We start from the raw sequence: 208,332 nt of genomic DNA, 5'->3' as shown, positions 1-208,332 counted from the left end.
GGCATTTACTTATGCAAATACAGATCAAGAAGTAAATGATATAGACCAGAAGAGTGATATAGATACATTTGGATTGACAGCATACGGTTCCACATTGTTGGATAATGATACAAAACTAAGAGGAAATGTAGGAATCAATTTCTATAATGTTAAATCAGACAGACATATAGCTACAACAGATTTGACAGCGCATGCGGATTATACAGCTTACAGCATAAATGCGAATGCAAAAGTTTCAAGGGTTTATGATATAAATGACAATATCAGGGCAGTTCCTTGTGTAGGAATGGATTATGTACATTACCACAATCCTTCATATGATGAGAATGGGGCAGGAGGATTAAATTTACATGTTGATTCATTTGACAGAGACTTCTTGTTTGCAAAAGCGGGAAGTGTATTCAATTACAATATTGACAACACTTCAAAAGTTAAATTAAATGTAGGTGTAAATTATGCAGTTATAAATGATGACAATACAGTTACAGCTTCATATGCAGGGGCAAACGGGGCTACATTTACAGCCAAAGGTATTAAAATGTCAAGATTCGGATACAATGCTGGAGTTGGATACAACAGAAATATTACAGATACATTTTCTGTAAATATCGGATATAACTTCGAGGGAAGAAGTGATTTCAGAAACAATCAGGCAGAAATGAAATTTAACTGGAAATTCTAAGTTGAACTTCTCTCTTTTTTTCTTTCTTTTAATTATAATAATGATTTTTAATTTTGCTAGTGTTTGTTAAAATTAAATTTTTCAAATATTTGTATTTTATGTGTAAATGAAAAATTTTTTTAAATGTAATTTAATTATAGAAAAAAATTTACATTTAGAAATTTTCATATATTGTTACTTTATAATAAATTTTTTTTATTATAATTTAATTTCAGTTATTTTTATTAAAGGGACAAATTTGATTAATATTAAAAATACTATAAAAAATTCTTTACTAAATCCTATTAAACATTTTAAATTAAAATATCTTCCGCTTTTGATGGTTTATTTTGCATACGGGGCAAGCGGGATAAGTGGGGTTGCTGAGACATTTTGGGTAAAAGAGGAGCTTCATCTCTCAGCAGCCGCTTTAATTTCCCTTGGAGTTTGGTTGAGCATTCCATGGACCATAAAAATGGTGTTTGGTCAACTGGTTGACAGTGTTCCGATACTTGGTTCTCAAAGAAGGGTTTATGTATATATAGGAGCTGGGTTTATTGCAGCAGGGACAGTTTTATTAATAGGCCTTGCAGGAAACCATGATTGGGCAAAATTTTCTTCTAAAGACAATGTTTATATTATAGCTTCATTTTTAACCGTTATCGGATTTGTTTTGCAGGATGTTGTTGCCGATACAATGAGTACGGAGGTGGTTGACAGGAACCAGCCGCAGGAAAAAGTGGAAGAAGAACTGGCTTACGTGCAGATTTTGGGGCGTCTTGCTATTTCACTTGCCGGTGTGATGGTGGCCGGGCTTTCAGGTTGGCTGGCTCAAGTTTTACCGTATGAAACAGTATTTGAAATTGCTTTAATAATTCCCCTTATTTCAATAATCGGTGTAACCGTTGTAAAACTTGATATTGCAAAGCCAAGTCCTATTAACTGCAAAATATTGTGCGGGGGTCTTTTATTTGCCGTATTTGTTGTTTTGATGGGATATGCGGAATATCAGGATTGGCATAATAAAATATTAAAAATTTTTTTCAAACATTCACAGGATATTATTTTTGTGGTGAGTTTAGCGATTATAAGTTATATGTTAAGTATTGTTTTAAAAGAGATTGATGAAGTTAAAAGAAAATTTATTATAAAAACGGCAATTGTGATTTTTATTTACCGTGCTATGCCTAGTGTCGGTCCCGGGCTTCAGTGGTGGGAAATAGACGTACTGCATTTTGACAAAGCGTTTTTTGGTACTTTGGCCCAGATTGGAGCAGTACTTTCAATCCTTGGAATGTGGCTTTTTAGTGATTTTATAGCCAAAAAACCCGCTCATTATACACTTTTGTGGTTAACAATCATAACTACAATTCTGTTTTTACCAATTATCGGACTATATTACGGAATTCCTCAGGCCTTGGGGCTTTCTCCAAGAACAGTGGCAATAATTGACACTGCTGTTGAATCACCTTTTGCCCAGCTTAGTATGATTCCGCTTTTAACACTTATTGCTATTTATGCACCCGAGGGTAAAAGGGCCACATGGTTTGCATTAATGGCAAGTCTTATGAATTTGGCTTTAACTGCCGGGGGAATACTTACTAAATATTTAAATGAAATATTTGTGGTAAGCAGAGAGGTTGTGGAAAATGGAAAAGTTATTGTCCCTCAGGATTATTCAAATCTTGGTGTTTTAATGATAATAGTAACTGTCCTTAATGTAACGGTGCCCACAGTCACTATTTATTATCTGATGATTAGAAAATCATCCAGAATTAACTGAAATTCTGTATAATTTAAAAAACTTTTTAGGAGGAGAAATGGCAATATTAATGTTTATTATAATGAATCTGGCAGTTATGGCTTCAATATATCTCTCCATTTTTATTATTGAAATAATTTTTCATGTAAGGTTAGACCCTCAAACCATCAGCGGTCTTGCTATATTGTCAGTGATTGTGGGTTCCAGCGGAAGTATAATTTCGCTTCTTCTTTCAAAATGGTTGGCAAAAATAAGTATGGGTGTCAGGGTTATAGAAACTCCGACAACCGAAGCTGAAAAATGGCTTGTAAATACTGTGGCCAAACTGGCAGAGAGAGCAGGTGTTCCGATGCCGGAAGTAGGTGTGTTTGACGGACCTCCTAACGCTTTTGCCACAGGACCTAGTAAAAGCAATTCTCTTGTGGCTGTATCCACAAGTTTGTTTGATATGATGGATACAAAAGAAATTGAGGGGGTAATAGCACATGAAATTAACCATATCAAAAACGGGGATATGATAACTATGACAATAGTCCAGGGGGTATTAAACGCTCTTGTGTTTTTTATTTCCCGTTTGATTGCAAACATAGTGGCACCGAAAGATGAAGAAGGAAATGTAAATCCTTTTGCTTATATAGCTATTTCTTTTGCTCTTGAAATAGTTTTGAGTATATTTGCAACAATGATTGCAATGTGGTTTAGCAGATACAGGGAATATAAAGCTGATGCTGGGGCTGTTAGAATAGATGGACCAGAGGGAATTTATTATGCTCTTGCAAAATTAGGTCAGATTCCAAAAGAACAGGTGGCGCTTCCGGCTGAGATGAAAGCATTTGGGATTGTTGGATTTTTAGGCGAACTTTTTGCATCACACCCGCCTGTTGAAAAAAGACTTGAAAATATTAAAAGAGTTGCAAGAGAACTCGGTTATAATGTTTAAATTTTCTTAGGGGTTCAAAATTAAAAAATTAAAAAAATTTATAGAATATCTTTTTTTCTTTTTATGGTTTTTATTTGAAGAAATAGTAATTAAGAGTGCTAAAAAGCTCCTTTTATTTGTAAAAAATTTCCATTTTTATGAAAAACTAATGGAATTTATTGAAAAGAGCAATGATTTAATTTTAATGCTTTCTTTTGTATGTATTGTAATTCTAGCCGAAACTTCAGCTACATTCGGAGTATTTTTAACTGCAAAAGGTCATATAATTTTAGGAGGGCTTTTTTATATTTTTAAGATAATTATTTATATACCGAGTGTTGATATTTTTAGAAGAAATAAAAATAGACTTATGAAATATAAAATCATCCAGTTTGGATATTTTTTATATGAAAAAATAGAAAAAAATCCTGTTTTTATTAGTTTAAGAGAAAAATTTAGAATATTTAAAGAAAAAGTTGTTTTCTTTATAAAACCTTATAAAGAGCAGTTTAAAAAATTTTGGGAAAAAATATGGAATCGATAGTTGATTTTTTGATAGATACAATCGGAAACTGGGGTTATATAGGCATATTTATTTTAATGTTTCTTGAAAGTTCATTTTTCCCTTTTCCAAGTGAAATTGTTATGATACCGTCCGGATATTTGGCTTACAAGGGGGAGATGAATTTGTTTTTGGTTGTTGTCTCAGGAATTTTAGGCGCACTCACCGGAGCATGGTTTAATTATCTGCTTGCAGATAAATATGGCAGGAAATTTTTAGAAAAATTTATAAATAGTAAAAAACTTAATAAACTGGATACTTTTTTTGAAAAGCACGGACACATTTCCATGTTTTCGGGAAGGCTTATTCCGGGAGTTAGGCAGTATATCTCTTTTCCTGCCGGACTTGCCAAGATGAACGGATTGATTTTCAGTTTTTTTACAGCACTTGGAAGTTTGATTTGGATTTTGGTTTTGGTCGGGCTTGGATATTTTATCGGCCAAAACCAGGAGCTTATTCATAAGTATTTAATGGAAATTACAGTTATTACTTTAATAATTTTAGCAGTAATTATTTTTATTTATTATAAATATCAGAAAGCTAAAAAATGAATAAAAATATAATATCCCTTGGGTTTGTCAGTTTTTTCACAGATATGGCGAGCTCTATGGTAACTACCATTTTGCCTTTATATGTTGTTTATATTTTAAATGACGGAGTTGATAAGCTTGGGATGATTATTGCTGTTGCCACGTTTGTCAGTTATTTTTTCAGAATAATTTTTGGAATAATCAGTGACAGGTATAAAATCGTAAAACCTTTGGTTGTATTTGGATATTTAATATCGGCTGTTACAAAACCTCTTTTGGCATTTGCCGGAACTTGGAAAAGTGTTGCTTTGTTAAGAGGGCTTGAGAGAATAGGAAAAGCTGTCAGAACCGCTCCAAAAGATAGATTAATATCTTTTTATGCAGGAATTAAGAGCGGCAGAAGTTTTGGTTTTCATAAAATGCTTGATATTGCGGGGGAGATGAGCGGGGCGATAATAATATTTTTTGTTTTAAAATATATGGGTGAGAATGCGGAAGTCTTTAAAAAAATTTTTCTCTCTACAATAATTCCTGGAATTTTTGCTGTTTTGATAGTTGTTTTTTTTGTAAAAGATGTGCCTTCTCAGAAAAAAGAAAAGCAGAAATTTGATTTAAGTCGTGACAAAAATCTTCTGCCTCTTTTATTTATCTATTTTGTTTTTTTGTTTTTTATGTATAGTAATGAATATTTTATAATAAAAGCAAAAGAAGCCGGGTTTTCCATGGCAGTAATTCCACTTTTGGTGATTTTACTTAATTTCACCCAGACTGTTACAAGTTATTATTTTGGTGTGTTGATTGATAAAGTGGGATATTATAAAGTTTTAAATTTTTCATTTTTAAGCGGATTTTTGGCAATTTTATCTTTATATTTTAATTTTATTATTTTTGGGTTTGTGTTTTTGGGTCTTTTTTTAGTTTCAAGCCTTAATTCTTTTAGAAGTTATATTTCCGATAATGCGGTTAATAAGGCAAGTGTTTATGGGATATTTTACGGGGGAATTGCAATAAGTGCTTCTGTTGGTGCTGTGGTTATTGGGGAAATTTGGCATAATTTCGGTGAAAAATATGCTTTGATTTATTCAATGGGCGGGATAATTTTGGTTTATTTAATATATTTGTTAAAGGTAAAAAATGATAAATGAATTTATTGAAATTGTAAAAGAAGCCGGAGTTATATTTAAAGAAGGTTTTTATTCTAAAAAGCAGGTAAATTTAAAAGGCAAAAAAGATTTGGTTACCAATTATGATGTTTTGATAGAGGAATTTTTAAAAAATAAATTCAAAAAATTCGGATATTCAATTATTGCCGAAGAATCAACAAAAGAAGAATTTAATAATTCCATTATAATCGACCCGATTGACGGTACTACAAATTTTTTTCATCAGATACCTCACTGTGCTATAAGTATTGGGGTATATGAAAATAAGAAGCCTAAATTTGGAATTGTTTATAATCCCATTTTAGATGAACTTTTTTATGCAGAAACTAATAAAGGTGCTTATAAAAACAAAAAGAAAATAAAAGTTAGTGAATTTAGTGATTTTGGGAGGGCTTTAATTGCTACCGGTTTTCCTTATTCCGGGGCTGAAAACAAAGACGATTTAAACTGGGTTGTGGATAAGCTTTCAAAAATCCTGCCAAAATGTCAGGATATCAGACGTTTTGGAAGTGCGGCTCTTGATTTATGCTATGTGGCCGAGGGCAGGTTTGACGGATATTATGAGATTAATTTGAAACCGTGGGATGTGAGTGCCGGAATTATTATTTTAAAAGAAGCCGGAGGAACAATTAGTAATGAAAAGGGAAGTGGCTTTAATATGTTTGAAGATAAATGTATAGTTGCAAGCAACGGTATAATTCACAAAAAATTTTTAAAGTTTTTTAATGATTGAAGCTTTTGCAGGACTTGGACTTTTTTTATTTGGAATATATCTGTTTGAAGATATATTAAAAAAACTTTCATCCAAATCTTTTAAAAAAATTGTAAATAAACTTACTGGCAGTAATATAAAAGCCTTTTTTTCTTCAATATTTTTTACTGCCGTTTTTCAGAGTTCGTCTTTTGTCACATTAATAACCCTTTCTTTAATAGGTGTCGGATTAATAAATCTTGAAAACGCTATTGCTGTGATTTTCGGGGCGAATATAGGGACAACTTTTACAGCCTGGCTTGTTGCCGTTTTCGGATTTGAAGTAAATTTAATGCCTCTTTTTTATCTTTTTATCGGTATTGGCGGATTTAGTATTTTAGTGGAGAATGAAAAAATAAAAAGAATAATGCTTTTACTTTTTGCCGTAGGGCTTTTATTTTATGGGCTTGAAATTATGAAAGATTCGATGCAGGTTTTTTCAAAAAATTTTAATATAAATGAATATAAAAATTATCCGCTGATTGTTTTTTTACTGCTCGGTTTTTTAATTACTGCAATTATTCAGTCAAGTTCGGCATCAATAGCAATAATACAGAGTGCCTTGTACAGCGGGGTTGTTGATTTTAATATGGCATCTGCTTTTGTAATAGGAGCAAATATTGGAACCACTGTAACTGCTCTGATAGGATCAATCGGAGGAAATTCAGATAAGAAAAGACTGGCACTTGCCCATGTACTTTTTAATATAAGTATCGGGATTATAGCTTTTATTTTTATAAAATATTTAGTAAATATTACCCTTTATTTTACAGACGGATTGGATAATGTCTTAAAAATTGCATTTTTTCATACTCTTTTTAATGTTTTAGGGGTAATTATATGGTTTCCTTTTATTGATTTTTATGCAAAAAGTTTAAAAAAAATAATAAAAGATAAAAAAAGAAGTGTTGTGAAGTATATTAATTCCGTTGATATCAATATTTCAAATTTAGCAATTGACGCATTAAATAAAGAAATTGATAGACTTTCTAAAAAAATCAGTAATTTTGCCTTGCTTGCCATTTACATCCCTCCTTCTAAAATAGATAAACCGGTAGATAAACTTTTAGAAGAAAATCAGGATATGATTGATGTGGATTTTAATAAACTTTATGAAGAAATCAGAGAAATTGAGGGTGAAATATATAAATTTATATCACATTTAAAACAAAATGAAGAAATTATGAAGTTATTAAAAAAAACGATGTATCTTGCAACCGCAGCCAAATCAATCAAAGATATGTTAGGGGATATTGACAGAATATATAAAGAAGAAGGTCTTGAAGAATTTTTACAAAATATAAGGTATCAGATTTTAAAAGCCACCGTTTTGTTTATTGATTATTTGAACGGTAATGATGTATATGATGAAATAGAAAAAATTTATGACCAGCTGGCAAAATCTTATAAAAAGGCAAGCGACATAATTAAATTAATTTCTAAAAATTCACAGGTCAGTGCTGATATTAATGCAATAATGATAAACATGCTGCATTTATCAAAAAGTTATATAAAATCACTCAGAAATATCATGATGCTTAATTCTGATAAATAAAATCTATGTTTTTTGGGAAATTAAGTGGCGGAATTTTTAAATTTTTATTAAGTTTTTTAAAATAAATTTCCACCCTGTTTCCTATATCGTCAGTGTAATATGCTTTTTTTAAAGTTTTGTCATAAATAAAATAAATTTCTTTGTTGTCGGCGGTTGCCACATAAAGATTATTGTTTAGTTTTTTTGCATTTTTTAATATTTTAAAAAGATTAAGTTTTGGTTTTTTAGAGATGGTAACCTGCATTAAGTCAGGTTCGTATACATAAACTTTATCTTTTATCCATATTTCTTTGATGTTTGGATAGGTATATTTCCAGTAAACCTGATTGTTGTTTATAATTACAATGCCTCTGTAAGTCAGTTTTTTACTGCTTTGATAAATATACTGGGTAAATTCTGCAGTAAAATTTTTTGGTAAATTTAGAGCAAACAAGTTACTGATTAGTAATAAAATTATTATCCATTTTCGATTCTTCATTATCCAATTTTCCTTACAATTTATGTTATTATAACAAAAAACTTTGCAAAGGCTTTTTTAATGGTTAAAAGTATTTTCAGAAAAATTTTTGGTACCAGAAATGATAGAGAATTAAAAAGATATTTTAAAAGAGTAAAAGATATAAACGCTTTGGAAGATAAATATCATAAAATGAGCGATGAAGAGATAAAAAATGAATTTAATAAAATTAAAGAAAATGTTTTAAAAGAGATTGAAAAGGAAGACAGGGAAGTTGTACTTGAGAGATATTTAAACGATGTGTTTGCTATGGTAAGGGAAGCCTCACAGAGAGTTCTTGGGATGAGGCACTTTGATGTGCAGCTTGTAGGTGGAATGGTTTTGCATGAGGGTAAAATCGCCGAAATGAAAACAGGTGAGGGTAAAACATTAGTCGCAACCCTGCCGGTGGTTTTAAATGCCATCCTTGGAAAAGGCGTTCATGTTGTAACAGTAAATGATTATCTTGCAAAAAGAGATGCCACTCAAATGGGGAAACTTTATTCTTTTTTTGGTTTAACCACAGGTGTAATTGTCTCAGGTATGGATGATGAAGAAAGAAAAAAAGCTTATCAGTGTGATGTTACATACGGGACAAATTCCGAATTTGGATTTGATTATTTAAGAGACAATATGGTGTTTGATATAAATGATAAAGTCCAAAGGGGGCATTATTATGCAATAGTGGATGAGGTTGATTCCATTTTAATAGATGAAGCAAGAACACCTTTAATTATTTCAGGCCCTGCCAATAAGAGGGTTGAAGATTATATTAGAGCCGATGAGGTGGCAAAAAAACTTATTAAAGATAAACATTTTACCGTGGATGAAAAAGATAAAGTTGTTTTACTTACTGAAGAAGGGATAAGGGAAGCCGAAAAACTTTTTGGAGTGGATAATCTTTATACTCCTGAAAATGCAATTTTAGCCCATCATCTTGACCAGGCCCTAAAAGCCAATTATCTGTTTCAAAACGGAAAAGATTATATTGTGAGAAAAGGCGAGGTTTTAATTGTTGATGAATTTACAGGTAGGATTGCCGAGGGTAGAAGATTTAGTGAAGGCCTTCATCAGGCGCTTGAGGCAAAAGAGGGAGTGGAAATTCAGGAAGAATCCCAGACTTTTGCAGAAACCACTTATCAAAATTATTTTAGATTATACGAAAAACTTGCCGGTATGACGGGTACCGCTCAGACAGAAGCTACTGAATTTATTGAAATTTATGGCCTTGAAGTTATTTCAATTCCTACAAACAAGCCCGTAATCAGAAAAGATTTGAATGATCTGGTTTATAAAACGGCAGAGGAAAAATTTGAGGCTGTTGTTAAAAAAATAAAAGAACTTCATAAAAAGGGTCAGCCTGTACTTGTTGGTACTACAAGTGTTGAAAAAAGTGAATATTTAAGCAGACTGCTTAAAAAAGAAAAAATTCCTCATACAGTTCTTAATGCAAAACACCATGAAAAAGAAGCAGAAATTATCGCACAGGCAGGTAGAAAGGGCGCTGTTACGGTTGCCACTAATATGGCCGGTAGGGGAGTTGATATTAAAATAGATGATGAAGTTAAAAAACTAGGCGGTCTTTATATAATTGGTACTGAAAGACATGAAAGCAGAAGAATTGACAATCAGCTAAGGGGTAGGTCAGGCCGTCAGGGTGACCCAGGGGTTAGTCAGTTTTATTTATCTCTTGAAGATGATTTATTAAGAATTTTTGGAAGTGACAGAATTAAGAGAATAATGGACAGACTTGGAATTGAAAGAGGTGAACATATTGACAGTAAAATTGTCTCACGTGCAATTGAAAATGCTCAGAAAAAAGTTGAAAGTATGCATTTTGAAGCAAGAAAACATATTTTAAAATATGATGATGTTGCAAATGAACAAAGAAAAGTTATTTATAAATTCAGAGATCAGATTTTAGATCCTAATTTCAATATTGAAGAAAAAATAAAAGAAATCAGAGAAGATTTTGTAGAGTATATTTTGGCTGAGAGTGAAATTTTTCCTCATACATTAGAAGAAGATTTTAATTATGAAAAATTGGTTGCTCAGTTAAAAGAATATACCGGGGTTGATTTTAATGAAGAAGAGCTTAAAAATAAAGATTATGAAGAGCTTAAAAAATATATTTTGGAAAAATTAGAAAAATCATTTGAAGACAAATTTAAAGATGCAAGCAAAGAGGACAGAGAAAGAATTTTAAGACAGGTATTGCTTCAGGTATTGGATGAAAGCTGGAGAGACCATTTATATATGATGGATATTTTAAAAACAGGTATCGGACTTAGGGGATATAATCAAAAAGATCCGCTAGTTGAATATAAAAAAGAAAGTTTTACCTTGTTTGAAGAGCTTATTCAGAGAATTAAAATTGAAAGTTCCAAGATACTTCATAATTTACAGATAGAATATCAAATGCCTCAGGTTGATCCTGAAATCGCAGAGTTTTTAAAGGCGATTGAAGGTAAAAAAGTTGATGAAATTTTAAATAAAATTCCAGATATTCCTGAACATATGGAAGAAAAAGATATTGATGAAATTCTTAAGAACCTGGATGAAGAAACCAAAAAATTACAGGCTGAATTTGAAGCAAAACAGGCAAAAAAGAGAGTAAAAAGAAACGATCCATGTCCTTGCGGAAGCGGTAAAAAATATAAAGACTGTTGTGGAAAAAGCCCAAAATTTTAATTGAAAATATATAACGGATAATGGATAATTAAAAGTGAATAAAAAATTTGTTGGTTTTATTATCAAAAGATATTTAAGGTTTGATAAAAAACACCCATTTATTTATATAAGTTTTATACTTGCTTTTCTCGGCATTTTAACCGGAGTTGCAACTCTAATGATAGCAATGGGTATAATGAACGGGATGGACAGGGAGTTTGAAAAAAAACTTAAAGTTATGAATTATCCAATTACCGTTTATTCTTCTTTGGTTAAGGTAGATAAAAACACTTTGGAACTTTTAAAAAAACATTTTCCCAAATTTAAATATTCGCCCTATATTGAAACCTCAGCGGTAATACAAAATGGTAACAGTTTAAACGGAGTGTTGCTTTATGGTGTTGATTTTAAAAAAGAAGCTGAAATTAATTATATTTTTAAAAATGCACTTAAAGATATAAAAAAAGTCGATGTTTTTGATGTGGTGGTTGGAAAAAGGCTTTTTGGTGATCTGGGTATAGCCAAAGGGGAAAAAATTATTATGATTTTTTCCAAAATTACACCTTTAGGATTTGGTATTTCACCGCTACTTAAAAAAGTAAGGGTTATCTCTTATTTTGACAGCGGTCTTGTTGCTTATGACAAAGGAATAGCTTATATGAATATAAAAGGTCTTAAAAGAATACTTCATCAGGACTATTACAGCGGTATTCATATTTACACTCCAGACCCTTTTAAAGATATAGAAAAAATAAAAAAAATACTTCCTCCCGGTATTGGAGTCATTGGATGGTGGCAGCAAAACGGAAATTTTTTTGCTGCGCTTAAAATGGAAAAAAGGGCTTTGTTTTTGGTTTTGATGCTTATTATTATCGTCGCTTCTCTTAATATTATAAGTTCGCTTCTTATGATGATAATGAGTAAAAGAAAAGAGATTGCCCTTATGATGAGTTTGGGTGCCAGTAGAAAAGAAATTAAGGCTATATTTTTAAAACTTGGGCTTATTATAGGAATTTTTGGAATAATAAGCGGGACAGCGCTTGGATGGTTTGGAATATGGGTATTAAAAACTTTTGATATTGTAAAACTGCCTGCTGATGTTTACGGTGTCAGCAGATTACCTGTTGAGCTGAGCTTTATTGATTTTTCTTTGATAATAACGGGAGCGTTTTTAATAGTATTATTTGCTTCAATTTATCCTGCGGTAAAGGCTAGTAAAACTGATGTTCTTGAAACTCTAAGATACGAATGATTTGATATAATTACAACAAAAAGGATTTTTTATGCAAGGTGCAATGACCGCTTTAATAACTCCGTTTAAAAACGGAAAAGTTGATGAAGAAACCTATGCAAAATTAATTGAAAGACAAATTGTTAACGGAATTGATTATGTTGTACCGGTAGGTACTACCGGTGAGAGTGCCACTTTAACACACGATGAGCATAAAAGATGTATTGAAATTGCAGTGGAAGTTTGTAAAGGAAGGGCTAAAGTTTTAGCCGGAGCTGGTAGTAATTCTACCCATGAGGCGATTGATCTTGCAAAATTTGCCGAAAGCAAAGGCGCAGACGCAATATTAAGTGTGGCTCCTTATTATAATAAGCCGACACAGTCAGGTATATATGCACATTATAAAACATTGGCCGAAAGTATTTCCATTCCGGTTGTTTTATATAATGTTCCGGGCAGGACTTGCAGTAACATAGAAGTTGATACCGCCGTTAGGCTTTTTAATGATGTTGAAAATATTGTGGCGATAAAAGAAGCTACAGGAAAAATAGAAAATGTAGTGGCTCTAAAATCTAAATCAGGAATTAGTGTAATCAGCGGAGATGATGCAATAAATTATCCAATTATGGCTACAGGCGGAAACGGTTGTATTTCTGTAACTTCCAACTTACTTCCAAATAAAATAGCAGATTTAATACACGCCGCATTAAAAGGTGATTTTGAAACTTCAAGAGAAATAAATGAAGAGCTTTATGAATTAAATAAAATTTTATTTATTGAAAGTAATCCAATTCCAATAAAATATGCAATGTACGAAGCAGGGCTTATTCCTTCACTTGAATACAGATTGCCTTTAACACCACCAAGTGAAGAAAATAAGAAAAAAATTAAAGAAGTAATTAAAAAATATCTATAGAAAAATTATTATGTTAAGGAGTTAATTTGAAAAATAAAACATTGGTAATAAGCGGTGCAACAAGAGGTATTGGTAAGGCTATAGCTGAAAGATTTGCAAGAGAAAAGATAAATATAGCTTTTACATATAATTCAAATAAAGAAATAGCTGAAAATTTAGCAAACGAATGGAGCAAAAAATATGGAATTAGGGCAAAAGCTTACAAATTGAATATTTTGGAGCCAGAAACTTACAAAGATTTATTTGCCGAAATTGATAAAGACTTTGAGAGGGTTGATTTTTTTGTTTCAAATGCAATTATCAGCGGAAGGGCGGTTGTTGGGGGATTTGGCCCTTTTATGAGATTAAAACCAAAAGGAATTTGCAATATTTTTACTGCAACTGTCAATGCATTTGTAGTTGGAGCGCAGGAAGCTGCTAAAAGAATGCAAAAAGTTGGAGGTGGAAGTATAATTTCTCTTAGTTCAACCGGTAATCTTGTATACACTCCAAATTATGCTGGCCATGGGGCAAGCAAGGCAGCAGTTGAAACAATGGTAAAATATGCGGCAGCTGAACTCGGTGATTGGGGTATTAGGGTAAATGCTGTAAGCGGAGGACCAATAGATACTGATGCACTAAGGGCTTTTCCTAATTATGAAGAGGTAAAAAGAGCGGTGGAAATTAGAAGTCCGCTTAACAGAATGGGAAGACCGGATGATTTGGCGGGAATTACATACTTTTTATGTACAGATGAAGCAAGCTGGATTACAGGGCAGACTTTTATAGTTGATGGCGGCACAACTTTCGGAGGGAAAATAGGTTGATAACAAAGGATAATATCAGGCTAAACAGATATTTAATTTGGGAGCGAAGATTAAAACAAATTCCAAATATATTGGCTTTTATTAGAATTTTTATATCTCTTCTTATGTTTTTTTTCCTGGTAAACAGAGATTTTTTTCCTAATATTCATCCTTCTTGGCTAGACTATTTTGCGGGTTTGCTTTTTGTGATAGCAAGTATTACTGATTTTTTTGACGGGTATATTGCTAGAAGTTTTAATGCTGTAAGTAAACTTGGAGAAATACTTGACCCGCTTGCAGATAAAATGCTTGTCCTTGGAGCGTTTATTGGCCTTGTATATCTTCAGAGGGCAAATCCTTGGGCAATATATCTGATTTTACTTAGAGAATTTTTTATAACCGGTCTTAGAATTGCAATGGTGGAAGAGGGAATGAGTGTTAAGGCAAGTTTTGCCGGAAAAATAAAAACGGTGTTTCAAATGATAGCTATCGGATTTTTGATAATGAACTGGCCTTTAGCTAATATTCTTTTATGGATTGCTGTAATTCTTACATTATACAGTGGGATTGATTATATAGGGGCATATATAAAGAAGCATAATGATTAGCGCAGTTTTAGTTTTATCTTTTTTAATTTTTTTCCATGAATTAGGCCATTTTTTAATGGCAAGGCTGGTAGGGGTTAAAGTCGAAGTTTTTTCTATCGGTTTTGGAAAAAAATTAATTTGTAAAAAAATAGGGAATACTAACTGGTGCCTAAGTGCCATTCCGCTTGGCGGATATGTTCAGATGAAAGGACAGGATGATACAAATCCTACATTAAAAAATTATGATCCTGATTCATACAATTCAAAAACACCATGGCAGAGAATTTTAATTCTTTTAGGAGGTCCCGGATTTAACTTTTTGTTGGCATTTTTGATTTATCTTTTTGTGGCACTTACAGGTTGGCCAAAACTTGCACCTGTTGTTGGAAATGTTATGAAAGATTCTCCTGCATTTCATAAACTTCAAAAGGATGATGTAATTGTTGAAGTAAACGGGGTTAAGATAAAATCATGGGATGAAATACCTGAGATAATCCAAAAAAGTGATATAGTAAAATTAAAAGTTAAAAGAAATAGTAAAATTATTATGTTAACTGTTACTCCTAAAATAATTATTACCAAAAACATCTTCAATGAAACAATAAAAAGAAAAATTATTGGAATTTCTCCAAATGGAAAAATAATAAAAGTTAAATATTCAATTTTTGAGGCGCCCGTAGTTGCATGGGATAAATTTATAAATGATGCCAGCTTAATATTTAAAGGAATTGAAAAACTAATTACCGGGACTATAGGGCTTAATACTCTGAGCGGACCTATAGGAATTGTTGATGTAACGGCTAAAGTTGCTGATATGGGGATAATACCTTTACTTTTTTTAACAGCGCTTCTTAGCGTGAATCTTGGAATTTTGAATCTTCTTCCGATTCCGGCACTTGATGGAGGTCATATTGTATTTAATTTATATGAAGCAATTTTTAAAAAAGAATTAAGCGAAGAGATTATGATAAAATTAACAATAGGCGGCTGGGCAATACTTGCATGCTTAATGTTGATTGGGATTTATAATGATATAATAAGAATTATCCATTAAGGAGTAAAAATGACATTAGATGAGTTAATTCAAAGGGTTGAAGCAGCAAGACTGAGACGAAGTGAACATTTAATAGTTCAAATTGTTGCAGTTACTAAATATACGGATAAAATTGAACCACTTTTAAAACTTTATAATGAGGGTCAAAGAGCTTTTGGGGAAAACAGGGTTCAGGACATGGAAAAAAAAGTTAAAGCCCTTGAAGAATATCCAATTGAATGGCATTTTATTGGAAATCTTCAAAAAAATAAAATAAATAAACTTCTTTCACTAAATCCTTTTATGATTCAATCAATTAATTCCTATGAACTGGCTGAAGCGATTGATAAAAGAACTAAAAAGAAAATAAACTGTCTTTTGGAGATTAATTCTTCAGGTGAGCCTACCAAACATGGATTAGAACCGCAGAGGGCAATTGACACCTATTTAAAAATTAAAGAAAATTTGAAAAATATTAATCTAAAAGGTATTATGACGATCGGTGCACATACCGACGATGAAAAAGAAATTAGAAAAAGTTTTAGATTAACTTATAATATTTTTGAGAAATTAAAACCATATGGAGCTAAAATCTGTTCTATGGGAATGAGCGGAGACTTTGAAATAGCAATAGAAGAAGGGAGTAACATGATAAGGGTGGGGAGCGCTTTATTAAAAAGTTACATGTAAGGAAAATATATGAAAGAAGACCGTCAGAAAGAACTTTTTGAAATTATTTTAAATAAAACATATAAAAATTTAATTGAAAAGCTTAAAATCAATTCTTATACTAAAAATTTTTTAAAAAATAAGGATTTTAAGTTTTTAATTATGAATTATAAAAATTTTTTAAATAAAAATTTTGAATTATTTTTAAATTGTAACTTTAGTGAATTGAAAAACGAAATAATTGCTTATACTCAAAAGTTTGATAATAACGGTATAGAATATTCCTCTTATTTGGAGGTCATAAATTTTGTAGAATTATCTTTTTTAAAGTCAATTTTTGAAAATATCAACGATTATTCTTTTTGTAATCTAGAATCTTTTTTTATTAAAATTAATGAATTTTTTAATTTTATTAGAAACTATTCCGCGCTTAGTTATTTGCAGGATTGTATTGACAGGGAAAAACTTCTATTAAGTGAATATATACTGGGTACAATTAGAGAAAATGACAAAGAATTGTTCAATTATATAAATTATTTTCTTAATCTGACAGATAATTTTCTAAATTTTATTAAAAATGAAGATTTAAAATTCAATGAAAAAATTAATTTGTTTAACATAAAACATAGGATCAATTCCATAGAAGAAAAAGAAGCTGAAAAATTAACGTCACTTTTAGATAATTTAAACTATATTATAGAACAAATTATTAAATTAAAAAAAGAAAAAAATTATCTGTTGTTAATTGAAAAATATAATGAATTTATGAAAAATTCTTTAATTTTTTTATCTTTTATTATCACACATTTAGCAATGGTTGAAATAAAAAAATTAAAATTGGATCCATTAACAAAAACTTTAACCAGAACTAATCTGGAATCTCTGATTTTGGGAATTGAGGATATTTCTATTATATCTAATATGCCATTTGGACTTGCATTTTTGGATATAGATAATTTTAAACGTATAAATGACACATATGGACATTTAGCAGGAGATGAAGTTTTGAAAAAGGTAGCCGAAATTATAAAGAACAAAATAAGACTTTCCGATTATCTTTTTAGATACGGAGGAGAAGAATTTGTAATAGTTTTTTCTGCAATAAAAGACACTGAAACATTAAAAGAAAAATTAGATGAAATAAGAAAAACCATAGCTTCAACATTTATTGATGTAGAAAAAGAACAAAAAATAAATATAACTGTAAGCATAGGCGGTATTTTGGTAAAACTGTCTAAAAGAATGCCTATAAAAAATTTAATTGAAAAAGCTGATGAATTAATGTACAAAGCTAAAAAAAGCGGTAAAAACAAAGTTATTGTGGATGAATATTGTAAAATTTAATAAAACATTGTTGTTTTATAAATAAAAGTTAAAATTTAATAAAAATAATTAATAAAATAAGGAATTTTTTATGGAATTATTTAAACCGGCTTTTAAGCTATGGTTTCACATAGCAGGAATTATGAGTATAATAATTTTTATGATGTTTTTGCTCTTCTTAGATTTAATGATGTATTTTAGAATGTTTATGTATGTAAAGTTTATTTTTATTTCGGAATTTATTGTTACAATTATCATAAGTTTTTTTGTTGTAAATAAATATTTTGAAGTTTTTAATATAAAAATCAATGAGAAAAATAAAATTAAAAAATATTTTAAAATTTATTTTGGAATTTTATGGAGGGCGCTTTTAATTTTAATTCCTATTATCAGCTTTATTGCAATAACATACAAAGGCTCAGTTGAGAGCAGAATTTGGACAATAATAATTGAAATAATGGCAGGATTTCCCGCAATTTGGTGGTATTTAAAAAGCAATAAAAAAAAATCAGTTTCTTAAAATTATACTGACTCCTTTTTCAAAATATTTTTTTATATTTTCGAAATCTTGCAGTTTTAATTTTGATATATTTTCTTCATAATTAAGTAGCGGAGTTATATCCCCTTTTGCGAAATAATCTCCAAAAATATTGCTTACACTGCTGGAGCTTTCCATAGATGTTATAAAATCGAGTTTGGTATTGTTGATTATTTTTTTAAGGAGTTTTTTTGTAGGTTTAAAATTTAATAAAATTTTTTTTATCTCTTTTTCTACTTTATGAGGGTCTATCCCGGGGTTACATACAGCTAACGCTAAATATACACCTTTGTCGATCAGTTCCATATTGTATGCATATATTTCACTGACCAGTTCTTTTTGGTATTTTAATTTTTCTTTTAAAATCCCGCTTTTTCCGCTACTTAACATTTCTGTTAAGGCACTTAAAATTATCTGGTCTTCGTGATTAAAAGATGGAATGTGAAAAGCAAGGGCTACGATATTAACCTGAGTTTCTCTTTTGATTTCTATAAATTTATCTCCGTCAAGTTCAGGTTCATTGAAATGAAATCTTGGAAGTTCTTTTGTGTTTTTGATTTCACTAAAATATTTTTCTGCACTTTTAAATACTTCATTAGGTTCAATATCTCCGGCCACAAGTAAAAATGCATTTTTTGGCTGATAGTAAATTGAATGAAATTCCCTTATATCATCGATTGTCCAGTTTAATATATCATCTTTAAATCCTATAGGTGTCCAGTGGTAAGGGTGATAAATAAAGGTATTATTAAAAAGTCTGAAGTATAAATATCCAATTGGGTTATTGTCCACTCTCCAGAGTCTTTCTTCATAAACCACTTTTCTTTCTCTTTGAAATTCATCGTCAGTTAAATTTAAATTTGCCATAACTTCGCTGAAAAGATAAAATGTTTTATCAAGATAAGTTGAAGATGTCTTTATGTAATAATGCGTATAATCAAATCCGGTTGAAGCGTTATCAACTCCTCCTAAACTTTTAACGATTTTATCAAATTCGCCTTCTTTTAAATTTTTAGTAGATTTAAAGTTCATATGTTCAAGCATATGGGCAATTCCGGTTTTGCCTAAAATTTCATTACGGCTTCCTACTTTATAAAAAATATTGCTTGTAATAACATTGCTTCCTTTATTCATAGGAATTGCTATAATTTCTAAGCCGTTTTCTAATTTATGTTCATAAAATTTAGGAAGCATCATTAACCTTTCAGTTTTTTTGGAATATCTACCCCGATAGCTTCATTTATATGATTAAATCCATCTTTTTGTAAAAGTTCAATTAATCCTTTATTGATTTCCCTTACTATTCCAGGTCCCTTATAAATTATTGCAGTATAGATTTGAATTAGGCTGGCACCCATTCTTATTCTTTTATAAGCTTCCTCGGCTGAATCAATACCTCCAACGCTAATAAGCGGAACTTTTCCAAACACTTCACCTGCAATTATTCTTAAAACTTCAAAACTCCTTGCGGCAAGCGGTTTGCCTGAAATTCCGCCTCTTTTTATAGGGGAGTTTATAATATCATAATTAACGGTTGTGTTTGTTGCTATTATTCCGTCAGCCCCGGCTTCTACGCTTATATTTGAAAGATTAATAATATCTGTATCATCCATATCTGGGGAAAATTTAATAAGAATAGGTTTTTTTGTAATAGGTTTTAATTCTTTAAATAGATTATCTATAAATTCTTCGTTTAATAAATTTCTTAAATTTGGTGTATTGGGTGAAGAAATATTAATCACAAAAAAATCGACTACATCTTTAAGCTCTTTTACCAGAATTTTATAATCTTCAATTGCCCTTTCTTCCGGGGTGGTTTTATTTTTACCTATATTTGCTGCAATCGGTAAAATAAAAGGATATATTTTTGATAATCTTTCTTTTATTACTTTAACTCCCTCATTATTAAAACCGTATGCATTTTGTACAGCTTCTTGTTCGACATGTCTCCAGGCCCTCGGTTTTTCATTTCCGGGCTGTGGTTTAGGAGTTACAGCACCGATTTCGCCCCATCCGAATCCTAATGCAGGCCAGGCACTTATCATAGTGGCGTTTTTATCAAATCCCGCGGCAACGCCTACAGGGTTTTTGAATTCTAAGTCCCATATTTTTTGATTTAAAATAGGATCGTCAATAAAGTTTTTTTTAATTAAAGGATTAAAAAAGAAAGGACATCTTCTGGCAGTCCTAAATATAGTTTCTACCGCATTGTGGGCGAATTCGGGGTCAGTTTTGTAGATAAGTGGTTTTATTGCTTTAAATATATCCATGTTAGTCCTTTAAATTTTTTCCCATACTGTACCGTTTGGGGTGTCTTGAATCTGAATTCCCATTTTCTTTAACTCTTCCCTTATTTTATCCGCTAATTCATAATTTTTTTCTTTTTTTGCTTCATTTCTTTTTTCTATTAATTCATTTATTTTTTGTTTAGTTTTTTCATCGATTCCGCTTTGGAAATATTCATAAGCATCACTTCCGCCGACTCCAAGAAGTTTGTCAATAAATTCAATATTGCTTGCTATTTTTTGTTTTAAGACTTTGTCTTTAGGATTTTTATCAAGTCCTTCATTTGCGTCTTTTACAAATTCGTCTACAACTGCTAATGCTTTTGAAATATTTAAATCATCGCTCATAGCTTCAAGCAGTTTTTTTTCAAAATCAATGTCGGGCTGTTTTTTGGTAATTCCATAAACTCTTTTTTTTAGTCTGTATAATTTATCAAGCCTTTTTTTACTTGCAATTAAATCTTCTTCACTGAAATTAAGCGGAGCCCTATAATGTGTACCCATTAAATAAAATCTTAAAACTTCTCCGGGATAATGTTTTAAGGCATCTTTTACAAAAAAACTGTTTCCTAAAGATTTACTCATTTTTTCACCGTTTATTGTTACAAATCCGTTGTGCATCCAGTGTTTTGCCAGGTGTTGTTTATATGCACACCAAGTTTGAGCCTCTTCGTTTTCATGATGTGGAAAAAACAGATCTGCCCCGCCTCCGTGTATATCTATCTGATATTCAGTATCAGGGTAGGCTATATGTTTTTTGATCATAGCTGAGCATTCCAAATGCCAGCCGGGTCTTCCGCTTCCGAAAGGCGAATCAAAACATACATCACCTTCGCCTTTGCAAGCTTTCCACAAGGCAAAATCCCTTGGATTTTTTTTACCTTCAGTATCAACCCTGTGAACATTCTCATCGTCTTGGCATTTATTTGAAAGAGTGCAGTACTCTGGATCTTTTGAAGTGTCAAAGTAAATATCTCCGTTTGGCAAGGTATAGGTGCATCCGTTTTCAATAAGTTTATTTATTAGTTCAAACATTTCTTCAAGAGTTTCAGTAGCTTTTGGTTCTATATCGGCCCTTTTTATATTAAGCGCTTCCATATCTTTGAGATAAGAATTTATATAATGGTCTGTAATTTCTTTTAAACTTTTTCCGGTAGCATTCATTTTGTTGATAATTTTATCATCTATATCTGTAAAATTTTTAACAAAAGTTACTTTATATCCAAGAGCAATAAGCGTCCTTCTTAGTAAATCAAAGCTGATAGAACTTCTGGCATGGCCCAAATGTGCATCATCATAAACAGTAGGACCGCATACATAAATTCTGACTTCCTTATTTTTAACTGGTTTAAATTCGACTTTTTCTTTTAAATGTGAATCATATATTTTCATTTTTCTCCTTTAAAATAGTAAAAGAAATTTTTTAAAAATTATAGCAGCAATTATACTTATAGTTATACATAATATCAAATAAAAGAGATATTTCTTTTCAAAAAAACTAAAAAACAGTTTAAAAGAGAGTTCTTTTATATATAAAAACAGCATAATTATGCCTGCAATACTGCTTGATAGAGCCAGTCCGTAAACTTTAAGGGGAAAAATAAGTATTATTGAAAAAACTATATTACCTCCGAGTGCTATTGCTGAAAATTTTGCCGCTTTTAAATGTCTGTGTGTCGCATATAGATAACTTGAAAACAGTTTGCTTATGCCATAAGGAATTAAACCTATTAGATACATTGTTAAAACATTAGAGGTCATTATTGTATCATTATGGGTAAATGCGCCTCTTTCGAACAGGACTTTGACTATTTCTTTGGAATCGGCAATTCCGACGATTGTAGCTAAAATAAGAAGATATAAAAGTATCCAAAATATTTTTTTCATCATTTCCATGGCTTCTTTTTCTTTGTCTGAATGTAAAAGTTTTGTGATTTTTGGGAAAAATACAGTTGAAGTCGCTATTACAAAAAGTGCAAACGGAAGCTGAAAAAGTCTATTCGCATAATAAAGATAGCTTATACTTCCAGCTATCAAAAAAGTGGCAAGCCAGGTATCAAGAAATGCTGAGATGTGTGCTGTGGAATTACCAAAGACTGAAGGTAGGAAATGCTTGTTAAATTCATTTGTATCAACTTTAACTTTCTTTTTATAGCCAACGTATAATAATTTTAATATTTTTTTCTTTTTTGCAACTATCAGGTGTGCAATTACCTGGGCTATTCCCCCAATAATTACTGCGAAACTTAAATACCATATAATTTTTTCTTTTGTAAAATTTTTTGATATTAATAAGGCAGAAATTAAAGAAATGTTTAGTAGGGCTGTTGAAAAGGCAGTTACTGCAAAATGGTTTTTGTATTGAAGCAGGCTTGCAAGAAATGTTACTATAAATATTAAATCTAAATACCAGAAATTGATTGCTATAAGAGGTGAAGCTATTTTTTTGGCTGTCTTATCAAATCCATATGCTAAAATATCGGTAATAAAATCCCTAAAAATCGTGACAATTAAGCTTAAAATAAGTATAATAATAAAAAATTTAAAGAATATTAAAAAAGCAAAACGAGCTTTTTCTTTTGATTTAGCTAAACTTGGAAGAAAACTTTGTGTAAAAGCCCCTTCCGCAAAAATTCGTCTAAAAAGGTTAGGAAATTTGAAAGCAACAAAAAAAATATCAGAATATATATTGGCCCCCAGTATAGAAGCGTTTAACAAATCCCTTATAAAGCCCAGTATTCTTGAATTGAATATTCCTAAAAAATTGATTATTATTGCTTTTATCATAAATGCCATTATATCAAAAAAGGTCAATTATGGGGCTTTTTGATTTTTTAAAAAAAGAAAAGAAAGAAAAAAATAAAAAAAATACAGAAGCTTTACCTCTTATTGTTAGGGTAGAAAATGTCAACAACATTCTTTTAAAAGTTTCAAAAGATTATAATATACCCCTTTCCTCTTTAGATTTTGATATTTTAAATATTAAAACATTTATCAAAACGGAACATGATCCTGAGTTTGTTGAAGTCGATGATGAATCTAAAATTTTTTTAAGGGATGAAACATTTTTAAGAAATGAGAAAAATGAAATAAAACAGGTTTATGAAATTGAAATAAAACAATATGAAATTAACGATTTTGAATTAATAGGAGATATGGAAATAAATAATAAATTCACTGAGGCGAAATTTATTATTTCACCCAAATCTTTATTGATCAATGTGGATTTTAGTAAATTAAAAAATGAATTAAACAAAAAGAAAGTAAAAAGCGGACTTTTAATTGATTTATTTGATGAAGAAATGAATATGTCTGTTGAGAAAATTGCTGCAAAGTTAAGAATTATCGGTTCATTGGAAAAAGAAGAGGAAATTTTATTATGTAAAGGGCTTGATGAAATCCCTACCATCCAAGGTGAAATAATTTACCATTATAAAAGAAATGAAACTTCGATAAAAAAGGAATTGATTTATCCAGTAAAAAAAGATGAAATCTTAATAGAGATAAAAAAGCCAAAACCGGGTAAAAACGGAAGAAATTGCAAAGGTAAAATCATTCTTGTAGAAAAAGTTAAAGATTTTGAAATTCCGAATATCGGTTTTGATAAAAAAACGATAAAAAAAGAAGAGAATGATGAAAAGATTGTTTTTATTGCATTAAAAAACGGTTATTTATATCAAGAAAATGATATTTACACTATTAAAGATGAAATTGAAATAAAACAGATAAATATCAAAACAGGAAATGTAGAAGGTGCTGAAGAGAATGATATTAAAATTGATGTAAAAGAATCAGATGCTTTAAAAGAAGCGATAGGTGATAATACAATTGTTGAAACCACAACTTTAATTGTAAGAGGGAATGTGGGTAATTCAGCAAAAATTAAAGCAAAAAATCTGCAAATAATGGGACAAACCCATAAAAAAAGTAAAATATATGCCAAAAAAGCTGAAATTAATATACATAAGGGATATATAGAAGCTGATGAACTGAAAATAACAAGATTAGAGGGTGGTATAGTAAAAGCAAATAAAGTAATAATTTCTCAGGTTATCGGAGGTGAAATTTATGCAAAAAATGTTGAAATAGAACTTTTAGGTTCACATTTAACGTGTTATGCGTTGGAAGAGATAAAAATACATGAAATTAAGGGAAGCGAAAATAAATTAGCCATAGCACCTGCAAAAGTGCTGGGCGAAACTGATATAGAAAAGTTTCAAAAAAAATTAGAAGAAATAAAAAGGGAATTAAGAATAAATGTTGAGGAATACAATAAAAAAGTAAAAATTTTAAAAGAAAATAAAAATTCTATAAATGAACTTAAGAAATTGTATTTAGAAAACAAATCTAAAGGAATTAACACTTCTCCAACTATCATAAAAAAAATTAAAGAATATCAACTTTTTAAAGAAAAAACACTTGAAATCAAAGAAAAAATCGAAGAATTAAAAAGGGAAATAAATGAATTAGAAGAAACTATCGATAAATTCCAAAATATAGTGCTTCTAGCAAAAATTATTTCATTTTCTCCCTGGACATCTTATAACAGAATAGAATTTGACTTAATCGAACCGCCAATTAAATTAACTTATGACACCAAAGGGAATGAAGGAGCTTGCGGATTTAAACTCAAGGATTTTGGAGATGCGTATAAAATTGTAAAAATTCGTATAAAGGACAATAATGATAGCAGCTCTAAAGGGTAATGTTTTTGAAAAAGAAAATGGAAAAATTTTATTAGATGTAAATGGAGTAATATATGAGATTAATGTAAGTATGATGACTTATTCAATGGCAAAAGACGGAATTTATTATATAACCGAAATAATTAAGGAAAATGAATATACTTTATACGGTTTTTTAAATAAAAATGAAAAAAAACTATTTGATAATTTAATAAAATTAAACGGGGTCGGGCCGAAGGTAGCTTTGGCAATATGTTCAACATATACACCTGAAAGTTTTATGGATATAATTTCAACTAAAAATATTGATGCACTTAAAAAAGTGCCTGGAATCGGTCCTAAAAGCGCAAAAAGAATCCTTATGGAAATGAGTGAATTTGAAATTGAGAATATTGATTCAAACAAATCTCAAGCACTTATAGCACTTGAAAATTTGGGATTTAATAAAAAAGATATTTTAACTGCTTTAAGCGGACTTAATGGAAGTGTTGAAGAGATAATAAAAGAGGCTTTAAAAAGACTTAGCAAAGGAGTAAAATGACTTTTTTAGTTTTATTTGGCGGCAGCAGTTTCGAACATGAAATTTCAATAGTTAGTGCAATAACACTAAAAGATAAAATTAAAAAGAACAATTTAAAATTCCTTTTTATTGATAAATACAGGGATTTTTATCTTATTGAAAAAGAGGATATGAAAAGTAAATATTTTGCAAGCGGAGAATACAAAAAAGCTGTAAAACTTGAAATTAAAAAGGGCGGATTTTTTTATAAAAAAGGACTTTTGAAAAAAGAAGAAAAAGTGGATTTTGATGTTGCCATAAATTTAGTGCACGGAAGAGACGGGGAAGATGGAAAAATTCCGGGGATGTTAGAATTTTTTAAAATCAAGGCAATTACTCCGAATACCGAAGCCAGTGCTATTAGTTACAATAAAGTTTTAACAAAGGCTTATGCAAGGGAAATAGGGGTTGAAATTATAGATTATGAAATAATAAATTCCCCAAAAACAAAATTTGATTTTCCAATAATTGTAAAACCTGCACGTCTTGGCAGCAGTATAGGGGTTAGCATTGCAAAAAATCAGGATGAACTTAATTATGCTTTTGATGTGGCAAGCGAATTTGACGATTTGATAATAGTGGAGCCTTTTATTGAAGGTATCAATGAATATAATCTGGCAGGATTTTTGGCAGATGAAGAATATATTTTTTCAAAAATAGAAAAAGTGGAAAAAAAAGATTATCTTGATTTCGAGAAAAAATATTTAGATTTTAGTAGAAAGAATATGACATTAAAAAATATTGACCAAAATATAGAATTAAAAATAAAAGAAAATTTTACAAAAATATATAACACAATATTTAAAAATGCTCTAATCAGATGCGATTTTTTTGAAAAGGATGGTATTATTTATCTTAATGAAATTAATCCAATCCCTGGAAGTCTGGCGAATTATTTGTTTGATGATTTTGAAAATAAATTGGAATTGCTTGCTGATAGTGTGACATTGGAGGAAGATATTGTAATAGATTATCAATATATAAATAAAATCCAAATGGCAAAAGGGAAATAATGACTTATAAGTTTTTAGTTTCCGGAAAAGTGCAGGGGGTATGGTATAGAAGATTTGTAAGTGAGAATGCTAAAAAAAGAGGATTTAAAGGTTATGTCAAAAACTTGCCCGACGGAAAAGTTGAAGCGGTTACGAATATTGAAAACGAAAACAGATTAAAAGAGTTTATAGAAATTTTAAAAGAGGGCTCGCCTTATTCATTTGTTGAGAATATTGAATATGAGCAAATTCCGGATATCAAATTTAATGATTTTGAAATAAGATATTAAGGGCTGAAATGTTTCAATTGATAGTGAATTTTATAACGGCTTATATTTTGGGGTATTATTTAATAACCGTCCTTCAATGGTATAACTATAAAGTAAAAAGGATTATATTCCATTTTCATAAACCTCTTTGGCATTTAATTTATTTTGTAGTGCCTGTTGTAACATATATTGTGGCTTATAAATTTTTTTGGATTTATCTCTTTTTTGGATTAATTCCTGCATTGGCTTTGTGGTCTAAGAGAACAAAAGGTCTGGATATTACAAAAAGAGTTAAAAGATTTTTCTTAATTTTAGGTTTTTTGGAAACTTTAAACCTGCTTTTTATTTATAAACTTAAAATAAATCCGGGTATCGGGGTTTTAACAGTTTTAATTTTGAGTATGATTATTGCTGAAATTATTGAATATACATTGTTTATAGGATATAAGAAAAAAGCAAAAGAAAGGTTGAATAAAATAAACCCCACTATTATTGCAATAACTGCAAGTTATGGAAAAACTTCCATTAAAAACTTTTTATATCAATTGTTAAATGAAGATTTCAAAACTTATAAAACACCAAGAAGTGTTAACACTTTGAAGGGCATAGTTTTAGATATCAATACAAAACTTCCCGAAGATACCCAAATTTATATTACAGAAGCAGGAGCCAGGGAGAGGGGAGATATAAGGGAAATTGTTAAATTTTTAGAAAATGAATATTCCATCTTAGGAAAAATAGGCCCACAACATATAGAATATTTTAAAAGTTTAGAAAATATTAAAAAAACAAAATACGAAATATTTGAGAGCCCTAAACTCAAAAAAGGATTTTCTTATGAAAAAATTGATAATGATAAAGTAGTTGCGATTAAAGATAAAATAAAAAATGTAAAATCAAGCCTTGACGGAATAGAATGGGATGTTGAAATCGACGGTGAAATTCATCATTTTAAGGCTCCAATTTTGGGTGAATTTAATGTAATAAATGTAACACTTGCCGTGTTTAATGCATTAGAATTTATAAAAGGTATTGAAAAATTAAAATTAAAAGTGCTAAAATTAGAAAGTGTGCCCCACAGACTTCAAAAAATAGAAGCCGGCGGAAAAATTATTATTGATGATAGTTTTAACGGAAATATTGAAGGGATGCTAAAAAGTTTTGAATTAGTTAATGATTATAAGGGTAGAAAAATAATTGTTACCCCTGGAATACTGGAGGGGACAAAAGAGATGAATGAAAAACTGGCTAAAAAAATAAATCAGGTTTTTGATATTGCAATAATTACCGGAGAAACTAACAGGAAGATACTCTGCAGCAATATAACTATTGAAAAAATTGTTTTAAAAAACAAAAAAAACTTAGAAAAAGTTTTATCAGAAATTACAAAACCCAGCGATTTGATTTTATTTAGTAACGATTTCCCTGAATATTTGTAAGGAGAAAAAAATGATGGATTTTTTATCGAATTTGAGCAATTATATTGATTATACAATATTAGCCACAATGATAAGTGTAATTATTTTGTCTTTTATTCCAAAAATTGATTTATTGGCGGAAAATCTCAGTAAATTTTTTATGATTATTTCGGTTGTTACACTCATTTTGATGACTCTGATAGTTAGTTATGATGTAATTGCAAGAAAGCTTTGGCATGGCGGTAGTATTGCAATGCAGGAACTTGAATGGCATTTGTTTGACATAACATTTCTTTTTTCAATTGCATATACTCTTGCAAGGGATAAACATGTAAGGGTGGATATTTTTTATGATAAATTTTCACCTAAAGTGAAAGCGGTTATTCAAATAATAACAATTATATTTTTTGTAGTGCCTTTGGCCACACTGATAGTGGTGGAGGCTATCCCTTTTGTGCAGATGAGTTATGAAATGCATGAACGCTCAGGCGATCCGGGGGGACTTTGCTGCAGATGGATTATAAAATCTACAATGATTTGGGCATTTATTATTGTTTTGATTCAGTCAATTGCTGAACTTAAAAAAGCATATTATAAATTTAAGTATATAGAAGAGTAAAAATATTATGTTAAGTGGAGGTTCAATAAAATGACAGGAATAATTCTATTTATCGTAGCATTCATACTGCTAATGCTTGGAATTCCCGTAGCATTTGCATTTGGTGCCAGTGCAATATTCGCTGCATTTATAGATCCAAATGTAGGTTTGGATGTATTTGGTCTTTTACCGTATAGAATATATGGAATAATGCAAAACTTTACGCTTATGGCAGTTCCTCTTTTTATTTTTATGGGTTTTATATTGGAAAAAAGTAAAATTGCGGAAAATATGCTTGAATCAATAGGTAAACTGTTTGGTCCTATAAGGGGAGGGCTGGCGATTGCCATTGTTTTAGTTGGGGCAATTTTAGCTGCTTCTACTGGAATAGTGGGTGCAAGTGTTGTAATGATGACAATTATTTCTCTCCCTGTTATGTTAAGACACGGTTATTCCCCTCGTCTTGCTAGTGGTGTAATTGCAGCGAGTGGAACATTGGGGCAGTTGATTCCCCCTAGTATTGTATTAATTATTCTTGGTGCTGTAATGCAGATAAGTGTTGGAGATTTATTTAAAGCTGCAATTATTCCTGGACTCATTGTTGTGGGACTTTATATTATATATGTATTAATTATTGCATTTTTAAAACCTGAAATTGCACCAGCAATTAAAACAGACGAAAAATATTCAAAAATTGTTATACAAGCTCTTAAATCTTTAATAGCACCGACTATTCTAATTATTATGGTTTTAGGAAGTATTTTTGCAGGATTTGCAACTCCGACAGAATCTGCTGCAATAGGTGCAATCGGTTCGATAATTTTATCTGTTTTTTATAGAACCTTTAATTTAGAGCTTTTAAGATATGCAAGTGTTGAAACAGTTAAAATTACAGCAATGATATTTATGATATTAATCGGAGCGACTTCGTTTTCTTTGGTATTTAATGAATCAGGGGCAGGGGATTTGGTAACCCAGTTTTTTACCCAGGATATTTCAAATCAATATGTTTTTATAGCCATTACAATGGTTGTTATTTTTATACTTGGATTTTTTGTTGATTTTATTGAAATTACATTTATTGTTATTCCTATTTTAATACCGATTGTTCAGGAATTCGGTATAGACCCGCTTTGGTTTGCACTTTTAATTGCAGTAAATTTACAGACATCATTTCTAACACCGCCTTTTGGATTCAGTCTATTTTATTTAAAAGGTGCAGCGGGAGACAAAATTCAGACAAAAGATTTGTATATAGGTATTATTCCTTTTATCAGCATTCAGGTAATCACACTTTTAATTTTAATATTTTATCCACATTTAGTCCATTTATTGGTCAAATAATGCTCTATACAGGTACAAGCGGATATTTTTACAGAAACTGGCAGGGAGAGTTTTATCCCCCTGAACTACCTACATCCAAATGGTTGGAATATTATGTTAATTTTTTTAATTCACTAGAATTAAATTCAACTTTTTATAAATTTCCCAAAACATCAACAATTAAAAACTGGAAATATAAAATTAAAAATAATTTCAAACTATCGATCAAAGCAAATAAAATAATTACACATAATTCAAAACTAAAAAATATAGATAAATTAAAAGAGTTTTTAGAAATAGTTTCAGTTCTTGATGAAAAACTAGGGGTTGTTTTATTTCAGCTTCCGCCAAGTTTAAAATATGAAAAAGATCTGTTTGTAAATTTCATAAATTCTTTAAATAAAAATTTAAAATACGCAATTGAATGCAGAAATAAAAGCTGGTATAAATATGAAGTATATGAAATAATGAAACAAAACAATATTTGTTTGGTTTGGCATGATTTTAATCAGGATTTTATTTTTGAATATACTGCAAATTTTAATTATATAAGATTTCACGGATTCAGTGGTAAATATATCGGTTCATATCCAGATAATGTTTTACAAACAATAAAATCAAAACTTTTAAATGAAGCATATGTTTATTTCAATAATACAGACGATAACAGTGCATTTAAAGATGCAAAAAGATTTATGGAACTTTAAAATAATTTTTAAGAGAATATACATTATGTTAACTAGGGTTATAATTAAAATAAAACCATCTACAAATTAATCAATAATAATTTATAAAACTTAGGTTATCCTTTTTCAATAATTGCTGGAGAATCAGGTTTTTTTGACCAGTCACACTTCATTAAAGAATTTAAAAAGATTTATGGAATAAGCCCTTTAAAATTTATTAAAAATATTTTTTGATGCAATTTGATATAATTCCACCAAAAAAGGAAATAAATGAACGAAAAAGAAATTTTTAATAGAGCCAATAATAAATGCGAGCTTTGCGAAAGTGATAATAATTTATCCATCTATGAAGTTTTTAAAAGTGACAATAATGACGGATATGTTTTACTTTGCGAAACTTGCAAAAATCAAATAGAATCAGAAAATTATGATGAAAACCACTTTAATTGTTTAAATAACGCAATGTGGAGTGAAATACCAGCTGTAAAAATTTTAAGTTATAAAATATTAAGCGCACTTGGCAGAAACGATTTGACAGATATGATGTATCTAACAGATGAAGAAATGGCGATTGCAAATAAAAAAGAGGAAAAAATACTAGATGCAAACGGAAATGAATTAAAAACCGGAGACAATGTAACTGTTATAAAAGATTTGGATGTAAAAGGTGCTGGTAAAACCATAAAAAGGGGAACTGTAGTTAAAAATATAAGAATGTGTGACGTTCCAGGACATGTATCTTGCAGGGTTGACGGAATCGGACAGGTATATTTAAAAACGGAGTTTTTAAGAAAAGTTTAAACTCCGCAGGCTGCCTGCCCTCCTCTCCAGTATTTCTTTTCCAATTCTAAAAATCTCTGTTTTTCATCTTCACTCATTATTCTTTCATTATAATCCAGTTTTAATCCCATATTTCCAACAGCGTTTTTTACAGAATTAATTATTTGATCTCTTATAGGAATGCCCTCAAACGGCCATACAAATGTGGCTTTAACTGTGTCACCTTCGATATCTATATCCTGAAGTATTCCAAGATTTGTTAAACTTGTAGCAATTGCCGGGTGTTGTATGCTTTCTATTGCTTTTACTATTTCAAAAAAATCCATTTTTTCTCCTTAAAAGTATTTTTTAGAAATTTTTTTAATTTCTTCATATATTTTATCAAAATCTGCACTGTAAACCCTTGTTTCAAAAACAGTTGTCATCATATTTGTATCTCTTTTAAATCTTGGAACTAAATGAAGGTGTATATGTCCAGGAATTCCTGCTCCCGCATCAAATCCTAGATTCCAGCCCATATTTATACCGTCAGCTCCAAAATCTTTTAGAATTTTACATCCAATCTGAGCCATTTTCGCTAGATGTGTTACTTCCAATTCAGTTAAATTCTCATATTCTCCGATATGTCTTATTGGTATTATCATAAAATGTCCGGGATTATAAGGAAATCTGTTCATGACAAAAAAACATATATTATCCCTGAAAAATACATGGTTTTCATCATCATATTCAGGGGAATTCGCAATATTACAAAACACGCAGCCATCTTGTTTTTTGGTATGATATTCCCTCCTCCATGGGGCATAAAGTCTTTCCATTATATTCCTTTTATTAGATTTTTGTTAATATTAAATAGTTTGGATAAGTTTTCTTTTGTAAGTATTTTTTTATTTCCAGTTTTAAAAATTTTACCATTATTTAACATAATAATTTTACTAAACAAATTATTTATTACATAAAAATCATGTGTTATTAATATTATTTTTTTATTTAATGTTTCAATAAAATCCCAAAAATCTTTTTTTGCTTTAATATCAAGCCCGTTTGTAGGTTCATCCAAACATAAAATTTTAGGATTATGAATTACTGCCCTTGCAATCAAAACTTTTTTAATTTCGCCCAATGAAAGAGTTGTTATATCTTGATTTGGATTTAGATCAAATTTTTTACAAATTTGATAAGTTTTTTCTTTTTCCTCTTCACTGAATTTAAAAAAATTATAAACAACCAAAGCTTCTTTAAAAGATGAAATAATGGCATCAAAAACACTGATATGCTCATTTTTATAAAAATATTCTAAATCTGCATTCACAATTCCAAAAATTTTCCTTGCCTCTTTTAAAGTTATTTTTTTACCAAAAACTTCTCTTTTTTTTATATTTTGAGGATAAATTTCATGAGTAATTATTTTTAAAAGTATGCTTTTTCCACTTCCATTCGGTCCTAAAATCACACTGTTATCACTAATTTCTAAATCTTCAATATCTAAAATTAAATGTTTAACACCTTCAAGTTTTATCAATTGATTTTTCCTATTTTTTCTTCAACAGATTTAATTTTCTGTTTTATTCTGTTGTTTTTATTTTTTCTTATATCCATTTTTATTGTAGTATACACCCTGTTACAGTCATTTTCCAATAATTTATAAGCTTTGTTTATAATATTCGTAGCTTCTTCAATGGAATCTACTTCGTAAACAGTCCCCATGGGGGTTAACTGATAATTAATATCACTTTCTTTAAACATTTTAATAATTCTGCTTACATATTCACTTACACTCTCCCCTTTATCTGTTGGGAACATAGCAAATTCAACAAGTACGCTCATTTGTTTCCCTTTTTTATGAAATGTAATACATTATTATAATACATTTTAACTAATTTTATAGAAATTATCTAAACAATAATGAATAATTGTTTAGTTGACAAACAGATCAGTCAAAAGGTATAATAAAAATAAAAGATTAATTTTATCTTAAAGAAAGGTTGTTTGTTATGATTGATATCCAGAATGATTTTTTAAATAAAGCCAATTATATAATTGAGGACAAAAATAAATTAAATGAATTAAAATTAATTACAAATGATTTAATTTTAAAATGTATCGAAAGCATTGACGTAGAAGAGGCAACCCTTATTTTAGATGAAAACTTAAATATTACAGACAGTGATGATATTTTTAATAAATGGTTTAATTTAGGAAAAGATTATTTGCTTGGGAAAAATATCAAAGAATTTTTTTCAAAAGAATTACAAGATGTGATTATAGTATTTTTTGAAAAACTTAAAAAGAAAAAATTTCATCAACAAAAAAATCTGATAATTAAAATTAACAATATTGAAGAAATGGTTAATATTGAAGGTAAAATTTTTAGATTTAACGATAAGAACTGCATAATTTTAAGCTTTACAAAAAAAATTATCGAATCAAATATATATAAACTAAAAAAAATAGAAGAAGAAACTGCAAATTTGGTTGTAAGAATTAAAGATTTTAACACTGTAATGAAAGAAGTTTTAAAAATTTTTGTAAATTCAGGTTTGTTTGATTTAGGATGGGTAGCAAAAATCGATAAAGATTTAAAAAGAGTAATACCCATTATTACGTTAAATGAAGAAAAAGAAGATATAGAATTTAAAAAACAGGTTTTTGATTATAATTATTTTCAAGAAATTTTAGATTTGTTAATAAATAAAGAAGAGGTAATTGCAGACAATATTGAGTTTAAAGGTAAAAAATATAGAAAAGCTGTAATTTTTCCTGTATTTAATAAATGGGAATATGGAAAAGATAATGATATTGAATATGCGGTTTTGGTTTATTCTGAAAAAAATATTAATTTCAATGACGAAGAACTGATTTTATTAAAAGAAATTATTTATAAATTAAATATTGCAATAGCTGATATTTTTATAAAAGAACAGACCAATATTTTACTTTCCACCGATACTTTAACCAATTTACCTAAAAGAGAAATTTTTATAAAAGAAATAGAGAGATTAATAAAAGAAGATGTCAGTTTTGCAGTTGCAATTGTAGATATCAATAAATTAAAGAAAGTAAACAGTGTTCTAGGTTTTTGGGCTGGAGATAAAGCCATTAAAAAAATTGCAGATTATCTGAAAAATAACCTGGAAAAATCATTTGTTTCAAGAATCGGCGGAGATGAATTTGGAGTAATAATAAAAGGTGAGAAATCAGAAATTTTTAAAATGCTGGATAAAATCCTGGCATTCAATAATGAAATTGTAAAAATTAACGGCAGCGGGGTATATTTGTCGTTAAGTGTAGGAGTTTCTTTTTTCCCTGATGACAGCAAAACAAAAGAAAATTTAATTATAAAAGCGGAAAGGGCTTTATCAATTACTAAAAAGAAAGGCGGTATCGGAATTTCTTATGCAAATGAAAATTTAACAATTCTACCGAAAGACTATTTAGATTTGGAAAAAGAATTGAAAGAGGCAATAGAAAATAATGAATATGAAATGTATTACCAACCCATTGTTGATGTTGACAAAAACATTATATGGGGGGCTGAAGCTCTTCTTAGATGGAATTCTAAGAAAAGAGGACTTGTAAGCCCGGGTAGATTTATTCCTATTTTGGAAGAGAGCGGACTTATTAATGAAGTTGGAGATGTTATTATTGAAAAAGTGTTAAAAGATATTAAAGAATTTGAAAATAAAGACATTAATTTTATCATTTCAATGAATGTATCGGGAATTCAGCTTTTAAGCCAAAATATTGCATTGAAACTTCTTGATAGAATCAAAGAATTAAATATAAAAAAAGATAAAATAATCGTTGAAATAACGGAATCTGTTTTAATGGAAAATATTGATTTTATTTTACCTCAAATTGAACTTCTCAAAAAAGAAGGTATTAAAATTGAAATAGATGATTTTGGAACTGGTTATTCTTCTTTGGCGTATCTGAAAAAACTTCCAATTAGCGCCCTTAAAATAGATATGACTTTTGTAAAAGACATTTTAAAAGATGAAGAGGATGAACAGATAGTAAAAGCAATCATTTCAATGGCTAAATCATTAAACAAAAAAACAATAGCAGAAGGTGCCGAAACCAAAGAAATAGTTGATGAACTTAAAAAATTGGGAGTAGACTATATCCAGGGGTATTATTTTGCAAAACCGATGCCAAAAGAAAAACTGAAAAATTTTTTAGAAAATTTTATCAAAAATAAAAGGGGGTAAAATGTTTTGTAATTCATATAAAGGAAAAATTAATATATTAGAAAAAGAGAAAAATGAACTTTTAAAAGAAATTGAAAAATTAGAGAAGGAAAATCAAAATTTAAAACAAGAAATAGAAAACTTAAAACTTCAAAAAAACAGTTTTCAAAAAGATAAAAACAAATTAAAAATAATTTATGACATGATAGCTTACAATGAAAACAATATGGAAGAAATAGCATCAAATGCTGATGATAATATTCAAAGAATTATAGAAATGGTTAAAACAAACGAAGAAGTAAAGGAAGAAATTCAAGAACTTAAAAATGTATTTGATAAATTTTTAAATGAAATAGAATATTTAATTAATTTTGCTGCAAATGCTAAAGAAAACATATCTCATTTAAACGACAGTGTTTCCAATATTGCTGAAGTGATTAATCTTATTAAAGAAATAGCCGATCAAACAAATTTATTGGCGCTTAATGCGGCAATAGAAGCTGCAAGAGCCGGAGAACACGGAAGAGGTTTTGCGGTGGTTGCCGATGAAGTAAGAAAACTGGCTGAAAGGACACAGAAAGCTACAACAGAAGTAGAAGTAAATATTAATTTACTTAAACAAAATTCATCTGTAATGACAGAAGAAGGTACTAAATTAGATAATATAATAGATATGATGCAGGGATTTATGAATGATTTTAAAGAAGGATTCGAGAAACTATACGAAATAGATTTAAAAAACTATGAAGAGTTTAAGGATTTATCAAATGCCCTAACCGCTTTAGCACAAAAAATTAATAATTTACTTTATAAAATAAAAAATTATAAAGAAAAATTATTTGGAAAAAGCAATTTTACATCAAATACAGGTGAACACGGATTTAATAACTGGTATGAAGGGGCTGGAAAAGAATCTTTTGAGAACACCAAAGCTTATAAAGAAATTCCATCATCTCAAAAAGCGTTTGAACAAAATATGCAAGATGTCATGAAAGGAAGTATGACCAATGCATTTGATGAATTTGCAAAAGCTGAAAAAGAAACAAAAAGAATGTATAAAATGCTTGATGATATGGTAGCAGAAAAAAATAAAACAAATAAATAATTTTTCTTTTTCAATTTTCATTTCAGATTTCAAAATACTCTGAAATTTTTTTAAATGTAAAAAATATAAAAAAAATTAAAAAGGAAGATAAACACATTTAAAACTGATAAAACAATTTTTGCCAACTCTAAATTGTAAATATTTTTATTCTAAAATTTCAATTTAATTTTTAAAATATATATTTTATTTAGAGTAATCTAAAACTTTAAAAATTTTCTTTTCAATCATTTTCCTGTTTTCTTTTGCTTTTGTTTGATTTGGTGAGTTAAAGAAAAAATAATGATTTCCGTTTAACATAATATTTTTACTATTTAACAATTTACTTTGTTTTTCTATTGCTACAGGAGGAACTGCAGTATCTTCGTGCCCGCCAAAAATAAGTACTTTTCCATTATAACTTCTGAAAACATCGCTAAAATCCTCATTTACTACATTTTTAAAAGTTTCATACATATTTTGACTCATCCCTTTAGCATCTTCACTTATAAAATATTTTTTAAAATTACTTAAACCTAATTTTTTTAAAAATTTATATATTTTAATTTTAATCCTAACATTAAGCGGTTTTGGCATTACAATTCCGGCACTCGCAAGTAAAACCAATATATCCGGCTCAAGCAGAGTTGCCACCTTTCCACCAAAACTGTGCCCTATTATGATATCTTTTTTTATATTTAGTTCATTTAAAAATTCATCGATAATCTTTGCATAATCATTTGTAGTTAAAATATAATCATTATTACTTTTTCCAAAGCCTGGCATATCAATATAAATATGTCTGAAATTTTTAAAATTATCCATAAAAACTTTCATAATCTCTTTATTGCTGCCCCATCCGTGTAAAAAAATAATATTTTTTTCTTTGCATGGATTAATAATATCATAAGCAATTTTAAATTTTTTACCTTCTATGTCTATTTTTCTGATAGCCAAATTAAACCTCCGGAATAAATTTAAGGGATGTAGAATTTATACAATACCTAAGACCAGTTGGTGTCATACCGTCACCAAAAAGATGCCCGAGATGTGCCCTGCAGTTTGCACACATCACTTCGACCCTTTGCATTTCCCCACTGAAATCCGGAGCTTCCAAAATCTTACCTATCGGCATATAAAAACTTGGCCATCCCGTTCCGCTATCGAATTTATGCTCTGAAGAAAAAAGCTCGCTTTCACAACATTTACAAAGATAAATCCCTTTTCTTTTATTATCCCAGTATTCGTTATTAAAAGCTGGCTCTGTTCCTTTTTCGCAAATTACATATTTTTCAAAATTATTTAATCTGTTTTTACATTCATACATATAATACCTTTGATATAATTTCACAAATTTTACTAAATTTAGGAGCAAAATGAAAGATTTAACATCCCTTAACGAGCTTATTGAGGCTTTAGAAGAATTGCCAAGCATTGGCAAAAAAAGCGCAACAAGACTTGCCCTTTTTCTTGCAAAGGACAAATTCAGGGCAATGAAACTTATCAATGCAATTGAAAATGTGGTTACAAACATAAAGGAATGTACAATTTGCGGCAATTTCAGCGAATATGAAATTTGTGAAATATGTTATAATCCAAACAGGGAAAAAACCTTGGCAATAGTTGAAAACCCTAAAGATATAATGATTATTGAAGAAAGCGGAAGTTATAAGGGATATTATTTTGTATTAAATCATTTGGATGATGAAAAAATACAAAAACTTAAGAACCTTATAGAGGAAAAAGAAATAAAAGAGGTTATCTTCGCATTTTCACCTTCGGTGGAGAGTGAAGCTAGAAGTTTATATCTTGAAGATAAATTAAAAGATTTAGGAGTTGAATTTTCTCAAATTGCACAAGGGGTACCTACGGGAGTACATTTTGAAAATGTAGATATAAATTCTCTTGCAAAAGCTATAAAATTAAGACATAAAATTTAAAGGAGTAACCATGGAAAAGAAAATTTTAGAAGCATTAAAATCAGTAAAACATCCTGCAATAAATCTCTCTTTAATAGATCTTGGAATTTTACAAGACATCCAAATTGAAGATAATAAAATAAAAGCTACACTTGCTTGGCCGTTTGATTTAGTACCGCCTGCCATTAAACAAATGATAGCAGCTTCTATTGAAAATGCCATTAAACCGTTTGGTATGACTTTTGAATATAATGAAAAACTTATGAACGAAGATGAAAAACAGAGATTTTTAAAATTGGAACACGAAAACTGGAAAGGATTTTAAACCTCACTAAGTTCATCTCTGTGAGGTTTCCAGCATAAATTAAAAAATTTTGTTTCATTTTCCAAAACAACATTATCACAATTTTTAATAAGATTTTCAGCCCATTTTTCAATTGCAGCCCTGACTTTTTCGTCATATCTTGAAAAGTATCTGTCATAATCTTCTGCTGTATAAACTTTATTTCCAACAAAAGGTAATCCATCAAGCGCTTGAAGCTTAAAAATTCTAAATGTTTCTTCATCCAAATTTTTCTTACCTAAATAAATCTTTTTTACATGTTCTTTTTCGCTTTCGACCCTTTTTCTATATGATAAATTTTTAAAAATAGCATATTTTGTAGCTTCAGCCATTCCTACTGCTTTGGCTACATTTCCGTCAAATCCTAATTTTTCGGCTCTGAATCTCTGCAGCGCTGCCATTTTTGGAAATCTGTTAATTTTCATATTAAATTCCTTTCATATAATACCACTTCTCTTCTTTTACAAAGCGGCTTTTTTCATGCATAACATAATCATCAATATAAGCCTTAAATTCAACGAATGCCTCTTTTTCACCGTCAATAAATTCAATTATCTCAAGCTTTTTAAAATCACTTTTACTAAATTCCTTAATGCTTTTTATCCATTCATTTCTATTTTTTTCAAAATGGGGAGAATTTGGATGAGTGGTTTTTATAATATATTCGGCATTTCCTATTGCATAAGCGCTGTATCGGCTTTTCATCAAAAACATTGCGTTAGGTGCTGAATTTATTTTATGCCATTTATAACAGCAATCTTTATATTTTTTCCCACTGCCGCATGGGCATTTTGAATTTTTGCTAAATTTCATAATATGCATTTTCTCCTTCTGCTTTTAATATTTTATTTATTGTTACACCGCCTTTTGCATAAATTATATTTTTTGGTAGATTTTTATCATATTTTATTAATTTAGAATCAAAATTTTGTTTAGCCCAATTTAACATAATAATTTTACTATAAGGATTTAAATAAATATTTTCATCTCTTTTAAACTGAGAATTTAACGCTTTAGCTTCTTTTACAGTAACTATTTCAAACTCTTTTTCTTCTCTTTCAAACTTTTGGGTTAAAAAATGAAATTTTTTATCTTCTGTATAAAATCCCTCACTATATGGAGGTTTATCAAATACTTTTTTCCTGTAGACGCCATCATTTATCTTTTCTAAATCAGCATTTAAAATCTCTTTTATATATTCATCTTCTTCTTTTAAACCGTCAAAACCAAATTCATTAAATAAATATCTTGCAAGCTCATACTCACTAATCTTATTTTCATTTTCCATTTTACATTTTACATTATCCATTATTAAAACATATTCATGAAAATAACTGCCCCTTGCATCATTTTTTTCATAAAAATCTTTTGTAGGAATAAAAAGAGTTGCAATTTTTGCCGTTTCATCATAATATTTGCCAAATACAATCACTTTTTTTCCTTTTAGTTTTTCCCATTCATCTCTGTTTACAAAACTGACAAGTGGATTTGCACCCTGGATAAAAACAACATCATAATCATCCAAATTGACATCAAACAACGCTACTTTATTTTTATGACTAATTGCAAAAGGATTGTTTATTTCAAAACTGCTGCTGCCTAGATATGCGACTCCCCTATCCTCTTTTCCAAAGTAATCAAGCATAAAAAAAAGTGAATCAATGGCCCAGGTGGTTTTATAACATTCCCTGCATTTAGAAACTCCAAGGCCTGTTAAAACAACTGCCCCGTTAAGTATAATTTCCAATAATCTTTCAACATTTTTTATACTTACTCCTGATTTTTTAATTAAATCTTCTTTCTTATATGAAAAAACTATTTCTTTAAATTTTTCAAAATTTATTCCATCAGCTCTCTTAAGCAATTTTTTTTCTATAACCATCTGAGAAAGTAAAATAGCCAAATAATAATCACTGTTTGGTTTTACCTGAATAAAAAAATTTGAATTTTTAGCAGTTTTTGTTTTAACTGTATCGATAGTAACTGTAAATTTATCTTTTATAAGAGACAATAAATGAATATTTGTAACATACGGATTTCTGCCCCAGATAATTATATTTTTGGCATTTTTTATAATCCATGTCGGAAGTATTAAACTTTTTCCTCTTGAATTTATTATTCCCTTCTCCCCTATTCCGTCACAGGTGCTGCCTACTGCAAAAGTGGCTCCGTACTTTTCAAAAAATAGTTTTGTAACATTTTGCATTAATCCCATATGGCCGGAGCCTTTTATAAACAAAACTTTATTTGATTTTATTGTTTTTAAAATATTTGTAAGTTTATTTAATGCTTCATTTAACATAATATTTTTACCATTGTATTTGGGGAATCTTTCAGAAGAAAATTTAAAATAATTATTTAATTTCCAACAAAGAAAAGGCGTTATTCCTTCACCAACTATTTTCCATTTTCCATTATTAATTTTACACTGACATGCATCCCAGCAATCAAGAGGACAAAACAAATTATTCCTTTAATTTTTTTCTTAAATATTGTACTACCTCTTTAATACCGTTTTCTTTGGTATGTAGATCAATATAATTTAATATTCTAACAATAACATTAACGGTACCTCTTGAATTTTTAATCTGATCTATTTCTTTATCTATTCTCTCAAGCAAAGCTAAAACAAAAGGTATATTATTTATTTCTTTTTTTAATTTAATTTCTAAATTGGGATAAGTTTCATCATAAATAAAATGGAATTTTTCTTTTTCTTTATTTAATTTTTCCTGTTCAAAATCAATTAATTTGTTTTTACTTAAAGAATATTCTATATAATGTTTGTTTTTGAAAGAAGGTCTGAGTCTATATTCAAAAAAAATTTTTTTGGCTTTATACAATGTTTCTGAATTATAACTGTTTGATTCAAATATAATATTATAAATTTCAATTTCATCAAATTCATCATTTATCGGATTAAAATAACTTATTTTATTTAATTTTTTTATTTCTTTTAATTCATTTTCATAAACAATACCGTAAATATAATCATTGTCTTTTGAAAAATATGATGAAAATTTTTTGGTAAAAAAACTTAAAATATATTTGGTTTTTAAATCAGTTTTATTCTTATAGTCTATTAAAAGCAAATATCCATTTTCAAGAAAGTTTAAAATTTTTAAAAAAGCATCAAATTTTAATATTCCATTTTCAAAAAAAAATTCATTTATTTTATTTTGTTTTTCAATAATTTTTAATATTTCCTGTTTTTTATTTTCAGGTATTTTACAAACTTTTTGAAATTCATTAATTAAATTTTGTTTATTTTTTATTTCATTTTCCAACAATTTTATTCTGTCTAACAATATTTTTCTATCCACGCGCACCCTTTAATAATTCTTTAGCATATTCCACTGCTTTTTCACTTTTTTCCTTTCCGCCTATAATTCTTGCAATTTCTTCAACTCTTTCATCCTTATTAAGTTCTTTAACATAACTTTTATTATCTTTTTTAGTAACCAAAAAATGTTTATTTGCTTTGCTTGCAAGCTGAGGCTGGTGAGATATGGCAAATATTTGATATTTGGAAGAAAGATATTTAAGCACTTCGGCTACACTCATACTTTCCTCACCGCTAAGATTTGCATCTATTTCATCTAAAAAAAGACTTTTTTCATTTGTTTCATATTCAAGTTTACTCGCCAAAAGTGCTACTCTTAATCTGTTAAATTCTCCGGTTGAAATTGTATTGATATCTATATCGTTTATAATGATTTCAATTTTATCTTTTCCATATTCGTTTAATTCAATCTCTTTAAAAACAATTTCAGCACTTGGCATATAAAGTTTCTTTAAAAAATAATTTATTTTTTCCTCAAGTTTTTTACCAGCCTCTTTTCTTTTTTGAGTTATAAAATCAGCAAGACTGTTTAAATTTTCTTTTAAAGAGTTTATTTTTTTTATTATTTCCTCTTTTTCAAATGACAAATTCTCAAGTCTGTTTAATTCCTCTTTTTTTTCTTCATAATATTTAAGACTCTCTTCTATACTTCCAAATCTTCTTATAAGTTCTTGGAGTTCTGAGAGTCTGTCAAGCACTTCTTCAATATCAACGTTTTCTAAAAAAGAAGCTTTTTCATTTGCTTTATCTATAAGAATTCTAAGTTCATTCATTGTATTGGAAAAAAATTCACTGTCTTCTTCTATCATTTCCAAAAGCTCATAGACCTCATGTTCAAAATCAAAGATTTTTTGGGCTTCATTTGCTTTTTCTTTAATTTTTTCAACTTTGCTTAAATCTTTCTTTATTTTCATAAGTTCTTCAAATTCACCGATTTTTGGAGAAATACTTTCTATTTTTTCAAGTTCGTATTTTAAAAATTCTTTTTTTTCTTTTGCCTCTTTTTCCTCTTTTAAAATTCCGTTTAATTTGTTTTGAAGTTTTTTATATTCATAAAAAAGTTTTTTGTATTCATTTAACTTAACATAATAATCTTTCTTTCTAACTATTTTATCCAATACATTTAAAATATTTTCGTTTTCAAACTCTTTAATTTGACGCAAAGACAAATAATCCAAAAAATTAGCCGCAATTTCTTTTATAGTTTTTTTACTTACAGCCTGATTATTTATAAAATACCTGTTTTTATTTTTTTTAATCTGTTTAAAAATTATCACCTCATCACTTTCGATACCGTATTTTTCCAAATCAATATTGGCATCTACCACAGCCTCGGAAAGAGCCGCATTGACATCAAAATATCCAAAAATTGAAAGAATTCCCCTCATCAAAACAGATTTTCCCGCACCGCTGGGACCTGTAAAAACAATAAGACCTTTTGAAAATTCAAGCTCAACTTCATTAAATTCAAGTTCAACCTCTTCAAAAGTTACAAAATCTTTTATATAAACCCTTTCAATCACTATCTCTCTCCCCAATGAAGTTTCTCTCTTAAAACGTCAAAATAATTTCGCTCTATCCTATGAATAAGTTTTGCTGGCTTTTGCGCTTTTTTTATGGTAATTTTATCGTTTAAGTCATAAATCTCCTGCCCGTCAAGTATCAGTTTTGAAAAATTTTCCTTAACTTTCGCCTCAAGCACAAAATTACTGGGAATCACCAGAGGTCTTTGTGTTAGAGAATGGGGACAGATGGGAGTTATAATAAAACTTTCTGTCAAAGGATAAACAACAGGTCCTCCCGCACTTAAATTATATGCCGTAGAACCGGTCGGAGTAGAAATTATAAGTCCGTCACCTCTGTATGTATTTAAAAAACTTTCATTTGTATCTATCTGAATATTTATCATTGATGATATTATATCTTTACTGATAACAACATCATTAAAAGCATATAATTTTTTTTCGTTATAAACAATTTCTATAACCATTCTTTCATCTATTCTGTATTCTCCCTTTAAAAATTTTTTTAAAAATTCCTCCACATTATCAGGATTGATATCCGTTAAAAATCCTAAATTTCCAAGATTTATTCCAAAAACCGGTTTATCAAATTTATATGCCCTCCTTGTTACAGAAATTAAAGTTCCATCTCCTCCAAGGGCCACAATAAAATCAACACTTTTACATAAATCTTCAAAATCAACTCCTCTAAGGCCTAAAGCCCTGGCTGAAATGGCATCCAGCAAAACTTCAATATTATATTTTTCAAAAATTTCTTTAATTTTTAAAAACTCATCTTTAATTTCAATTGTGTTTTTTGGCTTTAAAATAAATCCCGCTTTCAAGTAATACCTTTTTTTCTAATTATATCAAATAGGATATATGATTTCTATAATACATGCAATTTCAGGATTTGTAACAACATTTTCCATTTATTTTACAATGAGACTTTTTTCAGATAATAGTTTAATAGTTTACCGGTTGGTTTATATTTTATATATAGCTCATAAAAATAAAAAACAAACAGCTTTGAATAAGAAAGATTGCATTTTAGAAATTTTTGGAGATTTCCTGTTTTAGGACTTGAATTATTTTTATGGTTTTTCAGTCATAATTCAATTAAATAATTTAAATAAGCTTTTTTAATAAAAGAAAAAAATTTGCAATTAATAATTTTTAGTGCTATAATATGAAAAAAGGATGAAATATGGACAGAACTAAATCAATTGAATTATTAAATAAAGCGGTTGCAGAAGAGCTAAGCGCAATTCATCAATATATGTATTTTCATTTTGTTTTAGATGATTTGGGATATGACTTACTTGCAGGAATATTTAAAAAAACGGCTATTGAAGAAATGCTGCATACTGAAAGATATGCTGAGAGAATTTTATTTTTAGGCGGTGAAATTGAAATGAAACCAGCCCACGAGGTTGAGCATATAAAAGACCCAAAAGAGATGTTAAAATGGGCAATGAAAAGTGAAGAAGAGGCAATTGATATGTATAATGATTTTGCACTAGAATGTGCCAATGCAAAAGATTCAGGTACAAAACAGCTTTTTGAAAGTATAATTGCCGATGAAGAGAGACATTTTGACGGGTTTGAAACTGAATTTGAAAACCTTCAGAAATTTGGAGACAGATACTTAGCCCAACAGGCAATGGAAAGAAGCAAAAAAATGGGAATGCAAACACCTACAGAATAAATTAAATAGAAAAAATATCATTTATTAAAATTTTTCTTACTTTTTCCGCTTTTTTTATAAATTTCTTTTTCTTTTTAATTACTTTATCACTATTTTTATTAAATTTTTTTCTTAATTTCTCACAGTTATAATAATCATGTGCCTTTCCCAGATTATCCTGAATTAATTTTAAAACATCTTCATATTCGGGATGGGTATATCTGCATTTTTTAACTTCTATTCTTATTTTATGAAGTGTTTTATCGTCTTTATCTAAAAAAGAATCACTTAATATTTTTAGACAGTTTTGAATATCTACTTTCTTTTCAGGTTCAATATTAATAATTTCACTTTTAAAACCGTCTAAAAATTTCAAAAATTTTTTTCTTAATTTTTTATGCCTTTTTTTTAGAAATTTTTTTATTTTTTTACTTTCACAAATATTCATAAGTACATCACTATCTCTTAATTTTGAAGAATTTTTAAGTAAATTTTCAAGTCCGATGTCGGTTTTACCTTCTTTTTGTAATTTAGATAGTTCTTTTCTGGCATTTACCCTTAATTTATGCAAAATTTCAGGTTTTTCTTTTTTTTTGTATTTTTCAATCAATTTTTCCATAATTCCTTTCCCCTATTAATATAAATCTCTTCTGTTGGATAAGCTAGTTCTAGTTTTGAATTTTCAATTATTTTTAAAATTTTCATATAAACATCCTGTTTTACCCTTAGCCATTCCTCCCAGTCCACACTTATTGAATATGCATAAACCAAAATATTCATTGAATATTCATCAAATTCGTCCAGATAAACCAAAAGTGTTTTTCTTATTCCATATTTATCTTCAATAGAAAAAAGTGCATTTTTAAAAATAGTTTTTTTAAACCTGTTTTCAATTTTTTTATCAGTAACAATTCCCGGATGTTTTTCTAACATTTTCCTAATTTCTTGAATAACCCTGTTAATTTCCGGCGTATTTGTGGTATATTTTATTTTGAGATGAAATTTTATTCTCCTGCCTATTACCCTTCTTGAATAATTTTTTATCCAGCTGTTGGCAAGAAGCGTATTGGGTACTGTTATTAACGCATTATCAAAAGTTCTTACTTGAGTAGAAGTAAACCCGACATCTGCAACCATTCCCTCAAAATCTTTAGTTTCTATCCAATCCCCCTGATGAAAAGCATCTTCACTGATTATTCTTATTGAATCAAAAAAATTCTCCAATGTGCTTTTTGCGGCAAGACCGATAATTGCACCGCCTATTCCTAAAGATGTAATAATAGCAGTGAAATTAACTCCTAAATGTGAAAGAATTGATATAAAAATTATTAATACAATAAATAATTTTGTAAAATGAATGGCCAGATTAAAAACTTCTTTTCTTATTTTGTCTTTATGAGAGAGTTTTAATGCGATAATTACATAAATAATATATTTGATAATTTCATAAAAAAGCCAGCCTAAAACTAATATATTAAAATAAAAATAAAATTCTTTTTGTTTTTCATTGTTAATAAAATATATTATAAAATTACCGTCAATTAAAAGTAAAAGAGGGATTCCTATTTTTTTTATTCTGGAATAAAAAAGTCTGAAAAAAATATTTTTTCTGTGTTTAAATATAAAAAATTTTAAAAATTTGACACTGTAAATTGCCAAAATATTAAATAAAACAAAAGCAACTAAAAAATATATATCTTTCATTCCCTCTCCTTGCAAAAAATTATATCACATTTTGATATAATTGCGCTTAAAAAAGGAAATTAATGAGAAGTCACTACTGTGCCGAACTTAATGAAATGAATGTTGGAGAAGAAGTAGAGTTGGTCGGATGGGTAAATTCCCACAGGGACCACGGGGGAGTTATTTTTATAGACCTTAGAGATAGAACCGGACTTATTCAAATAGTAGCAGACCCTGCCGACAGCGTTGAGGCTCATAAAGTTGCTGAACAAGTAAAAGACGAATATGTTATTAAAGTTAAAGGAAAAGTTAGACTTAGAGGCGAAGGACTTGAAAATCCAAAATTAAAAACAGGTAAAATTGAAGTTGTGGCAGAGACACTTGAAATTGAAAACACCTGTGAAGTTTTGCCTTTTCAAATCGGAGACAAAAGTGTAAATGAAGAATTAAGACTAAAATATAGATATTTAGATTTAAGAGACCCTGACAATCTTGAAACTTTTATTTTAAGAAGTAAAGTTACAAAGGCGATTAGGGATTATTTTGACAAAGTAGGATTTATTGATGTGGAAACTCCGATTCTTACTAAATCCACACCTGAGGGTGCAAGAGATTATTTGGTACCAAGCAGAGTTCACCCAGGCAAATTTTATGCCCTTCCTCAATCCCCTCAGCTTTTCAAACAGATTTTAATGGTGGCCGGATTTGACAAATATTACCAAATTGCAAAATGTTTCAGAGATGAAGACCTAAGGGCTGACAGACAGCCGGAATTTACTCAGGTTGATGTTGAGATGAGCTTTGTAACTCAGGATAATGTAATTAATACAATTGAAGGTATGATAAAAGAGGCTTTTGCGGTAGCCGGAATTGATGTAAACTTACCGATTGAAAGAATAACATATAATGAAGCAATGGAAAAATACGGAAGTGATAAACCTGATTTAAGATATGATTTGGCAATGGTAGATGTAATTGATGAATTTGTGGATTCAAATAATGAAATATTTAGCAATATTGCAAAAGATAAAGTTAAAAACAGATTTAAAGCTTTAAAAGTTCCGGGTGGAGATAATTTCTATTCAAGAAAAAAACTAAAAGAACTTGAAAATTTTGTCAGAAAATTCGGAGCGGCAGGACTTGCTTATATTCAGGTAAAAGAAGAAGGACTTAAGGGACCAATTCTTAAATTTATGAGTGAAAAATCTCTTAATAGTTTAATTAATAAACTTAAACCAGAAGTTGGTGATATTATTTTCTTTGGTGCAGGAGATAAAAAAACGGTTCTTGATTATATGGGAAGACTAAGAGCAAAAATTGCAAAAGAAATGAATTTATATAACGAAAAAGATTACAAATTTGTATGGGTTGTGGATTTTCCTATGTTTGAAAAAGATGAAAACGGAAACCCTACCCCACTGCATCATCCGTTTACAATGCCAAATATGGAAACTTGGGATGAAGAAAATTTTGAAAATATAAAATCAGTGGCTTACGATTTGGTTCTAAACGGATATGAAATCGGCGGCGGAAGTATCCGTATCCATAAAGAAGAAATTCAAAAGAAAGTATTTAAACTTCTTGGAATCAATGAAATTGAAGCAAGGGAAAAATTTGGATTCTTACTTGATGCCCTAAAATTTGGGGCACCTCCTCACGGTGGTTTTGCACTTGGGCTTGACAGGGTTATAATGCTAATGAGACATACAGACAACATAAGAGACGTAATAGCGTTTCCTAAAACTCAGAAAGCACAGTGTCTTCTTACAGAAGCGCCAAGTGAAGTTGAAACAAGTCAGTTAAAAGAACTGCACATAAGAATAAACAAACCGAGAAATGACTAAATTAAGCGAACTTAAAAACGGGGAAGTTTTTAAAATTATAGATTTTGACCATTCATGCGGCAATTTTAAATACAGACTGCAGGATTTGGGTATTCATAAAGGCCAGATGGGACAAATTATCAATAAATCCCTTTTTGGCCCGGTTGAAATAGACATAGAAGGAAGAAAAATTGCAATCGGTAGAGGAATGAGTAAAAAAATTTATGTTAAAAAATTTGAATGTCCTGCATTAAAATGGTAAAACAATCAAATAAATAAAAAAAGGAGTAAAAATGAAAAAACTGTTTTTAATAATTGGAGCACCGGGAAGCGGTAAAACAACAGACGCAGAGCTTATAGCTGAGAGAAATCAGGATAAAATTGTTCATTATTCAACAGGAGATTTACTAAGGGCTGAAGTTGCAAGCGGAAGCGAACTTGGTCAAAAAATCAAAAGTTATATTGATAATGGAAATTTAGTGCCGCTTGATATAGTAATTAATACTATTAAAAACGCCATTGAAAAAGCTGACAAAGACATTGTTTTAATAGACGGTTTTCCAAGAAGCGTAGAACAGATGAAAGCGCTTGATGAAATGCTAAAAACAACCAAAGATATTGATTTAGTGGCAGTTATTGAAGTGGAAGTCAGTGAAGATGTTGCAAGAGACAGAGTCTTAGGAAGAGCAAGAGGTGCAGATGATAATATTGAAGTATTTAACAATAGAATGAAAGTATTCCTAGAACCTCTTAAAGATATAGAAGACTTTTACGAAAAACAAGGTAAACTTATTAAAATAAACGGCGAGAGAACAATTGAGGAAATTGTTGATGAAATGGAAAAAGTAATAAAAGAAAAAGCAGGAATTTAATGAACATTTTTCAGGTTATTATCGGTACAGAAATATTAAACGGCAGAAGAGAAGATAAACATTTTAAATTTTTAAGAGACGAACTTTTAAAAAGAGGCTATGAACTTAATGCCTCTTTTATTATAAAAGATGACCCAAACTTAATGAAAGATATATTTTATCTCATAAAAAACACTCCTGATTCTTTTCTTTTCTGCTACGGAGGAATCGGAGCAACTCCTGATGATTATACAAGGGAATTGGCAGCAGCAGTCTTTACCGATAAAGAGATGGACTACAACAGAGATTTTATAAAAAAAATCGATGAAAAATTCCCTCATGAAGACAATTCAAAAAAATATCCCCTAGCTTACTGGCCAAAAAATGCAAAGCCTCTTTGGAATAATCCAATAAACGGTTTTCCGGGATTTTATATTGATAATAGATACTTTTTTATGCCGGGATTTCCACAAATGTCGCATCCTATGACTGTTGAAGCACTTGATAAATTTTTTCCTCCTATTAAGAAAAAAGAGCGTTATAGCTTAATAGCTTATGCAAAAGAATCGGAGATGCTTGATATTATGAATAAAATTCCTGAGTATGTAGAGTTTTCAACTCTTCCAAAACTGGATTATACAAGCGAAATATCTTTTGCCGGGGAAAAAGCAAAAGAAATTTATGAATGGTTTAAAAATGAACTTGAAAAGAAAAACATAAAGTTTGAAGAATGCAAGAGCTCAAACAGTTAAATGTTTTATTTGTAGAAGATGACGAATTAGTTAGAGATGCCTTTACATTACTAGTGGAAAATCTTTTTAAAAATTTTTATACAGCAAAAGACTCATATGAAGCACTTGAAATTTATAAAAAACATAACATTGATTTGGTAATTACAGATATAAAAATGCCAAAACTCTCAGGGCTTGATCTTGCCTCGATTATAAAAAAAGAAAACAAAGAACAGATTATTTTGGTTATTACAGCTTTTTCTGACATGGATTATATGAAAAAAGCCATTGATATAGGAATAGACGGTTATCTTACAAAGCCAGTATTTAAAGAAAGCCTATTTAAAACATTAAAAAAGTTTGCGAATATTATTATTGAGAGAAAAAAATCACAGGAGTATTTAATTATATTAAAAAACCTGATTGAAGAAAAAAATTACCCTGTATGTATTTCAAAAAACAATCAAATTATTATATCTAATCAAATTTTTAAAAATATTTTTAGTGAAATTGATAATTTAGAAGAATTTGAAGAAAAATACAATATTGAATTTGATTTTAGCAAAGAAAAAACAGAAACAATTAGCAATAAAAAATTTTTAATTAAAGCCGCACCATTTTCAGACAGTTACTATAAAATAGAATTTAAGGAAGCAGATGTTTTATGATTTATTGATTCTTACAAGTGTAGTTATTGTATTTATGAGTTTTTACAACTTATATAAAGCCGCAAAAATTGAAAAAAATCTTGACAACTATCTTTTCATTATAACATCCCAAAAAAATTATTATATAGGTGCTGTGATTTTTTCACTCGCAATGCTAATAATTGCGGCATATCAGGCATTGCCTTACGGAATTGATAAAAAAATTTTTTCAATAATTTTATTTTTTCTGGCAGTATTTTTATTATCACTTTCACATTTTATTTATTATTATTCAGCTAAAAAAAAGCTGAATGATTACAAAGAATACTTTAAACAGTTTGAAATAGATTTAAACAATAAATGCGAAAAAATGATGTTAAAATATATATATTCAAAAGAAAAAGATTTAGCAAAAGTAAAAGAAATATTTAAAATTAATAAAGAATTGTGTAAAGATAAAAAATAAGGCAAAAGCCCTAAAATTTTACATCAACTACGTGATGATTTAGGCCAATCTCTTCTGCCGAATATCCAAATGCAAGAGCTAACATCTCAGGCAAATGCAAAACTGGGATATTAAAATCTTTATTTTCTCTTTTTGCAATGGCCCTTTGTTTTACATCAAGGTTAAGATGACACAAAGGGCATGGAGTAACTATAGCTTCAGCACCTGCTTTAGTAGCATCTTCAAGAATATTGGAAGTTAGTTTTTCACTGACAGGCGTGTTTTGCAAATCAACATGAAAACCGCAGCATTTTAGCTTTGTGGAATAATCAACACTCTCTCCCATTAATACTTTTATAAGATTTTCTATTGCATTCGGTTTATAAGGATTTTCATTTAAATTATCCCCGTCATGCGTTTTTGAAGGTCTTATTATATGACATCCGTAAAAAGGGGCAATTTTCATATTAAGAGGTCTTTTTATATGTTTTGAAATTTCCTCAAATCCAACATCTTCCAAAATAGCATATAAAAAATGCTGAATTTTGGTATTTCCTACATATTTATAACCAAGTTCTCCTAATTTTTCATTAACTTTTTCTTTAAGTTTTTCATCACTATCAAGTTTTCTTTTGGTGTTTTCAAGCATTAACTGACAGGTATTGCAAAGAGTCACCATTTTAAGACCTCTTTTTTCGGCAAGACAGATATTCCTTGCATTCAAAACGAGTGATAAAAATTCATCAAAATCCTGCAGATGCCCAGCCCCGCAACAGCTTGCCTCATTTAAAATTTCTATTTCAATACCCAAAGTTTTAGCTACTAAAAGAGTTGATTTTAAAAGTTCCGGTGTTGATTCTTTTGCGGTACATCCTGTATAAAGTGCATATTTCATATTAACCCTTTAACTCATGTGTTTGTGATATTTCAACTAATTTTTTAATTTCTTCCACACCTTCAGATTTTGGCATATTCCAAGGGAATTTTATTTTTCCTTTTTTAAGCATTTCCATAGCCTCAGGCAAATGTCTTGCAACATTAACCCCTTCAGAATACAATACAAGCATTCCCTCATCCAAAATTCCGTGTTTTTTAATAGAATGCACAAATCCTTCTGCATGCTTAGTTGCCACATTTTTCTTAGCCACCCCTTCTTCAAAAATCTGATTATGTAAATGTGTAATTTTTGTAAACGGATCTACTCCCTTCGGACAAACCTCTATACAGGCCTGGCATTTTACACAGTCCCATACTCCGATTCCAAGTTTATCTACAAATTCAAGCCTCTCTTTTTTAGCCTCATCTCTACCATCTGCTGTAAATCTGTATGTTTTAGCAAGAGCCTGAGGTCCTAAAAAATCTTTATTAGCCCTTATACTTTCACAGGCATAATAACAGCATCCGCATGCAATACAATAATCTGCATCTTCTAATTTTTCAACTTCTTCTGGTTTAATCAAATTCTCTTTTTCGGGATGTTCGTCTATATTTGCTATTAGATATGGTTTTACTTTTTTATTTTTATCCCAGAAATCTTTTTTATCAATTACCAAATCTTTTATAATTTTTTCTTTGTTTTTACTTAAAGGCTCAACTATTAAAACATCTCCGAAATCTTCAATTGCCTTTTTAAGAGGAGTTTTACATGCCAGAACATTTTTTCCGTTAAGTTTAACGGCACAACTTCCGCAAATCCCGTGTCTGCAGCTTCTTCTGTAACTAAGACTACCGTCAAATTTCCATTTTATTTCATTCAACGCATCAAGTAAAACCGCATCATCTCTTAAAATAAGTGTATATTTTTCATAATGGGGTTTTTCATCTTCATTGGGATTAAATCTGTAAACTTTTAAAGTAACATCCATCACTAACCCTTTTAATATTTTCTCTCTTGAGGTTCAAATTTTGTTATTTTTACAGGTGCATATTCAATTTTTATATCATCATTTTCCAAATATCCGAATGTATGTTTTAAGAAATTCTCATCATCCCTTTTTGGATAATCTTCCCTGTAATGCGCACCCCTGCTTTCTTTTCTTTCAACTGCGCCTGCAGTAATAAAGAGTGCGTAATCCAGCATATGACCAAGTTCTATTGCTTCCTGTAAGTCGGTATTATAAGATTTTGATTTATCGTCAAGTTTTATATTTTTATATCTGTTTCTTAATTCTTTTATTTTTTCTTTTGCCGCAAGCAGATTTTTTTCATCCCTGAAAACACCTACTTTTGTAGTCATAAGTTCTTGTAATTCTTCCCTTATTTTAGATGTTCTTTCATCTCCGTTATTCTTCAAAAGAAAATCAACTTCTCTTATTGCCATTTCAGCATCACTTGTTTTTGCATCTTTAAATGTAATATCTTTTAAATCTTCAGCAATCTTATTTCCAACCCATCTTCCAAAAAAGAGAGCTTCAAGCAAAGAATTAGCCCCCAGCCTGTTAGCTCCGTGAACGCTCACACACGCGCATTCACCTGCCGCATACAGTCCCTCTGTTAATTCGTCGGTTGATTTTTTTACATGTCCGTTTGTATCAACAGGAATCCCCCCCATAGAATAATGGGCAGTTGCAGAAATCAAAATAGGCTCTTTTACCATATCCCTGCCTAAAAATGTCAAGGCTAAATCTCTTAGTTCCGGGAGCCTTTCTTGTATTTTCTTTTCACCTAAATGTGTTAAATCAAGATATACTGCAAACGGGTCTTCTTTTGCACCCCTGCCTTCAATAATCTCTTTCATAATAGCCCTGCTTACCACATCCCTAGGGGCTAGTTCCATTTTTTCAGGCGCATATTTTTCCATAAACCTCTCACCAAGACCGTTTATAAGCCTGCCGCCCTCACCCCTTGCGGCCTCACTCATTAAAATACCACTTCCTGCAAGTCCTGTGGGATGGAATTGGACAAACTCCATATCCTCAAGCGGGAGGCCTTTTCTTGCGAAAATAGAAAGCCCGTCCCCTGTATTTGCATGCGCGTTCGAATTTATTTTAAATGCCCTTGCATATCCTCCTGTTGCAAACATAACGGCTTTTGCATTAAAAATGGCAAAACTCAAATCCCTGATATTAAAAGCGACAACTCCGTAAGCTTTACCATTTTCATACAAAATATCACTAACATACCATTCATCAAGCATTAAAATATCTTCTCTTACACACTGCTCATAAATTGTCTGAAGAAGAGTAAGCCCTGTTCTGTCTTTTGCGAAACATGCCCTTGGTTTACTCTGCCCACCAAAAGGCCTCTGGGCAATTCTTCCATCTTCTCTTCTGCTGAAAACTGCACCCATTCTTTCTATCCATCTGATCGTCTCCGGTGCACGTGAGCACATAAGCTCAACCGCATCCTGGTCTGCCAAATAATCGCTTCCTTTTACAGTATCAAACATATGGAGTTCTACATCGTCATCATCAGCCAAAGCTGCGTTTATTCCACCCTGTGCGGCCCCTGAATGAGAGCGCAACGGATGTAGTTTTGTAAGAACCGTCACATTTTTACCGGCCCTGCTAAGTTCTCTTGCAGCCGCAAGTCCAGCAAGCCCAGCCCCTACTATAACCACATCGCTTTTATAAATCGGTATCATATCAATCCTTTAATCCTAAATATTCTAATATACCGTATGCTGCTTCTCTTCCGTCTCTTGCAGCAGTTACAACCAAATCTGCGCCTCTAATCGCATCTCCACCTGCAAAAACTTTTTTATTAGTTGTCTGATATCTTTCATTTACAACAGGACATCCCCATTTATCAGTTTCAATTCCTGCATGCTCATACCAAGGAAATTTAACAGTATCAAAGCCTAACGCTAATATAATTATATCACAAGGAATTTCAAAATTACTATTTTCAACAATTTGAACCCTTCTTCTCCCACTTTCATCAGGCTGACCTAATTCTGTTTTTTGGCAGATTATCCCTACAACATTATTGTTTTCATCAATTTTTACAGCTTTTGGTGCTGTATAAAATCTGAATTTAACCCCTTCTTCTTTAGCATTTATAACTTCTTTTTTACTTCCAGGCATATTGGATTCATCTCTTCTGTAAACACAGTATACCTCTTTTGCACCGCTTCTTACACTTGTTCTTACCGCATCCATTGCACTGTCACCACCGCCGATTACAACTACCCTTTTGTCTTTTAATATACAATCATCAAAATCTTTAAACACTCTTTTTTGGGCATGGGTTAAAATATCCATAACATGATAAACTCCGTTTGCATTTTCATTTTCCATTCTTGCGCCCCTGCTGCTTGGAGCACCAACACCTATAAACACGGCATCAAAATCATTAACAATTTTATCAAAATCTTTTTCGGTTAAAATTGGTGTATTTAAATGCAGTTTAAGTCCGGCATCCTGCATCCACTTGAATCTTCTAAAAACAACATCTTTGTGAAGTTTAAAATTTGGAATACCGTATGTTAAAAGTCCCCCGGGTCTGTCGGATTTTTCAAACATTTCCACATTTACTCCACCTCTTAAAAGAAAAGTGGCACAGCTCATTCCCGCAGGTCCGCTTCCAATTACAGCAACTCTTTTTTTTCTTTTTTTATCCTCCCCGTAATAAGGTTTATATCCTCTTTTAAACCCTTCTTCGCTTATAAAAACCTCAATAGCTCCGATAGCGACGCTTCCGTGGTCTGTTTTAGAAAGAACGCAGCTTCCCTGACACAGACTGTCATGCGGACAAACTCTTCCCATAATTTCTGGAAAAGGTGATTTTTCATTGCTAAGCTCAAACGCCTTTTCTAAATTTCCGCGTCTTACTTCCCTGATCCACTGTGGAATATAATTGTTTAGAGGACATCCGGTTCTGCAAAATTCAAACTCGCTGTTAAGCCCTCTTAAAATATCAATAGGGCATGTTAAACATCTTTTAGCCTGTTCTGCTGCCTCTTCTTCATTAAATTCAATATACACAGGTTCAAAATCATTTATTCTCTCATTTGCATCTCTTTTTCTCTGAATCTTTTTAGGAACCCTTGTAAAATGTTTTTTCATTACTACTCCTTTAATTCAATATATTCTATATGCATTTCTTCTCCGCTTATTATCTTTGTTTTTTCACTTCCACACACGGGACAGTGGAAATCAAAACCTTTTATTTCACTCTCACTTCCGCACTCAAAACATTTTATTTTTATATTAACTTCTATTATTTCCATTTCGGCATTTGCACAAACAGTGCCTTCTTTAAAAAAATCAAAACTCTCTTTTAAAAAATACGGTTCTATTCCGCTCATTTTTCCTATTTTTACCACAAGTCTTTCAACTTCTCTGTTTTTTGCATGTTTTTCAATAATTTTCATCATAGACTGAACGATTGAGAGTTCATGCATCTTGATGTAATCTTTCAAAAGCATTTTCTTGTTTTCTTCTTTTATATTCATTATAATCTATAAGTTCAATCGCATCTGTAGGACAGATATTTACACAGGCCTGTTTCCCTTCTTCTCCCCCGCACAAATCACATTTTATTGCAACTAATCCTGTTACATTTGTGGAATTACTTTTAGCCATTGTTATTGCACCGAAAGGACAGACCATCGCACAGCTTCTACAACCAATACAATCACTTTCATAAATTTTTACATAATTGTTTTCATATCTGATAATGTCAATAGGACACGCTTCAACACACGGTGCATCTTCACACTGCATACATTGCATTGGAGCGGTTAATCCGTTCATTTCAATAACGGTATTTCTATGAATTAATTCAACTTCTCCATTCAGTGCCAAATCATATGCTTCTTCAAAAGAAATATTCATATGTTTTGCTGCACAAGCAAGCTCACAGTTTAAACAACCTATACATTTTTTTGGATCTGCAAAAATAAACTTATTAGCCATTAATTCTCCTTTATTTATCTTTCTGTACATGAAATACAAGGGTCAATACTGTTGAAAATAACCGCAACATCACTTAATTTATTGCCTGGAATCATAACCCTCAGTGCTTCCCAGTTCATATATGTCGGAACCCTCCATCTCATTCTCTCCGGTTTTTGAGCACCGTTGGTTTTAAGATAATAAATAAGCTCCCCTCTTGGGGCTTCAGACCTGGTAACGGCTTCACCTGCCGGAATATGTGGTCTTTTATCAAGCACAACAGGACCTTCTGGCAGATTTGTAATTGCCTCTCTTACAAGTCTTATTGACTCTTTTACCTCTCTCCATCTAACCTTTGTTCTCGCATGCACATCACCGCCTTCTTCTAAGATAACATTTACTTTTAATTCGTCATAGGCGGCATAAGGGGCTTTTACCCTCACATCATTATTAACACCGCTACCCCTGGCAGTCGGTCCTGTAACACCAAGACGTAAAGCGTCCTCTTTTGGTAAAACTCCAACCCCCACGGTTCTTGCTTTTACAATTTTATGATTAAAATAAATATCAATTATTTCATCAACCTGGGGTTCAAGTTCGTCAAGCCTTTTCAAAATATATTCAATCTGACCTTCATCCAAATCATACTTAACACCGCTTATGGTATTGGCACTCATATCCATTCTGTTACCCCAGATTGATTCTTTAATATCCTGCATAATTTCCCTTGCCTCCATTGTCTGGGTCATTAAAGAATGAAAACCAATTAAATGGGCAAGCATGCTTAAATTAAACATATGTGATGCTATTCTTTTTACTTCATCAGCCACAACCCTTAAGTAATTAGCCCTTCTGCTAACTTCAATACCGGCTATTTTTTCTACAGCCATTACATATGTGAAAGGATGGTTGTTAGAACACAGCGAACAAACCCTCTCAGTTAAAATCAGATTTTGAAAAAAGTTTTTCTGCATTGCAAGATACTCGATTCCCCTGTGTACAAAACCGTTTATCATATCAACGTTTTTTACAGTTTCACCTTCTAAATCAATTTTAAAATATATAGGTTCTTCAAGTCCTATATGAAACGGACCAATAGGTATTTTAGTGCTCATTTTTATGCCTTTCACTTTCAATTTTTTCCCACATACAACATGTTGCCGCACCATTCATAGCTTGTGAAAGTGGCATATACTCCCCAAGTATTCCCTCAGCTATACTTTCATCAAGAAACAGTCTTTTTGGATTTGGATGTCCTACAAGTTTTATTCCGAACATCTCTTTAAATTCCCTTTCAGTCCAATTGGCACTGTCTAAAATAGGTGTTATTGAATCAACTGTATTATCAAAAAGTTCCACTTCGACATTAATAAGTATTCCGTCAATATCCAAATGATACACAAGCACATGATGGTCATCTTTTTTATATGCGCTTATAATCACACATCTTCCACCAAAATCTTTAATAACCTGGGCAACATGTAAAATGTCTTTTCGGTTAAAAAGTTTCAACCAGATTTGAATATTACCTTTTGCATCTTTTTCATCTCTTAAATCAAAATCACCCGTAATTCTGTTTTTTAATTCAGCAATAATCTTTTGTTTTAATGTTTCTTTCATTGATAAAGCCTTTCAAACGCTTTTTTTCGCCTGCATTTAGGACATAATTTTGTAAGTTCTCTGATAGTATCATTTACATTCGGATAAGCCCTTTTTAATAAAGCCTCACTTGCCGGTACAAACATTTCTCCGCAACTTTCACATTTAATTTCGCTGATTAGGGCTACTGTTGTAAAACGGTATTTTTCCTCTTCGGTATTTGCCGTATGGAAATCATTTGTAAGCTTTATAGCCCCTGTCGGACAAAAAAACTCACAGTTTCCGCAAAAACAGCAGGTGTTATACCATGTGGTATGAACATAAACATTTTCATTTTTTGTAATATGTATAGCACCCGATGGACATACTTCCTCACATGTCCCGCAAGCTGTGCATGCCTTAGGGTCAACTTTTAGTTTTCCTCTTAATTTATTCGGTATAAACGTTTTTCCAAAAGGATAAGGGTCTGTTACAGGTCCTTTTAACAAATTCCTTATTGCAATTTTTAAAAATCCGCTCATTTTTGATTCCTTATTTTTTCTTTCCAGATTTCAAGTGCTTTTGCAACACCGTCAATTATCGCCTGTGGTCTTGGCGGACAGCCCGGCACATTAACATCAACTTTCACATACCTCTCAAGCGGTCCCTCTATTGAATAAGAATCCCTGAAAATCCCACAGCTTGTAGGGCATGTTCCCACTGCCACCACCACAAAAGGATTTGGAAGCTCATCCAATACTTCGAGTAAATACGGCTTACTTCTTGCCGTAATAGGACCGGTAACCAGGAGTATATCCGCGTGTTTAGGACTTCCTGTATATCTGCATCCAAGTCTCTCAACGTCATATCTTGGAATCATAGCAGTTGTGGCAAGTTCCACATCACATCCGTTGCAGCTTCCTGTATTTATCCTGAATAAAAAAGGACTTCTTGTAATAATACTCATATTAATCCTTTTACAGACAAAATTACTAAAATTAATGTAATAAGGGACAATGCAGTCGGCACAATAAGCAAAAATTTAAATCCCTGATCAATTCTGAAACTTGGGAGAATTGCATGTAAAAACGAAAAGAACATAACAAAAACCACTGTTTTTAAAATAAACCAAATCAAATTTATAATTAAATCATCTGTAATTGCTATAGGAAAGAAAAATATTTGAAACACTATGCTGAGCAAAATTATTTTCATCGCATCAGTCATTTCATAAATAGCCAAAGGGATTGAACTGTGTTCTATTAAAAATCCGTCCATTACATCGGCATCATTATGATGTGCTATTTGAAAAGGAGGCAACTCCAAAGTTGCTAACACAAAAACAACAAAAGCAATCACTGCAGGCCAAAATTTCCAATCAAATAAAAAACTTCCGTGAAGCTGCTGATATTCCATTATCTTTTTTAATGAAAACACAGCATCCCCGCCTCCCACATAAATCGCAACGCTAAAAGAGATTATTACAAAAACCATTTCGTACACCAGCATTAATTTAAGTTCTCTGTTTACTGCAATTGCGGCATAAGGGGAACTTGATGCACCTCCCCCCAATATATGAGCTATTGCAGGTAAAGCCATAACATAGATTAACACTATTAAATCACTGTTTACATTTGTTCCTTCATACACACCGGGAATTGGTATAAAATAAAGCATTGCGAGCATTCCGGCAAAACCTATTAAAGGCGAATAAATAAAAACAGCCTCTTTTGCATTTTTAGGAACTAAAATTTCCTTATTGAAAAGTTTAATTACGTCAATAAAATTTTGATAAATGGGAGGTCCTACCCTTCCCTGAAGTCTAGCAACCACAATTCTTTCAAGGGAAAGCATAAAAACACCAAGACACAATGCAAATAATCCGCCAGGAAAAATTAAAAAATGAATAATATTAGCGCTCAACATAGCCTCCTTTCAATCCAAATATTTTTTTTACAAAATAAATAATTGTCTTTATAAGTTCTGTAACGCTTTCATAAAAATTTTTGGCATTTATATGAAGTTCCCTTTCACTTAAATCCCTAACACCTGAAAGGAAAATATGCGTTTTTCTGATTTTTCTGTTATAAACAAACATTAAATAACCTATTGCAATAGCCAACAATGTATAAATTGAAAGTGTGAATAAATTAAGAATATCACCACCAATACAAACTGAACTTAATGAAATACATATTTGTTTATATCCAAAACTTTGAATTATTAAGTTTATCGGTTTTAAAGCAAAATAAGGGAATATTCCTAAAATAATGTTTAAAATTGCCAAAATCATCATAGGTAAAGACATATACCAATCAACATCTTTGATATTTTCAAATTTTTTGTCTATTTTTCCAAAATATGCACTGTGCATAAATTTTACAAATACAAGTAAAATCATAACACTTCCGAGAATGGTTAGGATAGCTAAAAAGTCATATCCTTTTGACATCAATGCATGATAGATTATCCATTTAGAGACAAAACCGCTAAACATTGGAACACCTGCTGTTGAAAAAACAGCTATCATAAATACGGCAAAAGTAACTGGCATTTTTCTAGCAATTCCCCCGAGATCATTTAATGAATCTATTCCGGTTTTATAAAAAATGGCCCCAGCACTTAAAAATAGCAAATCTTTAAAAAACATATGGTTTATTAAATGCAAAAGCCCACCTGCTAACCCCTGGGACGTCATTAAAGAAACGCCGGCAAAAATATAACCTATTTCACCCACTGTTAAGAAAATTAAAAGTCTTTTCATGGAATTAGTTAATAGTCCGAAACTCGCACCCATAAGAATAGTAATTACACCAACAATAGCTGCAAAATGTCCTATACTATCTATCACAAACAATTTAGATGCACTTACACCAGCAGCAGCCAAATACATAACCATTACAAACATAAAAGGTCCTGTTTTTAGCATAACAGAAGAGATATACCCACTTATAGGAGTTGGAGCCGGTTTTGGGTGCATCTGATAATCAATTCTTACAGGAAGCTGGGCCGCTTTTGCTAAGAAACCAACAGTTAATAAAACCAAAGCAAAGATTATTTCATTTGTAAGAGGAATATGTTTTATTATTTCAATACTATTTCCAAATTGCATTACAATACCTAAACCTATCATTATTACACCGGCACCAGCATAATTGTATAACAGATATTTTGTAGCTTCCTGAATTGAGTATGCATCTTCTTCATGCACAAGAGCGATATATAACGCCCATCCGCCCATTATTTCCCAGTAAAAAAACATTGAATAAATATTTTCACTCAAAGCCACACCCAAAATTCCGACAATCATTATCATAAAATTGGCAAAAAATCTGTATGATTTATGGGAATGGTCCATATATCTTGCGGCAAAAAGGAAATTTAGAATTGCCATAAATAAAACCAAACCTGCAAAAAAGCTGCCAAAACTGAATTTATCAGCAAATACTGTTAAAAGAGCTAAAAATGAAAATCCAGCAGCACTGATTCCGGCTGTTTTACTTGTTTTTCCAAACAGGTAAACAATTATTGCCCCTATTATCATAACTAAAACACTTAACGGAAACTGTAATATAAAATGAGGCAAATGAACATTAACTTTTAACGTAGAATTTATAGCTGCTGCAATAAAATCAATAACGCTCTGAGGAAAAATACCAAGCAGTAATGAAACAAAAGCTAAAAGATATACAGCTATTACTTTTATTCCTTTAACTTCTGAAAATTCCCTTTGTGGATTCATTAAAAAAATATACCTAAACACTCTCAGCATCGCTACAAAACCTATAAGTCCAGCAATTATTAGGGAAAATGCAACAATATAATTATTCTGCTCAGCAGCTGCGTATATCATTAAAAATTTTGAATTAAAATTTCCAAACGGAGGAAATGCACTTAAAGCAAAAACACCAACACCCAACGGGAAAGCTAAAAACGGCAGTTTTTTTCCTATTCCTTTCAAATCATCAAGATTTCTGCTTCCACTACTTAATATCAGTAAGCCCGCACTTAAAAACAATAAATCTTTAACAACCGCATGGTTAATTACATGATAGATTGCACCGCTTAATGCCGCAGTGCTCATAAGGCCTAAAACGGTGACAATTTCACCAATTTGCCCTATAGTTGAATATGCAAAAAGTCTTTTTATGTCTTTTTCATATAATGTTTTAATTTCTCCGTAAAAAAGTGTAATTAAACCTAAAGTTACTAATAAATAAGAAAAAATTTTATTTTGAAATCCTAAAACATAAACCAAAACAATAATTCCAAAAATTCCCGCTTTTGTTAAAATACCAGAAAGTGGGGCTGAAATACTGCTTGGTGCTGCAGGATGCGCAACAGGTAGCCATTGATGAATAGGCACTATACCCGCTTTTACACCAAAACCTATTAACATTAATACGGCAACAGTTAAAGAAACATTTACTATTTCACTGAAACTTTCTATTCCTAAAGAATAAAAATGTGAAAATGTAAGCTGTAAGAAATATGCCCCGGCAATACACATAACAAAATAAAGTTTAGCCGCTTTTATTGACTCGTCACTTCTTGAATGCATAATCAATAAATATGAAGTAATTGTCATAGTCTCCCAGAAAAGATAAAAACTCTCAAAACTGCTGCTTAATGGTATTTCAATTAAAGCAAGTGTTAAAATAGCCAAAAAAGAATAATAAAAAGCCTTATATTTTTTAATATAATCTAGTGAATAAATAAAAACCATTGACATTATAAAAGCAAAAAGTAATGCAAAAACACCGTTTATACCGTGATAATTAAAATCAAAACTTATATGATAAGCATTGATATTACTAAATTTTGCAGGTAATATTAAATAAATCTGCGGAAGTAAAAAGACCAATATACCTGCAAATGTAAAAACAGATATAAGTATTTTATTAGAAATATTTTTTAAACTTTCTCCTTTTTTGAAAACAATTGTTTCAAAAATAGAAATTAAATAAATTGCCTGAACAATATTAATTGCCACAATCAAATATCCAAGCTCAAACATTCCTGAAGCTGTAATGGAATTTAATATAAGCTGTTTTGAGGTAATTAATGAAATTCCAAGACTTCCAAATATTGAAAATCCGAAAATCACACCCCATTTGTTAAATCCAACTCCGGCCAAATCACTGAGTTTAACAGAATTTTTAAACTTAAAAAATTCAAAAAGCATCAAAAAAGCCAAAACCCTAAATACAAACTGATATTCAAGGTGTAAAATTACAGCGCTTAATGCACTGCTGCCAAGAAGCGCCACACCCAGATACAAAATTTCCGCACCACTTGCGATAATAAACGAGCTTTTTACGTTTTCTTTGTTTATTAAAGCAAACACCTTGAGTGAGAAAATTATAAGTAAAAATAAAAAAATTACACCTTCCACTCCTGCTCCTTTATGATTATTCATTCATATTTTAAACATAAATTTAATTTTTATTAAATATTTTGAGAAATATAAGAAAATTTAATGAATGAGTGTTTATTTTTTACACACAAAAGGAGAAAAAGAGTGGATTAATCTTTTTTAGGAATTTCCTCTATTATTTCTACATCTATAATATCATCATCGTTTGTGTAAGTTTTATGATAGAAATTTCTTGATGGAAAAAGTTTTTTTGCAATAAATCTTGCAAACGGTTCAAATAAAAACAAAACTCCTATAATATCACTAAAAAAACCTGGAACAATAAGTAAAACTGCCCCAATTAATTTAAAAAGTCCGATAGATAAAAATTCCTCCTGGGTTATTTCCCTTCTCATTAGTTTTTGCATATTGCTACTTAAAGACAAATCAAGAGTTTGGAGAATATAAACTCCAACTGCGGCAGTAAAAAGTATTTCTAAAAAAAATCCAAAAGGAGTAAAAACTTTCATAAATTCATATGAGAATAATATCTCTAAAAAAAGATAAACTAAAAAATAAATTAATCCCATATCAATCCTTATTTATAAGTTCCATTACTTTTTCAAACACTACGTCTTTATCCACTTCAAATTTTTCCCCTGTTTTTCTATCCCTAACCTCAACTTTTCCATTTTTTAATTTTTTACCTACAATTACACCAACAGGAAAACCAACTAATTCAAAATCTGCAATTTTTGGTCCAAATCTCTCAGTTCTGTCATCTAAAATTGTTTTAACTCCTGCATTTACCAAATCTTCATAAAGTTTTTCGGCAAATTCAACCTGGTCTGTTTTTTTAACATCTCCCACAATTATATCTACAACAAACGGTGCTATCTCTTTTGGCCAAATTATTCCTCTATCATCGTGATTTTGCTCAATTGCAGCGGCAATAAGTCTGCTAACCCCTATTCCGTAACATCCCATAATAAAAGGTTTTGCTTTTCCGTTTTCATCAAGAAAAGTTGCATTCATAGGCTCACTGTAAGCAGTGCCTAATTTAAAAATATGTCCTACCTCAATTCCTTTTGTAATTTTAAGAGGTGCACCGCATTTAGGGCACAAATCACCTTCTTTTACTTTTGCAATGTCTCTATAGATTGTTAAATTTCCAAGCAGATTTGCATCAAGCAGTCCTGCCCCTTTTATATGATAATCTTTTTTATTAGCCCCGCATACAAGTTCCTCAGCCATTCTTAAATCATCATCTATTATATATTTTATATTACTTGGCAATCCAAAAGGTCCAATATATCCAGGGATAAGCCCAGCTTTTTCAATCTCTTCCTCACTTGCATCAACTAAGTCAATCGCACCGACTGCATTTTTTGCTTTAGTCTCTTCAAGTTCGTCATTTCCTCTTAAGAAAAATACGACTATTTCTTCCTCTCCATTATCAAACACAGCCTTTTTAACAACTGCTTTAACAATAAAATCTTTAGGAGTTTCTGTAAATTTACTTACCTCATCAATTGTTTTGATATCTGGAGTATAAATTTCTTCAATTTCTTGGGTTTTAACCGGATTTTCCTTTTTTATATGATTTCTTTTAGCAACTTCTATATTTGCCGCATAGTTACACTCACTGCATACTACAATATCATCTTCACCGGTATTTGCAAGTACCATAAATTCACGGCTTCCGGTTCCGCCAATTGCACCGCTGTCTGCCTCAACCACCCTGAAATCAAGCCCCATTTTTGAGAAGATTTTTTCATAAGTTTCCTGCATTAAATTAAATTCCCTGTCTAAATCATCCCTAGTTGCATGGAAAGAATATGCATCTTTCATTATAAATTCGCGGCCTCTAAGCAGTCCAAATCTAGGTCTTGCCTCATCTCTGAATTTTAAATTGATTTGATAAAGATTTACCGGAAGCTGTTTATAGCTTTTTACATAATTTCTGACTAAATCCACAACACTTTCTTCATTTGTAGGTGAGAGAACAAATTTCTGGCCTTTTCTATCTTCAATTCTAAGCAGTTCATCTCCGTATTTTTTAGCCCTGCCTGTCTCTTCCCAAAGCTCGTAAGGAGTTATGAAACTAAGCATTACTTCCTGCGCACCTGCTTTATCCATTTCTTCTTTTATAATCGCTCTTATGTTATCAAGCACCATTTTCCCAATAGGAGTAAAATCATAAATTCCGGCCGCAACCTGTTTGATATATCCGCCCCTTACTAAATAAATATGACTAGGTGTTACCGCGTCTTTTGGCGTTTCTTTAAGTGTATATAAAAAAAATCTGCTCCATCTCATTATATCTCCTTAACATATTCGTTTTTTTTACTTTTTGGAATTGTTTTAGTTTCAGGTAATTTCAAAACTTCAAATTTTTTTACTCCGCTTAAATAATGAATTTCTATTTTATCCCCTACTTTTACATCTTTTGAAGGTTTTGCCTTTTTTCCGTTAATAAAAACAACTCCTTCTTTACACATCTCATCTGCAATTGAGCGTCTTTTTACAATATTAACGGAATTTAAAAATTTATCAATCCTCAAACTATCCCTTTTTTAGTCAAATTATACTATAATTGCACTAAAAAAGGATATTTATGAAAGTTGTTTTAGCATATTCAGGCGGACTTGATACAAGTGTAATTTTAAAATGGCTTCAAGATAAATATAACGCTGAGGTTGTAACTTTTACCGCTGATATCGGTCAAGGTGAGGAAGTAGAAGCTGCGAGGGAAAAAGCACTAAAACTTGGAGTAAAACCTGAGAATATTTTTATCGAAGATTTAAGGGAAGAATTCGTAAGAGATTATGTGTTTCCTATGTTTAGGGCAAATGCTATATATGAAGGGGAATATCTGCTCGGAACTTCAATAGCAAGACCTCTTATTGCTAAAAGACAGATTGAAATAGCAAATCAGGTTGGAGCTGATGCGGTGGCACACGGTGCTACAGGAAAAGGAAACGACCAGGTAAGATTTGAACTTGGTTATTATGCCCTAAGACCTGATATTAAAGTAATTGCCCCTTGGAGAGAGTGGGATTTAAACAGCCGCGAAAAACTGCTGGCTTATGCAGAGTCTCACGGTATTCCTATTGAAAAACACGGAAAGAAATCCCCTTATTCAATGGATGCAAATTTACTGCATATCTCATACGAAGGCGGAATATTGGAAGACCCGTGGGCAGAACCGGAAGAAGATATGTGGAGATGGACAAATTCTCCTGAAAAAGCGCCTGATAAACCTGAATATATAGAAATTGATTTTGAAAGAGGCGATGCGGTTGCAATAAACGGAGCAAAAATGACACCGGCTCAAATTCTTGAAACTCTAAACGAATACGGCAAAAAACACGGTATCGGAAGAATTGATATAGTAGAAAACAGATTTGTTGGAATGAAAAGTAGAGGATGTTATGAAACCCCGGGAGGAACTATTTTACTAAAAGCCCATAGGGCCATTGAATCAATCACTCTTGATAAGGGAGAAGCTCATCTTAAAGATGAAATAATGCCAAAGTATGCAGAACTTATTTATAACGGTTTCTGGTTTGCACCTGAGAGAAAGGCACTTCAAAAACTGATAGACGAAACTCAAAGAAATGCAAGTGGGACTGTAAGACTTAAACTTTACAAAGGCAATGTAAATGTAGTTGGCAGAAAATCTCCGAATTCATTATTTAGCCCTGAATTTGCCACATTTGAAGAAGACAGCGTATATAATCAAAAAGATGCTGCAGGATTTATCAAATTAAATGCTTTAAGATTTATTATTGAAGGTTATGTAAGAGGCAAAAACAAATAATTAACTCCTTTTTGGAGTTTTTAATACATTATTTTTATAATATTTGATACTTTTTTAAGAATAAAAGAAAAAAGAGAGAATTATCCTTCAGTATGAGCCTTATGTGCTTCTATTAAATATTTAACATCATCTGCTAAAACATAAACGTTTTTATATCCTAGAACATCTAAAAGACCTTTTACCCTATTTGCAAAAAAAGCTTTTCTACATACCACTAAAATTGGTTGGGTTTTATCATCTGGTAATTCGTCAATATAATCTGTAAATTCAGTATATGGTGTATAATATGCTGTTGGAATTCCAGCTTCTTCGGCATTTTCACCTTCTACCAAATTAGGAAGTGTTACATCTAAAACAACCGCTCCCAAATCTTTAATTAATTCTCTCGCTTTTTCCACATCTACATTACCGAGTCCTGGTTTTTCTTTATTAAGTTCAATCGCATCTTTAAATCTTTCTACTGCTTCTTGCTCGAATGGTGTTAGTTTTGCCATCTCAGCCTCCTTTATTAATTTATTTAAGTTGTTATATTATAACTAAATTTAATTAATTTTGTCAAGTTATTTAAATTGAGATAATATATTTATAACCTCTTCATCACTTAATTGATGGAAATCTTCATACCATCTGCCTACGCTCATAAACAGTTCGGGCTGTTCTAATACTATTAATTTATGAGAAACACTTTTTAGCATATTTTCTACTTCAGCATCTTTTGGAGCGACTGGCACAGCAATTATCACACTTTTGGGATATTCTCTTACAATACTTTGGGCCGCAAGATACATACTGGCTCCCGTTGCCACTCCGTCATCCACCAATATTACATCCTTTCCTTCAAGAAGTTTTGGTTCTATTTTATATTTTTCTCTTAGTCTTGCAATTTCCTGAATTTTTTCCATTGCCTTTTGTTGAATATAACTCTCACTTATTCCAAGTCTCTCCACAATATCTTTATTTACAAATACCAATCCGTTTTCACTTACACTTCCTATTGCAAATTCGTCGTTCCCGGGAGCGGGTATTTTTTTTACAAATAAAATATCAAGAGGTGCGTTTAATTCTTTTGCTATTTCTGCAGCTACAGGAATCCCGCCCCTTGGAAGCGCAACTATCACAGGATCGGTTATTAATCCTTTATCCTGCAGTTTTTTCAACTCTTTTGCAAGCAATTTTCCGGCTTCAGTTCTGTCTTTAAACATATCATCCCTTTTTTTAATAATTATAACAAACATTTATATTTATTTTATGTTATAATTATTTATAATGTTTTCTATAAGCTAAACTTAAGGAGTAAAAATTGAAAGATTTTATTTTAAAAATAACTCAAAGCAAATGGAATTATTATCTATCATTAGCAACTGACTGTTTAACAGGTATTGTTTTTTTAGTTTTAGCGATTCACTATTCAAACGATATATGGGGAAGCGTGGCATTATTTGTTGTAGGGGTTATATTTTTTACATTTTTAGAATATGCGGTACACGCATGGCTTTTTCATCTAGACCATCCATTAAAAGTTTTTATCGAAGGTCATGCCCATCATCATCAAAACCCATTCAGTTATGATGCAATGCCGTTTTTTATGAGTGCCGTTATTGCTTCTTTTTTTGCATGGGTGCTTCATTTTTTTATGCCTCTTGGAGATGCATTTGCATTGGTAGGTGGTCTTGCCCTTGGATATTTTAACTACGGAATAATGCATCATATTATGCACAGGCGTGAATTTGCAAGTAAATATTGGAGATATATGCAGGAATTTCATTTTGTTCACCATAAAAAGCCAAAAATGAACCATGGGGTAACAACAGATATTTGGGACAGAGTGTTTGGAACATATTATCAATGGACGCAAGACGATTTAAAAGGAATAGAAAAATTAAAAAGAATTAAGAAAAAAAGTTAATGTTTTTTAAAGATTTTTTAAAAAAAATCTCATCTAAAATTTCCCTTATTAGGGATTTCCTCATTGCTTCCATTATTACAGGATTTATAAGTGGTGTTTTTATTGTTTTATATTATTATCTTATGGAAAATATTTCAAAAATTTTTTTTGGAAAAAACCCTGTTTTCACTCTATCTTCATATCCCAAAATATATATCTATTTAATCACTATATTTTCAATATTAATCGTGAATTTCATTATATACAAAGATAGAAAAGCAAAAGAATACGGGGTAGAACAAATAGCACAAATTATTACAGAAAAACAAGATATGATAAATATGAAAGATTTGATTATGAAAATATTGGCTTCCGCCCTCTCAATAGGCAGTGGATTTGCCGTAGGAACAGAAGGCCCTTCTGCGGAAATCGGAGCAATGATAGGATATAAAATCCATTCGTTTTTTAAATTCCCTGAAACACTGCTTAAACCTATGATCAGTATAGGAGCCAGCAGCGGAATAGCTGCTATATTTGTATCTCCAATTACAGGAATTGCATTTGCAATTGAAAGCATTGCTTATAATTTTATTAAAAGTTACATAACATTTATAATTGTTGGTAGTATAAGTGCATTTAGTATTGCCTTAATCTTTTTACAGCCTTTTACTTTTATTTATTCAGCGGGAAGAATGATTAATTTCAAATATGTATATATTATTGCTTTATTTATTCCTTTTATGACATTATTAATATATTTATACCTGACAATTCAAGATAAAATTTTATATTTTACCCATCTTAAATTATTTAATGTTTTTGGTAAATATAAAGATTTAATTTTTGCAATTATAGGGGGTGTTGTAATAGCAACAATTCTTATTATTTCCCCTTATGCTGGTTTTACCGGTCATCAAATAGTATCTCTTCTTATTAATAATGAAAATTTGAATGTTCTATTTATTATAGAAATATTGCTTTTAAGAATAATAGCAACCACTTTTTCCATTTATTCAAACGCGGTTGGCGGTATGTTTGTACCTTTAATGAGCATTGGCGCTTTAAGCGGATATTTGTTTGGATTAATATTACATTATGCACATGTTGGAATTGGTCTGGAACCTTTTTATTTTGCAGCAATTGGTTCAGCCGTTTTTATGGGGGTTTTAATGAAACTGCCTTTAACTTCTGTTGTATTGGCATTAGAAATTACAAATGATTATAATGTCGTAATAGCAACAGGATTCAGTGTTGCTATTATTTCATATCTTACAAAATTAAATTTCAATATAAAAAAATTTAATACTATAAATATAAATTTTAATACTTTAACCAATAAATAAATTATTATACAATTTAATCAATTCCGACTTATAATCTTTTTTACCCTCTTCTATTAAATCCATAGTTTCTTCAAGAGTTTTAGTAAATATTTCACTTACAAATTTATATAAAGGATGTTTTTTTAGAATATCTAAAACTTTAAATCCAAGTTTTGTTGCAAATAAAAATCCGTTTTTTTCAACCACATATTTTCTCTCAAGCAGTTTTTCTACAGTTATTGCATAAGTTGACGGTCTTCCGATCCCTTTGTTTTTCATTTCATCGATAACCTCAGCATAAGTATATGGAGGAAATTTACTTTTTTGATAAATATTTTTACTAACAGGATAAATTCCTTCTTTAATATTATAAATTTTTATGGGATAAACAAGATTAAATCCGTCTTCCAAAATCTTGGTATTTACATCAACTTCTTTATCAACTATTTTAAAAATATCTTTTTTAACTTTCACATCTCTCATCTGAGAAGCTATAAATTTTCTAAAAATCAAATCATATAATTTTAAATGATTGTAAGTTAGATTTATATTTTTAAAAACTAAAAAACTTTTAAGTTCATTCATATCCATCGAAGTAGTAGCCCTAATCGCCTCATGTGCCCCGCCGCTTTCAAAACTTCTCAAATTTACATACTCTTCTCCAAACTTCTCCTCAATATACTCTTTTGCAATTTTTTTACCCACGTTTGAGATTCTAAAACTGTCAGTCCTGTGATATGTAATAAATCCGTTTTCAAAAAGTTCCTGGGCCAGTTTCATTGTATATTGGGGAGAAAAATGAAGTTTAGTTGCCGCTTCTTTCAAAAGAGTAGAGGTGTTAAAAGGTTTTTCAAAAACATCTTCTTCTTTTGATTCAAGCAGTTTAATCTCGATTTTATTTTTTAATGAATTGAAAAATCCTTCTGCTTTCTCTTTATCTTCAAATTCCCACTCAATTTTTAAATCATTTATTTTAACAGATACAATAAAAATTTTCTCTTTTAATTTTTCTGTCCTTTCACAAATCCAGTTTAACACAGGGGTCTGAACCCTTCCGGCTGAAAGATGGGCATTATGAAGCAGATTTTGAAGATAAGATGACAAATTAAACCCTATCCACCTGTCACTTATTCTTCTGACAAACTGAGCAGCAACCAAATTTTTATCATAATATCTCAAATTATTAAGTGCCTTAGTAAATGCATATTTTGTAATTTCGTGAAATTCTGCTCTTTTTACATTTAAATTATACGGCTTGTTATTGAGTATCAAATCAAATGCAATTTTTTCCCCTTCCCTGTCCGGGTCTGTTGCAATAATAACTTCATCAACCTCATAAGAAGCAAGATTTAAGGCATTTAATATTTTATCTTTATTTTCTAAGACTCTAAAAATTGGAATATACTTATCCTTAACACCCCATTTTTCCTCATAAGAGAGATCAAAATCATGTCCGATGCTAGCAGTGATTACCAAAACCCTGTCTTTGAGTAATATCTCATAAATACTGACTCCATCAACTATTCTTCTGCTGGGTCTACCAAAAAATGAAGAAATGGTTTTTGCTTTTGTAGGGGATTCAACTACCACAAATGAAGTTTTGAGATTTGTTTTTGTTTTTATTTTTCTACTCTCATCAATTTCTTTTAAAATTTCGTCTAAATTTATCTCTTTTATATTTTTAAATTCAATGTTGCTATACCAGTTAAGTTTTTTTCTAAGAGAAAAAAAGGCTTTTTCATTATCTATAAGTGTTAGAGCCAAACCTTTTGTAAGATGTCCGTTATAAAACCTGCTGCTTCTGCCGCTTGCCTGAATATAACCTGTAATATCCGCCGTTATTATTTTTTCCCCGTCAAAACTGACTTCCGGAGAATTTTTTATCTCTATTCTGTATGTTTCTATTAAGTTAGTTACATATTCTTTTATCATTTTTAATTTTTCTTCCACTTTTGGATGAAGCACTGGCAAAAAAGCATATCTTTTTAATGTATTAATGTAATTTTGAAAAGTTAAAATCTCTTTAGTTTCTAGTTTTTTTATTAAAAGTGGATAAATAACTAAGCAAATAAAATAAAGCGCTTTATAGTTTTCTTCATTTAATTTAAATTCAATCTTCGGCACCCCGACAAAAAGCGTATATCTTACACTCTCAGGCAAATCTATTCCCCTCGCAAGAGGATTTCTGTAACTTGCAAAACCGGCAAAAACACATTCACCCCTTTTAAATTCTTCGACATGCTCGTTGAATTCTTCATAAGAATATGTCTTAATTCCAGCAGTGTTTAAAAATTCTATAAATTCATTTAGTTTATCTTTGGTTTCATTCCCAGGCAAAAACAAAAGCCCGCCGCTTCCTAATTTTTTGATATATTTCATGGCTTTTTCGTATGAATATGTTTCATCATAGACATCTTCTATATTTCTAAGAGATAAATTTGGCCTGCTAACTTCAAATCCCAGCAGATATTTAAATAAAAGCACCCTTTTACTTTTTGGATTTGCAGTAGCAGAAGATACTATTAAATTACCTTTTTTTACAATTTTTAATTCCATTAAATTAACATAATCTTTTTTCTCTATAAGTTCTAATGCAGTATTTATTATTTTTTCATTTATTCCTAAAAGTTTTAAAACGATATCAATTTTTCTGGCAGATTTTAAAATAGAATCCACATCATCTATAAAAACCAGATCAAAATCTTTATTTATTATTTCATGATTTTTATATAAAAACTGGGTGGTTGTTATTAAAATATCATATTCACCTTTTTCAATTTTTTCTTTTTCCTCTTTTTTACCAGTGTATGCAAGTACTTCAACACCCCAGCTTTTAAATCTTTCAAGAGCCTGTAATACCAGAAGTTTTGTTGGGAAAACAATATAACTTTTTTTTGCAAATGCTGCAAGCAACAAACCAAATGTTGTTTTACCTATTCCCGTCGGCGCTAAAAGCGCAAAAGAATTCCCTAAAAAAAATCTTTTTGCCCACATTCTCTGAATCGGGCTAAGGTCCTGCCCTACTTTTTCCCTAAAAAACAAATTAAATTTTTCTAATTTTTCATCTGCAACGCAGAATTTTTTATAATTTATCAAATTTACATTACATTTATCTTCACTGATATCCATACATTTTTCGCAAAAAAGTCCAATTTCCAAACGTTCAGAACTGATATTCCCTCCACAGTTAGGGCATCTGTTTTTATAAATAGCTTCCATTTAATGCCTTTTTTAGAAATTTTAGCATTTTTTTTAAAAATGTAAATCTATTGATTGCAATCAATGAATTAATTTTACATTTGTCTTACAATACTTTTACGAAATTTTAAAAAGTTACAAAAAGGAGACAAAATGTTTGGACTATTCGGAAAAAAAGAAGAAACAACTAAAAAACAGGCTTGCGATTTACCGTTTTTATGCTGGCAATGTGAAATGAGTGCACCTGGTGGATGTGGTAGCCATGGAGAGAGCAAAGGTGTTTGTGGTAAAACTGCTACAAAATCAAGACTTCAGGATTTAATGATTTACGGACTAAAAGGTCTTAGCGCATACAGAGAACATGCGAATGAATTAGTACAAGAAGTTGGAGATGAAGAAGCAAGAAAAACATTAAAAGAAGTGGATGATGTAAACAGTGAAACATTATATTTCACTCTTACAAACGTAAACTTCAATTTTGATGAACATATTGCTCAACTTATGAAAGTTGGACAAGCCGGAGTAAAAGTTATGAATTTACTTAGCGATATGCATACAAAAGCCCTTGGAATACCAACACCTGTAGAAGTTACTCAAAACAAAGCTGAAGGCAAAGGTATTTTAGTATCAGGACATAATCTTGATATGCTTGAAAAATTATTAAAAAGAATAGAAGAAAGAGGTCTTAGTGATAAAATAAATGTATATACTCACTCAGAAATGTTACCGGCTCACGGATATCCTCATTTAAGAAAATTCAAAAACCTAAAAGGAAATATCGGAAAAGCATGGTTTGACCAGACAGATGTATTTTCCAAATGGCAGGGAACTTGTGTTGTAAATACTAACTGTATCGTTCCGCCTGAAAAATCACCAAAAGTTAAAAATTATATAGATAGACTATACACTTATAAAATTACAGGTGTTGAGGGTGCCAAAAAAATAGAAAATGACAATTTTGATCCATTAATTGACCATACTTTAAGCTTGCCTGATATCACCGGGTTTGACAGTGATGAAAAAATCGTAACAGGACATCACTACAAAACTGTTCTTGAGGCATTCGGACCAAAAGTTCTTGATGCAATAAAAGAAGGAAAATTAAAAAGAGTATGGGTTATCGCAGGATGTGACGCACCTGGAAGAAAAAGAAATTATTATAGAGAATTAGCTTTAGCAGTTCCAAAAGACCATATTATTATTACAAGTAGCTGTGGAAAATTCAGATTCAACGATGTAGATTTTGGAACAGTACCTGGAACTGACATTCCAAGATATATTGACCTTGGACAGTGTAACGACTCTAACGGTGCAGTTCATATCGCAATGACAGTAGCTCAGGCTTTAGGAATTGAAGATATTAATGAATTACCGGTATCAATTGCTCTAATGTGGATGGAACAAAAAGCAATTATTATTTTACTTGCATTACTAAGCCTTGGAGTAAAAGATATTTATATCGGACCAAACGCACCACAATTTGCAAACGAAGATATCGTAAACTTCTTGGTAGAAAACTTCAATCTTGGAGTAATATCTGGAGATATCCACAAAGACTTTGGAAAAGAATTAGCTTCTTAATTCTTTTCTTTTTTTTTAAAACATATCCATTATTTTTTCATATAAATCATTATTATAAATTTTCAAATAAGAAATAATCATAAAAAATACTGCTGCTAAAATAAAAGACAATCCTGCATCAAAATTTACTTTAAATATTAAAATTAATCCAAAACCTAACATTATAATTAAAAAATATTGTGTTTTTAGAGATAGATATCTGTTAAAAATGAAGAATTGAAAAATATGCTGAAATAATTTTTTCATTAACTCTCCTTTTATTTTAAAAATTTTAACAAAAATTGATTTAAATCAATGCTTAAAACTCTTTATTAAATTATAATCATTAAAAAAGGAGTTTATATGGAATTAAACCAAGTTGCATTTGAGCCAATGAATGAAGTACATAACAGGGAAGCTGAAATTTTGGAAAAATTATTACAAGCAATTGAGCACAAAGAGCCTCTTGAAGAAGTTTATGAAGAATTTGTAAAAGATGTTGAAAATCATTTTTCTTTTGAACAAGAACTTATGGAAAAATATAATTTTTTTGCAAAAATGCCTCATAAAATGGAACATGATAAAATTTTAAACGAATTATACGAATTAAGAAATGATTTAAACAATTACGAAAAAATGGAAAAATATTTTAAAGAACATTTTATCCCCTGGCTTCATAACCATATAGCCACAATGGATACAGTTACAGCAGGATTTTTTAATATGGTAGGTGCCACTACCAATTAAAATGCTCTTTTATTTTTTCCCTATTTTTAACTGTAAACTTATTATCTTTTTTTTCAATAATTCCCAAATCTTTTAATATTTTTAATTTTCTGCTAAGAGTCTCCGGTTTTATATTCAAAATTGCTGCAATAGAATGCTGTTTTAAATCTTCAAAAGCTTCCGGATTATCATAAATAAATTTTGCTATTTTTGTAGTTGTATCTAAAATCAGATTATCCTGAATAATTCCATCTAAATATTTCATCTTTTTAAGAAGAGAGCTCATTACAGACAAACAGACATCACCTTTTTTTAAAAATTTCTTAAACTTTTCAAATTCTATTTTTATAACAATCCCGTCACTTTCCATCGCACAGTTTGCAGGATAAGGAATTTTCTCAAAACTTGCAAGTTCAGCTATGAGTGAAGGTGGATAAAATTTATGAATAATAAGCTCATTTCCCCTGTTATCCACTTTATAAACTTTTGCCGTTCCTTCTACAAGTAAATGTAAATAATTAGGTTCTTCTTTTTCATAAAAAACAATATCATTTTTTTTGAGTTTTTTTACAATTGAAAATTTTTTAATTTCATTAATATCTTTATCTTCTAAATTTTTAAATAAAAATATATCTTTAAAATTCATTCGCAGCCTTTAAATTATCTGATATTTTTTTAATTCTTCTTCACTGATTCCCTCAATTAATCCTAAATTTTTTAATTTTTCTATTACATTTTTATCAACATCAACATCCGGCGGCCACTCTCTTGTAAATCCATCAATGGCGTTTTTATTGCTTCCGTCAATTCCAACAATTTCATCAATCCAAACATCACGCAAAGCATCTATATTATTCGTAACTCTCCACACAAGCATATACGGATTATCTGCTTCGTCTGTATCAATAAACACAACTATTCTTAGGTTTTCTTTAAACTCTTTTATTTTATCAAAAATATTTTTAGCACAATTTTGCTTTTTAAACTTGATTACACAAATCGGATTTTTGGTATCGGTAAAATACTGTCTGACATTCTCAATTAAAGGCTCAACACTTTTTAATTTTTTCAATAATTCTTCATCATTTAATATTTTTAATTTTCCATTTTCCATTTTCCATTTTTCATTCTTAGTTGCATCAACCCCAAGCTTACCGCCTACCAATTCCTCCACGCTTGAATGGTCAAGCTCATCAACAATTCCCTTGCTAATTAATACCCTTTTTTTATCAAAATTATTTAAAATATATCTTGTTAAATTTTCATAATCTCTAAGATCAGGTGCATTTTCATCCACAAAAACAGCGTGTTTTACAAAACTCATCTGCCCCACTCCCCAAAGAGAATGCATTATCTGCATAGAATGCCCCGGGTATCTTGGTGCAATTTTTGCCAAAATCAGATTATGAAACACTCCGTTTTCAGGCATTGCATAATCAATCAAATCAGGTGCTGAAGTTTTTAAAAGCGGTAAAAATATCCTCTCAGTCGCATAACCCATATATTTATCCTCAAGAGGTGGTTTTCCTACAACCGTTGCATAATAAACAGGCTCTTTTTTAGTGGTTATAGTTTCTACATGCATTACGGGAAAAGGTTTTTTAAGAGTATAATAGCCTGTATGGTCTCCAAACATTCCCTCAATTTCCAACTCCTCCGGATCGCACCATCCTTCTATCACAATATCCGCATCGGCAGGAACTTCCAAATCATTGCTTATACATTTGATTAATCTTGGATTTTCTTTTCTTATAAATCCGTAAAGCATAAGTTCAAATATACCTGGAGGCATTGGTGCCGTAGCACACCACGTATAAAGCGGGTCTCCGCCTATTGCAACACTTACCGGCATTTTAACCCCGGCTTTTTTATACTCCCAAAAAAGATGGGCGCTGTCTTTGTGAATCTGCCAGTGAAGTCCGAGTCTTTTATCATCATAAACCTGAAGCCTGTACATTCCAACATTACGCGTCTCACCATCAAGACTTTTAGTATAAACCTGCCCCATAGTTATAAATTTTCCACCATCAAGCGGCCAGGTTTTTAGAATTGGTAAATCATTTAAATTTACCGCTTCACCTTGCTTAACATAATATTGACATTCTGCACTTTTTACTCTTTTTGGAATTGTATTTTTAAGTGCGAAAAGTTTCCCAAATATTTTTAATTTTTCACTGAGTGTTTTAGGAGGTTTGAGTTTTATAAGTTCTTCAATTTCAGCTGCAATCAAATCAAGATTTTTTCCGAAAATTTTTTCAACCACCTTGTCATTTGCAAAAATATTCATAACAACAGGCATATCAAATTTTTTATTGCCTTCTTTTGGATTGGTAAACATTAAAATTTTAGGATTTTTCTTCTTGGCTTCAATATAAGCTAAATGAGGTATTTCAAGATTTATATCAAGGGGAGTATCTATAATTTTTATATATTCTTTTAAATCATTAAATTTCATTACTTTCTCCTAAAACTTTCATAATTCCGCTTAAAATAATCATAATTTCTATTATGTTTTGAAAAATTTCTTTTTTTGTATTGTTATCAATATCTGTTGTCAGTAAACTCAAAAATTCAATAGCTTTAATAATAGCTTCTTTTATCTCTTTTGGATAAATTGAAAGAGAATCTTTTATTTTTTCAGGATTTTTACTGAATATAACATCTTTTGGCAAAAATATTACAAAAAAAGAAGCCAAATCGGTTGCAGTTTTTTTATAATCTTCAACAAACAAACAGAGTTTTTCTTTAAAATTTTTATCATTATCAACATCTTCTCTCAAATAATCAAAAAAATCTTTTAACAAATTAATTTCTTTATCATTTAGTTTATTTAAATCAAAAATTTTTAAAGCCACTTTTTCAAAATCTTCATTTCCCGAAGTTATATTTGCAAGAAAAACACTAAAAACTTCAATAATATCACTGTTTTGCTTTTTAGCTATATGATTTAAAATTTTAAGCGTTATCTGATTCATTAAAATTCCTGAAATGTTTGTAACTAAAAAGAGCTTTTAGAATATTGTCTTCAACTTCCGCAAGTGACGGCTTTGAAAGTTTAAAATAACAGTCTGAATGGGTAAGTTTTGAAATAAATTCACTCAAATCCGGTTGATGCCCGACAATTGCGATAATACCGTTTTTATTTTCAACAATTTCTTTAAAATTTTTAAAATTAGCGCCCGGAAATAATAATTCAGTTTCAATAAAAACACTTTCAGGATAAAATTCTTTTAATATTTCAGCGGTTTCTTTTGCACGGATTGCTTTTGAAGTAATTATATAATTGATTACAGGATAAATTTTTTTTACTACTCTAAAAAAACCTTTTGCCCTTATTTTTCCTTTTGGAGTCAAAGGCCTGTCAAAATCATGACCTTTAAATTCATATGCTTCAACCGCTAATGAATGCCTGATAAATAAAAATTTTTTCATTAAATCCTCCTTAAAAGCACCCCTGTTAAATAAAGCGAATTTGGAATATTTAAAACATACGGATGGTCAACATCCTGTTTTAAAAAATCAATTACTTCCAAATCACATTTCTCAATTATGGCACTGCTTAGAGCCAAATCCAACAAATCCTTTGAACTAATAGCGCTTGAACAGCTAAACAGTGCCAAATATCCATTCTCTTCTAAAAGTTTCAGAGAATTTACTATAAGATATTTCCAACCTTTAAGAGCACCTTTTTTTGCATTTTTGTTTTTTGCAAAAGCAGGAGGGTCAATAACAATCAAATCATATTTTTCTTTTTCATTTTCTAAAAATTTAAATACATCCGCTTTTATTATTTCATAATTTTGAAGTCCATTTAATTCGCAGTTTTTTTCTATCTGAGAACAGGCAAGAGCTGAAATTTCCACAAATTTAGTAAAAGAGGCATTTGCATATATTCCAAATCCGCCGGAATTTGCAAACAAATCAAGAGTCTTTTTATTTCCATATTCCCCTACAATTTTTCTGTTTTTTCTTTGGTCTAAAAAAAATCCTGTTTTTTGCCCAACTTTGAGATTAGTTATAAATTTTTTATCATTTTCAACTATGATAAATTCATCATCTATATTTCCATAAAGAATTTCATTTACAACTTCCAAACCTTCTTTCTGACGAATTTTATCACCTTTTTCATATATGCCTTTGGGGTTCAGTAAATCTATTAAAATTTCAACTATAATACCTTTAAAATTATCCATTCCTGCAGTTGTAAAAGAAACAACAAGATTGTCCCCATATTTATCGATAATGAGTCCGGGCAGAAAATCAGCTTCAGAATGTACAACTCTTAGGGAGTTAGAATTAAATTCTTTCTCTAAACTTAACATAATATTTTTACTCTCTATTTCAGTAAGCCTGTTTTTTAGCGCTTTTTTAATTCTTTTATAAAAAAATTCTTTATCAATATGTGTTTTTTCAAAACTTATTACTCTTGCAGTAATTTTACTTACAGGATTTATAAAAGCCGTTGCGACATACTCACCTTTATAAACCAAATCGGCAATAGTTCCTCTGTCACAGTCAGGAAGAGAAATTATCTCATTCCTATATACCCACGGAAATCTTTTTTTTAATTTCTCATATGCTTTTTTTGTTATTTCTACTTTCATACATTAAACCTGAAATGCATTACATCACCGTCTTGGACTACATAATCTTTCCCTTCAAGCCTCATAGCCCCGGCTTCTTTTGCACCCTGTTCACCTCCATATTTTACAAAATCTTCATAACTGATAACCTCAGCCCTGATAAACCCTTTTTCAAAATCTGTATGAATAACTCCCGCAGCCTGAGGTGCTTTTGTACCTTTTTTGATTGTCCAGCTTCTAACCTCGATTTTTCCGGCTGTAAAATAACTTATCAAATCAAGTTTTTCATACGCTTTTCTAATAATCTGGTCAAGCCCGCTCTCTTTTGCCCCAAGACTCTCAAGAAATTCATGTCTTTCCTCATCACTCATATCCACCATTTCTTCTTCAAGTTTAGCACAAAGTTTTATAACTTCCCTATTATGTTTTTTAGCATACTCTTTTAGGGCTATTACATATTCATTATCAACTGCTAGCCCTTCTTCATCAACATTTGCCCCGTAAAAAATTTCTTTATTTGTTAAAAAGTTAAGTTCTCTCTCAAGCACTTTAAATGCTTCTTCATCTTTTTTAGGAAAAGTCCTGACAGGATTACCTTCAGCCAGCCATTCCATAAGCTCATTTGCTAGTTCAAGCTGAGCTTTTGCTTCTTTGCTGCCTTTTGCCTGTTTTTGAAGTCTATTTATTCTCTTCTCAAGTGTCTGCATATCTGCATAAAGTAGTTCCTGCTCAATTATTTCAACATCTCTTATTGGGTCTACACTATTTTCCACATGAATAACATTTGGGTCTTCAAAACACCTAACCATATGCAAGATTATATCAGTTTCCCTAATATTTGCCAAAAACTGATTTCCAAGCCCTTCACCTTTGCTTGCTCCCTTAACAAGTCCTGCAATATCGACAAATTCTATGGTTGAATATTGAATTCTATCTGGGTTTACTATCTTGGCAAGTTCTTCTATTCTATTATCCGGTACAGGTACTATTGCTTTATTTGGCTCTATTGTACAAAAAGGATAATTTTGAGCTTCCGCATTTTGCGTTTTAGTAAGTGCATTAAATGTAGTAGATTTTCCAACATTCGGCAGTCCGACAATTCCAACTTTCATATATATATTCTCCTTAAATATTTTATGAAATTATATCTTATGAAAAAATATAAGACAACTTTTTAAATAATCAATAGAAAACTGCATAAAATACTTTTTATTATTCTAGATAAAAAAAAGAAATTAAAGAGATTTTAGGTAGTTTATAAAAGTATCAACTCCAAATCCGCTTGCACCGTGCGGATTATACCCCCATTCTTTTTCTACAAAAGCGGGTCCGGCTATATCAAGATGAGTCCATTTATCAGTATTATTTACAAATTCGCGTAAAAACAGTCCCGCAGTAAGAGCACCACCGTATCTGCTTGATGCAATGTTACAAATATCCGCGATGTTACTTTTTAGAAGTTTTTTAAGATGTTTGTTAAACGGTAAATATGCAATGTTTTCACCGGCTTTTTCGGCATTTTCTATTATTTTATTTATTTTTTCCCGGTTATATCCCATAATTCCGGCTGTATATTCTCCCAGTCCCACTACACAGGCACCTGTTAATGTAGCAAAATCATAAATTTCATCATAATCTTTAATTTCTTCATCAGCATAACACAAACAGTCAGCCAAAACAAGTCTCCCCTCGGCATCTGTATTTCTAATCTCAATAGTTTTACCGTTTTTTGCCTTTAATACATCGTCCGGTTTATAGGCATTTCCGCCTATCATATTTTCAGCCGCACCTAAAATTGCATGAACTTCAATATCAAGTCCTAATTCACTTATGGCTTTTATAATCCCAAGAACTGTTACAGCCCCGGACTTATCGCTTTTCATAGTTACCATATAATCTGCAGGTTTAAGACTTAATCCTCCACTGTCATAACAAAGCCCTTTTCCAACAAATACTATTTTTCTTTTTGCATTTTTTGGTTTATAAGTTAAATGAATCAGTCTTGGAGGATTGGAACTTGCTTTTCCAACTGCATAAAAAGCATGGTATCCGTTTTCATATAAATAATTTTCATCATATATTTTACATTCAAGTTTACTTTCTTTTGCTACATCTTCAGCAATAGCCGCAAGTTTTGCAGGAGTTATTTCATCGGGAACTGAATTAATTACATCTCTTACAAAATTTATAGCATTTGCCCTGATTTTTGCTTCTTTAACAATTTTCTGAAAATCTCTTTTAGAATTAATTGCTATTTTTTTAACAGGATGTTTTGCTTTTTCGCTTTTATATTTATCAAACTCATAATCCCCTAATATAAATCCTTCAAAAAATGGAATTAAAATACTTTCATCTTTTGTATTTGGCGGAGTAATTTCCACACTTTCAAATTTATATTTTTTAAGAGCTTTTATAATAGCAGCAGTAGCAGTTTTAATATTTTCAGGATTTATGCTATCAATTCCCACATAAATTCTTTTTTTCTCAGGTAAGACTAAAACTTCCCCGTCTTTTCCATTAAATCCGTACTCTTCAAAACTTTTAGCACCGTTAACTACTATTTTTGCTTTAACTTCACCTTTTCCATTTATAAATTCCATTAATCCTCCTTTTTATTTATATACCATGTAACAGTAAACATTGCAATTACAAAAACAATACCTATATACCAGTGATGTTTTAACCATTTAAGAATATCCAAAATTTCTTCCCCGAAAATATAACTTGGAATTATAGTGACACTTGCCCATATAAAGGCACTAATTAAATTAACAATTGCAAATTTTTTTGCATCATAATTTAAAACTCCGATAGTCATCGGAATAATGGTTCTCATCCCATAAATAAATCTTTGAATAAAAACGACACCCATACCGTATTTTTTAAGAAGCATTTTTGCTTTTGCAAATTTTCTTCTATGTTGATTAAATTCTTTCAAAATCCAAGCTTTATTTAATTTTCCTAAATAATAATAAATTTGGTCTCCTGTAAAACCTCCAAAAGCTGCTACTACAATAGAAGCAAATAAATTCATATCACCAGTATGAGATAAAACTCCTGCCATTACAAGGCCAGTTTCGCCTTCAAAAATAGACCAAAAAAACAATATTATATAGCCATATTCTTTAAGTAAATGGATTAAATTATCTTCATTGAAAAATTCTTTAACTGAATGCAGATCAAACGCCCAAATAAAACTAAAAAAAAGAGTTAAAAAAAGAATTTTTTTCATTAAATTTCAAACTTTAATATATTTTTTGCACTCATCATATCTTTATCTCCCCTGCCTGAGAGATTTACTATTACTGTTTTTCCTTCAATATCCTTTAACTTTTTGAGATATGCAACAGCATGAGAACTTTCAAATGCCGGAATAATTCCCTCTTTCCTGCTAAGCCAAACAAATGCATCAAGTGCTTCTTTATCAGTAATATAATCATATTTCACTCTTTCAGCTTCAAAATGGTATGCATGCTCCGGTCCAATTCCCGGATAATCAAGACCCGCTGAAATAGAATATGCTTCTTTAATCTGTCCGTCTTCATCCTGAAGCAGATAGCTCATCTGCCCATGAAGTACCCCGGGTGTTCCCGCATTCAAACTTGCCCCGTGTTTTCCGCTCTCAATACCAAGACCTCCGGCTTCAATTCCAATACACTGAACATTTTCTTCTTCCAAAAAATGCGAGAAAATCCCCATTGCATTACTTCCACCACCGATACATGCAATAACATAATCGGGAAGTTTCCCTTCTTTTGCTAAAATCTGGGCTTTAGCTTCATAGCCGATAACAGCCTGAAAATCCCTCACAAGCATAGGATAAGGGTGAGGACCTGCAACAGTTCCAATTACATAAAAAGTATCCCTTGCATTTGTAACCCAGTATCTTATAGCTTCATTCATAGCATCTTTAAGTGTTTTGCTTCCGCTTTTTACAGGATGTACCTTTGCTCCAAGAAGCTCCATTCTGAAAACATTAAGTTCCTGTCTTTTTACATCCTTCTCGCCCATAAATACTTCACATTCAAGCCCGAAAAGTGCAGCCGCAGTAGCAGTGGCAACACCATGCTGACCAGCTCCAGTTTCAGCAATCACTCTTTTTTTACCCATTTTTTTAGCTAGTAAAACCTGTCCTATTGTGTTATTTATTTTATGGGCTCCTGTATGGTTTAAATCTTCTCTTTTAAGGTATATTTTTGCATTAAGTTCATTACTTAAATTGGGAGCGTAATAAAGATTGGTAGGCCTTCCGATATACTCTTTATAATAGTAATCCATTTCTTTCCAAAAATTTCTATCGAATCTTACACTTTTATAAAATTCTTCAAGTTCTTCAAGTACAGGCATCAAAGTTTCAGGAACATATTTTCCGCCGAATTTGTCAAAATGCCCTCTCTCATCCGGGTCAAATATAGGTTTTGGAATATACATCAATTTCCTTTATTTAATTTTTCAAAATTATCCATTTATTTTAAGAATACTATCTACTTTTACTCCTAGATTTTCTAATTTTTTTACACCATCTAAAAATGAAAGTTCGATCAAAAAACCGGCAGCTAAAACTTCTCCTCCGACTTTTTGTATAAGTTTTACAGCAGCTTCGGCGGTTCCGCCTGTTGCAATTAAGTCGTCAATAAGCAAAACTTTCGGATTTTTAATATTTTTAAAAGCATCAATATGAATTTCTATTTCATCAAAGCCATATTCAAGTGCATACTTTTCACTGACGGTTGTATAAGGCAGTTTTCCTTTTTTTCTAAGAGGCACAAATCCCTTTTTCATTGCATATGCAATGGCACCTCCAAAAATAAATCCCCTGCTTTCAATCCCACATACAAAATCAACATCTTTATATTTGTTTGCAAAATAATCAACAACCTCGGCAAACAGTTCCCCGTTATTTAAAAGTGTTGTAATATCTTTAAAAATAATACCTTTTTTAGGGTAATCAGGGATATCCCTGATAGCTTTTTTTACTTTTTCAGCTAACATTATTTTACTTTTTCTAAGTATTCGCCAGTTCTTGTATCAACTTTTATTTTATCGCCTTCTACTATATGACATGGAACAGTAACAACAGCACCGGTTTCAAGAGTTGCAGGTTTCCTACATGCCCCACTTCTATCCCTATTGCTAACCGGCTGGGTTTCGGTAACAGTCAATTCCACTGTCATAGGAAGTTCTACACCAATTACTTTCCCATTATGAAACAATATATCAACCTCCATTCCGTCAAGTAAAAACTGTTTTGATTCTTCAAATACTTTTACATCTACAGGCAGCATTTCATAAGTATTGGTATCCATAAAATAATAAATATCACCTTCATTATATGAATATTGATATTTTCTTCTCTCTAGATTTGGTTCATCAGCTTTATCACCTGCATGAAAGGTTTTTTCAATCACTCTCCCGTCAATTAAGTTTTTAAGCTTGGTTCTAACAAAAGCAGCACCTTTTCCAGGTTTTACGTGATGATATTCAACTATTTTATAAGGGATTCCGTCAAGTTCAATATTCAGATATTTTTTCAAATCACTCATACTGTACGCCATAAATTACTCCTTTTATTAAATTTCCGCATATGCTACGCTAAGCGCGGCTTTTAAATTTCTCAGTTCACTAAGCACTTCTTCATTTACATCGTTATCAACAATTATTACGGCCATAGCCTGACCTTCTTTGTTTCTGCCAAGTCTGAAATCCGCAATATTAATATTGTATTTTGCAAGCGTCATACCGACTTCTCCTATAACTCCAGGCACGTCAGTATTTTTAAAGAAAATCATTTTCCCTTTTGGCTCAAATTCTAAATCAAATCCTTTAAATTCCACAACTCTTGGATATTTATCTAGCATAGTACCGCTTATTGAGTATTCTCCTTCATCTGTAATTACTTTGATATTTACAAAATTTTTGTATGTAGGATTTTTAATTTCATTAACTTCTAAATCAATCCCTTTTTCTTTTGCAAGAAACTCGGCATTTACATAATTTACACTGTCAGTTATGTTTTTAAGAAGTCCTACCAATGTAAATGTTAAAACAGATTTGTCTTCATTTGAAATATCGCCGCTGAGATTAACTTTTACTTTTTTAATAGATTTTTTAATAATCTGAGAAAGGATATATCCCATTTTTTGAGAAAGCTCTAAATAATCAATTACCCACTCAGGTGTATTTGCTGTGTTAATCGGAAGATTTAGTGCGTTTGGATAACTGCTGCCTCTTAATGCTTCAATAATTGCCTGAGCCGCCTGAGTCGCAATTCTTTCCTGTGATTCGTAAGTATTTGCTCCTATATGAGGTGTAACTGAAGTATTTTCAAGCTCAAAAAACGGATGCTCAGTTACCGGCTCTTTTTCAAAAACATCAATTCCGAGCCATCTGATTTTTCCTGATTTTAATCCTTCATATACGTCTTTTTCATTGTAAAGCCCACCTCTAGCACAGTTAATAAGTACTACTCCGTCTTTCATTTTCTCAATTTCTTTTTTTGTAATCATATTTATTGTTTCCGGGGTTTTTGGAGTGTGAATAGTAATAAAATCGCATTTAAGTATTTCATCAAAATCTGTTGTATATTTAACACCTAAATCAGTTGCTTTGCTTGGATCGATGTATGGATCGTATGTAATAACTTCCATTTCAAGCGCTTTTGCCCTGATTCCAACCCTGCTACCGATATTACCAAAACCGATAATTCCAAGCTTTTTACCTGCAAGTTCAATTCCAAGCCATTTTTCCCTGTTCCAAACATGTTCTTTTTTCAGATTCCATACCGCATTTGTAAAACTTCTGGCAGCTGTTAATAAATGGGCCATTGTAAGTTCTACAGCCGCTAAAGTGTTTGCAGTAGGAACATTCATTACAATAATACCTCTTTTTGAACATGCTTTTATATCCACATTATCAACACCTACCCCGGCCCTTACAATTGCTTTTAATTTTTTGGCGTGTGTTAGAAATTTTTCATCAACAGGTGTAGGACTCCTCGTAATCACACCATCGGCATCTTCAATAACTTTTAAAAGTTCATCTTTTGGAGTTTTACTTGCATTAACAACTTCTATATCTTTTGCTTTTTTTAAAATCTCAAATCCCGCTTCATGAATTGGATCACAAACTACAACTTTCATTTATATCCTTTTTATAAATTTTTGTAATTTTACCGGAAAATTATAAAATTTAAATAAATTTAAAATATCTTCTGCTTCTTTTAAACTTCTAAATATTACAAAAATCTGGGTGTTTTTTTGTTTAATCATTGAATAAGTTATTTTTTTGCTTTTTAAAATTTCCAAAATATTAAAAAGTGCAAATTTATCATCATTTTTAATAATTAATTTATAAAAAATTACTGTTTTTATATTTTTAAAATTTATTTTTTCATACAACACCCTTGCAGGAAGAGCATTATATTTATATGTAAAATTTAAACTTTCTTTGGATTTTAATTTTGACAAATTTATTTCATTTTTTTTTAATTCATAATTACTTACATTCGGCTTTGAAATTTTAACATAAGTTAAAATTAATAAAGCAAAAATTAAAATGGTTAAAAAAGAAATTATAATTTTCATTCAGCCAACTTAATTTTATCTCCGTTAATTTCTATTATTCTACCTTCAAAATCATCACCAACATTATATTCATTTTTTAAATCTTCTTTTCTGACTAATGCTTCAACATCACCCAAATCAATGAAACTTCCAAAATCTGTAATATGTTTTACTTTTCCGCTTACCCTGTCGCCTATTTCATATTTTTTTGCAAATTCCTCGTAAGGATTTGGCATAACATCTTTTCTAGAAACAATTACCTTATTATTATCTTCTTCAATAGTAATAACTTTAACTTCAATTTCATCACCGATATTTAACACTTCATTTGCTTTTTCACCTTTTTTAAAGCTAACAAATTTATTTGGCAAAAGTACGCTAATTCCGTCAATTTCAACAAAAGCCCCTACATTGATAAATTTGGTAACAATTCCTTTTACAATATCTCCGGCTTTATATTTTTTAGCAAATTCACTTGCCGGCTTATTTAATAAATTTTTTCTGCTGACTCTTAACTTTTCTTCCTCAGGAATTATTTCCACAATTTCAACTTCTATTTCATCGCCGATTGTCAAATCATTAATCCCGTCCCAGTTAATCTCACTGATGTGTAAAAATCCTTCAACCCCGTTTCCCAAATCAACAAAAGCGCCGTATTCGGTTATATGTGAAACCGTAACTTTTACAATGTCACCTTTATTTAAATCCTTAACCTCTTCCCAAGGATTAGGCAGCGCTTTTTTTATGGAGAATATCCTTCTTACAGGATCTATTAACATAACTTCCACTTCATCATCAACACTTATATATTTTTTATGATCGATTTTTTTATAAAAAATTTCATCTTTTGGAACAAATCCGCTGATACCGTCAACATCAATAACTATACCGTTATTTTTAACTTTTACAACTTTTGCAACAATAATTTTATCTTTTAAAGATTCTAATTTCTCCTTAACTTCATTCAAATAAGCTTTTCTATCAACCACAACCGAATTTTCCTTAAATTCCTTAACTTTAGCCTTTACATTTTTACCTATTACACTTTCATCCTCTCTTAATCCGCTTAAACTTTTTGGCAAAAATACTTCTTGATCGTCAATATGACCTATAAAGCCGCCTTTTATAATTTTTTCAATTTTAAATTCAACTACATCACCAATTTTTAATTCCATGTCACTTCCTTTATTTTTGAGATTATTTTTTCTACCAGCCATTCCGGAGTCGAAGCTCCAGCGCTTATACCGCAGAGCTTTTTATTTTTAAACCACTCGGGATTTATTTCATTTTCATTTTCTATTAAATAACTCTCACAGTATTCACTGGCAATATTATACAATTGTTTGGTGTTGGATGAATTTTTACCGCCTATAATTATCATAATATCGGCTTCTTTTGCAAGTTCTCTTACGGCATCCTGGTTTTCAAATGTAGCATTACATATAGTATTAAAAACCCTGACTTCCTTGTAATTTTGAATGAGATAATCTGTAATTTTCAAATAATCATTAATTTTTCTTGTAGTTTGGGCAACCGTTGCAATGTGTTCTTTAAGTTTAATATTTTTAAGTTCTTTCACATCTAAAACGACAAAAACCCTTTCATGTACACTGTAACTCATTACACCTTTTATTTCAGGATGGTTAATGTCTCCGAAAATCACAATATCATACCCGGCCTTACTCATTTCCTCCACAATTTCCTGTGGTTTTTTTACAAATGGACAGGTCGCATCAATAATTTCTATATTCTTATTTTTTAGTTTTTCCAATTCCTTTTTGGGAATACCGTGAGTCCTGACTATCACTCTTTTTATATTATCATCTATCTTATCAATTGAATCAACATAATTTACGTTATAATTTTGGGCTAATCTCTTAATTTCCAGTGGATTATGAATAAGAGGACCGAGAGTTACCGCATTTTTTGAATCTTCTGCAATTTCAACTGCCCTTTTTACCCCAAAACAAAATCCGTAACTTTTAGCTTTTTTAATCAGCATTTTCAATCCTGTATTCGGCAATTTTGCCAAACAGATTAAAAAAATTAGGAAAAGAAGTATTTATACAATCGACATCAATTATTTTTATTGGTGATAAAAGTCCTAAAACTGCAAAGCTCATTGCTATTCTGTGATCTCCATATGAATTTACAGTTCCGCTTTTTGGAAAGCCCCCTGTTATTTCATATCCGTCTTCGAATTCATTTGCTTCTATTCCTAAATTTTTTAAATTCTCCACCACTGCTTTTATTCTGTCAGATTCCTTAACCCTGAGTTCTTTTGCATTTTTTACAATACTTTTTCCATTAGCAACTGCCATTGCAATAGATAGAGCCGGAAGTTCATCTATCAGCCAAGGAATATTTGAACTGACTTCAACGCCGTTTAATTCATTTCCTTCGACAAGAATATCACCAATAGGCTCGTATCTGTTTTCTTTTAAAATATATTCGACATTGGCGCCCATTCTTTTTAAAACTTCATAAGCTTCTATTCTTGTAGGATTTAATGTTACATTTTTAACAACAGCACGGGAATTGTTAATTGCGGCTGCAACTGCAAAGAAAAAAGCGGAACTTGGATCATTTGGAACTTCTATTTCAAGCGGAGTTAATTTTTTCTCAAGCGGAGTTATTTCAATTTTAATTTTTTCAATTTCATTTCCAAATTCTTCATTTTTCACTTTTAACTTTTCACTTTTAATATCCGCACCCATACCCCTTAACATTCTTTCAGTATGGTCACGGCTTAAAAACGGTTCAATGTAAACGGATTTACCATCCCCGTTAAGCCCTGCTAAAATAAGGGCTGACTTAACCTGAGCAGAAGCAATTTTACTCTCAAATTCAAAATGTTTTAGATTACCGCCCCTCACACAAAGAGGTGCCAAATTTCCGTTATCTCTGCCGTCAATTTTAGCACCTATCTGTCTCAGAGGATTTGCAACCCTCCCCATAGGACGACGTCTTAGGTATTTATCACCAGTTAACACAAAAAAACCGTCAATTCCGGCAAGCAGCCCCATATATATTCTTATACTCGTCCCTGAGTTTCCACAATATAAAACATCATCGGCTTCTTTTAAATTTTTAGGAGGTGTTATTAAAAGTTCATTATCGTTTTTTTTAACCTCAGCCCCGAGGGACTCGGCAATTGAAAGAGAATTTAAAGTGTCTTCCGCTTTTAAGTAATTTTTAATCCTGTTAATTCCATCGGTTAACAAAGAAAAAATTGCACATCTATGCGAAATGGATTTATCAGCATCAACTATAAACTCTTCATCAAATCTTTTACCGGCAACTATCTCAAGATTCATCTTAACCTAAACCCTCTTTCTTCTAACGAATTTAAGATTTTTTGCATTATATCATTTATTTCATTATCTGTTAAGGTTTTTTTACCTTGAATTACAAATCTTATGGTAAGTGAGTAATTTTGCTGCATATCATAAATATCAATTGGGTAAAAATCGACTAATTCTTTAATTTTTAAATTATCAATGATTTCAAAAATTTCTTTATATGTGGTGTTTTTATCAATTACAATGGATAAATCCCTGGTTACTTTTGGAAATTTATTTATCTCTTTGGCTTCTTTTTTATTATTTTTAATTCTATCCAAATCAATTTCTGCAAAAACAGTTTCATCCAGTTCAAAATCTTTCTGTACTTTCGGATGCAATTTTGCTATTACTCCAATCTCTATGCCATTTTTAATGATAGAAGCACTTTGATACGGATGAACCAATGGATAATTTTCATTTTCTACCAATTTAAATTCTCCGATAACCTGGGCAAGTTTATCCACTAAATCCTTAAATTCAACTTTTCTAGGTTTCCCCTGGTTTTTAACATTCTCAAATTCGCTGTTTCCGCTCATTACGAATGCAAGTTTTGTAGTTTCTTCCCTGTTTTTATTATATACACTTCCTATACTGAAAAGTTGAATTACTTTATATCCGTTTGCCCTGTTTCTTTTTACATCATCCAATAACTGTAAAAGCAGAGTTGAACGGAGTGTAGAAAGTTCATTAACAATAGGATTTGCCAAATCCAATTTTTCCTCTAAAATTTCAAACCCATATTTTTTAAGTCTCTCTTTATCGTCAAAAATAAAATGTATCACTTCGTAAAATCCGTTGGCGACTGCTTTTAATTTCAACTCATTTATAAAATTCAATTTTTTAATTACTTCATTGGTTCTGTCTTTTTCTTCAAATACAAGCGGAGCTGATTTTATTTTGTCAATTCCGTAAATTCTTAAAATTTCTTCTGAAATATCCTGTATATTTTTTATATCGGGTCTGAATTCTGGTACCTTTACCCTAAAAACATCCTCACCAATAATTTCAACAACAAATCCAAGTTTTTTTAATATTTCAACCATTTTATTTTCACTGATGTTTTCTCCGATAATTTTACATATTTCTTTAGAAGAAACATTTAAAACCAACGGTTTTTTTTCGGTAACAAAATCCATTTCGGAAGAATATACTTTTAATTTTGATTCTTTTATAAAATAATTGATACCTAATTCTAAATCAGGTTCACTACCCCTGCTTGCCCTGTAAAAATATTCATCAGTTTTTAATTTATTTTTATATACAATTTCACTTACATATTCAGGATCAATATAATTTGCATCAATAATAAACTGACTCGGATTTTCAAGATTTATATCATTTTTTATTCCCACTCTATAAATTCCGAAACTTGTTTTTAATATGTCAACTCCATTTTCTTCTTCAAAACTTCCTTTAATATCTGACGGCACTAATAAAACACCTGTTGCATGAATTGCATATTTTACAATTTCGTCCAAATCGTCTTTTGCATCAATTTCACATAAAGACAGTCTATATTTAATTTTTACATTACTTTTAGGAGTACCGTTAAAAGCCTTTATTAAATGAGACGAATGTTTTATATCGGTTTTATCAAATTTTACAACTCTTCCTATACCTTCCGGAATTTCCTCGTATGTAATTTCATCAAAAACAATATCTTTATTAAAAGCCGCGGCAAGCTCTCTTGCAATACCATAAATTGAAAAGCAATCTCCCCTGTTTGGAGTAATACCCAGTTCTATTATTTCATCATTAAAATAATTTCCGGCATATTCCCCTATTTTAAGCTCACCTAAAGAATTGTCAAGTACCATTATTCCTTCGTGAAAATCAGGAAGTCCTATTTCTCTTGCGGCGCAAATCATTCCGTTTGATTCAATTCCACGGAGTTTTGCTTTTTTTATCTTAATTTCAGGAAGACATGCTCCGACTTTTGAAACAACAACATATTGTCCCGCCGCCACATTTTTAGCTCCACATACAATTTGAAGAGTCTCATCGCCAACATTTACCTTACATACATTCAGTTTATCGGCGTTCGGGTGTTTTTCACACTCAATAACTTCACCGATTACTACATTTTCAGGAATTTCAATTTTTTTATACCCTTCAACTTCATTACCTATACTATTTAGCGCTTTAATTATTTCATCTGTTGAAATTCCGTCTAAATTAATAAATTCTTCAAGCCATTTTCTTGTTACTATCATTTGAACTGCTCCATTAGTCTAATATCCCCCTCATACATACTTCTTAAATCATTTATTTTATTTATAAGCATTGCAAATCTCTCAACTCCGAGCCCAAAAGCATATCCGCTCACATTTTCATATCCGACAGCTTTAAATACATTCGGATCAACTACTCCGCAACCAAGCACTTCAAGCCAACCTGTATGCGAACACACCCTACAACCCTCTCCGCCACAGAAAATACAGCTTATATCAACTTCAGCGCTCGGTTCTGTAAACGGGAAAAATGAAGGTCTAAACCTGACTTTTACATCTCCAAACATATGAATTAAAAAACTTTCAAGTATAAATTTTAAATTAGCAAAACTTACCTTTCCTTTTTCATCGACAACAAGACCTTCGACCTGATGAAACATAGGCGTATGGGTTAAATCATAATCTCTTCTAAACACAGCCCCCGGACTTATCATTCTGATTGGAGGTTTTTGTTTTTCCATTGTTCTGATTTGAACAGGTGAAGTGTGGGTTCTAAGTAATTTTCCGTCATTAAAATAAAAAGTGTCCTGCATATCGCGGGCCGGATGGTATTTTGGAAGATTTAAGGCTTCAAAATTATGAAAATCATCTTCTACAAGCGGCCCTGTTTCTACTGAAAAATTCATTCTTGTAAAAAATTCGATAATTTTATTCATTGTATCGGTTACAGGGTGAATAGCCCCTGTATTTTTTGGAGAATAAAGAGAAACATCTATTTTTTCAAGTTTCATTTTTTCATCAAGTAGTTTTTCTTCGAGCTCTGTTTTTTTATTTTGTATTAAATTGATTGCTTTTTCTTTTAATTCATTTAATTCTTTTGCTACTTTTTTTCTTTCTTCTTCGCTTAAATTTTTTAATTTTTTAAATTCAGAAGTTATAAGACCATTTTTTCCTAAATATTTTATCCTTAATTTTTCAAGTTCATCTAAATTAAGGGCGTTTTTAATTTCACTTAAATCCACCTAGTCTCCTTAAAATTTTTGGATATAATACCAAAAAAAAAGGAGGCTTTCAATGGAATGTATTTTTTGTAAAATAGTAAAAGGTGAAATTCCAAGCAAAAAAGTTTTAGAAAATGATAAATTTTTAGCTTTTCATGATATTAACCCTGTTGCACCGGTTCATATACTTATTATTCCAAAAGAACATTATGAAAAATTTGACTCAACCCCGGCTGAATTATTTCCCCAAATGGCAGAATTTATAAAAGAAGTTGCAAAAGAACTTAATATCACTGATTACAGACTGATTACAAACAACGGTAAAAATGCTGGTCAGGAAGTGTTTCACTTACACGTGCATATGGTTGCAAATCCCAACGGAAAACTTGCCTGGCCCAAACTTGCATAAAATAAAGGAGAAATTTTGAAGTATGTCGGAGCTCATGTAAGTGCCGCTGGCGGTGTTGAAAATGCAGTTATTAATGCTAAAAAGATAGGGGCAGACGGATTTGCCCTGTTTACAAAAAATCAAAGACAATGGTTTGCAAAACCTTTAAGTGAAAAAAACATTGCAAAATTTAAGGAATATATGGAGGAACATAATTTTACTCCTGATGCAGTATTACCGCATGACAGTTATTTAATAAATCTGGGACACCCAGAAGAGGAAAAGAGGGAAAAATCACTTAAAAGTTTCATTGACGAGGCTAAAAGAGTGGAAAGCTTAGGACTTAAATACCTTAATTTTCATCCCGGAAGTCACCTTAAAAAAATAAGCGAAGAAGAATGCCTGGATTTAATAAGCGAAAGCGTAAATAAAGCCATAAGTGAAACCGAAAGCTGTATTTTTGTAATAGAAACCACAGCGGGTCAGGGAAGTAATTTAGGATATAAATTTGAGCATTTAGCTTATATAATAGACAAAATAAAAGATAAAGAAAGAATCGGCGTATGTATTGATACCGCCCATATTTTTGCTGCAGGATACGATATACGCACAAAAGAGGCTTATGAAAAAACTATGAGAAAATTTGATGAAATTGTTGGATTTAAATACTTAAAAGGAATGCATATTAATGATTCAAAAGCAAAATTTGCCAGCCGTGTGGACAGACACCATTCTTTGGGTAAGGGTGAAATAGGAATAGATGCTTTTAAATTCATAATGCAGGACAAAAGGATAGATAATATTCCTTTAATTCTTGAAACAATAGACCCTGATATATGGGCTGAAGAAATAAAATTATTAAAAAGTTTTGAAAATGTATAAATATCTACATATTTATAATTCTCCAAACTTAAGCGGAAGCGTGGAAATAAGCGGGGCAAAAAATGCAGCCCTGCCTCTTATTGCTTCAACAATTTTATCCAAAAATGAAGTAAAACTCTTAAATGTCCCGGAAGTAGCTGATGTTAAAACATTACTTAAACTTTTCAAATATCTCGGGGCTGATTATAATTTTGAAAATAACAAATTAAAAATTAACGCTTCTACAATAAAAAACACTACAGCTGTTTATGAAATAGTAAAAACGATGAGAGCCTCTATTTTGGTATTGGGACCTCTTCTTGCAAGATTTAATGAAGCAAAAGTTTCACTGCCCGGAGGCTGTGCAATTGGTGCAAGACCCGTTGACTTGCATCTAAAAGCACTTGAACTTATGGGAGCTGACATATCAATAGAGAGCGGATATATTCATGCAAGAGGAAGGCTTAAAGGTGCTACTATTATTTTTGATAAAGTTACAGTTACAGGCAGTGAAAACATTATTATGGCTGCGGCTCTTGCAAAAGGAAAAAGCCGTCTTATAAATGTGGCTAAAGAACCGGAAGTTATTGAGCTTTGCGAAATATTAAAAAAAGCCGGAATAGATATAGAAGGTATCGGAAGCGATGAATTAACAATTACAGGAAGTGAGGGGGAACTTTTAAATTTTCCTGAAATCCATATAATTCCGGACAGAATTGAAGCCGGCACCTATCTAACAGCAGGTGCTATTACAAATTCTAATATAAAAATAAAAAACATAATACCCGAACATATCGAAAGTGTAATAGTAAAACTTTCACAAATGGGATTTCCAATAGAAATTAGAGAAAATGAAGTTGAAATTTTCCCTGCAAAAAAAATATATCCTGTAAATATAATAACATCAGAATATCCGGGATTTCCAACAGATATGCAAGCTCAGCTTATGGCAGTGGCAACCCAGGCTGAGGGAGTGAGTACCATAGAAGAGAGACTGTTTGAAAACAGATTCATGCATGTACCGGAATTAAATAGACTCGGGGCAAATATTCAAATTCAAGGGAAAATTGCAACAATTAAAGGACCGAGCAAATTAATCGGTGCTGATGTTATGGCAACGGATCTCAGGGCAAGTTCGGCATTGGTTCTGGCAGGACTGATAGCTGAAGGTGAGACTAAAGTTCACAGAATTTACCATTTATTCAGAGGTTATGAAAAATTATTAGACAAATTCTCAAAAATTGGCGCAAAAATGGAACTTTTAAACGAACCTAACCCTTAAGAATTTCAAAATAAATTTCAGCTACTTTTTTTCTATTCAACTTTTTCCCTAAAAAATATTCCATAGCCATTACCCCCTGATATACCAGCATGTCAATTCCACTTTTTGTAATTAAATTATATTTCTTTGCCAGCTTTAAAAACGGCGTTTCCTTCCCATAAATTACATCTACCGCATATCTAGCTTTTTTAAAAAGTTTTTCCAAAATAATTGCCGGAGCCGGCAGATTATCATCATTAAGTCCAGCACTTGTAGTATTGATAATTAAATCATAATCAAAATTATTAATATTATTCCAGGTAAAAGTAACTTTTTCTTGAAAATCTTTGAGCCTTTCTTCACTCCTGTTTAATATATTGGCTTTTGGCAATACAAAGCTGAGCGCTTTTGCAGTTCCGCCCGCTCCTATTATTAAAACTTTTTTATAATTAAATTCTTTAATAACTTCTAAAAAACCTTCAGCATCGGTGTTATAACCGATAATTTTTCCGTTCTCATTTACCAATGTATTTACAGCTCCTATTTTTTTTGCAATCCCCCTGACTTCATCCGCTTCTTTATAAGCCCATTCTTTATGTGGGACTGTTACATTTGCCCCGTTTATTTTTAGCTCTTTGAATTTACTGATAATTTCATTACCGTTTGTTAGTAAATATCTTCCATAACAGGCATTGATGTTCTCTTTTTTAAAAAAATAGTTATGCATAAGCGGAGACTTTGAATGAGACACAGGATTGCCAAAAATTAAAAATATTTTTTTATTTTCCATTGTCATCATCTTTTCGTTATTATCTGGTCAAATATATATAAAATTCTTCATCTTCAAAATAAAATTTAACTTTCAACGCTTTTTTGTTTTGGACCAATACTTCTAATTTTTCAAGATCTTCAAAAACCTTCGGAAGTGTAAGCTCTATTTCAATGTCCTCTTTTTGAAATTCGCTTTTTACATTACCCACAATTATATTGGCAAATTCTCCTACCATATCAACCAGTTCTTCTTTAGATTCTATCTCTTCCCCTATTAAAATTTTGGAGATTTTTTTGCTTAGTTTTTCCGAGAAAATTAAAACTAAAAGTCCGTCAACATCGCCGTAAAAACCGATAGAACTGGAAATATAGTTTTTGGATTTATCTATTTCTATAGTTGAAAGCTCGGCTTTTTCTCTTTTTGCCTCAGTTCCTGTTAAAAGTTCAATTGATTCAATAGTCGATTTTACAAAATAAGGCAACATTTCCACTAATTCTTTTGTAATTTTCTTTTGTGTTTTATAAATTACTTGCATATTATTTCTAGATTCTTTTACCACGTCACTTTCAATAAAACTTTTTTCATCAGCAAAAAACATAAAACCGACTAATTCTAAGTCTTCCAGCAATTTTGGCTGAACCCCTTTGGTATTAAGACCTACGATTGCAAGCAGCGCACCATATTCAGCAGCTTCAACACCAAGTTTTGAAAGAAATCTTACCGCATGAATATTTAATCCTTTTACATTATTCATATCAAATACAAAAATTCTAAATCCTATAATAAGAGAGCGTCTAAAATATTCTATATCAAACATATTAGCGATATTAGCATCCAAAAAACCGTCAAAAAAGAAATACACAATATCATTTTTAGTTATCGCACTTATAGTATTTGAAAATTTCGAAACAATACTGTTTTTTATAACAATAACATCTTCCGAACTGATTTTATCTTCACTTTCAACAATTAAAGGCATATATCCTTTTTTAACTAAATTAAAAACAATCAAATTTCTGTTTTCTTCATTTTTTATACAACAGATATAAATATCTTTATTAATCATTTCTTCAGAAGTGAAAATTTTTTCAACTTCTTCATTTTCATATATATTAAAAAATCTATTATCAATTCTTAAAGCAATTTCAAACACCTGCTTATTTGGAGAAAAAATTGCACATTCAATATTTTCCTTATATAATTTTTCAAAAATATCATTTAAAAATCTAATTCCTGAAAGATTCGAACTAATTATTTTTGAAAAATCAACACTTATATATTTAACTTTTCTATTTTTAAAATTATTAATATCCTGAGGAGTAATCAGCATTCCTGCATTTTGAGAATCTAAAAACCCCTGAGGTTTTATTAAAACTTTTTTACCAATATAACTTTTTAATACCCCCATTTTCCACCTACTTACTTAATTCTTTTAATGTTGAGACCAAAGCGCCTAATTTATTATTAATTTCTTTAAATTCAAGTTCCGGTTTCGAATCGGCAACAATTCCTGCTCCCGCCTGGAAAATTATATTATCTTTTTTTATAAGGGCCGTTCTTATCGTAATTGCACTATCCATATTTCCGTCAAATCCAAAATATCCGATACTGCCGGCATAAAAACTTCTTTTTACACCTTCATAATTGGCAATAAGTTCCATTGCTTTGATTTTCGGGGCTCCGCTAACAGTTCCAGCCGGGAAAGTTGCTTTAAACACATCAAACATATCAATATTTTCTTTCTTTAAACCTATTACGTCACTTACTAAATGCATAACATGAGAATACCTCTCAACCCTCATAAAATCTTCAACTTCAACGCTTCCCCCTCTGCTGACTCTTCCGACATCATTTCTTCCAAGATCCACAAGCATAACATGTTCTGCCTTCTCTTTTGGATCATTCAACATATCATTTTCCATTTCAATATCTTCTTTTAAATCTTTTCCTCTTTTCCTAGTACCGGCAATCGGCCTGAGTAAAATGACATCATCTGTTAACCTTACCATTACTTCTGGAGAACTGCCTATTATTGAAAATTCGTTAAAATCTAAAAAATATAGATAAGGAGAAGGATTTTTACTTCTGAGTTTTCTATAAAATGAAAATTTATCTATTTTAGCTTTCAAATATAATCTGTTTGAAAGCACTATCTGAAAAATATCTCCGGCTTTAATATTCTCTTTTGCATTTTCTACAATTTCAAAAAACTTCTCTTTATCAAATAAAAAATGAGGTTCTTCTAACACATTTATAGGTTTTAACGGCAAATGCTTGTATGAAGATGTTAACAAATCTTTTATAATATATAAATAATTATTTAATTTCTCATCATTTATTATGATTGTTATTTCAGAAGTTTTGTGGGAATAACCTATTACTATTTTAGGTCTAATCATATAAAAATCGGGAATGTCTGTTTCATCTTTAAGATTTTCCATATTTTTTTGTAAAACTGGTTCAAAAACACCCACCATGTCGTAAGCAATATAACCTATAAACCCGTCTACAAATCCGATATTTAATTCTTTTACAAGTTTTTTATAATAATCCTTATCTAGGTTTTTATAGTATTTTTTTAAAAAAGAAAACGGATCTGTATTAAAAATTTCTTTTTTTTCATCTGTTTCATAAACCGTTTTTTTATTTTTATAAACAATTCTTTCTTTTTCACCAATAAAAATAAAGCTATAATTTCCGTTATCATTATTAATAACACTTTCTAGTAAAAATTTTTTTTCATTGGGAAAAAGAGAAGAAATTTGATTGTATATGGCAACTGCGGAAAATTCATCTAACAAAAATTTTGTATGTTTCATTATTTTACCTTAAAAATAAAAGCATTTTGAGTGATTTTTTCTTTTACAATTCTTAATTTAGCCCTTGCTGTTTTTTCATTTTCAAACGGGCCTATCAATATTTTAGTTATCGCTATTTTTTTATTATTTTTTTTAATATATGTATGATAAAAAGTATAATTAAATCCTTCTTTTTTGATTAAATTTAAAAACTTTTTGTTTGGAGTTTTATATTTCATTAATGCAGCTACCTGAATATAATATTTGACATTTAAAGCTTTTTTTATATTTTTAATTTTTTTTACTTCTGTTTTATGTGAAGCAGTGTTTTTAGCTTGATTTTCCGGTTTTTTTTCTATTGCTGAAACGGGGCTTTTTTGATTAAGCGTTTCTTTTTCCACAGATTGGTTATTAATATTTGAATTATTTTTTTTCTCACCTGAAGCATTAATTTCTTCCGAATTATCCGTTATTAATTTTTGAGATAATGTATTTGTGTTTTCTTCGATAGGAATTTCTTTAAACTCACTGCTTTTTTCTTTAGGCTGCTCATTTACCTGAGGAGGCAAAACAACATTTTCCTCTTTAGAATTAGAATAAATTGCATAGGCAATTACGGCAATAATAAAAATTAAAAAAGCTATTGCCCCGTACACCAAAGGCTTTTTAATGTTTTTTTTTGGTTTTATATTTAACAAATCATCTTTTTCCATGGTATCTCCTTACATATGACGTGCCCAGGAGGCACCCCTTTCTTTTTTATACAATTCATAAGGCAAATTCAAGATATTAAATTCAGGCGGCAGTTCATCAGTGGGGAAAACCCTCCATTGTTTAGGCAACTTTCCAGCTAATTTTAAAGATAATTTCTTAGCGATTTGTATACCTTCATTCAATGTTGTATGGCCTTTATGAATATAAAGATGTAAATGGCCCGGTGTTTTTGAATTGTATGCAGTAAAATTTAAAAAACCTTCCTCCCTTAATAATAAAGAAGCCCTGTTCCAAAAAATTTCTGGATTATTGCCGTTATAGTCAAAAACAATATTTTCAACAATATTTCTTTGTCTGTTAATCAAATCATGGGCTATAATTCTTTTTCTTTCGATATGGTCATTCATAACCTGAAAGGTTAAAGGCTCGTCAATTTTTTCATATTTATCAAAGAAAGTCCTACCTTTATACACAATCTTCTTTACTATTTTACCTTTATATTCATAATAATAATTTCTGTTAATTTTAATTAGCGAAATATCTACATTATATGCCAATTTTTCTCCTTTCCCCAAAAGGGGAATTTTTTAATAAGTAGGTCTGTCGTAAATTACAAATTTACTTGCAAGTTCTTTTAATTCATTTGCCACTTTTTCTTGTAACTCTACATTATAAATATCATCCAAAACATCTGCTATTTTATTAGCAATAAATCTAAATTCCTCTTCTTTCATACCTCTGGCTGTAAGTGCAGGTGAGCCGATTCTGATGCCGCTTGTGACAAATGGACTTCTTTTTTCCCCTGGAACTGTGTTTTTATTTACAGTAATTCCGGCTCTTCCAAGAGCTTCTTCAGCTTCTTTTCCACTGAATTCTTTATTAAGGAAACTTACTAGTACTAAATGATTGTCTGTTCCGCCGCTTACCAAATCATATCCTCTCTCAAGCAGTACTTCGGCCAATACTCTTGCATTTGCTTTTACCTGTTTGGCGTAATCTTTCCAGCTTTCGTCAAGATTCATTTTAAATCCAACCGCTTTTGCAGCTATTACATGAACAAGTGGTCCTCCCTGAATTCCAGGGAAAATTGCAGAATTAATTTTTTTAGCATATTCAGGATTGTTAGTAAGGATTAATCCCCCTCTTGGTCCTCTTAATGTTTTATGGGTTGTAGTGGTTACCACGTCACAATGTGGAAATGGATTTGGATGCTCACCTGCTACAACAAGCCCTGCAATATGGGCAACATCGGCCATTAAAATAGCACCTACCTCATCGGCAATTTCTTTAAATTTTGCAAAATCAATTTCCCTCGGATATGCACTTGCACCACATACTATCATTTTAGGTTTAACAATTTTTGCAATATCCCTAACCCTGTCATAATCAATTCTACCTGTTTTTTCATCAATTCCATATGAGAAACTGTGATAATGTTTTCCTGAAAAATTAACTTTAGCCCCATGTGTTAAATGCCCGCCGTTACTTAAATCCATCCCAAGAAGTTTATCATAAGGTTTCATTAATGCAACATAAACAGCTCCGTTTGCCTGTGAACCGGAATGCGGCTGAACATTTGCATATTCACATCCAAACAAAGCTTTGGCCCTGTCTATTGCAAGCTGTTCTACCATATCTGCATATTCACATCCTCCGTAATACCTTTTACCAGGATAACCTTCGGCATATTTGTTTGTAAATACACTACCCATAGCTTCCATTACTTCTGGAAGTGTAAAATTTTCACTAGCAATCATTTCCAAATGGTCTGTTTGACGAACCAACTCTTTTTCTAAAATTGAAAACACGTCTTTATCAAAATCTTTTAAACTCATTATTTCTCCTTTATATTTATTTTGTATCGTCTTTGTCAAAAATTTCTTTTTTCGGTTTCATTGTCGGGAATAAAATTACATCTTTAATAGATTGTGTATTGGTTAAAAGCATAACCAGTCTGTCAATTCCTATTCCCTCACCGGCAGTAGGGGGCATTCCGTACTGCAATGCCCTGATATAATCATAATCCATATCCATAACCTCTTCATCACCTTTTGCTTTTGCCTCAAGCTGGGCTTTAAACCTTTCATACTGATCTAACGGATCATTTAATTCATTAAATCCGTTTGCAATCTCCCTACCTGCGATAAACAGCTCAAATCTTTCCGCAAATTCCGGATTTTCATCACTTCTTCTTGCAAGTGGTGAAATTTCTACTGGAAACTCTGTTACAAAAGTAGGATTTATTAATTTAGGCTCAACAAACTCATCAAAAAGTTCAGCCCAGAGTTTTCCTTTTGAATCAATATGCTCTTCAACCTCAACTCCATGGTCTTTTAAGTATTTTTTCATGGCTTCAACATTGTCTAAAATTTCTTCTGGTATATTTCCTATTTTAATCAACGCATCCCTATAAGTAATAATTTTCCAATCGGTAAAATCAATTTCTGTATCTCCAAAAGGAATTTTTTTAGGTAAATTCAATTTTTCAAGCAGATAATCAAACAATTCTTTTGTTAAATTCATTAAATCTTCCATATTGTGATATGCCCAGTAATATTCCAGCATAGTAAATTCAGGATTATGGGTATGGTCAATTCCCTCATTTCTAAAGTTTCTGTTAAGCTCAAACACTGCTTCAAAACCACCTACTATCAGTCTTTTTAAAAAAAGTTCAGGTGCAATCCTAAGATTCATATCGATATCAAGTGCGTTATGATGCGTCATAAAAGGTCTGGCATTAGCCCCTCCCACTATTGTATGGAGCATTGGAGTTTCAACTTCTATAAAACCTTTTTTAATGAAAAATTCCCTGACTAAACTTACTATTTTACTTCTTAATTTAAATCTCTCCCTCGTATCTTTATTCATAATCATATCAAGATATCTTTGACGGTATTTAGTTTCAGTATCTTGAAGACCGTGGAATTTTTCAGGAAGAGGATGAATAGCTTTTGTTAAAATTCTAACTTTTTGTGCATGAATTGTAAGTTCGCCGGTTTTAGTAATAAAAGGATATCCCGTAACTTCTACAATATCACCTACTTCCAAATTTTTTTTAAGAAGATTAAAATCATCACCCAAATCATTCTTACTCATATATACCTGTAAAATACCGCTTTCATCTTCGATTTTAAAAAATGCGGCTTTACCCATAAGTCTTAAAAATTTTACTCTTCCGGCAACTGTAAAAATTCTGTTTTCATCTCTTTTATTTTCAAGATTTTCAATATCTTTGTTTTTTTCTAAAAATTCAGATATTTTGGTATCCCTTTTTGCATTATGCCCATAAGGGTTTATTCCCGCTTCTTTCAGTTTATCTGCTTTTTGCATTCTGAGTTTTACGTATTCGTTACTGAACATTAACTTCCTTTAGTTTTTTGAAATTTTAACATTTTTAGATAATTTTTCTAAATCTTTAGGAGATAAGTTTATAATTTTGTTTCCGGCAATTATACAAACAGGAAAAACAATACTGTTTTTAACATATTTTTGTGTTTTTTCCTTTATAAATTCCACTTTATAAAGCATTGCTAAAATTACACTTATTAATAAAAAAAATTTTGCTCCCGCAAAAATAAAACCCAATATTCTATCTAACGCACTAAGGGCACTGATTTTTAAAATTTTATTAATTAAAAAACCTATAAACACCGTACTTATCCAAAAACCGACAAAAACTGCTATAAAACCAACCAAATCTATTGCTGAAGCGTTTTTTATTTCGATTAAATTGTTATTTATATAAATTCCGGCCTGATGATAAAACAGGCTTGCTAAATAAAGACCCCCTATTATCCCTATAAGTCCGGCTATCTCTTTAACAAAACCGTTAAAAAAACCTTTTATTGCCAATATTAAAGTCACTCCTATAATTATTGCATCAAACCACATATAAAAACCTTATAATTTAACCGCATACTTATTTCTGCTTTTTTTGGCTTCATAAACAGCCTCGTCAGCCCTGCGTATAATACTCTCTATAGTGTCACCTTTTCTATGCATTGTTAAACCTATTGAAACAGTAACATCAATTAAATTATCTTTATATTTCATTTTTGTTTTACTGATGGTTGAGACTATTCTATCTATTACTTTTTCTGCTATTTTCAAATCGATTCTATTCATTAATATAACAAATTCATCACCGCCTATTCTATAAATTTTATGTTCTTTTCTCAATAATCTCTTAATTATGTCAACAACTTTTTTTAATACAAAATCTCCTATCAAATGTCCGTATGTATCATTGATTTTTTTAAAATCATCCAAATCCAAAACAGCCAGAGCCAAATCTAAATCTTTCTCTTTTCCAATTTCCAAAATTTCATTTAATTCTTTCTCCAAAGCTTTTCTATTTAATGCTTTAGTTAACGGATCAATCAGCAATTCTTTATACGCTTTCTCAAGCTCAGTTTCTAATTCACTTATTTTTTCATGCATTTTATTAATCTGTTCAAGCAGTTTGGAAGAATATTGTATCACTAAACTTTTAAGTTCATCAGTTTCCACAGGTTCAATATCTTCTAACAATTTTATAGATTCCCTTTTTATATCGGAAGAGGTTTTATGAATGTCTTTAACAGTTTCAGCGGTTTTATTTATAAGATTCTCACTTATACTCGGATCCACACATAATAATTTGGGGTTAATTTGTTCAAAAATTTTATATTCCCTGGTTAAACTGACAAAAACTTCTTTATAATATAAGGGGTATGCCGGTTTTTCTGCTTTTTTTAATTCATTTATAGTTTCTTCGGAAATTTTTTCTATAATTTCTTCCATTACTTTTCCTTTTTTGATATTATAAAAGCAATTATACAAAAAAAAGGAGCTGTTTTGAGACTTTCAAAAGAAAAAGCAATAGAATTAATACAAAATGAAGATTTAATCAAGCTTGGAAAAATGGCACTTGAAAAAAAAAGAGAAATTCATCCTAAAAAGATTACAACTTTTATTGTAGACAGAAATATTAACTATACCAACATATGTTTTGTAAACTGTAAATTCTGTGCTTTTTACAGACATAAAAAAAGTACCGATGCATACGTTTTAAGTTTTGAAGAAATTGATAAAAAAATTGATGAGTTAATTGAAATTGGAGGGACTCAAATTCTTTTTCAAGGAGGCGTTCATCCGAATTTAAAAATAGATTTTTATGAAAATTTAGTGGAACATATCCATAAAAAATATCCCAGTATTACCATTCATGGATTTTCAGCACCTGAAATAAATTATATTAGTAAAATAAGTAAAATACCCATTAAAGAAGTTTTAATAAGGCTCAAAGAAAAAGGCCTCAGTTCAATTCCGGGAGCGGGGGCAGAAATATTAAGTGATAGAGTAAGGGACATAATCGCTCCTAAAAAAATAAGTACGGACGAATGGCTGGAAGTTCATAAAAGCGCTCATGAAATCGGAATGAAAACAACAGCCACAATGATGTTTGGAACTGTTGAAACGGTAGAAGAGATTGTTGAACACTGGGAAAAAATCAGAAGATTACAGGATGAAACGGGAGGTTTTCGGGCGTTTATTATGTGGTCTTTTCAGCCTTATAACACCGCTTTATATCATGAAGGGATTGTCAAATATAAAGCCTCGTCAAACAGATATTTAAGATATCTGGCCGTAGCAAGACTCTTTTTAGACAATTTCAAAAACATTCAAAGCTCATGGGTTACACAGGGAAGCTATATCGGGCAGCTGGCTCTACTTTACGGAGCAAATGATTTAGGTTCAACAATGATGGAAGAAAATGTGGTAAGAAGTGCCGGAGCACAAAACAGAATGAATCAAAAAGAAATGATCGAACTTATAAAAGATGTAGGGGAAATACCTGCAAAAAGAAATACCGCATACGAAATATTGGAAATCTTTGATTAATTGAAAAATGGATAATAGAAAATGTAAAATTAAATTCTCCATTCTATATTTTTCAATTTTACATTAAATTAAATTCTCTGCTTAATTTATTAAATTTCCACTCTTTTCTTGCTTCCTTTATTAAATTTTTATCTATTCTGGATAACATTAATTCTTCATTAGAACCCAATATGTTTTCAATCTCGCCAAAAGGATTGACTAAATAACTTTTACCATAAAATTCCCAATCCCCCCAACTGCCGATTCTGTTAGCCCTTAAAACATAAAAATTTTTAATAAAAGCAAATGTTTTATGAAGTTCAAACCATCTATTAAATGAATTAAAAGTTCCGATACTCGGTATCAAAACAACATCTACTTTTTTATTTTCAAAATAATCCCAAAACTGGGTAAAATGACTTTCAAATCCAAACATTACACCAAAACGGATATTTTGAATATTAAAAACCAAAAGATTATTATCTTTTTTAGAAAAAAATTTTTCTTCATTCCAATGGGAATATGGCATTAAAATCTGTTGATAATATTTAAAAATCCTCCCGTTTTTTGCTTTAATCATAACTTTAAAAAAATTTTTTCCCTCATATGCAACTATTGGAGCAATTATTGTAATATTATAAATTTTAGATAATTTTTTAAGAAGTTCCAACTGATGTCTTGATTGTTCAATTATAAAATTTTTAGGTGTTTTAACTAATTCATTGAAAAATCTATTTAAAACATATTCAGGCAAAACAAATATTTTTGCATTTTCTTTTTTAGCAATATTTATATAATAATCTAGTTTTGTTTTATTTATTGGTAAATCAGCGCATTGTAAAGAAGCTATTATCATTTAGTCAGTTCTTTAAATTGAAGTTTGGCCTCTTCTATCATTTTAGACGCTTCTTCTAATAATTTAACTCCTTTTTTATAATATTCCATCGCCTGAAATAAAGTTATTTCTGGATCATTAAGCTTTTCAAGGAGTTCTTTTGCCTCTTTTAATTTCTTTTCAAAATCTTCCATATCCTTCCTTTTATTTTCTATTTTTAATTATTTAATTCATTTTTAATAATATCTTCAAATTTATCAATCTCAACTAAAAAACTGTCATGTCCATAATCACTTTTTATTTCATAATATTCACTCTTTCCGTTAACTTCATCCATATATTTTTTAATTTCTCTCATTTCTTCCGGAAAAAACAAAGTATCACCGGAAAATGAAATTAAAACCAGTTTGTCTTTTATCTGAGAAAAAGCTTCTTTTAATGAAGTAAAACCCCTGCTTATATCAAAAAGAGAAATAGCTTTTAATAAATAGATATAACTTAACGGATCAAACCATTTAGGAAAATTACTTCCGTTATATTCTAAATAACTTTCAACCTGAAATCTACCGAAAAGTTCGAACATTCCGTCTGTTTTAACATAATCCCTGCCGAATTTCTTATCGAATGTTACAGGTGAAATATAATTTAAATATCCTATCATTCTTGCGGCTGCCAAACCTTTTAACCCTCTTTTTCTAATCTCTTTTGGGTCATAATTTCCATTTTTGAATTCACAGTCACTTCTAACAGCCTCTATCATTGCTTTATTAATTGCTATAACATAAGGTCTTGTTTGATACGTCGTTGCTATAGGGAATATTTTTTCAATAAATCCTGGATAATCTACCGCAAATCTAAGAGCCTGCATTCCCCCCATACTACCGCCTATAACAGATTTTAAATGTTTGATTCCAAGAGAATCGAGTAATATTTTCTGCGCTTTAACCATATCTTTAATTGTAATTACAGGAAATTTAAGTCTGTATCTTTCACTACTTCCCGGATAAACCGGGCTGATAGGACCTGTTGACCCGAAACAGCTGCCTATCACATTTGTGGCTATTACAAAATATTTTGTAGTGTCAATTGCTTTCCCATCTCCTATCAAACCATCCCACCATCCTGGCTTTCTGTCCCCTTCATACATTCCTGCGGCATGATGAGAGCCGGAAAGTGCATGGGTTATTAAAATCACATTATCTCTGTTTTCATTAAGTTCGCCGTATGTTTCATATATAATTTGCCATGGCTCAAGTATTCTACCGCTCTCAAGATAAAGTGGTTTCGTAAATTTTGCTATTTTGGTTTCAAGTTTCATATTTTCCTTTTTTTAAATGAAATTTTATCAAACTATTTCTTTATTTTCTCAAGCGGCTCAGGTTTACAAAAATAGAATCCTTGGAAATAATCAATTCCCAAATTTTTTAATTTATTATAAATTTCTTCATTTTCTACAAATTCGGCAACCGTATATATATTAAATTTTTTTGCAAATTCGACAATTAATCTTATTATTTCAAAATATTTTTTATCATGTATATTTTTAATAAGACTTCCGTCGATTTTAATAAAATCGGGCTGCAGTTCCAATACTCTTATATAATTGGAATATCCACTTCCAAAATCATCAATTGCTATTTTGATCCCCCTGTTTTTTACTTTTTCTATAAAACTTTTTACCACTTCAAAATTTTCAATACTTTCACTCTCAAGTATTTCAAATGTTATTTCATTATTTTTTTTACACTTATCGATTAAATCAAAAATAAAATTTCTTGTATCTTCATCTATAATATCAATAAAGGAAAGATTAATCGAAACATTTTTAATTTTATTATTTTTTACATCATCAAACACTTTTTCAATTATTATCTGTGAAAATTTATTATAAAGCCTTGCCTCTTTAAGCAAATCCATAAACATAAAAGGAGTAATAATTTTATTATCCATTTCAATTCTAATAAGGGCTTCATATTTTCTATCTTTTCTGTCTTTCTCTTCTATACATTGATAAAAAGGAATAATTTTTCTATTCTCTAATACTTTCCTTAATTTTTGAATCATTCGTATTCTGTTTTTTTGTGCCTCTTCAATATCTTTGGTAAATAAAACACAATTTTCCTTACTCTTCTTAGCTACTTTCAATGCACTCTCAGCCGTTTTTAAAAGAGAGCCTTTTTGATTGCTTCCGCTTACTGTAAATGTCAATTTTACCATTTTATATTGAAAATCCCTGTTGGCTATTTCACATAAATCAGTTTTGTCTATTTTTCTGTTAAATCCTATAACAAATTCATCACTTCCCACCCTGTAAACATTTTCATAATTTTTCTTAAAATCATTTGCAATACTCTTTAATATTTTATTTCCCGTAAAAAATCCATAGACATCGTTTATATCTGAAAAATCATCGATATCTATTAATATAAGTCCCTGATATTTATTTAATTCCTCTATTAATTTTATTCTGTTTGGCAAATTGGTAAGTGAATCATGATAATGTTTATGTCTGAGTTTTTTTAATAATTCTTCATATTCTTTAAAAATTTTTAATTTAATTTTCTGAACAAGTTTATTCATAACAAAAAAATATACACCCATAAGAAGTAAATATGTAAACATACCGATAAATACTATATTTTTTAGATCTTGTTGTTTTTCTTTAACCTCTTTATCTATTTTTTTAATTATTTGGGAAGCATATATTCCTTTTAATACACTGAAATTAAAAGGTTTTATCAAACTATAATAACTGATTTTTTCTTCATATCTATTTGTTTTAGGATTTTTAAACGTATAAACAACAAAACAATCTTTATTTTCTTTTAATGATTTAAAATATTTTTCCCTGAAAAACCTACCTTTTATATCAGGTTTATAAATTGATAAAATCATACCCTCTTTTTCTTTTAATTTAGGAGGCATATAATATAAATAACCAAACACCCCATCTTTTCCAGGATTAAATGTTGTTATTTTTCCCAATGCTATATAACTCGGATTATTTTTGTTAATCTTATCTAAATAGTGTCTTATTTTTTCAAATACTAAATTATCAATATATTTCTTATTTATCCCCGCTATATAAACACTGTCTCTTTTATCAATTAAAAAAACTAAATATTTATGCGAATTAAGATTTAATAAAATATATTTGTTTTCATAAATTTCATAATTAAATTTTTTATTTTTAGGTATTTTTCCTATTATGAGATAATTGTCTTTTGAAACAAATAAACCGTTTATCAGATTTTTTTCAATCATTGTTTTTAAAAATATTTCTAAATTTGATTGTGCATCGGTATAAGCAATATCAAAAGCCAATTTAAAAGTATCTTTAAACTTTTTAACATCCTTCTTAAGATAATTTTTTTCTATATTTAAAATTTTATTTTGAGTTACTTTAATTTCTTCTTTTAAATAATCCTGTAAAACGGAATAAAAAATTATAAAAAATATTATTGAAAATATTAAAAATAAAATAAAAGGAATCAGGCTAAGTTTTTTTACATCTTTAATCACTTAATGCCTTTTTTAAATCATCAATTAAATCATCAACATCCTCAAGACCAATGCTTAGTCTAATAAGCCCCTCATCAACCCCCGCTTTAATAAGCTCTTCTTTGCTTAACTGCTGGTGTGTCGTGCTTGCAGGGTGAGTTACAATTGATTTTGAATCTCCTATATTTGTTACAAGTGAAAAAATTTTAAGTGAATTTGCAATATTTTTTGCCCTCTCAAAATTCTCCACAACAAAACTGACTATACCTCCTGTATATTTTAGATATTTTTTTGCATATACATAATTTTCGTTATCTTCTAAAAACGGATAATTTACTTTTTTTATATCTTTTTGAGATTTTAAAAATTTGGCTATTTCAAGGGCATTTTCGCTGTGAGCTTTAATCCTCAAATGTAGATGTTCAAGCCCTAATATCATAAGCCATGCATTAAAAGGAGACATTACTGCTCCAAAGTCTCTCAGAAGTGCAAGTCTTGCCCTTGCAATAAAAGGTGCATCAAATTTTTCATTGTAAACAAGTCCGTGATAACTCTCATCCGGTTCGTTAAACTGAGGATATCTGTAAGTCAAAAGTTTTTCTTTTGCACTTTTTCCTTCAACTATAACCCCTCCTATTGCACTTCCGTTTCCCACAATATATTTACTCGCGCTGTGAACAACTACATCACAACCAAGCTCTATTGGTTTAACACCGTAAGGGGTTGCTATTGTATTATCACAAATTAAAATAATCCCTCTTTCTTTTGCCACTTTGGATATTCCTTCGAAATCAGGAACAGCCAAAGCCGGATTAGAAACACTTTCAATAAGGATTGCTTTTGTTTTATCATCTATTAAATCATTGAGTTCTTCAGGATTATGAACATCAAAAAATCTGGCTTTAATTCCAAGTCTATTTAAAGTATGGGTTGAAAGCGTAATACTTCCCCCGTATAGTTTATTTGAAATTATTATATTATCCCCAGTTTGTACTAAATTTGAAAGTGAATAAAATATAGCCGCCATTCCACTTGAAGTCGCCAGTGCTTCTGTCCCTCTCTCAAGGGCTGCTATTCTTTTTTCAAAAACTTTGGTAGTGGGATTACCTATTCTTGTATAAATATTTCCCTCAATTTCCAGATTAAAAAGTCTTGCGGCATGTTCGGTTGAATCATATTCATATGCGGTAGTCATATAAATAGGAACCTGCATTGCCTTTTGTCTGTCTTTTTCATATCCCCAGTGCAAAGCTAGTGTTGAATCTTTCATTACAATGCCTTTTTTAGTAAAATTATTAAAAATTATACCATAAGGATGAAATTGAAAGATAAAGTTTTTACAAAACCTATAGAAAAACAGTTTGAATTTGATGAAGAAGTTGCAAGCGTATTTGACGATATGTTAAGCAGAAGCGTACCTTTTTATAAAGAAAATTTAAATCTTCAAATTAATATTTTAAAAAATTTTTTAGATGAAAATGACAAAATAGTTGATTTGGGAAGCTCTACAGGTACATTTTTAATAGAACTGGCAAAAAAAACAGATAAAAAACTTGATTTAATCGGAATAGACAATTCCCCTGCCATGATTAAAAGGGCCAAAAATAAGGCAAAAGCATTTGGAGTTGATATTAAATTTGTTGAAGAGGACTTTTTAAATTATGATTTTTCTGATTCAAAAGCCGTGATTGCAAATTATACTATTCAGTTTATAAGACCCCTAAAAAGAGAAAAGCTTATAAAAAAAATATATGATTCTCTAATGAACGAAGGCATTTTTTTTATGAGTGAAAAACTGATAACAAACCATAAAAAACTGAACAAAATAATGATTGATGAATATTATAAATTTAAAAAGAAAATGGGATATTCTGAATACGAAATAGCAAGAAAAAGGGAAGCCTTGGAAAATGTGCTGATTCCTTATACAATGGAAGAAAACATGGAAATGCTTAAAAATGCCGGATTTAAAGAAGCTGAAGTAATTTTCAGATGGAATAATTTTGCTACATTTATAGCTTTTAAATAATTATTTGAGAACTATTCTGTCTCTCCCACCGTTTTTTGCCTCATATAAAGCTTCATCAGCCCTTTTTATAATACTTTCTATATTGTTATCTTTTCTAAATTCAGTAATACCGCAGCTTATTGTAAATTTTACCGGCCTTTGAACAAACTCATTCTCCTGCAGCTCTTTTTTCAGTTTTTCACAAATTTGTTTAGCTTTTTGTAAATCTGTATAAGGGAAAATAAGCATAAACTCTTCTCCGCCCCATCTCGCAAAAATATCTGTACTTCTTATATGTCTTTTAATAAAAGAAGCCATTTTTTTAAGAACCAAATCCCCTATATCATGCCCATAAGTATCATTTATTTTTTTAAAATAATCAATATCAACCATTGCAATTGAAAAAGTATGGTTATAGCGTTTCGCCCTTAAAATTTCTTCTTTAATTTTCTGATTAAAAAATCTTCTGTTAGCAATTTTGGTTAAAGGGTCGTGTAAAGATTCATACTCAATTTTCTTCTTTTCTTCTTTTAATAATTTATCATATATAAAAAAAACATTTTTCAATTTTCTAAATAAAATAAATGACAAAAACACAGAGAATATTAAAATAATTAAAAATATGATTACTAAATTTCTATAAAATATTTTAAATTCTTCGTTCAAATTCTTTTTAATATCGTTTATGTTTTTTGCTATATCCTCCTGAATATATAAACCGCTGCCTATTATCGCATCTATGCTTTTGTTAAAAAGCACATATGATATTTTCTTTTCTATTTTGCCGGTCTTCGGATTTATCCATTTATAAACAACAAATGATCCGTTTTTGTTTTCCAGTGCTTTTTTTATCATTTCTTTTATAAAATATTTTCCGTTTATATCTTTTAAATTTAAAATATTTTTTCCTATCGCGCTTTTATAAGTAGGATTTAATATTAATGTTCCATCTTTTTTAATTATAAAAAAATAATAATCATTCCCGTATCTTTTCATCATTATTCTTTGGAAAATCTGCTTTTCTAATTTATTTTTTATTTCATCCACATATTCTCCTGAACCAATAATTAAATTCAGCTCAGGTATATATTTGATAAAATCTATTTTTAAAAATTTTTTATTTTTATTATTAGGTTTATAAAAATATTTTTTTATAAATCCTTCATTATTTTTATTTAAAATTTTTTTATTTCTTTCAAATACAGACATATGATTGATTAAATAAATTTTTTTAGTATTTTTTCCTATAAATGATTTTAATATATGAGTTTTAACAATTCCGTTTGTATCATATGCAAAAATATAATGATTTTTTAAATAAGTATTTAAAGTGTTTAAATAATTTATAATAAACGTTTTATTTTTATTTAAAGAATAAAGGCTTTTAATCGCATAATATATTAAATAAACTCTGTGTTTTACATTTTTTTTAGTCTCTTCCAAACTGAATTGTAAAGCGTTATCAATATCTTTTGATAAATTTATTACATTTTCTTTTAAATAATTTTTTTTATTATTTATTAATATTTTAGTATTTTTATCAACTTCTTTGCTTTTAAATGTATATAACGTATAATAAGATGAAAAAACGACCAATATAAATGAAATTACCACTATAAAAACAGGGTAAAAAAACATTTTTTTAACTAATTCTTTTTCCACTTTGTTTAACATACAATCAGTCCTTGAAATTTATACTTATACTTCCCAGTACTTCAAATTTTGCATTAGGGTCTATTTCAGCATGGGAAAGTACCACTACATCAACCCCGAATCTTTCAAGAATTTCAGCGAGAGGCTTTCTGATTAACGGGTCTACAATCAATACAACAGGGGCAATACCTTTATTTAAAATTTCAGCTGCAGCATTGCTTATTTCTTCAACAAGTTTATTCATTTCGGAAACAGTCAGTAAAAACTGTTTGTTATCCCCCTGCTGCTGCAGTTTCGAAAGTAAAAACTGCTCCGTCTGGGTATCAAAAGTCACAAGTTTTAATGTACCGTCTTCACTTTCATAAAGTTTTGTAATAACACGGCTTAAATTACTCCTTACATGTTCTACAATAGTGTCGATATTTTTGGTATATTCAGCTATATCTGCAATTGTCTCAAGTATTGTAATCATATCTTTAATGGGTATTTTTTCATGAAGCAAGGATTTTAAAACTCTCTGAATCAATCCGACATTTGCAACTTTTAAGGCATCATCAACAATGGCAGGAAAATCTTTTTTGACTCTATCAAGCAGAGCTTGTGTATCCTGACGAGTTAGAAGCTCTTCTGCATATTTCTTAATTATTTCACTTAAATGAGTAACAATTACCGTTGATGCGTCCACAACGGTATATCCGTTCATTAAAGCTTCTTCTTTTTTATCTTCATCAATCCAAATCGCATCTATTCCAAAAGCCGGTTCTTTTACCTCTATCCCTTCAATTTCTTCAATTACCATAGGAGTTGACATTGCCAAATATTTATCCGGGTAAACCTCTCCTCTTGCAACTTCAACACCTTTTAATAAAATCTGATATTCGTTTGGTTGAAGCTGAATATTGTCTTTTATTCTTATTTGGGGTACTAGGAACCCGAAATCACTTGCTATTTTTTTTCTCATGGTTTTAATTCTCTCAAGCAAATCACCGCCCTGGTTGGGATCGGCAATTTTAATAAGCTGATAACCAATATCAAGCTCCAGTATTTCAACTTTTAATATATTTTCCAATACCTGTTCTTCTTCTTTAGCAAGCTCTTCAGGTGATTTTTTAGGTTTTTCTTCTTGTTCAAGTTCTTCAGCTGTTTTTTTAGGCTGAGGTGGTGGTTTTTTTCTAAATTTTGCTATTATTGAGGCAATAGGGTCCACACCTTTTTGTGTTTCCATCATCAAATATCCTGTTATTAAAAAAACAATCCCGATAAATATCATGCTTCCGCTTGGAAAACCTGGAATGAATGCCATAAAAATAAGCAAAATACCGACAATCAAAACAACTTTATAATCTCTCATCAGCTGCTTTATAACACCCTCTGCAAAATTACTTTCATCCTTACTTGCTCTTGTAATAATAATACCTGTTGCAGTTGAAGTCATAAGAGCCGGGATTTGTCCTACGAGTCCATCACCTATTGTCAAAATAGTGTATGTTGAAGCGGCCTGTGAAATATCCATATTATGCTGAAAAATACCTATTAAAAGCCCGGCAATTATATTTACAAGAGTAATAATAATTCCTGCAATCGCATCACCTTTTACAAATTTACTTGCCCCATCCATAGCCCCATAAAAATTGGCTTCTTGGATAAGTTCCATTCTTCTTTTTTTTGCTTCATTTTCATCAATAAGCCCGGCATTTAAATCTGCATCAATTGCCATCTGTTTACCAGGCAGTGCATCAAGTGTAAATCTTGCAGCAACTTCAGCAACCCTTGTGGAACCTTGAGTAATAACCATAAAATTTATAATTACCAAAATAATAAATACAATAATTCCTATAATATAATTACCGCCAACTACAAATTCCCCAAAAGCTGAAATTATTTTACTTACAGCATTCGGTCCCTCATATCCTTTGGATAAAATCATTCTTGTTGTAGCTACATTTAATGACAATCTATAAAGAGTAACTATCAATATTAATGTAGGAAATGTTGTAAAATCGGTAGGTTTTGGAATATAAAGACTAAGTAGTAATATCAAAATACCGACAGATAAAGAAATTGTTAAGAAAAAATCTAATATTCCACTGGGTAGTGGAACTATTATAATTAAAAGTATTGCAAAAACAAAAGCTACAACACCTAAATCAGTTACTTCACTTAATACTTTAAGTGAATTTTTTATTCTATTTATCAGATTTCATCCTTATAACATCTTCTAAAGTCATATCTTTTAAAATATAATTTAATTTATCTTCTAAAAAAACAAAAAAAGGCCTAACACAACATATATCAGCCCTGTTTCTTACACAGTTTTCAGGTGCTTTGGAACAGTAAAATATTAAAGCGTCCTTATCTTCAATAATTTTAAACAATTCTAAAATCCTAATATCTTTTGGAGCTTTTTCAAGTAAAAATCCCCCATGGATACCTTTAAAAGATTTTACATAACCTTTTTTTGAAAGGGTCTGCAATAGTTTCGCCAAAAAAGGCTTTGGAAGTGATGTGATTTCCGCTAATTTTGCAACATCTACCGGTTTATCAAAATTAGCAAGTTCCATCAAAGCCTGCAGAGTATACGCTGTTGATTTTGTAAATAGCATATTAAACCTTTTTTCAAAATTATACCCAATTTATTTTTTTCTATTAAAAGAAATTATATTAATTATTCCAATTTTTGTATTTTTTATTTCCAAGGTAGCATTAAAATATTTTTCTAAAATTATTTTACTAATATATAAACCAAGCCCACTGCCAGAATCTTTTGTTGTAAAATATGGTTCAAATATTCTTTCTAATATTTTATTATCTATTCCTCCAGCGTTATCCAAAATATAAATTTTTTTTATTTTGGATTTTAAAATTATTTTTATTTCTTTCTCATCTTGATTTAAAAAAGCATCTTTAGAATTGTTTATCAGATTCAAAACTACCTGCCTAAATTGATTTTTATTCCCTTTTATATAAAAATCCTCTCCTTTAATAATAATTTTTATACCTTTAGATTTTAACTGGGCATCAATTAATTCTATCGTTTCAAATATAGCTGATTTAACGGAAAAATTAACAATATTTTCGGTTGATTTAAAAAAATTAATAAAATTATCAATTGTTTTAGACATAAATTCTATAATTTTTAAATTTTTATTTATTAAGTTTTCAAATTTCTCATTATCTTTAATATCGGGTAATACCTGTAAATTAAGAGCCAATGCATTCAAAGGCTGCCTCCACTGATGGGCAACAGCACCTATCATTTCAGACATTGCCAAAAATTTAGAATGATTTGCTAAGAGTCTGTCTTTTTTTTGTATATCTTTTACCGCCTTATCTATTCTTTTTTGAAGTTCTATATTTAATTTTTCTTTTAGTCTGTTTTTATATATTAAAATAAATATGATTAAAATCAAATAAACTATAAACAAAATTACAAAAATTAATTGATTTTTATATTGTTCCCAAATAGTTTGAGGCGCATTTACATAAATAGCTTCTTTATATCCTAAATCATATGCATTTACTCCAAATTTTTCTAAATTCAAAACATTAAGATACATTTTATTGGCTTTTTCAAAAGTAAACCCTATATTATTTATTTTTTCACCGTTTAAATATTTTTTTACTTTAACTGCAGCAATTTTACCCTGATTTTTAGAATCGTTTACCCTGCCGCCTACAATGTTTGAATTTTTAATGTTTGTAAGTATATCGGTATGCACGATAATTGGTCTGTTATAAATTTTTGATAATAACTGTATTGCTTTTTCATAAGAAATATGTTGTTCGTTAAAAATAAAACTAAAAGGATTAATAAGCATCATTGCTGAATTTTTAGAAAAATTATCTTTAAAATAATACAGAATGTGACTTAAATATTTTTCATTAATATAAATAAATTCGATATTTTTAAAATTTTTATATGCTTTTTTATACTGATTCATAACAATTTTTGCAGAAGTAGAATCATCCCCCACTACATAAAAAGTTTTTAAATCCACGATTTTTCTGGCAAAATTTAAATTTACAAGTGGTTCTTTTTTTTCAAAAACACCGCAAAACCTGTTTCTATCTAAAATATTAACCAAATCCAAATTATTAATACCGGCAAAAAATACTTTGGCATTGATAAAAATAGGAGAATTTAAATGCTCTCTTACAAAATTTAAAGCATTATCATCTGTAACAATTACAATATCAAAAGGTATTTTTCTATATTTTTGAAATAAATATTCATATAAATATTTAAGTCTTTTAGGTGTCGGTCTAAATATTTTAGTATCCATAAATTCAATATAAATATTTAAATCTTTATTTTTTAATTCTTCCAAAATTCCTTGAAGTTCATTCCTTGTCCATTTTAATTTTACTGAATATGAATTTAAAATTAAAACATTTGTAGCAAAAGAAAAACTAATTAAAAAGAAAAATATCAGTTTTTTCATACAATCCTTTTTTATATAATTTTATCAAAATTTGCATTTTTGCAGAAAAAAAGATATACTTTCATTCTTAGTTTGAAAACTAAAATTTACCAATCAGGAGGCTAACATGGCTTTGGATTCGGCGAAAAAAAGAGAAATTATCGCTAAATTCGGAAATAATGAAAATGATACTGGAAGTCCTGCGGTTCAAATCGCACTATTGACTGAAAGAATCAATCAAATTAACGAACATTTACAAACACACAAACACGACCATTCAAGCAGATTAGGTTTATTAAAATTGGTTGGACAAAGAAAAAGACTTATGAGATATTTAAAAAGAAAAGATCACGATAAATATCTTGAAGTAATTTCTGCACTTAATCTTAGAGATAGAGTTTAATCTCTATCTTTATCTATTTAAACATTCTTTTTCTATTTTATTTAATTGATCTTCAAAATCTTTATTTAATTTTACTGTTTTATTATGAAAAATATCAAATAAAACTTTACCTCTGTTTTTATGTGTAAGTATTAATTTAAAAAAATCAAATGCTTTATCTGGAAACTGTTTAACTTTAAAGTTTTCATTAAAATATTTAAATGCAAATACTAAATCGTTAATATTAGATTTTTTATTTCTAGCAATTTCTATTAAATTTTCAATTGAGAGCTGCTTTTTCTGATTGTTTTTTTTTAATTTTTTATCTTTTTTAATTAATTTTGCAGTTATTAAAACAAATATAGTCGTCAGTAAAAAAAAAGAGAGAAGAAAAATCAAAAAAGCAAGAGGAGTGTTTGGAAAAAAATTTTCTATAAAATCAAATGTGTTAAAAAAATTCACTTAAGTCTTTCAAGAACTGATTTCTGATGGGCTGTAAGTCCTTCGGTTTTGGCTAACAAGGCACAATCTTTTCCCATTTTTTCAATAGCTTCTTTTGAAAAAGAAATAATTGAACTTTTTTTCATAAAAATTTCAACGTTTAATGGAGAATAAAACTTGGCACTTCCGCCTGTAGGCAATGTATGATTCGGCCCTGCTATATAATCACCTATTGGTTCTGGAGTGTTTTCCCCTAGAAAAATTGCCCCGGCATTTTTTATTTTTGGTAAAAGCTCAAATGGGTTTTTAGTTACCACTTCCAAATGCTCAGGAGCAATTTCATTCATAAGTTCGATTGCCTCATCTATATTTTTACAAATAATTATTGCACCCCTCTCTTCAATTGATTTTTCAGCTATATCTTTTCTTTCAAGTTCTTCTAAAAATTCATATATTTTTTCTTTAGTTTTAAGAGCAAGTTTCTCTGATGGGGTTATCATAATAGAACTTGCCATTTCGTCATGCTCAGCCTGAGATAAAAGATCTATTGCCATATAATTCGGTTTTGCACTTTCATCTGCAATAATTCCAATTTCACTTGGTCCCGCTATCATATCAATATTCACTTCCCCGTATACTAGTTTTTTAGCTGTTGCTACAAAAATATTGCCTGGACCTGTAATTACATCAACTTTAGGGATAGTCTCTGTCCCATAAGCCATTGCTGCAACAGCACTTGCCCCTCCTACTTTAAATGCTTTTGGCATACCACAAATATACAAAGCAGCAAGCAGTAACTGATTCGGTTTATTTTCAATAACAGGGGTAGTTACCACTATTTCTTCAACACCCGCAACAATTGCCGGAATAACATTCATTAAAAGACTGCTAGGATAAAATGCTTTACCACCCGGTACATATACACCGGCCCTTTCTACAGGAGTTACTTTCTGTCCAAGAATTGTTCCGTTATCCTCAAAAGTCAACCATGTTTTTGGAAGTTGTTTTTCATGATATGCTTTAATTCTGTCATATGCTAAATGCAAAGCACATTTTAAATCTTCGTCTAAATTTTCATATGCTTTTTTCATATCATCTTTACTAATTACTAAATCATCATCTTTTATAGGAGTCCACTTATCAAATTTTGAAATATGTTCAAATAATGCTTTATTTTTTCTTTCTCTTACTTCATTTATAATATTTTTCACAATATCTTCCACATTTTCAATATCCATTTTACCACGCTTTAAAATTTCTTCAAATTTAACTCTGAAATTTGCCGCATCTGTTTTTAAAACTAACATATTAAACCTTTTTTTTAAGAATTTTATCAAAATATTTTATATATCTCCTTTTGGAGGAGAAAAATAATATCCCTGAAAATAATCAACATCCAATTTTTTTAGATATTCAAAAATTTCTTTATTTTCAACAAATTCAGCAATAACTTTTATATTCATCTCTTTTGCAAAAGAAACTATTGTCTTTACAATAATTTGGGAATTTTTATCATTCAATATATTTTTTATTAAACTTCCATCAATTTTAACCCCATCAGGATGCAATTTGATTAAGTAATCAAAATTAGAATAGCCGCTTCCAAAATCATCAATATATATTAATGCGCCTGTAGTTTTAATTTCATATAAAAAGTTTTTTACTAATTTATTTCCCCTGACATCTTCACTTTCAACTATTTCAAAAGTTATTTTTGATTTATCTCTTAATAAATTAAGTTTTTCAAAAATAAAATTTCTCATTTCCCTTTCTTCTATATCTTCAAGTGTCAAATTTATTGAAACGGCTGTATCTTTTTCTATAACCTTTTCAATGGCTTTGTTAACTACCCTCTTTGTTATTTCTAAATAATATCTTGATCTTTTAGCAACATCTAAAAAATAAAAAGGATTTACCACTTTTCCATTCTCATCTATTAATCTGACCAAAGCCTCATATTTGACAATGTTTTTATTTTTATCTACTATTGGTTGATAAAAAGGAATGATTTTATCATTCTTTAATGCCCACTGAAGTTTTTTAAGCCATTTCAGATGTTCTTTATATTTATCTAAATTTTCTATTTCACTGCCAAAAACTATATCTTTTTTAAGTTCTTTTGCCATATCAAGTGCAATATTAGCTCTGATATAATCTTTTTTATATAAACTAACGCCTGCTCTAAATCTGACAATTATCTTATTAGAATCAATATTATAAGGCTCTTCCAAAAAATTAATAATATCTTCTATAATTTCTTGCAATTCTTTTTTAGAAATTTGTTCATTTTTAAATATTAAGGCAAATTCATCTATATCAATGTGATAAAGTTTAAAACTATATTTTTTTCTTAAATTTTTAAGTCTCAGCGCAATATTTTTTATTAATTTATCACCTATTTCACTGCCAAAATAAAAATTTATTTCTTTAAATTTATCTGTATTAATCAAAACAATGGGATATTTTTTTTCACTTGCCAATTCCAAAAATTTATTCCTATTCGGCAGATTAGTTAATGGGTAATAATAGTATTTATAATAAATATAACCCTGATATTTTTTTAGTTTAAAAAATGTTTTGTTAATCTGATTTTTCAATTCTTTAAATTCAATAAATTTCATTTGATCTTTTAATATAGGATATCTACCCTCTTTTGTAAATTTAAAATGTTCTAAAATTTTATAAATGTCTTCCTGAATTTTTTCATTCACTTTAAAAAATATTAAAAGGCCGGTTATAAAAAAAAGTACTCCTATTCCTATTATAATTGCAAAAATTTTATTTACATTCATTATTACTTTTTCATAAGGAAAGACTATAGAAAGAACACCTCTTACATCACCTTTTTTGTATCCAAAAGCCCCGTTTCCATAAATTTTAACAATTTTTTTATAAATATCGGCGGGCACATCTTTATAAGGAATTCCGTGACATTTAAGACAAGATTTTTCTATTGTAAGTTTTTTAGCATAAAAAAAATACTGTTTGTTAAAATTTTTATCAGGTTTATATGTTTTATAATATTCATTTTTATCTTTATATTTTTTAAAATATTCTATAGCTTCTAATTCAATATTGTTCGGTTTATCCAACGGATTTCTGTAATTATCCGATACCTGTTTTATATAATAAATTTTATCATCCCTTAATTTCTTGGCCACCTGATCTGTTACATAAGCAGGTGTAAGTGCAAAAGGCGATAAATTTAAATCCACTATTTTGACTTTCGGAGCCACAAAAGATATATAATGTCTATAATAAATAATTGTTTTAGCCTCAAGCCTTGCTGCTGTAAGCTTTTGTTCCACAACTATTTTAGTAATAACATAATACAAAATCAGTAGCACTATAAAAGCTAATATAAACCCTATTACAACTGTCTTGTGGAATTCTTTTCTGATACTTACCAAATTCAGCCCATTTTTTTACTATTATTATATCAAAATTAAAATTATTTTTTTTTGTTAAAATTCTAAAAAAGGACTTGATTGAAAATAGATATTATCATATACAGTTTTGTTTTAGTTTTGATACCTCTTTTTATTTCTTATAAACATAGACTCTATATAGAAAAAGAACTTTTTATTAATTCCATCAGGGCATTAATTCAACTCACATTATTGGGTTTTATTTTAGGAATTTTATTCAAAATTAAAAATCCTATTTTTTATATTCCCGTAATTTTATTTATGCTTCTTTATTCCTCTTATATTGCTAAAAAAAGAACCGGTTTTTTATTTTCAAGCGCATTTTATTCTATAAGTTTATCTACAATAATAATTCTTACCACAATGCTTTTATTAAAAATAATTTCCTTTAAGCCGTATGAATTTATTCCTATCTCCGGAATGATTATAGGAAATTCGCTTAATACATACACTCTGACAATTGAAAGATTAAAAAGGGAAATAACACTTCAAAAAGAACTTATTGAAAGTTTTATAGCAATAGGCGACACTTTGCAAAACGCTTTAAAAATTATGCAAAAACAGGCTGTAAAAGCGGCTCTGATACCAGTAAACAATATGCTGCAGACCATAGGTGTTGTTGCAATTCCCGGAATAACAACCGGTATGCTTTTAGCCGGCGCATCCCCATTAAAAGCCGTCAGTTATCAAATAGTAATTATTTATATGCTTGTAAGTATCAATACTTTTTCAGCACTTTTTGGAAGTTATTTCTTTATTAAGGTAAAAAATGAAGCTTTTAATTGACGCGGATGCCTTGCCAAAAGCAATAAAGCCAATAATTTATAGAGCAGTAAATAAAAGAAAATTAAAAACTATTGTAGTTTCCAATAAAAAAATATTTTTTGACAAAAGCCCTTTTATAGAATATATCGTGGTTTCTGAAGGTATAGACAAAGCAGATGATGAAATAGTAAAGCGCACAGAAAAAAATGATTTAATTATTACCGCCGATATTCCTTTGGCTGACAGATGCGTAAAAAAAGGGGCAGTAGCTTTAGGACACAGAGGCGAAATCTACGATGAAAATTCTATTCAAAATTTTTTAAGTATTAGAAATTTAATGGCCGAAATCAGGGAAAGCGGAGAAATTACTAAAGGGCCAAAACCCTTTAGCAAAAAGAATATTCAAAATTTTGCCAACAGTTTCAGCAAACTGCTTGATAAATTAATCTAAATTATAAACTTTTTTAATATGTAATGATTCGTCAAATTCATAAACTCTCGGTACACCCGTAGCAATTTCAAATTTAGGAATATCCTCATCACTTATTCCGTCAAGCTCTTTTACCATTCCCCTTATCGTATTTCCATGCGCTGTAATCAACACATCTTTTCCTTCTACAAGAAGCGGTGCCACTCTTTCATGAAATGCTGCCATAGCTCTTATTTGATTGTCTTTCAGACTTTCTGTATTTGGAATAAGCTCAATGGGGAAATTTTTGTATTTAGGGTCAAATCTAGGGTGTCTTGGATCATCTTCACTAAGCGGCGGAGGCGGAACGTCATAGCTTCTCCTGTAAAGCAAGAATTTTTCCTCTCCAAGTTCTTGTTTAACTTCATCTTTATTTAGACCTGTTAGCGCCCCGTAAAATCTTTCATTAAATCTCCAGTCTTTAAGATGGTCTATCCATAATAAATCAAGCTCTTCTAAGATAATAATCCCAGTTTTTATAGCTCTTTTTAAATATGAAGAAAAACAGACATCAAAAGCAAATCCGGCATCTTTTAGTTTCTCTCCGGCTTTTTTAGCTTCTTCAATTCCCTCAGGCGCCAAATCCACATCCACCCAGCCTGTAAATTTATTAAGTTTATTCCACTCACTTTTTCCGTGTCTGACTAAAACCAATTTTGCCATATCCATCCTTTAAGTTTAGTTTTGAAATTTTATCAAATTTTTCTTGCCTCTTTTAGCCCATTCAACTAATTTTACAATAGAAAACTTTAAATCAAAATCCCTGCTAATCATTGGAAAATATATTTTTTTATCAAAAGCTATAAAATAATTTTCATCAAAATCGGGTTTTATTTTCCTCTGAACGATGAGATAAGTAAGTTCATTGTCTAAAATTCTGGGAATCTCTTTTTCAATACAAACACCTATTTGCTCCCTTAAAAATCCATTTAAAGAATTAAGATAATTCAGCACGATATCAACCCACTCTAATTTTTCACCTCTGTTATTATATATATCAATGTCGTTAAAATCATTTAACATAATATTTTTACTCCAAACACCTAAATCATAATTTTTGAGTTTTTCTTGAAATTTTTCAAAATTATTTTCAATTTCACTAAAAGGCATTTCAAAATTTGATAAAATCTTAATATCAATATCGTCTCTTAAATATTTCATTATGAGCCTTTTTATAAAATTATACCAAAGGAAACAAATGCCGAAAATTCTGATAACAAATGACGACTCATACGAAGCTAAAGGACTTGAAGTTTTATATAAAGCCATGAGGGAAATAGGAGACCCTATCGTAGTAGCACCCGCTCATCCCAAAAGTGCCTGTTCCAAATCCCTTACAATCACCAAACCGCTTATGTTTAAAAAAATTAAAGAAAATTTTTATAAACTAGAAGACGGTACCCCAAATGACTGTGTTTATCTTGCTTTAAATGAATTTTTTAAAAATAAATTACCCGATTTAGTAGTGAGCGGAATTAATCACGGTGCAAATATGGGAGAAGATGTAAATTATTCCGGAACTGTAGGAGGAGCAACTGAAGGAGCGATTCATGGAATAAAATCTATTGCATTTTCCCAGGTTTTAAAAAGCTATGACAATCCTCCCAGCAAAATAGACTGGGAAAAAACAAAAGAAATTGTAAAAGATATTGCCCTAAAAGTTTTAGAAAACAAAATTACACTCCCTCATAGAAAACTTTTAAATGTAAATATTCCAAACACTAAAAAAATAAAAGGCTATCAGTTTACAAAACTGGCATACAGAATTTACGGTAATGAAGCCCATAAGCATATAAATCCAAGGGGCGAGGAATATTACTGGCTTGGACTTCATCCCCTAAATTTTAAAGAAGAAAAAGGTACTGATTTCTGGGCTGTTAAAAACGGGTATATTTCAATTACACCGATAACTTTGGATATAACGGATTATAAATTATTAGAGCAATTAAAAATGAAAAGTGAAAAGTGAAAAATTATAATTTATTTTTTGAAAAGTTAAATTTAGAATATTTTTATGAATTTAAGCAAATAAATGATGTTTTTACTTGTGAGCTTAAATTAAAAGATATCCCCTTTATCTCTTTTGGAAAAGGGGGAACTCCAGATCTTGCCCTGCTCAGCGCACAGGGTGAAATGGCAGAGAGAATACTGACACGCAATTTTTTTGAAGAATATTATGTAAATAATCTATATCCTGATGTAAAAGAAGGTGAGTTTTTAAATAAAGAGCTGAAACACTTTTATAAAATAGACTCTCTCCAAAAAGAAGAACTAATTGATTTTAATTCAGATTCTTTTGAAATACTCTCAATCCCGTTTTTAAACAGAGACACAAAAGAAAAAGTATATTTTCCCATAAACCTAATTCAAAACCTTTATGCAAGCAACGGAATGGCTGCCCATTTTGACATAATTGAAGCTTATAAAAATGCTAAAGCTGAAATAATTGAAAGGTTTGTAAAATTTGAAGTTATAAAATATGCCCTGCCCCTTCCTAAAATAGACCATCCTCTTAATTCAAAAAATATTCAGATTTATGATTCCTCTCTTGGTGGTAAATACCCTGTAATGGCGGCTAGTTATATAGAGGATGATAATATCATTTTAGCTTTTGGATGCGATATAAACCAAGAAAAAGCTATTAAAAAAGCATATTTTGAACTGCTTCAATCAGGGCTAAATAATTTTGGAAAAATAATTGAAGATATAGAAGATGTAAGAGACAGATTTAATTTAATTAACCATTTTATAGATTTAAGCGGAAATGTACATAAAAATTTTTTAAAAAGACCTCTTTTTGAAGTATGTAAATGGAATTTTGCAAACTACGACGTATTTAATAAAAAAGAATATTTTAAAATTTATAAATGTTGCGGTATTTTTGCACTGCAGGTTATAATTCCCGGAATCAGCGAGATTTACCCGATTGAAGATTTAATTTACAATAATATCAACTATCCCAAATTTTTCAGAGATAAAATTTTAAATTATCAAAATTATGAAAAACAGGAAATAAACGATTTAATAGAAGAAATATCTCTTTTGTATCCTTTTACACAGATTGATTCATTAATAGGAATTATTGCAAAAGAACCTTTATTTATAGACAGATTCAAAGAAATAATTAAAAACAATCAAAAAATTGAATTTTCCGATAAATATTTGAATATCTTAAAGCTATCCCAAATTCTCAAGGAAAAAAATGAGGTATGACAGATGCAAAAAACTTTTTGGCAAATTTCATAAATTACAGGAACTTAAAATTTTAATAGCGGGAGTCGGGGGAGTCGGAGGATATGCCCTGGATTGTCTCAGCAGAAGCGGAGTTAAAAATATTACCATCATAGATTATGACAGATTCGATATAACAAATCAAAACAGACAAATCGGAAGTGAATTTACAGGACAAAAAAAAGTTGAAGTTTTAAGTAAAATGTATAATGTAAAAGGGATTGATTTAAAATTGACACCTGAAAATATCAAAGAACTTAATTTAAAAGAATATGATATCGTAATTGACGCAATTGATGATGTAAATGCAAAAATATCCCTTATTTTAAATGCCTATCCTAAAATAATATCTTCGATGGGCGCGGCTAAAAGAATAGACCCTACAAAAATTAAAATTGATTCGATATGGAAAACTAACACCGACCCTTTTGCAAAAAAAATAAGGGACAGATTAAAAAAAGAAAATTTCAAAGATGATTTTAAAGTAGTATATTCAATAGAAAAACCTATAAACTGCGATATGGGAAGTTTTGTTGGAGTTACAGGGGCATTTGGATTTGCCCTCTGTAGCGAAGTATTAAAAGATTTTGTTTAAACCACAATTGTTCCGCTGTCCCTCATATCAAGATACCATTTTGGAAGTGTATCTGTCCATTTTCTCATTACAGGCATATAAGATTTTATATTTTCATATACTTTAGCAAAATCTTTTGATTTATTAGCATATTCTTCATATAAGTTTTTAGCAGCCTTTTTAGCGGCTTCATTAACGTCATCAGGGAAATTACCAAGTTTAACCCCATATTCACCTTTAAGAATCTCTTGAAGTTTGACAGCGTTTTGATATTGAAACTCTGAAAATATTCTTGCATGCATTTCTTTAGTTGCAGCTTCAAGAATCGCCTGGTGTTCTTTTGGTAATTTTTCATATTTTTTCTTATTGAATGTCATTTCAAGCAGACTTGCCGGTTCATGCCATCCTGTATAATAATATTTTGCAACTTTATAGAATCCCATGATAATGTCCAGACTCGGCCCTACCCATTCGGTTGCATCAATTACACCTCTCTCAAGCGCTGTATAAATTTCACCGCCCGGAATATTTACAGGTTTTACTCCAAGTTTTGCCATAACTTCACCGCCAAGACCCGGAATTCTCATTTTAAGACCTTTCATATCGGCGAGTGATTTAATAGGCTTTCTAAACCATCCACCCATTTGGTTTCCAGTATTTCCACCTTTAAACGGCATTAGATTATATTTAGCATAAAGTTCTCTCCATAAATCCATTCCTCCACCAAAATCAAACCACGCTTCAAGTTCATCAGCGTTCATTCCAAAAGGTACTGAACTAAAAAGAGCAAATGCTATATTTTTACCTTTCCAATAATACGGACCTGAGTGAAAACCGTCAATTAAACCTTTAGAACAAGCATCAAATACACCTAAAGCGGGTACTAATTCGTTTGCACCAAATATTTTAACCTGTAAACTTCCGCCGCTGAGTTCTTTTACCCTCTCAGCAAACCATAATGCACCTTCACCCATAATTGGTAAAGTTTTAGGCCAAGAAAGACAAACTTTAAGTCTTGTAATTCTTTTTGCATACAGATTAGTTGTAAAAGCGGTACTGGCTACAGCTGTGACACCTGCTGCTTTTAAAAATTTTCTTCTATCCATTAAATCTCCTTTTTTAGGTTTTAACAATTAATTTTAGCACAAAAAAAGAAAAAAAATTAAAAAAATTAATAAAAGATTGCTATTATTGCGTAACTTAGAAACAGCATAAGATGCGAAAGTCCCTCCAGATAGTTTGTTTCTCCATTTTCAGTAGTCTTCCAAACAAGTAAAATAGTTAAAAGAAGTGCACCAACCTGAAGAGGAGAAAAATCAAGTGTAAATTTAACACCTACAATCAATGATAGGAAAATCAAACTTGGAACTGTTAAAAGTATTGATACTGTGCTTGCACCCATAGCAATATTGACGACCCTTTGCATTTCATCATTTTTAGCAGCTCTGATTGCTGTAAAAAGTTCAGGTGCAGCTGTCACAAAAGCAATTAAAATACCCACAAATCCAGCAGTTAAACCAAACTGTTTAAATACTTTTACCCCTTCATTAGCAAAAATTTCTGAAAGCATTCCAATTAACACTAATAAAAAAATTAAAAAAAGTATATTAAATAAATTGCTTTTTTTATCAAAAAAATAATTTTCATCCTCTTCCTCTATATATCTTTTAACCCTGCTTCTTTTTTTAAATTTAAAAAAATGAACATGTGTATCTGTCTGGAATCTGAAAATAAAAAAGTAATAGATAAAAAGTAAAACTGCAATAATGATACTTGCACTGTGTAATGCTTGATCGTCTGCATGAAAAGAAATTGTAGTTGGAACTAAAAGCATGGCAACCGAAACAAAAAGCACTGTGGTATAACTGGCAGATGTGTCTTCATTATGGACTTGCTCTTTAAAATTAAGACCGCCTACAAATACGGCAAGTCCCAAAAGTGCATTTAAATCAACTATAACCGTTGCTGCAATACCGTTTTTTACTGTTTCCATCACTTCTGGATGGTGTTTTGCCTCCAATACAACCATAAATAAAATTAAAATTTCAACCAAAACCGCACTGAATGTTAAAACCAAACTGCCAAAAGGTTCACCGAATCTTTCAGCTAGAATTTCAGCAATTTCTGAAATTGTAACAGCAAGACTACCTATACCAATTGCTGCAAATAGTGCAGCTAAAACTGTCAAATGCTCAAAATGAAAAAAAATAGCAAATACAAATGATGTAAATCCTACAAAAATATCCCAATATTCTTTTATAATATGCGACTTGGGCTCAATATCCAATTTAACTCCTTAAAAAATGATTTGCCTTTTTAATATAATAAACACTGGCATAATTTTTAAAAAAATTCTGCGCTTTTTTTAAAGAAATAATTTTATCAAATTCTCCCAAAAAAACCTCTATTTTTATATTTTTTAACTCTTTTATTTTTTCCCAGTTAAAAGTAAACATTTCATAAAGTTCTTCTTCTGTGCAACTATAATCAATTTCAATACCATTTAAATCCATTTTCCATTTTCCATTTTCCATTTTCCATTCACTAATCCCGGCTTTTGTCAAAAAAGTTTTTATATAAGAGAGTTTATCTTTTTTAAATGCATTTATATTCACATCTATAAATTTTTGATTTACATAAAAAAAAGCTGGTGAGAGAAGCTGCAGTTTATCTACTCTTTTATCTGTATTTAAAACATACTCAAGCGCTTTTTGCGCCCCAAAACTGAATCCGGCTACTACAAATTCACTTTCTTCCAAATAATCATTAAAAAACGCTTTATCATTTTTTAAACAAAAACCGCTAAAATATTTCATCTTTGATTTTCTTTATATCTTCTTTATGCACCACTTCGTTTTTTAGTAAAAATTCATAAACCTTTTCAATTAAGTCCTGGGTGGAAGTATATATACTTTTTACCTCCTCTTCTGCGTATTTTAAAATTTTGGCAATTTCCGCTTCATCACCTATTATACTATCTCCCATTGCGTAATCTTTTACCATTTTAACAGCCAAATCTTTTGCTTTTTTGATATCCATATGGGCGTTTGAAAATTTTTCCCTGTATTTTTCTTCCACTGCAATTCTTCCGGCAAAATATACCATTATTTTATTCATTATTTCCGTTTTTGAAATAATTTCCTTGTCTTCTTCTTTAAAATCGTCTTTGACAAGGGAAATTCTCTCAAATTCAACTCCCAGCCATTCTGCTATTACAGCCTTTGACGCCTGATAGTAGCTTAATATTTCTTTTTCTTTAGGATTATATGTCTGAAGTCTTTTTTTCCCAATTAAAACTTTATCTTTTACAGCATAAAAATCCTCTTCTTCGATATATCTTTTACCCCGCTTTAATGCATGAATACTTGCTTCATTTACCAAGCTTGCCAGTGCTGCCCCTGAAAATCCAACAGTCATTTTTGCAATATTTTCCAAATTCCCTTTAAACGGCTTACCTCTTAAATGAACCTTTAATATTTCAATTCTGTCGTTAAGTCCCGGAAGTTCCACAAACACCCTTCTGTCAAACCTACCGGGTCTGAGAAGCGCTTCATCCAAAAGTTCCACTTTATTTGTAGCACCTATTACAATAACCCCCTCACTTCCTTCAAACCCGTCCATTTCAGTTAAAAGCTGATTTAATGTCGCTTCCCTTTCATCATTTCTTAAATTTCCCCTGGCTTTCCCTATGGCATCAATTTCATCTATAAAAATAATACTAGGAGCACTTGCTTTTGCACGGGAGAACAAATCCCTAACCCTTTTAGCCCCAACACCTACATACATCTGTACAAAACTGCTTCCGCTTTGATAAAAAAACGGCACACCAGCCTCACCGGCAAGCGCTTTTGCAATTAATGTCTTACCGACACCAGGAGGCCCCACCAATAACACACCTTTTGGCAAATTAATACCAAAAGCCTTATATTTTTCAGGATTTTTTAAAAAATCAACAATTTCCACTAATTCTTCTTTTACCTCAGATATACCTGCAACATCTTTAAAAGTAACATTTGAAATTGTAGGTTTAATTACAAAATCTTTTTCAATTCCCGTATTCATTTCAACCTGTAGATGTTGAGGATTATTTGATGGCATAGATTTTCTAAGAAGAATAACAAACAAAATAAAAAATATTAAAACAATTACAACCGCCACAATCTGAGTTAAAAGTTCTTCGTAATTTCCCTTAAAAGCCCATGCCACCAAAAGTGCAAATAAAACACCGAAAAGAACAGAAATTATAATTTGATTTTTTTTAGATTTTTGCATAATTTACTTCCTTAACTTCATAATCTTTTACTTTCACCCAAGCTCCTTTTAAATTTCTATCACTTTTTATCTTCATTTTATTATAATATTCGTCAAACCCTACAAAATATCCGTCTTTTTTTTCTTCTATATGCACTAGAAGCGGCATTTTTTTGAGTCTGAAATTATAATTATTTTTTTTAACAATTTCTTCTATTTGCTTAGCCCTTTTTTTCGCCGTATCCCCTCTTACATCCTGTTTCATTTCAGCACTTAAAGTTCCGTCTCTTGGTGTGAATCTGAATATATGAATATGAGTTAAGGGATATTTTTTAAAATTTTCAAGCGCTTCTTGCCAAATCTCTTCGCTCTCTCCCGGGTGTCCTACTATAAAATCAGTCCCCAGTACAAAACCAAGACCAGCCAATTTTTCAAAAAGAGGAAGAGTATTTGAAACTCTATTTCTTCTTTTCATAATCCTCAGCATTCTGTCACTTGTATGCTGCAGAGCTATATGAAAATGTTTCTCTAAAACTGAATCGCTAGCAAGTTCTATCAATTCTTCATCTATTTGAGTCGGTTCTAACGAACCAAGTCTTATCCTTTTGATTCTATCTATTTTTATAATTTTTTTAATAAGTTTTGCAAGGGATGTGTTTGTATCTTTCCCATAACTTCCCATATTGATTCCTGTTAACACTATTTCACTTATTCCGTTTTGTGCCAAATATTCAATCTGTTCAAGTATTGTTGTTTCATCCATACTCCTTGAATAACCCCTGACTTTGGGTAAAATACAATAAGCACACTCAAAATCACAGCCTTCCTGGATTTTTACAAACGCTTTTGTCGTTGAAATATTTATTATTATTTTTTTATTTACAAAATTAAAATCTCCTAAATTAACACCTTTAAAATTTAAAAATTTATCAATTTCTTCTTTAAATTTATGCCCGAGTACTGCATCAACTTTGTGTTCTTCAAATAATTTTTTTCCCTGGGTGTATGCTCCGCATCCTGTAAATATAATTTTTTTATTTTGTCTTTTATTAATATACTGTCTCACATCCCTATCTGCAAAATTTGTAACGGTACATGAATTAATTATAATAATATCAGCTTCTTCTTCAGAATTTACAATTTTATCTTTTAAAATATTCTTCATAATTTCTGTATCATAAATATTACTTCTGCAGCCGAATGTTTTTATAAAAACCTTATTCATTTCCGATTATCCATTCTCCGTTTTTAGATTAATTTTTAATTTTTTATTTATTACAAAATAAAATACCGGCAGATAAAACAAATTAAGCACTGTCCCCCACATAATACCAAAACCAAGCGCAATTGCAAGCGGCTGAAGTATCTGGGACTGTCCATAGGGGAAAAACATTAATGTTATTAAACCAAAAAAGGTTGTAAGTGAAGTTAAAAGGATCGGTCTTAGTCTAAAAGATGCAAGAGTTAAAATATCTTCAAGTGATTTTGCTTTTTTAATAAAATCAATCATTACAATTCCGTCATTTACGACTACCCCTGCAAGCCCAACGATTCCAATCATTCCAAGCATTGTAAGATTCATTCCCATTATCATATTTCCCAAAATCACCCCCAAAAACGAAAGAGGTATTACAGAAATTATAACAAACGGTAAAAAGATGGAATTAAACATTAAAACCAAAACCAAAAATATAAGCAAGATTGCGACAATCATCGATTCTTTTATATTTTTCATAAATTCTCTGCTTTTTTTAGCGGCCCCTCCTATTAAAACAGTTAATCCTTTCTTTTTAAATTTTTCTAAAAGCGGATTTATTTTTTGATAAAAATCTTTGACGGTAATAATCTTTTTATTAAGTGTCGCATATACAGTTTTTGCACTTATACCGTCATATTTATGTATTTTTTTAAACTGCTTGATAATTTGAAACTCAGCAATCTTACTGAGATCTATATATTGATCTGTATTTGGAACATTTACCCTGAAATTTTTTAAAAATTCTAATTTATCTTTATTTTTATCATAAAATTTAAGCCTTATTATTCCATTTTCATCAAATGTTTTATCAAATTCGGCTTTTGCAAAATACGGTCTGATTTGAGAAAAAAGATTTTTTTGATTAAAACCTAATTTTTCTCCATATTGATTTATATTTATTTTAAGTTCACTCGCTCCCATCTCCGCATCATCATATACATTATAAACTCCTTTTATTTTATACATTTTATTTTCAAGCTCTTTTATTGCTTCTAAAACTTTTTTATTGTCACCTCCAAGGGAAATTACAATATCACTTTTTACAATCCCCGCCTGAGGCACGATTACATTAAGTTCTTTTAAACCTTTAATTTTTAAATTTTTCAAATCTTTTTTCATCTGCACAGCCAGCTCTTTTGCACTGAGTCTTCTTGTCTGTCCTGTAACTTTTATAGGTTGAAAAAGGGGGGCTATGAATTTATTATAAAAATCTTGAGGAACCCTGTCTTTTAAATCCACAAATATATGAAAATAATTTTCCCCCCTGTTGGCCTCACCTTTATTATTCATCTGCATTCCCACAACAGTGGTGAATCCTTCAACATTATCCCCAAGATATTTTTTTAAAATATGCTCAATTGGTTTTATAGCTTCCGAAGTCTCTTCGATGGTATAATTACTATCGAATTTTCCGTTTACATAAAGCTGGGATGTGTCAAAATCCGGAAAAAGCTGAAATTTTGAATGTTTAAAGCCAACAACAGTTAAAGCTGGCACGACAATTAAAAAAAATATTAAAGTTAAATATCTGTATCTAAAAAAGAAAAAAAGAATTTTTTTATAAAGTTTTGAAAAATTTTCCCAGAGTTTGTCTTTTTTGGAATATGCAACCTTTAAAATCTCTTTTGAATGAAGAGGCAAAAACACAAATGCTTCAAATAAAGATGAAAGCACTAAAACCGTAATCATTATAGGTAAAATTTTCATAAATTTACCTATTTCACCCTGAATCAAAAGCATAGGCAAAAATGCCAAAATTGTAGTAGTTGCGGATGCCATAACGGGCCAGAAAACTTCACTCGCCCCATCAACTGCAGCCGTTACCCTGTCTTTTCCCATGGATAAGTGTCTGTAAATATTTTCACCCACCACAATCGCTTCATCCACAATCATACCAAGTGCAATCAGCATCCCGAGCATTGAAAGCAGATTTAAAGAATAATGAAAATAATCAAGTGCTATTAAGGCAATAGCAAAAGATGTCGGAATTCCAAGAGTAACAACAATTGATATTCTTGCATTCAAAAAAATCCACATTACAAAAAACACCAGAATAAGCCCGAAAATTATATTACTTACAACCGTATTAAACCTGTTTCTGACCCATTTACTTGTATCTGTGGAAATTCCAAAAATAACCTCAGGATGTTTTTGATGATATTCTTTTAAAATATTTCTAATTTTATTTGACAAAGCGATAGCATCACCGCTTTCCCCTTTTCTTACATCAATTGTAAGTGTGGGCACACCGTTATATTTTCCAATCTGTGTAGGCGTGTCATATTCTTTTTTAATATCCGCTATATCCGATAATCTGATTTTTTTACCATTTATATCAATTATTGTGTTTTTTAATTTTTCAACATCAACATTAGCCATACTTATAAAAAAATGTTTACTTCCTTCAATATATCCCGCCGGAAAAATAGTAGACAAGGAAGAAATTATGTTATTTAAAACATTTTTATTAATTCCCAATGCTTCAATTTTTTTGGAATTTAAATCAATATAAATATTTTTATCGCTCTCTCCCCTTATATCAACCTGTGTTAAATCTTTTAATTTTAAAAGTTTTTTCTTTATTTCATCAGCTATCTTTAAAAGTTCGTCTTTATTTAATTTTTCACTTCCGACAGAAATAAACATTAAAGGAAACTTCTTTTTGGCAATAGTAACACTGGGAAGATCCATATCTCCAGGCAAATCTTTTTTCAGGTTTGAAACAATACTTTGAAATTCACTTAAAAGTTCATTTTTGTTACTTCCGGGCTTTAAATTTACTGTTATTAAAAAATTTCCATTAGACACCACACTTTCTATTGAATCCACTTCGGAATACGATTTTATATCATCCTCTATTTCATCCACAGCCATTTTATCAAGAGTAGAAGGAGAAGCCCCAGGATAGCCGCCCGTAATTAATATTTTATCAAGTTCTGCGGGAGGGAATAATTCTTTTGGAACATGTTTATAGGATAAAAACGCCGTAATCATAATAACTATAAATAAGGAATGTGTAAATGCGGCATTTTTTATAAAAAATTCTATAAATTTTTTCATTAAACCTCTTTTTTTGAAGCTATTTTAACATAGATATATAAAAAAAGAATTAAAAAGTAAGTCTTTGAAGTCTGTTTTTAAATTTAATTTTTTCTATTTTTGAAGTTAAAATAAACTGTTCTGCTTTTAGGGAATAATATTCGTTTAAAAGTTTGTTAATTTTTAGAGAATATGTATAAATGTTATTTGCAATATAAATTTTAGGAAACAAAATTGCTAAAGAAAATATAATTGCAAAAACTACATTTTTAACAAACGAAACAGATAAAGAATCCTCTTCAATTACTTTAGAAACTTCATCTAACAAAATTTCTTTTTCATTCATCCTTTCTCCTTAATTAAATAAAAACCCCCTGAGTTTAGCACTTCTGCTTCTTGGATTCATTTTTATTTCCTCTTTTGTAGCAGTAACAGGTTTTTTGGTAATAATTTTACCGAGTGCATGATTTCCACCACATTCGCATTTTATTGCTTCGGGCGGACATATACAGTTTTTAGACCATTCTCTAAATTTATTCTTAACAATTCTGTCTTCTAATGAATGGAAACTAATTATACCTAAAATTGTACCATTTATTGCAATATTTTTGGCATTTTCTAGCAAATTTTCAAGTTCATTTAACTCATTATTGACTTCTATTCTTATAGCCTGAAAAACTTTTGCCAGATTTTTTTTATCTTTAATCCCTACTTTTCCCAATATATCGGCAAGTTCACGATTTGATTTAATAACTCTGTTTGAAACAATAGCATTTGCGGCTTTTTTATAATTTCTAACTTCCCCATAATCTCTTAAAATTCTCTCAATTTCATCTTTTGGGTAATAATTGATTACCTCATACGCACTGAGTTCCTGATTTTTATTCATTCTCATATCAAGTGTGTCAGATTCAAAATTAAAACCCCTCTCTTCATTGTCAAGCTGAAACGAACTGACCCCAATATCTGCCAAAATTCCGGCAATATCAAGCCCTTTTAAATTTTTCAAAGCCTCACTTGCCCTTTTATTTACAAATTCAACCCTGTTAGAAAAAGGGGCTAATCTTTTTTTTGCAAAATTAAGGGCATCTATGTCTTGGTCTATGCCTATTAATTTGATATTTGGAAATTTTTTAAGGATTGCCTCACTGTGACCGCCGAATCCTAATGTACAGTCAATAAAATATCCTTCTTTCATTGGACAAAACAAATTTATAACTTCATTTAAAAGCACCGGTATATGAGGAGTTTGCATAATAACCTTTTTTTACAATTATACTAAATTTGATATAATTTGTCTAAAAAAAAGGTTAAGTTTGCCCGTAGATTTTTATATAAATGAATTTATTTTAGCCGCAAGGGTTCTGCAGGAAAAAAATATGTTAAATATAGGTTTTGGAAGTATTTCTTTAAAGACAGGCACCGATACAATGATAATCAATAAAAAAGATACCTGTATAAAAGAAGAAAATTTTTATATTCAAGTGAACATAAATAATAAAACGCTGGCATACAAAGAATCCAATGAAGATGTGGATATTCATTCCAAAATTTATAAAGAAATCTCATATGCCAAAACAATTTTAAATATTTTTTTACCGGATATAGTCGCATACAGTATAATGCATCAAAAATTTAATCCAATGGATGCTCACGGAAGAAAATATTTTAACAATATAAAAATTATTGAAGATTATAATAATGAAAAAAATTTGAATAAATTACTGGAAACACTTAAAAAAGATGAAATAACAATTATCAAAGCACAAAGTATATTTATAATAAGCAGGGATATAAAAGAAGCTTTAAAAAAAGCATTTATTTTAAATAATTCTGCTAAAATTTTGCTAAAAATTCCACATTAAGGATATAAATGTTAATTTATGAAAAAGATAGTCTTGGCAGAAGTTTTTTAGAAATAGTTTTTTTAAATGCCGGCAGCATATTTGCCCCTGACGGAGTTGCAAATTTTGCAAAAGAAATAATAAACAGGGGGACAAAAGAAAAAAAAGAAAGATTTTTTAATGAATTGGAAGAAGATGCGATAAATATTAATTTTAATGTAAATCATGAATATTTTACAGTATCTCTTAAATGTTTAAATTCAAAAAGAAAAAAAGCAATAGATAAACTTACGGAGCTTTTCAGTAATTTAAATTTAACCGAGGAGGCTTTTGAAAAAACAAAAAAAGAGATAATTGCAAAAAAAGAAAATTTAAAAAACAACAACGATTATATTGCAAATAAAAATCTCTACCGTGCCGTTTTTGAAAACACTCCTCTTGCATTACCTGTAATAGGTGAAGATATTGAAAATATCACTTTATACGATGTAAAAAACTTTATATCAGAAAAACTCACCCAAAATACCATCTTAATAAACGGCGGGGCAGAATTTGAATACGAAAAATTTTTAAATATCCTGCCAAAAGGGAAAAAAGAAAAATACCCTTTTTTCCATCCAAAACAAAAAGATATCAAAGAAACCAAGAAACTGCAGCAAAGCTATATCTATTTTGCAAGTGATTTTAATATCAATAAAAACGAACTGCACCTGGCAAAAATAGCGACTTTTATTTTAGGAAGCGGCGGATTTGGAAGCAGGATAATGGAAGAGATTAGAGTAAAAAAAGGATATGCATATTCGGCATATGCATTTAATACTTTCAAAAAAACCCATAAACTTCTTAGCGGATATATGCAGACAAAACTTGAAAATACAGAAGATGCTATTAATACCCTAAAAAATATTATCAATGATTTTATAGATAAAGGAATTACAAAAGAAGAACTTAGCGATGCAAAAAAATTCCTGCTTGGAAGCGAACCGCTCAGAAATGAAACTCTTGCACAAAGACTACTTAAAAAATTTAATGAAATATATTTAGAACTCCCAAAAGATTATTACAAAAAAGAGCTTGATCTGATTAAAAACACATCCATTGATGAGGTAAATAATTTCATAAAAAAATATCAAAACATAAAAAATTTGAGTTTTTCAATTCTTACAAATGAATAATCTAAAACCGATTGAACTTGCCATTATAAAACCTAAAGATTGGGAAGACAATCATTTATATCCCTATATATTAAACAGGTCTCAAGCTTTTGAGGCTGAAATACTTGATATTCAAAAATCCTCTAAAACAACCAGAATCAAATTTTTTTTAAAAAATATAAACCAGATTATGTGGGGAGTGTTTTTTGTTTTTAAAAAATGGCATCAGGCTGTATTTAAAACAGGAAAAACTCTCTTCATTAGAGGGGAAATTAGAAACAACCAGTTAATCCAGCCAAAACCTATAAGTAGAATCAATGAAATAGTTCCCGTTTATTCATCTACCAAAATAAAAAATGAAATAAAAAAACATGTAACATATGAAAACATAAAACTTTTGCCTGAAAATATTGCAAAAACGCTTATAAAAATGCATTTCCCACTTTCTCCTGATGATATAGACGAAAAAAAAATAAATTATGCACTTAAATGGACGGAAATTTTTTTATATTTATATAAGCTTCAGAACAAAAAAAAGACTTTTCCGGCAAATCCTATAACATCAGACCCAACCCCTTTTATAAATTCTCTTCCTTTTACCCTTACAAACGACCAGATTAAAGTAATAAATGAAATAAAAAATGACCTATCAAACCCCATGCAGGCCAGAAGGGTTGTTATAGGGGATGTCGGAAGCGGTAAAACAATTATAATGCTTGCAACTGCTTTTATGGCAAAAAAAAGTGCCATTATGGCCCCGACTTCAATACTCGCCAATCAGATTTACGAAGAAGCAAATAAATATTTAAATGGAAAATGGAGAATGGAAAATGGAAAATTATTTAAAGTGGTATTGGTTACACAAAAAAGTCAATTTACAGAAGAAGATTTAAAAAATGCAGATCTTTTGATAGGAACTCACGCTCTTTTATATCAAAATTTACCCAAACTTAATGCCGTAATGGTAGATGAGCAGCACAGGTTTGGAACAAACCAGAGGGCAAAACTTGAAAAACTCACAAGCAACGGCAATATTTTACCCCATTATTTTCAATTCAGCGCAACACCGATCCCAAGAACCCAGGCTTTGATTCTCAGCAGTTTTGTAAATGTCAGTTTAATTAAAGAACTGCCTTTTAAAAAAAATATTGAAACCAGAATAATTGATAAAAGCGATTTTAAAGATTTAATAGCCCATATTCAAAAAGAAATAACTCTTGGAAATCAAATTGTAATAGTTTATCCTTTAGTAGAAGAGTCTCAAAATTTTAATTATCAAAGCATAGAAGAAGGGAAAGATTTCTGGCTTAAATATTTTGACGGAGTATATATAACCCACGGAAAAGACAAAAACAAAGAAGATGTTTTGGTGGAATTCAGGGAAAAAGGAAATATTTTAATTACAACCACCGTTATTGAAGTTGGAATTTCACTGCCTAGACTGACCACCATTGTAATAGTGGGAGCTGAAAGGCTCGGACTTGCCACACTGCATCAGCTAAGAGGAAGAGTCGGAAGATATGGACAAAAAGGATACTGCTTTTTATACACTCACGATAAAAACAATAAAAGACTAATTGAATTTTCAAAAACGCTTGATGGATTTAAAATAGCCGAGCTTGATTTAAAATTTAGAAAATCGGGTGATTTATTAGATGGAACAAAACAAAGCGGAGAAAAATTTAATTATTTTGATGAAACAAAGGATTTAAAAATTTTGGAGGATGTTAAAAGATATTTGAATCAATTAATCAAATAAAAATTTATAATCTTTATTTTTTTCAACAAACCAATTTTTAGATATTTCATTATTATCACTTTTTGGTAAAGGATTAGCCTCATTGACTTTAAATAAAGCTGGTATATTAACTGCATTACCAAAAATTAAAGCATGTTGTGTAGGGATAGATGGCAATTTTTTTAAAATTGTATCAGAAATATGAGGAGTCATTTGTCTTATATGCAATAAATCATCAGGATTTTGAATTCTATGGACAATAAAATTATTACATTGGGATAAAACAGTTTTAGATAATTCACTTGGTCTTTGAGATGAAATCATTAAGAAAAGGCCATATTTTCTACCTTCTTTAGCTACTCTATCAAAAATTTGACTTGCTCTTAAAAATGTTCGTTTAGAATCATATGCAATATATCTATGTGCTTCTTCTAAAATTAAATTTATCGGAAAAACATTTCTATCTTTTTGTTTTTTTAAAAAATCGAATATAATCCTTGTAAATACAGATGAAATTATTTCTACAATTTCATCTTCTACTTCATTTAAATCAATAATTGTAATTTGAGTTTTTTTAATATATTGGCTAAATTCTTTAAAAATAGGCATTTTTACAATTCCTAAAAATTTCAACAAATAATCTTCAATTTTTTCATTTTCTTTTTTTAAAAATTTAAAATCTTCTCTATGTTGAATAATTTCAGTCCGTGTCAATAAAGGAGCACAATAATTCCGTATTTGTTTATTTCCATTTGCTTCTTCATACAAAATTGCTAATTCCAAATATTCACTTAATTTATCAAATTCAAAATATACCCCTTCTTTATAATTAGGAATTTTAAATTCTTCATTTAATAAATTTTCTTTCATAACATTTAAAAATTCTGCTTCTTTTTTCTCATCTGAAAAATTTCCATATTGACCATTATATCCTTCTATTGTATCATAATTATCAAATTCAGCTTTATTAAATAAACTTTTAATCTTCTGATATTTAGCTATAGGAGATGGTTCTGAAGTATAAATTTCTAAAATACAAGAAGCAATAATATGATTTTTTATTTTTTTCTTATAATTTTCATTATTATTTTCTTCAAATAAAGTGGCAAATCCTAAAGCGTTTCTTAAAATAGGCAATTGAGATTTTTCACTCGCTTGTAATAAAAGTTCCCATTCTTCAATATTCATAAAATGATGTGGTAAATAAAAAGGATTTTTTTCATCATTTAAAGATGTATAATAAATATCTACATCATTATTTTGCGTTTTTAATTTTTCAAATGCTTTTTTATATTCTCCATTTGTATCAAAAATAATAAAAGTCGCTCCAGTTGCAGAAAAATTTTTCTTTTTAAATAATTGTTGAAGCATTGAAGCAATAGTACAAGATTTTCCACTTCCAGTATTTCCTAAAACTGCACTATGAGAACCAAAAAAATTATCAATATTTATTTTTATATCATAATCTTTAAATACTGAAGACATTCCTATTGAAAGTGAATTTAATTTAGTATTATTTCCATCTATTTCTTCTTCTATACTTGAAATGTTAAAAATAATATCTAATTCTTCATCTTTTATATATAAAACATCGCTATATAGAGTAGGAAAAACAGAAACTCCAAATTCAAATTTATTATCTTTAATAGTTCCTAAAGGATAAACATCTAAATATTTATTAGATAAAATTTTGTTAATTTCTTGTTCTTTTGAAGTTTGATAATTATTTTCATCTTTTTCTCTAATACTAATTACTTCACACACAATATAAAAATTTTGATAAGGTATTACAACATAACTATTTAATTGTGCGAAATAATGAATATCATCAAAACCATTTATATTAAAATTTTTTATTCCTTTTAATAATTCCACTCCAAACTTTTCACTATTTATTGAAATTACTTTTCCTATTACTCTTTCTTTATTATCAAAATACATTATTGCCCCATAAACAATTTAGAAATTTGTTTTATTTTCTCTTCAATTTTTTCTTCTTCCATATCAGGCATAATTTCATCAATAAATTTATTAAAAAAATGTAAGGGTATTTCATTAGACTTCTTACAAAACTCAGTCCATTGGTAATCAAAGTCTTTAAAAGTTAGTTGTTTTGAGAAATGATCAAATTTCATTTTCCTTAGTTTTGAAAGAAGTCTATTTTCTTCTCCAATAATCCATATTCTTGAATCATCTAAATTAAATAATTTATTAATATTTTTACTTTTATAATTTCCTATAATTATTAATCTAAAAGTAGGAATTGTCAAAGCTTGATATATTAAATTATTGATATGCTCATCACTAAAACTATAACCTATCGTTACTAAGACATTATTATTTTGCATTAATTTTTTTTGAAACTCTCTAAATAAATCAGAATACGGAGAACCAAAGCTTGAATTTTGTTTCATTGGAGTTGGATAAATCATATAATTATTTTCTTCTTGAAATTGTGGCTTTTGAATCTCTTTTATTTTAAATAATGCATTTGTTGTTTCATCTTCTATCCATGTAATAGAGCCATGTAATTTATATAAATAAATAAAATTATCTATAACATTCCATTTTTTATTATTTAAATCTAATTGTTCAGCATAAGCATAATTAAAAGTTGAAGGATTAAAATACCTCTCAATAAATCCAGTAAATCCATTTGTATAAATAACACCTAATTGTTCTAGAGCAATTTCATTAAAAATATCATAATTAGTAGTAAAGATATTAGTTTTAGTTAAATTATTATCTCTATATAAAAGTTTTCTATAAAATTTTTTATAAATTTCAATTACTTCTTTAGATTTAATATTACATTTATTAAATATAAATTCTTTTGTTTTATTAATTAAATTTGAAATTTTTTTTATATCTTGAGCTTGATTATCTAATAAAAATTTATAAGCATATAAAATTTCTAAAAATTTTTCTAAATTTTTTTCTAATTGTTCATCATTAATATTAATTTTTATTTCATTCTTAATAAAATTTTTATCCTCGTTAGAAAGATTACTATAAAATTCTTTTGCCATAGGTTGCATTGTGGGAACACCTATTTCTTCATCATTTTTATTTAAAAAAGAAGAACACCCAGCACCGATTAAAAAAGATAAATTCTGAACATCTAAAACTTTTGAAAATTCTTTTTGAATAATATGAATAATATTTTTATAATCTTCTTCTTTATCAGAATTTTTATTATGAGTATTTTTTTTATTGTTTTCTAAAATATTATTTTTACCTTTATAAAAATAAATCATTTAAATTGACCTTTTTCCTATTTATTTCCCCTCAACTGATAAGTAATATCCCCCGCTCCAAAACCTATTATCAAACCATCATTAATTTTTTTTATAATTTCATCATCTCTAATTAACATAATATTTTTTCTGTCAGCTTTAATTTTATCAGCAAAAATAGGTTTATATTTTGCAAAATATTTTTCAAAATCAATTTCAACTTTTTCCTCCCCTGCCGACCATACAGGCAATATCACGAGTTCATCAACCCCTTCAAAACATTCTATAAAGCCTTGAAGATTATCAACAGTTCTTGAATATTTATGAGGCTGCCAGATTGCAGTTATTTTATCTATGCCGTTAAGCATGGCATATTTTTTTGCACTGCTTAATGTCGCTTTTATTTCTGTAGGATGGTGTCCGTAATCATCGATTAAAATAAAATCATCATCCTGCTGCAGGATATCGAATCTTTTTTTGATTCCCTTATAATTTTTAATATTTTTTGCAATCTCATTAAGTGAAATAAACTCATTCGCAGCTTCGATTGCAAGAAGGGCATCCAAAACCAAATGTTCGCCAAACCCATATACCTCAAATTCATATCCCCTGTATTCAAATATTGTTTTTGGCAAATCATTCCTCAGTTCGTATCTTATATTTCTTGCATCTTTTAAATACACTTTTTTCATAGGTAAATCAAGTTTTTTTATAAATTCATCATTTCCGTTTACCACCCTGATTTGTGCTTTTTTTAAAAATTTTTCATAATGAGAATAAAAAAGCTCTAAATCGTGATTATAAAATTCCATATGCTCGGGTTCAGTATTTGTAACAACCGCAACATAGGGGTTTGAATCTATGAAACTACCGTCGCTTTCATCCGCTTCAAACACCATTAATTCACTGTTACTAAATTTTGCATTTGAATTAAAATCTTTACTTTCTGCTCCAATTAAAGCATTAGCATTAGGTAAAATAGAAGCTAATATTGCAGTAGTAGTGCTTTTGCCATGCGCTCCACAAACTGAAAGAACTTTTTTATCATTCAATATAAATGGTAGGAATTCACGTCTGCTAAGAATTTTAACACCTTTTTTCTTGGCTGCAACCCTTTCAGGATTATTTTCCCTTGCAACTGCAGTATATACAATTAAATCTATATCACCATTGATATTTTCTTCTTTTTGAGGAATAAAAACTTCTATTCCCTCATTTTGTAGTTTTTGGGTTAACGGGGTAGAATGTATATCACTTCCTTTAACATCAAAACCTTTTTTTTTGCACCATCTAGCCAGTGCACTGAGCCCAATCCCGCCAATACCGATAAAATATAATTTCACTCTTGAAACTCTTTTACAAACTGGTCTTTATATTTTTCTACAAGTTCATCTATTTCATCATTAAAACCGGTAAAAAAGTAATCTTCATAAATTTCTCTTAAATCAATATATTTTTCAAAAAATTTATCAAGGCTTAAACCGGCCAATATTCCTATTACAAAAAGTGTAAACATTTCTTTTAGTCTGGCATCATCCACTAAATAAACCATATCATATCCGACCTGTTTAGCTTCATCTGTAGCACCCTCATCCCAAAGTTCAAGCATATATTCCATCATAGCTCTAACTGCCATTTTTTCTTCAGGATTTTTTATATCAAGTGTTTTTTGTTCTTCTATTTTTTTATTTATTTTTTTAAAAGTCTCTTCCAAAATTTCCTTAAAAGTATCATTAACCTCCTCTTCTTTGTCTTTAACCACCAATTCATCTAGTTTTTTATATTTATCTACCAAACTCATAAAATCTCCTTTAAAATATTAAGCGCTTTTTTTGTTTTTTCCTCATCATAAACCAAGGCTATCCTTACATATCCCTCACCGGCTCCGTTTCTTCCCATATATCTGCCCGGCAGTACTTTTACACCCCTTTTATACGCTTCTTTTGTAAAATCTATATCATCACCCACTTTTAACCAGATATAAAAAGTAGCTTCAGGAATTTCAATTCCTAAAATTTTTTCAGCTCTTTCAAAATTTTTTTTATATTCTTCTCTAAAAATAGCCGGATACTTTTCATCGTCCCATGCCAGCTTAGCAGCATACTGCAAAGGAAGCGGAATAGCGCACCCTGTATAGGTTCTAAAATTAAGATAATCTTTAAGTATTCTCTTATCTCCCGCAATAAATCCACTTCTAAGGCCCGGTGCCGAACTTCTTTTTGAAATGGAATTAATCGCTAAAACATTTTTAAAATTTTTATTTCCTATTTTTATACTTGCTTCAAGAATTGATGGCGGAGGGTTGTTTGTATAAATTTCGCTGTAACATTCATCATTCAAAACTACAACATCTTTTTTCAAGGCATATTCTACCCACTCACACAGTTCATCCAAACTCATAACACTTGCCGTAGGATTATTTGGAGAATTTAATATAATAAAATCTTCATCCCCATCAAGCTGGTTTAAACTTGGTTTAAAATTATTTTTTTCATTCAGTTCCAAATAATTTATTTTACTTCCAGCAGCAATGGCTGCACCTTCATATATTTGATAAAAAGGATTGGGAAAAGCTGTTTTTGAGGGTCTTAGGAAAAGAGGAAAATTAAATAAAACTTCCCTTGTTCCAAACGTTGGAATTAATTCATCTTTATCTAATTCTACATTAAATCTTCTTTTTACAAAATCCCTCTGAGATTTTTTTAAAACTTCTTCACCGCTTGTTTTTGCATATTTATTTAAAAATTTTGCATTTTTACATAATTCTTTCTGAATAAATTCCGGAGTTTCAAACTGAGGCTCACCTATTGTTAAAGATATTACCTCATTTGGATGAGAAATATTTTCTAGTAATTCGTTTAATTTTTCAAAAGGATATTTTTCAAACATTACCCCTCCACTAAAGCAAGTTCAATTTTAAATCCGCTTTGAGATAAAACTTTTACTTTAATTTTATCTCCCTCGTTGAAATCTTCAGGATTTTTACCATTTAATTTTGACTTATGAAGCAAACCTTCAACTCCGGGAACTAATTCAACAAATAAACCGAAATCCACAACTCTTGTAACTTTTCCCTCAATTATCTCCCCTATTTTAAATTCAGGAATTTTTGGCTTGTCATCTTTACAGATTACATTTAAAATATAATTTTTGGTTTCTTCCAACTGTTCATGAGAATCACCATAAACTTTTACTTTTCCTGTTTCCCTGTCAAGATCGATTGTAACCCCGAATTTTGCAATAATATCTTTTACAGTTTTTCCGGCAGTTCCAATAATATCAATAATCTTGTCTGGTTCAACTTTAAAGCTTATTGCTTTTGGCAATACATCTTCATTGTATTTAATCTCTTTTGCAGCTTTTTCCATGAGTTCAAGTATATAACACCTTGCATCTCTTGCCTGATAAAGAGCCTCTTTTAATATTTCAAGGGGAACACCTCCGAGTTTAATATCCATCTGCATGGCAGTTATTCCGTCATAAGTTCCGCCTACTTTAAAATCCATATCCCCGTCATGGTCTTCAAGACCCATAATATCAGTTAAAATTGCATATCTATCACCTTCGGTAACAAGCCCCATTGCTATTCCTGCAGCCAGTTTTAAAAGAGGGACTTTTGCAGCTTTCATAGCAAGTGAACTTGCACATATTGTTGCCATTGAACTGCTTCCGTTACTCTCAAGTATTTCACTCACAACCCTTACAGTTTCATCAAATTCGGGATCAATTAACGGCTCTATTGCTCTTTTTGCCAGATTTCCGTGTCCCAATTCCCTTCTGCTTGGCGGCCCAAGTCTCTCAGCCTCACCGACAGAAAATGCCGGAAAATTATAATGAAGCATAAATTTTTCAAGTTTTTCTTCTTTGTCAGTAAGATTTCCGTAAACCTGGGCATCCATATCGCCGCCTCGAGTCGCAACGGCCAAAGCCTGGGTCTGACCTCTTGTAAACAGACAGCTTCCGTGGGCACTTGGCAGTACATTTGTTTCAATACTAATTGGTCTGATTTCATCAAGTTTTCTGCCATCAGCCCTGATTCCTTCATCCAGAATCATACCTCTTACTATCTCTCTTTTTACAAGCTTCACAGCCTTTAATATAACATCAAAATCCTCTTCTTTATCTAAAACTTTTGCAATTTTTCTTGCAAACTGTTTAAGGAGATAATCTCTTTCACTTTTACTTAAATGTTTAATAATTTCTTTTAATTCATCAATATATTTTTCTTTTATGATTTTTACATACTCACTAGGGTCTTTTTCTGCCCTTTCTTCAAAGGTAACAGGCTCTTTTTTAAACGGTTTTAATGCATCTTCATAAACTTTAACACCTTCTTTTATTGCATTTTGAGCCACTTTTAAAATTTCGATCAAATCATCTTCTTTTATCTCATTGGTTTTATAATTAACTATTGTGTTTTCAATAGGAGCACCGTCAAGCATTATATCTTCAACGGGAATAATCTGAATTTCTTCCTGACCCTGAGCTGCAAATTCTATCATTAAAAGTTCATCTTTTGTACCTGTTACGAAAAGATTAAATTCACCTTTTTCAAGCTGACTCAAAGTAGGATTTACAATAATTTCTCCGTCAATTCTTGTAAGCCTAACACCGTAAACCATTTTAGAAAACGGCAAATCAGAAAGATACATACAAGCGGCAGCCGCATTCATAGCAGCTGTTTGTAAATCGCTCTCTTCATCGGCACTGACTGCCATTATTGTCAAAACAGTGTTATAACCGTACTCTTTTGGAAAAAGGGGTCTAAGACTTCTATCTACAATTCTGGCTGTTAATGTTTCAAAATCACCCGGTTTTTGTTCCCTTTTTACAAATCCTGCTGGAATTCTTCCTACCGCATACGCCCTTTCCACATATTGAACAACCAAAGGGACAAAATCTTCTTCAACAATCTCATCAGGATTATATGTCAAAGTGGCAATCATTACCGTTTTGCCATCTTGAAACCATACAGAGGCGTTAGCCTGTTTTGCAACCTTATTTAAAACAAATTTTTGAACTCTATTATTGACTTTAATATCCACTTCACAACTCATTCATTCTCCTTAATATAAAATTCTGTATTGACATAATCTTCAATTTTTTGAATATAAAAAAGATTATCAACAATATTTTCTAATTTTTCAGCAGCTTCTTTAGAAATAAAAGCGGTAGCTACATTAATTTTAAAAACTTTTGCGTTAATACAGGATTTAATGGCATTTAGCATTGTAAGTCCTGTATTAATTCCTAAATCTATCAATAATACATTTTTATTTTCAATTGAAATTATACTCTCTCCTGTGCGAAATTTGTGCATTTTAGAAATTATTTTTTCTTCATAAATACGATTTGCCTCATTATAAATGTAATCATCCGTTATATCAAAACTGTTTTTAAATTCTTCAATAATTATCATTTCTTTTAATTCACTGATGTTACCAATTATTGTTTCTTTATTTATAGGTGAAAAAATAGGCTCTATAAATAAGATATCACCTTCGATTAAACCGTTTTTTAAACCAATTTCACGAGATAAAAACAAAGAACGTTCATTCACGCTTAAAATAACACTGTCTTTAAAAATTTCTTTGTCTATTAAATCATTTAATTTGTATATTATTTCCTGTTGTGACAATTTCATTCAAAAACCTTAAAATTTTTAAGAAATTCTTCAGGATACTGTTTTTTAATTTCATCTTCGTTAAAAGTAAATTTATAATTTGTTATATATTCTTTTAATATTTTATAAGCAGTGTTTATTTCCTTCATTTTTTCTTCATTTCCGCCTACGTCAGTGTGAAACCTTTTTGCCAGACTTTTATATCTTTTTTCAATATCTTTCATACTGCTTAAAGGTTTAACACCTAAAATTTTACAGGCCCATTTTATTTGAGAAATGATGTTGCACCTCCAGAAATTATCGGTTTTAAATCATTGTCCCTGAATTTTATACCCAAACCTAAAAATGCCGAAGCGGCATGTGAGTTTAAAATATTTTCAAATCCTGCAAGAAATTCCAAATGTTTCAAATAAATATATTTTAGAGCTAAATTTAAATGAGGGTTGCTTCCTCTTATATCATTTACCGCATTAAAATCGTAAATTTCTGAACTAAGCACCAATTTATCATTATTCATAAAATAATCTATTCCAACCCCACCTGTACTTTCAATAATACCCCCTCTGAGCAATAAATTATCAAATCTTTTTCCATATTCAGCTGTTAAATATGCTTTATTTTTTTCATGATCTTTATTTATTTTATTAGCATCTGAATAATCTTTTGAAGATGTAACCCCTAAAATATAATATTTTGTAGGGTTAGGGAGATATGCAATTTGTACATAAGATTTTGAATCACTCTCTTTTGTGAGATATTTATTATTAAATTCTACATCTATCTGAGATTTGGCGGCACTTGCTAAAAGCTTATCAATTTTTTTGAAACTTTTTCCTCCGCTTTCAAAAAAGTCTTTGGCGGAGGCTAGTGCAGTTCTTATAGCTTCTTTATTATCTTCGAGAATAGAATTTGCATTAGCTCCCAGTTTTTTATATTCATCTATTGTAGGTCCTAATTTTGCATTCAAAGTATCGCCTGTTTTATTTAATTTTGCTAAAAGAGTATCTGCTTTATTTAAAATTGAAGGTATTTTTTTATCGATTTTTATACCAACTTCTTTATATGTGGAAACTAATTCGTTAGCATTATCTATTAAATCTGGTAATTTAGTATTTGCGGTCTTTAAAACCTCTTTTAAATTAACAGAGGCATCTTTTATATTTGCTAAAATCTGATGAAAATTATTAATACTTTCTTTATTTAAAGCAGTATTTAATTTTTTAATTAAAACCTTTATATCATCAACCGCGCTATTTACATTATTCATTAAATCATCCAAAGATGCTGATTTGAAATATTTTTTTATTATCTCGTTTTCCGAATAATAAATATTACTGTTTGATGGAATAATTTTAATATATTTACTCCCAAGCATATTGTCTTGGGCCAATGTAACCATACTATCTTTTGGAATTTTTACATTTTTTTTAATAAAAAGTTTTAATTTAACAAAATTACCGTTTAATTTTAAATCCTCTAACTTTCCGATTATGACCCCTCTCAGTTTTACTTTAGCTTTTTTTTCGAGTCCACTTGCATCATTTATATAAGCATATAAAAAATAACCTTTTTGATTAAAATCCTGCAAAGATTTGACTTGAAAAGTAAGATATAAAATTGATAATATACTTAAAAATACAAATATTCCAACTTTAGTTTCTATTTTCATTCTTTCCCCTTAAAGATAAATGATTGATCTATCCCCCCAACCGGATAAAATTCGACTGATAAATTTATTATATTATCTTTTCTATAATTAGTACCTGTACTCTCTAAAATAGGTATTCTGTTCTGTTTAAAACTTATTGTGTATTTATAGCATTTTTTATTCATACTTACACCTATTAACCAATATTTTGAATATTTGTTATTTAAATCATAAGAATATTCAAAAAAATATCTTTTATAAAGGTTTGGTTTATATCCACTGCCAACTGTTACAGTTTTTGAGACTTGTCTTTGATATATGTTGGATATAAAATAATCAAAAATATTATTATTATATCCAAATTTTATATTGTTATAAATTACCTTGCGATCTTTCATAGAGTATTTATTGTTTTCATTTATATAATAATCTAAATATTTAATGTCTATTAGATTTTCCAATTCTCCCAGCCTTTTTTCATCCAAATAATATATTTGATTTAATGTATGATTTATATATAAGTTTTCAAAATTTATTATTTGAAATAAATTAAACAAAATATAATTTTTCATTTCAGGGACATCAATCAAATCCGAATAAATCTTTTTATTGGAATAGTTTTTAATATTTATAGAAATTGACGGATTTATGACATGAATAAAATAATTAAAGTTTTTTGCAAGTGAAGTAAAAAATTTAAATTGTGTAGTCAAATATAAATATTTGGAAATTCCCAAATTGTTTTCTTGATAATATTTCCCATAACCCTCATATAAAGTTTCTGTTAATTTGAATTTCAAATAATCATTAAAAAAACTATTATATAAACCAATTGGCAAGTTTATATCTTGTAAAATAAAATTACTTCCCTTTTTTCTGTAATAATTATAGATATTTAAATCGAGTGAATCAAGTAAAATTCCTCTTTTCTCTAAAAATCTGTGATAATTTAATTGAGGTAATATCTGCCATGTTGTATCGTTATTTAAAAGTGATGTGTCAATAAAATATTTAAAATATATTCCGTAATAATTTTTATTTTTAATATTAATATAGTTTAAATTTGAAGTAATTATTTTATCTGTCAAATAAGAAGAATCAAATTTATAGTTATAAGCATCCAAATAAAAATAATCCACATCATTGGCATATTTTAAATTTAAATACAATTTGTCATTGTTAAATAATTTATTTCTTAAATAATAAATAGAATAACCGTAATGCTTTCTGTGGGCCAAATCATATTTTTCATAATAATAATTTTTATCTCCGAATATCCCAAATTTTATTTTACCTTCAGAATACGGAGAATCTACAAATCTAAAAATTGAATAAATTCCCTTACCTCTTTTATTTCTTATAGTAGGAATTATTTCCAAATCTGTATTTATGGAAGTTACAAAATAAACGGGCTGGGAATATAAAACACCTTCTTTATTGGAATAACCGATATATGGTCTAAGCAAACCGCTTCTTCTTGTTTTGTCAAAACTAACCTGCCAATACGGAAAATAAAAAACCGGAATATTATGAATAACCAATACTATATTTTTTAATTTAAGTAATTTAGTACTCCTGTTATAATTACCGCTGCTGGATTTGATAAACCAATCGGGGTTAGTGCTGCAACACGTAGAAAAATAAGGGCTGTTAAAATATAAAATATTTTTTTTAGAAATTGCTTTAATAGATCTTACCCATCCGTCAATATTTTTATCATAAAAAAATATATTTTTCAAAAATATTTTTTCTTTTGAATAAGCTATTAAAGAATCTGCAAGTAATATATCTTGCGAATTATAAAAAACTGTCACATTTCCATATAATTTAATAATATGATTATTTTCAATAATACCCTTTTTTGCCTCAATGAAAGAATTATTATTATAAATAATCAAAGGCTTATCTAAAATATACTTTCCATTCTGCTGTATAGTTTTTTTTGAATAGATTTTTAACGCAAAAAGAAAAAAAGGTATTAATAATAAACTAATTACTCTTAACAGCAACACATTTTCCTATAATATCGTGAATCGCTCTATTAAAAGGATCAAAAATTGCATAAACCATTCCCAAATAAAAAAACATTTCATCAAAATTCCTGACTATGCTTCTGATAAAACTCCGATAAAAATTTGGTTTATCAAATGTTTCAATATCTATAATTTCAATTTTCATTAATATTTTTCCAAGTGTTTTTCCGTAAAGAGCAATAAATATCCAATGGTAAAGGGTGTAAGCCAAAAATATATAAAAAAACAGTGAATCTGTTAATAACAATGCTTCCTCATATGTTTTAACATTCATAAATTTATCATAAAAAGCAATAACCACTAAAAAGCTGATTAATAAATCATCTATACTCATAGAAATAATACGCTGCCACAAAGTGGCAATTTCTTTTTCCTCTCTTTGAAGCTTCTCTGTTAAATTCATTTTCCTATTGCCTGATATGCAATGTCTTTTCTATACTGCATTCCGTCAAAATGCACTTTATCCACTATTTTATAAGCTTCATCCCTTGCTTTTTGAACATCTTTTCCAAATCCGACACAAACCAATACCCTGCCGCCCGTTGCATAAAGTTTGTTATCAATTTTTTTAACTCCCGCATATGCTATATATCCATTGCAATCGCTTAAATCATCAATTGTAATTTCAGCAGGCTCGCTGCTTGAATAAGGATAATTTTTACTTGCACAAACCACCCCGACAGCCACCATATCTTTTATTTTTACATTGATTTTATCAAGCTGTTTGGTCGCCCCATTATAAAACATATCATAAAGCGAAGTGTCAATTAACGGCATAAGTTCTTCACATTCAGGATCACCAAATCGGACATTATATTCAAGTACATACGGCTCGTTATCGACTATCATAAGCCCAATAAATAAAACCCCTTCATACGGACTGCCCTCTTTTTTCATCCCCTCAAGTGTGGGTCTTATAATTTTTGTTTTTACTTTTTGATATATTTCAGGCGTAGCAAGAGGAGTCGGAGCATATGCACCCATTCCACCGGTATTTGGCCCTTTGTCTCCATCAAGCAGTCTTTTATGGTCCTGTGCGGCAGGAAGGAGTACAAAATCCTCTCCATCACAGATAGCAAACATACTAAGTTCAAATCCGTCTAAAAATTCTTCTACAATTACTTTTTTTCCGGCCTCTCCAAATGCTTTTCCGCTTAGCATTTCATCAACTGTTTTTTTAGCCTTTTCCCTACTTTCGGCTATAATTACCCCTTTTCCGGCACAAAGTCCGTCTGCTTTTACAACTATCGGGGTTTTTTCCATTTTATCAATAAATTCATAAGCTTTTTGTTTATCATCTGTTTCAATATATTTAGCAGTAGGAATATTATATTTTTTTAAGAAATTTTTCATATAAACTTTAGAACCCTCTAATCTTGCAGCATTTTTACTCGGTCCAAAAATAGTAAGCCCGTTTGTTTTAAAAATATCAACTATTCCCTCAACCAGAGGCTGTTCAGGCCCTACTATTGTTAAATCAATTTTATTTTCTTTAGCCCATTTTGCCAATTCATTGTAATCTTTGATATCAATATTTGTGGCAAAATCCTCGGTTGCCCCGTTTCCCGGAGCATAAAAAACCTCAGCCTCATCTTTTAAAAAATATCCTATAGCATATTCTCTTCCACCGCTTCCCACTATTAAAACTTTTTTCATTATCAGCCTTTTTTACGAAATTATACCAATTTAATCATATGTTTTTCACTTTTCATTTTTCATTTTTCATTTATTTAGATATATCATGCCCGGTAATCATAGAAAAAATAATAGGCCAAATAAGAATTAAAATGAAAACAACAGCACCTATAACATACCAAATATTCGGTTTTGCTTTTTTCTTAATACATTCAATATCGGGATTATGAACTCCACCGCAATTTTCTATATCTCTGTCAAGCTTATTTAAATATAAAAAATAATAACAAAAACCACTCAAAAATGAATTTATTATAACCATTATTCCTAAAACCAAAACAGGATGAATTTTTGCATAAGCTAAAATATAGCCTACCAATAAAGCCGTTATTAAAACCCCGAAACTTTCGGTTACCATTTTTCTGTAAAGCAAATAAAACCATCCGAAAATAAACGCAAAAAGGTGAAATCTTGGCTTGCACGTTCCAAGCCCTTCCTTTCCAATGACATCTTCGAAATTTTTCAAATCTTTTTTGCTTAAGTTATAATAAGTCTGTTTTAAAATTTCTATATATCTATTTTTCATATGTTTTCCTTATATAAGTTTTAAAATAATCTAAAATTGCCAATACCAAAATGCCAATAATAGGATTTAATAAAGAAATAACTCCAAAAATCCACCACCATTTAAAATTAAGCCTATAAGCCAAATACATAACAGCAGTTGCAATTACTACAAAATATATTAATATCATTAAATTCAATTTAAACCTTTTTTTAGTAAAATTATAATTAAAAAAGGTATAAAATGAAAAGAGTGCCAAAAGCAATAGATATAAACGTTAAAAATTCCGAAAGCATTGCCAGACTTTCAAAAGCAGCAAAAAACGGTGGTGTCGATACAATTGTAATGATTCCTTCACATAAACCGATTTATGACAAACTGCATTTAGCCTATAATTTAAAAAGGGCACAAGAATCACACATAAACCTTTTAGTGGCAATTGAAGGAATTCATGACAATAAACTTTCCAACATCTCAATCCTTAAAAAAAGAGGCGCAAGTGCAATTTATATAAATTCTGACGAAGATATGAATTTAATAAAAAGAGTTTTTGAATATGCCGAATTTTTAAATATTCCGATATTTGTAAACTGCAATAATAAAGTCCTCTCTAACGCCGTTATGAATGATAGCAAAATAGCATATTCTTTAGGTGTCAGCGGTATTCCAAACTATGCAGAAAGTGCCGAAGTTGCAAAAATTTACGAACTTTCAAACCATTTCAGGGCAAAAGTGGTATTTTCAGGAATTTCAACAAAAGAATCTATTGAAATTTTAAAAAACAAAAAAGAAAATATTTTTGTGGATGTCTGTATTGATAATTTATATTTTACAGATGAAATGCTAAAAGATTTCAATACTCTATATAAAACCTTTCCGCCTCTCAGAAGCGAAGAAGATAGAGTTACTTTGCTAAAAGCCTGTGAAGAAGGCACAGTTGATTTTATTTCATCTAACCATATTGCAACTAATAATAAGGACCTCCCTATTGAAGAAGCTGAATTTGGTATCAGTAAACTGGATATTTTTCTTCCTCTTGCATATTCCCTTCCTCTTAAAAAAGAAACTGTAACAAAATTAATTTCCACAAATCCTGCGAAACTTTTTGATATTGAAATAAATGACTATGTAAATCTACAAAAAGGAGAATTTGAAGTAGATTTAAATAATTTTGCAAGTAAAGGTAAAAACTGCCCGTATAAAACCCTTAAATATAAAATAGTTGAGTAAAATTAGCTAAACTTTCTTTACTTTTCCTCCTTTTTATGCTATAATAAATTAACCTAATATTAAGGAGGGGAAATGAAATATTATGAAACAATCGATAATGAAAAAATAAAATGTCTTCTTTGCAGGCATCACTGTGTATTAAAAAATGGTCAGGTTGGAGTTTGCGGTATTAATATGAATAAAGATGGAAAGCTTGTAAATTTAGTATACGGTCATCCATCTTCTATTAATGTAGACCCGGTTGAAAAAAAACCGCTGTTTCATTTTTTACCGGGAACTGATGTTTTAAGTTTTGGGACAGTTGGGTGCAATTTTAAATGCCCTTTTTGCCAAAACTGGCAAATTGCCCATACAAATAAAGTAAATGATAAAGTTTATGTATCACCAGAAGAGATGGTAAATTTAGCCCTGCAGTATAAATGCGAATCCATTGCATATACTTACAATGAACCAAGTGTATTTTATCCGTATGCAAGGGATGTGGGAATACTTGCAAAAGAAAAAGGGCTTAAAAATATTTTTGTAACAAACGGATTTGAGAGTGTATATGAAATTGAAGATATGAAAAATTGGGTTGATGCCTGCAATGTAGATTTGAAAAGCTTTAAAAAAGATTATTATAAAAAAGTCTTAAAAGGAGACTTGGAATATGTACTTGATACTATTAAAAGATTAAAAGATGTTGGAATCTGGCAGGAAATCACCACTCTGATAGTACCGGGAGACAATGATAGTGAAGAAGAACTAACTCAAATTGCTGAATTTATTGCTAGTGTCGGAATTGAAATTCCTTGGCATATTACTAGATTCCATCCGGATTACAAAGTCCAAGACAAACCTCCTACACCGATGGAGACTATGGTAAAAGCATATGAAATCGGTAAAAAAGCGGGACTTAAATATGTATATCTTGGAAACGTAGCTATTCCTGTTATTACATATTGTCCTAAATGTGGGGAAGAATTAATTGTAAGAAGCATTTACAGAATAGAAAAAAATATTTTAAAAATCGATGAAAACGGAATTGGACACTGTCCAAAATGCGGAGAAATCATTGAAGGAGTATGGAAATGAGAAAAGCGGTAGTAAAAGAATGGTATGGCGGCAGCTGCGAAGCTGTTGAAGGATATATTGCCAACTTTAATAAAATAATTGATGAAAATGTAGACGCAGTTAAAGCAAAAGAAATTTTTTCATTAAAACCAAAAGCAATTATTGTCCCTCACGCAGGATGGGTATATAGTGGATTTACAGCCAATTTTGCATACAGAATTGCAGGTAATACCAAACCAAAAAGAGTTGTAGTAATAGGTCCTTCACACAGATTTCCGATTCAGGGTATCAGTGTAACATTGGAAAATGAATATGAAACACCGTGTGGCAACTTGCCGATTGACAGAAATTTTTCACTTGAACTTATGGAAAAATTCAATGTTCAAAATCTTGAATATGTCCATGTGGAGCATTCCACCGAAGTTCAAATGCCTTTTATTTACCATTATTTCGGACAGATTCCGGTAGTTGAACTTATATATGGAGATTATTCTCCTGCAAAACTCAAAAATATTATCGAATATGCAATAGAAGATAATTCACTGATTGTAATTTCAAGCGATTTAAGCCATTATTATGATATTAAAACAGCCAATTCTCTTGATTCTCACTGTCTTGAAGCAGTGCATAATTTGGATTTAGAAGAACTTGAACAATGTGAAGCATGCGGTAAAATAGGAATAGCCGGTATGATAATGGCGGCAAAAGAAGAAAATTTAACACCTTTTATAGTTGATTACAGAACAAGTGCGGATGTAAGCGGAGATGAAAGTCAGGTGGTAGGATATATGAGTGCAGTGTTTTTATAAAAAAATTAATAATTTTTTGTTATAATCGCTAAAACACTTTCTATAAAGGAGGTGCGATGGCAAGAGGAAAATTCAAAATGAAAAGAAAAAGAAGAAGAGTTTTATATTCTAAATAATTCTTTTTTTTCTTGAAAGAAAAAATGTGTGATTAAATTTAATAAAAATACATATGAATTAAAAATAAATAAAAATTTTAACGCTTCTGTAACTACTCTTTCAAAACTTCTGGACAATTTCAATATTCAAATTTTAGATATAAACAAAAATAAAAAAAGCTTAATTTTAAAATTAGATATAAATAACATTGAAAAATTTGAAAAAAATAAAAAAATTTTTTTTCAAATTATAAATAAAGCAATTAATAATGAAATAACTTACAACTGTAAATTATATTTTTTTGCATGGCTCGGTTTTGATTTAAGAAAAATATCACTTCTCAGAGCATTTGTAAAATATCAAAAACAGATTTTATTTGAATTTAATGAAAACGATATTATTAAAACATTTATAAAACATAACGATATAGTAAATTTAATTATTAATTATTTTTTGGAAAAATTTTCTAAAAAAGCAGATTATTCCAAAAACGAATCTGAAATTGAACAAAAAATTAATAAAATTCAACTGTTAAACGAATTTAAAATAATTAATTTTTTTTATTTAATTATAAAATACACTCTTAGGACTAATTATTTTTTTAATAAAGAATCAATTTCTTTTAAAATTGACACTTCTAAATTAAAACCTTTTCTTTTTTCAATTCAACCGAATATTGAAAGTTTTGTTTATCATGAAAAATTTAACGGCATTCATCTGCGCATGTCTAAAATCAGCAGAGGAGGTATTAGATATTCGACTCGGATTGATTTCAGGGAAGAAATAAAAGATTTAATGACAGCTCAAATTGCGAAAAATGCAATAATTGTTCCAGGAGGGGCAAAGGGAGGATTTTACATTTTTTCAATTCCGACAAAAGAAGAATTTAAAAAAATTTATTCCCTTTTCATAGACGCCCTTCTAGATTTGGTGGACACACCTGATACAAAAAATTTAATTAAATATGATGAAAAAGACAAATATTTTGTAGTAGCAGCTGACAGGGGCACCGCAAATATGAGTGATATTGCTAATAAACTTGCAATAAAAAGAGGCTTTAATTTAAAAGATGCTTTTGCAAGCGGCGGGGAAAACGGTTATTCACATAAAAAACTCGGAATTACGGCAAAAGGTGCCTTGACTGCTGCAAACAGGCATTTTATTGAATTAAATAATAATATTTTTACTGATAAAATAAGTGTAATTGGCGTTGGCAGTATGAGAGGTGATGTTTTTGGAAACGGTATGCTGCTTAATAAAAAATTTTTATTACTCGCTGCAATTTCGCACAATGAAATATTTATAGACCCAAACCCTAATCCAGAAATTGCATACAAAGAAAGAAAAAGATTGTTCGCAGAGGAAAAAGGATGGAGTGATTATAATAAAAATTTAATTTCAAAAGGCGGGGGAGTTTTCAAAAGAGATGAGAAAAAAATAATAATCTCACCTGAAATAAAAAAAGTTTTTAACATAGAGAGTGATTATCTCTCGGGAGAAGAATTAATTAAATATCTTTTAAAAACACCAGTAGATATGCTTTATTTTGGAGGAATCGGCACTTATGTTAAATCCAGTGAAGAAAATAATCTCTATATAAGCGATAAACAAAATGAAAATATAAGAGTCAATGCCAGCGAAATTAAAGCCAAAGTTATATGTGAAGGTGCAAATTTATCTTTAACCCAAAAAGCCAGATATGAATATGCTTTAAATGGAGGTAAAATTCATCTTGACAGTATTGACAATTCTGCAGGGGTTAATATAAGTGATTATGAAGTAAATTTAAAAATCACCCTTAATACACTGATAGATAAAAATTTATTAACAGAAAAAGAAAAAAACGACATTTTAAAAAATTTGACAAACGAAGTAATAGAAAAAGTTTTGAAAAATAACTATTTACAACCTTTAAGAATAAGTCTGGACGAACGAAAAGTTTATAAGGAAAAATTAATAAATATAATTGAAATTTTAGAAAAAAATCTCGAAATATTTAAAAGGGAAAATTTTTCAATACCTAAAAATTCTGAAATTGAAATTCTTTTTTACAAAAACAAACCTATAAAACCGTTACTTGCTCTGCTTCTTTTATATTCAAAAATTTTTTTAAAAGAATACATTTTAAAAAATTTAAAAAAATGTAAATATTCATCACTATTTTTGAAAAATTATTTTCCCATTAAATTTTATAATTCTTACAGTGAAGAAATTAATAACCATCTCTTAAAAAATGAAATAATCGCCACCCAGATAACCAATGATATTTTAAATAATCATGGCATATCATTTATAAGTAATTACAATGAAAAAGAATTCAATTACAAAATTACCGCCTATATTATTTTAAATGATTTAATTAATGCTGATAAAATAAGAAATGAAATATATTCACTTGATAATAAAATAAATTATGAAAAACAGTATGAAATTTTATTAGAATTAGAAGAAGTAATAAAATTTGCCTCTAACTGGCTTAAAAAAGAGCTCGAAAACAATTTAAACCCCGTAATGTTTATTACATATAAAGAAAAATTACAAAATATTTTTTCAAAAAAATATAAAAATTTTAAAAATAAAAAAAATATTGAAATTTTTCTTGAATGGAAAGAAATATTTAAATTTATTCCCGCAATAATCTATTTTGAACACAAATATGAGTTTAAATTAGAAAATATTGTAAAATTATTTGAAAACACATTAAAAAAATTCAAAATAAATAAACTGCTTCATTCCATAAAAGAAATAAAACCAAAAAACAGGATTGAAAAAAATTTAAAAGAAGAAGTTGAATCAATGATAGAATATTTTGTAATTACATTTAATGAAGAAATTTTAAAAAACGGTTTTGATGAACATAACATCAATAATTCAATAAATAAATTTTTAAAAATAAAAAAAGAAGAATACGAAAAAATAATAAAAGAAATAAATTCTTTATGCAAAGAAAAAAATAAATCTTTACTTGAAATTTCACACATTAGTAATTCTCTGATATTAAATTTGTTAAAATAATAGTAAGAATATTAAATTTAATGTTAAAAAAATATTTAATACTGTGGGAATTTTACATAAAAAATTTTGATAGTGTTGCTTGTTGGAAAGTTATTTGTTTTTTCCTTAACCACATATTTCGGCGGCTCAGGAGTGTGTTTCACCAACACTGTTTATAGGTGCAATCCTCAGGACATCTTTAACCATAATTTTTCATACTAGAAATGCAATATTTAGTGTTAGTGCAATGGCGTCAGTTTTTGGGTAGTCGCAAGAACCTCGCGCATGCGCAAAAGTAATGATTATTAAAACGGCGGGAGGATGAACCATTTTAGCGGTGTTTTTTTCCATTACCTATAAATTAATATGCTCTCTTTCAAATGTAAAATAAATATGTATGAAGCATAATTAATAAATAAAAATTATTCCCTGTTTTATCAGATTAAAATATTAAAAAACACATTGTTTGCTACCAAGATTTACTCCAGTTAAACACATCAGAAATTAAAAAAAAGAAATTTTAAAACTTTACAAGTGGAACACTTATACAATTTCCTAATAAGAAATATCAATTTTTCGAAAAAAAATTAAAAAAAGAAACGTTAAAGAATTAAGAATTTTATACTTATTTAGAAGCGGTAAACGGTATCACCCTAGTAAAATAGAAGAATTAAAAAAGATAAAGTTTTAGTTTACGGACCGGAAAGTGCCATAAACAAATTCCAATCTTACTTTATACCAGTGTCAGACTATTTTAAAATTAAAATCTCAGCATGAACAATTAGAAAAAGATGTAAATAAAATTATTCATGTTAAATAGATTTAATAATTTTATTCGCCAAGCCTAAATCTACATCACCTCTTTGTTTCAATCTTTTCATAATTTCACCTATATTTTTTCCGCCTATTTCATTAATAATCTCTTCAATTACTTTTTTTGTTTCTTCTTCATTTAACATTTTTGGCAAAAACTCTTCATATATTGCAAGCTCTTTTTTAGCCTCTTCCATTCCTGCTTCAATACTTTCTTTTGCCATTTTGGCAAGCTTTTTAGCGGCTTCTATTATATGTTTTTCAGTTACTTCTTCATTTTTTTCTTTTGCAAGTTTTTGGGCGGTATCTACAAGCATCATTAAAGCGTTTGCTTTTGTTTTATCCTCTTTTTTCGCTTTTATCATCATTTTTTTAAGTTCAGTAATTGTCATTTCTTCTCCTTTAATTTATTTTCCTACACAAAAACTTCCAAACATTTTATCTAGCATTTCATCATATTCAAAAGGTCTTGTAATTTCACTTATTGCTTTTATGGCATCCTGAATATGATAACTGAATAGTTCAAGTTCGCCTGTGGCTAAAAATTCCTCGGCTTCGTTTATTGAATTTAGGGCTTTTTTTATCATTTCTATCTGTCTTATCGAAGTTAGGATATGTTCATTTTCGCTGGCATTGGCGTCTAACAATTCCTTAATTGCTTTAACCAATTCATTAATATCTTTTTTAGCTGAAATTTTTATTATTTTAAAACCTTTAAATATGTCTAAATCAATTTTTATTCCCAAATCAATTTTATTAATTATAATTAGTGCTTGTTTATTCGAATTTTTTATCAAATCCAGAATCTGTCTGTCTTCTTCATCAAAATTGTCAGCACTAAACACACCTAAAATAATATCACTTTCATCGATTGCTTTTTTACTTCTTTCAACCCCTATTTTTTCAATTTCATCCTTTGCTTCCCTGATACCCGCCGTATCCACAATTCTTATTAAATGGGTGCCTATTTGTATATCCTCTTCAATGGTGTCCCTTGTAGTCCCTGCGATATTGCTTACAATTGCCCTGTTTTTATTTAAAAGCGCATTTAAAATAGAACTTTTACCGACATTCGGCTTACCTACAATTGCTACCTTATATCCGTTTATCGCCCCCTGCCTTCTTTCGCTTGCTTCAAGAGTGTTTTTTAATACATCTTTTACTTTTTTAAGTCTCTCTTTTATATCATCCCCGAGAGTCTCCGGCAAATCTTCCTCCGCATAATCAATAAAAACCTCGGAATATGCCATAATCTCTATCAGCTTATCCCTTATATCCTCAACAAATTTTTTAAGTTCACCTTCAAGCTGGCGGGAGAGAAGTTTAGCCCCTTCTACACTTCTTGTCTCAATCAGTTTTGCAATAGCCTCGGCCTGAGTTGCATCTATTTTTCCGTTTAAAAATGCCCTTTTACTGAACTCTCCCGGATTTGCAAGCCTGGCCCCACATTTTAAGACTTCTTCCAAAATAAGCCTGCTTACAATATAACCGCCATGACACTGAAATTCGACCACATCTTCGCCCGTAAAAGATTTAGGGGCTTTAAAATAAATAACTAACGCAATGTCAATTAATTCTTCATTTAAAGCATAAACTTTTGATAAAGTAGCAATTCGCGGTTTTAAATCTTTTTTTGTCAATTTTTTTGCAATGGATAAAGCATTGTCTCCGGATATTCTAACAATAGAAATAGCCCCTACACCGTTAGGCGTTGCTATTGCTGCTATCGTTTCCATGTCTTTCACCAATTACTACATATTTCTCATTATTTTTTTCTTTTAAAGCCACATACTTATCTGGAAAAGCCTCTCTTAAAATTTCAAGCGCCAAATAGGCAAGAATTCCGTCAAAAGGTTTTGTTTTTCCATACCCTTTAACCCTAACCTTTTCAATAAACGGGGCTAAAAAATTTCTTAACATTTCTTCCTGATTTTTTAGAAACTCTGCAATTTCAAGTTTTGTTTTAAATCCGTATTTTTGATGTATCCAACTATAAATCATATAATTTAAAGCATTGTATCTGTAACCTTCTTTTCCTATCAAGAGAGCCGCATCAGGTCCGTCAAGTTTGATTCCAAGAGTTTCTTCATCTATTTTATCTACTTCAACACTATCAATATTAAAACATGAATTTTTAAATAAATTAACAAGCCCTTCTTTAACTTCGGGAATAATATCCTCAATTTCCCTGACAGGTTCTTCAACTTCAATAATAGCAGGTTTGGCAAAAAGTCCAAAAAGGCCTTTGCTAGGATATTGGATTATTTTTATATTAAGTTCTGTTACAGAGGTATTAAAAATTTCACTGGCTTTTACGTAAGCTTCTTCAAGTGTTTTAGATTCTATGCGCACTTTTTTTCTCCATTAATTTATTTATTATATATTGCTGTAATATTGAAAGAATATTGTTTGTTGTCCAATATAATACCAAACCTGCTGGGAATGTTGCCATCATAAATGTAAATATTAAAGGTAAAAATTTAAAGATTTTCTCCTGCATTGGGTCTTGAAAATTTGTTGGTGTAATTTTTTGTTGTAAAAACATTGTAATACCCATCAACACAGGTAAAATAAAATATGGATCCATCGAACTTAAATCATAAATCCATAAAAATGAGGCCCCTTTTAATTCAATTGAATATAAAAGCAATTTGTAAATTCCATAAAAAATAGGAATTTGTAAGACCAAAGGCAAGCATCCGCCAAGGGGATTGGCACCGTGTTCTTTATAAAGCTTCATCATATGCATTTGAAGTTTTTGAGGGTCTTTTTTATATTTTAATTGCAATTCTTTCATTTTAGGAGCAAGTTCTTTAAGTTTATACATGCTTACCATTCCCTTAAATGTAAGAGGGAAAAGTATGATTCTTACAATAATAACCAAAAGAATAATCGCAATACCCCAGTTTCCTACGGCTTTATATAAAAAGTCAAGCAAAATAAACAGATTTCTTGCAAAAAAAGTACCTACACCATACTGAACCACATCAATTAACTCTTTATTGATACTGGCTAGTGTATCCACATATTTAGGCCCTATATATCCTGTTAAATTAAGGTTTTTATCAGTGTTTATAAAAACCTCAGCATTTTTTTCACTGTCAGGATATACAATTGTTTTTAAAGGTTCTTTTGAAAAGAAAAGAGTCGTGTAATATCTGTCAAACCCGGCTATAACAGTCGCATTATTAACTGTTTCCTCCTCTGCATCACCGTCATCAATGATTTTAAGTTTTCCATCGTTTTTTTTAATCAATACACCGTGAATGGTCAATTTGTCTATAGCGGCTGAGGGTCTGCTTCCCGGTGTTATAAAATAATCCATATTTTTGGATAATTTAACTTTTAAATCATAATGTCCGTCTTTATAAAAAGTGATAATTTTTTGAATAGTAATTTCAGGAAGTTTTTGAGTCAAAGTAATAGTCGCTTTGTCATTAACTTTAACAAGATTTTTATCCGAAGTATAAGAAACTTTAAAAGCTTCTTCATTTACTTTTTCATTGCTAAATCTAAGCTCCAGTGGTTTTAACACGGAAGTTAATTCCAATTTTTTGCCATCTTTATTGAATTTTTTTTCATCCAGTTTGAATGAAGAAATTCTGCCGAGAGAATCTATTTTAACTTCATAATTTTTCGCTACAACTTCTACAATAATTTTTGTTTTGTTTTTAATAGGATTATTTATTTTTGTTTTATTTACAGATTCTTTTACTGTATTTTGTTTTACAGTGGCATTATTTTCACTAGCCGCCATCTGGGGCTGTATTACAAAATAATCATATACTGCAAAAAAAATAAAAGATATTAATGTTGCTATTAAAATATTTTTCATATTTACATTATTCATTGATTTTCCTTTATAACTATATATTTATTTTTTTGATTTTTAATTGGTATCAGCCAATATTTAACTTGAATTTTTTTATATTCAACATTTTGAAGTTTCTTTTCCACAACGGGATAATCTATTCCACCTTTAAAAAGCTGATTACAGGTTAATATTCTTTTGAAAGATTTAATTAAAGCTATAAGGGGATTATTTAATTCAAACTGAATTTTTGTATATTCAGAACAACTTGGATAATATCTGCAATTATTCCCAAGCATAGGACTTATAAACAACTGATAGTAGTTAATTAATTTTATTAATAGCTTGTTCGACATCATTTATAAGCTCTTTATAATTTATTTGTGATATATCATTTTTTGCAATTACTGCAAAATATCCGATTTTTTCTTTAAATAAATTTCTTATTCTTCTTTTTATTTTATTTCTAACTACCGCTTTTTTTGAAATTTTTTTAGAAACAATCGGAGATACTTTAAGTTCATTTGAAGGGGAAAAATAGATAACAAAAAATTTTGAATATATTTTTTTCCCCTTTTTTAAAATATAATTTATTTCTTTAGAACTTAAACCGCTAATCTTTTTCTACCTTTAGCTCTTCTTCTAGCCAATACTTTTCTTCCGTTTTTAGTTTTAAGTCTTGCCCTAAATCCGTGAGTTCTTTTTCTTTTAATTTTACTTGGTTGATATGTTCTTTTCATTTATGCTCCTTTTTTAAGCTGGAATTTTACCAAAGATATTAATATAATCCAAGCCTTCCGTCTTTTCTTCTGTAAATTACTCTTTTTTCTCCGTTTGTGTCTTTAAAGACCATAAAATAAAGACCTGATTTTTTAAATTCTTCAACAGCTTCATCTATTGTCAAAGGTTTTTCAACATCAAGCGGCATCTCAACTATTTCGTCATTAGCCTCTTCCACGATTAATTCTTCAATTCTGTCATTTTTATGATAATCTTTAATTTTATCATGATATCTTCTTAGAAGTTTTTCCAATTTATCTTTTGCCTTGTCAAGTGCAGCATACATATCTTTATCTCTATAGTGAACAACTGCTGTACCTTTATTTGGAATATTCATTATAATTTCTACATTAAAAAAATCTCTTTTATCTTTTTCTATTGTAACAACAGAATGTAAAATTCCTAAATTATATTTTTCAACTTCATTTATAACTTTTTTTACATGATCTTTCATTGATTCTGTAAGTTCAATATTTCTACCAACAACTGTAACGTTCATAATACTCCTTTTATTCAAATTTAATTAGGAATTATAACAAAATTATGGATTTTGAAGTGTAAATCTTACTTTTCTTATATGAAATTTCGGATTTTTTGAAGTTACAGTTACATAAATTAATGCACTTCCGTTTGTATCGGCCGTATCAATTTTTGAACAGTTACACTCAGAGGTATTACAGTCTGTAAAAAAATAATAATATGTAATATTTATATCAAAAAAAGAATCCCCCGTTATATTTGTATGTTTTAAACAATTATTTTTATAATCATGCCCATGCATTGCAAGTATAGCGTATTCAGTTGCGGCTCTGCTTAATAATTCCGCTCTTGTATTTAAAGCAACATTACTTGTGTGTCTGTTTGTTGAACTTGCAAATTCTAAACTCATAACACCTATTACAGCAACAAATATAACAAAAAGCAATGTAATAAGAAGTGAAAAAGATTTTCTCAAAATACCACCTTTTCTTTACATAAAGTCAAATTATATTCCTTTAATTTTTTATTTTCAGAAGTTAAGCATAAATAAATCCTAAGAAGTCCGTTTTCCTCTTTAAATTTAAACTTAGTAACATGAGTGGCGATAACCGAACTGTTTCCTTCTGAATAATTACCATCTAATCCGTCATAGTGATGTTTACCTTTCCAAGGATAATAATTAAATCTCAATGTTAAATTGTAGTCATCCCCGCTTTTTACAGGAACTAATGCCATAGCTGTATTTGCAATATAATACCCCTCATATATAGTAGTGGAATCTGATTTGTCTATTGCATCTACCGTCAAATTTATATCATTATTTTTTTGAATTGAAAAAACCCTTGTCGCATTATGCTCATACCAGCCGTAAGAATCATTTATATCACTAAAATCCCCTCTTCCATCAGCCCCACTGAAAATTAAAACATCTAATTTATTGTTAAATACATCATTACTGCCATTAATTCCCCATGCGTCAGCCCAGTTTCCGTCAATAGCCTGAACAATGGAAAAATTACTATCAGGTGTTTCAATTTCATATTTGTCATTTCCGTAAATAACTGTTTTTTTCAAATCTACAAATCCGCTCCAGCCGGGTTGAACTCTTTTCAAGTTTGTATTCCACATGCCTCTTTTTGAATAAATAGAATAATTAATCCATTCCAAAACATTATAATAATTACTGTTTAATGGCGTTATTCTAGAAACTGAAATAAAATCACCGTTTGAATTTCCGTTATTATCGCAATGTGAAGCAATAACACTGTTTTTAATTCTTGTCTTCAGTTTTGCAGCAATAGTATTTAAAACCAAATCTGTCTTAAAAGCCAGTTTATTCATCTCTTTTTGCATTACATAATTATTTGCAAGTTTTTGCAGTATTTCTATACTGATAGTTCCCAGTATTCCTAAAATAACTATTACAATAATCAGTTCGAGTAAGGTAAAAGATTTTTTCATCTGCTTAAATCCTCTAATGATAAAAATTTACTGGCTCCAATATTACAAGTAGGATAATAAAGTGTTACATTGCCGTCTTTTGATTTACTTGAAATTTTTATAAGTTTTATATTTGTATGATTAATAGTTGTATTATAATCATAGTTATAACTGAAATTAATGTCTTCAGCAGAATAATTTGTATCATCCTTTATATAATAAACACTGACAGTTAAATTAACCCCGTTTATCACCTGAGAATATCCATCAAAATCATCTATATCATCATAAGTATTTATATTGTTTTCGCCTGCATCAAGTCCGATATTTGAAACATCGTCACCACTCCCACTTCTTAATTCGTTATTGTTAAATTCTTTTTTACCTATTCTTGCATATTTGGAATACGGAGTATAATAATTTATTAAAAGTTCACTGTCACCGTTACTTGCATTTAAATCTTTATAAAAGTTATCTCCCTCAGTATTTTTTTCATCAAAATAATATTGCAAAATCATAGATATTAAACTTGTTTCATTTAAAATAATTTCTTCTTTTGTGACATTTTTTGCAGTTTGTGTTACATTTTGGAGAATCATGGGAAAAGTAGCTGCAATTATTCCCAAAACTACAATAGAAATAACAATTTCAAATAAAGAAAATGCTTTAGAGTTTTTTAGATTTTTCATATGTTTTCTTTATTACCTTTAATATAGTTCCTCTTGCTTTATTGTCTTCCATCTCCAGTATACCTTCGGCTGTAGTGCCTTTTGGAGACATTACTTTATCCTTAATTTCACTAAAATTCATATCTATTTTACTAAAACTTTTAAAAAGTCCTTTTGTTAATTTATTTGCAATTTCTCTTTTTAAACCAATATATACACCTCCGTCACTTACAGCTTCTGCAATTATAGCCAAAAATGCCGGACCACTTCCAATAATTGCAGTTGCCATATCTATTTCATCGTCATTTTCAACCCATACAACATCTCCGATGTATGAAAATATCTCCTCAGCTCTTTTTTTAACTTCAACATCTCCTGTAACGGCTGTGGTAGAGGCAGAAAAAGCAGCGGCAATATTCGGCATTGCCCTTATATAAAATTTGGCTTTGATGTATTTTTCAATTTCAGTCAGACTTTTTCCAGCCAAAATGGAATAAAGGGTATTTGCCACCCCTTTTATTCTCATGGAAATTTCGGTAAGCGCATAAGGCTTTACAGCTAAAATTATTTCTTTATCAGTTATATCAAAACCGTCAAGTAAAAATGTTTTTACATTAAATTCTTTTTCAATATTTTTTAATTTTTCTTCATTTCTTCCAACAACCCCGACATTTTCCATATCCCATTTTCCATTTTTAAGTCCTCTAAGAATAGCTTTTGCCATTTCCCCATAACCTACAATATAAAGCATCTATTTTCCCTTTACATAATTACTTAGAGGATCGGTTAAAGAATAAGGGTATTTATCTAATACAACCTGCCCCATTATTTTTTTATCATTATTAAATATAAGAGGCGCCGCAAAATTTACAGTAGATTCAATAAAAGGTTTATTGATAATCATTATGTTTAAAACAAAATAATTGCTTTTTTCATTTAATTTAAGTTTTTTCTGGGATTCTTCGTCAATTTCAAACACATAATCGTTCCTCACAATTGCAGGATTTATTAATGTAAAAGAAACATCACCGCTTTTCAATTTATAAAAATTCGGCTCAATTTCTTCCAAATCAAATTCTTCAATATTCTCAAATCCTAAAATGGGCAAAACAACTTTATACTTCATCTATATCCTTTTTAAACTTTATAGCAATAATTATACCTAAATCAAATGAAAAATGAAAAATTTAAAATGTAAAATAAAAAATTAAATATACGATACATTCATTTTTAATTTTTAACTTTTTACTTTTAATTGGCACTGACTAAATGTATATAATTTTAAAAACAAAGATAAAAATATTACAGCTTCGAGCTTCATTTTGCTATGCAACACTCAAATTTTGCTAAAAATTGCAAACACAAGCGCCCTAAGGGCTTTGTGCAATTTTTTAAACGCAAAATTTTTGTTAAATTTAAAAGCGTGTAATATTTTTACTTTTCCGTTATTTAGTCAGTACCTTTTAATTTTTCACTTAAAATATGTGTTATAATTCCGTAAAAAAGGATTAAAGTGAGAGAATACAATCCTCGTGAATTTGAAAAAGAAACTTATAAAATTTGGGAAGAAAACAGATTTTTTGAGGTTGATTATTCCAAACCCAAAAATTTCTGTATTATGATGCCACCCCCTAATGTAACAGGAAGTCTTCATATAGGACACGCTTTAACTTTTACACTTCAGGATATAATCGTCAGATACAAAAGAATGGACGGATATGCCACTCTTTGGCAGCCGGGAACCGATCATGCTGGAATTGCAACACAGAATGTTGTGGAAAAACAGATTTTAGCAGAAGGTAAAACAAAAGAGGAAATTGGACGCGAAGAATTTTTAAAAAGAGTCTGGGAATGGAAAAAATTCAGCGGAGGGACTATTACAACCCAGCTAAGACGCTTAGGTGCTTCTCCTGCATGGTCTCGCGAGAGATTTACCATGGATGAAGGGCTTCAAAGAGCTGTGAGGGTTGCATTTAAAAAACTTTATGACGAGGGATTAATTGTAAAAGGCAATTATATGGTTAACTGGTGTCCAAAAGACGGGGCACTTAGTGATATTGAAGTAGAATATGAAACTCATGAGGGTGAACTTGTTTATATAAAATATCCGATTGTCGACAGTGACGAATATATTGTGGTAGCTACTACAAGACCTGAGACATATTTTGGAGATACCGCCGTTATGGTAAATCCTGAAGATGAAAGATATAAACATTTGATAGGGAAAAAAGTGAGACTTCCTTTAATTAATAGGGAAATTCCAATTATTGCAGATGAATACGTAGACAAAGAGTTTGGTACAGGTGCCGTTAAGGTAACACCGGCCCATGACCCAAACGATTATGAAGTTGGACTTAGACACAATCTGGATTTAATTAAAGTATTTGATGAAAAAGGTATTTTGAACGAAAATGCCGGAGAATTTGCAGGGCTTGATAGACTTGAAGCAAGAAAAAAAATAGTTGAAAAACTTGAGAGTGCTGGCTTTGTTGAAAAAAAAGAAAAACATATTCACCAGGTAGGACACTGCTACAGATGCAAAAGTATAATTGAACCGTATGTTTCAACCCAATGGTTTTTGAAAAAAGAAGTTGCCATTCCTGCAATTGAAGCTGCAAACAGAGGTGAAGTCAAATTTCACCCGCCTCAATGGAAAAACAATTATGACGCCTGGATGAGAGATCTAAGAGACTGGTGTATTTCAAGACAGCTCTGGTGGGGACACCAAATTCCGGTTTATTACTGCAACGATTGCGGAAATGAATGGGCAAGCGTTGAAGAACCTAGTGAATGTCCAAAATGCCACTCAAAAAATTTCCATCAAGACCCAGATGTGCTTGATACATGGTTCAGCTCCGCCCTTTGGCCGTTTTCCACACTCGGATGGGAAAATGGAGAATGGGGAAAAGGAATTAAATGGCAGCCTGAAGATTTAAAGAGATTTTATCCGAATAATCTTTTAATTACAGGATTTGACATTTTATTCTTCTGGGTTGCAAGAATGATGATGATGGGTGTTCATTTCCTAAAAGAGGTACCATTCAGGGATGTATATCTTCACGCGTTAGTCAGAGATGAAAACGGTCAAAAAATGAGTAAATCAAAAGGTAATGTAATTGACCCTCTTGAAATGATAGATAAATATTCAGCTGATGTTATGAGGTTTACACTCGCAATCTTAGCAGTTCAGGGAAGAGACATTAGACTCTCAGAAGCAAAAATGATTGAATCTAGAAACTTTACAAACAAACTTTACAATGCGGCTAGATTTTTAACTATGCATCAAGAAACTTTTGAAGATTTAGAAAACACTCCTATTAAAACTGAACTTGGAAAATGGATGCTTTATAAATTCAATGAAGCAGTAAAAAATGTAAGAAAAGAGCTTGACGAATACAGATTTAACGATGCGGCAATGACACTTTACAGATATTTATGGCAGGATTTCTGCGACTGGGGAATAGAACTTAGTAAAGTTTCAAAAGATTCAATTCCAGAACTCGGCGCAATTTTCAAAGAATCCCTAAAATTATTACATCCGTTTATGCCGTTTATTACTGAATTTTTATATCAAGAACTCAGCAATACAACGGTAAAAGAAAATACAATTATGCTAAAAGAATTTCCAAAAGCAAAAGTTGTAGAAAAACCGGCAAACTTTGATTTAATTATTGAAGCTATTGTAAGTATCAGAAGAATAAAAGCTCTGACCCAGACAAATATCAAAAAAGCATATGTATTGGCTAATCTGCCTGAAATGGCAAAAGACTATATTAAAAAACTTGCAAAAATAGAAGAAGTTGAATTCATAGATAAACCTATTGAAAATGCAATCAGGGATATAAGTGACAATCTTGAAACAATGGTAAGCAAAGAAGAAATTGATATTAAACCTATTGTTGATAGACTCACAAAACAAAAAGAAAAATTAAATAAAGAAATAGAGAAACTAAATAAAAAACTTTCAAATAAAAACTTTTTGGAAAAAGCTCCAAAAGAAGTAGTAGAGAAAAATCAAAAAGAATTAGATGAATTAAATGAAAAATATAAAAAAATCGAAGAAGAACTAAGGAAATTAAATGCTTAAAAAAACACTACTTTTACTTCCCTTTTTATTTTTAGCATGTTCTAACAAAAATGTTGTCCATTATGAAAATTTAACTGCACTTAAATGGCATAACAGAATAGCAAAAGATGTAAAATCCAATAACTTAGACCAGGCAGATGATGATTTTCTTTCACTTGAGGCTGAACATCCTGCATCACCGTACATAAAAACAGATTTAATTATTTTAGCCTTAGCTCACGCTAATATTGGAGAATTTAAAGTAGCAAAATTTTACTTAAACCAGTATGAAAAAAGATTTGCTTCCAGCAAAGAAATCCCGTGGCTCGAATATGAAAAAATTAAATTTGATTTTATAAAATACAACAATCCTTATACTAATCAAAAAGATTTGTTGGATTTAATTGATAATTGTAAAAAATATTTAAAATATTATCCAAATTCACAGTTTAAATATGAAGTAAACACCATATTAGCAAAAGCTGAATTGACAAAAAAATATTTAAATGATAAAATATATAAGCTTTATAAAAAATTAGATAAACCCAAAGCTGCAAAAGAATTCAAAACAGACATTCCAAAAAATTCTGAACCGCCTTATGTTCCATGGTATAAAAAAATATTTTATTGGTAAGGAGAAATATGACATTAGAAAATTATGAAAAATTACCTAGTTTATTACCAGTACTTAAAGAAAAAGAATTAATATATCCTTTTATGATAATACCTATTTTTCTTGAACAAAAAGAAGATATTATTGCTATTCAAAAAGCAATAAACGACCATTCTTTAATTTTCGTTTCAATTGACGATGAAGTCGGAACATACGGAACAATAGGGACAATTATTAGAAAAGTAACCCTGCCTGAAGGTAAAATTAAAATTTTGTTTCAGGGTATTACAAGAGGTAAAATTCTTGAAATCCATGACAAAAATCCGACTATTGCATTGGTTGATAAAATAAAACCTACAACTGAAGATGAAAAAGAAATAAATGCCCTGCTTGAAACTTTAAAAGAACACATAATAACTTTAAGTGAAATAAATCCGTTTTTTCCAAAAGATTTTATAAAAATAATAGAAAACAACAAAGATGCAAACAGAGTTATAGACATAATTGCAAGCTCACTTAAGTTGCCTGTTGAAAAAGGATATGAGTTATTCAAAGAAGAAAATACAAAAGAAAGACTTATAAAACTGATTCATTTTATATTGGAAGAAATTGAATCAATTAAAATCAAAAACGAACTTTCAAAAAAAGTAATGGAACAGGTCCAGGAGGTTAACCGGGAACACCTACTCAGACAACAGCTAAAACTGATACAAAAAGAACTTGGAATTAAAAACGAAATAGAAGAAGAAATTAAAGAATATTATGAAAAACTTGAAAAACTAAAATCTTTTATGAGAGAAGATGCATACAAAGAAATAAAAAAACAAATTGACAGACTCTCACGTATGCACCCAGACAGTGCGGAAGCCACCACTACCCAAAATTACATAGAATGGGCTCTTGAAATTCCTTTTGGAAAATATGCAAAAGAAGAATTTTCAATAGATGAACTCCAAAAAAGACTCGATAAAGACCATTACGGCCTTAAAAAACCAAAAGAGAGAATTGTAGAATATTTTGCGGCAAAGGAACTTGCTAAAAAAAGAGGCGAGGAATTTTCTGGAGCTATAATATGTTTTGTAGGGCCTCCGGGTGTCGGTAAAACAAGTTTGGCAAACTCTATTGCAACCTCACTTGATAGAAAACTAGTCAGAATAGCTCTTGGCGGACTTGAAGATGTAAACGAACTAAGAGGTCACAGAAGAACATATATTGGTGCAATGCCAGGCCGCATCGCCCAGGGCCTTATTAATGCGAAACAGATGAACCCTGTAATGGTACTCGATGAAATTGATAAAATTTCCAGATTCAAAGGTGATCCTACGGCAGTATTACTGGAAGTTTTAGACCCGGAACAAAATGCTCATTTCAGGGATCTATATTTAAATTTTGAGCTAGATTTAAGCAAAGTTTTATTCATTGCCACAGCAAACGATCCGAGCACTATTCCTGCTCCTTTGAAAGATAGAATGGAAATGATTTTCGTAGGAAGCTATACTCCTCAGGAAAAATTTGAAATTGCAAAAAGATATTTAATTCCGCAGGAGATGAAAAAACATTCTCTTAAAAAAAGTGAAATATCTATTTCCGATGCAGCGCTTAGAGAAATAATTGACAAATACACAAAAGAAGCGGGGGTTAGGAATCTCAGACGTGTAATTGCAAAAATTATGAGAAAAGCGGCACTGCTTATTCTTGAAGGCAGGGAAAAAGTAAGAGTTACAGTTAAAAATATTAAAGATTTCCTCGATAAAGGATATTACGGCATAGAAGAAGTCAGTAAAAAAGACAGAGTGGGTGTTGTCAACGGACTTGCATGGACCCCGGTCGGAGGAGATGTCTTAAGGGTTGAAGCTGTTAAATACCGTGGAAAAGGCCAGGTAATTATAACAGGTCAATTAGGTGATGTAATGAAAGAATCAGCCCAGATTGCATATACGCTTGTAAAAGTTTTAATTGATACTAAAAAAATCAAAGTTAAAGAAAAAAGTAAAGAACCAATCTATTATAAATACAACATACACATCCATGTCCCGGAAGGTGCAATTCCAAAAGACGGACCAAGTGCAGGAATTACAATGACTACAGCAATTGCAAGCCTGTTTAGTGAAAGAAAAGTAAAAAGCGATATAGCAATGACGGGAGAAATAACTCTAAGCGGCGAAGTTTTGCCAATCGGCGGACTTAAAGAAAAATTAATAGCGGCATATAAAGCTAAAATCAAAAAAGTTTTAATACCTGAAAAAAATTATGAAAGAGACTTGGACGATATTCCGGAAGAAGTGTTAAACGGACTTGAAATAGTACCTGTCAAAACAATTGATGATGTGTTAAAAGAAGCCTTGATTTAATGGATAATTAAAAATGAAAAATGGAAAATGGCTTTTATTATTTCTTCCTTTTTTTCTGTTTGCAGATGCAAAAAACGAATTAATCAAATTTTATAAAAAACATTATCCAAATATAAAAATAATCTCTATTTATACTCAAAAGCCTTTTCCTAAAAAATATAAAAAAATTTCTTTTAAATTTGCAAATTACAAATCTCAAAGCGGGAATTTAATAATTGATAATAAATATTATTTTTACAGAATAAAAGCCAAATTAAAAGTATACACGGCAAACAGGGTAATTAAAAAAAATGAACCTGTTTTTTCAAATGTTTCACAAAAAGAGATAAATTTCAGAAATTTCTACTCCCCGCCCCTTATTAAAATAGATAAAAATCTAATAGCTTCAAAAGTTATTTCAAAAAATGCTGTAATAACCAAAAACAATACAAAAATAAAACCCGATATACTAAAAGGGGACAGTATAAATGTTGTATTTAAAGGCAACGGCATAGAGATATATTCAAAAGGAAAAGCCTTAAATGATGCAAACATAAATGATAAAATAAAAGTTGAAATAAATCACAAAATTTATGAAGGTGTAGTAGATAAAAACAATATTGTGGAGATTAAATGAAAATATTAGTCTGTGTAAGCGGTGCAAGCGGAAGTAATCTTGGAATAAAGCTATACAATTTAATACCCAAAAATTATGAAAAATATCTAATCTTAAGCGAAAACGCAAAAATAGTTTTAGAAAAAGAAGAAAATATATTTTTAAATTCTGATATTTCAGCACCGCCAGCAAGCGGAAGTTTTCAAATAGATATCACGTTTATAGTTCCGTGCAGTATGAATACCCTTGCCAAAATCGCACTAGGAATTGCTGATAATTTAATCACAAGAAGTGCTCAGGTCGCCATTAAAGAAAAAAGAAAACTGATAATTGCCCCACGCGAAATGCCGTTTAGCCCAATTCACCTTGAACACATGACAAATTTATCAAAATTGCAAAATATTTTTATTGCCCCACCTATAATCGCATATTATTCAAACCCAAAAACAATAGAAGATATGGAAAATTTCTTAATTGGAAAATGGTTTGATTTAGCGGGAATCGAACACAATTTATTTAAAAGATGGAAAGGCTGACATATGTATACCAAAGCAATATATCCGGGCACGTTTGACCCTGTTACAAACGGTCACATAGATATAATAAACAGAGCCTGCAAAATGTTTGATAAAATTATAGTAGCAGTTGCTGACAATAAAGACAAAAACACTATGTTTAGTCTTGAAAAAAGAGTTGAATTTATGAAAAAAGCAACGCAAAAATTTGATAAAGTTGAAGTAAAAAGTTTTTCAAGCTTACTTGTTGATTTTGCCAAAAAAGAAAAAGCAAAAATAATTATAAGAGGTTTAAGGGCGGTAAGTGATTTTGAATACGAGCTTCAAATGGGATATGCGAATAAATCGCTTGATAAAGAAATCGATACAATATATTTAATGCCAAATTTGGAAAATGCCTTTATTTCTTCAAGTGTTGTAAGAAGCATTTTGAAATACAGGGGAGATGTGAGTCATTTAGTACCAAAAGAAATAATTAAGGATATTCAATGTATATAGCAATTGAGGGAATAGATACCGCAGGAAAAAGCACACAGATTGAACTTTTACAAAAAGAATTTAAAAATGTACTGTTTATAAAAGAACCCGGTTTTACAGAATTTGGGAAAAAAATAAGAGAAATTATTTTTAATGATGAAATTTCAAAAAAAACAGAACTTTTTTTATTTTTAGCCGACAGAAGTGAAACAATAGAAAAAGTTGTAAAACCTAATTTAGATAAAAATATCATAAGTGACAGAAGCGTAATAAGCGGAATTGCATATGCCATGGAATATTTCGATTTTGATTTACTTGTGAATCTTAATAAATTTGCAACAGACTCTATTTTTCCAAATTTTGTAATTATTTTAAAACTGAATAAAAATACTTTGGAATATAGAATGTCCGGGAAAAATCATGACAATATTGAAAAAAGGGGACTCCGTTATTTGCTTAATATTCAGGATAATATAATTACAACATGCAACAGACTTGAAATCCCATATATTTTAATTGATGCATCAAAACCTATCGATGAAATATATTTCAGAATTAAAAAGGCCATAAGTGAATATATTAAATAAAATCAAAAAAGATTTTTTAGCGGTAAAAACACGAGACCCGGCTTTTAAAAATAATATAGAACTTTTATATGCCTATCCCGGTGTGTGGGCATTAGTATGGTACAGGATTGCAAATGTTATATACAAAAAAGGCTTTAAAAGACTTGCCAGATTTATTATGGCTATAAATCAATTTATTACAAATATGGATATACACCCGGGTGCAACAATAGGAGAAAATGTGTTTATAGACCATGGTATCGGAGTAGTAATAGGTGAAACTTCCATAATTGGAAACAACGTAACTATTTATCAGGGAGTCACACTCGGAGGGGTGAGTCTGAATCCAGGAAAAAGACATCCGACAATTGAAGATGATGTAACAATCGGAGCCGGAGCAAAAATACTTGGAAACATTACAATTGGAAAAGGCAGCAAAATAGGAGCAAATTCTGTTGTGGTAAAAGATGTGCCTCCATACTCTACAGTAGTAGGGATTCCTGGAAAAGTTATAAAAAGAAAAGATTACACACCGCTGGCCCATAACAAACTTCCGGATATTGAAAAAGAACTTTTTGAATATTTAATGGATAGGATAAAAGTGCTGGAAGATGCTGTCATTCATGAAAATAAAAATATAATAGAAAAAGATGAAGAGATAGAAAAAAAATACAGAGATTATTTAGAAGCTCTTAAAAACAGATAATTAATCCAACTGAATATTTTTTCTATGATATCTTTGCACTATATCTGGGTCTGGATGTAAAGACACTTTTGCTTTTTCTTTCCCCTCATAAGGTATTTGTGAGAGTACGTATCTAATGCTTTCAAGTCTTGCAGTTTTTTTATCATTGGAATTGACAATAATCCATGGTGAAAAACTTGTATGCGTTTTTGAAAACATCTCTTCTTTATAGTGTGTAATCTTATCCCAGTATTCCTGGGCTTTTTTATCAACAGGAGACAATTTCCACTGTTTTAGGGGATTTTTCATTCTCTCTTCAAATCTTCTTTTTTGAGTTTCTTTTGAAATAGAAAACCAAAATTTAATTAAAATTATCCCGTCATCTATTAAAGCATTTTCCATTTCAGGAACTTCCCTCATAAATTTTTCATACTGCTCAGGCGTACAAAATCCAAATACAGGCTCAACTATTGCCCTGTTATACCAGCTTCTATCAAAGAACACTATTTCACCTGGATCTGGCAGATGTTTAAAATATCTTTGAAAATAAAACTGCCCTGTTTCTACTTCTGTAGGTTTTGGTAATGCTACAACCCTGTATTTTCTTGGGTTTAAGTGTTCCGCAAATCTTTTAATAGCACCGCCTTTACCGGCAGCATCCCTTCCCTCAAAAATAATCATTACCCTTTTTTTATTTTCAAATACCCAGTTTTGAAGTTTAATAAGTTCTATTTGAAGTTTAATTAACTCTTCTTCATATTCAACAGTTCTGATAACTTTTCTTAACTTTTTCTTTTTAACTAAACCTTTAAGCCCCGATTTGGTTCTAAGTTTTCTAAAAGCATCTTCAACTACATTAATTTTTGTTATTAATTCTGAATTTTTAAGATTTTTTTTAATTTCTTCTAAATTTTGCATTATAGTTTTCATTTCTGTCCCTTTCTATTTAATTTTATTATAACAAAAAAACAGCCTATATTTGTTATAATTTTGATAAAAAAGGTAAAAAATGTTTAGCAGAAGAATTCAAAAATTATCTCCTTCACTTACAATTGCAATATCGCAAAAAGCAAGAGAATTAAAAGCCCAGGGAAGAGATATTTTGTCTTTCAGTGCGGGCGAACCTGATTTTGACACACCTGAAGTTATAAAATATGAAGCGATAAAAGCTATTACCGACGGTTTTACAAAATACACAAATGTCGCGGGAATTCCTGAATTACTGGAAGCAATAAAAATAAAATTAAAAAGAGATAACCATTTAGATTATGATATGGATGAAATAATAGTCAGCAACGGCGCTAAACAGTCTCTTTTTAATATATTTGCAACTATTATAGATGAAGGTGATGAAGTAATAATTCCGGCGCCCTATTGGGTAACTTACCCGGAACTTGTAAAATATCACGGAGGGATACCTGTAATTATTCAGACAGATGAAAAAACAGATTTCAAAATAACACCTGAAATGCTAAAAAAGGCAATTACGCCTAAAACAAAAGCCCTGATGCTAACTAGTCCCAGCAATCCGACAGGAAGCATATATACCAAAAAAGAACTGACGGAACTTTCTAAAGTTTTAAAAGATACAAATATATGGGTTATAAGTGATGAAATGTATGAAAAACTTATATATGAAGGTGAATTTACTGCAACCGCAAGTATCAATGAAGATATGTTACAAAGAACAATTACAGTAAACGGCCTTAGTAAATCTCATGCAATGACAGGCTGGAGATTTGGATACTGTGCCAGTAAAAATAAAGAATTGATTAAAAAAATGATAACACTTCAATCTCAAAGCACTTCAAATATAAATACAATTACTCAAAAAGCTGCAATTCCCGCGCTTCTTGGAAAAGCGGACGGAGATGTGGAAAAAATGGTAAAAGAATTCAAAAGAAGAAGGGATTTTGTATATGAGGCTTTCAATTCAATAGAAGGTTTGAGTGCCGCAAAACCGCATGGAGCTTTTTATATTTTTGTAAATCACAAAAAAATAATAAACGATTCAATGAGTTTTGCACTTGATTTACTAGAGGAAAAAGGAGTTGCAGTGGTACCCGGTCTTGGATTTGGAAGTGAGGGGTATTTCAGATTTTCTTTTGCAACTGATTTTGAAACAATAAATAAAGGAATTAAAAGAATAGAAGAATTTGTAAAAGAGTTACTATGATAAAACATGTAGTAATCTTTAAAACCCAAAAAAACGCCCCTTTAAATGAATTTAAAAAAAGAATAGAAGATTTAAAAATTTATATAAAAGAAATTAAATCCATTGAAGTGGGAATAGACATCAGATTTGATAAGAATCCAAGCGATTTTTGTGTTATTACAAAAGTTGAAAACATTAAGGATTTAGAAATTTACGCGACACATCCAAAACATCTGGAAGTTATTGAATTTATAAAACCTTATATTAAAGAAAGATGCGTGGTAGATTATGAAAAATAGTAAAACTATAATTTATCTTCTTTTTTTTATTTTTTTAATAATAATGGCTAATTCTTTTTTTGTCATATATTTGGTACAAAACAATGAAATTAAAAATGCCTATATCATTAACGAACTTGGACAAATAAGAGGAGGTATACAGAGATACTCTAAATTAAAACTCGCCAATGCCGAAAAAGAAAAAATCAAAAACGTTGAAAAATACATTGAAGACAAAATTAGTGATGTAAAAAGTATATATAAAGAGATAATTCCGAATGAAGCAATGGAATTTTTTAAAAATAATTTTTATGATTTAAACAAAAACTGGAATAAATTAAAAATCACTAAAAATGCAAAACAAATATTCAAATTAAGTGAACAGTCATGGGAAATCGCTGACCCGTTGGTCATTTACATAGCAAAGGCAATGGAAAATAAAACTCAAAAAATACTGTTTTTTATAATTTTAATTTCAATTATTACAGTATTAACAACATTAATTATAATTTTCATTATTTATGATGTAATTAGTAAAAATCTACGCATAAAGACTTTAAAAGACCCAATCACTAAACTTTATAATTTTTATCATTTACATGAAACTTTAGAAACATTACAAAACAGATATCAAAGATATTCAAAAACTTTCGGTTTAATTAAGATTTCTCTTTTTGAAACAGATGAAAAAACGATAAAAGACATTTCTAAAAAATTAAAACATGATATAAGAAGAAGTGATAAAGTTTACTATTCTAAAAATACAATTATAATAATCCTCTTAGAACCTGAAAAAATTAATATCAATGATTATATCAACAGAATTAAATCGCTGATTACAAGCCATACTCAGATTCAAAATATTAAATTTATTATATATAATGGAGAAAAAATAGAAGAATTTATTTAGTTTTTTTCATTTCCCTGATTACATAAATTGTGGCAATCACAATTACGCTTCCCAGTAATATCAGACTTCCAAAAACAGATTCGTTATGAGCTTTTTCCCCTGTACCGAACAGATAACCTATCATAATCAAAAATCCCGTCCAGATTAAATTAGCACTGAATGTAAGGGGTATAAACCAACGAAGAGGCATATGGGAAAGTCCTGCAGGAATGGAAATATACTGTCCAAGCCCGGGAGTCAGGGGTGCTAAAAAAGCGGAAATCTTTCCGTGTTTTTCCCAAAAAATTGTAACTTTTTTTATAATAGGTTTATCTTTTAAAAGTCTGTTTACTAAAAATTTAGCCAAAAAGTAATTAATTAAAGCTCCGCTTAAACTCCCAAGTGCCGCACAGAACCATACCAGCCACAAATCCATATTCCCTTTAGCAGCCAGGTATCCGGCAGGTAATAAAACAAGTTCACTCGGAACCGGTATAAAAGTTCCCACCAAAAGCATATAAAAGTAAATTCCCACATATCCCAAAGTCTGGGCAAAATTTACTAAAAAATTTATAATTTCATTTAACAACTCAAACCTTTAAATATCAAATTCTGCTACAACAGGCACATGGTCCGATGGAGTGGGTTTTCTTTTTCTTCTTATTGCAGTTAATATTTCAACATCTTTAAATTTATCAAATAGAGGTTTTGTTACCAGGATATAATCTAGTCTTAAACCTTCATTTTTATAAACAGCCGCACCTCTGTAGTCATAAAAAGAAAAAACTTTTTCATTTGGATATTTTTTCCTAATAATATCAATAAAACCAATATCAAGAAATTTAGACAAAATTGCCCTTTCTTCCGGCAAATGGGTAACCTCCCCCTCCCAGATTTCTTCATCCCAGACATCAAGCTCAGTGTGGGAAATGTTAAAATCACCGCAGATTAAAATTTTATCTTTTTGTAAATCAAAATTTTTTAAAAACTCGAAAAGTTTATTATAAAAATAGATTTTATATTCAAACCTCTCCCCATAATTGTCACCAAGAGGAGCATAGATATTTATAATATGTATACCGTTTATCAATGCATAAATAAATCTTGCCTCGCTGAGTTCGCCTTCAAATCCCTTTTGATATTTTTCAATTTCAAAAACACTGCATGTTGCAACACCGTTTAATTTTTTCTGCCCGTGAATTATACAATGCATATCGTCAAATTTAGGAAAATTAACTTCTTCCGTTTTAATTTCCTGCATACAGATAATATCGATTTTATATTCATTTATTAAATTTTTAACAATTTCTTCTCTTTGCCTGATAGAATTTACATTAAATGTGCATAACCTCACTTAATATACCTTTTTTTCATTTTCTATTTTCCATTAAATTTAAATTCCCATTTTCCCGGGATTTAATATTCCGTTTGGGTCAAATGCGTTTTTTATTCTTTTAAATAGATTCATTTCAGCCTCACTGAATGCAATTTTCATAAAAGGTGCTTTGCTAAGCCCTATTCCGTGCTCTCCACTCAGTGTTCCGCCCATATCTACAACAAGTTTAAAGATTTCTTCAACAGCCCTGTATCCTTTTTTTACCTCATCTTCATTGTTTCCGTCAACCATTACATTTACATGAATGTTTCCATCACCTGCATGTCCGAAACAAGGAACCGTTAAATTATATTTTTTTCCTATTTCATTAATCCCTTTTAGGGCATCAGGAAGTTTGCTTCTTGGCACTGATATATCCTCATTTATCTTTTTACTTCCATATATTGTAATAGACTGACTGGCGTTTCTTCTTGCAAACCAAATCTCTTTTGATTTTTCCTCTTCCGCAGTGGCAATGAATTCCTTTGCCCCGTTTTCAATAAAAGATTTTTCCAAAATACCTAGCTGATAATTTATTTCTTCCTCAACATTTCCATCAACATCACCGATTAGCAGTGCCCCCGCCCAATCTGGCAGATTAACACCCAGTTTTTCCCTGAGAGCCTTTACAACAAGTGAATCCATAAATTCCATTGCAACAGGCATTGCACCGTCTGCAAGGGATTTATAAACTGCATTCATCGCATCTTCAACATTTTCAAATATACCCATATATGTTTTTTTCATTCTTGGCTTTGGAAGAAGTTTCAGGGTAATTTCAGTAATTACGGCAAGAGACCCTTCACTTGCAATTAAAATATCCCTCACATTATAACCCGCAACATCTTTTATGGTCCTCTTACCGGCCCTTATTATTTCCCCGTTTGGCAAAACAGCTCTTAAACACATCACATAATCACGTGTAAGCCCGTATTTTGCAGCCCTCATTCCACCTGCGTTTTCTGCTACATTCCCGCCGATAGTGGAATAATCCATACTTGCCGGGTCAGGCGGATAAAAAAGACCTCTTTTTTCAACCTCTTTTTGTAAATGAGAATTAATAACTCCTGGCTGTACAACTGCAACCATGTCTTTATCGTTAATTTCTAAAATTTTATTCATATACTTTTCAACCGCTAAGACAATACCACCTTTTACAGGCAGAGCACCACCGGTAAAACCGCTTCCTGCACCCCTTGGGACTATAACAATTTTATTTTCATTACAATATTTTAAGATTTTACTTATTTCTTCTTCATTTTCAGGGAATACAATGGCTTCAGGATAAAAATGTTCTTTTGTGGCATCATAGGAATATGCGCGTAAATGGGCTTTATCTGTTTTTATATCATCTTCACCCACTACATTTTTCAAATATTCAATATGTTTAACATCTATCATTTTATTCCTTTATTAAACTTTTATAATATTCATTAAAGTTTTTTATATCAGATTTAAACAGATTTTTTATTTTTGAAAAAACGCTTTCTCCTGTTGTAAAATCATTATATGTAGTAAAGAATGGTTTAATATATTTATAATTTTTATTTAAAGGATAACTTTTTATAGTATAAAAGCTGTAAGCATCCACTAAATAAATTTTATCCAAAACAAAAACATAAAGTCCAATATCTATTTTTTTCGCAAACATTATAAAATCATTCTTTGTAGGAATTTCTTCTAAAAATGTAGCAAAAATATCCGGTGAAATAAAAATTTTATTTTTAAGAATATCTTTTGTTTTTAAATAACTTTCCTGGTTTGGAGCAATAATCATAACTCTGTTATAGTCTTTTGCCAAAATTATTTTATCCCCGACTTTAGGAAAAACAACTGGCAGTGCAAACGAATCGTTTTTTAAATTATCATAAACATCAAGTTTACCATGAGTACCAAACAATACAGCTTTTGCACAAATAATCCCTTTGTTTTCATATGGACACAACACTATTCCGCTAACACCTTTTTTAACATATTTATCAACCGTAATTTCATTATTTTGAATATCTTTTATTGTAACTTCATACCCCATTAAAGAATATATAAACAAAAACAAGACAAATATTATCCTCATTAAATTCCTTTTTTTGATACAATTATATCAAAAAGGAATTAAATGCAAGTAGATATTTTAGTAATTGGAAGTGGAATTGCTGGAATGATGGCAGCCATTGAAGCAAAAGAGCTTGGCAGCAATGTTGCAATAGTAACCAAAAAATCCCCTATGGCAAACAATTCGTTTATGGCAAAAGGCGGGATCAACGCAGCACTTAATAACATGGGGGACGGAGATTCAATAGAAAACCATATTCAGGACACGTTAAAAAGCGGACTTGGCCTTGCGGAAGAGGAGGCGGTTAGAATATTTTGTGAAAATGCGCCTCAGGTTGTAAGGGATTTATACAGAAAATATAAGGTGCCTTTTACAACATTGCCTGATGGAAGACTTGCCCAACGCCCTTTTGGCGGGACAAAATACAAAAGAACATGTTTTGCGGCAGATGCAACAGGACCTGCCATTATGAAAGCATTGAACAAAACGCTAAAAGAACTTGAAATACAGACCATTACAAATCATTTTGCCCTGAATTTATTAATAAATGATGGTAAAGTAGCAGGAGCTACCTTTTTAGATGAAACTACAGGAGAGCTTAAAATAATTCAAACAAAAGCTATTATTGTAGCGACAGGAGGATATGCAGGGCTTTACAGGGGTTATACCACAAACATAACTGATGCTACTGGTGATGGAGTTGCCATGGGGCTTAGAGCCGGACTTGAGGCAATGGATTTGGAATTTATCCAGTTTCATCCAACTGGTCTTGAAGGTACAAATTATTTAATTTCTGAAGCTGCAAGGGCTGAAGGCGGGAAACTTATAAACAGTGACGGAAAAGAGTTTGTTGACGAACTTAACACAAGGGATTTCGTAACACGTGCCATTGTAAAACAGCTTCAAAGAGGTAAAAAAGTATATCTTGATTTAACAATGGTAGATAAAGAGATTATTAATACAAAACTGATAAACCTTAAAAAAAGGGTAAAATCACTAAAAGGTATAGATATTGCAAAAGAGCCAATTCCGATTAATCCGTTAGCCCACTACACAATGGGCGGAATAAAAACAGACACTTACGGATTCACCTCTATTGAAGGTCTTTTTTATGCCGGAGAAGCGGGAAACAACGGTGTTAATGGAGCAAACAGACTTGGAGGAAATTCTCTTAGTGAAGGTGCGGTATTTGGAAAACTTACAGGTTATGAAGCTGTAAAATATTCTCACAGACAAAAAACATTTGTAGATATTCCAAAAGAAACCGTAGAAAAAGACAAAGAATTAATAGAAAGACTTAGAAACACCAAAATTGACACAAAAAGAGTTAAACACGAAATCGGGGAACTGCTATTCAATAAAGTAGGAATTTTAAGAAACGGATATGCGTTAAAAAAAGCCCTAAACAAATTAAAAGACTTAAAAAACTCCCTAAATGTAAATGATGAAACTGACTCAAATCTTAAAGAAAAATTGGAATGCGTAAACGCTATCGATATTTCAAAAGCCCTAACTAAAGCGGCTCTTTATAGAGAAGAGAGCAGAGGCGCACACTTTAGATTAGACTTCCCGGAACAAGACTTTTCTTTCAACCACCACACAATCACAAAATTAGAGGATTAATCCTCTATACCTGTATTACTTTGATTTTATCAGTATTAAGACTTCTGTTTAATTCATCTTCTATACCCATCAAAGTCATCATACCACTTGCACAACTTGCACATGCCCCGAGATATCTTAAATAAACTTCAAATTTATCTCCGTTTTCTTTTACATCAATAAGTTCCACGCTGCCTCCGTCCATTGCCAGAGCCGGTTTTATTTTTTTATCAAGCACCTCTTCAATGGCTTTTATTTTTTTAACCAGACTCATATCTTCAAATTTTTCGCTGATAGAGCCATTTTGAAGTTTTTCTTTTTTCATCTCTTCCTGAACTTCTTTAATAATATCAACAAGATAAACATCCCTCTCTTCATGTCCACCCGGAGCTACGCAGCTTTTGCAATATTTACCGGCATCTGTGTATTTTTGCAACTCTTCTACAGTTTTTACATTATATTTTCTAACTATTTCTTCAATTTCACCTCTTGTAACCCTTGCACATTCACACACTATTTCATCATTTTTTAGCTTTTTGGCATCCGTACCTTTGTATTTTGCAGCAGCTTCAACTATTACATCATAAGCCATAACAGAGCAGTGCATTTTTTGCGGCGGGAATGCAGGTTTATTGGGTTCATCCCTAAGGGCTTTTTCAACATCCAGATTTGTAATTTTCATAGCTTCATCAACCGTTTTTCCAATGGTAAGCTCTGTCATCATATCAGAAGAGGCAATTGCAGTCCCACATCCAAAAGATTTAAACCTTGCATCAAGTATTTTATCTGTTTTTGGATCTACAAGCCAATAAAGCCTAACACTGTCTCCGCACGCTTCGCTTCCAAAATCGGCAACCACAAGTTTAGCACCTCTTTTTTTAGCATCTTCCTCACTGAATTCGCCCAAATATTTTGGATTATTCATTCTCTCTATTACTTTGTTTGAATACTGTTCCCACACATTTCCTGTTATTAAATCATTTCTTCCCATTATATCTCCTTTAATATTTCACTATTCATTGTTTATTTTTTACTTTTCATTTTTCTATTTTACATTTTCCATTATTACTCACTAGGTTTTACCCTGGCATACGTCATTGATATGCTTCTAAGTCTTTTTACAATTTTCGGTAGTTTTTCTATTACATAATCTATTTCTTCTTCGGTTGTAAAACGGCTTAACGAAAATATTATTCCTGTATGTGCAATTTCCGGGTCCTCTCCAAGTGCTTCAAGCACTTCGCTGCCCTCTAGTCTTTCACTTGAACAGCTGCTCCCGGTTGCCGCATAAATTTTGTTTACATTCAGATCCCAAAGCATTGCTTCACCCTCTATTCCCCTAAATGAAGCAATTACACTGTTTGGAAGGCGGTATTTTTTATCAACATAAGTTTTTGTATCCGGAATTTTAAGAATTGCTTCTTCTAATTTGTCTCTTAATTTTGCCACTCTATTTTGCATTTCATCCAAATATTCATTGGCCAGTTTCAAAGCCTCGGCCATTGCAACCATTCCGTTTAAATATACGCTTCCGCCCCTTTTTCCGCCCATCTGGTTACCTCCGTGAATTAAATTAACATAAGGAGCCCCCTCTCTTACATAAAGTCCCCCAATTCCTTTTGGTCCGTGAAATTTATGGGCTGAAAAAGTAAAATAATCAACTCCGAGCTCTCTTACATTGACTCTTGCCTTTCCTATGGCCTGAGCACCGTCACAGTGAAAAGGAATATTGTATTTTCTTGCAATTTCTCCTATTTCTTTAATCGGCTGAATTGCCCCGCTTTCATTACTTGCAAATAAAACTGAAATTAAAGCCATATCTTCTCTAATGGCATTTTCAAGTTCATCAAGTCTTATTCTTCCGTTTTCATCCGTATAAAGATAAGTAACTTCCATCCCAAGTGTTTTTGCATAAGCACATGTAGCCTTTACTGAACTGTGTTCTGCTATCGTAGTAATAATATGTTTTTTAGGTGAACCTTTTAAAAAAGCATCAATAAATGTTTTAATTACTGTATTGTTTCCCTCTGTTGTAGAAGAAGTAATTATAATATCATCCTCATCACTCGCACCAATTCCGGGATAAATAATATCATAAGCCGCATTCATGGCTTTTCTAGCCTCAATTCCGAGTTCATATATTACATTTACATTTCCAAAAATTTTAGTTGTTTCACAATAAACCTCTTTCACCCTCTCATCCATAGGTGTAGTAGAGTTGTTATCCAAATATACTATCATTTTAGCCCTTTTATTATAAGTTTTTTTAATTATAACAACTCTTAAAAGAAAAAAATTGATATAAATCAAGAAAAAGAAATTTTAGAAATTATCTTATTATAATTTTGAAGTTAGCAGAAGATTTTTGAAAATAAGTTTTCATTATCTCTAATACTTTTCCCTTATCAAGGCCTCCGACACCTGTGCCTAAAAGCGGGGATATAACCAATCCCGCCTTAACTGAATTTATTATATTTTTACAAATTTTTTCTATTCTTTCGTAATCAGGCATTATCTGAACTGCCCCTTTTCTATAATCCATCACCGCTGCATGAATTACGTATTTATACTCCATACATGGATAAACAGTAATAGCAATATCACCGGGATCTAAAAATCCGTGTTTTTCAATATATTTATTCATTTCATCCTGAAGCGGTGGGCACATCTGTCTTAAAACACCGCTTACACCGCTTCCAAGCTGTAAAATAGTATTACTTGGATTTACTACATAATCACCTTCAAAATCCCTTATATCACCTTTTATTATTTCAACCATTATTTTTCTTTAATATTTTTGACAAAATTGCCTGAAGTTTTAACCAGCTTGTATGAGGCATTAGTGGAAATCCGCCATAAACCCCCGGGGTTTTTATAGATTTTGTAACCCCTCCTCTTGCCGCAATTGTTGTAAACGGGGCAATTTCAAGATGTCCGGCAGTTGCACTCTGTCCTCCCATTATTACATTTTGTCCAAGTTTAGAACTGCCTGAAAGGCCTACTTGAGAGACTAAAATAGTATTCTCCCCTATTTCGCAGTTATGTCCAATTTGCACAAGATTATCAATTTTAGAGCCTTTTTTTATTCTAGTCTCTCCAAATACTGCCCTGTCAACCGTGGTGTTTGCCCCTATTTCAACTTCATCTTCAATTACAACTCTTCCTAAATGATAAATTTTTACATGTTTTCCATCTTTGGTATGGGCATATCCAAATCCGTCACTTCCAATTACACTTCCTCCGTGTATTATTACATTTTTACCGATTTTTGTGTCTCTGTAAATTGTGACATTTGGATAAATTACACTTCCCTCATCTATTTCAACATACGGACCTATTACGGTATTTGGCATGACAGTTACATTTTTACCGATTCTTGCACCTTTTCCAATCCTTACACTGCTATCAACTTTTGCACCTTTATTTATCTGATATCCTCCCTCTTCCCAAGGGGAAAAAGCAAAAAGTTTTGTTAATAAAGCCAGTTTTAAATATGGTTCTTCTGTAATTAAAGGAATAACACCTTCTGGCAGTTTAGAAACATCCTCTTTTCTGATTAAAACTGCCGCGGCTTTAGTATGACTTAAAAATTTTTCATATTTTTTATTTTCCAAAAAGCTTATTTCACTTTCTCCTGCATCTTGCAGGGTATTAATTCCGGTTATTTTTTTATCAGTTTTAGGACACTCAATTCCTAAATATTCACAAATCTCTTTAAGAGATATTTCTTTTTTTTCATTTTTCATTTTACATTTTTCATTATCCATTAATATTACCTTTCAATAACACTTACCCCGCTTCTTACAATCTCGATATTATGATATTTAGCCTGCATCGCTTTTAAAAAATTATCAATTCTATCCGGTCTGTCAACCACACTTACTACGATATGCTTATCGTTTACATTGCTGATATGACCATTATAACATCCGGCAATCGCATCAATATCTGCTAAATTATCTTTCACTTCTTTTAATGGAAACTTGACCATTGCCATTTCTTTTTCTATAAAATCATCGCTCTCTATTACTTTGTATACCGGGATTAATTTATAAAGCTGTTTTACTATCTGCTCAAACACTTTAGGGTCACCCTCACTCATTATAGTCATTCTTGAAAATTCGCTTTTTGGAATAGGCGCTACAGTCAAAGATGTAATATTATATCCGCGCGCTGCAAACATATTAACTACTCTTGCCAGCGCTCCGTGTTCATTTTCCAAAATTACTGATATTATTCTTTTCATTTGTCTTCCTTAAATACTAACATATTTTTTAATGGAGAGTTTGGCGGCACCATAGGTAAAACATCTTCTCTTCTGTCAACCTGAACATCAATAAAAGCAACCCTGTTTTGTTTCAATGCATCTTTAAGCGCTTCAATAAATTCGTCTTTTTTACTGACCCTGTAACCTATTCCTCCCATACTTTCAGCTAGCTTTACAAAATCAGGCTGTACGTCGCTTAAATCTGTCTCACTTAGTCTGTCATTATAAAACATAGTTTGCCACTGTCTTACCATTCCAAGATAATTGTTATTTAAGATAATATTGATTACAGGCAAATTATATTTATAACCGGCCAATGTCTCTTGCATATTCATAACAATACTTCCGTCCCCACTGAAATTAACTACAACTCTATCTTTTACACCTCTTTTAGCACCAAGCGCTGCCGGAAAACCAAATCCCATGGTCCCAAGTCCGCCGCTGGTTATTAGCTGCCTTGGATAAGTAAACGGATAAAACTGGGCCGCCCACATCTGATGCTGACCGACATCTGTAGTAATTACAGCGTCTTCAGGCACGATTTCACCAGTTTTTTGAATAACCCACTGAGGTTTTATCACACTGTCATCATCATTATAAGTTAAAGGATAAAGTTCGGCATATCTTTTTAAAATTTCCCTCCACTCTTCATATCTGGCTGGATCGACTCCATCAATTAAATAAGGCATCATATCTTCTAAAACTAATTTTAAATCACCAACTATCGGATATTTTGTTTTTATCACTTTTCCTATTTGACTCGGGTCTATGTCTATATGAATAATATCAGCATTTTTTGCAAATTCATCAATTTTACCTGTTACCCTGTCATCAAATCTGGCACCAAGCGAAATTATCAAATCTGCATCATTCATAGCCATATTTGCCGCGTAGCTTCCGTGCATTCCAACCATTCCAAATAAATATGGGCAGTCATACCTTAAAACACCTCTTGCCATTAATGTTTCAACTGCCGGAATTTGAGTAAGTTTTACAATTTTTCTTATTATTTCGCTAGCACCGCTAAGTACAGCACCACCACCAATATAAAAAACAGGTTTTTTTGCTTTTTTTATTGCCTCAGCTGCCCTTTTAATAGCCCTGGCATTTCCTTTATATGTAGGTTTATAAGTAATTAAATCTATTTTTTCAGGATAATTAAATGTGGTTTTATTAGCTGTCACATCTTTTGGTAAATCAATGTGCACCGGTCCCGGTCTTCCCGAACGAGCAAGATAAAAAGCCTCTTTCATAATAAATGGTAAATCTTTCACATCTTTTACAAGAAAATTGTGTTTTGTAATAGGTCTTGAAATTCCAACAGCATCAACTTCCTGAAATGCATCAGTACCGATTGCAGTAGTCGGTACCTGCCCTGAAATAATTACCATCGGAACAGAATCAGCGTATGCTGTCGCAATTCCTGTTGTTGCATTAGTAATACCTGGGCCACTTGTAACCATTGCAACACCGACTTTTCCAGTAGCTCTTGCATATCCGTCAGCCATATGCACTGCACCCTGTTCGTGCTTTGCAAGTATGTGTTGAAATGCATTTTGTTTATAAATTTCATCATAAACATTCATAATAGCCCCGCCCGGATATCCAAAAACAACCTCAACATTCTCTTTAATCAAACTCTCTATTACTATTTGAGCGCCAGTCATTTTCATTTAAAGCCTTTTTTTTGAAATTATATCAATTTTCATAAATTTTACACTTTTTATTATTTTTAATTATCCATTTTCCATTCTACATTCAGAAACGGCAACTCCTTCTCTAACCCCGTCATCACAAACCACACATTCTTTATATTTGGTAAGTTTAAAAATTTCTCTGAAAATATAAATACCTGTAATTATCAAATCCCCTCTTCCAATTCCAACCAATTCCTCCCTTTTTTTCATTTCCATCTTCATAAGTTTTTCTCCCCAGTAATCCAAATCATCAAGTGTTACAACAGTCCCGTTTACTTTTTCAGGGTCATATGTATGATAATTCATTCCTTTCTTCAAAGCTGCGATAGAAGTCGGGGTACCGCTGCTTGCAGCAAAAATTTTTGGTTTTTTATATGTTGAAAATACTAAATCAATAAAATCTTTAAAAACTTTTGTCTGTTTTTTTACAGCCAGTTTTATCGCATCGGGAGTTTTATATTTTTGGGTGAAAGTTACAATTCCGAGTTTATAACTCTCACTTATTACATTATCTTTATTTTTTAAAATAAGTTCAGTCGAACCTCCTCCTATATCTACCAGAAAAAACCTCTCATTTTCATATCCGCACTTTCCAAGGCAGCTTTCTACTGCAATTGCGGTATATTGAGCCTCTTCATAAGCAGAAATTATTTCAAATTCCACTCCGGTTTGCTGTTTAATTTTTTCCAATACATACTCTTTATTTTTTGCACTTCTAAGCGCTTCTGTTGCAACAGCTTTTATTTTATCTTCACCAAATCTTTTTTTGATATCTAAAACTCCTTCAATTATTCTCTCAATTGCCTCGTCAGTTATTCCACCGGTCTCTACCAGTCTATCAGCTGTTTTTATAATTCTTTCAAATTCATCCAGTTTTTCATTTGTGGCACAGTCATATTTTACCGCCCTGATTGTATTGCTTCCCAAATCAATTGCTATCATCTTAACCTTTCATTTTTTTTCATTTTTCACTTTTCATTTTCTATTTTCCATTATCAATTATCCATTAATTTCTTATCTGTCCGTTGCCATATATCTTATATTTATATGTTGTCAAATCATCTATTCCCATAGGACCTCTTGCATGTAGTTTATTTGTTGAAATTCCAACTTCAGCTCCAAATCCGAAAACTCCCCCGTCGGTAAATCTGGTTGAGGCATTCACATATACACAGGCACTGTCAACCCTGTTCAAAAACTCTTCCGCAACCGAATAATTTTCTGTTACAATACTGTCACTGTGTCCGCTCCCGTATGTTTCAATGTGAGCAATTGCATCTTCAAGATTGTCAACGATTTTAATTGAAAGAATTTTATCAAGATATTCTGTATGCCAGTCTTCTTCTGTTGCTTTTTTTATATCAATATATTCAAGTGTTATTTCACATCCTCTAAGTTCAACCCCCTCATTTTCCATTGCCTCTTTTATTTTAGGTAAAAATTTACCTGCTATGTTTTTGTCCACTAAAAGAGTTTCCATTGCATTACAAACACCAGGACGCTGAACTTTGGCATTAATACAGATTTTCACTGCTTCATCTAAATTTGCATCTTCATGTACATAAACATGACACAAACCTTTATCGTGTTTTACGACCGGAACTTTTGAATTTTCACTAACAAATTTAATTAATTTTTCACCACCTCTTGGAATAATTAAATCCACATATTTATCCTGTCTGATAAGCCAGCTGACTCCGTCACGGGAATAATCGGGAATTAAAGAGATAGCTTCTTTTGGAAGTTTATTTTTTTCCAAAACATATTGAAGAATTTCAATAATGGTTATATTTGAGTTCATCGCTTCTTTTCCGCCTTTTAAAATACAGGCATTCCCGCTCATAAAACAAAGTCCCGCCGCATCACTTGTAACATTTGGTCTGGATTCATAAATAATACCTATTACACCGATTGGAATTTTTATTTTTTCTATTCTAAGACCGTTGTCCAAAACCCATCCGTCTATTACCCTGCCGACAGGGTCTTTAAGTTTTGCAATATCCCTGAGTGCTTCAGCCATTGCTTTAATTCTTTTTTCATCAAGAAGCAATCTGTCAATCAATGCAGATGAAAGATTAGCATTTTTTGCATATTCCAAATCTTTTTTATTGGCTTCAATAATCTGATTTTGATTTTTTTCTAAACTATCAGCCATTTCATTTAAAATTTTTCTTTTTATCTCACCTTTTAATGTAGCTGTTATTCTGCTGGCCTCTTTTACATTTTGTAACACTTTTTCCATGCCAATCCTTTTTTGTATATTATTTTACCATAATTAATTTAAGTTAATAAAAAATCCCGTAAATTGATGAATAAACATTCATTAATTTTAAAAATTTTTTTCTATTTCTAAGAAACGTTACTATTTTACACATAAAAATTAATTAAAAAGAATATTTGAAACATTAAGAAATAAATAGGATATAATAAAACAAAAAAAGGAGTATTAATGCCTCAAAATTCATGTGATAAATTATATGATTTAGTAATCATAGGAGCAGGGCCAGGGGGCGTAGCAAGTGCAATTGAAGCAAAACTGGCAGGTATTAATAAATTTTTAATTTTAGAAAAAGCGGATAATCACAATGATATGATTAGAAAATTTTATAAACCGGGAAAAAGAGTAGATAAAGACTGGCAGGGTAAAAAATTTGAATTTATAGGAAATGTGACATTTGATGAATGTTCCAAAGAAGAATATTTAGAACAAATGGAGAAAAAAATCAAAGATCACAAAGTAGAAGGCAGATTTTATTACAATCATCACGTATATGCTGTTAAAAAAATATGTGATAATATTTTTGCAGTTGCGACTGACCATGAACTCGGAGCTATCTTGGCTAAAAATGTAATAATATCAATCGGAAGAATGGGTAAACCGAACAAGCCTTCTTATAAATTCCCTGGAGCAATAAGACCAAGACTTAATTTTAACCTTGATAAAGTACAGCCAGGAGAAAAAGTACTGGTTGTCGGTGGCGGTGACACTGCGGGTGAATATGCTTACGGGCTTGTAGATATGAATATAGGTTGCGATGTAACTTTAAATTACAGAAGAGACAAAATAACAAGAATGAATCCTACTAATAAAGACATTGTGGAAAAATATATAAAAGAAGGAAAACTTCATTCTAGACTTGGTGTAGACATTGAAAGTGTAGAACCCGTTGAAGAAGATGTTGAAAAAGGAATAACACCTCCAAGGGTAAAAGTAAATTATAAAGACGGAACCAGTGAAATTTTCGACAGGGTTGTATATGCACTGGGTGGCACAAGTCCTGTAGATTTCTTAAAAAACAGCGGAATTGAACTAAATGAATGGGGTGAACCTGCTCACAATGAAGAAACAATGGAAACAAACATTCCGGGATTATATACTATAGGGGACGTTGTAACAAGTGCCGGAAGCATTGCATTAGCGTTTAACCATGCATATTTAGCAGTTAAAGATATAGCCAAAAAACTTTAATTTTTTTTGGCTTCACATTTTAAAACTTCTATATTTTTAATTTTTTCCACCCTTTTAATCAATTCATCAAGCTCTTTAAGCTGTTCCTCACATTTTTTTTGAAGTTCATCTTTTTTTTCTTTAAGTATTTCTAATTGTTTTTCAATTTGTTCAAGTGGAATTTCACAGTTTTTTGCAGCCTCTTCTTCTTTTTCAAGCGCCCATTCGGTCATTTTTTTGATAAAATCTTTTAACATAAAAGCTCCTTTTTTAGAAATTATATCAAAAGGTTAAAAATGCAAGATATAACCAAAGCAAAAGAATTAATTGAATCTTCAGACTTTATTGTTGCATTTACCGGTGCCGGTATTTCAGTGGAAAGCGGAATCCCTCCATTTAGGGGGCCAAACGGATTATGGTCAAAATATGATCCTAAAATCTTGGATATGGATTTTTTTCTGAAACATCCAAATATCAGCTGGAAATATATAAAAGAAATCTTTTACGACTATATGTATGATGCTAAACCGAATATTGCACATTATTGCCTGGCTGAACTTGAAAAAAAAGGAAAATTAAAAGGAATAATTACACAAAATATCGACAATTTACACCAGGAGGCAGGAAGCAAAAATGTAATTGAATTTCACGGAACTACCAAAAAACTTGAATGTATAAACTGTAAAAGCAAATTCAATTCAGACACAATTTCTCTTGAAAAACTGCCGCCTTTGTGTCCTAAATGCGGAAGTGTTTTAAAACCGGATTTTGTATTTTTCGGTGAGCCTATTCCAAACGTTGCTTTTGAAAAATCCATAGAACTCGCAACAAACTGCGACTTGATGATTGTTATAGGAACAACTGGAGAAATAATGCCTGCAAGTCAGATTCCATATATTGCAAAAGAAAACAGGGCAAAAATTATTGAAATAAATCCGAATCCGTCCAATTACACCAATACAATTACCGATATTTATTTACCCTTAAAAGCAACTGAGGCTTGCCAAAAATTAAAAAATTTATAATATAATTGCAAAAAAAGGTTAATCATGATCATTGCATTTCCTACATCCAATGAAAAAACCGTTTGCGAATATATCCCTTTTTGCAAATATTTTTTAATTATCGATACAGAAAAAAATGAAAAAAAACTTATAAACAATCCAATGTTTGAAAAAGTTAAAAAAGAACATATTAAAAAACGGGAATGTGGTGAAAACGCTCTACACACTGGAGAAATAATCCCTCAATTTTTAAAAAATTTAAATGTGGATATATTAATAGCAAAAAAACTTGGGGAGGGAATGTTGGATAATCTTGAAATAAAAGAGATCAAATACAAATATACTGATAAAAACAGTATCGAAGAAATCATTCAGCTTTTAATCTAGTTGCAAAAAATAAACCTGTTAAGAGCATACAAACTGTAAAAATATATAAAACATTATAACCAAAGTGTTTTAAAATAATTCCCCCGGGAATTGCAAAAAACAAACCTATTGAAGTAATGGTGTTTTGAACTGCCACATAAATAGGCCTTTTATCTTCACTTGCTATTTCAAATAAAAGATTCATACCGCTAATTTTAAATCCGTCCATTCCAAAACCGATTAAAAAGAAAATCAGTGCATAACTTGCTACATCTTTTGCAAATAATGCAATAATAAAAGCAATTATTACAAAAAAATAAGACAACAAAATAATTTTTTTATAATAAGGTGCCAATTTTTTCCAAAAAAGATTTCCAAAAAGAGCCCCAATCATCTGAACTGTCACAAAACTACCCACAATCCAACCTGTCAAATGTATTGTTTTATTAGCTTTTAAAATAACAAAAGGCAAAGCAAATAAAACAGAATAACTAAAAAATATTGTGAATATCTGAATCTGCAAAGCCTTATCGGTTTTTAAAAACAAAAATGCATTTTTTAAAAATTTAAAAAAATTCTCTTCTTTAACCCTTACATTTTCTTTAACAGGCTCTTTTATAGATGAAAAAGCAAGAACACCTATACCAAACAAAAAAGCACTGGCTATAAATAAATATCCGTAACTCTGAGGAGGTGGAAATGTGTTAAGCACCCATCCGGCAATCCCTCCGCTGATTATCGCACCTATGGCGGAAAAAAACTGCCTGTTAGCCATTGATTTACCACGCTGGGTTTTATTAAATATTTTTGCAATTATTTCACTGAAATATACGGCACCAAACCCTGCTGAAAAAGAAAATATAAAAAGAAGTATTCCAAATAAAATAAGAGTTAATTTAGGATTTTTATCACCTATAATTAAAATTACCATACCTATTAAAAACCAGCTTAAAAATCTTGCTAAAAACACTTTTTTCATAAAAGGCATTACAAGTTTGAAACTTTGAGCATAAAAAGCGGCAAACAGCTGTACAATTATCGCCCCTCCTCTTAAAAGTGATGTAAAAATACCCACAAGTATTACACTCTCACTAAAATGATGAATAATTAAAGGTAAAATCGTAGAGGGTTCTGCAACGCTCATAGCCACTGCCAAAAAGAATCCGTGCAGTATATTTTTTATATTGTTTTCTTTATAATTATTCATTTTCTCTCCATTTTCAATTTCATTATGAATTTATATTGTATCCAGCTTCAATTAAAAATCTGCTTGGTTCGTATTCTATATTTTTAATTCTGTCCCTTTTTGCCAGCATAAAAAACAATTTATCCTTTGCACGTGTTACAGCTACATAAAAAAGACGCCTCTCTTCCTCAATCCCTCCAGCCGGTTTTGAGAGTTTAATATTTGGAAATCTTTTTTCCATCAAATCCACAATGTAAACCTCTTTAAATTCAAGTCCTTTACTGGCATGAACCGTAAGCAGATTAACGCCTTTTCCTTCACTCATTTCAGAACTGCCCAATACTAATGCATTTATAAATTTCTCTAAAGACGAATAATTTTTCAGCAAATTTCCTAAAATTGCAACCTTTCTTTTAATTGCCTCTTTTTTTTCCTCATACAGATTCATATCAATTTTTCCGTTTTTATTACGGGAACGTTCTTTTGCAAGATTAGAGGTAATATGTTCAAATACTTTAGAATTAATAACCTCATTAAAAATAGAATGCGGATTTTTAAGAATATTAATCCTTTTTAGTAACAAATAAAAATTATACAAAAATTCCGCCCCTTCCACGCTTAATTTTGGATGTTTTAAAATAGGATTTTCCAAAAATTTATCTTCAAATCCCAGATTTTTAAATCTGCTGATACTGCCAAGTTCCTTAAAATCATCAAAAAGCCCTAATTGATATGATGTTTTTTTATTTACAAAAACTTTTTTTTCAAGATTTGGCTTTAAAAACCCGTTTATTACATCACCATCACCCAAAATCATCAATGCCTCAAACAAATCAGTGGCAATTGAATTACCTATACCTTTTGCATATTCAACTATATGGACAAAAGACATAATATCCTTTGGATTTAAAATAAAATATAATATATCAAGCGTTATTTTAATTTCCCTGCTTTCAAAAAAACTTGTTCCGCCTTTTCTTTTGCATTCAATCCCTTTTTCCCTGAGCATTGCCTCAATAGTATCAGCTGAAGAATTATTTCTGAATAATACAGCAATTTCATCTCTTGGAGTGGTTGAAGTATAAATTCTGTTTGCAAGGTCTCTATATTCTTCAAATGTATCATTATAAATCAAAACTTTAGGAAACTCCCCTGAATACCCTCTTGTTACTTCAAGACTTTTAGGATATATTCTTGGATTGTTCGCAATCACTTTATTTGCGATAGCTAAAATCTCCCCATAGCTCCTATAATTTTTCTTTAATGTAAAAACTCTTGAATTCTTATATCTTTTATCAAATGTGGAAATAATATTGATATCTGCCCCGTTAAACGCATAAATACTTTGGTCATAATCCCCCACACAGAAAAGATGTTTTTTAACGTTTTCAATAAATTCATTCTGCAGGGGATTGGTATCCTGATATTCATCCACCAAAACTTCAACAAAAGGATTATCAATTCCGTTTTTTAATTTATTTATCATTCTAATAAGAAGAGAATCAAAATCTACCAGATTATGCTCTTTTTTAACTTCTTCAAATTCTTCAAAAATACTTTCATATACTAAAACATATTCTAACTGATTTGGAGCCTTTTTTTCTAAAAAACTCTCAAGACTTTTTTCATTGGAATTTAAAAAAAGAGAATAAAGTTCAAATAGATAATTGGCAGAATACGGCTTTTCTTCTCCTAAAATTCTGTTAAAATCCCTTTTTGAATAAATAGAACGAAACAATATTTTCATATCTTTTGGAGTCTTTAAAACAATATTTTTATTTAATTTTCTAAGCCATCTGTAACTTACTGCATGAAACGTTCCGGCTTCTATCTCTTTTGCAGTGGGGATAAAACGTGAAAGTCTCTCAACCATTTCATTAGCAGCTTTGTTAGTAAAAGTCAGAAGCAGAATTTGTTCAGGTTTTATTCCGTTTTGAAGCAAATATGCAATTCTACCTACAATTGTAGAAGTTTTTCCGGTCCCGGCACTTGCAATTACCAAATTATGTCCAAGCTCGGCAGTAGCAGCCGCATACTGTTCTTCATTTAATTTACTTAAAGGCAACTCCACCCTTTTTTAGGTGGAATTATACTATTCTTTTACAAAATCTCCTATTTTTAAGTAACCCTCATTTTCTAAAATAACTTGAGCCATAGTGTTATTTGATTTATTAAAAATAAAAGGGGCTTTAAAATTGACAATTGCTTCAGTAATTGGCTCTTTCATAACAACGTTTGAATACACTTCAATGTCAGAATTTTCATTTAAATCAAGTAACACCTTTATATCAGCGGGAACTTCAAAATCATAATCATTGCGCAATATAAACGGATTTACCAAAGTAAACAAAACATTACCATCAGTATCTTTTAAAATTGCAAAAGTATCATCTATTTTTTGAAGTTCAACTTCACTTATATTTTCAAATCCAGGAATTGGCTTTTTTACTAAAAATTTCATTTATTTTTCCTTTATTTTTATATTAACATAATTTTAACAAAATATAATTAATAAAGAAATATTTCGAATTCATTTATCCTAAATGAAAAAATAAATACTTATCGATTATATATTATTTAATTAAATGCAAATAAAAAATATCTTATTATTATTATTTAATTAACACATTTGATTTTATTAATATTAAAAAAATGTATAAAATGTTAAATAAAAATAAAACCAAAAATATCTTAATATAAATATATAAAAAAAGAAAAAAATTAATTAAAAGATGTATGTAATTAAAAAAAAGAAAAAATTTAAGAATTCTAAAAAAAATTAACAATAAAAAAAAATTAACTAAATTAAAAAAACAACATAAGAGATAAATAAAATTGTTAGAGAAGATTATAAATATTAATAAAGAGGGAATTTAGTTAATAATTATTAGCGCCAGACACCTTTGATTAATAATAAAGTTAACATATAAAAGCTTAGCGGGGACCTACTTTCCCACACCCGAAAGGTGCAGTATCATCAGCGCTGGAGGGCTTAACTTCCTGGTTCGGAATGGTTCAGGGTGTTTCCCCTCCGCTTTGCCCACTAAGCTTATATATACTAACTTATAATTATTTGTTGTTAATTGATTGATAATTGGCTGTTAAAAGTCTTGTCACACACCGCAAGTAAAGCCATTCGGGTTATTAGTACTGGTCAGCTCAACCCCTTGCAGGGCTTACACCCCCAGCCTATCAAGCAGGTAGTCTTCCTGCACCCTCATGGGAAGGCTCATCTTGGAGTGGGCTTCCCGCTTAGATGCTTTCAGCGGTTATCCCTTCCGAGCTTGGCTACCCAGCGCTGCTCTTGGCAGAACAACTGGTACACCAGTGGCTCGTCCAACCCGGTCCTCTCGTACTAGGGTCAGCTCTCCTCAACCTTCCTGCGCCCACGGCAGATAGGGACCGAACTGTCTCACGACGTTCTGAACCCAGCTCGCGTACCGCTTTAAATGGCGAACAGCCATACCCTTGGGACCTGCTCCAGCCCCAGGATGCGATGAGCCGACATCGAGGTGCCAAACCTCCCCGTCGATGTGAGCTCTCGGGGGAGATCAGCCTGTTATCCCCGGGGTACCTTTTATCCTTTGAGCGATGGCCCTTCCACTCAGAACCACCGGATCACTAAGACCGACTTTCGTCTCTGCTCGAGGTGTCTCTCTCGCAGTCAGGCTGGCTTGTGCCTTTACACTCTTCAGGCGATTTCCAACCGCCTTGAGCCAACCTTTGTGAGCCTCCGTTACTCTTTAGGAGGCGACCGCCCCAGTCAAACTACCCACCAGGCACTGTCCCCCATGAGGATAACTCATGCGGGTTAGTAGGCAGGATATCCAAGGGTGGTATCTCAAGGACGGCTCCACCCGAGCTGGCGCCCGGGCTTCTCAGCCTCCCACCTATCCTGCACATGGATATCCCACCTACAATGCCAAGCTGTAGTAAAGGTCCACGGGGTCTTTCCGTCTTGCCGCGGGTAGGAGGAATTTTCACCTCCACTACAATTTCACTGGATCCCTCCCTGAGACAGCCCCTCACTCGTTACGCCATTCATGCAGGTCGGTATTTAACCGACAAGGAATTTCGCTACCTTAGGACCGTTATAGTTACGGCCGCCGTTTACCGGGGCTTCGGTTCACCGCTTCGCCCGAGGGCTAACGGATCCCCTTAACCTTCCGGCACCGGGCAGGCGTCACACCCTATACTTCCTCTTACGAGTTAGCAGAGTGCTGTGTTTTTGGTAAACAGTCGGCAAGAGCGCTGCGCTGCGACCCCGTTCGGCTCCAGGAGCAAGTCCCTTCACCTACTTGGGGCACACCTTATCCCGAAGTTACGGTGCCAGTTTGCCGAGTTCCTTAGGGAGGGTTCTTCCACGCGCCTTAGAATACTCATCCCGCCCACCTGTGTCGGTTTACGGTACGGGCTACTAACAACTCAAACGCCTTAGAGGCTTTTCTCGGCTCGGGGCATCATCGATTCCCCCTCCGCTCCGAAGAGCTTTGGAGGCCTGTCGGGTCTCGGGCTATCGCTAGGCGGATTTGCCTACCTAGCACCCTACACCCTTCGAGCCACTATTCCATCAGTGACCTCGATTAGCCCCAAGCGTCCCCCCATCGGCTCGTTGTTAGTAGGTAACGGAATATTAACCGTTTTCCCATCGACTACGCCTTTCGGCCTCGTCTTAGGCCCCGACTAACCCTACACTGACGAGCATCGTGTAGGAAACCTTGGGCTTACGGCGAATGGGATTCTCACCCATTTTATCGCTACTCATGCCTGCATGCTCACTTGATGCCGCTCCACTGCTCCTTACCGGTACAGCTTCAACGCTGACATCAACGCTCTCCTACCACTCCTACTATGTAGAAGTCTACGACTTCGGCGGATGGCTTTAGCCCCGTTATATTTTCGGCGCCTCCCCGCTCGACCAGTGAGCTGTTACGCTTTCTTTAAAGGATGGCTGCTTCTAAGCCAACCTCCTGGTTGTCTAAGCAGGAAGACCTCCTTTTCCACTTAGCCATCACTTGGGGGCCTTAGTCGGTAGTCTGGGTTGTTCCCCTCTCGACATAGGATTTTATCACCCTACGCCTCACTGCCAGGATTCCACACTAGGTATTCGGAGTTTGACAGGGTTTGGTACAGCTGTGGGCCGCCCTAGCCCTATCAGTGCTCTACCCCCTAGTGCTACCTCCTGACGCTGCACCTAAATGCATTTCGGAGAGAACCAGCTATCACCGAGTTTGATTGGCCTTTCACCCCTATCCACAGGTCATCCGAAGGCTTTTCAACGCCTACCGGTTCGGTCCTCCACGGGCTCTTACACCCGCTTCAACCTGCCCATGGATAGATCACCCGGCTTCGGGTCTGCAGCCACTGACTATGTCGCCCTGTTCAGACTCGCTTTCGCTTCGGCTCCCCCTCTCGGGTTAACCTCGCCAGTGACCACAACTCGCAGGCTCATTATGCAAAAGGCAGTCCGTCACCCTTGTCCGAAGACAATAGGGCTCCGAATGATTGTAGGCAAGCGGTTTCAGGTTCTATTTCACTCCCCTCACTGGGGTTCTTTTCACCTTTCCCTCACGGTACTTGTGCACTATCGGTCTGGCAGGAGTATTTAGCCTTGGAAGGTGGTCCTCCCATATTCACTCAGGATA

At 30.6% G+C, this 208,332-nt stretch carries 206 protein-coding genes, 2 rRNA genes and 1 pseudogene (1 of these 209 running past the window's edge); 76 read left to right on the top strand and 133 right to left on the bottom strand.

Annotation, left to right across the window (positions count from 1 at the left end; translation table 11 throughout):
- The 8 genes from LNAT_RS08075 to LNAT_RS08040 form a co-directional block, all read left to right on the top strand.
- Nucleotides 1-682, top strand: a 682-nt coding sequence (locus LNAT_RS08075; RefSeq protein WP_143471335.1) for an autotransporter outer membrane beta-barrel domain-containing protein, incomplete at its 5' end; no start/stop codon positions are given.
- A 238-nt stretch (nucleotides 683-920) separates the two neighbouring features.
- Nucleotides 921-2,444, top strand: coding sequence for an MFS transporter (locus LNAT_RS08070; protein WP_096260104.1), 1,524 nt, complete (start codon nucleotides 921-923; stop codon nucleotides 2,442-2,444).
- Between the two features lie 37 nt (nucleotides 2,445-2,481).
- A complete protein-coding gene (gene htpX, locus LNAT_RS08065; protein WP_096260103.1) occupies nucleotides 2,482-3,363 on the top strand; it encodes a protease HtpX in 882 nt (293 codons plus the stop codon).
- 148 nt (nucleotides 3,364-3,511) lie between these two features.
- Nucleotides 3,512-3,886: a hypothetical protein gene (locus LNAT_RS08060; protein ID WP_096260102.1), complete on the top strand. Its 375-nt coding sequence runs from the start codon at nucleotides 3,512-3,514 to the stop codon at nucleotides 3,884-3,886.
- Nucleotides 3,874-4,455, top strand: a complete 582-nt coding sequence (locus LNAT_RS08055; RefSeq protein ID WP_096260111.1) for a DedA family protein — start codon at nucleotides 3,874-3,876, stop codon at nucleotides 4,453-4,455. The genes LNAT_RS08060 and LNAT_RS08055 overlap by 13 nt, the downstream gene beginning before the upstream one ends.
- On the top strand, nucleotides 4,452-5,579 hold the full coding sequence (locus tag LNAT_RS08050; protein ID WP_096260101.1) for an MFS transporter: 1,128 nt from the start codon (nucleotides 4,452-4,454) through the stop codon (nucleotides 5,577-5,579). Before LNAT_RS08055 ends, LNAT_RS08050 begins: the two co-directional genes overlap by 4 nt.
- On the top strand, nucleotides 5,569-6,330 hold the full coding sequence (locus tag LNAT_RS08045; protein ID WP_096260100.1) for an inositol monophosphatase family protein: 762 nt from the start codon (nucleotides 5,569-5,571) through the stop codon (nucleotides 6,328-6,330). Before LNAT_RS08050 ends, LNAT_RS08045 begins: the two co-directional genes overlap by 11 nt.
- Entirely contained in the window at nucleotides 6,323-7,903 is a 1,581-nt protein-coding gene (locus LNAT_RS08040; protein ID WP_096260099.1) for a Na/Pi cotransporter family protein, read from the top strand. Before LNAT_RS08045 ends, LNAT_RS08040 begins: the two co-directional genes overlap by 8 nt.
- Here the strand turns inward: LNAT_RS08040 and lolA are convergent.
- Nucleotides 7,887-8,381, bottom strand: a complete 495-nt coding sequence (gene lolA / locus LNAT_RS08035) for a LolA-like outer membrane lipoprotein chaperone (RefSeq protein WP_096260098.1) — start codon at nucleotides 8,379-8,381, stop codon at nucleotides 7,887-7,889. The genes LNAT_RS08040 and lolA overlap by 17 nt on opposite strands.
- Before the next feature lie 60 nt (nucleotides 8,382-8,441).
- Between lolA and secA the strand changes: the two genes are divergently transcribed.
- The 9 genes from secA to LNAT_RS07990 all read left to right on the top strand — a co-directional run bounded on the left by secA (nucleotide 8,442) and on the right by LNAT_RS07990 (nucleotide 18,133).
- Nucleotides 8,442-11,090, top strand: a complete 2,649-nt coding sequence (secA, locus tag LNAT_RS08030; protein ID WP_096260097.1) for a preprotein translocase subunit SecA — start codon at nucleotides 8,442-8,444, stop codon at nucleotides 11,088-11,090.
- Between the two features lie 34 nt (nucleotides 11,091-11,124).
- Complete coding sequence (locus tag LNAT_RS08025; RefSeq protein ID WP_096260096.1) at nucleotides 11,125-12,321, top strand: ABC transporter permease; 1,197 nt, start codon at nucleotides 11,125-11,127, stop codon at nucleotides 12,319-12,321.
- A gap of 31 nt (nucleotides 12,322-12,352) precedes the next feature.
- Entirely contained in the window at nucleotides 12,353-13,216 is an 864-nt protein-coding gene (gene dapA, locus LNAT_RS08020) for a 4-hydroxy-tetrahydrodipicolinate synthase (RefSeq protein ID WP_096260095.1), read from the top strand.
- Between the two features lie 26 nt (nucleotides 13,217-13,242).
- Nucleotides 13,243-14,022 (top strand): enoyl-ACP reductase, encoded by a 780-nt coding sequence (locus tag LNAT_RS08015; protein WP_096260094.1) that lies wholly within the window; start codon nucleotides 13,243-13,245, stop codon nucleotides 14,020-14,022.
- Complete coding sequence (pgsA, locus tag LNAT_RS08010) at nucleotides 14,022-14,609, top strand: CDP-diacylglycerol--glycerol-3-phosphate 3-phosphatidyltransferase (RefSeq protein WP_420795373.1); 588 nt, start codon at nucleotides 14,022-14,024, stop codon at nucleotides 14,607-14,609. The genes LNAT_RS08015 and pgsA overlap by 1 nt, the downstream gene beginning before the upstream one ends.
- Nucleotides 14,602-15,642, top strand: a complete 1,041-nt coding sequence (gene rseP / locus LNAT_RS08005) for an RIP metalloprotease RseP (protein WP_096260092.1) — start codon at nucleotides 14,602-14,604, stop codon at nucleotides 15,640-15,642. The genes pgsA and rseP overlap by 8 nt, the downstream gene beginning before the upstream one ends.
- A gap of 9 nt (nucleotides 15,643-15,651) precedes the next feature.
- Complete coding sequence (locus LNAT_RS08000; protein ID WP_096260091.1) at nucleotides 15,652-16,311, top strand: YggS family pyridoxal phosphate-dependent enzyme; 660 nt, start codon at nucleotides 15,652-15,654, stop codon at nucleotides 16,309-16,311.
- Nucleotides 16,312-16,320: 9 nt separating this feature from the next.
- Nucleotides 16,321-17,634, top strand: coding sequence for a GGDEF domain-containing protein (locus LNAT_RS07995; protein WP_096260090.1), 1,314 nt, complete (start codon nucleotides 16,321-16,323; stop codon nucleotides 17,632-17,634).
- Between the two features lie 70 nt (nucleotides 17,635-17,704).
- The gene (locus LNAT_RS07990; RefSeq protein WP_096260089.1) at nucleotides 17,705-18,133 is read left to right on the top strand and encodes a hypothetical protein; all 429 of its coding nucleotides are present in this window, start codon (nucleotides 17,705-17,707) and stop codon (nucleotides 18,131-18,133) included.
- Here the strand turns inward: LNAT_RS07990 and LNAT_RS07985 are convergent.
- From LNAT_RS07985 to murJ, 4 genes are read right to left on the bottom strand one after another with little or no spacing between them, the layout of a single operon-like run.
- Nucleotides 18,122-19,345 carry a M16 family metallopeptidase gene (locus tag LNAT_RS07985; RefSeq protein ID WP_096260088.1) on the bottom strand — a complete coding sequence of 408 codons (1,224 nt, stop codon included), beginning with the start codon at nucleotides 19,343-19,345 and terminating at the stop codon, nucleotides 18,122-18,124. The two genes, LNAT_RS07990 and LNAT_RS07985, sit on opposite strands and share 12 nt — an antisense overlap.
- 2 nt (nucleotides 19,346-19,347) lie before the next feature.
- Nucleotides 19,348-20,421 (bottom strand): quinone-dependent dihydroorotate dehydrogenase, encoded by a 1,074-nt coding sequence (locus tag LNAT_RS07980; RefSeq protein ID WP_096260087.1) that lies wholly within the window; start codon nucleotides 20,419-20,421, stop codon nucleotides 19,348-19,350.
- A 9-nt stretch (nucleotides 20,422-20,430) separates the two neighbouring features.
- The gene (gene cysS / locus LNAT_RS07975) at nucleotides 20,431-21,828 is read right to left on the bottom strand and encodes a cysteine--tRNA ligase (RefSeq protein ID WP_096260086.1); all 1,398 of its coding nucleotides are present in this window, start codon (nucleotides 21,826-21,828) and stop codon (nucleotides 20,431-20,433) included.
- 9 nt (nucleotides 21,829-21,837) lie between these two features.
- Nucleotides 21,838-23,223 carry a murein biosynthesis integral membrane protein MurJ gene (gene murJ / locus LNAT_RS07970; RefSeq protein WP_096260110.1) on the bottom strand — a complete coding sequence of 462 codons (1,386 nt, stop codon included), beginning with the start codon at nucleotides 23,221-23,223 and terminating at the stop codon, nucleotides 21,838-21,840.
- Nucleotides 23,224-23,252: 29 nt separating this feature from the next.
- Between murJ and LNAT_RS07965 the strand changes: the two genes are divergently transcribed.
- From LNAT_RS07965 to LNAT_RS07925, 10 genes are all read left to right on the top strand, one after another.
- On the top strand, nucleotides 23,253-25,142 hold the full coding sequence (locus LNAT_RS07965; RefSeq protein ID WP_096260085.1) for a flagellar assembly protein A: 1,890 nt from the start codon (nucleotides 23,253-23,255) through the stop codon (nucleotides 25,140-25,142).
- Nucleotides 25,120-25,662, top strand: a complete 543-nt coding sequence (gene ruvA, locus LNAT_RS07960; RefSeq protein ID WP_096260084.1) for a Holliday junction branch migration protein RuvA — start codon at nucleotides 25,120-25,122, stop codon at nucleotides 25,660-25,662. Before LNAT_RS07965 ends, ruvA begins: the two co-directional genes overlap by 23 nt.
- Nucleotides 25,659-26,693 (top strand): D-alanine--D-alanine ligase, encoded by a 1,035-nt coding sequence (locus tag LNAT_RS07955; RefSeq protein ID WP_096260083.1) that lies wholly within the window; start codon nucleotides 25,659-25,661, stop codon nucleotides 26,691-26,693. Before ruvA ends, LNAT_RS07955 begins: the two co-directional genes overlap by 4 nt.
- Nucleotides 26,693-26,962, top strand: coding sequence for an acylphosphatase (locus tag LNAT_RS07950; protein ID WP_238594020.1), 270 nt, complete (start codon nucleotides 26,693-26,695; stop codon nucleotides 26,960-26,962). The genes LNAT_RS07955 and LNAT_RS07950 overlap by 1 nt, the downstream gene beginning before the upstream one ends.
- Before the next feature lie 8 nt (nucleotides 26,963-26,970).
- Entirely contained in the window at nucleotides 26,971-28,380 is a 1,410-nt protein-coding gene (locus LNAT_RS07945) for a Mur ligase family protein (protein ID WP_096260081.1), read from the top strand.
- 10 nt (nucleotides 28,381-28,390) lie between these two features.
- The gene (locus tag LNAT_RS08810) at nucleotides 28,391-28,978 is read left to right on the top strand and encodes a TRAP transporter small permease subunit (RefSeq protein WP_238594019.1); all 588 of its coding nucleotides are present in this window, start codon (nucleotides 28,391-28,393) and stop codon (nucleotides 28,976-28,978) included.
- A 30-nt stretch (nucleotides 28,979-29,008) separates the two neighbouring features.
- A complete protein-coding gene (locus tag LNAT_RS07940; protein WP_202970441.1) occupies nucleotides 29,009-30,301 on the top strand; it encodes a TRAP transporter large permease in 1,293 nt (430 codons plus the stop codon).
- On the top strand, nucleotides 30,301-30,987 hold the full coding sequence (locus LNAT_RS07935; protein WP_096260080.1) for a DUF72 domain-containing protein: 687 nt from the start codon (nucleotides 30,301-30,303) through the stop codon (nucleotides 30,985-30,987). Before LNAT_RS07940 ends, LNAT_RS07935 begins: the two co-directional genes overlap by 1 nt.
- Nucleotides 30,988-31,095: 108 nt before the next feature.
- On the top strand, nucleotides 31,096-31,200 hold the full coding sequence (locus LNAT_RS09030; protein WP_096260109.1) for a helix-turn-helix domain-containing protein: 105 nt from the start codon (nucleotides 31,096-31,098) through the stop codon (nucleotides 31,198-31,200).
- 36 nt (nucleotides 31,201-31,236) lie between these two features.
- Nucleotides 31,237-31,767 carry a PhnA domain-containing protein gene (locus LNAT_RS07925; RefSeq protein ID WP_096260079.1) on the top strand — a complete coding sequence of 177 codons (531 nt, stop codon included), beginning with the start codon at nucleotides 31,237-31,239 and terminating at the stop codon, nucleotides 31,765-31,767.
- On the opposite strand, the gene LNAT_RS07920 is transcribed toward LNAT_RS07925, so the two are convergent.
- Genes LNAT_RS07920 through LNAT_RS07905 form a run of 4 tightly spaced genes read right to left on the bottom strand, consistent with a single transcriptional unit; the run spans nucleotide 31,764 to nucleotide 33,573 of the window.
- Complete coding sequence (locus tag LNAT_RS07920) at nucleotides 31,764-32,072, bottom strand: iron-sulfur cluster assembly protein (RefSeq protein ID WP_096260078.1); 309 nt, start codon at nucleotides 32,070-32,072, stop codon at nucleotides 31,764-31,766. The two genes, LNAT_RS07925 and LNAT_RS07920, sit on opposite strands and share 4 nt — an antisense overlap.
- A 9-nt stretch (nucleotides 32,073-32,081) precedes the next feature.
- Nucleotides 32,082-32,564: an HIT family protein gene (locus LNAT_RS07915; protein ID WP_096260077.1), complete on the bottom strand. Its 483-nt coding sequence runs from the start codon at nucleotides 32,562-32,564 to the stop codon at nucleotides 32,082-32,084.
- Nucleotides 32,564-33,268, bottom strand: coding sequence for an ATP-binding cassette domain-containing protein (locus LNAT_RS07910; protein ID WP_096260076.1), 705 nt, complete (start codon nucleotides 33,266-33,268; stop codon nucleotides 32,564-32,566). The genes LNAT_RS07915 and LNAT_RS07910 overlap by 1 nt, the downstream gene beginning before the upstream one ends.
- Entirely contained in the window at nucleotides 33,265-33,573 is a 309-nt protein-coding gene (locus LNAT_RS07905) for an MTH1187 family thiamine-binding protein (RefSeq protein ID WP_096260075.1), read from the bottom strand. The genes LNAT_RS07910 and LNAT_RS07905 overlap by 4 nt, the downstream gene beginning before the upstream one ends.
- A gap of 167 nt (nucleotides 33,574-33,740) precedes the next feature.
- Between LNAT_RS07905 and LNAT_RS07900 the strand changes: the two genes are divergently transcribed.
- Both LNAT_RS07900 and LNAT_RS09025 read left to right on the top strand, forming a co-directional pair.
- Complete coding sequence (locus tag LNAT_RS07900) at nucleotides 33,741-35,957, top strand: putative bifunctional diguanylate cyclase/phosphodiesterase (RefSeq protein WP_096260074.1); 2,217 nt, start codon at nucleotides 33,741-33,743, stop codon at nucleotides 35,955-35,957.
- A 382-nt stretch (nucleotides 35,958-36,339) separates the two neighbouring features.
- Nucleotides 36,340-37,041: pseudogene (locus LNAT_RS09025) on the top strand (methyl-accepting chemotaxis protein); the annotation flags it as partial.
- A 183-nt stretch (nucleotides 37,042-37,224) separates the two neighbouring features.
- On the opposite strand, the gene LNAT_RS07890 reads toward LNAT_RS09025, so the two are convergent.
- Both LNAT_RS07890 and msrB read right to left on the bottom strand, forming a co-directional pair.
- Nucleotides 37,225-37,974 carry an alpha/beta fold hydrolase gene (locus LNAT_RS07890; RefSeq protein WP_096260072.1) on the bottom strand — a complete coding sequence of 250 codons (750 nt, stop codon included), beginning with the start codon at nucleotides 37,972-37,974 and terminating at the stop codon, nucleotides 37,225-37,227.
- Nucleotide 37,975: 1 nt separating this feature from the next.
- On the bottom strand, nucleotides 37,976-38,344 hold the full coding sequence (gene msrB, locus LNAT_RS07885; protein ID WP_096260071.1) for a peptide-methionine (R)-S-oxide reductase MsrB: 369 nt from the start codon (nucleotides 38,342-38,344) through the stop codon (nucleotides 37,976-37,978).
- Nucleotides 38,345-38,393: 49 nt separating this feature from the next.
- Here msrB and recR point away from each other — a divergent pair, with 49 nt between their 5' ends.
- Both recR and LNAT_RS07875 read left to right on the top strand, forming a co-directional pair.
- Entirely contained in the window at nucleotides 38,394-38,957 is a 564-nt protein-coding gene (recR, locus tag LNAT_RS07880) for a recombination mediator RecR (RefSeq protein WP_096260070.1), read from the top strand.
- A gap of 10 nt (nucleotides 38,958-38,967) precedes the next feature.
- Nucleotides 38,968-39,261: an iron-sulfur cluster assembly protein gene (locus LNAT_RS07875; protein WP_096260069.1), complete on the top strand. Its 294-nt coding sequence runs from the start codon at nucleotides 38,968-38,970 to the stop codon at nucleotides 39,259-39,261.
- Here the strand turns inward: LNAT_RS07875 and LNAT_RS07870 are convergent.
- From LNAT_RS07870 to LNAT_RS07845, 6 genes are read right to left on the bottom strand one after another with little or no spacing between them, the layout of a single operon-like run.
- Nucleotides 39,258-39,704 carry a hypothetical protein gene (locus LNAT_RS07870; RefSeq protein ID WP_096260068.1) on the bottom strand — a complete coding sequence of 149 codons (447 nt, stop codon included), beginning with the start codon at nucleotides 39,702-39,704 and terminating at the stop codon, nucleotides 39,258-39,260. The two genes, LNAT_RS07875 and LNAT_RS07870, sit on opposite strands and share 4 nt — an antisense overlap.
- Nucleotide 39,705: 1 nt before the next feature.
- Complete coding sequence (locus LNAT_RS07865) at nucleotides 39,706-40,092, bottom strand: YchJ family protein (RefSeq protein ID WP_096260108.1); 387 nt, start codon at nucleotides 40,090-40,092, stop codon at nucleotides 39,706-39,708.
- A complete protein-coding gene (locus LNAT_RS07860) occupies nucleotides 40,082-41,743 on the bottom strand; it encodes a molybdopterin-dependent oxidoreductase (protein ID WP_096260067.1) in 1,662 nt (553 codons plus the stop codon). The genes LNAT_RS07865 and LNAT_RS07860 overlap by 11 nt, the downstream gene beginning before the upstream one ends.
- A 1-nt stretch (nucleotide 41,744) precedes the next feature.
- Complete coding sequence (locus tag LNAT_RS07855) at nucleotides 41,745-42,602, bottom strand: hypothetical protein (protein ID WP_096260066.1); 858 nt, start codon at nucleotides 42,600-42,602, stop codon at nucleotides 41,745-41,747.
- Nucleotides 42,595-44,145: an AAA family ATPase gene (locus tag LNAT_RS07850; RefSeq protein WP_096260065.1), complete on the bottom strand. Its 1,551-nt coding sequence runs from the start codon at nucleotides 44,143-44,145 to the stop codon at nucleotides 42,595-42,597. Before LNAT_RS07850 ends, LNAT_RS07855 begins: the two co-directional genes overlap by 8 nt.
- A complete protein-coding gene (locus LNAT_RS07845; RefSeq protein ID WP_096260064.1) occupies nucleotides 44,145-44,969 on the bottom strand; it encodes an NAD(+)/NADH kinase in 825 nt (274 codons plus the stop codon). Before LNAT_RS07845 ends, LNAT_RS07850 begins: the two co-directional genes overlap by 1 nt.
- 362 nt (nucleotides 44,970-45,331) lie before the next feature.
- Here LNAT_RS07845 and LNAT_RS07840 point away from each other — a divergent pair, with 362 nt between their 5' ends.
- A complete protein-coding gene (locus LNAT_RS07840; protein WP_096260063.1) occupies nucleotides 45,332-45,832 on the top strand; it encodes a bacterioferritin in 501 nt (166 codons plus the stop codon).
- 1 nt (nucleotide 45,833) lies between these two features.
- Here the strand turns inward: LNAT_RS07840 and LNAT_RS07835 are convergent, their stop codons facing one another.
- On the bottom strand, nucleotides 45,834-46,430 hold the full coding sequence (locus tag LNAT_RS07835; RefSeq protein ID WP_096260062.1) for a CHAD domain-containing protein: 597 nt from the start codon (nucleotides 46,428-46,430) through the stop codon (nucleotides 45,834-45,836).
- Nucleotides 46,418-47,515: a mechanosensitive ion channel family protein gene (locus tag LNAT_RS07830; RefSeq protein WP_096260061.1), complete on the bottom strand. Its 1,098-nt coding sequence runs from the start codon at nucleotides 47,513-47,515 to the stop codon at nucleotides 46,418-46,420. Before LNAT_RS07830 ends, LNAT_RS07835 begins: the two co-directional genes overlap by 13 nt.
- Before the next feature lie 62 nt (nucleotides 47,516-47,577).
- Between LNAT_RS07830 and aspS the strand changes: the two genes are divergently transcribed.
- Genes aspS through LNAT_RS07800 form a run of 6 tightly spaced genes read left to right on the top strand, consistent with a single transcriptional unit; the run spans nucleotide 47,578 to nucleotide 52,012 of the window.
- Nucleotides 47,578-49,338, top strand: a complete 1,761-nt coding sequence (aspS, locus tag LNAT_RS07825) for an aspartate--tRNA ligase (protein ID WP_096260060.1) — start codon at nucleotides 47,578-47,580, stop codon at nucleotides 49,336-49,338.
- Nucleotides 49,331-49,579, top strand: coding sequence for a ferrous iron transport protein A (locus LNAT_RS07820; protein ID WP_096260059.1), 249 nt, complete (start codon nucleotides 49,331-49,333; stop codon nucleotides 49,577-49,579). Before aspS ends, LNAT_RS07820 begins: the two co-directional genes overlap by 8 nt.
- A 31-nt stretch (nucleotides 49,580-49,610) precedes the next feature.
- Nucleotides 49,611-50,189 carry an adenylate kinase gene (locus LNAT_RS07815; protein WP_096260058.1) on the top strand — a complete coding sequence of 193 codons (579 nt, stop codon included), beginning with the start codon at nucleotides 49,611-49,613 and terminating at the stop codon, nucleotides 50,187-50,189.
- Nucleotides 50,189-50,920: a competence/damage-inducible protein A gene (locus LNAT_RS07810; RefSeq protein WP_096260057.1), complete on the top strand. Its 732-nt coding sequence runs from the start codon at nucleotides 50,189-50,191 to the stop codon at nucleotides 50,918-50,920. Before LNAT_RS07815 ends, LNAT_RS07810 begins: the two co-directional genes overlap by 1 nt.
- Nucleotides 50,899-51,567: a response regulator transcription factor gene (locus LNAT_RS07805; RefSeq protein ID WP_096260056.1), complete on the top strand. Its 669-nt coding sequence runs from the start codon at nucleotides 50,899-50,901 to the stop codon at nucleotides 51,565-51,567. Before LNAT_RS07810 ends, LNAT_RS07805 begins: the two co-directional genes overlap by 22 nt.
- On the top strand, nucleotides 51,557-52,012 hold the full coding sequence (locus LNAT_RS07800) for an adenylate kinase (protein ID WP_096260055.1): 456 nt from the start codon (nucleotides 51,557-51,559) through the stop codon (nucleotides 52,010-52,012). Before LNAT_RS07805 ends, LNAT_RS07800 begins: the two co-directional genes overlap by 11 nt.
- Before the next feature lie 10 nt (nucleotides 52,013-52,022).
- On the opposite strand, the gene LNAT_RS07795 is transcribed toward LNAT_RS07800, so the two are convergent.
- From LNAT_RS07795 to LNAT_RS07725, 15 genes are all read right to left on the bottom strand, one after another.
- Nucleotides 52,023-52,886: a CoB--CoM heterodisulfide reductase iron-sulfur subunit B family protein gene (locus LNAT_RS07795; RefSeq protein WP_096260054.1), complete on the bottom strand. Its 864-nt coding sequence runs from the start codon at nucleotides 52,884-52,886 to the stop codon at nucleotides 52,023-52,025.
- A 1-nt stretch (nucleotide 52,887) separates the two neighbouring features.
- Nucleotides 52,888-53,856 (bottom strand): succinate dehydrogenase/fumarate reductase iron-sulfur subunit, encoded by a 969-nt coding sequence (locus LNAT_RS07790; protein WP_096260053.1) that lies wholly within the window; start codon nucleotides 53,854-53,856, stop codon nucleotides 52,888-52,890.
- Between the two features lie 11 nt (nucleotides 53,857-53,867).
- Nucleotides 53,868-55,574 (bottom strand): succinate dehydrogenase flavoprotein subunit, encoded by a 1,707-nt coding sequence (sdhA, locus tag LNAT_RS07785; protein ID WP_096260052.1) that lies wholly within the window; start codon nucleotides 55,572-55,574, stop codon nucleotides 53,868-53,870.
- Between the two features lies 1 nt (nucleotide 55,575).
- Nucleotides 55,576-56,997, bottom strand: coding sequence for a glutamate synthase subunit beta (locus LNAT_RS07780; protein WP_096260051.1), 1,422 nt, complete (start codon nucleotides 56,995-56,997; stop codon nucleotides 55,576-55,578).
- A 2-nt stretch (nucleotides 56,998-56,999) separates the two neighbouring features.
- A complete protein-coding gene (locus LNAT_RS07775; protein ID WP_238594018.1) occupies nucleotides 57,000-57,353 on the bottom strand; it encodes a hydrogenase maturation nickel metallochaperone HypA/HybF in 354 nt (117 codons plus the stop codon).
- Nucleotides 57,328-57,849 carry a 4Fe-4S dicluster domain-containing protein gene (locus tag LNAT_RS07770; protein ID WP_096260050.1) on the bottom strand — a complete coding sequence of 174 codons (522 nt, stop codon included), beginning with the start codon at nucleotides 57,847-57,849 and terminating at the stop codon, nucleotides 57,328-57,330. Before LNAT_RS07770 ends, LNAT_RS07775 begins: the two co-directional genes overlap by 26 nt.
- A 14-nt stretch (nucleotides 57,850-57,863) precedes the next feature.
- Nucleotides 57,864-58,943 carry a hydrogenase large subunit gene (locus LNAT_RS07765; RefSeq protein WP_096260049.1) on the bottom strand — a complete coding sequence of 360 codons (1,080 nt, stop codon included), beginning with the start codon at nucleotides 58,941-58,943 and terminating at the stop codon, nucleotides 57,864-57,866.
- Nucleotides 58,933-59,448, bottom strand: a complete 516-nt coding sequence (locus tag LNAT_RS07760) for an NADH-quinone oxidoreductase subunit C (RefSeq protein ID WP_096260048.1) — start codon at nucleotides 59,446-59,448, stop codon at nucleotides 58,933-58,935. Before LNAT_RS07760 ends, LNAT_RS07765 begins: the two co-directional genes overlap by 11 nt.
- Complete coding sequence (locus LNAT_RS07755; protein WP_096260047.1) at nucleotides 59,445-59,948, bottom strand: 4Fe-4S binding protein; 504 nt, start codon at nucleotides 59,946-59,948, stop codon at nucleotides 59,445-59,447. Before LNAT_RS07755 ends, LNAT_RS07760 begins: the two co-directional genes overlap by 4 nt.
- Nucleotides 59,945-60,373 carry an NADH-quinone oxidoreductase subunit B family protein gene (locus LNAT_RS07750; protein ID WP_096260046.1) on the bottom strand — a complete coding sequence of 143 codons (429 nt, stop codon included), beginning with the start codon at nucleotides 60,371-60,373 and terminating at the stop codon, nucleotides 59,945-59,947. Before LNAT_RS07750 ends, LNAT_RS07755 begins: the two co-directional genes overlap by 4 nt.
- Nucleotides 60,370-61,332: a respiratory chain complex I subunit 1 family protein gene (locus tag LNAT_RS07745; protein WP_096260045.1), complete on the bottom strand. Its 963-nt coding sequence runs from the start codon at nucleotides 61,330-61,332 to the stop codon at nucleotides 60,370-60,372. Before LNAT_RS07745 ends, LNAT_RS07750 begins: the two co-directional genes overlap by 4 nt.
- Nucleotides 61,319-64,801 (bottom strand): complex I subunit 5 family protein, encoded by a 3,483-nt coding sequence (locus LNAT_RS07740; protein ID WP_172413522.1) that lies wholly within the window; start codon nucleotides 64,799-64,801, stop codon nucleotides 61,319-61,321. The genes LNAT_RS07745 and LNAT_RS07740 overlap by 14 nt, the downstream gene beginning before the upstream one ends.
- A 131-nt stretch (nucleotides 64,802-64,932) precedes the next feature.
- Nucleotides 64,933-65,352, bottom strand: a complete 420-nt coding sequence (locus LNAT_RS07735; RefSeq protein ID WP_096260043.1) for an FxsA family protein — start codon at nucleotides 65,350-65,352, stop codon at nucleotides 64,933-64,935.
- A 1-nt stretch (nucleotide 65,353) separates the two neighbouring features.
- Nucleotides 65,354-67,081, bottom strand: a complete 1,728-nt coding sequence (locus tag LNAT_RS07730) for a proline--tRNA ligase (protein WP_096260042.1) — start codon at nucleotides 67,079-67,081, stop codon at nucleotides 65,354-65,356.
- Complete coding sequence (locus tag LNAT_RS07725) at nucleotides 67,081-67,326, bottom strand: RNA-binding S4 domain-containing protein (RefSeq protein ID WP_096260041.1); 246 nt, start codon at nucleotides 67,324-67,326, stop codon at nucleotides 67,081-67,083. Before LNAT_RS07725 ends, LNAT_RS07730 begins: the two co-directional genes overlap by 1 nt.
- A 53-nt stretch (nucleotides 67,327-67,379) precedes the next feature.
- On the opposite strand from LNAT_RS07725, the gene LNAT_RS07720 reads away from it, so the two are divergent.
- Nucleotides 67,380-68,585: an argininosuccinate synthase gene (locus tag LNAT_RS07720; RefSeq protein ID WP_096260040.1), complete on the top strand. Its 1,206-nt coding sequence runs from the start codon at nucleotides 67,380-67,382 to the stop codon at nucleotides 68,583-68,585.
- An 80-nt stretch (nucleotides 68,586-68,665) separates the two neighbouring features.
- Here LNAT_RS07720 and LNAT_RS07715 read toward each other — a convergent pair whose 3' ends face one another.
- Together LNAT_RS07715 and LNAT_RS07710 are read right to left on the bottom strand one after the other, a co-directional pair.
- Nucleotides 68,666-69,079, bottom strand: coding sequence for a rhodanese-like domain-containing protein (locus LNAT_RS07715; protein ID WP_096260039.1), 414 nt, complete (start codon nucleotides 69,077-69,079; stop codon nucleotides 68,666-68,668).
- Between the two features lie 66 nt (nucleotides 69,080-69,145).
- Nucleotides 69,146-69,787: a phosphoribosyltransferase gene (locus tag LNAT_RS07710; RefSeq protein ID WP_096260038.1), complete on the bottom strand. Its 642-nt coding sequence runs from the start codon at nucleotides 69,785-69,787 to the stop codon at nucleotides 69,146-69,148.
- Nucleotides 69,788-69,885: 98 nt separating this feature from the next.
- On the opposite strand from LNAT_RS07710, the gene LNAT_RS07705 reads away from it, so the two are divergent.
- Nucleotides 69,886-70,491, top strand: a complete 606-nt coding sequence (locus LNAT_RS07705; RefSeq protein WP_096260037.1) for a sterol desaturase family protein — start codon at nucleotides 69,886-69,888, stop codon at nucleotides 70,489-70,491.
- Nucleotides 70,491-71,813 (top strand): chloride channel protein, encoded by a 1,323-nt coding sequence (locus LNAT_RS07700; protein WP_096260036.1) that lies wholly within the window; start codon nucleotides 70,491-70,493, stop codon nucleotides 71,811-71,813. The genes LNAT_RS07705 and LNAT_RS07700 overlap by 1 nt, the downstream gene beginning before the upstream one ends.
- Here the strand turns inward: LNAT_RS07700 and rgy are convergent.
- Nucleotides 71,799-75,011, bottom strand: a complete 3,213-nt coding sequence (gene rgy / locus LNAT_RS07695) for a reverse gyrase (RefSeq protein ID WP_096260035.1) — start codon at nucleotides 75,009-75,011, stop codon at nucleotides 71,799-71,801. The two genes, LNAT_RS07700 and rgy, sit on opposite strands and share 15 nt — an antisense overlap.
- A gap of 132 nt (nucleotides 75,012-75,143) precedes the next feature.
- On the opposite strand from rgy, the gene hcp reads away from it, so the two are divergent.
- Complete coding sequence (gene hcp / locus LNAT_RS07690) at nucleotides 75,144-76,571, top strand: hydroxylamine reductase (RefSeq protein ID WP_096260034.1); 1,428 nt, start codon at nucleotides 75,144-75,146, stop codon at nucleotides 76,569-76,571.
- Between the two features lie 15 nt (nucleotides 76,572-76,586).
- Here hcp and LNAT_RS07685 read toward each other — a convergent pair whose 3' ends face one another.
- Nucleotides 76,587-76,817 (bottom strand): hypothetical protein, encoded by a 231-nt coding sequence (locus tag LNAT_RS07685; RefSeq protein WP_096260033.1) that lies wholly within the window; start codon nucleotides 76,815-76,817, stop codon nucleotides 76,587-76,589.
- A gap of 96 nt (nucleotides 76,818-76,913) precedes the next feature.
- Between LNAT_RS07685 and LNAT_RS07680 the strand changes: the two genes are divergently transcribed.
- Nucleotides 76,914-77,297, top strand: coding sequence for a bacteriohemerythrin (locus LNAT_RS07680; protein WP_172413521.1), 384 nt, complete (start codon nucleotides 76,914-76,916; stop codon nucleotides 77,295-77,297).
- Here LNAT_RS07680 and LNAT_RS07675 read toward each other — a convergent pair.
- From LNAT_RS07675 to pheS, 18 genes are all read right to left on the bottom strand, one after another.
- On the bottom strand, nucleotides 77,287-77,922 hold the full coding sequence (locus tag LNAT_RS07675; protein ID WP_096260031.1) for a Crp/Fnr family transcriptional regulator: 636 nt from the start codon (nucleotides 77,920-77,922) through the stop codon (nucleotides 77,287-77,289). The two genes, LNAT_RS07680 and LNAT_RS07675, sit on opposite strands and share 11 nt — an antisense overlap.
- Before the next feature lie 9 nt (nucleotides 77,923-77,931).
- On the bottom strand, nucleotides 77,932-79,731 hold the full coding sequence (locus LNAT_RS07670) for a menaquinone biosynthesis decarboxylase (protein WP_096260030.1): 1,800 nt from the start codon (nucleotides 79,729-79,731) through the stop codon (nucleotides 77,932-77,934).
- Nucleotides 79,721-80,251 (bottom strand): hypothetical protein, encoded by a 531-nt coding sequence (locus LNAT_RS07665; RefSeq protein ID WP_096260029.1) that lies wholly within the window; start codon nucleotides 80,249-80,251, stop codon nucleotides 79,721-79,723. The genes LNAT_RS07670 and LNAT_RS07665 overlap by 11 nt, the downstream gene beginning before the upstream one ends.
- Complete coding sequence (locus LNAT_RS07660) at nucleotides 80,232-80,708, bottom strand: SixA phosphatase family protein (protein WP_096260028.1); 477 nt, start codon at nucleotides 80,706-80,708, stop codon at nucleotides 80,232-80,234. The genes LNAT_RS07665 and LNAT_RS07660 overlap by 20 nt, the downstream gene beginning before the upstream one ends.
- A complete protein-coding gene (locus LNAT_RS07655) occupies nucleotides 80,708-81,880 on the bottom strand; it encodes a class I SAM-dependent rRNA methyltransferase (protein WP_096260027.1) in 1,173 nt (390 codons plus the stop codon). Before LNAT_RS07655 ends, LNAT_RS07660 begins: the two co-directional genes overlap by 1 nt.
- On the bottom strand, nucleotides 81,877-82,971 hold the full coding sequence (gene ychF, locus LNAT_RS07650) for a redox-regulated ATPase YchF (RefSeq protein ID WP_096260026.1): 1,095 nt from the start codon (nucleotides 82,969-82,971) through the stop codon (nucleotides 81,877-81,879). Before ychF ends, LNAT_RS07655 begins: the two co-directional genes overlap by 4 nt.
- A gap of 123 nt (nucleotides 82,972-83,094) precedes the next feature.
- Complete coding sequence (locus LNAT_RS07645) at nucleotides 83,095-84,459, bottom strand: leucyl aminopeptidase (RefSeq protein WP_096260025.1); 1,365 nt, start codon at nucleotides 84,457-84,459, stop codon at nucleotides 83,095-83,097.
- Nucleotides 84,459-85,091 carry a DedA family protein gene (locus LNAT_RS07640; protein WP_096260024.1) on the bottom strand — a complete coding sequence of 211 codons (633 nt, stop codon included), beginning with the start codon at nucleotides 85,089-85,091 and terminating at the stop codon, nucleotides 84,459-84,461. Before LNAT_RS07640 ends, LNAT_RS07645 begins: the two co-directional genes overlap by 1 nt.
- Nucleotides 85,091-86,290 (bottom strand): tryptophan synthase subunit beta, encoded by a 1,200-nt coding sequence (trpB, locus tag LNAT_RS07635; RefSeq protein WP_096260023.1) that lies wholly within the window; start codon nucleotides 86,288-86,290, stop codon nucleotides 85,091-85,093. The genes LNAT_RS07640 and trpB overlap by 1 nt, the downstream gene beginning before the upstream one ends.
- Before the next feature lie 27 nt (nucleotides 86,291-86,317).
- Nucleotides 86,318-86,851, bottom strand: coding sequence for an adenine phosphoribosyltransferase (locus tag LNAT_RS07630; protein WP_096260022.1), 534 nt, complete (start codon nucleotides 86,849-86,851; stop codon nucleotides 86,318-86,320).
- Nucleotides 86,851-87,414: an elongation factor P gene (gene efp / locus LNAT_RS07625; RefSeq protein ID WP_096260021.1), complete on the bottom strand. Its 564-nt coding sequence runs from the start codon at nucleotides 87,412-87,414 to the stop codon at nucleotides 86,851-86,853. The genes LNAT_RS07630 and efp overlap by 1 nt, the downstream gene beginning before the upstream one ends.
- A 15-nt stretch (nucleotides 87,415-87,429) precedes the next feature.
- On the bottom strand, nucleotides 87,430-88,998 hold the full coding sequence (gene serA / locus LNAT_RS07620; protein WP_096260020.1) for a phosphoglycerate dehydrogenase: 1,569 nt from the start codon (nucleotides 88,996-88,998) through the stop codon (nucleotides 87,430-87,432).
- On the bottom strand, nucleotides 88,999-89,442 hold the full coding sequence (locus tag LNAT_RS07615; protein WP_096260019.1) for a hypothetical protein: 444 nt from the start codon (nucleotides 89,440-89,442) through the stop codon (nucleotides 88,999-89,001). It lies immediately after the preceding gene.
- Nucleotides 89,439-90,596 (bottom strand): S1 RNA-binding domain-containing protein, encoded by a 1,158-nt coding sequence (locus tag LNAT_RS07610; protein WP_096260018.1) that lies wholly within the window; start codon nucleotides 90,594-90,596, stop codon nucleotides 89,439-89,441. The genes LNAT_RS07615 and LNAT_RS07610 overlap by 4 nt, the downstream gene beginning before the upstream one ends.
- On the bottom strand, nucleotides 90,587-91,423 hold the full coding sequence (locus LNAT_RS07605; protein WP_096260017.1) for a 4-hydroxy-3-methylbut-2-enyl diphosphate reductase: 837 nt from the start codon (nucleotides 91,421-91,423) through the stop codon (nucleotides 90,587-90,589). Before LNAT_RS07605 ends, LNAT_RS07610 begins: the two co-directional genes overlap by 10 nt.
- Entirely contained in the window at nucleotides 91,413-92,738 is a 1,326-nt protein-coding gene (gene aroA, locus LNAT_RS07600; RefSeq protein ID WP_096260016.1) for a 3-phosphoshikimate 1-carboxyvinyltransferase, read from the bottom strand. Before aroA ends, LNAT_RS07605 begins: the two co-directional genes overlap by 11 nt.
- Nucleotides 92,735-94,978: a YtpR family tRNA-binding protein gene (ytpR, locus tag LNAT_RS07595; RefSeq protein ID WP_096260015.1), complete on the bottom strand. Its 2,244-nt coding sequence runs from the start codon at nucleotides 94,976-94,978 to the stop codon at nucleotides 92,735-92,737. The genes aroA and ytpR overlap by 4 nt, the downstream gene beginning before the upstream one ends.
- Nucleotides 94,975-95,958 (bottom strand): phenylalanine--tRNA ligase subunit alpha, encoded by a 984-nt coding sequence (gene pheS / locus LNAT_RS07590; RefSeq protein WP_096260014.1) that lies wholly within the window; start codon nucleotides 95,956-95,958, stop codon nucleotides 94,975-94,977. Before pheS ends, ytpR begins: the two co-directional genes overlap by 4 nt.
- A 52-nt stretch (nucleotides 95,959-96,010) precedes the next feature.
- Between pheS and LNAT_RS07585 the strand changes: the two genes are divergently transcribed.
- From LNAT_RS07585 to murA, 3 genes are read left to right on the top strand one after another with little or no spacing between them, the layout of a single operon-like run.
- Nucleotides 96,011-96,346 carry a histidine triad nucleotide-binding protein gene (locus LNAT_RS07585; RefSeq protein WP_096260013.1) on the top strand — a complete coding sequence of 112 codons (336 nt, stop codon included), beginning with the start codon at nucleotides 96,011-96,013 and terminating at the stop codon, nucleotides 96,344-96,346.
- A gap of 15 nt (nucleotides 96,347-96,361) precedes the next feature.
- Nucleotides 96,362-97,207: a deoxyribonuclease IV gene (gene nfo, locus LNAT_RS07580; RefSeq protein WP_096260012.1), complete on the top strand. Its 846-nt coding sequence runs from the start codon at nucleotides 96,362-96,364 to the stop codon at nucleotides 97,205-97,207.
- Nucleotides 97,200-98,468 (top strand): UDP-N-acetylglucosamine 1-carboxyvinyltransferase, encoded by a 1,269-nt coding sequence (gene murA / locus LNAT_RS07575; protein ID WP_096260011.1) that lies wholly within the window; start codon nucleotides 97,200-97,202, stop codon nucleotides 98,466-98,468. The genes nfo and murA overlap by 8 nt, the downstream gene beginning before the upstream one ends.
- Here the strand turns inward: murA and LNAT_RS07570 are convergent.
- Genes LNAT_RS07570 through LNAT_RS07530 form a run of 9 tightly spaced genes read right to left on the bottom strand, consistent with a single transcriptional unit; the run spans nucleotide 98,458 to nucleotide 107,513 of the window.
- A complete protein-coding gene (locus LNAT_RS07570) occupies nucleotides 98,458-99,237 on the bottom strand; it encodes a shikimate dehydrogenase (RefSeq protein WP_238594017.1) in 780 nt (259 codons plus the stop codon). The genes murA and LNAT_RS07570 overlap by 11 nt on opposite strands.
- Before the next feature lie 19 nt (nucleotides 99,238-99,256).
- The gene (locus LNAT_RS07565; protein WP_096260010.1) at nucleotides 99,257-100,627 is read right to left on the bottom strand and encodes a chemotaxis protein CheX; all 1,371 of its coding nucleotides are present in this window, start codon (nucleotides 100,625-100,627) and stop codon (nucleotides 99,257-99,259) included.
- A gap of 7 nt (nucleotides 100,628-100,634) precedes the next feature.
- A complete protein-coding gene (locus LNAT_RS07560) occupies nucleotides 100,635-102,038 on the bottom strand; it encodes an anthranilate synthase component I family protein (RefSeq protein WP_172413520.1) in 1,404 nt (467 codons plus the stop codon).
- The gene (locus LNAT_RS07555; protein ID WP_096260008.1) at nucleotides 102,038-102,730 is read right to left on the bottom strand and encodes an SPOR domain-containing protein; all 693 of its coding nucleotides are present in this window, start codon (nucleotides 102,728-102,730) and stop codon (nucleotides 102,038-102,040) included. Before LNAT_RS07555 ends, LNAT_RS07560 begins: the two co-directional genes overlap by 1 nt.
- A 9-nt stretch (nucleotides 102,731-102,739) precedes the next feature.
- On the bottom strand, nucleotides 102,740-103,288 hold the full coding sequence (locus LNAT_RS07550; protein ID WP_096260007.1) for a DUF1882 domain-containing protein: 549 nt from the start codon (nucleotides 103,286-103,288) through the stop codon (nucleotides 102,740-102,742).
- A 30-nt stretch (nucleotides 103,289-103,318) separates the two neighbouring features.
- Nucleotides 103,319-104,569 (bottom strand): serine hydroxymethyltransferase, encoded by a 1,251-nt coding sequence (locus tag LNAT_RS07545; RefSeq protein ID WP_172413524.1) that lies wholly within the window; start codon nucleotides 104,567-104,569, stop codon nucleotides 103,319-103,321.
- 13 nt (nucleotides 104,570-104,582) lie between these two features.
- Complete coding sequence (gene lysS, locus LNAT_RS07540) at nucleotides 104,583-106,091, bottom strand: lysine--tRNA ligase (RefSeq protein WP_096260005.1); 1,509 nt, start codon at nucleotides 106,089-106,091, stop codon at nucleotides 104,583-104,585.
- 9 nt (nucleotides 106,092-106,100) lie between these two features.
- Nucleotides 106,101-106,622 (bottom strand): CvpA family protein, encoded by a 522-nt coding sequence (locus tag LNAT_RS07535; protein ID WP_096260004.1) that lies wholly within the window; start codon nucleotides 106,620-106,622, stop codon nucleotides 106,101-106,103.
- Between the two features lie 9 nt (nucleotides 106,623-106,631).
- Nucleotides 106,632-107,513, bottom strand: coding sequence for a GGDEF domain-containing protein (locus LNAT_RS07530; RefSeq protein ID WP_096260003.1), 882 nt, complete (start codon nucleotides 107,511-107,513; stop codon nucleotides 106,632-106,634).
- Nucleotides 107,514-107,567: 54 nt separating this feature from the next.
- On the opposite strand from LNAT_RS07530, the gene LNAT_RS07525 reads away from it, so the two are divergent.
- Nucleotides 107,568-108,614, top strand: coding sequence for a dehypoxanthine futalosine cyclase (locus LNAT_RS07525; protein WP_096260001.1), 1,047 nt, complete (start codon nucleotides 107,568-107,570; stop codon nucleotides 108,612-108,614).
- Between the two features lie 58 nt (nucleotides 108,615-108,672).
- Here the strand turns inward: LNAT_RS07525 and LNAT_RS07520 are convergent, their stop codons facing one another.
- The 5 genes from LNAT_RS07520 to LNAT_RS07500 are packed head-to-tail and all read right to left on the bottom strand — an operon-like array spanning nucleotide 108,673 to nucleotide 114,199.
- Nucleotides 108,673-109,449, bottom strand: coding sequence for a carbon-nitrogen hydrolase family protein (locus tag LNAT_RS07520; RefSeq protein ID WP_096259998.1), 777 nt, complete (start codon nucleotides 109,447-109,449; stop codon nucleotides 108,673-108,675).
- A complete protein-coding gene (gene xseB / locus LNAT_RS07515; RefSeq protein ID WP_096259996.1) occupies nucleotides 109,446-109,622 on the bottom strand; it encodes an exodeoxyribonuclease VII small subunit in 177 nt (58 codons plus the stop codon). The genes LNAT_RS07520 and xseB overlap by 4 nt, the downstream gene beginning before the upstream one ends.
- Before the next feature lie 23 nt (nucleotides 109,623-109,645).
- Entirely contained in the window at nucleotides 109,646-110,746 is a 1,101-nt protein-coding gene (gene metX / locus LNAT_RS07510) for a homoserine O-acetyltransferase MetX (protein ID WP_096259994.1), read from the bottom strand.
- Between the two features lie 32 nt (nucleotides 110,747-110,778).
- Nucleotides 110,779-112,950 (bottom strand): EAL domain-containing protein, encoded by a 2,172-nt coding sequence (locus LNAT_RS07505; protein WP_096259992.1) that lies wholly within the window; start codon nucleotides 112,948-112,950, stop codon nucleotides 110,779-110,781.
- Nucleotides 112,943-114,199 (bottom strand): O-acetylhomoserine aminocarboxypropyltransferase/cysteine synthase family protein, encoded by a 1,257-nt coding sequence (locus tag LNAT_RS07500; RefSeq protein WP_096259990.1) that lies wholly within the window; start codon nucleotides 114,197-114,199, stop codon nucleotides 112,943-112,945. The genes LNAT_RS07505 and LNAT_RS07500 overlap by 8 nt, the downstream gene beginning before the upstream one ends.
- Before the next feature lie 51 nt (nucleotides 114,200-114,250).
- Between LNAT_RS07500 and cmoA the strand changes: the two genes are divergently transcribed.
- The gene (gene cmoA / locus LNAT_RS07495) at nucleotides 114,251-114,958 is read left to right on the top strand and encodes a carboxy-S-adenosyl-L-methionine synthase CmoA (protein WP_096259988.1); all 708 of its coding nucleotides are present in this window, start codon (nucleotides 114,251-114,253) and stop codon (nucleotides 114,956-114,958) included.
- Here cmoA and LNAT_RS07490 read toward each other — a convergent pair whose 3' ends face one another.
- The 4 genes from LNAT_RS07490 to LNAT_RS07475 are packed head-to-tail and all read right to left on the bottom strand — an operon-like array spanning nucleotide 114,959 to nucleotide 121,032.
- A complete protein-coding gene (locus LNAT_RS07490; RefSeq protein WP_096259986.1) occupies nucleotides 114,959-116,611 on the bottom strand; it encodes a sensor domain-containing diguanylate cyclase in 1,653 nt (550 codons plus the stop codon).
- A gap of 4 nt (nucleotides 116,612-116,615) precedes the next feature.
- Nucleotides 116,616-118,787 carry a flagellar biosynthesis protein FlhA gene (gene flhA / locus LNAT_RS07485; protein WP_096259983.1) on the bottom strand — a complete coding sequence of 724 codons (2,172 nt, stop codon included), beginning with the start codon at nucleotides 118,785-118,787 and terminating at the stop codon, nucleotides 116,616-116,618.
- The gene (locus tag LNAT_RS07480) at nucleotides 118,777-119,193 is read right to left on the bottom strand and encodes an RrF2 family transcriptional regulator (RefSeq protein WP_096259981.1); all 417 of its coding nucleotides are present in this window, start codon (nucleotides 119,191-119,193) and stop codon (nucleotides 118,777-118,779) included. Before LNAT_RS07480 ends, flhA begins: the two co-directional genes overlap by 11 nt.
- Nucleotides 119,194-119,223: 30 nt before the next feature.
- On the bottom strand, nucleotides 119,224-121,032 hold the full coding sequence (locus tag LNAT_RS07475) for a sensor histidine kinase (protein ID WP_096259979.1): 1,809 nt from the start codon (nucleotides 121,030-121,032) through the stop codon (nucleotides 119,224-119,226).
- 106 nt (nucleotides 121,033-121,138) lie between these two features.
- Between LNAT_RS07475 and rpsO the strand changes: the two genes are divergently transcribed.
- Nucleotides 121,139-121,414, top strand: a complete 276-nt coding sequence (gene rpsO / locus LNAT_RS07470) for a 30S ribosomal protein S15 (protein WP_096259977.1) — start codon at nucleotides 121,139-121,141, stop codon at nucleotides 121,412-121,414.
- A gap of 9 nt (nucleotides 121,415-121,423) precedes the next feature.
- Here rpsO and LNAT_RS07465 read toward each other — a convergent pair whose 3' ends face one another.
- The 3 genes from LNAT_RS07465 to LNAT_RS07455 are packed head-to-tail and all read right to left on the bottom strand — an operon-like array spanning nucleotide 121,424 to nucleotide 125,244.
- Nucleotides 121,424-121,855 carry a hypothetical protein gene (locus LNAT_RS07465; protein WP_096259976.1) on the bottom strand — a complete coding sequence of 144 codons (432 nt, stop codon included), beginning with the start codon at nucleotides 121,853-121,855 and terminating at the stop codon, nucleotides 121,424-121,426.
- A complete protein-coding gene (gene hisD, locus LNAT_RS07460) occupies nucleotides 121,852-123,141 on the bottom strand; it encodes a histidinol dehydrogenase (protein WP_096259974.1) in 1,290 nt (429 codons plus the stop codon). Before hisD ends, LNAT_RS07465 begins: the two co-directional genes overlap by 4 nt.
- 36 nt (nucleotides 123,142-123,177) lie before the next feature.
- The gene (locus LNAT_RS07455) at nucleotides 123,178-125,244 is read right to left on the bottom strand and encodes an EAL domain-containing protein (protein ID WP_096259972.1); all 2,067 of its coding nucleotides are present in this window, start codon (nucleotides 125,242-125,244) and stop codon (nucleotides 123,178-123,180) included.
- Between the two features lie 78 nt (nucleotides 125,245-125,322).
- On the opposite strand from LNAT_RS07455, the gene LNAT_RS07450 reads away from it, so the two are divergent.
- Nucleotides 125,323-126,048 (top strand): ABC transporter permease, encoded by a 726-nt coding sequence (locus tag LNAT_RS07450; RefSeq protein ID WP_096259970.1) that lies wholly within the window; start codon nucleotides 125,323-125,325, stop codon nucleotides 126,046-126,048.
- A complete protein-coding gene (locus LNAT_RS07445) occupies nucleotides 126,032-126,478 on the top strand; it encodes a YaiI/YqxD family protein (protein ID WP_096259967.1) in 447 nt (148 codons plus the stop codon). Before LNAT_RS07450 ends, LNAT_RS07445 begins: the two co-directional genes overlap by 17 nt.
- Here LNAT_RS07445 and gpmA read toward each other — a convergent pair.
- Nucleotides 126,470-127,159, bottom strand: coding sequence for a 2,3-diphosphoglycerate-dependent phosphoglycerate mutase (gene gpmA, locus LNAT_RS07440; RefSeq protein ID WP_096259965.1), 690 nt, complete (start codon nucleotides 127,157-127,159; stop codon nucleotides 126,470-126,472). The two genes, LNAT_RS07445 and gpmA, sit on opposite strands and share 9 nt — an antisense overlap.
- 15 nt (nucleotides 127,160-127,174) lie before the next feature.
- Nucleotides 127,175-127,657, bottom strand: a complete 483-nt coding sequence (locus tag LNAT_RS07435) for a stationary phase survival protein SurE (protein WP_096259963.1) — start codon at nucleotides 127,655-127,657, stop codon at nucleotides 127,175-127,177.
- 37 nt (nucleotides 127,658-127,694) lie between these two features.
- On the opposite strand from LNAT_RS07435, the gene surE reads away from it, so the two are divergent.
- Genes surE through LNAT_RS07420 form a run of 3 tightly spaced genes read left to right on the top strand, consistent with a single transcriptional unit; the run spans nucleotide 127,695 to nucleotide 130,322 of the window.
- Complete coding sequence (gene surE, locus LNAT_RS07430) at nucleotides 127,695-128,465, top strand: 5'/3'-nucleotidase SurE (protein WP_096259961.1); 771 nt, start codon at nucleotides 127,695-127,697, stop codon at nucleotides 128,463-128,465.
- Nucleotides 128,462-129,709, top strand: coding sequence for a YcaO-like family protein (locus LNAT_RS07425; protein ID WP_096259959.1), 1,248 nt, complete (start codon nucleotides 128,462-128,464; stop codon nucleotides 129,707-129,709). The genes surE and LNAT_RS07425 overlap by 4 nt, the downstream gene beginning before the upstream one ends.
- Complete coding sequence (locus LNAT_RS07420) at nucleotides 129,699-130,322, top strand: tRNA threonylcarbamoyladenosine dehydratase (protein WP_096259957.1); 624 nt, start codon at nucleotides 129,699-129,701, stop codon at nucleotides 130,320-130,322. Before LNAT_RS07425 ends, LNAT_RS07420 begins: the two co-directional genes overlap by 11 nt.
- Here the strand turns inward: LNAT_RS07420 and LNAT_RS07415 are convergent.
- The 8 genes from LNAT_RS07415 to rsmH all read right to left on the bottom strand — a co-directional run bounded on the left by LNAT_RS07415 (nucleotide 130,319) and on the right by rsmH (nucleotide 140,104).
- Nucleotides 130,319-131,407, bottom strand: coding sequence for a TRAP transporter substrate-binding protein (locus LNAT_RS07415; RefSeq protein ID WP_096259954.1), 1,089 nt, complete (start codon nucleotides 131,405-131,407; stop codon nucleotides 130,319-130,321). The two genes, LNAT_RS07420 and LNAT_RS07415, sit on opposite strands and share 4 nt — an antisense overlap.
- A gap of 65 nt (nucleotides 131,408-131,472) precedes the next feature.
- A complete protein-coding gene (locus tag LNAT_RS07410; RefSeq protein WP_096259952.1) occupies nucleotides 131,473-132,588 on the bottom strand; it encodes a calcium:cation antiporter in 1,116 nt (371 codons plus the stop codon).
- Nucleotide 132,589: 1 nt separating this feature from the next.
- The gene (gene bioV / locus LNAT_RS07405; RefSeq protein ID WP_096259950.1) at nucleotides 132,590-133,117 is read right to left on the bottom strand and encodes a pimelyl-ACP methyl ester esterase BioV; all 528 of its coding nucleotides are present in this window, start codon (nucleotides 133,115-133,117) and stop codon (nucleotides 132,590-132,592) included.
- Entirely contained in the window at nucleotides 133,104-134,573 is a 1,470-nt protein-coding gene (locus LNAT_RS07400; protein ID WP_096259948.1) for an AAA family ATPase, read from the bottom strand. The genes bioV and LNAT_RS07400 overlap by 14 nt, the downstream gene beginning before the upstream one ends.
- Nucleotides 134,560-135,777, bottom strand: coding sequence for a tRNA (N(6)-L-threonylcarbamoyladenosine(37)-C(2))-methylthiotransferase MtaB (gene mtaB, locus LNAT_RS07395; protein ID WP_096259946.1), 1,218 nt, complete (start codon nucleotides 135,775-135,777; stop codon nucleotides 134,560-134,562). Before mtaB ends, LNAT_RS07400 begins: the two co-directional genes overlap by 14 nt.
- A 6-nt stretch (nucleotides 135,778-135,783) precedes the next feature.
- Entirely contained in the window at nucleotides 135,784-138,870 is a 3,087-nt protein-coding gene (locus tag LNAT_RS07390; protein ID WP_096259944.1) for an efflux RND transporter permease subunit, read from the bottom strand.
- Nucleotides 138,871-138,919: 49 nt separating this feature from the next.
- Nucleotides 138,920-139,195, bottom strand: a complete 276-nt coding sequence (locus tag LNAT_RS07385; protein WP_096259942.1) for a hypothetical protein — start codon at nucleotides 139,193-139,195, stop codon at nucleotides 138,920-138,922.
- A 9-nt stretch (nucleotides 139,196-139,204) separates the two neighbouring features.
- The gene (gene rsmH, locus LNAT_RS07380; RefSeq protein ID WP_096259940.1) at nucleotides 139,205-140,104 is read right to left on the bottom strand and encodes a 16S rRNA (cytosine(1402)-N(4))-methyltransferase RsmH; all 900 of its coding nucleotides are present in this window, start codon (nucleotides 140,102-140,104) and stop codon (nucleotides 139,205-139,207) included.
- A gap of 61 nt (nucleotides 140,105-140,165) precedes the next feature.
- Here rsmH and LNAT_RS07375 point away from each other — a divergent pair, with 61 nt between their 5' ends.
- Genes LNAT_RS07375 through recG form a run of 3 tightly spaced genes read left to right on the top strand, consistent with a single transcriptional unit; the run spans nucleotide 140,166 to nucleotide 143,606 of the window.
- Nucleotides 140,166-140,714, top strand: coding sequence for a class II aldolase/adducin family protein (locus LNAT_RS07375; protein ID WP_096259938.1), 549 nt, complete (start codon nucleotides 140,166-140,168; stop codon nucleotides 140,712-140,714).
- An 8-nt stretch (nucleotides 140,715-140,722) separates the two neighbouring features.
- The gene (locus LNAT_RS07370; RefSeq protein WP_096259936.1) at nucleotides 140,723-141,868 is read left to right on the top strand and encodes a M16 family metallopeptidase; all 1,146 of its coding nucleotides are present in this window, start codon (nucleotides 140,723-140,725) and stop codon (nucleotides 141,866-141,868) included.
- Entirely contained in the window at nucleotides 141,861-143,606 is a 1,746-nt protein-coding gene (gene recG, locus LNAT_RS07365) for an ATP-dependent DNA helicase RecG (protein WP_096259934.1), read from the top strand. Before LNAT_RS07370 ends, recG begins: the two co-directional genes overlap by 8 nt.
- Here recG and LNAT_RS07360 read toward each other — a convergent pair.
- From LNAT_RS07360 to LNAT_RS07295, 14 genes are all read right to left on the bottom strand, one after another.
- Nucleotides 143,595-145,526 (bottom strand): ATP-binding protein, encoded by a 1,932-nt coding sequence (locus LNAT_RS07360; RefSeq protein ID WP_096259932.1) that lies wholly within the window; start codon nucleotides 145,524-145,526, stop codon nucleotides 143,595-143,597. The two genes, recG and LNAT_RS07360, sit on opposite strands and share 12 nt — an antisense overlap.
- Nucleotides 145,526-146,842, bottom strand: coding sequence for an SIR2 family protein (locus tag LNAT_RS07355; RefSeq protein WP_096259930.1), 1,317 nt, complete (start codon nucleotides 146,840-146,842; stop codon nucleotides 145,526-145,528). The genes LNAT_RS07360 and LNAT_RS07355 overlap by 1 nt, the downstream gene beginning before the upstream one ends.
- A gap of 17 nt (nucleotides 146,843-146,859) precedes the next feature.
- Nucleotides 146,860-148,164: a UDP-N-acetylmuramate--L-alanine ligase gene (gene murC, locus LNAT_RS07350; RefSeq protein ID WP_096259928.1), complete on the bottom strand. Its 1,305-nt coding sequence runs from the start codon at nucleotides 148,162-148,164 to the stop codon at nucleotides 146,860-146,862.
- The gene (locus LNAT_RS07345; protein ID WP_096259926.1) at nucleotides 148,161-148,622 is read right to left on the bottom strand and encodes a hypothetical protein; all 462 of its coding nucleotides are present in this window, start codon (nucleotides 148,620-148,622) and stop codon (nucleotides 148,161-148,163) included. The genes murC and LNAT_RS07345 overlap by 4 nt, the downstream gene beginning before the upstream one ends.
- The gene (locus LNAT_RS07340) at nucleotides 148,619-149,710 is read right to left on the bottom strand and encodes a succinyldiaminopimelate transaminase (RefSeq protein ID WP_096259924.1); all 1,092 of its coding nucleotides are present in this window, start codon (nucleotides 149,708-149,710) and stop codon (nucleotides 148,619-148,621) included. The genes LNAT_RS07345 and LNAT_RS07340 overlap by 4 nt, the downstream gene beginning before the upstream one ends.
- Nucleotides 149,710-151,878, bottom strand: a complete 2,169-nt coding sequence (locus LNAT_RS07335) for a polyribonucleotide nucleotidyltransferase (RefSeq protein ID WP_096259922.1) — start codon at nucleotides 151,876-151,878, stop codon at nucleotides 149,710-149,712. Before LNAT_RS07335 ends, LNAT_RS07340 begins: the two co-directional genes overlap by 1 nt.
- The gene (locus LNAT_RS07330; RefSeq protein WP_096259920.1) at nucleotides 151,875-152,465 is read right to left on the bottom strand and encodes a phosphoribosyltransferase; all 591 of its coding nucleotides are present in this window, start codon (nucleotides 152,463-152,465) and stop codon (nucleotides 151,875-151,877) included. The genes LNAT_RS07335 and LNAT_RS07330 overlap by 4 nt, the downstream gene beginning before the upstream one ends.
- Entirely contained in the window at nucleotides 152,462-152,695 is a 234-nt protein-coding gene (locus LNAT_RS07325) for a J domain-containing protein (RefSeq protein ID WP_096259917.1), read from the bottom strand. The genes LNAT_RS07330 and LNAT_RS07325 overlap by 4 nt, the downstream gene beginning before the upstream one ends.
- Before the next feature lie 14 nt (nucleotides 152,696-152,709).
- On the bottom strand, nucleotides 152,710-154,113 hold the full coding sequence (locus LNAT_RS07320; RefSeq protein WP_096259915.1) for an MlaD family protein: 1,404 nt from the start codon (nucleotides 154,111-154,113) through the stop codon (nucleotides 152,710-152,712).
- Nucleotides 154,110-156,101, bottom strand: a complete 1,992-nt coding sequence (locus LNAT_RS07315; protein WP_096259913.1) for an LPS-assembly protein LptD — start codon at nucleotides 156,099-156,101, stop codon at nucleotides 154,110-154,112. The genes LNAT_RS07320 and LNAT_RS07315 overlap by 4 nt, the downstream gene beginning before the upstream one ends.
- Nucleotides 156,082-156,528 carry an RDD family protein gene (locus tag LNAT_RS07310; RefSeq protein ID WP_096259911.1) on the bottom strand — a complete coding sequence of 149 codons (447 nt, stop codon included), beginning with the start codon at nucleotides 156,526-156,528 and terminating at the stop codon, nucleotides 156,082-156,084. The genes LNAT_RS07315 and LNAT_RS07310 overlap by 20 nt, the downstream gene beginning before the upstream one ends.
- Nucleotides 156,525-157,781, bottom strand: coding sequence for a phosphoribosylamine--glycine ligase (gene purD / locus LNAT_RS07305; RefSeq protein WP_096259909.1), 1,257 nt, complete (start codon nucleotides 157,779-157,781; stop codon nucleotides 156,525-156,527). Before purD ends, LNAT_RS07310 begins: the two co-directional genes overlap by 4 nt.
- Nucleotides 157,782-157,851: 70 nt before the next feature.
- Nucleotides 157,852-158,346, bottom strand: a complete 495-nt coding sequence (locus LNAT_RS07300; RefSeq protein ID WP_096259907.1) for a DUF2628 domain-containing protein — start codon at nucleotides 158,344-158,346, stop codon at nucleotides 157,852-157,854.
- The gene (locus LNAT_RS07295) at nucleotides 158,336-158,524 is read right to left on the bottom strand and encodes a hypothetical protein (RefSeq protein ID WP_096259904.1); all 189 of its coding nucleotides are present in this window, start codon (nucleotides 158,522-158,524) and stop codon (nucleotides 158,336-158,338) included. Before LNAT_RS07295 ends, LNAT_RS07300 begins: the two co-directional genes overlap by 11 nt.
- A gap of 44 nt (nucleotides 158,525-158,568) precedes the next feature.
- Here LNAT_RS07295 and LNAT_RS07290 point away from each other — a divergent pair, with 44 nt between their 5' ends.
- The 4 genes from LNAT_RS07290 (at nucleotide 158,569) to LNAT_RS07275 (ending at nucleotide 164,528) form a co-directional block, all read left to right on the top strand.
- On the top strand, nucleotides 158,569-159,555 hold the full coding sequence (locus LNAT_RS07290; protein ID WP_096259903.1) for an amidohydrolase family protein: 987 nt from the start codon (nucleotides 158,569-158,571) through the stop codon (nucleotides 159,553-159,555).
- A gap of 72 nt (nucleotides 159,556-159,627) precedes the next feature.
- On the top strand, nucleotides 159,628-160,629 hold the full coding sequence (gene amrS, locus LNAT_RS07285; RefSeq protein ID WP_096259901.1) for an AmmeMemoRadiSam system radical SAM enzyme: 1,002 nt from the start codon (nucleotides 159,628-159,630) through the stop codon (nucleotides 160,627-160,629).
- On the top strand, nucleotides 160,626-161,417 hold the full coding sequence (gene amrB / locus LNAT_RS07280) for an AmmeMemoRadiSam system protein B (RefSeq protein WP_096259898.1): 792 nt from the start codon (nucleotides 160,626-160,628) through the stop codon (nucleotides 161,415-161,417). Before amrS ends, amrB begins: the two co-directional genes overlap by 4 nt.
- A 144-nt stretch (nucleotides 161,418-161,561) precedes the next feature.
- Nucleotides 161,562-164,528, top strand: a complete 2,967-nt coding sequence (locus LNAT_RS07275; RefSeq protein ID WP_096259896.1) for an NAD-glutamate dehydrogenase domain-containing protein — start codon at nucleotides 161,562-161,564, stop codon at nucleotides 164,526-164,528.
- A gap of 791 nt (nucleotides 164,529-165,319) precedes the next feature.
- Here LNAT_RS07275 and LNAT_RS07270 read toward each other — a convergent pair.
- From LNAT_RS07270 to fliW (LNAT_RS07210), 13 genes are read right to left on the bottom strand one after another with little or no spacing between them, the layout of a single operon-like run.
- Complete coding sequence (locus LNAT_RS07270) at nucleotides 165,320-165,712, bottom strand: GatB/YqeY domain-containing protein (RefSeq protein ID WP_096259894.1); 393 nt, start codon at nucleotides 165,710-165,712, stop codon at nucleotides 165,320-165,322.
- A 15-nt stretch (nucleotides 165,713-165,727) separates the two neighbouring features.
- The gene (gene mnmE, locus LNAT_RS07265) at nucleotides 165,728-167,065 is read right to left on the bottom strand and encodes a tRNA uridine-5-carboxymethylaminomethyl(34) synthesis GTPase MnmE (RefSeq protein WP_172413523.1); all 1,338 of its coding nucleotides are present in this window, start codon (nucleotides 167,063-167,065) and stop codon (nucleotides 165,728-165,730) included.
- The gene (locus tag LNAT_RS07260; protein WP_096259890.1) at nucleotides 167,025-167,672 is read right to left on the bottom strand and encodes a Jag N-terminal domain-containing protein; all 648 of its coding nucleotides are present in this window, start codon (nucleotides 167,670-167,672) and stop codon (nucleotides 167,025-167,027) included. Before LNAT_RS07260 ends, mnmE begins: the two co-directional genes overlap by 41 nt.
- Nucleotides 167,656-169,170, bottom strand: coding sequence for a membrane protein insertase YidC (gene yidC, locus LNAT_RS07255; protein WP_096259888.1), 1,515 nt, complete (start codon nucleotides 169,168-169,170; stop codon nucleotides 167,656-167,658). Before yidC ends, LNAT_RS07260 begins: the two co-directional genes overlap by 17 nt.
- Complete coding sequence (yidD, locus tag LNAT_RS07250) at nucleotides 169,167-169,490, bottom strand: membrane protein insertion efficiency factor YidD (RefSeq protein WP_096259886.1); 324 nt, start codon at nucleotides 169,488-169,490, stop codon at nucleotides 169,167-169,169. The genes yidC and yidD overlap by 4 nt, the downstream gene beginning before the upstream one ends.
- Nucleotides 169,456-169,695 (bottom strand): ribonuclease P protein component, encoded by a 240-nt coding sequence (rnpA, locus tag LNAT_RS09020; RefSeq protein ID WP_420795372.1) that lies wholly within the window; start codon nucleotides 169,693-169,695, stop codon nucleotides 169,456-169,458. Before rnpA ends, yidD begins: the two co-directional genes overlap by 35 nt.
- Nucleotides 169,696-169,736: 41 nt before the next feature.
- Entirely contained in the window at nucleotides 169,737-169,871 is a 135-nt protein-coding gene (gene rpmH, locus LNAT_RS07240; protein WP_096259884.1) for a 50S ribosomal protein L34, read from the bottom strand.
- 38 nt (nucleotides 169,872-169,909) lie between these two features.
- Nucleotides 169,910-170,410, bottom strand: a complete 501-nt coding sequence (gene hpf / locus LNAT_RS07235; RefSeq protein WP_096259882.1) for a ribosome hibernation-promoting factor, HPF/YfiA family — start codon at nucleotides 170,408-170,410, stop codon at nucleotides 169,910-169,912.
- Between the two features lie 42 nt (nucleotides 170,411-170,452).
- Complete coding sequence (locus LNAT_RS07230) at nucleotides 170,453-170,866, bottom strand: hypothetical protein (RefSeq protein WP_096259880.1); 414 nt, start codon at nucleotides 170,864-170,866, stop codon at nucleotides 170,453-170,455.
- Nucleotides 170,863-171,852 (bottom strand): prepilin-type N-terminal cleavage/methylation domain-containing protein, encoded by a 990-nt coding sequence (locus tag LNAT_RS07225; protein WP_096259878.1) that lies wholly within the window; start codon nucleotides 171,850-171,852, stop codon nucleotides 170,863-170,865. The genes LNAT_RS07230 and LNAT_RS07225 overlap by 4 nt, the downstream gene beginning before the upstream one ends.
- On the bottom strand, nucleotides 171,849-172,520 hold the full coding sequence (locus LNAT_RS07220; protein ID WP_096259876.1) for a type II secretion system protein: 672 nt from the start codon (nucleotides 172,518-172,520) through the stop codon (nucleotides 171,849-171,851). The genes LNAT_RS07225 and LNAT_RS07220 overlap by 4 nt, the downstream gene beginning before the upstream one ends.
- A complete protein-coding gene (proC, locus tag LNAT_RS07215) occupies nucleotides 172,498-173,250 on the bottom strand; it encodes a pyrroline-5-carboxylate reductase (RefSeq protein WP_096259874.1) in 753 nt (250 codons plus the stop codon). The genes LNAT_RS07220 and proC overlap by 23 nt, the downstream gene beginning before the upstream one ends.
- Nucleotides 173,251-173,625 carry a flagellar assembly protein FliW gene (gene fliW, locus LNAT_RS07210; protein WP_096259872.1) on the bottom strand — a complete coding sequence of 125 codons (375 nt, stop codon included), beginning with the start codon at nucleotides 173,623-173,625 and terminating at the stop codon, nucleotides 173,251-173,253.
- A 387-nt stretch (nucleotides 173,626-174,012) separates the two neighbouring features.
- On the opposite strand from fliW (LNAT_RS07210), the gene LNAT_RS07205 reads away from it, so the two are divergent.
- The 8 genes from LNAT_RS07205 to cysE are packed head-to-tail and all read left to right on the top strand — an operon-like array spanning nucleotide 174,013 to nucleotide 182,388.
- Nucleotides 174,013-176,586: a valine--tRNA ligase gene (locus LNAT_RS07205; protein ID WP_096259870.1), complete on the top strand. Its 2,574-nt coding sequence runs from the start codon at nucleotides 174,013-174,015 to the stop codon at nucleotides 176,584-176,586.
- The gene (bamD, locus tag LNAT_RS07200; protein ID WP_096259868.1) at nucleotides 176,579-177,199 is read left to right on the top strand and encodes an outer membrane protein assembly factor BamD; all 621 of its coding nucleotides are present in this window, start codon (nucleotides 176,579-176,581) and stop codon (nucleotides 177,197-177,199) included. Before LNAT_RS07205 ends, bamD begins: the two co-directional genes overlap by 8 nt.
- 8 nt (nucleotides 177,200-177,207) lie before the next feature.
- Nucleotides 177,208-179,529 carry an endopeptidase La gene (gene lon, locus LNAT_RS07195; protein ID WP_096259866.1) on the top strand — a complete coding sequence of 774 codons (2,322 nt, stop codon included), beginning with the start codon at nucleotides 177,208-177,210 and terminating at the stop codon, nucleotides 179,527-179,529.
- A gap of 13 nt (nucleotides 179,530-179,542) precedes the next feature.
- Entirely contained in the window at nucleotides 179,543-180,145 is a 603-nt protein-coding gene (gene flgA / locus LNAT_RS07190; RefSeq protein ID WP_096259864.1) for a flagellar basal body P-ring formation chaperone FlgA, read from the top strand.
- Complete coding sequence (locus LNAT_RS07185; RefSeq protein ID WP_096259862.1) at nucleotides 180,142-180,660, top strand: UbiX family flavin prenyltransferase; 519 nt, start codon at nucleotides 180,142-180,144, stop codon at nucleotides 180,658-180,660. Before flgA ends, LNAT_RS07185 begins: the two co-directional genes overlap by 4 nt.
- A 3-nt stretch (nucleotides 180,661-180,663) precedes the next feature.
- Nucleotides 180,664-181,137: a pantetheine-phosphate adenylyltransferase gene (coaD, locus tag LNAT_RS07180; protein WP_096259860.1), complete on the top strand. Its 474-nt coding sequence runs from the start codon at nucleotides 180,664-180,666 to the stop codon at nucleotides 181,135-181,137.
- A complete protein-coding gene (tmk, locus tag LNAT_RS07175) occupies nucleotides 181,128-181,703 on the top strand; it encodes a dTMP kinase (protein WP_096259858.1) in 576 nt (191 codons plus the stop codon). The genes coaD and tmk overlap by 10 nt, the downstream gene beginning before the upstream one ends.
- The gene (gene cysE / locus LNAT_RS07170; protein ID WP_096259856.1) at nucleotides 181,687-182,388 is read left to right on the top strand and encodes a serine O-acetyltransferase; all 702 of its coding nucleotides are present in this window, start codon (nucleotides 181,687-181,689) and stop codon (nucleotides 182,386-182,388) included. The genes tmk and cysE overlap by 17 nt, the downstream gene beginning before the upstream one ends.
- On the opposite strand, the gene ppk2 is transcribed toward cysE, so the two are convergent.
- Nucleotides 182,389-183,297: a polyphosphate kinase 2 gene (gene ppk2, locus LNAT_RS07165; RefSeq protein ID WP_096259854.1), complete on the bottom strand. Its 909-nt coding sequence runs from the start codon at nucleotides 183,295-183,297 to the stop codon at nucleotides 182,389-182,391.
- A gap of 79 nt (nucleotides 183,298-183,376) precedes the next feature.
- Between ppk2 and LNAT_RS07160 the strand changes: the two genes are divergently transcribed.
- From LNAT_RS07160 to LNAT_RS07150, 3 genes are read left to right on the top strand one after another with little or no spacing between them, the layout of a single operon-like run.
- The gene (locus LNAT_RS07160) at nucleotides 183,377-184,543 is read left to right on the top strand and encodes a pyridoxal phosphate-dependent aminotransferase (RefSeq protein ID WP_096259853.1); all 1,167 of its coding nucleotides are present in this window, start codon (nucleotides 183,377-183,379) and stop codon (nucleotides 184,541-184,543) included.
- A complete protein-coding gene (locus tag LNAT_RS07155; protein WP_096259851.1) occupies nucleotides 184,540-184,821 on the top strand; it encodes a Dabb family protein in 282 nt (93 codons plus the stop codon). Before LNAT_RS07160 ends, LNAT_RS07155 begins: the two co-directional genes overlap by 4 nt.
- Nucleotides 184,811-185,710 carry a nucleotidyl cyclase domain-containing protein gene (locus LNAT_RS07150; RefSeq protein WP_096259849.1) on the top strand — a complete coding sequence of 300 codons (900 nt, stop codon included), beginning with the start codon at nucleotides 184,811-184,813 and terminating at the stop codon, nucleotides 185,708-185,710. Before LNAT_RS07155 ends, LNAT_RS07150 begins: the two co-directional genes overlap by 11 nt.
- Here the strand turns inward: LNAT_RS07150 and LNAT_RS07145 are convergent.
- The 4 genes from LNAT_RS07145 to LNAT_RS07130 are packed head-to-tail and all read right to left on the bottom strand — an operon-like array spanning nucleotide 185,703 to nucleotide 189,138.
- Nucleotides 185,703-186,278, bottom strand: a complete 576-nt coding sequence (locus LNAT_RS07145) for a DedA family protein (RefSeq protein ID WP_096259847.1) — start codon at nucleotides 186,276-186,278, stop codon at nucleotides 185,703-185,705. The two genes, LNAT_RS07150 and LNAT_RS07145, sit on opposite strands and share 8 nt — an antisense overlap.
- 9 nt (nucleotides 186,279-186,287) lie before the next feature.
- Nucleotides 186,288-187,043 carry an exodeoxyribonuclease III gene (xth, locus tag LNAT_RS07140; RefSeq protein WP_096259845.1) on the bottom strand — a complete coding sequence of 252 codons (756 nt, stop codon included), beginning with the start codon at nucleotides 187,041-187,043 and terminating at the stop codon, nucleotides 186,288-186,290.
- A gap of 39 nt (nucleotides 187,044-187,082) precedes the next feature.
- Entirely contained in the window at nucleotides 187,083-188,465 is a 1,383-nt protein-coding gene (locus tag LNAT_RS07135; RefSeq protein ID WP_096259843.1) for an FAD-binding oxidoreductase, read from the bottom strand.
- A gap of 1 nt (nucleotide 188,466) precedes the next feature.
- Nucleotides 188,467-189,138 (bottom strand): plasminogen-binding N-terminal domain-containing protein, encoded by a 672-nt coding sequence (locus tag LNAT_RS07130; RefSeq protein WP_096259841.1) that lies wholly within the window; start codon nucleotides 189,136-189,138, stop codon nucleotides 188,467-188,469.
- Between the two features lie 42 nt (nucleotides 189,139-189,180).
- On the opposite strand from LNAT_RS07130, the gene LNAT_RS07125 reads away from it, so the two are divergent.
- Entirely contained in the window at nucleotides 189,181-190,740 is a 1,560-nt protein-coding gene (locus LNAT_RS07125) for an L-aspartate oxidase (protein WP_096259839.1), read from the top strand.
- A gap of 4 nt (nucleotides 190,741-190,744) precedes the next feature.
- Here the strand turns inward: LNAT_RS07125 and LNAT_RS07120 are convergent, their stop codons facing one another.
- From LNAT_RS07120 to LNAT_RS07085, 8 genes are all read right to left on the bottom strand, one after another.
- Nucleotides 190,745-191,710 carry an iron-sulfur cluster assembly scaffold protein gene (locus LNAT_RS07120; protein WP_096259836.1) on the bottom strand — a complete coding sequence of 322 codons (966 nt, stop codon included), beginning with the start codon at nucleotides 191,708-191,710 and terminating at the stop codon, nucleotides 190,745-190,747.
- Nucleotides 191,711-191,784: 74 nt separating this feature from the next.
- Entirely contained in the window at nucleotides 191,785-192,960 is a 1,176-nt protein-coding gene (locus LNAT_RS07115) for a cysteine desulfurase family protein (protein WP_096259834.1), read from the bottom strand.
- Nucleotides 192,961-193,048: 88 nt separating this feature from the next.
- Nucleotides 193,049-193,498: a macro domain-containing protein gene (locus tag LNAT_RS07110; protein WP_096259832.1), complete on the bottom strand. Its 450-nt coding sequence runs from the start codon at nucleotides 193,496-193,498 to the stop codon at nucleotides 193,049-193,051.
- A complete protein-coding gene (lpxD, locus tag LNAT_RS07105) occupies nucleotides 193,491-194,486 on the bottom strand; it encodes a UDP-3-O-(3-hydroxymyristoyl)glucosamine N-acyltransferase (protein WP_096259830.1) in 996 nt (331 codons plus the stop codon). Before lpxD ends, LNAT_RS07110 begins: the two co-directional genes overlap by 8 nt.
- Nucleotides 194,487-194,491: 5 nt before the next feature.
- Nucleotides 194,492-194,965, bottom strand: coding sequence for an acetolactate synthase small subunit (gene ilvN / locus LNAT_RS07100; RefSeq protein ID WP_096259827.1), 474 nt, complete (start codon nucleotides 194,963-194,965; stop codon nucleotides 194,492-194,494).
- Entirely contained in the window at nucleotides 194,962-196,659 is a 1,698-nt protein-coding gene (locus LNAT_RS07095; RefSeq protein ID WP_096259824.1) for an acetolactate synthase large subunit, read from the bottom strand. Before LNAT_RS07095 ends, ilvN begins: the two co-directional genes overlap by 4 nt.
- Nucleotides 196,660-196,722: 63 nt before the next feature.
- A complete protein-coding gene (locus tag LNAT_RS07090; protein WP_096259823.1) occupies nucleotides 196,723-197,625 on the bottom strand; it encodes a Ppx/GppA phosphatase family protein in 903 nt (300 codons plus the stop codon).
- Nucleotides 197,626-197,689: 64 nt separating this feature from the next.
- Nucleotides 197,690-198,925, bottom strand: a complete 1,236-nt coding sequence (locus LNAT_RS07085) for a glutamate-5-semialdehyde dehydrogenase (protein WP_096259821.1) — start codon at nucleotides 198,923-198,925, stop codon at nucleotides 197,690-197,692.
- A gap of 207 nt (nucleotides 198,926-199,132) precedes the next feature.
- Here LNAT_RS07085 and LNAT_RS07080 point away from each other — a divergent pair, with 207 nt between their 5' ends.
- Nucleotides 199,133-200,152 carry an NAD(P)-binding domain-containing protein gene (locus LNAT_RS07080; RefSeq protein ID WP_096259819.1) on the top strand — a complete coding sequence of 340 codons (1,020 nt, stop codon included), beginning with the start codon at nucleotides 199,133-199,135 and terminating at the stop codon, nucleotides 200,150-200,152.
- Here LNAT_RS07080 and LNAT_RS07075 read toward each other — a convergent pair.
- On the bottom strand, nucleotides 200,149-200,388 hold the full coding sequence (locus tag LNAT_RS07075) for a hypothetical protein (RefSeq protein WP_096259817.1): 240 nt from the start codon (nucleotides 200,386-200,388) through the stop codon (nucleotides 200,149-200,151). The two genes, LNAT_RS07080 and LNAT_RS07075, sit on opposite strands and share 4 nt — an antisense overlap.
- A gap of 39 nt (nucleotides 200,389-200,427) precedes the next feature.
- Between LNAT_RS07075 and LNAT_RS07070 the strand changes: the two genes are divergently transcribed.
- Nucleotides 200,428-201,156: an SIR2 family NAD-dependent protein deacylase gene (locus LNAT_RS07070; protein WP_096259815.1), complete on the top strand. Its 729-nt coding sequence runs from the start codon at nucleotides 200,428-200,430 to the stop codon at nucleotides 201,154-201,156.
- Between the two features lie 24 nt (nucleotides 201,157-201,180).
- A complete protein-coding gene (locus tag LNAT_RS07065; RefSeq protein WP_096259813.1) occupies nucleotides 201,181-201,522 on the top strand; it encodes a NifB/NifX family molybdenum-iron cluster-binding protein in 342 nt (113 codons plus the stop codon).
- On the opposite strand, the gene LNAT_RS07060 is transcribed toward LNAT_RS07065, so the two are convergent.
- From LNAT_RS07060 to LNAT_RS07040, 5 genes are all read right to left on the bottom strand, one after another.
- Nucleotides 201,503-202,708, bottom strand: a complete 1,206-nt coding sequence (locus LNAT_RS07060; RefSeq protein WP_096259811.1) for an MFS transporter — start codon at nucleotides 202,706-202,708, stop codon at nucleotides 201,503-201,505. The two genes, LNAT_RS07065 and LNAT_RS07060, sit on opposite strands and share 20 nt — an antisense overlap.
- Before the next feature lie 22 nt (nucleotides 202,709-202,730).
- Nucleotides 202,731-204,752, bottom strand: coding sequence for an ATP-dependent helicase (locus LNAT_RS07055; RefSeq protein ID WP_096259810.1), 2,022 nt, complete (start codon nucleotides 204,750-204,752; stop codon nucleotides 202,731-202,733).
- A 27-nt stretch (nucleotides 204,753-204,779) separates the two neighbouring features.
- Nucleotides 204,780-205,148 carry a flagellar assembly protein FliW gene (fliW, locus tag LNAT_RS07050; protein WP_096259808.1) on the bottom strand — a complete coding sequence of 123 codons (369 nt, stop codon included), beginning with the start codon at nucleotides 205,146-205,148 and terminating at the stop codon, nucleotides 204,780-204,782.
- 471 nt (nucleotides 205,149-205,619) lie between these two features.
- Nucleotides 205,620-205,735, bottom strand: a 5S ribosomal RNA gene (rrf, locus tag LNAT_RS07045).
- 75 nt (nucleotides 205,736-205,810) lie between these two features.
- Nucleotides 205,811-208,332, bottom strand: a 23S ribosomal RNA gene (locus tag LNAT_RS07040) (it continues 384 nt past the right edge of the window).

Origin of the sequence: Lebetimonas natsushimae (genome assembly GCF_002335445.1) — a bacterium.
GTDB lineage: Bacteria > Campylobacterota > Campylobacteria > Campylobacterales > Nautiliaceae > Lebetimonas > Lebetimonas natsushimae.
The sequence above is the reverse complement of the archived record's forward strand: the minus strand, read 5'-3'. Positions and strand labels throughout refer to the sequence as shown.

Coding starts and splice junctions, on each gene's coding strand:
- LNAT_RS07760 (WP_096260048.1), bottom strand. CDS start 59,448: ATGAAAGAAACATTAAAACAAAAGATTATTGCTGAATTAAAAAACAGA.
- LNAT_RS07355 (WP_096259930.1), bottom strand. CDS start 146,842: ATGATTTATTTTTATAAAGGTAAAAATAATATTTTAGAAAACAATAAA.
- lpxD (WP_096259830.1), bottom strand. CDS start 194,486: ATGGATAATGAAAAATGTAAAATGAAAAATGAAAAAAAAGAAATATCT.
- dapA (WP_096260095.1), top strand. CDS start 12,353: ATGCAAGGTGCAATGACCGCTTTAATAACTCCGTTTAAAAACGGAAAA.
- lon (WP_096259866.1), top strand. CDS start 177,208: ATGACATTAGAAAATTATGAAAAATTACCTAGTTTATTACCAGTACTT.
- LNAT_RS07065 (WP_096259813.1), top strand. CDS start 201,181: ATGATCATTGCATTTCCTACATCCAATGAAAAAACCGTTTGCGAATAT.
- fliW (WP_096259872.1), bottom strand. CDS start 173,625: ATGAAGTATAAAGTTGTTTTGCCCATTTTAGGATTTGAGAATATTGAA.
- LNAT_RS08055 (WP_096260111.1), top strand. CDS start 3,874: ATGGAATCGATAGTTGATTTTTTGATAGATACAATCGGAAACTGGGGT.
- gpmA (WP_096259965.1), bottom strand. CDS start 127,159: ATGGCAAAATTGGTTTTAGTCAGACACGGAAAAAGTGAGTGGAATAAA.
- LNAT_RS07770 (WP_096260050.1), bottom strand. CDS start 57,849: ATGGCTAATAAGTTTATTTTTGCAGATCCAAAAAAATGTATAGGTTGT.
- xseB (WP_096259996.1), bottom strand. CDS start 109,622: ATGGAAGATTTTGAAAAGAAATTAAAAGAGGCAAAAGAACTCCTTGAA.
- efp (WP_096260021.1), bottom strand. CDS start 87,414: ATGGCGTACAGTATGAGTGATTTGAAAAAATATCTGAATATTGAACTT.
- LNAT_RS07875 (WP_096260069.1), top strand. CDS start 38,968: ATGGAAAAGAAAATTTTAGAAGCATTAAAATCAGTAAAACATCCTGCA.
- LNAT_RS07990 (WP_096260089.1), top strand. CDS start 17,705: ATGGAATTATTTAAACCGGCTTTTAAGCTATGGTTTCACATAGCAGGA.
- LNAT_RS07715 (WP_096260039.1), bottom strand. CDS start 69,079: ATGGCAAAACTAACACCATTCGAGCAAGAAGCAGTAGAAAGATTTAAA.
- LNAT_RS07075 (WP_096259817.1), bottom strand. CDS start 200,388: ATGTTAAAAGATTTTATCAAAAAAATGACCGAATGGGCGCTTGAAAAA.
- LNAT_RS07370 (WP_096259936.1), top strand. CDS start 140,723: ATGTTAATTTATGAAAAAGATAGTCTTGGCAGAAGTTTTTTAGAAATA.
- LNAT_RS07955 (WP_096260083.1), top strand. CDS start 25,659: ATGACTTTTTTAGTTTTATTTGGCGGCAGCAGTTTCGAACATGAAATT.
- LNAT_RS07645 (WP_096260025.1), bottom strand. CDS start 84,459: ATGGAATTTATAAATGGAAAAGGTGAAGTTAAAGCAAAAATAGTAGTT.
- LNAT_RS07610 (WP_096260018.1), bottom strand. CDS start 90,596: ATGGAATTAAAAATTGGTGATGTAGTTGAATTTAAAATTGAAAAAATT.
- LNAT_RS07730 (WP_096260042.1), bottom strand. CDS start 67,081: ATGAGATGGAGCAGATTTTTTTTATATACACTTAAAGAAACGCCAAAA.
- hpf (WP_096259882.1), bottom strand. CDS start 170,410: ATGAACGTTACAGTTGTTGGTAGAAATATTGAACTTACAGAATCAATG.
- LNAT_RS07985 (WP_096260088.1), bottom strand. CDS start 19,345: ATGCTTCCTAAATTTTATGAACATAAATTAGAAAACGGCTTAGAAATT.
- LNAT_RS07680 (WP_172413521.1), top strand. CDS start 76,914: ATGGAATTAAACCAAGTTGCATTTGAGCCAATGAATGAAGTACATAAC.
- lolA (WP_096260098.1), bottom strand. CDS start 8,381: ATGAAGAATCGAAAATGGATAATAATTTTATTACTAATCAGTAACTTG.
- LNAT_RS08045 (WP_096260100.1), top strand. CDS start 5,569: ATGATAAATGAATTTATTGAAATTGTAAAAGAAGCCGGAGTTATATTT.
- LNAT_RS07665 (WP_096260029.1), bottom strand. CDS start 80,251: ATGAATCAGATAACGCTTAAAATTTTAAATCATATAGCTAAAAAGCAA.
- LNAT_RS07270 (WP_096259894.1), bottom strand. CDS start 165,712: ATGACAATTACTGAACTTAAAAAAATGATGATAAAAGCGAAAAAAGAG.
- LNAT_RS07585 (WP_096260013.1), top strand. CDS start 96,011: ATGGAATGTATTTTTTGTAAAATAGTAAAAGGTGAAATTCCAAGCAAA.
- LNAT_RS07945 (WP_096260081.1), top strand. CDS start 26,971: ATGTTTCAATTGATAGTGAATTTTATAACGGCTTATATTTTGGGGTAT.
- purD (WP_096259909.1), bottom strand. CDS start 157,781: ATGAAAAAAGTTTTAATAGTGGGAAGCGGTGGAAGAGAATATGCTATA.
- surE (WP_096259961.1), top strand. CDS start 127,695: ATGCCGAAAATTCTGATAACAAATGACGACTCATACGAAGCTAAAGGA.
- LNAT_RS08000 (WP_096260091.1), top strand. CDS start 15,652: ATGACATTAGATGAGTTAATTCAAAGGGTTGAAGCAGCAAGACTGAGA.
- LNAT_RS07360 (WP_096259932.1), bottom strand. CDS start 145,526: ATGTATTTTGATAATAAAGAAAGAGTAATAGGAAAAGTAATTTCAATA.
- LNAT_RS07335 (WP_096259922.1), bottom strand. CDS start 151,878: ATGAGTTGTGAAGTGGATATTAAAGTCAATAATAGAGTTCAAAAATTT.
- LNAT_RS07750 (WP_096260046.1), bottom strand. CDS start 60,373: ATGAGTATTATTACAAGAAGTCCTTTTTTATTCAGGATAAATACAGGA.
- LNAT_RS07420 (WP_096259957.1), top strand. CDS start 129,699: ATGAGGTATGACAGATGCAAAAAACTTTTTGGCAAATTTCATAAATTA.
- LNAT_RS07150 (WP_096259849.1), top strand. CDS start 184,811: ATGAAAAATAGTAAAACTATAATTTATCTTCTTTTTTTTATTTTTTTA.
- LNAT_RS07385 (WP_096259942.1), bottom strand. CDS start 139,195: ATGAATGAAAAAGAAATTTTGTTAGATGAAGTTTCTAAAGTAATTGAA.
- LNAT_RS07605 (WP_096260017.1), bottom strand. CDS start 91,423: ATGCTGATTAAAAAAGCTAAAAGTTACGGATTTTGTTTTGGGGTAAAA.
- LNAT_RS07935 (WP_096260080.1), top strand. CDS start 30,301: ATGCTCTATACAGGTACAAGCGGATATTTTTACAGAAACTGGCAGGGA.
- LNAT_RS07535 (WP_096260004.1), bottom strand. CDS start 106,622: ATGTGGTTTGATGCAATAATTATAGGAGTGACTTTAATATTGGCAATA.
- LNAT_RS07095 (WP_096259824.1), bottom strand. CDS start 196,659: ATGAAAATGACTGGCGCTCAAATAGTAATAGAGAGTTTGATTAAAGAG.
- LNAT_RS07795 (WP_096260054.1), bottom strand. CDS start 52,886: ATGAAATATGCACTTTATACAGGATGTACCGCAAAAGAATCAACACCG.
- LNAT_RS07835 (WP_096260062.1), bottom strand. CDS start 46,430: ATGGAAAAATTGATTGAAAAATACAAAAAAAAAGAAAAACCTGAAATT.
- murA (WP_096260011.1), top strand. CDS start 97,200: ATGTATAAATATCTACATATTTATAATTCTCCAAACTTAAGCGGAAGC.
- LNAT_RS07555 (WP_096260008.1), bottom strand. CDS start 102,730: ATGGAAAAAGATGATTTGTTAAATATAAAACCAAAAAAAAACATTAAA.
- LNAT_RS07965 (WP_096260085.1), top strand. CDS start 23,253: ATGGGGCTTTTTGATTTTTTAAAAAAAGAAAAGAAAGAAAAAAATAAA.
- LNAT_RS07565 (WP_096260010.1), bottom strand. CDS start 100,627: ATGGGGGTATTAAAAAGTTATATTGGTAAAAAAGTTTTAATAAAACCT.
- LNAT_RS08050 (WP_096260101.1), top strand. CDS start 4,452: ATGAATAAAAATATAATATCCCTTGGGTTTGTCAGTTTTTTCACAGAT.
- LNAT_RS07660 (WP_096260028.1), bottom strand. CDS start 80,708: ATGAAAAAATTTTTATTTATCAGGCATTCATTAGCGGTTGAAGCATAT.
- LNAT_RS07810 (WP_096260057.1), top strand. CDS start 50,189: ATGAACATTTTTCAGGTTATTATCGGTACAGAAATATTAAACGGCAGA.
- LNAT_RS07805 (WP_096260056.1), top strand. CDS start 50,899: ATGCAAGAGCTCAAACAGTTAAATGTTTTATTTGTAGAAGATGACGAA.
- LNAT_RS08060 (WP_096260102.1), top strand. CDS start 3,512: ATGGAATTTATTGAAAAGAGCAATGATTTAATTTTAATGCTTTCTTTT.
- LNAT_RS07090 (WP_096259823.1), bottom strand. CDS start 197,625: ATGATAGCAATTGATTTGGGAAGCAATACAATCAGGGCGGTAAAATAT.
- hisD (WP_096259974.1), bottom strand. CDS start 123,141: ATGTTAGTTTTAAAAACAGATGCGGCAAATTTCAGAGTTAAATTTGAA.
- LNAT_RS07310 (WP_096259911.1), bottom strand. CDS start 156,528: ATGAATTTAACAGAGAAGCTTCAAAGAGAGGAAAAAGAAATTGCCACT.
- LNAT_RS07225 (WP_096259878.1), bottom strand. CDS start 171,852: ATGAAAAAATCTTTTACCTTACTCGAACTGATTATTGTAATAGTTATT.
- rsmH (WP_096259940.1), bottom strand. CDS start 140,104: ATGCAAACTCCTCATATACCGGTGCTTTTAAATGAAGTTATAAATTTG.
- LNAT_RS07720 (WP_096260040.1), top strand. CDS start 67,380: ATGAAAGTTGTTTTAGCATATTCAGGCGGACTTGATACAAGTGTAATT.
- proC (WP_096259874.1), bottom strand. CDS start 173,250: ATGCTTTATATTGTAGGTTATGGGGAAATGGCAAAAGCTATTCTTAGA.
- LNAT_RS07110 (WP_096259832.1), bottom strand. CDS start 193,498: ATGGTTGAAATAATAAAAGGTGATATAAGGGATTTTGAAGGTGATTAT.
- LNAT_RS07915 (WP_096260077.1), bottom strand. CDS start 32,564: ATGGAAAGACTTTATGCCCCATGGAGGAGGGAATATCATACCAAAAAA.
- LNAT_RS07900 (WP_096260074.1), top strand. CDS start 33,741: ATGATTGATATCCAGAATGATTTTTTAAATAAAGCCAATTATATAATT.
- LNAT_RS07925 (WP_096260079.1), top strand. CDS start 31,237: ATGAACGAAAAAGAAATTTTTAATAGAGCCAATAATAAATGCGAGCTT.
- msrB (WP_096260071.1), bottom strand. CDS start 38,344: ATGTATGAATGTAAAAACAGATTAAATAATTTTGAAAAATATGTAATT.
- LNAT_RS07745 (WP_096260045.1), bottom strand. CDS start 61,332: ATGTTGAGCGCTAATATTATTCATTTTTTAATTTTTCCTGGCGGATTA.
- LNAT_RS07560 (WP_172413520.1), bottom strand. CDS start 102,038: ATGAAACATACAAAATTTTTGTTAGATGAATTTTCCGCAGTTGCCATA.
- LNAT_RS07675 (WP_096260031.1), bottom strand. CDS start 77,922: ATGAATTTTAAAGATATATTTTTATTTAAAAATTTAGAAGATAAAGAT.
- LNAT_RS07060 (WP_096259811.1), bottom strand. CDS start 202,708: ATGAATAATTATAAAGAAAACAATATAAAAAATATACTGCACGGATTC.
- LNAT_RS07840 (WP_096260063.1), top strand. CDS start 45,332: ATGGACAGAACTAAATCAATTGAATTATTAAATAAAGCGGTTGCAGAA.
- recR (WP_096260070.1), top strand. CDS start 38,394: ATGAAAGATTTAACATCCCTTAACGAGCTTATTGAGGCTTTAGAAGAA.
- rpsO (WP_096259977.1), top strand. CDS start 121,139: ATGGCTTTGGATTCGGCGAAAAAAAGAGAAATTATCGCTAAATTCGGA.
- LNAT_RS07995 (WP_096260090.1), top strand. CDS start 16,321: ATGAAAGAAGACCGTCAGAAAGAACTTTTTGAAATTATTTTAAATAAA.
- LNAT_RS07865 (WP_096260108.1), bottom strand. CDS start 40,092: ATGAAATTTAGCAAAAATTCAAAATGCCCATGCGGCAGTGGGAAAAAA.
- aspS (WP_096260060.1), top strand. CDS start 47,578: ATGAGAAGTCACTACTGTGCCGAACTTAATGAAATGAATGTTGGAGAA.
- LNAT_RS07520 (WP_096259998.1), bottom strand. CDS start 109,449: ATGATAATAGCTTCTTTACAATGCGCTGATTTACCAATAAATAAAACA.
- ytpR (WP_096260015.1), bottom strand. CDS start 94,978: ATGATAGTAACAAGAAAATGGCTTGAAGAATTTATTAATTTAGACGGA.
- ruvA (WP_096260084.1), top strand. CDS start 25,120: ATGATAGCAGCTCTAAAGGGTAATGTTTTTGAAAAAGAAAATGGAAAA.
- lysS (WP_096260005.1), bottom strand. CDS start 106,091: ATGTTCAGTAACGAATACGTAAAACTCAGAATGCAAAAAGCAGATAAA.
- metX (WP_096259994.1), bottom strand. CDS start 110,746: ATGAAACTTGAAACCAAAATAGCAAAATTTACGAAACCACTTTATCTT.
- LNAT_RS08040 (WP_096260099.1), top strand. CDS start 6,323: ATGATTGAAGCTTTTGCAGGACTTGGACTTTTTTTATTTGGAATATAT.
- LNAT_RS07300 (WP_096259907.1), bottom strand. CDS start 158,346: ATGAAAAATAGATATATAGAAATTTTAAAACAGACTTATTATAACTTA.
- LNAT_RS07415 (WP_096259954.1), bottom strand. CDS start 131,407: ATGGATAGAAGAAAATTTTTAAAAGCAGCAGGTGTCACAGCTGTAGCC.
- coaD (WP_096259860.1), top strand. CDS start 180,664: ATGTATACCAAAGCAATATATCCGGGCACGTTTGACCCTGTTACAAAC.
- LNAT_RS07765 (WP_096260049.1), bottom strand. CDS start 58,943: ATGAGCACTAAAATACCTATTGGTCCGTTTCATATAGGACTTGAAGAA.
- yidD (WP_096259886.1), bottom strand. CDS start 169,490: ATGATGTCGAACAAGCTATTAATAAAATTAATTAACTACTATCAGTTG.
- hcp (WP_096260034.1), top strand. CDS start 75,144: ATGTTTGGACTATTCGGAAAAAAAGAAGAAACAACTAAAAAACAGGCT.
- LNAT_RS07640 (WP_096260024.1), bottom strand. CDS start 85,091: ATGAAAAAAATTCTTTTTTTAACTCTTTTTTTTAGTTTTATTTGGGCG.
- LNAT_RS07615 (WP_096260019.1), bottom strand. CDS start 89,442: ATGAAAATTATAATTTCTTTTTTAACCATTTTAATTTTTGCTTTATTA.
- flgA (WP_096259864.1), top strand. CDS start 179,543: ATGAAAAATGGAAAATGGCTTTTATTATTTCTTCCTTTTTTTCTGTTT.
- LNAT_RS07220 (WP_096259876.1), bottom strand. CDS start 172,520: ATGAAAAATCTAAAAAACTCTAAAGCATTTTCTTTATTTGAAATTGTT.
- LNAT_RS07345 (WP_096259926.1), bottom strand. CDS start 148,622: ATGAGTTTGGTAGATAAATATAAAAAACTAGATGAATTGGTGGTTAAA.
- LNAT_RS07085 (WP_096259821.1), bottom strand. CDS start 198,925: ATGGAAAAAGTGTTACAAAATGTAAAAGAGGCCAGCAGAATAACAGCT.
- LNAT_RS07920 (WP_096260078.1), bottom strand. CDS start 32,072: ATGGATTTTTTTGAAATAGTAAAAGCAATAGAAAGCATACAACACCCG.
- LNAT_RS07820 (WP_096260059.1), top strand. CDS start 49,331: ATGACTAAATTAAGCGAACTTAAAAACGGGGAAGTTTTTAAAATTATA.
- sdhA (WP_096260052.1), bottom strand. CDS start 55,574: ATGATACCGATTTATAAAAGCGATGTGGTTATAGTAGGGGCTGGGCTT.
- LNAT_RS07710 (WP_096260038.1), bottom strand. CDS start 69,787: ATGTTTAAAGACAGAACTGAAGCCGGAAAATTGCTTGCAAAAGAGTTG.
- LNAT_RS07630 (WP_096260022.1), bottom strand. CDS start 86,851: ATGTTAGCTGAAAAAGTAAAAAAAGCTATCAGGGATATCCCTGATTAC.
- LNAT_RS07160 (WP_096259853.1), top strand. CDS start 183,377: ATGTTTAGCAGAAGAATTCAAAAATTATCTCCTTCACTTACAATTGCA.
- LNAT_RS07480 (WP_096259981.1), bottom strand. CDS start 119,193: ATGCTATTTACAAAATCAACAGCGTATACTCTGCAGGCTTTGATGGAA.
- htpX (WP_096260103.1), top strand. CDS start 2,482: ATGGCAATATTAATGTTTATTATAATGAATCTGGCAGTTATGGCTTCA.
- LNAT_RS07475 (WP_096259979.1), bottom strand. CDS start 121,032: ATGAAAAAACTGATATTTTTCTTTTTAATTAGTTTTTCTTTTGCTACA.
- recG (WP_096259934.1), top strand. CDS start 141,861: ATGAATAATCTAAAACCGATTGAACTTGCCATTATAAAACCTAAAGAT.
- LNAT_RS07135 (WP_096259843.1), bottom strand. CDS start 188,465: ATGATAGATGTTAAACATATTGAATATTTGAAAAATGTAGTGGGTGAA.
- LNAT_RS07490 (WP_096259986.1), bottom strand. CDS start 116,611: ATGTTAAACAAAGTGGAAAAAGAATTAGTTAAAAAAATGTTTTTTTAC.
- LNAT_RS07830 (WP_096260061.1), bottom strand. CDS start 47,515: ATGAAAGATATATATTTTTTAGTTGCTTTTGTTTTATTTAATATTTTG.
- LNAT_RS07940 (WP_202970441.1), top strand. CDS start 29,009: ATGACAGGAATAATTCTATTTATCGTAGCATTCATACTGCTAATGCTT.
- LNAT_RS07655 (WP_096260027.1), bottom strand. CDS start 81,880: ATGAAAGTAGAAATAACAAAAAAAGCATATGAGAAATTAAAAAAAAGA.
- LNAT_RS07980 (WP_096260087.1), bottom strand. CDS start 20,421: ATGGATATATTTAAAGCAATAAAACCACTTATCTACAAAACTGACCCC.
- LNAT_RS07130 (WP_096259841.1), bottom strand. CDS start 189,138: ATGAGGATAATATTTGTCTTGTTTTTGTTTATATATTCTTTAATGGGG.
- bioV (WP_096259950.1), bottom strand. CDS start 133,117: ATGAAATATTTTAGCGGTTTTTGTTTAAAAAATGATAAAGCGTTTTTT.
- LNAT_RS07800 (WP_096260055.1), top strand. CDS start 51,557: ATGTTTTATGATTTATTGATTCTTACAAGTGTAGTTATTGTATTTATG.
- LNAT_RS07755 (WP_096260047.1), bottom strand. CDS start 59,948: ATGAGCGGATTTTTAAAAATTGCAATAAGGAATTTGTTAAAAGGACCT.
- LNAT_RS07290 (WP_096259903.1), top strand. CDS start 158,569: ATGAAAAGAGTGCCAAAAGCAATAGATATAAACGTTAAAAATTCCGAA.
- LNAT_RS07950 (WP_238594020.1), top strand. CDS start 26,693: ATGACTTATAAGTTTTTAGTTTCCGGAAAAGTGCAGGGGGTATGGTAT.
- murJ (WP_096260110.1), bottom strand. CDS start 23,223: ATGATAAAAGCAATAATAATCAATTTTTTAGGAATATTCAATTCAAGA.
- trpB (WP_096260023.1), bottom strand. CDS start 86,290: ATGTATATTCCAAAACCTATATTTGACCCGGATGAGAGAGGGCATTTT.
- LNAT_RS07815 (WP_096260058.1), top strand. CDS start 49,611: ATGAAAAAACTGTTTTTAATAATTGGAGCACCGGGAAGCGGTAAAACA.
- ychF (WP_096260026.1), bottom strand. CDS start 82,971: ATGAAAGTTGGAATTGTCGGACTGCCGAATGTTGGAAAATCTACTACA.
- LNAT_RS07500 (WP_096259990.1), bottom strand. CDS start 114,199: ATGAAAGATTCAACACTAGCTTTGCACTGGGGATATGAAAAAGACAGA.
- LNAT_RS07735 (WP_096260043.1), bottom strand. CDS start 65,352: ATGGGATTAATTTATTTTTTAGTTTATCTTTTTTTAGAGATATTATTC.
- LNAT_RS07155 (WP_096259851.1), top strand. CDS start 184,540: ATGATAAAACATGTAGTAATCTTTAAAACCCAAAAAAACGCCCCTTTA.
- LNAT_RS07685 (WP_096260033.1), bottom strand. CDS start 76,817: ATGAAAAAATTATTTCAGCATATTTTTCAATTCTTCATTTTTAACAGA.
- LNAT_RS07570 (WP_238594017.1), bottom strand. CDS start 99,237: ATGGAAAATAAAAAAATATTTTTAATTTTTGGCAATCCTGTGTCTCAT.
- LNAT_RS07115 (WP_096259834.1), bottom strand. CDS start 192,960: ATGATAGTATATTTGGATAACAACTCTACTACACCTATGGATGAGAGG.
- LNAT_RS07780 (WP_096260051.1), bottom strand. CDS start 56,997: ATGAAAAAACATTTTACAAGGGTTCCTAAAAAGATTCAGAGAAAAAGA.
- ilvN (WP_096259827.1), bottom strand. CDS start 194,965: ATGAAAAGAATAATATCAGTAATTTTGGAAAATGAACACGGAGCGCTG.
- LNAT_RS08810 (WP_238594019.1), top strand. CDS start 28,391: ATGATGGATTTTTTATCGAATTTGAGCAATTATATTGATTATACAATA.
- LNAT_RS07080 (WP_096259819.1), top strand. CDS start 199,133: ATGCCTCAAAATTCATGTGATAAATTATATGATTTAGTAATCATAGGA.
- LNAT_RS07790 (WP_096260053.1), bottom strand. CDS start 53,856: ATGGATGTTACTTTAAAAGTTTACAGATTTAATCCCAATGAAGATGAA.
- amrS (WP_096259901.1), top strand. CDS start 159,628: ATGAAATATTATGAAACAATCGATAATGAAAAAATAAAATGTCTTCTT.
- mtaB (WP_096259946.1), bottom strand. CDS start 135,777: ATGAATAAGGTTTTTATAAAAACATTCGGCTGCAGAAGTAATATTTAT.
- LNAT_RS07390 (WP_096259944.1), bottom strand. CDS start 138,870: ATGAAAAAATTTATAGAATTTTTTATAAAAAATGCCGCATTTACACAT.
- LNAT_RS07445 (WP_096259967.1), top strand. CDS start 126,032: ATGAAGCTTTTAATTGACGCGGATGCCTTGCCAAAAGCAATAAAGCCA.
- LNAT_RS07125 (WP_096259839.1), top strand. CDS start 189,181: ATGCAAGTAGATATTTTAGTAATTGGAAGTGGAATTGCTGGAATGATG.
- rgy (WP_096260035.1), bottom strand. CDS start 75,011: ATGGAAGCTATTTATAAAAACAGATGCCCTAACTGTGGAGGGAATATC.
- bamD (WP_096259868.1), top strand. CDS start 176,579: ATGCTTAAAAAAACACTACTTTTACTTCCCTTTTTATTTTTAGCATGT.
- tmk (WP_096259858.1), top strand. CDS start 181,128: ATGTATATAGCAATTGAGGGAATAGATACCGCAGGAAAAAGCACACAG.
- LNAT_RS07700 (WP_096260036.1), top strand. CDS start 70,491: ATGTTTTTTAAAGATTTTTTAAAAAAAATCTCATCTAAAATTTCCCTT.
- LNAT_RS07870 (WP_096260068.1), bottom strand. CDS start 39,704: ATGAAAATTAACAGATTTCCAAAAATGGCAGCGCTGCAGAGATTCAGA.
- LNAT_RS07670 (WP_096260030.1), bottom strand. CDS start 79,731: ATGAAATTTAATGATTTAAAAGAATATATAAAAATTATAGATACTCCC.
- fliW (WP_096259808.1), bottom strand. CDS start 205,148: ATGAAATTTTTAGTAAAAAAGCCAATTCCTGGATTTGAAAATATAAGT.
- amrB (WP_096259898.1), top strand. CDS start 160,626: ATGAGAAAAGCGGTAGTAAAAGAATGGTATGGCGGCAGCTGCGAAGCT.
- serA (WP_096260020.1), bottom strand. CDS start 88,998: ATGAAAGTTGTAGTTTGTGATCCAATTCATGAAGCGGGATTTGAGATT.
- LNAT_RS07340 (WP_096259924.1), bottom strand. CDS start 149,710: ATGTTTGAAAAATATCCTTTTGAAAAATTAAACGAATTACTAGAAAAT.
- LNAT_RS07185 (WP_096259862.1), top strand. CDS start 180,142: ATGAAAATATTAGTCTGTGTAAGCGGTGCAAGCGGAAGTAATCTTGGA.
- rseP (WP_096260092.1), top strand. CDS start 14,602: ATGATTAGCGCAGTTTTAGTTTTATCTTTTTTAATTTTTTTCCATGAA.
- LNAT_RS07330 (WP_096259920.1), bottom strand. CDS start 152,465: ATGAAATTGTCACAACAGGAAATAATATACAAATTAAATGATTTAATA.
- LNAT_RS07435 (WP_096259963.1), bottom strand. CDS start 127,657: ATGAAATATTTAAGAGACGATATTGATATTAAGATTTTATCAAATTTT.
- LNAT_RS07530 (WP_096260003.1), bottom strand. CDS start 107,513: ATGGAAGAAATTATAGAAAAAATTTCCGAAGAAACTATAAATGAATTA.
- LNAT_RS07070 (WP_096259815.1), top strand. CDS start 200,428: ATGCAAGATATAACCAAAGCAAAAGAATTAATTGAATCTTCAGACTTT.
- LNAT_RS07400 (WP_096259948.1), bottom strand. CDS start 134,573: ATGCAAAAATCTAAAAAAAATCAAATTATAATTTCTGTTCTTTTCGGT.
- yidC (WP_096259888.1), bottom strand. CDS start 169,170: ATGAATAATGTAAATATGAAAAATATTTTAATAGCAACATTAATATCT.
- aroA (WP_096260016.1), bottom strand. CDS start 92,738: ATGAATCTTGAGATAGTTGCCGGTAAAAGATTTGATGAAGAGTTTATA.
- LNAT_RS07320 (WP_096259915.1), bottom strand. CDS start 154,113: ATGAAAATAGAAACTAAAGTTGGAATATTTGTATTTTTAAGTATATTA.
- ppk2 (WP_096259854.1), bottom strand. CDS start 183,297: ATGAAAACTATAATGCAAAATTTAGAAGAAATTAAAAAAAATCTTAAA.
- LNAT_RS07120 (WP_096259836.1), bottom strand. CDS start 191,710: ATGGGAAGAAATGATTTAATAACAGGAAATGTGTGGGAACAGTATTCA.
- cysS (WP_096260086.1), bottom strand. CDS start 21,828: ATGAAAATATATGATTCACATTTAAAAGAAAAAGTCGAATTTAAACCA.
- secA (WP_096260097.1), top strand. CDS start 8,442: ATGGTTAAAAGTATTTTCAGAAAAATTTTTGGTACCAGAAATGATAGA.
- rpmH (WP_096259884.1), bottom strand. CDS start 169,871: ATGAAAAGAACATATCAACCAAGTAAAATTAAAAGAAAAAGAACTCAC.
- LNAT_RS07905 (WP_096260075.1), bottom strand. CDS start 33,573: ATGAGCGTACTTGTTGAATTTGCTATGTTCCCAACAGATAAAGGGGAG.